Origin of the sequence: Ferrovibrio sp. (assembly GCF_046297895.1) — a bacterium.
Taxonomy (GTDB): domain Bacteria; phylum Pseudomonadota; class Alphaproteobacteria; order Ferrovibrionales; family Ferrovibrionaceae; genus Ferrovibrio.
Genome location: NZ_JBKBHC010000007.1, coordinates 1 through 223211 on the forward strand (window position 1 = coordinate 1; position 223211 = coordinate 223211).

216 protein-coding genes, 3 tRNA genes and 1 pseudogene (1 of these 220 running past the window's edge) are annotated in these 223211 nt (G+C 65.1%); 94 read left to right on the top strand and 126 right to left on the bottom strand.

The features are described from left to right. Both ACK4FK_RS12910 and ACK4FK_RS12915 read left to right on the top strand, forming a co-directional pair. Positions 1-275: methyl-accepting chemotaxis protein (locus ACK4FK_RS12910; RefSeq protein WP_409745373.1), on the top strand; the 275-nt coding region annotated here is incomplete at its 5' end. A 132-nt stretch (positions 276-407) separates the two neighbouring features. After that, positions 408-2855, top strand: a complete 2448-nt coding sequence (locus ACK4FK_RS12915) for a methyl-accepting chemotaxis protein (protein ID WP_409745374.1) — start codon at positions 408-410, stop codon at positions 2853-2855. 6 nt (positions 2856-2861) lie between these two features. On the opposite strand, the gene ACK4FK_RS12920 is transcribed toward ACK4FK_RS12915, so the two are convergent. After that, a complete protein-coding gene (locus ACK4FK_RS12920) occupies positions 2862-3509 on the bottom strand; it encodes an FMN-binding negative transcriptional regulator (protein WP_409745375.1) in 648 nt (215 codons plus the stop codon). A 182-nt stretch (positions 3510-3691) separates the two neighbouring features. Between ACK4FK_RS12920 and ACK4FK_RS12925 the strand changes: the two genes are divergently transcribed. After that, the gene (locus ACK4FK_RS12925; RefSeq protein WP_409745376.1) at positions 3692-6838 is read left to right on the top strand and encodes an EAL domain-containing protein; all 3147 of its coding nucleotides are present in this window, start codon (positions 3692-3694) and stop codon (positions 6836-6838) included. 37 nt (positions 6839-6875) lie between these two features. Here ACK4FK_RS12925 and ACK4FK_RS12930 read toward each other — a convergent pair whose 3' ends face one another. From ACK4FK_RS12930 to ACK4FK_RS12940, 3 genes are all read right to left on the bottom strand, one after another. Further along, on the bottom strand, positions 6876-8099 hold the full coding sequence (locus tag ACK4FK_RS12930) for a methyl-accepting chemotaxis protein (protein ID WP_409745377.1): 1224 nt from the start codon (positions 8097-8099) through the stop codon (positions 6876-6878). 46 nt (positions 8100-8145) lie between these two features. Continuing rightward, a complete protein-coding gene (locus tag ACK4FK_RS12935) occupies positions 8146-8709 on the bottom strand; it encodes a PAS domain-containing protein (protein WP_409745378.1) in 564 nt (187 codons plus the stop codon). A gap of 310 nt (positions 8710-9019) precedes the next feature. Then, positions 9020-9095: transfer RNA gene (locus ACK4FK_RS12940), tRNA-Thr, on the bottom strand. 189 nt (positions 9096-9284) lie between these two features. Between ACK4FK_RS12940 and ACK4FK_RS12945 the strand changes: the two genes are divergently transcribed. Continuing rightward, positions 9285-9917, top strand: coding sequence for a glutathione S-transferase family protein (locus ACK4FK_RS12945; RefSeq protein WP_409745379.1), 633 nt, complete (start codon positions 9285-9287; stop codon positions 9915-9917). Positions 9918-9924: 7 nt separating this feature from the next. Here ACK4FK_RS12945 and ACK4FK_RS12950 read toward each other — a convergent pair whose 3' ends face one another. Genes ACK4FK_RS12950 through hemC form a run of 4 tightly spaced genes read right to left on the bottom strand, consistent with a single transcriptional unit; the run spans position 9925 to position 14010 of the window. Further along, a complete protein-coding gene (locus tag ACK4FK_RS12950; protein ID WP_409745380.1) occupies positions 9925-11259 on the bottom strand; it encodes a heme biosynthesis HemY N-terminal domain-containing protein in 1335 nt (444 codons plus the stop codon). Between the two features lie 2 nt (positions 11260-11261). Further along, on the bottom strand, positions 11262-12335 hold the full coding sequence (locus tag ACK4FK_RS12955) for a COG4223 family protein (protein WP_409745381.1): 1074 nt from the start codon (positions 12333-12335) through the stop codon (positions 11262-11264). Then, complete coding sequence (locus tag ACK4FK_RS12960; RefSeq protein ID WP_409745382.1) at positions 12332-13063, bottom strand: uroporphyrinogen-III synthase; 732 nt, start codon at positions 13061-13063, stop codon at positions 12332-12334. The genes ACK4FK_RS12955 and ACK4FK_RS12960 overlap by 4 nt, the downstream gene beginning before the upstream one ends. A gap of 5 nt (positions 13064-13068) precedes the next feature. Further along, positions 13069-14010 carry a hydroxymethylbilane synthase gene (hemC, locus tag ACK4FK_RS12965; RefSeq protein ID WP_409745383.1) on the bottom strand — a complete coding sequence of 314 codons (942 nt, stop codon included), beginning with the start codon at positions 14008-14010 and terminating at the stop codon, positions 13069-13071. A 90-nt stretch (positions 14011-14100) separates the two neighbouring features. Between hemC and tsaD the strand changes: the two genes are divergently transcribed. The 4 genes from tsaD (at position 14101) to ACK4FK_RS12985 (ending at position 17064) form a co-directional block, all read left to right on the top strand. Further along, positions 14101-15171 carry a tRNA (adenosine(37)-N6)-threonylcarbamoyltransferase complex transferase subunit TsaD gene (tsaD, locus tag ACK4FK_RS12970; protein ID WP_409745384.1) on the top strand — a complete coding sequence of 357 codons (1071 nt, stop codon included), beginning with the start codon at positions 14101-14103 and terminating at the stop codon, positions 15169-15171. 10 nt (positions 15172-15181) lie between these two features. Further along, on the top strand, positions 15182-16168 hold the full coding sequence (locus ACK4FK_RS12975) for an NAD(P)H-dependent glycerol-3-phosphate dehydrogenase (RefSeq protein ID WP_409745385.1): 987 nt from the start codon (positions 15182-15184) through the stop codon (positions 16166-16168). Between the two features lie 2 nt (positions 16169-16170). Beyond that, positions 16171-16584: an EVE domain-containing protein gene (locus ACK4FK_RS12980; RefSeq protein WP_409745386.1), complete on the top strand. Its 414-nt coding sequence runs from the start codon at positions 16171-16173 to the stop codon at positions 16582-16584. 120 nt (positions 16585-16704) lie between these two features. Further along, entirely contained in the window at positions 16705-17064 is a 360-nt protein-coding gene (locus tag ACK4FK_RS12985) for a Rieske (2Fe-2S) protein (protein ID WP_409745387.1), read from the top strand. 236 nt (positions 17065-17300) lie between these two features. Here ACK4FK_RS12985 and hemP read toward each other — a convergent pair whose 3' ends face one another. From hemP to ACK4FK_RS13010, 5 genes are all read right to left on the bottom strand, one after another. Further along, complete coding sequence (gene hemP, locus ACK4FK_RS12990) at positions 17301-17513, bottom strand: hemin uptake protein HemP (protein WP_409745388.1); 213 nt, start codon at positions 17511-17513, stop codon at positions 17301-17303. A 178-nt stretch (positions 17514-17691) separates the two neighbouring features. After that, positions 17692-17922, bottom strand: a complete 231-nt coding sequence (locus tag ACK4FK_RS12995; protein ID WP_409745389.1) for a hypothetical protein — start codon at positions 17920-17922, stop codon at positions 17692-17694. Between the two features lie 131 nt (positions 17923-18053). Further along, entirely contained in the window at positions 18054-18761 is a 708-nt protein-coding gene (locus ACK4FK_RS13000; protein ID WP_409745390.1) for a 2OG-Fe(II) oxygenase, read from the bottom strand. Between the two features lie 54 nt (positions 18762-18815). After that, positions 18816-19208 (bottom strand): nuclear transport factor 2 family protein, encoded by a 393-nt coding sequence (locus tag ACK4FK_RS13005; protein WP_409745391.1) that lies wholly within the window; start codon positions 19206-19208, stop codon positions 18816-18818. A gap of 12 nt (positions 19209-19220) precedes the next feature. After that, complete coding sequence (locus ACK4FK_RS13010; RefSeq protein ID WP_409745392.1) at positions 19221-19967, bottom strand: creatininase family protein; 747 nt, start codon at positions 19965-19967, stop codon at positions 19221-19223. Between the two features lie 413 nt (positions 19968-20380). Between ACK4FK_RS13010 and ACK4FK_RS13015 the strand changes: the two genes are divergently transcribed. Together ACK4FK_RS13015 and ACK4FK_RS13020 are read left to right on the top strand one after the other, a co-directional pair. Beyond that, a complete protein-coding gene (locus ACK4FK_RS13015; RefSeq protein ID WP_409745393.1) occupies positions 20381-20740 on the top strand; it encodes a type II toxin-antitoxin system RelE/ParE family toxin in 360 nt (119 codons plus the stop codon). A gap of 32 nt (positions 20741-20772) precedes the next feature. Continuing rightward, positions 20773-21084 (top strand): helix-turn-helix domain-containing protein, encoded by a 312-nt coding sequence (locus ACK4FK_RS13020; protein WP_409745394.1) that lies wholly within the window; start codon positions 20773-20775, stop codon positions 21082-21084. Positions 21085-21272: 188 nt separating this feature from the next. Here ACK4FK_RS13020 and ACK4FK_RS13025 read toward each other — a convergent pair whose 3' ends face one another. Beyond that, positions 21273-24338 (bottom strand): class I SAM-dependent DNA methyltransferase, encoded by a 3066-nt coding sequence (locus ACK4FK_RS13025; RefSeq protein WP_409745395.1) that lies wholly within the window; start codon positions 24336-24338, stop codon positions 21273-21275. A 106-nt stretch (positions 24339-24444) separates the two neighbouring features. Continuing rightward, complete coding sequence (locus ACK4FK_RS13030) at positions 24445-26559, bottom strand: methyl-accepting chemotaxis protein (RefSeq protein ID WP_409745396.1); 2115 nt, start codon at positions 26557-26559, stop codon at positions 24445-24447. Between the two features lie 649 nt (positions 26560-27208). Between ACK4FK_RS13030 and rpsD the strand changes: the two genes are divergently transcribed. Next, positions 27209-27823 (top strand): 30S ribosomal protein S4, encoded by a 615-nt coding sequence (gene rpsD / locus ACK4FK_RS13035; RefSeq protein ID WP_409745397.1) that lies wholly within the window; start codon positions 27209-27211, stop codon positions 27821-27823. Between the two features lie 95 nt (positions 27824-27918). On the opposite strand, the gene ACK4FK_RS13040 is transcribed toward rpsD, so the two are convergent. Next, entirely contained in the window at positions 27919-28332 is a 414-nt protein-coding gene (locus tag ACK4FK_RS13040) for a winged helix-turn-helix transcriptional regulator (protein ID WP_409745398.1), read from the bottom strand. Between the two features lie 202 nt (positions 28333-28534). On the opposite strand from ACK4FK_RS13040, the gene ACK4FK_RS13045 reads away from it, so the two are divergent. Continuing rightward, positions 28535-29116 carry a flavodoxin family protein gene (locus ACK4FK_RS13045; protein ID WP_409745399.1) on the top strand — a complete coding sequence of 194 codons (582 nt, stop codon included), beginning with the start codon at positions 28535-28537 and terminating at the stop codon, positions 29114-29116. 3 nt (positions 29117-29119) lie between these two features. Here the strand turns inward: ACK4FK_RS13045 and ACK4FK_RS13050 are convergent, their stop codons facing one another. From ACK4FK_RS13050 to purC, 9 genes are all read right to left on the bottom strand, one after another. Beyond that, a complete protein-coding gene (locus ACK4FK_RS13050; protein WP_409745400.1) occupies positions 29120-30010 on the bottom strand; it encodes a carbon-nitrogen hydrolase family protein in 891 nt (296 codons plus the stop codon). After that, positions 30007-30615 (bottom strand): GNAT family N-acetyltransferase, encoded by a 609-nt coding sequence (locus ACK4FK_RS13055; protein WP_409745401.1) that lies wholly within the window; start codon positions 30613-30615, stop codon positions 30007-30009. Before ACK4FK_RS13055 ends, ACK4FK_RS13050 begins: the two co-directional genes overlap by 4 nt. After that, a complete protein-coding gene (locus tag ACK4FK_RS13060) occupies positions 30612-31022 on the bottom strand; it encodes a ketosteroid isomerase-related protein (RefSeq protein ID WP_409745402.1) in 411 nt (136 codons plus the stop codon). Before ACK4FK_RS13060 ends, ACK4FK_RS13055 begins: the two co-directional genes overlap by 4 nt. A 79-nt stretch (positions 31023-31101) precedes the next feature. Beyond that, a complete protein-coding gene (gene grxD / locus ACK4FK_RS13065; RefSeq protein WP_409745403.1) occupies positions 31102-31443 on the bottom strand; it encodes a Grx4 family monothiol glutaredoxin in 342 nt (113 codons plus the stop codon). A 25-nt stretch (positions 31444-31468) separates the two neighbouring features. Then, a complete protein-coding gene (locus ACK4FK_RS13070) occupies positions 31469-31699 on the bottom strand; it encodes a BolA family protein (RefSeq protein ID WP_409745404.1) in 231 nt (76 codons plus the stop codon). 20 nt (positions 31700-31719) lie between these two features. Next, the gene (gene purL / locus ACK4FK_RS13075) at positions 31720-33876 is read right to left on the bottom strand and encodes a phosphoribosylformylglycinamidine synthase subunit PurL (protein WP_409745648.1); all 2157 of its coding nucleotides are present in this window, start codon (positions 33874-33876) and stop codon (positions 31720-31722) included. A gap of 38 nt (positions 33877-33914) precedes the next feature. Then, positions 33915-34610, bottom strand: coding sequence for a phosphoribosylformylglycinamidine synthase subunit PurQ (gene purQ, locus ACK4FK_RS13080; RefSeq protein WP_409745405.1), 696 nt, complete (start codon positions 34608-34610; stop codon positions 33915-33917). Positions 34611-34615: 5 nt separating this feature from the next. Then, positions 34616-34870, bottom strand: a complete 255-nt coding sequence (purS, locus tag ACK4FK_RS13085) for a phosphoribosylformylglycinamidine synthase subunit PurS (protein ID WP_409745406.1) — start codon at positions 34868-34870, stop codon at positions 34616-34618. Between the two features lie 97 nt (positions 34871-34967). Continuing rightward, a complete protein-coding gene (purC, locus tag ACK4FK_RS13090; RefSeq protein ID WP_374301876.1) occupies positions 34968-35732 on the bottom strand; it encodes a phosphoribosylaminoimidazolesuccinocarboxamide synthase in 765 nt (254 codons plus the stop codon). Between the two features lie 232 nt (positions 35733-35964). Here purC and ACK4FK_RS13095 point away from each other — a divergent pair, with 232 nt between their 5' ends. Next, positions 35965-36282, top strand: coding sequence for a DUF1476 domain-containing protein (locus tag ACK4FK_RS13095; RefSeq protein WP_409745407.1), 318 nt, complete (start codon positions 35965-35967; stop codon positions 36280-36282). A gap of 21 nt (positions 36283-36303) precedes the next feature. Here ACK4FK_RS13095 and ACK4FK_RS13100 read toward each other — a convergent pair whose 3' ends face one another. The 10 genes from ACK4FK_RS13100 to ACK4FK_RS13145 all read right to left on the bottom strand — a co-directional run bounded on the left by ACK4FK_RS13100 (position 36304) and on the right by ACK4FK_RS13145 (position 47176). Next, complete coding sequence (locus ACK4FK_RS13100) at positions 36304-37701, bottom strand: multicopper oxidase family protein (protein WP_409745408.1); 1398 nt, start codon at positions 37699-37701, stop codon at positions 36304-36306. Positions 37702-37735: 34 nt separating this feature from the next. Beyond that, a complete protein-coding gene (locus ACK4FK_RS13105) occupies positions 37736-38632 on the bottom strand; it encodes a DMT family transporter (protein ID WP_409745409.1) in 897 nt (298 codons plus the stop codon). Continuing rightward, positions 38629-39588: a GNAT family N-acetyltransferase gene (locus tag ACK4FK_RS13110; protein WP_409745410.1), complete on the bottom strand. Its 960-nt coding sequence runs from the start codon at positions 39586-39588 to the stop codon at positions 38629-38631. Before ACK4FK_RS13110 ends, ACK4FK_RS13105 begins: the two co-directional genes overlap by 4 nt. A gap of 51 nt (positions 39589-39639) precedes the next feature. Then, positions 39640-40485, bottom strand: coding sequence for a serine hydrolase domain-containing protein (locus ACK4FK_RS13115; protein ID WP_409745411.1), 846 nt, complete (start codon positions 40483-40485; stop codon positions 39640-39642). A 31-nt stretch (positions 40486-40516) separates the two neighbouring features. After that, the gene (gene otsA / locus ACK4FK_RS13120; RefSeq protein WP_409745412.1) at positions 40517-41884 is read right to left on the bottom strand and encodes an alpha,alpha-trehalose-phosphate synthase (UDP-forming); all 1368 of its coding nucleotides are present in this window, start codon (positions 41882-41884) and stop codon (positions 40517-40519) included. Further along, on the bottom strand, positions 41869-43695 hold the full coding sequence (locus tag ACK4FK_RS13125) for a glycoside hydrolase family 15 protein (protein ID WP_409745413.1): 1827 nt from the start codon (positions 43693-43695) through the stop codon (positions 41869-41871). Before ACK4FK_RS13125 ends, otsA begins: the two co-directional genes overlap by 16 nt. Beyond that, on the bottom strand, positions 43692-44465 hold the full coding sequence (gene otsB, locus ACK4FK_RS13130; protein ID WP_409745414.1) for a trehalose-phosphatase: 774 nt from the start codon (positions 44463-44465) through the stop codon (positions 43692-43694). The genes ACK4FK_RS13125 and otsB overlap by 4 nt, the downstream gene beginning before the upstream one ends. Positions 44466-44614: 149 nt before the next feature. After that, entirely contained in the window at positions 44615-45463 is an 849-nt protein-coding gene (locus ACK4FK_RS13135) for an alpha/beta fold hydrolase (protein WP_409745415.1), read from the bottom strand. A gap of 11 nt (positions 45464-45474) precedes the next feature. Then, positions 45475-46215, bottom strand: a complete 741-nt coding sequence (locus tag ACK4FK_RS13140) for a methyltransferase family protein (RefSeq protein ID WP_409745416.1) — start codon at positions 46213-46215, stop codon at positions 45475-45477. Positions 46216-46225: 10 nt separating this feature from the next. Then, positions 46226-47176: an alpha/beta fold hydrolase gene (locus ACK4FK_RS13145; RefSeq protein ID WP_409745417.1), complete on the bottom strand. Its 951-nt coding sequence runs from the start codon at positions 47174-47176 to the stop codon at positions 46226-46228. A gap of 159 nt (positions 47177-47335) precedes the next feature. Between ACK4FK_RS13145 and ACK4FK_RS13150 the strand changes: the two genes are divergently transcribed. After that, positions 47336-47839 (top strand): MarR family winged helix-turn-helix transcriptional regulator, encoded by a 504-nt coding sequence (locus ACK4FK_RS13150; protein ID WP_409745418.1) that lies wholly within the window; start codon positions 47336-47338, stop codon positions 47837-47839. 31 nt (positions 47840-47870) lie between these two features. Here the strand turns inward: ACK4FK_RS13150 and ACK4FK_RS13155 are convergent, their stop codons facing one another. Then, positions 47871-49202, bottom strand: a complete 1332-nt coding sequence (locus tag ACK4FK_RS13155) for a tetratricopeptide repeat protein (RefSeq protein ID WP_409745419.1) — start codon at positions 49200-49202, stop codon at positions 47871-47873. Positions 49203-49423: 221 nt separating this feature from the next. Here ACK4FK_RS13155 and ACK4FK_RS13160 point away from each other — a divergent pair, with 221 nt between their 5' ends. The 6 genes from ACK4FK_RS13160 (at position 49424) to ACK4FK_RS13185 (ending at position 56340) form a co-directional block, all read left to right on the top strand. Further along, positions 49424-50107 carry a TetR/AcrR family transcriptional regulator gene (locus ACK4FK_RS13160; protein ID WP_409745420.1) on the top strand — a complete coding sequence of 228 codons (684 nt, stop codon included), beginning with the start codon at positions 49424-49426 and terminating at the stop codon, positions 50105-50107. A gap of 9 nt (positions 50108-50116) precedes the next feature. Beyond that, entirely contained in the window at positions 50117-51823 is a 1707-nt protein-coding gene (locus ACK4FK_RS13165) for an adenylate/guanylate cyclase domain-containing protein (protein ID WP_409745421.1), read from the top strand. Between the two features lie 90 nt (positions 51824-51913). After that, complete coding sequence (locus ACK4FK_RS13170) at positions 51914-52420, top strand: DUF1003 domain-containing protein (protein WP_409745422.1); 507 nt, start codon at positions 51914-51916, stop codon at positions 52418-52420. 4 nt (positions 52421-52424) lie between these two features. After that, entirely contained in the window at positions 52425-53921 is a 1497-nt protein-coding gene (locus ACK4FK_RS13175; RefSeq protein WP_409745423.1) for a thymidine phosphorylase family protein, read from the top strand. Between the two features lie 30 nt (positions 53922-53951). Continuing rightward, positions 53952-55574: an MBL fold metallo-hydrolase gene (locus ACK4FK_RS13180; protein WP_409745424.1), complete on the top strand. Its 1623-nt coding sequence runs from the start codon at positions 53952-53954 to the stop codon at positions 55572-55574. A gap of 43 nt (positions 55575-55617) precedes the next feature. After that, on the top strand, positions 55618-56340 hold the full coding sequence (locus tag ACK4FK_RS13185) for a hypothetical protein (protein ID WP_409745425.1): 723 nt from the start codon (positions 55618-55620) through the stop codon (positions 56338-56340). Here the strand turns inward: ACK4FK_RS13185 and ACK4FK_RS13190 are convergent. The 10 genes from ACK4FK_RS13190 to ACK4FK_RS13235 form a co-directional block, all read right to left on the bottom strand. Then, positions 56334-58970: a cation-translocating P-type ATPase gene (locus tag ACK4FK_RS13190; RefSeq protein ID WP_409745426.1), complete on the bottom strand. Its 2637-nt coding sequence runs from the start codon at positions 58968-58970 to the stop codon at positions 56334-56336. The two genes, ACK4FK_RS13185 and ACK4FK_RS13190, sit on opposite strands and share 7 nt — an antisense overlap. 75 nt (positions 58971-59045) lie before the next feature. Further along, positions 59046-59414: a histidine triad nucleotide-binding protein gene (locus ACK4FK_RS13195; RefSeq protein WP_409745427.1), complete on the bottom strand. Its 369-nt coding sequence runs from the start codon at positions 59412-59414 to the stop codon at positions 59046-59048. A gap of 43 nt (positions 59415-59457) precedes the next feature. Further along, positions 59458-59787 (bottom strand): phosphoribosyl-ATP diphosphatase, encoded by a 330-nt coding sequence (locus tag ACK4FK_RS13200; protein WP_409745428.1) that lies wholly within the window; start codon positions 59785-59787, stop codon positions 59458-59460. A 17-nt stretch (positions 59788-59804) separates the two neighbouring features. Next, positions 59805-60578 carry an imidazole glycerol phosphate synthase subunit HisF gene (hisF, locus tag ACK4FK_RS13205; protein WP_409745429.1) on the bottom strand — a complete coding sequence of 258 codons (774 nt, stop codon included), beginning with the start codon at positions 60576-60578 and terminating at the stop codon, positions 59805-59807. Between the two features lie 88 nt (positions 60579-60666). Next, entirely contained in the window at positions 60667-61908 is a 1242-nt protein-coding gene (locus ACK4FK_RS13210) for a PLP-dependent aminotransferase family protein (RefSeq protein ID WP_409745430.1), read from the bottom strand. 104 nt (positions 61909-62012) lie between these two features. Next, positions 62013-63173 carry an acyl-CoA dehydrogenase family protein gene (locus ACK4FK_RS13215; protein WP_409745431.1) on the bottom strand — a complete coding sequence of 387 codons (1161 nt, stop codon included), beginning with the start codon at positions 63171-63173 and terminating at the stop codon, positions 62013-62015. 55 nt (positions 63174-63228) lie between these two features. Next, positions 63229-63774: an OsmC family protein gene (locus ACK4FK_RS13220; protein ID WP_409745432.1), complete on the bottom strand. Its 546-nt coding sequence runs from the start codon at positions 63772-63774 to the stop codon at positions 63229-63231. A gap of 42 nt (positions 63775-63816) precedes the next feature. Further along, positions 63817-64644, bottom strand: coding sequence for an ABC transporter permease (locus ACK4FK_RS13225; protein ID WP_409745433.1), 828 nt, complete (start codon positions 64642-64644; stop codon positions 63817-63819). Next, positions 64641-65885 (bottom strand): ABC transporter substrate-binding protein, encoded by a 1245-nt coding sequence (locus ACK4FK_RS13230; RefSeq protein ID WP_409745434.1) that lies wholly within the window; start codon positions 65883-65885, stop codon positions 64641-64643. The genes ACK4FK_RS13225 and ACK4FK_RS13230 overlap by 4 nt, the downstream gene beginning before the upstream one ends. After that, a complete protein-coding gene (locus tag ACK4FK_RS13235; RefSeq protein WP_409745435.1) occupies positions 65869-66699 on the bottom strand; it encodes an ABC transporter ATP-binding protein in 831 nt (276 codons plus the stop codon). Before ACK4FK_RS13235 ends, ACK4FK_RS13230 begins: the two co-directional genes overlap by 17 nt. A gap of 328 nt (positions 66700-67027) precedes the next feature. Here ACK4FK_RS13235 and ACK4FK_RS13240 point away from each other — a divergent pair, with 328 nt between their 5' ends. Then, positions 67028-67633 carry a TetR/AcrR family transcriptional regulator gene (locus ACK4FK_RS13240; protein WP_409745436.1) on the top strand — a complete coding sequence of 202 codons (606 nt, stop codon included), beginning with the start codon at positions 67028-67030 and terminating at the stop codon, positions 67631-67633. Here the strand turns inward: ACK4FK_RS13240 and hisA are convergent. From hisA to ACK4FK_RS13275, 7 genes are all read right to left on the bottom strand, one after another. Next, entirely contained in the window at positions 67630-68367 is a 738-nt protein-coding gene (gene hisA, locus ACK4FK_RS13245; RefSeq protein ID WP_409745437.1) for a 1-(5-phosphoribosyl)-5-[(5-phosphoribosylamino)methylideneamino]imidazole-4-carboxamide isomerase, read from the bottom strand. The two genes, ACK4FK_RS13240 and hisA, sit on opposite strands and share 4 nt — an antisense overlap. Then, the gene (locus ACK4FK_RS13250) at positions 68364-68942 is read right to left on the bottom strand and encodes an N-acetyltransferase family protein (RefSeq protein ID WP_409745438.1); all 579 of its coding nucleotides are present in this window, start codon (positions 68940-68942) and stop codon (positions 68364-68366) included. Before ACK4FK_RS13250 ends, hisA begins: the two co-directional genes overlap by 4 nt. Then, the gene (hisH, locus tag ACK4FK_RS13255) at positions 68939-69583 is read right to left on the bottom strand and encodes an imidazole glycerol phosphate synthase subunit HisH (RefSeq protein WP_409745439.1); all 645 of its coding nucleotides are present in this window, start codon (positions 69581-69583) and stop codon (positions 68939-68941) included. Before hisH ends, ACK4FK_RS13250 begins: the two co-directional genes overlap by 4 nt. Next, a complete protein-coding gene (locus ACK4FK_RS13260) occupies positions 69583-70029 on the bottom strand; it encodes a DUF2628 domain-containing protein (protein WP_409745440.1) in 447 nt (148 codons plus the stop codon). The genes hisH and ACK4FK_RS13260 overlap by 1 nt, the downstream gene beginning before the upstream one ends. Before the next feature lie 13 nt (positions 70030-70042). Further along, positions 70043-70636, bottom strand: coding sequence for an imidazoleglycerol-phosphate dehydratase HisB (gene hisB / locus ACK4FK_RS13265; protein ID WP_409745441.1), 594 nt, complete (start codon positions 70634-70636; stop codon positions 70043-70045). A gap of 130 nt (positions 70637-70766) precedes the next feature. After that, the gene (locus ACK4FK_RS13270) at positions 70767-71222 is read right to left on the bottom strand and encodes a hypothetical protein (RefSeq protein ID WP_409745442.1); all 456 of its coding nucleotides are present in this window, start codon (positions 71220-71222) and stop codon (positions 70767-70769) included. Between the two features lie 428 nt (positions 71223-71650). Continuing rightward, entirely contained in the window at positions 71651-74008 is a 2358-nt protein-coding gene (locus ACK4FK_RS13275; RefSeq protein WP_409745443.1) for a methyl-accepting chemotaxis protein, read from the bottom strand. A 541-nt stretch (positions 74009-74549) separates the two neighbouring features. Between ACK4FK_RS13275 and ACK4FK_RS13280 the strand changes: the two genes are divergently transcribed. Together ACK4FK_RS13280 and ACK4FK_RS13285 are read left to right on the top strand one after the other, a co-directional pair. Continuing rightward, positions 74550-75002 carry a helix-turn-helix domain-containing protein gene (locus tag ACK4FK_RS13280; RefSeq protein ID WP_409745444.1) on the top strand — a complete coding sequence of 151 codons (453 nt, stop codon included), beginning with the start codon at positions 74550-74552 and terminating at the stop codon, positions 75000-75002. Positions 75003-75187: 185 nt separating this feature from the next. After that, positions 75188-76003 carry a hypothetical protein gene (locus ACK4FK_RS13285; RefSeq protein WP_409745445.1) on the top strand — a complete coding sequence of 272 codons (816 nt, stop codon included), beginning with the start codon at positions 75188-75190 and terminating at the stop codon, positions 76001-76003. A 9-nt stretch (positions 76004-76012) separates the two neighbouring features. Here ACK4FK_RS13285 and ACK4FK_RS13290 read toward each other — a convergent pair whose 3' ends face one another. Then, entirely contained in the window at positions 76013-76882 is an 870-nt protein-coding gene (locus ACK4FK_RS13290; RefSeq protein ID WP_409745446.1) for a hypothetical protein, read from the bottom strand. A gap of 228 nt (positions 76883-77110) precedes the next feature. Here ACK4FK_RS13290 and hslV point away from each other — a divergent pair, with 228 nt between their 5' ends. Beyond that, positions 77111-77665: an ATP-dependent protease subunit HslV gene (gene hslV, locus ACK4FK_RS13295; RefSeq protein ID WP_409745447.1), complete on the top strand. Its 555-nt coding sequence runs from the start codon at positions 77111-77113 to the stop codon at positions 77663-77665. Beyond that, entirely contained in the window at positions 77662-78978 is a 1317-nt protein-coding gene (gene hslU / locus ACK4FK_RS13300) for an ATP-dependent protease ATPase subunit HslU (RefSeq protein WP_409745448.1), read from the top strand. The genes hslV and hslU overlap by 4 nt, the downstream gene beginning before the upstream one ends. On the opposite strand, the gene ACK4FK_RS13305 is transcribed toward hslU, so the two are convergent. Continuing rightward, complete coding sequence (locus ACK4FK_RS13305) at positions 78975-80057, bottom strand: PepSY-associated TM helix domain-containing protein (RefSeq protein ID WP_409745449.1); 1083 nt, start codon at positions 80055-80057, stop codon at positions 78975-78977. The two genes, hslU and ACK4FK_RS13305, sit on opposite strands and share 4 nt — an antisense overlap. A 47-nt stretch (positions 80058-80104) precedes the next feature. Then, the gene (locus tag ACK4FK_RS13310) at positions 80105-82231 is read right to left on the bottom strand and encodes a TonB-dependent siderophore receptor (protein ID WP_409745450.1); all 2127 of its coding nucleotides are present in this window, start codon (positions 82229-82231) and stop codon (positions 80105-80107) included. A 233-nt stretch (positions 82232-82464) separates the two neighbouring features. Between ACK4FK_RS13310 and ACK4FK_RS13315 the strand changes: the two genes are divergently transcribed. After that, positions 82465-83256 carry an SDR family NAD(P)-dependent oxidoreductase gene (locus ACK4FK_RS13315; protein WP_409745451.1) on the top strand — a complete coding sequence of 264 codons (792 nt, stop codon included), beginning with the start codon at positions 82465-82467 and terminating at the stop codon, positions 83254-83256. Positions 83257-83259: 3 nt separating this feature from the next. Here the strand turns inward: ACK4FK_RS13315 and ACK4FK_RS13320 are convergent, their stop codons facing one another. Further along, positions 83260-83610, bottom strand: coding sequence for a helix-turn-helix domain-containing protein (locus tag ACK4FK_RS13320; RefSeq protein ID WP_409745452.1), 351 nt, complete (start codon positions 83608-83610; stop codon positions 83260-83262). A gap of 82 nt (positions 83611-83692) precedes the next feature. Here ACK4FK_RS13320 and ACK4FK_RS13325 point away from each other — a divergent pair, with 82 nt between their 5' ends. Beyond that, positions 83693-84526: a substrate-binding periplasmic protein gene (locus ACK4FK_RS13325; RefSeq protein ID WP_409745453.1), complete on the top strand. Its 834-nt coding sequence runs from the start codon at positions 83693-83695 to the stop codon at positions 84524-84526. Here the strand turns inward: ACK4FK_RS13325 and ACK4FK_RS13330 are convergent, their stop codons facing one another. After that, complete coding sequence (locus ACK4FK_RS13330) at positions 84527-85615, bottom strand: M14 family metallopeptidase (protein ID WP_409745454.1); 1089 nt, start codon at positions 85613-85615, stop codon at positions 84527-84529. It lies immediately after the preceding gene. A gap of 152 nt (positions 85616-85767) precedes the next feature. On the opposite strand from ACK4FK_RS13330, the gene ACK4FK_RS13335 reads away from it, so the two are divergent. Next, complete coding sequence (locus ACK4FK_RS13335) at positions 85768-86421, top strand: CmcI family methyltransferase (protein WP_409745455.1); 654 nt, start codon at positions 85768-85770, stop codon at positions 86419-86421. 4 nt (positions 86422-86425) lie between these two features. Here the strand turns inward: ACK4FK_RS13335 and ACK4FK_RS13340 are convergent, their stop codons facing one another. From ACK4FK_RS13340 to ACK4FK_RS13375, 8 genes are all read right to left on the bottom strand, one after another. After that, a complete protein-coding gene (locus tag ACK4FK_RS13340) occupies positions 86426-87010 on the bottom strand; it encodes a Smr/MutS family protein (protein ID WP_409745456.1) in 585 nt (194 codons plus the stop codon). Beyond that, positions 86985-87701, bottom strand: coding sequence for a lactate utilization protein C (locus ACK4FK_RS13345; RefSeq protein WP_409745457.1), 717 nt, complete (start codon positions 87699-87701; stop codon positions 86985-86987). The genes ACK4FK_RS13340 and ACK4FK_RS13345 overlap by 26 nt, the downstream gene beginning before the upstream one ends. Next, positions 87698-89134 carry a LutB/LldF family L-lactate oxidation iron-sulfur protein gene (locus ACK4FK_RS13350; RefSeq protein WP_409745650.1) on the bottom strand — a complete coding sequence of 479 codons (1437 nt, stop codon included), beginning with the start codon at positions 89132-89134 and terminating at the stop codon, positions 87698-87700. The genes ACK4FK_RS13345 and ACK4FK_RS13350 overlap by 4 nt, the downstream gene beginning before the upstream one ends. A gap of 16 nt (positions 89135-89150) precedes the next feature. Beyond that, positions 89151-89921: a (Fe-S)-binding protein gene (locus ACK4FK_RS13355; RefSeq protein WP_409745458.1), complete on the bottom strand. Its 771-nt coding sequence runs from the start codon at positions 89919-89921 to the stop codon at positions 89151-89153. Positions 89922-89944: 23 nt separating this feature from the next. Then, complete coding sequence (locus ACK4FK_RS13360) at positions 89945-90652, bottom strand: FadR/GntR family transcriptional regulator (RefSeq protein WP_409745459.1); 708 nt, start codon at positions 90650-90652, stop codon at positions 89945-89947. A 49-nt stretch (positions 90653-90701) separates the two neighbouring features. Then, positions 90702-91988 carry a TRAP transporter large permease gene (locus ACK4FK_RS13365; RefSeq protein WP_409745460.1) on the bottom strand — a complete coding sequence of 429 codons (1287 nt, stop codon included), beginning with the start codon at positions 91986-91988 and terminating at the stop codon, positions 90702-90704. Between the two features lie 21 nt (positions 91989-92009). After that, entirely contained in the window at positions 92010-92459 is a 450-nt protein-coding gene (locus ACK4FK_RS13370; protein WP_409745461.1) for a TRAP transporter small permease, read from the bottom strand. 99 nt (positions 92460-92558) lie between these two features. Next, positions 92559-93557 (bottom strand): C4-dicarboxylate TRAP transporter substrate-binding protein, encoded by a 999-nt coding sequence (locus ACK4FK_RS13375; protein WP_409745462.1) that lies wholly within the window; start codon positions 93555-93557, stop codon positions 92559-92561. A 193-nt stretch (positions 93558-93750) separates the two neighbouring features. Here ACK4FK_RS13375 and ACK4FK_RS13380 point away from each other — a divergent pair, with 193 nt between their 5' ends. Both ACK4FK_RS13380 and ACK4FK_RS13385 read left to right on the top strand, forming a co-directional pair. Then, positions 93751-94431, top strand: coding sequence for a GntR family transcriptional regulator (locus ACK4FK_RS13380; protein ID WP_409745463.1), 681 nt, complete (start codon positions 93751-93753; stop codon positions 94429-94431). Then, positions 94428-95219, top strand: coding sequence for an SDR family NAD(P)-dependent oxidoreductase (locus tag ACK4FK_RS13385; RefSeq protein WP_409745464.1), 792 nt, complete (start codon positions 94428-94430; stop codon positions 95217-95219). The genes ACK4FK_RS13380 and ACK4FK_RS13385 overlap by 4 nt, the downstream gene beginning before the upstream one ends. A gap of 8 nt (positions 95220-95227) precedes the next feature. On the opposite strand, the gene ACK4FK_RS13390 is transcribed toward ACK4FK_RS13385, so the two are convergent. Next, entirely contained in the window at positions 95228-95791 is a 564-nt protein-coding gene (locus tag ACK4FK_RS13390) for an N-acetyltransferase family protein (RefSeq protein WP_409745465.1), read from the bottom strand. A gap of 110 nt (positions 95792-95901) precedes the next feature. Between ACK4FK_RS13390 and ACK4FK_RS13395 the strand changes: the two genes are divergently transcribed. Both ACK4FK_RS13395 and ACK4FK_RS13400 read left to right on the top strand, forming a co-directional pair. Beyond that, positions 95902-96426 carry a PAS domain-containing protein gene (locus ACK4FK_RS13395; protein WP_409745466.1) on the top strand — a complete coding sequence of 175 codons (525 nt, stop codon included), beginning with the start codon at positions 95902-95904 and terminating at the stop codon, positions 96424-96426. 161 nt (positions 96427-96587) lie between these two features. Next, positions 96588-97091 (top strand): PAS domain-containing protein, encoded by a 504-nt coding sequence (locus ACK4FK_RS13400; RefSeq protein ID WP_409745467.1) that lies wholly within the window; start codon positions 96588-96590, stop codon positions 97089-97091. Between the two features lie 46 nt (positions 97092-97137). Here the strand turns inward: ACK4FK_RS13400 and ACK4FK_RS13405 are convergent, their stop codons facing one another. Continuing rightward, on the bottom strand, positions 97138-98343 hold the full coding sequence (locus ACK4FK_RS13405) for a murein transglycosylase A (protein ID WP_409745468.1): 1206 nt from the start codon (positions 98341-98343) through the stop codon (positions 97138-97140). Continuing rightward, a complete protein-coding gene (locus ACK4FK_RS13410) occupies positions 98343-99026 on the bottom strand; it encodes a Tim44/TimA family putative adaptor protein (RefSeq protein ID WP_409745469.1) in 684 nt (227 codons plus the stop codon). Before ACK4FK_RS13410 ends, ACK4FK_RS13405 begins: the two co-directional genes overlap by 1 nt. Before the next feature lie 240 nt (positions 99027-99266). Between ACK4FK_RS13410 and secB the strand changes: the two genes are divergently transcribed. Next, a complete protein-coding gene (secB, locus tag ACK4FK_RS13415; RefSeq protein WP_409745470.1) occupies positions 99267-99746 on the top strand; it encodes a protein-export chaperone SecB in 480 nt (159 codons plus the stop codon). 34 nt (positions 99747-99780) lie between these two features. Further along, complete coding sequence (locus tag ACK4FK_RS13420) at positions 99781-100311, top strand: PAS domain-containing protein (RefSeq protein WP_409745471.1); 531 nt, start codon at positions 99781-99783, stop codon at positions 100309-100311. Positions 100312-100326: 15 nt separating this feature from the next. On the opposite strand, the gene dnaQ is transcribed toward ACK4FK_RS13420, so the two are convergent. Genes dnaQ through ACK4FK_RS13445 form a run of 5 tightly spaced genes read right to left on the bottom strand, consistent with a single transcriptional unit; the run spans position 100327 to position 103979 of the window. After that, positions 100327-101016: a DNA polymerase III subunit epsilon gene (gene dnaQ / locus ACK4FK_RS13425; RefSeq protein ID WP_409745472.1), complete on the bottom strand. Its 690-nt coding sequence runs from the start codon at positions 101014-101016 to the stop codon at positions 100327-100329. After that, the gene (gene coaE, locus ACK4FK_RS13430) at positions 101009-101635 is read right to left on the bottom strand and encodes a dephospho-CoA kinase (RefSeq protein ID WP_409745473.1); all 627 of its coding nucleotides are present in this window, start codon (positions 101633-101635) and stop codon (positions 101009-101011) included. Before coaE ends, dnaQ begins: the two co-directional genes overlap by 8 nt. A gap of 21 nt (positions 101636-101656) precedes the next feature. After that, positions 101657-102511 carry a shikimate dehydrogenase gene (locus ACK4FK_RS13435; RefSeq protein WP_409745474.1) on the bottom strand — a complete coding sequence of 285 codons (855 nt, stop codon included), beginning with the start codon at positions 102509-102511 and terminating at the stop codon, positions 101657-101659. Continuing rightward, the gene (locus tag ACK4FK_RS13440) at positions 102508-103101 is read right to left on the bottom strand and encodes a Maf family protein (protein WP_409745475.1); all 594 of its coding nucleotides are present in this window, start codon (positions 103099-103101) and stop codon (positions 102508-102510) included. The genes ACK4FK_RS13435 and ACK4FK_RS13440 overlap by 4 nt, the downstream gene beginning before the upstream one ends. Beyond that, positions 103098-103979 carry a pyruvate, water dikinase regulatory protein gene (locus tag ACK4FK_RS13445; RefSeq protein WP_409745476.1) on the bottom strand — a complete coding sequence of 294 codons (882 nt, stop codon included), beginning with the start codon at positions 103977-103979 and terminating at the stop codon, positions 103098-103100. Before ACK4FK_RS13445 ends, ACK4FK_RS13440 begins: the two co-directional genes overlap by 4 nt. A gap of 406 nt (positions 103980-104385) precedes the next feature. On the opposite strand from ACK4FK_RS13445, the gene hemE reads away from it, so the two are divergent. After that, positions 104386-105456, top strand: a complete 1071-nt coding sequence (gene hemE / locus ACK4FK_RS13450) for a uroporphyrinogen decarboxylase (protein ID WP_409745477.1) — start codon at positions 104386-104388, stop codon at positions 105454-105456. Positions 105457-105459: 3 nt separating this feature from the next. On the opposite strand, the gene ACK4FK_RS13455 is transcribed toward hemE, so the two are convergent. Beyond that, a complete protein-coding gene (locus tag ACK4FK_RS13455) occupies positions 105460-105963 on the bottom strand; it encodes a hypothetical protein (protein WP_409745478.1) in 504 nt (167 codons plus the stop codon). Positions 105964-106132: 169 nt separating this feature from the next. Here ACK4FK_RS13455 and hemH point away from each other — a divergent pair, with 169 nt between their 5' ends. After that, positions 106133-107176 (top strand): ferrochelatase, encoded by a 1044-nt coding sequence (hemH, locus tag ACK4FK_RS13460; protein WP_409745479.1) that lies wholly within the window; start codon positions 106133-106135, stop codon positions 107174-107176. 5 nt (positions 107177-107181) lie between these two features. On the opposite strand, the gene ACK4FK_RS13465 is transcribed toward hemH, so the two are convergent. Both ACK4FK_RS13465 and ACK4FK_RS13470 read right to left on the bottom strand, forming a co-directional pair. Next, entirely contained in the window at positions 107182-107403 is a 222-nt protein-coding gene (locus tag ACK4FK_RS13465) for a hypothetical protein (protein ID WP_409745480.1), read from the bottom strand. Between the two features lies 1 nt (position 107404). Then, on the bottom strand, positions 107405-107845 hold the full coding sequence (locus tag ACK4FK_RS13470; protein WP_409745481.1) for an acyl-CoA thioesterase: 441 nt from the start codon (positions 107843-107845) through the stop codon (positions 107405-107407). Positions 107846-107979: 134 nt separating this feature from the next. On the opposite strand from ACK4FK_RS13470, the gene ACK4FK_RS13475 reads away from it, so the two are divergent. From ACK4FK_RS13475 to ACK4FK_RS13490, 4 genes are all read left to right on the top strand, one after another. Beyond that, a complete protein-coding gene (locus tag ACK4FK_RS13475) occupies positions 107980-108522 on the top strand; it encodes a MarR family winged helix-turn-helix transcriptional regulator (protein WP_409745482.1) in 543 nt (180 codons plus the stop codon). A gap of 23 nt (positions 108523-108545) precedes the next feature. Beyond that, entirely contained in the window at positions 108546-108971 is a 426-nt protein-coding gene (hemJ, locus tag ACK4FK_RS13480; protein WP_409745483.1) for a protoporphyrinogen oxidase HemJ, read from the top strand. Positions 108972-109241: 270 nt separating this feature from the next. Further along, positions 109242-110453: an efflux RND transporter periplasmic adaptor subunit gene (locus tag ACK4FK_RS13485; RefSeq protein WP_409745484.1), complete on the top strand. Its 1212-nt coding sequence runs from the start codon at positions 109242-109244 to the stop codon at positions 110451-110453. A 31-nt stretch (positions 110454-110484) separates the two neighbouring features. After that, positions 110485-113661 (top strand): efflux RND transporter permease subunit, encoded by a 3177-nt coding sequence (locus tag ACK4FK_RS13490; RefSeq protein ID WP_409745485.1) that lies wholly within the window; start codon positions 110485-110487, stop codon positions 113659-113661. A 72-nt stretch (positions 113662-113733) separates the two neighbouring features. Here the strand turns inward: ACK4FK_RS13490 and ACK4FK_RS13495 are convergent, their stop codons facing one another. Beyond that, positions 113734-114969, bottom strand: a complete 1236-nt coding sequence (locus ACK4FK_RS13495; RefSeq protein WP_409745486.1) for an adenylate/guanylate cyclase domain-containing protein — start codon at positions 114967-114969, stop codon at positions 113734-113736. Between the two features lie 107 nt (positions 114970-115076). Continuing rightward, positions 115077-116105, bottom strand: a complete 1029-nt coding sequence (locus tag ACK4FK_RS13500) for a DUF2332 domain-containing protein (RefSeq protein WP_409745487.1) — start codon at positions 116103-116105, stop codon at positions 115077-115079. Between the two features lie 107 nt (positions 116106-116212). Here ACK4FK_RS13500 and ACK4FK_RS13505 point away from each other — a divergent pair. The 6 genes from ACK4FK_RS13505 to ACK4FK_RS13530 all read left to right on the top strand — a co-directional run bounded on the left by ACK4FK_RS13505 (position 116213) and on the right by ACK4FK_RS13530 (position 122409). Next, positions 116213-116299: transfer RNA gene (locus ACK4FK_RS13505), tRNA-Leu, on the top strand. A gap of 97 nt (positions 116300-116396) precedes the next feature. Then, positions 116397-117038 carry a PadR family transcriptional regulator gene (locus ACK4FK_RS13510; RefSeq protein ID WP_409745488.1) on the top strand — a complete coding sequence of 214 codons (642 nt, stop codon included), beginning with the start codon at positions 116397-116399 and terminating at the stop codon, positions 117036-117038. A gap of 66 nt (positions 117039-117104) precedes the next feature. Further along, complete coding sequence (locus ACK4FK_RS13515; RefSeq protein ID WP_409745489.1) at positions 117105-117410, top strand: DUF3861 domain-containing protein; 306 nt, start codon at positions 117105-117107, stop codon at positions 117408-117410. Positions 117411-117548: 138 nt separating this feature from the next. Further along, complete coding sequence (locus tag ACK4FK_RS13520; protein WP_409745490.1) at positions 117549-118550, top strand: HlyD family secretion protein; 1002 nt, start codon at positions 117549-117551, stop codon at positions 118548-118550. After that, on the top strand, positions 118547-121279 hold the full coding sequence (gene rbbA / locus ACK4FK_RS13525; RefSeq protein WP_409745491.1) for a ribosome-associated ATPase/putative transporter RbbA: 2733 nt from the start codon (positions 118547-118549) through the stop codon (positions 121277-121279). Before ACK4FK_RS13520 ends, rbbA begins: the two co-directional genes overlap by 4 nt. A 2-nt stretch (positions 121280-121281) precedes the next feature. Further along, entirely contained in the window at positions 121282-122409 is a 1128-nt protein-coding gene (locus ACK4FK_RS13530; protein ID WP_409745492.1) for an ABC transporter permease, read from the top strand. 3 nt (positions 122410-122412) lie between these two features. Here the strand turns inward: ACK4FK_RS13530 and egtD are convergent, their stop codons facing one another. After that, a complete protein-coding gene (egtD, locus tag ACK4FK_RS13535; protein WP_409745493.1) occupies positions 122413-123402 on the bottom strand; it encodes an L-histidine N(alpha)-methyltransferase in 990 nt (329 codons plus the stop codon). Next, positions 123399-124733 carry an ergothioneine biosynthesis protein EgtB gene (gene egtB, locus ACK4FK_RS13540; protein ID WP_409745494.1) on the bottom strand — a complete coding sequence of 445 codons (1335 nt, stop codon included), beginning with the start codon at positions 124731-124733 and terminating at the stop codon, positions 123399-123401. The genes egtD and egtB overlap by 4 nt, the downstream gene beginning before the upstream one ends. 245 nt (positions 124734-124978) lie before the next feature. Between egtB and ACK4FK_RS13545 the strand changes: the two genes are divergently transcribed. After that, entirely contained in the window at positions 124979-126172 is a 1194-nt protein-coding gene (locus ACK4FK_RS13545; RefSeq protein WP_409745495.1) for an acyl-CoA dehydrogenase family protein, read from the top strand. 15 nt (positions 126173-126187) lie between these two features. On the opposite strand, the gene ACK4FK_RS13550 is transcribed toward ACK4FK_RS13545, so the two are convergent. Further along, entirely contained in the window at positions 126188-128266 is a 2079-nt protein-coding gene (locus ACK4FK_RS13550; protein WP_409745496.1) for a thioredoxin domain-containing protein, read from the bottom strand. 55 nt (positions 128267-128321) lie between these two features. On the opposite strand from ACK4FK_RS13550, the gene ACK4FK_RS13555 reads away from it, so the two are divergent. The 5 genes from ACK4FK_RS13555 (at position 128322) to ACK4FK_RS13575 (ending at position 131666) form a co-directional block, all read left to right on the top strand. Then, on the top strand, positions 128322-128567 hold the full coding sequence (locus ACK4FK_RS13555) for a DUF6489 family protein (RefSeq protein ID WP_374301718.1): 246 nt from the start codon (positions 128322-128324) through the stop codon (positions 128565-128567). A gap of 5 nt (positions 128568-128572) precedes the next feature. Continuing rightward, positions 128573-128950 carry a (2Fe-2S) ferredoxin domain-containing protein gene (locus ACK4FK_RS13560; protein WP_409745497.1) on the top strand — a complete coding sequence of 126 codons (378 nt, stop codon included), beginning with the start codon at positions 128573-128575 and terminating at the stop codon, positions 128948-128950. Between the two features lie 136 nt (positions 128951-129086). Further along, entirely contained in the window at positions 129087-130430 is a 1344-nt protein-coding gene (gene mnmE / locus ACK4FK_RS13565; RefSeq protein WP_409745498.1) for a tRNA uridine-5-carboxymethylaminomethyl(34) synthesis GTPase MnmE, read from the top strand. A gap of 127 nt (positions 130431-130557) precedes the next feature. Further along, a complete protein-coding gene (locus tag ACK4FK_RS13570; protein WP_409745499.1) occupies positions 130558-131097 on the top strand; it encodes a PAS domain-containing protein in 540 nt (179 codons plus the stop codon). After that, positions 131094-131666: a GNAT family N-acetyltransferase gene (locus ACK4FK_RS13575; RefSeq protein ID WP_409745500.1), complete on the top strand. Its 573-nt coding sequence runs from the start codon at positions 131094-131096 to the stop codon at positions 131664-131666. Before ACK4FK_RS13570 ends, ACK4FK_RS13575 begins: the two co-directional genes overlap by 4 nt. Here the strand turns inward: ACK4FK_RS13575 and ACK4FK_RS13580 are convergent. The 7 genes from ACK4FK_RS13580 to ACK4FK_RS13610 form a co-directional block, all read right to left on the bottom strand. Then, the gene (locus tag ACK4FK_RS13580) at positions 131663-132064 is read right to left on the bottom strand and encodes a hypothetical protein (RefSeq protein WP_409745501.1); all 402 of its coding nucleotides are present in this window, start codon (positions 132062-132064) and stop codon (positions 131663-131665) included. The two genes, ACK4FK_RS13575 and ACK4FK_RS13580, sit on opposite strands and share 4 nt — an antisense overlap. A gap of 120 nt (positions 132065-132184) precedes the next feature. Further along, positions 132185-132700: a PAS domain-containing protein gene (locus ACK4FK_RS13585; RefSeq protein ID WP_409745502.1), complete on the bottom strand. Its 516-nt coding sequence runs from the start codon at positions 132698-132700 to the stop codon at positions 132185-132187. A gap of 110 nt (positions 132701-132810) precedes the next feature. Then, positions 132811-133599 carry an alpha/beta fold hydrolase gene (locus ACK4FK_RS13590; RefSeq protein ID WP_409745503.1) on the bottom strand — a complete coding sequence of 263 codons (789 nt, stop codon included), beginning with the start codon at positions 133597-133599 and terminating at the stop codon, positions 132811-132813. Between the two features lie 16 nt (positions 133600-133615). After that, a complete protein-coding gene (locus ACK4FK_RS13595) occupies positions 133616-134410 on the bottom strand; it encodes an MOSC domain-containing protein (RefSeq protein ID WP_409745504.1) in 795 nt (264 codons plus the stop codon). 76 nt (positions 134411-134486) lie between these two features. Further along, positions 134487-134912, bottom strand: a complete 426-nt coding sequence (locus ACK4FK_RS13600) for a response regulator (RefSeq protein ID WP_409745505.1) — start codon at positions 134910-134912, stop codon at positions 134487-134489. Continuing rightward, on the bottom strand, positions 134909-135292 hold the full coding sequence (locus ACK4FK_RS13605; protein ID WP_409745506.1) for a response regulator: 384 nt from the start codon (positions 135290-135292) through the stop codon (positions 134909-134911). The genes ACK4FK_RS13600 and ACK4FK_RS13605 overlap by 4 nt, the downstream gene beginning before the upstream one ends. Then, positions 135289-137064, bottom strand: a complete 1776-nt coding sequence (locus ACK4FK_RS13610; protein ID WP_409745507.1) for a PAS domain-containing sensor histidine kinase — start codon at positions 137062-137064, stop codon at positions 135289-135291. Before ACK4FK_RS13610 ends, ACK4FK_RS13605 begins: the two co-directional genes overlap by 4 nt. Positions 137065-137389: 325 nt before the next feature. Between ACK4FK_RS13610 and mnmG the strand changes: the two genes are divergently transcribed. The 13 genes from mnmG to ACK4FK_RS13675 all read left to right on the top strand — a co-directional run bounded on the left by mnmG (position 137390) and on the right by ACK4FK_RS13675 (position 150659). Beyond that, entirely contained in the window at positions 137390-139282 is a 1893-nt protein-coding gene (mnmG, locus tag ACK4FK_RS13615; RefSeq protein WP_409745508.1) for a tRNA uridine-5-carboxymethylaminomethyl(34) synthesis enzyme MnmG, read from the top strand. Between the two features lie 88 nt (positions 139283-139370). Then, a complete protein-coding gene (gene rsmG / locus ACK4FK_RS13620) occupies positions 139371-140009 on the top strand; it encodes a 16S rRNA (guanine(527)-N(7))-methyltransferase RsmG (protein WP_409745509.1) in 639 nt (212 codons plus the stop codon). Between the two features lie 44 nt (positions 140010-140053). Beyond that, positions 140054-140836, top strand: a complete 783-nt coding sequence (locus tag ACK4FK_RS13625) for a ParA family protein (RefSeq protein ID WP_409745652.1) — start codon at positions 140054-140056, stop codon at positions 140834-140836. A 112-nt stretch (positions 140837-140948) separates the two neighbouring features. After that, positions 140949-141884, top strand: a complete 936-nt coding sequence (locus ACK4FK_RS13630; RefSeq protein WP_409745510.1) for a ParB/RepB/Spo0J family partition protein — start codon at positions 140949-140951, stop codon at positions 141882-141884. A 72-nt stretch (positions 141885-141956) separates the two neighbouring features. Further along, positions 141957-142595, top strand: a complete 639-nt coding sequence (locus ACK4FK_RS13635; RefSeq protein ID WP_409745511.1) for a DUF4433 domain-containing protein — start codon at positions 141957-141959, stop codon at positions 142593-142595. Between the two features lie 11 nt (positions 142596-142606). Continuing rightward, positions 142607-143656, top strand: a complete 1050-nt coding sequence (locus tag ACK4FK_RS13640) for a macro domain-containing protein (RefSeq protein WP_409745512.1) — start codon at positions 142607-142609, stop codon at positions 143654-143656. Between the two features lie 63 nt (positions 143657-143719). Next, entirely contained in the window at positions 143720-144103 is a 384-nt protein-coding gene (msrB, locus tag ACK4FK_RS13645) for a peptide-methionine (R)-S-oxide reductase MsrB (protein WP_409745513.1), read from the top strand. 81 nt (positions 144104-144184) lie between these two features. Beyond that, positions 144185-145114, top strand: a complete 930-nt coding sequence (locus ACK4FK_RS13650; RefSeq protein ID WP_409745514.1) for a hypothetical protein — start codon at positions 144185-144187, stop codon at positions 145112-145114. Between the two features lie 12 nt (positions 145115-145126). After that, on the top strand, positions 145127-145546 hold the full coding sequence (locus ACK4FK_RS13655) for a hypothetical protein (RefSeq protein WP_409745515.1): 420 nt from the start codon (positions 145127-145129) through the stop codon (positions 145544-145546). A gap of 465 nt (positions 145547-146011) precedes the next feature. Further along, on the top strand, positions 146012-147271 hold the full coding sequence (locus ACK4FK_RS13660) for an ammonium transporter (protein WP_409745654.1): 1260 nt from the start codon (positions 146012-146014) through the stop codon (positions 147269-147271). Between the two features lie 197 nt (positions 147272-147468). Further along, positions 147469-148920 carry a circularly permuted type 2 ATP-grasp protein gene (locus ACK4FK_RS13665; RefSeq protein ID WP_409745516.1) on the top strand — a complete coding sequence of 484 codons (1452 nt, stop codon included), beginning with the start codon at positions 147469-147471 and terminating at the stop codon, positions 148918-148920. A gap of 3 nt (positions 148921-148923) precedes the next feature. Further along, the gene (locus ACK4FK_RS13670) at positions 148924-149880 is read left to right on the top strand and encodes an alpha-E domain-containing protein (protein ID WP_409745517.1); all 957 of its coding nucleotides are present in this window, start codon (positions 148924-148926) and stop codon (positions 149878-149880) included. A gap of 41 nt (positions 149881-149921) precedes the next feature. After that, positions 149922-150659: a peptidase gene (locus ACK4FK_RS13675; RefSeq protein ID WP_409745518.1), complete on the top strand. Its 738-nt coding sequence runs from the start codon at positions 149922-149924 to the stop codon at positions 150657-150659. Between the two features lie 8 nt (positions 150660-150667). On the opposite strand, the gene ACK4FK_RS13680 is transcribed toward ACK4FK_RS13675, so the two are convergent. From ACK4FK_RS13680 to ACK4FK_RS13690, 3 genes are all read right to left on the bottom strand, one after another. After that, the gene (locus tag ACK4FK_RS13680; protein WP_409745519.1) at positions 150668-151276 is read right to left on the bottom strand and encodes a PA14 domain-containing protein; all 609 of its coding nucleotides are present in this window, start codon (positions 151274-151276) and stop codon (positions 150668-150670) included. A 76-nt stretch (positions 151277-151352) separates the two neighbouring features. Next, positions 151353-152183, bottom strand: coding sequence for an exodeoxyribonuclease III (gene xth / locus ACK4FK_RS13685; RefSeq protein WP_409745520.1), 831 nt, complete (start codon positions 152181-152183; stop codon positions 151353-151355). Positions 152184-152229: 46 nt separating this feature from the next. Next, the gene (locus ACK4FK_RS13690) at positions 152230-153477 is read right to left on the bottom strand and encodes a multidrug effflux MFS transporter (RefSeq protein WP_409745521.1); all 1248 of its coding nucleotides are present in this window, start codon (positions 153475-153477) and stop codon (positions 152230-152232) included. A gap of 233 nt (positions 153478-153710) precedes the next feature. Here ACK4FK_RS13690 and ACK4FK_RS13695 point away from each other — a divergent pair, with 233 nt between their 5' ends. Beyond that, a complete protein-coding gene (locus ACK4FK_RS13695; protein ID WP_409745522.1) occupies positions 153711-154211 on the top strand; it encodes a GFA family protein in 501 nt (166 codons plus the stop codon). Positions 154212-154259: 48 nt separating this feature from the next. Here ACK4FK_RS13695 and ACK4FK_RS13700 read toward each other — a convergent pair whose 3' ends face one another. After that, positions 154260-154634 carry a nuclear transport factor 2 family protein gene (locus tag ACK4FK_RS13700; protein WP_409745523.1) on the bottom strand — a complete coding sequence of 125 codons (375 nt, stop codon included), beginning with the start codon at positions 154632-154634 and terminating at the stop codon, positions 154260-154262. A 128-nt stretch (positions 154635-154762) separates the two neighbouring features. On the opposite strand from ACK4FK_RS13700, the gene ACK4FK_RS13705 reads away from it, so the two are divergent. Beyond that, a complete protein-coding gene (locus tag ACK4FK_RS13705) occupies positions 154763-155011 on the top strand; it encodes a hypothetical protein (RefSeq protein ID WP_409745524.1) in 249 nt (82 codons plus the stop codon). Between the two features lie 327 nt (positions 155012-155338). Here the strand turns inward: ACK4FK_RS13705 and ACK4FK_RS13710 are convergent, their stop codons facing one another. From ACK4FK_RS13710 to ACK4FK_RS13730, 5 genes are all read right to left on the bottom strand, one after another. Then, positions 155339-155977, bottom strand: a complete 639-nt coding sequence (locus ACK4FK_RS13710) for a hypothetical protein (protein ID WP_409745525.1) — start codon at positions 155975-155977, stop codon at positions 155339-155341. Positions 155978-155989: 12 nt separating this feature from the next. Continuing rightward, positions 155990-157060: a gentisate 1,2-dioxygenase gene (gene gtdA, locus ACK4FK_RS13715; protein ID WP_409745526.1), complete on the bottom strand. Its 1071-nt coding sequence runs from the start codon at positions 157058-157060 to the stop codon at positions 155990-155992. A gap of 143 nt (positions 157061-157203) precedes the next feature. Next, complete coding sequence (locus tag ACK4FK_RS13720; RefSeq protein ID WP_409745527.1) at positions 157204-159351, bottom strand: methyl-accepting chemotaxis protein; 2148 nt, start codon at positions 159349-159351, stop codon at positions 157204-157206. 365 nt (positions 159352-159716) lie between these two features. Continuing rightward, positions 159717-160445 (bottom strand): response regulator, encoded by a 729-nt coding sequence (locus ACK4FK_RS13725; protein WP_409745528.1) that lies wholly within the window; start codon positions 160443-160445, stop codon positions 159717-159719. A 209-nt stretch (positions 160446-160654) separates the two neighbouring features. Beyond that, a complete protein-coding gene (locus ACK4FK_RS13730; RefSeq protein WP_409745529.1) occupies positions 160655-161236 on the bottom strand; it encodes a PAS domain-containing protein in 582 nt (193 codons plus the stop codon). Between the two features lie 206 nt (positions 161237-161442). Between ACK4FK_RS13730 and ACK4FK_RS13735 the strand changes: the two genes are divergently transcribed. Together ACK4FK_RS13735 and cueR are read left to right on the top strand one after the other, a co-directional pair. Beyond that, entirely contained in the window at positions 161443-163875 is a 2433-nt protein-coding gene (locus ACK4FK_RS13735; RefSeq protein WP_409745530.1) for a heavy metal translocating P-type ATPase, read from the top strand. Positions 163876-163886: 11 nt separating this feature from the next. Next, positions 163887-164300 (top strand): Cu(I)-responsive transcriptional regulator, encoded by a 414-nt coding sequence (gene cueR / locus ACK4FK_RS13740; RefSeq protein ID WP_409745656.1) that lies wholly within the window; start codon positions 163887-163889, stop codon positions 164298-164300. 70 nt (positions 164301-164370) lie between these two features. Here cueR and ACK4FK_RS13745 read toward each other — a convergent pair whose 3' ends face one another. After that, a complete protein-coding gene (locus tag ACK4FK_RS13745) occupies positions 164371-165018 on the bottom strand; it encodes an outer membrane protein (RefSeq protein ID WP_409745531.1) in 648 nt (215 codons plus the stop codon). Continuing rightward, positions 165015-165308: a hypothetical protein gene (locus tag ACK4FK_RS13750; protein ID WP_409745532.1), complete on the bottom strand. Its 294-nt coding sequence runs from the start codon at positions 165306-165308 to the stop codon at positions 165015-165017. Before ACK4FK_RS13750 ends, ACK4FK_RS13745 begins: the two co-directional genes overlap by 4 nt. Between ACK4FK_RS13750 and ACK4FK_RS13755 the strand changes: the two genes are divergently transcribed. After that, complete coding sequence (locus ACK4FK_RS13755; protein WP_409745533.1) at positions 165307-165642, top strand: hypothetical protein; 336 nt, start codon at positions 165307-165309, stop codon at positions 165640-165642. The genes ACK4FK_RS13750 and ACK4FK_RS13755 overlap by 2 nt on opposite strands. Here ACK4FK_RS13755 and ACK4FK_RS13760 read toward each other — a convergent pair. Both ACK4FK_RS13760 and ACK4FK_RS13765 read right to left on the bottom strand, forming a co-directional pair. Then, positions 165632-166702 (bottom strand): hypothetical protein, encoded by a 1071-nt coding sequence (locus tag ACK4FK_RS13760; protein ID WP_409745534.1) that lies wholly within the window; start codon positions 166700-166702, stop codon positions 165632-165634. The two genes, ACK4FK_RS13755 and ACK4FK_RS13760, sit on opposite strands and share 11 nt — an antisense overlap. Positions 166703-166706: 4 nt before the next feature. Further along, positions 166707-167222 carry a TIGR00645 family protein gene (locus ACK4FK_RS13765; protein ID WP_409745658.1) on the bottom strand — a complete coding sequence of 172 codons (516 nt, stop codon included), beginning with the start codon at positions 167220-167222 and terminating at the stop codon, positions 166707-166709. A 199-nt stretch (positions 167223-167421) separates the two neighbouring features. On the opposite strand from ACK4FK_RS13765, the gene ACK4FK_RS13770 reads away from it, so the two are divergent. The 4 genes from ACK4FK_RS13770 (at position 167422) to ACK4FK_RS13785 (ending at position 171364) form a co-directional block, all read left to right on the top strand. Further along, a complete protein-coding gene (locus ACK4FK_RS13770) occupies positions 167422-168684 on the top strand; it encodes a glycoside hydrolase family 2 TIM barrel-domain containing protein (protein WP_409745535.1) in 1263 nt (420 codons plus the stop codon). A 91-nt stretch (positions 168685-168775) separates the two neighbouring features. Continuing rightward, positions 168776-170101, top strand: a complete 1326-nt coding sequence (locus ACK4FK_RS13775) for an MFS transporter (protein ID WP_409745536.1) — start codon at positions 168776-168778, stop codon at positions 170099-170101. 36 nt (positions 170102-170137) lie between these two features. Next, positions 170138-171109 carry a Gfo/Idh/MocA family protein gene (locus ACK4FK_RS13780; protein WP_409745537.1) on the top strand — a complete coding sequence of 324 codons (972 nt, stop codon included), beginning with the start codon at positions 170138-170140 and terminating at the stop codon, positions 171107-171109. Positions 171110-171184: 75 nt separating this feature from the next. Then, entirely contained in the window at positions 171185-171364 is a 180-nt protein-coding gene (locus ACK4FK_RS13785) for a DUF1328 domain-containing protein (RefSeq protein WP_409745538.1), read from the top strand. Positions 171365-171496: 132 nt separating this feature from the next. Here the strand turns inward: ACK4FK_RS13785 and ACK4FK_RS13790 are convergent, their stop codons facing one another. The 3 genes from ACK4FK_RS13790 to ACK4FK_RS13800 are packed head-to-tail and all read right to left on the bottom strand — an operon-like array spanning position 171497 to position 174872. Next, positions 171497-172339: an IclR family transcriptional regulator gene (locus ACK4FK_RS13790; RefSeq protein WP_409745539.1), complete on the bottom strand. Its 843-nt coding sequence runs from the start codon at positions 172337-172339 to the stop codon at positions 171497-171499. A 44-nt stretch (positions 172340-172383) separates the two neighbouring features. Then, a complete protein-coding gene (locus ACK4FK_RS13795) occupies positions 172384-174084 on the bottom strand; it encodes an FAD-dependent oxidoreductase (RefSeq protein ID WP_409745540.1) in 1701 nt (566 codons plus the stop codon). Positions 174085-174098: 14 nt separating this feature from the next. Then, complete coding sequence (locus ACK4FK_RS13800; protein ID WP_409745541.1) at positions 174099-174872, bottom strand: SDR family NAD(P)-dependent oxidoreductase; 774 nt, start codon at positions 174870-174872, stop codon at positions 174099-174101. A gap of 184 nt (positions 174873-175056) precedes the next feature. Between ACK4FK_RS13800 and ACK4FK_RS13805 the strand changes: the two genes are divergently transcribed. From ACK4FK_RS13805 to ACK4FK_RS13820, 4 genes are all read left to right on the top strand, one after another. Continuing rightward, complete coding sequence (locus tag ACK4FK_RS13805; protein WP_409745542.1) at positions 175057-176103, top strand: TRAP transporter substrate-binding protein; 1047 nt, start codon at positions 175057-175059, stop codon at positions 176101-176103. Positions 176104-176184: 81 nt separating this feature from the next. Further along, positions 176185-176760 (top strand): TRAP transporter small permease subunit, encoded by a 576-nt coding sequence (locus ACK4FK_RS13810; RefSeq protein WP_409745543.1) that lies wholly within the window; start codon positions 176185-176187, stop codon positions 176758-176760. Between the two features lie 11 nt (positions 176761-176771). Then, the gene (locus tag ACK4FK_RS13815; protein ID WP_409745544.1) at positions 176772-178121 is read left to right on the top strand and encodes a TRAP transporter large permease subunit; all 1350 of its coding nucleotides are present in this window, start codon (positions 176772-176774) and stop codon (positions 178119-178121) included. 15 nt (positions 178122-178136) lie between these two features. After that, entirely contained in the window at positions 178137-179087 is a 951-nt protein-coding gene (locus tag ACK4FK_RS13820) for an MBL fold metallo-hydrolase (protein ID WP_409745545.1), read from the top strand. Between the two features lies 1 nt (position 179088). Here ACK4FK_RS13820 and ACK4FK_RS13825 read toward each other — a convergent pair whose 3' ends face one another. Both ACK4FK_RS13825 and ACK4FK_RS13830 read right to left on the bottom strand, forming a co-directional pair. Further along, positions 179089-179613: a PIN domain-containing protein gene (locus ACK4FK_RS13825; protein ID WP_409745546.1), complete on the bottom strand. Its 525-nt coding sequence runs from the start codon at positions 179611-179613 to the stop codon at positions 179089-179091. Further along, the gene (locus ACK4FK_RS13830; protein ID WP_409745547.1) at positions 179613-182306 is read right to left on the bottom strand and encodes an Eco57I restriction-modification methylase domain-containing protein; all 2694 of its coding nucleotides are present in this window, start codon (positions 182304-182306) and stop codon (positions 179613-179615) included. The genes ACK4FK_RS13825 and ACK4FK_RS13830 overlap by 1 nt, the downstream gene beginning before the upstream one ends. A 160-nt stretch (positions 182307-182466) precedes the next feature. Between ACK4FK_RS13830 and ACK4FK_RS13835 the strand changes: the two genes are divergently transcribed. Together ACK4FK_RS13835 and ACK4FK_RS13840 are read left to right on the top strand one after the other, a co-directional pair. After that, positions 182467-183474, top strand: coding sequence for an LLM class flavin-dependent oxidoreductase (locus ACK4FK_RS13835; RefSeq protein ID WP_409745548.1), 1008 nt, complete (start codon positions 182467-182469; stop codon positions 183472-183474). Between the two features lie 128 nt (positions 183475-183602). Next, entirely contained in the window at positions 183603-184964 is a 1362-nt protein-coding gene (locus ACK4FK_RS13840) for a phosphatase PAP2 family protein (RefSeq protein WP_409745549.1), read from the top strand. A gap of 73 nt (positions 184965-185037) precedes the next feature. Here the strand turns inward: ACK4FK_RS13840 and ACK4FK_RS13845 are convergent, their stop codons facing one another. Both ACK4FK_RS13845 and ACK4FK_RS13850 read right to left on the bottom strand, forming a co-directional pair. Next, positions 185038-185262 (bottom strand): hypothetical protein, encoded by a 225-nt coding sequence (locus ACK4FK_RS13845; RefSeq protein ID WP_409745550.1) that lies wholly within the window; start codon positions 185260-185262, stop codon positions 185038-185040. Between the two features lie 279 nt (positions 185263-185541). Beyond that, positions 185542-185618 (bottom strand) — tRNA-Arg (locus ACK4FK_RS13850). Between the two features lie 172 nt (positions 185619-185790). Here ACK4FK_RS13850 and ACK4FK_RS13855 point away from each other — a divergent pair. Continuing rightward, positions 185791-186309 (top strand): hypothetical protein, encoded by a 519-nt coding sequence (locus ACK4FK_RS13855; RefSeq protein WP_409745551.1) that lies wholly within the window; start codon positions 185791-185793, stop codon positions 186307-186309. Here ACK4FK_RS13855 and ACK4FK_RS13860 read toward each other — a convergent pair. The 4 genes from ACK4FK_RS13860 to ACK4FK_RS13875 form a co-directional block, all read right to left on the bottom strand. Beyond that, positions 186306-189125 (bottom strand): helicase-related protein, encoded by a 2820-nt coding sequence (locus ACK4FK_RS13860; RefSeq protein ID WP_409745552.1) that lies wholly within the window; start codon positions 189123-189125, stop codon positions 186306-186308. The genes ACK4FK_RS13855 and ACK4FK_RS13860 overlap by 4 nt on opposite strands. Positions 189126-189144: 19 nt before the next feature. Next, positions 189145-189582: a PaaI family thioesterase gene (locus ACK4FK_RS13865; protein WP_409745553.1), complete on the bottom strand. Its 438-nt coding sequence runs from the start codon at positions 189580-189582 to the stop codon at positions 189145-189147. Positions 189583-189681: 99 nt separating this feature from the next. Continuing rightward, positions 189682-190434: a sulfite exporter TauE/SafE family protein gene (locus tag ACK4FK_RS13870; protein ID WP_409745554.1), complete on the bottom strand. Its 753-nt coding sequence runs from the start codon at positions 190432-190434 to the stop codon at positions 189682-189684. Between the two features lie 205 nt (positions 190435-190639). Next, positions 190640-191011, bottom strand: coding sequence for a winged helix-turn-helix domain-containing protein (locus tag ACK4FK_RS13875; RefSeq protein ID WP_409745555.1), 372 nt, complete (start codon positions 191009-191011; stop codon positions 190640-190642). A 373-nt stretch (positions 191012-191384) separates the two neighbouring features. Here ACK4FK_RS13875 and scpA point away from each other — a divergent pair, with 373 nt between their 5' ends. After that, on the top strand, positions 191385-193559 hold the full coding sequence (gene scpA / locus ACK4FK_RS13880; protein WP_409745556.1) for a methylmalonyl-CoA mutase: 2175 nt from the start codon (positions 191385-191387) through the stop codon (positions 193557-193559). Positions 193560-193805: 246 nt separating this feature from the next. Next, entirely contained in the window at positions 193806-194228 is a 423-nt protein-coding gene (rnk, locus tag ACK4FK_RS13885) for a nucleoside diphosphate kinase regulator (protein ID WP_409745557.1), read from the top strand. 34 nt (positions 194229-194262) lie between these two features. On the opposite strand, the gene ACK4FK_RS13890 is transcribed toward rnk, so the two are convergent. Then, positions 194263-196140, bottom strand: a complete 1878-nt coding sequence (locus tag ACK4FK_RS13890) for a methyl-accepting chemotaxis protein (RefSeq protein WP_409745558.1) — start codon at positions 196138-196140, stop codon at positions 194263-194265. 23 nt (positions 196141-196163) lie between these two features. Continuing rightward, a complete protein-coding gene (locus tag ACK4FK_RS13895) occupies positions 196164-196526 on the bottom strand; it encodes a hypothetical protein (RefSeq protein WP_409745559.1) in 363 nt (120 codons plus the stop codon). A 229-nt stretch (positions 196527-196755) separates the two neighbouring features. Here ACK4FK_RS13895 and ACK4FK_RS13900 point away from each other — a divergent pair, with 229 nt between their 5' ends. Together ACK4FK_RS13900 and ACK4FK_RS13905 are read left to right on the top strand one after the other, a co-directional pair. Beyond that, positions 196756-197157, top strand: coding sequence for an MAPEG family protein (locus tag ACK4FK_RS13900; protein WP_409745560.1), 402 nt, complete (start codon positions 196756-196758; stop codon positions 197155-197157). A gap of 46 nt (positions 197158-197203) precedes the next feature. Beyond that, positions 197204-198811, top strand: coding sequence for a GMC family oxidoreductase (locus tag ACK4FK_RS13905; RefSeq protein ID WP_409745561.1), 1608 nt, complete (start codon positions 197204-197206; stop codon positions 198809-198811). A 43-nt stretch (positions 198812-198854) separates the two neighbouring features. Here ACK4FK_RS13905 and ACK4FK_RS13910 read toward each other — a convergent pair whose 3' ends face one another. Next, a complete protein-coding gene (locus ACK4FK_RS13910; RefSeq protein ID WP_409745562.1) occupies positions 198855-199238 on the bottom strand; it encodes a response regulator in 384 nt (127 codons plus the stop codon). Between the two features lie 148 nt (positions 199239-199386). Here ACK4FK_RS13910 and ACK4FK_RS13915 point away from each other — a divergent pair, with 148 nt between their 5' ends. After that, positions 199387-201276 (top strand): PAS domain S-box protein, encoded by a 1890-nt coding sequence (locus ACK4FK_RS13915; protein WP_409745563.1) that lies wholly within the window; start codon positions 199387-199389, stop codon positions 201274-201276. Positions 201277-201287: 11 nt separating this feature from the next. Here ACK4FK_RS13915 and ACK4FK_RS13920 read toward each other — a convergent pair whose 3' ends face one another. Further along, positions 201288-201791 (bottom strand): GAF domain-containing protein, encoded by a 504-nt coding sequence (locus tag ACK4FK_RS13920; protein ID WP_409745564.1) that lies wholly within the window; start codon positions 201789-201791, stop codon positions 201288-201290. A 296-nt stretch (positions 201792-202087) separates the two neighbouring features. On the opposite strand from ACK4FK_RS13920, the gene ACK4FK_RS13925 reads away from it, so the two are divergent. Continuing rightward, entirely contained in the window at positions 202088-203533 is a 1446-nt protein-coding gene (locus ACK4FK_RS13925) for a CHAD domain-containing protein (protein WP_409745565.1), read from the top strand. A 5-nt stretch (positions 203534-203538) separates the two neighbouring features. Here the strand turns inward: ACK4FK_RS13925 and ACK4FK_RS13930 are convergent, their stop codons facing one another. The 7 genes and pseudogenes from ACK4FK_RS13930 to ACK4FK_RS13960 form a co-directional block, all read right to left on the bottom strand. After that, positions 203539-204363, bottom strand: coding sequence for a phosphodiesterase (locus tag ACK4FK_RS13930; protein ID WP_409745566.1), 825 nt, complete (start codon positions 204361-204363; stop codon positions 203539-203541). A gap of 11 nt (positions 204364-204374) precedes the next feature. Continuing rightward, positions 204375-205421, bottom strand: a complete 1047-nt coding sequence (locus tag ACK4FK_RS13935) for an ABC transporter ATP-binding protein (RefSeq protein ID WP_409745567.1) — start codon at positions 205419-205421, stop codon at positions 204375-204377. Beyond that, the gene (locus tag ACK4FK_RS13940) at positions 205418-206224 is read right to left on the bottom strand and encodes an ABC transporter permease (protein ID WP_409745568.1); all 807 of its coding nucleotides are present in this window, start codon (positions 206222-206224) and stop codon (positions 205418-205420) included. The genes ACK4FK_RS13935 and ACK4FK_RS13940 overlap by 4 nt, the downstream gene beginning before the upstream one ends. Before the next feature lie 13 nt (positions 206225-206237). Next, complete coding sequence (locus ACK4FK_RS13945) at positions 206238-207056, bottom strand: ABC transporter permease (protein WP_409745569.1); 819 nt, start codon at positions 207054-207056, stop codon at positions 206238-206240. A gap of 77 nt (positions 207057-207133) precedes the next feature. Beyond that, positions 207134-208144: pseudogene (locus tag ACK4FK_RS13950) on the bottom strand (extracellular solute-binding protein). Between the two features lie 4 nt (positions 208145-208148). Next, a complete protein-coding gene (locus ACK4FK_RS13955; protein WP_409745570.1) occupies positions 208149-208973 on the bottom strand; it encodes a DeoR/GlpR family DNA-binding transcription regulator in 825 nt (274 codons plus the stop codon). Between the two features lie 165 nt (positions 208974-209138). Beyond that, a complete protein-coding gene (locus tag ACK4FK_RS13960; RefSeq protein ID WP_409745571.1) occupies positions 209139-209327 on the bottom strand; it encodes a superinfection immunity protein in 189 nt (62 codons plus the stop codon). A 140-nt stretch (positions 209328-209467) separates the two neighbouring features. On the opposite strand from ACK4FK_RS13960, the gene ACK4FK_RS13965 reads away from it, so the two are divergent. Next, the gene (locus ACK4FK_RS13965) at positions 209468-210433 is read left to right on the top strand and encodes a complex I NDUFA9 subunit family protein (RefSeq protein WP_409745572.1); all 966 of its coding nucleotides are present in this window, start codon (positions 209468-209470) and stop codon (positions 210431-210433) included. Positions 210434-210500: 67 nt separating this feature from the next. On the opposite strand, the gene ACK4FK_RS13970 is transcribed toward ACK4FK_RS13965, so the two are convergent. Next, positions 210501-211991 (bottom strand): NADP-dependent isocitrate dehydrogenase, encoded by a 1491-nt coding sequence (locus ACK4FK_RS13970; protein WP_409745573.1) that lies wholly within the window; start codon positions 211989-211991, stop codon positions 210501-210503. A gap of 130 nt (positions 211992-212121) precedes the next feature. On the opposite strand from ACK4FK_RS13970, the gene ACK4FK_RS13975 reads away from it, so the two are divergent. Further along, positions 212122-212994 (top strand): LysR substrate-binding domain-containing protein, encoded by an 873-nt coding sequence (locus tag ACK4FK_RS13975; RefSeq protein ID WP_409745574.1) that lies wholly within the window; start codon positions 212122-212124, stop codon positions 212992-212994. A 7-nt stretch (positions 212995-213001) separates the two neighbouring features. Here ACK4FK_RS13975 and ACK4FK_RS13980 read toward each other — a convergent pair whose 3' ends face one another. Further along, positions 213002-213895, bottom strand: coding sequence for a LytTR family DNA-binding domain-containing protein (locus ACK4FK_RS13980; RefSeq protein WP_409745575.1), 894 nt, complete (start codon positions 213893-213895; stop codon positions 213002-213004). 108 nt (positions 213896-214003) lie between these two features. Here ACK4FK_RS13980 and ACK4FK_RS13985 point away from each other — a divergent pair, with 108 nt between their 5' ends. From ACK4FK_RS13985 to ACK4FK_RS14005, 5 genes are all read left to right on the top strand, one after another. Then, positions 214004-215212 (top strand): acyltransferase family protein, encoded by a 1209-nt coding sequence (locus ACK4FK_RS13985; protein WP_409745576.1) that lies wholly within the window; start codon positions 214004-214006, stop codon positions 215210-215212. Positions 215213-215477: 265 nt separating this feature from the next. Further along, positions 215478-216923, top strand: a complete 1446-nt coding sequence (locus tag ACK4FK_RS13990) for an NAD(P)-dependent oxidoreductase (protein WP_409745577.1) — start codon at positions 215478-215480, stop codon at positions 216921-216923. A gap of 11 nt (positions 216924-216934) precedes the next feature. Continuing rightward, a complete protein-coding gene (gene gltB / locus ACK4FK_RS13995; RefSeq protein WP_409745578.1) occupies positions 216935-221482 on the top strand; it encodes a glutamate synthase large subunit in 4548 nt (1515 codons plus the stop codon). Positions 221483-221904: 422 nt separating this feature from the next. After that, on the top strand, positions 221905-222207 hold the full coding sequence (locus ACK4FK_RS14000) for a hypothetical protein (protein ID WP_409745579.1): 303 nt from the start codon (positions 221905-221907) through the stop codon (positions 222205-222207). A 138-nt stretch (positions 222208-222345) separates the two neighbouring features. Continuing rightward, a protein-coding gene (locus ACK4FK_RS14005) for an Lpg1974 family pore-forming outer membrane protein (RefSeq protein WP_409745580.1) crosses the window boundary here: on the top strand, positions 222346-223211 show its 5' portion. Its footprint extends 313 nt past the window's final position; only the first 866 of its 1179 coding nucleotides appear in the window; its start codon is at positions 222346-222348; the stop codon falls past the right edge of the window.

Consider the following 223211-nt stretch of genomic DNA (forward strand, 5'->3'; position numbering starts at 1 on the left):
AGGTGAAGACCGGCGCCGATCTGGTCGGCCGCACCGGCCAGTCGCTGACCGATATCGTGACCTCGATCAAGAAGGTGTCGGACATCGTGGCCGAGATCGCCGCCGCCAGCCGCGAGCAGGCCACGGGTCTGGAGCAGATCAACACCGCCGTGGCCGGCATGGACGAGATGACCCAGCGCAACGGCGCGCTGGTCGAGCAGACCTCGGCCTCGGCCCAGGCGCTGGCCGATCAGGGCCGGCAGTTGGCTGAACTGGTCGGCTTCTTCAAGCTCTGAATTGGAACTGCCGTTGCGTAAACGCCCTGACGATCGGCCTTAACCATAAGTTGTGAAAAGCGTTTAAGGGTTGCACCGCGTGCCGCCGGGGCGCAAATTCCATCCACAGAGTCATAGTGGGGGAGCGCAAGAATGCGTCTCGGCATCCGTCAGAAACTTTTCCTCGCCGTCGGCGTGATCGCCGCGATGGCGGTGATCTCCAGCCTGATCTCGTTCGCCTTTTTCGGTCAGGTGCGTGGCGCGCTGAGCGGCGTGACCGAACGCAGCATTCCTGCGGTAAGCGCCGCCCTCACCCTGGCGGCGCAGAGCGCCGATCTGGCCGCCGCCGCCCCGACGCTGGCCTATGCGGCCGGCGAGGGCGAACGCAAGGCGGCCCTGGGCGAGCTGCAGGCCAAGCTGGTGCAGATCGACCGCACCGTGGCCCAGGTGAAGCGCAGCGACGTGCCGGCCGAAATCCGCGAGGAGGTGGAAGGCACCGTGGTGCGCCTGGCCGATGCCATGCAACGCATCGACGAGTCGGTGAAAGAGCGCCTGGCGCTCGCCGCCAAGCGGCAGGACCTGACCAAGACGCTGACCGACAACCATGCCAACTTCCTGTTCCTGTCCCAGCCGGCGGTGGACCAGGCGGTGATGGACATGACGATGGAATTCGAACTGGTGTCGCGGGCTACCGGCCAGGGTGCCTCGGAGATGATCCAGAGCATCCTCGACAAGCAGGTGGCCGGTGCCCGTGCCATTCAGGATCTGGTGGCCAAGGTGAACCTCACCGTCGGCATGCTGGCGGTGGCCGCCCAGGCCGACTCGCCCGAGCAGGTCGAGCTGATCCAGGTCGACAACATCAACACCAAGGCCGAGATGCTGCGCTCGCTCGATACCGTGCAGTCGGTGTTTCCCAACAAGGAAATCGCCGAGGCCGTCGAGGCGATGGCCAAGGTGAGCGAAGGCGACCAGGGCCTGTTCCAGGTGCGCATGCAGGAACTGGCGGCGGCGCGTCAGGCGGTGGCGGCGCTCGGCGAGGCGCGTTCGGCGGCCTCGGCCCTGGCCGACGCGGTGGACCAACTGGTGATGGCGGCGCGCGACGACACCGACACATCGACCCGGGCCTCGATGACCGCCATCAACATCGCGCAGACCAGCATGGCCATCATCGCGGCGATCTGCCTGATTTCCGCCGTGGTGATCGGCTGGCTGTATATCGGTCGCCGCGTGATCGATCCGATCGTGGCCACCACCGGCACCATGGACCGCCTGGCCAAGCGCGACTGGCAGACCGAGGTGAGCGGCCTGGACCGCACCGACGAGATCGGCGACATGGCGCGGGCCGTGCAGGTCTTCAAGGAACAGGGCCAGGAGGCCGACAAGCTGCAGGGCCAGATCGAGGCCGACCGCGAGCGCTTCGAAACCGAACGCAAGGCGCAGGAAGCCCTGCTGAAAAGCGCGGTGGGCGAGATCGTCGGCGCCGCCAATGCCGGCGATCTGGGCCAGCGCATCGACACCACGCGCATCGATGGCGTGATGCGCGAACTGGGCGAGGGCGTCAATCAGTTGCTCGGCACCGTCGATCGGGCGCTGGGCGACCTGGGCGGCATGCTGCACAAGATGGCCGACGGCGACCTGACCCACCGCATCCGCGGCAATTACCAGGGCCTGTTCGCCCGGCTGGCCAGCGACGCCAACCAGGTGAGCGACCGCCTGGCCGCAACCATGAAGCAGCTGGCATCGGCCGCGGCCCAGGTGCGCGACGCCTCGGCGGAGATCTCGACGGGCAGCCAGGACCTGGCGCAGCGCACGGAGAGCCAGGCGGCGGCGCTGGAGCAGACGGCCGCCTCGATGCACGAGGTGACGGCGACGGTGAAGCAGAATGCCGACAATGCCCAGGCGGCGAACCAGCTGGCGGTGGCGGCCCGCGACACGGCGGAGAAGGGCGGTGGCGTGGTGGGCCGGGCGGTCTCGGCGGTGACGCAGATCGAGGAGAGCGCCCGCAAGATCTCCGACATCGTGTCGCTGATCGACGAGATCGCCTTCCAGACCAACCTGCTGGCGCTGAATGCCAGTGTGGAAGCCGCCCGCGCCGGCGAGGCCGGCAAGGGCTTTGCCGTGGTGGCGCAGGAGGTGCGCGCCCTGGCCCAGCGTTCGGCCAACGCGTCGAAGGACATCAAGGCGCTGATCACGGAATCGAATGCCCAGGTGAAGACGGGCGCGGCGCTGGTGAACCAGACCGGCGCGTCGCTGAGCGAGATCGTGACCGCGATCAAGAAGGTGTCGGACATCGTGGCCGAGATCGCGGCGGCCTCGGCGGAGCAGGCGCGCGGGCTGGAGGAAGTAAACGGGGCCGTGGTCAACATGGACGAGATGACCCAGCGCAACGGCGCCCTGGTCGAGCAGACCAATGCCTCGGCGCAGGCCATGGCCAACCAGGCGCGGCAGCTCGCCGAACTGGTTGGACATTTCCGCTTCGAGGGCACGGTGGCGGCAAACGACCGGCTGGCCCAGGCCGAGGTCGACACGCTGGAGGCCGGCGAGGCCGGGAATGGCGAAACCGGCGACGACGGCGATGCTGCGAAGGATGCCGCCGACTAGCCGGGGCTAGTCGCGGGCCCGCCGGGCGGCGGCATCGTCCGCTGCCTGCTGCATGGCATCGGCCAGCGCAAGATTGGCATCGCCGCCCAGGCGGCGCAGATTGGCGATCACGCCGGCCACGTCCGCAGCCGGCCGGTTCTGGCTCAGCTTGAACTTGCCCTCCAGCCGGTCGACCGGGATTTCGATCCCAACAATGCCGCGCAGCATGCTTTCGGCAAAGCTGTCCGGCTCGTCGCTCAGTTTCCAGCCCCCGGGACCTTCGTAAATCGCGGACAGGCGATCGACGATGTCGCGCAGCCGTGCCGGATCGCGGGTCGTGCTGGCCCGGCCATAGGCATGAACGGCCGTGTAGTTCCAGGTCGGCACCGCCGGCTTCTTGGCATACCAGTTCGGCGACACATAGCCATGCACGCCCTGGAAGATGCAGAGCACCTCCTGCCCATCCAGCGCCGCCGCCTGTCCGTTGGCCGCCGCCAGATGGCAGACCAGCCGGCCATGCGGGGCCGGATCGGGCTCGTAGAGGAATGGCACATGGCTGGCGACCATGCCGCCCGGCCCGGCGGGAGGAGAAATAAGCAGACCGAAGGCATTCGCAGCGATCAGCGCCTGCAGGGGCGCCGCGTCACGGACGGCGAAATGGGCGGGGACATACATCGGGCGGACCGGGGGCGGATGGGTTGCGGGCGGGGCGCGATCAAACATCCGTCCGGCCCTGTCAGGCAAGCGGGAAATTGCACCCCGATTGTCACGGTCCGGGCCCCCGAAAGGGACGGTTTTCGACGTATTATCAAATCTATACCTTATTTTTCCGATGGGCCTGGAGTAGCCCATGCTGCATGGCAGGAACCGATCCTTCCGCCCAGCAGGCAAGGCCGTTGCGGCACTATGTCCAGCTCCTGCTCGCCAGCGTGGCCCTGTGCCTGCTGGCGGCACTGGGGCTGCACATCCTCGGCGATTACCGTACCCGGATCGCCGCCGCCCAGGCCGCCGCCGAGATGACGGCCGCCGCCGCCCAGGCCGCCACGATCATCGACAATTCCGAACGCATCCTGAGCAATCTGGTGCGACACCCGGGCATCGCAGCGCTGGACCCGCAGCGCTGCCGCGAGGTGTTCGACGATTCCACCCTGCTGCTGCCGCGCTACACCACCCTGGTGACGGTGAATGCCAATGGCGTGCCGATCTGTTCCGCATCGCCTCTGTCGCGCCAGCAGCCGCAGACGCGTTCATGGCCCTCGTTGCTGGAGCGGTTTGGCCAGGGAAATTTCCAGAGCGGTTTCGCCATCAGCGAGCCGGTGCGCGGCACCATCACCGACCGCATGCTGGTCTCCTTTGCCATGCCGCTGCGCAATGCCGCCGGCCAACTGGACGGCGCGGTGCTGCTGCCGCTCGACCTCGAGACTCTCCCGACCGCCACGGAGAACCGCACCGCCAACAGCGACGTCTATGTGATCAGCCCGCGCGGCAACGTGATCCTGAGCAGCAATCCGGCGGTGCGGATCGGCCGTCCGGCCCCGGACTGGCGCCTGTTCGGGCAAAGCGCGGAGGACCTGGCCGCCGCACCCCTGGTGCATGACGACCGCATGCCAAAAAGCGTGATCGCCGCCGCCCGCGACCTGCCCCGGGCCGGCTGGCGCGTCGTGGCGACCCTGCCCGCCGAGCCGCTGCTGGAGCAGGTCTGGCGGGCGGCAGGCCTGCAGGTCGCCCTCGGACTGGCCGCGATTGCCGCCATGCTGGTCCTCCTGCGCCTGATCGGCCGCCGTGTCACCGAACCGGTCTACGATCTGGCATCGCTGCTGCACCGCGCCGCCCAGGGCGAGCCGGTCGAGGCGCTTCGGCCACGCGGCGCACTGGAGATCCAGACCATCATCCGCGGCGTCAACCGGCTGATCGAGGCGGTGAACAGCCGCGAGCAGGCCCTGCGCCGCAGCGAGGCCCGGCTGAAACACGCCCTGGACGGCGCCGAGGAAGGCGTGTGGGAATACGATATCGCCAGCGACCACATGGAGTTCAGCCCGCTGTTCCTGGCGCGCATGGGCTATCGCAGCAGCGAATTGCCGCCGATGCTGCAGACCGTGTTCAACCTGCTGCATCCGCTGGACGCCAAGCAGGCGATACAGCGGCTGAACGCCTTCCGCAACGGCGAAACCGAGCGACTGAACATCGAGACGCGGCTGCGCACCAAGTCAGGCAGCTATATGTGGGCCCTGGTGCGCGGCAAGATCGTCGCCCATGACGAGAACGGCCGTCCGCTGCGCGCCGTGGGCACGCATTCCGACATCACCCCGCGCAAGGCCATGGAGTTGCAACTGCGCCAGGCCGCCGCCGTGTTCGACAATTCGCCGCAGGCCATCATCGTCTGCGATCGCGACAACAACATATCGGCCGTCAATCCGGCCTTCACCGCGATCACCGGTTACGAGGCCGTCGAGGTGCTGGGCCGCAATCCGGCGCTGCTGTCGTCCGGCCGGCAGGATCGCGATTTCTATGCCGCGATGTGGCAGTCGCTGCGCACGACCGGCCTGTGGCAGGGCGAGGTATGGAACCGGCGCAAGGACGGCAACGTGTATTGCGAGTGGCTGTCGATCACCCGCATCAACGATGCGGCAGGAAACCCGACCAGCTATATCGGCATGTTCGTCGACATCACCAGCCGCAAAGAAGCCGAGGCCAGGGTTCTGTGGCAGGCCAATTACGACATGCTGACAGAATTGCCCAATCGCCGCCTGCTGAACGACCGCCTGAACCAGGCCATCATGCGCGCGATGCGGCATGGCCGGCCCGGTGCCGTGCTGCTGATCGACCTGGATCATTTCAAGGAAATCAACGACTCGCTCGGCCATACGGCAGGCGACGCCCTGCTGGTGGAGACGGCGCGCCGCCTGCAGGCCGCGGTGCGCGAAAGCGACACGGTGGCCCGCCTCGGCGGCGATGAATTCGTGGTGCTGCTGGACGAGATCGGTACGGCGGAAGACGCCCGGCTGGTGGCGGAGAAGATCAACGCGACACTGGCACGCGCCTATCGCATCGAGGGCCACGACTACTTCATCTCGGGCAGCATCGGCATCAGCGTGTTTCCCAATGACGGGCGCGCCGGCGACGACCTGATCAAGCATGCCGATGCCGCGATGTATGCCGCCAAGGATGCCGGCCGCAACGCCTGCCGCTTCTTTACCAGCGACATGCAGGAAACCGTCGACGAGCGACTGACCATCGTCGCCGAACTGCGCAGCGCGCTGCAGAACGACGAGCTGGTGCTGCATTATCAGCCGATCGCCGATCTCAATAGCGGCCGGATCGTCAAGACCGAGGGACTGATCCGCTGGCAGCATCCCCAGCGCGGCCTGCTGGGTCCGGTGCAGTTCATTCCCTTCGCCGAATCCTACGGCCTGATCGGATTGCTGGGCGACCGCGTTCTGGCTGAGGCCGTGCGCCAGCGCCGCGCCTGGCGCGACGCCGGGCTGGATGTGGACGTTGCGATCAATGTCTCGCCCGAGCAGATCAAGGCCGGGGATTTCGAAACCCGGGTGGTGGCGGCGGTGGAAAGCCTGTCCGGCATCGCGCAGCCGCTGACCATCGAGATCACGGGAACCCTGATGATGAGCGGCGACCGCGCCCATCTGGATACGCTCGACCGTCTGGCGCGATCAGGCATCAGGATCGCGCTGGATGATTTCGGCACCGGTTATTCCTCGCTCAGCTATCTGGCCCGCCTGCCGGCGCATCTGGTGAAGATCGACCATGCCTTCGTGTGGGAAATCGGCTCCGAGCGCGGCGAGCGGCTGGTGCGCACCATCATCGACATCGCCCATGACCTGGGGATGAGAGTGGTTGCCGAGGGGATCGAGACCGAGGCGCAGCTCGCTTTCCTGCGCCGTGCCGGCTGCGATTATGGCCAGGGCTATCTGATCGCGCCGCCGATGCCGGCCGAGGCCCTGCCCGCCTTCATGCGCGACTTCAGCCTCAAGGCGCCGGTCGACTGATCATAAAGGCCGCCGCGCGGCAGCCGCGGCGACGGCGTCAGAGCGAGCGGATATAACTCAGGAAACTGCGCACCTGCGCACCGAGCTGGCTGGCCTGGCCGTTCAGGCTGTCGACCGCGCTGCTGACCTGGCCAGCCGCCTCGCCGGCGGTTGCGGCAGCAGAACCGATCTCGTGCACATTCGACGACACGCTTTCGATGCCGGCGGCGGCATCCTGGATGTTGTTGCTGATATTTTCGGTGGCGCCGGCCTGTTCCTGCACCGACTCCGACATCAGGCCGACGCGTTCGTTCAGGGTTTCCGACTGGGCCTTGATCACTTCGATGGCCGAGATGGTCTTGTCGGAGGCATGCTGGATCGCGGCGATCTGGTCGGCGATGCTCTTGGCTGCTTCCGCCGTCTTCTGCGCAAGGTTGCGCACCTCCTGCGCCACCACGGCAAAGCCCTTGCCGGCCTCGCCGGCGCGCGCCGCCTCCACGCTGGCATTCAGCGCCAGCAGGTTGGTCTGGAAGGCGACCGACTTGATGAATTCCACCACCTCGTCGATCTTGCGGTTGGCGCTGGCGAGTTCCTGCACGGCCAGACTGGCCCGCGAAACTTCCTCCTTCACCGCCTCGCTGGCGCCGCGGGAATCGCGGACTTGACGGTCGATCTCGGCGACCGAGGCGCTGAGCTGTTCGGCGGCGGCGGCCACGGCCTGGGCATTATGCGTGGCGTTGCCGGCCGATTGCGACACGGAATCCGCCTTCACATGCACGGCCTGGATTTCGCTGGCCATGGTGGCGGCGTTTTCGTGCAGCGCGCTGGTGGCCCCCTGCACGGCGCCGACAACCGACATCACGTCGCGCTCGAACTGGTCGGCCAGCTTCTGGCGCTCGCTGCGGGCCTGCGCTTCCATCGCGGCGCGCTGTTCGGCCACCTGCTTTTCCAAGGCAGCGGCGGCCTCGGCCTTCCGGCGCATGGAATCGCGGGCATTGTTGATCACCTGGGCACCGCGGCGGAAATCGCCGGGCATGCCACGCAGCAGGAAGGGCCGGTAGAATTTGCCTTCGGCGGCATAGGTGAGCGAAGCGCCGGATTCCCGGATGAAGGCGTCGGTGCGGTCGAGCAGGCGGTTCAGGCTCTGCATCACCGGCGCCAGCTCGCCGTGCGACTGGGTATCGACAACGCGGACCGACAGATCGCCGGCTGCCGCCTTGTCGCAGACCGTCGCCAGTTCGTCGAGCACCTTCTGCCGCCGATCCTTGCCGAATAAAGCCATTATCGCCCTCCGATCCTTTTACGCGCGTTCCAGCCTGCGGCAGTTCTCAGGCCGCCTGTTTCCCGGCGCCGGTATTGCGCTCGGCCTCATCGAGCGAGAACACGAATTCCTCATAGCTCTGGCCGCGTTCGGCCAGGATGCCCTGCAGCAGTTTAACGCTGGCTTCCATGCCCTGTTTGCGGTCTGCATGGCGGCCCTCCTCCTGCAGAAGCTGGGCATACAGCGTTTCGATCTGGCGCAGCGCGGCGGCATCCGGCTTGCGGCGGTTGGAATGATAGCCGTCGATCTGGCCATCCCTGCCATAGCTGGGCGTCACATGGGCGAAGACCCAGTAATAATCGCCGTTCTTGGCCATGTTCTTCACATAGGCGAAGATCTCGCGGCCACTGGATATCGTCTGCCACAGCAGATGAAACACCGCACGCGGCATGTCGGGATGGCGCACGATGGAATGCGGCTGGCCGACCAGCTCATGCTCCTCGTACAGGCCGACGCGGCAGAAGACCTCGTTGGCATACAGGATGCGGCCCCTGGCATCGGTCTTGCTGACGATGATCTCGTCCTCACCAAACGTTCGTTCGGTCTTGGTGGGCTGCGGGCGCTGCATCATTCCCTCCCGGTTTTAACGTCAGGCATGTTTTCTGCGCCGTAGATGCGTGCTGGCTGGAAGATCACAGAAGATGGTCATGCGGTCATCCGCTTGCGGCGTATTTTTTTGATTAGGGGCAAATAAACCGCAGCCTGAGATTGCGCCTCCCCATTGAGGATATATGCAAAAACGCATAGTGCCGCGATCTGTTAGTGAGTCAATACGATTTACGCGCGCAAAATCCCGGCGCCGGGCTGGTGGCCCACCGCGGCCATGCGATGAAACCGGCGAAGGCGGAGGGCTGTGAGAAAAGAAGAGGCTGTGAGAGAAATGGTGCCGGCGGAGGGACTCGAACCCCCGACCTCGACTTTACGAAAGTCTTGCTCTACCAACTGAGCTACGCCGGCTGAGCGGCCGAACGGCCCGGGTTGACCCGGGCCGGCCGCGCGCGGAAAATACGGGCCGCCGACCGGCTTGGCAAGTCGCAAAACCGGCCAAAATAATACCGGCGGTCCAATCAGTTGACGTCGTCGCAGGGGTGACGTCAGCGCATGACGACGCCGACCGGGCAGAAGCGCCAGAGGGGGAATTCGCGCATGGCCGCCATTTACACGCTGTATGGAAGTTTTCTGTCCGCCCCGACCTACAAGGTCGGGCTGATGCTGACCCTGTGCGGCCTGCCCTACGATTACCGCCATGTCGATCTGGCCAAGGGCCAGCACAAGACGCCCGACTTCCTGGCGCTGAACCGTTTCGGCCAGGTGCCCGCCCTGGTGCATAACGGCCTGCGCATGTGCCAGTCCGCCGCCATCCTGGTCTATCTGGCCGAACAGACCGGCAAGTTCGGCGGCGCCACGCCGGAGGAGCACCAGCGCATTCGCGAATGGCTGATGTGGGAGACCGACCGCCTGGAATCGAGCCTGAGCCGCACGCGCTTCTTCGAACGTTTCGCCAAGCCCGATCCCGCCGTGCTGGACTACATGCGCAAATACGCCGACATGGTGCTGGGCCAGCTTAACGCCCTGCTGGAAGGCAAGCGTTTCCTGGTGGGTGAACGGCCGACGATCGCCGATATCGCGGTCTTCGCCGCGGTGGTGCATATGGCCGAGGCCAAGTTCGAGCCGGCCGACTACGCCAACGTGAAATCCTGGTGGGAGCGGCTGGCCGCGCTGCCGGGATTCAAGCTGCCTTACGACCTGCTGCCCAAGGGCGATCAGGACGCGGCTTAAGCCGCCGTCAGGGTTTTTCCAGCATCAGCAGGGGGCGCGGCGCGACAGCCAGCGGCATCGCCTCGCCCAGCCGCGTCGGGTCGAGGCTGTCGAAGCTGCCGCAATCGGGGCAGAGCAGATGCCAGTCGCCATGGCCGCTGCCGCAATGGCCGCACTGCCACAGTTCGCTGCGGATGCTCTCGCGCCAGCGGTCGGCGGCGACGGCATCGCCATCGCCCTCTTCCGCCAGCCGGGCCTGCAGCCGCGCCGCCCAACTGCCTCCCCGGTTGCCAATCTGGTCGAGGGCGGCGCGTGCGGCGGAAAAGTCATGCGCCTGCAGCGCGGCGGCGGCCAGCAGCAGACGGCTTTCCACCTCCGGCCGGCGTTCGGCCACGAAGGCCTCGGCCCGTGCCACCAGATCGGCGGGCAGAACATCCTGCTGCAGGCCGAGCCAGGCATTCGCCAGCGCTTCGGATGGCCGGCGGGCGAAGGCGGCGCGCAGCAGCCGCGCCGCTGCCTCGCGCAGCGCGTGATGCCCGGACTCCTTTTCGGCTGCACGGGCCAGCAGCAAAGGCGGCGCCGGATGTTCGGGCAGCAGCTTCGCTGCCTTCTCGGCGTGCTGGCGCGCCATGCGCAGATCGCCCGCTTGCAGCGCCGCCTGCGCCTCGGCCAGCTCGAGCCGCGCATCGAGCGCGGCGGCGGCCTCGCGGCTGACGGCTTTCCTGCGGCGAGCCTGCTCCAGCCGTCTGCGCGCGCCGGCCCAGTCGCCGGCTTCGACCAGCAGCTGCAATTCGGCTTCGGCGGCAAAGGGCGAGGCCGGCCGCAGCGCGGAGGCGCGGGCGGCAAGCTGCAGTGCGGCGGCGCGGTCACCGCGGCTGCGCGCATCGGCCAGCAGGCCGCGCGTGCCGAGGAAGGCGGTGCCGGGATCCTGGCTGAGCGCCGCGAAGGCGCGCTGCGCCTCGTCCGTTTTGCCGGCGAGCTGCGCCGCATGGGCCGCCAGCAGGCGTGCCAGCGCGGGATCGTCGAGCTGGCCCTGCGCTTTCGCCGCCAGCTTCGCGGCGCGATCCGCCTCGCCGGCGGCCACGGCCACCATGCCGGCGGCGAAATTGGCGTAGCCTCTCGCCTGGCGCTTCAGCCGGCGGCGCTGCGGCAGCGCCGCGGCCCAGGCGAAGATCCATGTCAGGATGAAGGCCGCCGCGACCAGCAGCACGACGCCCAGCGCCAGCAGCGGCGCCGGGGCTTCCACGATGTGATCGAACCACGCGATGCGCACGCGGCCGGGCTGGTCGGCGATCCAGGCGGCCAGCGCTGCCACCGCCATCAGCAGGGCGAGGGCGATTGCCGTCTTCAGCAAGCGCAGCATGGTCAGCGGATCGCCAGATGATTGCGCAAGGCCGCGCCATGGGCATCCAGCGCGGCATCCAGATCGAGCCGCGCCTGTGCCTGCTCGCGCCAGTCCTGCAGGGCCGGGATCAATGCCACGCCGTCCAGGGCCGCCAGGGCCGCCGCCAGGTCGCCGCCGCGCAGGGCGGTTTCGGCGGCATCCAGTCTGCCTTCGGCGGATGCGCTGTCGACGCTGCCGACCCGGCGGATGCTGACCAGGCCTGTGATGCGGTCGACGGCGCGCTGCCACCAGGGTTTGTCGGCGGCATTGACGGCATCGGCGGATGGCGTGGCGCGCTGCTGCTCGGCCAGGGCGGGGAAACGTGCGGCCAGCACGATAGCCGACGGAATGCCGCGCTCAGCAAAGGGCTGCAGGCCGGCGAAGGCGGATTTCAGCGCGCCGCCCTGGGCCTCGGCATAACCGCCCAGCAGCGTGGCCTCGCGCGCGAAGCTGCTGCCGCGCCGCGCCAGTTCGCGCGCTTCCGAAAACGCGATGAGCTGCAGCAAGGGTTCGCGCAGCGCCTGCAGCCGCGCTTCGCTCAACGCCGTGAACCGCGCCTGCAGATCGGCGATCTGGCTTTGCAGCGCGGTGCGCTGCGCCGCATTGGCGTCCTGCGTCTGGCGCAGGCTGGCCACCTGCTGCTCCAGATCGGCCAGCTTCTGCAGCAGGACGGGATCGGTGCCGGTGCCGGCGGCGGGAAGCTGCTGCAGCCGCTCCAGGCTGGCGGTCAGTGCAGCGAGGCGCTTTTCCTGCTCTTCAAGGCGCATCAGCAAAGACGGATCGGCCGCAGGAGTGGCCGCCGGGGCGAGGGCCACCGCCGGGGCAGCCTGCGGCACGGATTGCGGCGTGGCGGTCGATGGCGGCGCGGCGGGTTTGCCGGCGAACACGGCATCCAGCCTGCCGCTGCTCCAGAAATGCCAGCCGACCGCAACCACGATGCTGACGATCACCGCGCCAACCAGCAGGATCGCCGTGCGGCTGCCGCTGCGCTTGCCGCCAAGCGGCTCGACCTCGGCATCGATGATCTTGTCCTGGCTATGCGGCTTGTCGCTCATGATCCATCCGACCGGTTCGTTGTGATTCCATGCAGCAGAGCGAGCATATCACCCTCGCGCGGCATGGCCGCGACACGGATCTCCGCCCAGCCCAGCGGCGCCAGGGCCGTTGCCACATTGGCGCTGAGCGCCAGCGCCGTGCAGGCGGACGCGCCGCGGCCGATCCCGGCCTGCCGGGCCAGCGTAACAAATACCGCCGCCGTGCGGGGAGAGAAAAACAGCGCTGCGCCATAACGCCCGGCGGCAAAATCAGCGGCCACCGCAGCGGGCAGGGCTGCAGCGGGTTCGGCCGCATAGAGCGTGACGCGGCGCACATCGTAGCCATCGGCCTGCAGCATCGCCTGCAGATCGCCCGCCAGCGTGGCGCCAGCCGCATGCAGCATTGCGCCGTCTTGCGGCCGGTGCCGCTGGCGCACCAGCGCCGCGAGTTTTTCCACATCGCCGCCGGCCGCCTCGACCCGGGCGAAACCGGCCTGGCGTGCCGCTGCCGCCGTGGTTTCACCCACGGCATAGACGGCAAGGTCCCGGTGGTTGCAGTTGGCGATGAAGCCCCGCAGGCCGTTGACCGAGGTAAACAGCAGGGCCGTCACGCCGTCGAGCGGCAGGACGGCGTCGTTGCGAATGCGGATGTCCAGCAGCGGCGCGCAATCCGACCCGATGCCGCGCGTCTGCAGCTTCTGTTGCAGGCTTTGCGCCTCGGCGGCCGGCCGCGTGATCAGCGCGCGCATCTCAGCTATTGAAAAAAATCCGGGCCGATGCGGCCTTTCAGTTCACCGCCCGCATCACGACCCATTGCCACGCCGTCTTTTGCCGCGCCGTTGCGTTCGATTTCGATCAGTTCGCTGCCATCGGGGCGCGCGATGGCACCGCGCAGGCGCATCCCAGGATTTTCCCCTGGGCCGTCAAGTTCGGCCAATGCGGCAATCGGCGTGCGGCAGGAACCATCCAGCACGGCGAGCAGCGCGCGCTCGGCCTCGACGCGCAGGCGCGTGGGCTGATCATCGAGCGGCTTTAGAAAATCCAGCACGCGGGTATCGCCGTCGCGGCATTCGATGCCGATGGCGCCCTGCGCCACGGCCGGCAGCATGTCGTCGGTGGAGAGCACCTGCATGCCAGGCGGAGCTAGCTTCAGGCGGTGCAGGCCGGCCAGGGCAAGGAAGGTGGCCGAGACGATGCCCTCTTCCAGCTTGCGCAGGCGGGTCTGCACGTTGCCGCGGAAGGTGACGACCTGCAGGTCGCGTCGGCGCGCCAGCAGGAAGGCTTTGCGCCGCAGCGACGATGTGCCGACGATGGCGCCCTGCGGCAGGGCGTAAAGCGGCGTGGGCCTGAGCGCCAGCAGCACGTCGCGCACGTCCTCGCGCGGCAGATAGGCCGCCATCATCAAGCCGGCCGGCAGCTGGGTCGGCATGTCCTTCATGGAATGCACGGCGAGGTCGATACCGCCATCCAGCAGGGCGTCCTCGATCTCCTTGGTGAACAGGCCCTTGCCGCCGGCCTCGGCCAGCGCCCGGTCCTGGATCTGGTCGCCCGTCGTCTTGATGATGCGGATGGCGATGTCGGCCTCGCGCAGGTCGGGATGCGCGGCCAGCAGGCGGTCGCGGGTCTCGTGTGCCTGGGCCAGCGCCAGAGGCGAGCCGCGCGTGCCAATAGTGAGGACGGGTTTGCCAGGATTCACGTGCCTACCCTGCGCTTGCTGCGGCGGTGTCATAATGCTAGGCCTACTCTATATCTTTTACCGACTGAAACCGACACGGACCCCCGGCGGATGCTTGTTCTGGGCATCGAAACCAGTTGCGACGAAACCGCCTGTGCCGTGGTGCAGGATACGGGCGATCCGGCGCGGCGCATCGTCAGTCATAGCCTGTTCTCGCAACTGAGGGAACATGCGCCCTATGGCGGCGTGGTGCCCGAAATCGCCTCCCGCGCCCATATCGAGCATCTGGATGGCCTGGTGGCCGAGAGCCTGAAGGCGGCCGGCCTGGACCTGGCCGATCTGGACGCCATCGCCGCCACCGCCGGACCTGGCCTGATCGGCGGCGTGATGGTGGGCCTGATGACGGCCAAGACGCTGGCCTGGGCGGCCGGCAAGCCGCTGATCGCCGTGAACCACCTGGAAGGCCACGCGCTGTCGGTGCGCCTGAGCGACGACGTGCCGTTCCCCTATCTGCTGCTGCTGGTTTCGGGCGGGCATTGCCAGTTCCTGATCGTCGAGGGCGTGGGGCAATACCGCCGGCTGGGCACCACCATCGACGATGCGGCCGGCGAGGCCTTCGACAAGACCGCCAAGCTGCTGGGCCTGGGCTATCCCGGCGGGCCGGCCATCGAGCGGCTGGCGCGCCAGGGCGATGCGACGCGTTTCGAGCTGCCCCGACCGTTATGGCGCAAGCCGGGTTGCGATTTCAGTTTCTCCGGTCTGAAGACCGCCGTGCGGCTGGCGCTGGAAAGTTGTGGGTCCGATCCTTCCGAACAGGATAAGGCCGATCTGGCCGCCAGTTTCCAGGCCACGGTGATGGCCGTGATCCTGGACCGCACGCGCCATGCGATCGCGATGTTCGATGAATCTCATGGTGCACGCGGGAAACATTTCGTGGTGGCCGGCGGCGTGGCGGCGAATGCCACGCTGCGCGAGGGCCTGGTGGCGCTGGCCGAGGAACACGGCATGGCTTTCACCGCGCCGCCGCTGAAACTCTGCACCGACAATGGCGCGATGATCGCCTGGGCCGGGCTGGAGCGGTTTCGTCTAGGGATGACCGACACGCTGGAAGCGCCGGCGCGGGCGCGCTGGCCGCTGGATGCGGCGGCGGCGGCAAAACCGTTTGCCGGGGCCAAGGCGTGAGGGGGCGGGCATGAAACGCATCGGCGTCATCGGTGGCGGCGCCTGGGGCACCGCACTCGCCGCGCTTTCGGCCGAGCATGGCGATACGCTGATCTGGGCGCGCAATGCCGAGGTTGTCGATGACATCAACACGCAACATGCCAATACGCTGTATCTGCCCGATGTAAAACTGCCCGCCAGCCTGAAGGCCACCGGCGATCTGGCCATGCTGAGGGATTGCGACGCGCTGGTGCTGGCCGTGCCGGCGCAGACATTGCGCAGTTTCGCGCAGCAGATCTGGAAAACTCTGCCCGGCCATGCGCCGCTGGTGATCGCCGCCAAGGGCGTGGAGATCGGCAGCGGCAAGCTGCCCAGTGAAGTATTGTACGATGTGCTGCCGGCGCGGCCGGTGGCGATCCTGACCGGGCCGACCTTTGCCATGGAAGTCGCGCGTGGCCTGCCGGCGGCGGCGACGCTCGCCTGCCATGATGCTGCCCTGGGCGCGGCCCTGGTGCAGCGCCTGGGCCGGCCGACCTTCCGGCCGTATCTGTCCGATGACGTGACCGGCGCGCAGATCGGCGGCGCGGTCAAGAACGTGCTGGCGATTGCCTGCGGCATCGTGATGGGGCGCAAGCTGGGCGACAATGCGCGCGCCGCGCTGATCACGCGCGGCCTGGCCGAAATGAGCCGGCTGGGTCTGGCACTGGGCGCGAAACGCGAGACGCTGATGGGCCTCTCGGGCCTTGGCGATCTGGTGCTGACCTGCACCGGGCCGCAATCGCGCAACCTGTCGCTCGGCATCGCTTTGGGCGAGGGCAAAAGCCTGACCGAGATCATGGCTGGCCGGCGCACCGTGGCCGAGGGCGTGCATACCGCGCAGGCCATCGACACGCTGGCGCGCGCCCATCACATCGAGATGCCGATCTGCCAGGCGGTGGATGCCGTGCTGCATAAAGGCGCCGGGATCGAGGCCATGCTGACCGCCCTGCTGGCGCGACCGTTTAAAACCGAGGACTGAGCATGAACTACTGGCTGATGAAATCCGAGCCTTCCGCCTGGTCGTGGGAGCAGCAGGTGAAGAAGAAGGTCGAGAGCTGGAATGGCGTGCGCAATTACCAGGCCGCCAACAACATGAAGGCCATGAAACTCGGCGACCGCGCCTTCTTCTACCACTCGGTCGACGAGAAGCAGATCGTCGGCATCGTCGAGGTATGCAAGCTCTATCACCCCGACCCGACCGACGAGACCGGCAAGTTCGGCATGGTGAGCGTGAAGGCGCTGATGCCGATGAAGACGCCCGTCACGCTCGCACAGATCAAGGCGGAACCGAAGCTGAAGGATCTGGCTTTGCTGCGGCAGTCGCGGCTGTCGGTTTCACCGGTGGATGCGGCGAGCTGGAAGCTGATCTGCAAGATGGGCGGCGTGAGTGCGTGATTGTGACGAAACACCGTCATGCCCGGCCTCGTGCCGGGCATCCACGCCCTGCTTCCCAAAAAACTCGTGGATGCTCGGACCAAGTCCGAGCATGACGAATAAGGTTATGGTGCTAGTGCCATGACCACCCGCCCCAACCAGCCATCACCCGGCACGCGGCTGGTCGCGCTGGCCGACATCCCGGAGCCCGGCGCGAAGGGCCTGACCTTCGGCGCGGGCAAGGAACGGTTCGAGTGTTTCGTGCTGCGCTGGCAGGGTGCGGTGCTGGGCTATGTGAATGAATGCCCGCATGCACGCACCTCGCTGGACTGGCGGCCCGATGCCTTTTTCAACCGCGACATGTCGGCCCTGCAATGCGGCACCCATGGCGCGCTGTTCGCGCCGGAAAGCGGCCAGTGTTTCCTCGGCCCCTGCAAGGGCAAAAGCCTGATCCCCTTCGCCGTGCGCCTGGATGATGCGGGCTGGGTGGTCGCTGCCTGAAACGAATGCGGCCGGGATGCCGAGGGAGGCATCACCGGCCGCACGGCAACCGCAGGCAGGGTGGGAGGGAGCTGCAGCAGCCGTTTTGCGTATCTCGTTGTCGGGCCCGTTCAGCCGGCGCGGCTGATCACGCGGATGTCGCGGCAGGCCTGAATCACGCCAAGCAAAGCCTGGCCCAGCAGGTTGATCGGTGCGGCCATGGATGCGGTCTGCGTGGTCATGCCCTCAACGTCCGGTCATTTCGTCAGGATCAGTTTGCCGTTGGCGGTGAGCCGCAGGCGGTAATCGGCGCCGTCATGCTCGATGATGATTTCGCGGGCGGCGCGGAACAGCGTCCGGCTGGACAGCCGCGGCAGACCGCCGTCCAGCGCCAATGCCACAGTCTCCGCCTCGCCCTCCGTCTGGGCCTGCCCGCCAAGGCGGGCCCGATCAAGCTCCGTCATACCCATTCTGTGCCCCGTCACGCGGCCGCACAGGCCTTTGCCCCGCGACCGGCATGTTGGAGTCAGGATAGGGAAGATCACCTGCGAATGCAAGTGATAATGATTATCATTTTATCCGCCGCAAAAAGCCCGCCGGAAATGCCTTTCGCAGGCGGGCTTTCCCGTTGCGGCGAATGATGCGGCGTCAGCCGGCAGCCATCTGGTCCAGGCCGGCGGATACCCGGCGCTGCTGCAACCGGGCCACCAGCCGGCGGACCTCGCCTTCCTGCACGCCGTCGCGGCGCATCAGCATCTGGGTGATCGGATCGGCCAGCATGTCGCTGAGGGCCGGTTCGCGGCCGAACCAGCAGACCTGCTTGCCGGTCTTCGCCGTCGCGCCGGCTGCCGTCATGGTCGTCTCGTGCCTCTCCTGCATCGCCCTCTCCTTCCACTCAAAACCACCTGACTGTTCAGGTATGGCGCTCATCCTAGCGGGGCAAGCATGCAGAGGGTGTGACGACATTGCGGTCTTTTCGTGACGTGAGCGCTGTCACACCTTGCGGCGACTCAGCCGGCATCGTGGAAGATCACACCCAGCGTATGGCGTTCGCCGCGCCGCAAGGTGCTGACGCCATGCCGCAGCGCGACGCGGTAGTCGCCGCGCTGCCCCCGCACCGGGCGCCGGTTCACCGCGAAAATCACCGCCATGCCGCGCTGCAGCGGCACCACCTCGGCACGGCTTTGGGCGCGCGGCTTGTTTTCCACCAGCACGAAGTCGCCGCCCTCGAAATCACTGCGATCACTGAGCAACAGGGTGGCCTGGAGCGGAAACACCATCTCGCCGTAGAGATCCTGGTGCAGACGATTGTAGTCGCCCGGACCGTATTTCAGCAGCAGCGGCGTCGGCCGCGTCTGGCCGGCGGCATGGCAGAGGGCCTTGTAGTCCTCATGCTGCGATGGGAAGCGCATGGGCAGACCCATACGCCGCTGCCAGTCATTGGCCAGCGGCACCAGATTCGGATACAGCCCCTCGCGCAGGGCCTGCACGGATTCGGGCAGCGGATACTGGAAATAGCGGTATTCGCCCTGGCCATAGCCATGGCGCTGCATCACCACGCGACTGCGGAAGCCGTCGGGCCGGTCATACAGCGCGACCAGGTTGCGGCATTGGGATTCGGAGAGCAGCGGCGGCGTGACGGCGAAACCGCGTTCATTGAGGGTGGCATGCAGGGCGGGCCAGTCGAGGGCGGCGATACGGGAGGCTATGTTGGTCATGGCGGCAGTTTAGCGTCGCCACCCTGCCGCCGCTTCCCGTTTATTGCGTTTGCTTCACTGCCTCAGCGCTTCGGCAAAAGCCGCCGTATCGGTATAGACGCGGTACTCGGCGACACGGCCATCATGAAAGCGGAAGGCGTTGGTCATGTTCACTGCGATGTCGCGCCCGGTGGCCTTGGCGCGCCAGCGGCCGCGGCCCAGCACCACCACCCAGTCGTTTTCCGCGATCACCGCCTCCTGCGCCACCTCGACGATCTCCAGCGTCTCGCGTACCTGGGTGAGAAACCGGCGATAGGCATCGAAGCCCTCGTGCACGCCGACCCAGGGCAGCAGGCCGGGCGGGCCGAAATAGCGCACCACCACATCGGGCGCGACGATGCGCGCCAATGCACCGAAATCGCCGTCGCGTAATGCGGCGTAATAGTCGTTCAGCAGGGCCTTGCTCATGACCGGCCTTGCTCAGGCGGCGACGAAGCTGCGGTAGCTGTCGGCCAGCTCCGGCACCACGGCCTGCATGATGGTCTTGCCATGCGCCGCCGTTGCCAGCGCCGGGTTGGAGCCGATGCGGCCATCGGGGAAGCGGCTGCGGTAGTCGGCTGAATCCGTGAAACTGCCCCAGGGCGCCACGCGCGGGCTCATCTCGGCCTGCTTCACGGCCTGCGGATAGGCATGGAAGGTGAGCGAGACCTCCGACGGCGTGGCATGCGCCCCTTCCTCGCCAGGGAAGAGTTCGCCCGAGAGCCGCTTGGCCGAGGGCGCTTCCCACCAGTTCTTGATCGTGCAGCGCAGGCTGGGGCTGTTCTGCCCGGCAGGAGCCATGCTGGCCTCGGCATAGATTTCCGAAAACGCCGCCGTGGCGGTGGCGACATTGCCGCCATGGCCGTTGAGGAAAAAGAAGCGGTCGAAACCATGGCGGCTTAAGCTGACCACCATGTCGCGGATCACCGCGATGAGCGTGGAGGGCCGCAGCGTCATCGAGCCGGGGAAACCCAGATGATGCTGCGCCATGCCGACATTGATGGTGGGGCCGACCAGCGCCTGCGCCGCCTCGCCCACGGCCTTGGCCAGCACCTCGGCGCAGATCGCGTCGGTGCCGACCAGGCCGTTGGGGCCATGCTGCTCGGTGGAGCCGATGGGGATGATGATCCCGGTCGAGCGTTTGAGATAATCCTCGACCTCAGCCCAGGTGCTCAGATGCAGCAGCATGACGACTCCGTCTTCCCATGTTCAAGCCCTTGAATAGAAAGGGCAGAAGGCCGGGCAAGTCCAGCCGCCGGGGCGCGGGGCGTGCAATCGTCGTCATCGGCGCCGTATTGACGTCCAGTTCCGGATTTCCATTTCCGGCCCGTTTCGGTTCGTTGGAGACCATTCCGGTTCGTTCGGGTCCATTCCGGTTCGTTGAGGTTCGTTTCGGTTCGTTGAGGTTCGTTGAGGTTCGTTTGAGTTCGTTGGGGTTCGTTCGCCGACCCATTCCCTGCCCTAACTGCATAAATTCGTATTCAGTCTGCCTGGGTGGAGTCGAGATATACGAACATAGCACGAACATTTGCCTATTCAAGAGCGTACCTTTAACGGTACATTCCGCTTGACGCCTGTACCTTTTATGGTACACTCCGGCCATGGCGAAAAGGCCACAAGCCAAAAGACTGCAGGCCGCCTTTTATCAGACGGATAGCGGGGCAGAGCCTGTTCGGGAGTGGCTGCTGTCTTTGGCGCCGGAGGACCGCCGTATCGTTGGCACGGATATCCGGACCGTGGAACTGGGATGGCCAATTGGCATGCCGGTCTGCCGGCCTTTGGGACAGGGTTTGTATGAGGTGCGCTCGAGCATTTCGGCCGGCAAGGTGGAAGCCAGGGTGTATTTCGCCATCGATGCCGGCGTGATGCTGTTGCTGCACCACCAGCACGGCAAGGCGCGGCAGGCGGATGAAATTGCCGCGGCACGCAAGACCCTTCGCGATTACCGCAAGCGCAAATGAACCGGCGCATATACAGGTTGAGGAACAGAGCAATGGCGAAAAAGACTTCCCCCAAGGTTTCACCCATCGGGCAGAGCTTCGATAACTTCCTGAACGAACAGGGCATCGCCGAGGCCGTGCAGATCGAAGCCCAGATGCGCGTGATGGCCTGGATGATCGAACAGCAGCGCAAAAAGATCGGCCTGACCAAGGCCGCCCTGGCGAAAGAAATGGCCACCAGCCGCAGCCAGCTCGACCGCATCCTGCATCCCGAAACGGCGGCGGTTACCGTGGAAGTGCTGGACCGGGCGGCGCGCGCCGTGGGCCTGCGCCTCAAGATCGACCTGGAGCCGATCGCGGCCTGATCCCACCTTTGTTTTGCAAAGGTGGGACGAGTGTGATGGCCTCTTTTGCCTCGACTGGCCGATCAAACCCGGCTATCGAGTGCCGGCTTTATCTGGCCCGGCCGGGCCGTTTTCCCAGACTGCCTGCTTTGCAGGAGTCAGGCCGGGCGTAGAGGCCGGGATGCCGAAACGGCGGCTCCTGTGGCCTATCAGTCTTCGCTGTCGTCGGCCTCTGCCGCGCTGTCTGCCGCCGCCATGCCGCCGCCCTGCTTGGCGGCGCGTTCGTGATTGAGCGCCAGCAGGCGCGACAGAATCTCGTCGTCGCTCAGATCCGCCGGCCAGCCATAGGCGGCGGCCACGGCCTCGTCCAGCGCTTTGTGCGCCAGGTCGAGCCAGGCCGGTCGCTGGTTATACAGATTGGTGAGCGTGCGTTTTTTCAGCTCGGCCGCTGCCTTGTCGCCGCGCGGCAGCAGGCGATCCGGATAGCCCGGCACCACTTCCGCCTCGCGGCGCACCAGCTCGGGCGGATTGAGCCAGTTTTCCCGCTGCTCATTCAATTTCTTCGCCGCCGCTGCGATGCACTGCGCGCGAGGGTCGGCTGCGTAATCCTTGGCTGGAATATTTGGCGTCAGACCTTCGGGGAACGGGAAGGTGTCGAAGCCTTGTGATGGCGTGTATTGCGGATCATTTCCTATGCCATGCCACCCGCCCAATCGCAGCGACCAAAGTTCATGAGGGCGGCTATGCAGGAAACCAAATATCGTGTCGTCGTCACGGCAGACCGCAACCAGCCTAGAATCTGGAAGTACAGAAGCGTGCATCCAGACAAAAATTCTGTGCTTCGCCACTCGTGGTGTAATGATGTAGCGGGATACACGGCTCAGCGCGGCACGAAATCCTGGAACGGTTTCACCATGCTGCCACCAATAAATACGTCTGCGATCTCGTCGATTCTTGTCGCGTTCAGGCTTCACGGTTCGGCGTATATATTCGAACGGCACTTCGTAACCAGCGGCGTCCATTTCAGGCAAGTCAGCGAAATCCACGATCCAGGTGTCTGATGGCCGCCTGACGATATCCATGCCATTGGCCCATGGCCGCACAACATCGCTGTTCGGCTTGCCATTTGGATTGCCTGATGCTTGCAACCATCGACGCGCCAGTTCGCCGGGTACATCGAAAGGCCCAACTTTCACCGGGCCCTGGAAACACAAGCCCTTGTTTTCGACGAGGCGTGCCGCCTCGGTGATATTCGAACCTCCGGCAGTCAAATCCGAGAAGATTTCCGCAACCTTGCGTCCATCAAGACATGGCTGGACACCGGCTACTGATTCTCTATTCGCATAACATACCAATGATACCCGCACATCAGCGCCATCTTGCTCCCAAGGTTCGTCAGCCCATGCGTCGTAAATAATTTGACTCTCGACAATACGATCCAAAACCTTGCGGTTATTGCTGCTTCGTATCGTGCTAGTAGAAACCAGACCTGCGCGCTGCGTTTCGCCAGACTCGATCATTGCGCGGGCTTTTTCGAACCAATAACAAACTAAATTGGCGTCTCCGGATATGCGGTTCTCGAAAACTGTACGTATCTTCTTCGTATACTCCTCACCCAAGCTGCGGATCATCGCCTTGTCGCCGAGGAAGGGCGGATTGCCGACGATGCATTCCGCCGCCGGCCACTGGCGTTCGCGGCCCTTGTCGTCGATCAGGGCATCCTGGTTGCGGATGCCATCCATGCGGCCGAGGATCGGGCGGCGCGCGATGCCGCCGGCGCCGTTGCGCATGTCCCACTGGATATCGCCGATCCAGATGGTGACGCGCGCCAGTTCGGCCGCATAGGGATTTACCTCGATGCCCAGCACCGTATCGGTGGTGAACACATCCTGGTCGGCGATCAGGTCGAAGGCTTTGGCCTCGTCGCGGATCTTCTTGTCGAAATCCTTCAGGCCCAGCAGCGACACATAAAGGAAATTGCCGCTGCCGCAGGCGGGATCGAGCACGCGCAGGGTTTTGAGCCGCTGGCGGAAATCGAACCACAGCTTGCGTTTGGCCTCGATGGCCTTTTTCTTCGCGGCCTCGGATTTCGCGGCAGATTCTTTTTTGGCTTCAGCCGCGATGGCAGCCTTAACAGTGGCCCATTCGCGTTCCAGCGGCTGCAGCACCACCGGCTCGACGATTTTCCGAATTTTATCGACATCGGTGTAATGCACGCCGACGGCCCGGCCAATCTCGGCAACCGGAACCGGTTTGGCCGCGCCCGTGCCCTTGCCCTTCGCCTTCGGCTTCGCCGCCGGCAGGGGTGCCGCGCCCGGCTTGGCGGCCCTGTCCTTGGCCACCACCACATCGAACAGGCCGGCCATGGCCTCGCGCTTTTCCGGATCGAGGCCTTTCTCGAACAGGGTGCCGAAGATCGCCGGTTCCACGAAGGTCCAGTCGAGCTGGGCGGCATCGCGCAGCTCGCGGATCTGCAGGCTGTTGAGCGGGATCACGCCGTCGTCGTCGAACAGGCCGCCGTTGAACCAGGGAATCCGCGTGGTGCCGAAGCGGCCCTGGTCGTTTTTCATGGCGCGAAACAGATCGCCCAGCAAGGGCACGAAATCATCCTGGCTGTCGACCGCCGCATCCATGATTTCGGCGAAGACATAATCGGGCAGCAGGCCGATGTCTTCGACGAACATGCAGAAGACCAGGCGATTGAGGAAATGCGCCACCGCCTGGGGATCGCGGCCGTCGCGCGCCAGCTTGGCCGCCACGGTGCCGAGCTTGGCGGCGGCGCGCGTGGTGACCAGCTCGCGCGAGGCTTCGGGGCGGAAACTGTCCGGGTCGGTCCAGGCCTTGGCCAACCGTCGCCGCACGCCCGGATCATTCAGGTCGTGGATGTCGAATTCGATCACTTCGGCCGGATAGCCGGTGAACTGGGTGTGGATGCGGATGGTCTTGATATCGGAAACGATCAGCAGCGGCGGATTCTGCAAGCCGTCGGCATATTCCTTCAGCTGCTTGTAGGCGCGGACCAGATTGTTCTGGTCGGTGCTGGGCTTCTTGTATTCCCAGGCAAAACAATCACGCCGCCAGACATCGGCAAAGCCCCGGCGCTCGCCCAGCCGCAGCAGGGATTTCTCGAATACATAATCATCGCCCAGGCCATGGGCGTCGTTCGGCTTGGGCAGACCGAGAAGGTCGCACAGATCGTTGAAATGGCTCTGCGCGCCGGCTTTCTCGGTGCCCCGGAAATCGCCCCATTTGGCCCTGAAATCGTCTGGCGACATCAGCATCTTCCCCCGCAGGGGCAAGATTCGCATTAATCATGGGGGCAACACAACCCATGGCAGCAAACCGGCGCAGCTGATTTTAACGGCCACCGGCCGGAGCCGATCAGAATTCCTTCCAGTCGTCGTCATCCACAACGGCGACCGCCGCAGCCGCGACGGCGGGCGGGCGCCTGAGCACCGGTTTGGCCACCGGCTTCGCCGGAGGTTTCGGCGCCGGCTTCGGCGCGGCTTGGGGGGCCGGCTTAGGCGCGGGCGCGGTTTGCGCCATCTCTGATTTCGGTTCGGCTTTGGCCGCTTGGGGCGGCATGGCGGCTGGCGCGCCATTGCCGATGCGGAAGAAGCCGACCGCCTGGGCCAGCTCGCCGGCCTGGCCATTCAGCGACTGCGCCGCCGCCGTGGTCTGTTCCACCAGGGCGGCGTTGCGCTGGGTCATCTCGTCCATGCCGGCAACAGCCGTGTTGATCTGCTCCAGCCCCGTGGCCTGCTCGCGGCTGGCGGCGGCGATTTCGGCCACGATGTCGGAGACCTTCTTGATCGCGGTGACGATCTCGGTCAGCGACTGGCCGGTGCGGTTCACCAGCGCCGCGCCCGTCTTCACCTGGGCATTGGACTCGGCAATCAGCGCCTTGATGTCCTTCGATGCATTGGCCGAACGCTGCGCCAGGGCGCGCACCTCCTGCGCCACCACCGCAAAGCCCTTGCCGGCCTCGCCGGCGCGGGCCGCCTCGACGGAAGCATTCAGCGCCAGCAGGTTGGTCTGGAAGGCGATCTCGTCGATCAGGCCGACGATATCGGAAATCTTCTGCGCGCTCTGCTCGATCTGCGTCACGGCCTGTACGGCTTCCTGCACCACGCTGCCGCCGCGATCGGCGGTGTCGCGAGCCACTGTCGCGAGCTGGCTGGCGGCCTGGGCGTTGTCGGCATTCTGCTTCACCGTCGCCGTCACCTCGTGCATCGAGGCCGCCGTCTGCTCGATGCTGGCCGCCTGGGATTCCGTGCGGCTGGCCAGATCCTGGCTGCCGGCAGAAATCTCGTCGGAGGCCGTGCGCACCTGGGCGGCCGACTGGGTAAGCCGCGCGACGATATCCGACAGGCGTTCGGCCATGGTGTTGGTGTCGTCCTTCAGCCGGCGGAAGGCGCCGTCGTAATCGCCGGTGATGCGGCGATCCAGCCGGCCATCGGCCATGGCGCCCAGCACCGTGCCGAGTTCGCCGATCATGCCTTCCACGGCGACGGTGAGCCGGTTGATGCCCTGGGCGATGGCCAGATACAGGCCATCCTTGCCGTCTTCCGACAGGCGGCGGGCCACGTCGCCAGCCGCCACCGCGCCGACCAGATCGGCGATCTCGCGCGCGGCCGCCTGTTCCTGCGCCTCGCGCGCCGCGCGGCGCTGCTCGGATTGCTCGCGCTGGCGTTCGATCTCGGTCTCGGCATCGCGGCGGGCCACCATGCCATCCCTGAACACCTGCAGCGCGCGGGCCATCTCGCCCACCTCGTCGCGATGATCCGCGCCGGTCACCTCCACCGCCAGATCGCCATCGGCGAGGCGGCGCATCGTCGCCGTGATGTCCTGCACCGGGCGCACCACGCTGCGGCGGACCATGGCGATGGCCATAACGATCACCAGCAGCAGCACGCCGAGGCCGATGGCCGATATCTCGATCAGCCGCAGGAAGGCGGCATCCTGGGCCTGGTTGCGCTGGGCGAGGTCTTCGCGTTCGGCGTCGCGCATCTCGCTCAAGCTGGCGCGGATCTCGTCCATCTGTCCCTTGCTGAGCGGCGAGCGCAGGGTGCGCAGGGCGGATTCGCGGCGGGTTTCGTCCTTCAGGCGGGTGACCGCCGTTTCGGCGAATTTGAGCTGCCAGTCGAGGATGCGGCTGGTGGCCTGGGCCAGGCGTTCTTCCTGTTCGGTGTCGCCGGCCGTGAGGCTCTTCAATTCTTCCAGCAGCCGCGTGCTGGCCTCGCGGCCGGCCTGCACGGTATCGAGATGGCTTTCATCCCCCGACAGCGCGAAGCCGCGCACGGCGGTTTCCTGGTCCGACATCGCCTGGGCCAGGCCGGCCAGCGCATCGAGCAGGCGGAAGCTTTCCGCCGTCTGCTGCTGGGCGCGTTCCAGAAACCGCACATTCTGGTAGGCCAGACCGGCAACGGCCAGCAGCAGGACGAGAATCAGGCCAAAAGCCGCGGAGATGCGCAGCGAGATGCTGAGGTTGCGCATGGCTTCAGCTCCGCACGCCCATGGACTGAACCAGGGACTGCCCAAGGAACTGCCCGGGGGACTGCCCCGGGGACTGCATCGGGCAAGGTCCCGCCACGCCAATAGTCACGCTATACATGCGTACCACCTGTTTCTGGCTGTTTTTCTGGCTGTATTTCTGATTTTTGTCTTGGGAAATACTTTGCTGGCGTCTTGGTACCGGCCGAACGACGCCGCGCGCTTCCGTCGGCCGAGCGGACGCGATCTGCCTGATTGCTGCGGATTTTTGCCCCAGCTTGTGCCCCCAAGCTGCTCCGTAATCGGAGCGAATGTTCAAGTAGTATCGGTTGCACCCGGCCGGCGCAAGCTGGCTTAGAGGGCCTTTTAATTACACTTTAAGTAGAAATATAGTATTCGCGGGTCGATAAACCCGCCTTCGTAGTAATGGAGCAGAAATCGGCCGGGTGGACAGGCCTTATATCTGTCTGCCGGCGGACGCGCCCGAGGCTGGGCCGTGAATGCAGGCCTGCCAATGCAAGCTTGACGGGGGGCGCTTCATCCCTATGATGCGCGCGCCCTCCCCGGCTCCTCACCGGGGGGATCGGCATTCCTTGCATGAACGGGTCGTCGTGGCTGCCTTCCCCTCATGCGCCGAATTCAGGACTGAAGAATGACCAAGCGTCAGGAATCCAAGTACAAGATTAACCGCCGCCTCGGAGAAAACCTCTGGGGCCGCGCCAAGAGCCCGCTCAACAAGCGCGAATACGGCCCCGGCCAGCATGGCCAGAAGCGCAAGAAGCCGTCGGATTACGGCGTGCAGCTGATGGCCAAGCAGCGCCTGAAGGGCTACTACGGCAACATCACCGAGAAGCAGTTCCGCCGCGCCTATGCGGAAGCGAACCGTCGCCGCGGCGACACCTCGGAGAACCTGATCGGCCTGCTCGAGCGCCGTCTGGATGCCGTGGTCTACCGCATGAAGGTGGTGGCCACCGTGTTCGCCGCCCGCCAGTTCGTCAGCCATGGCCATATCCTGGTCAACGGCAAGCGCGTCACCATCCCGAGCTATCAGGTGAAGGTGGGCGACGTGATCGAGGTGCGCGGCGCCGCGAAGGATTATCCCTTCGTGCTGGAAGCCGTGAAATCGAGCGAGCGCGACGTGCCCGACTACATCGACATGGACCAGGCCAAGCTGAAGGCGACCTTCGCCCGCGTGCCGCTGCTGGCCGACGTGCCCTATCCGGTGAAGATGGAACCGAACCTGGTGGTCGAGTACTACTCGCGCTAATCCGTATATCTTTCCGGCAGTTCATGCCGGACAGGGAAAAGGCCGCCAGCGAAAACTGGCGGCCTTTTTTGTTGCCGGCGAAACCTCTGCGGCAACTATTCCGCCGCCTGGCGCGGCGCGGGCGTAAGCGCCGTGCGGGGTGCATCCTCGTCGCGCCAGCGCAGCGCGATGTCGCGCACCATGTCGAGCATCGGCGACAGTTCCTCGCCGCGCGGCGCCAGCGAATAGGTCACCTGCGGCGGAATGGTGGCGCGATAGTCGCGATGCACCAGCCGCGCCTCCTCCAGCATGCGCAGGCGCTCGGTCAGCACCTTGGCCGAGATGCCGCCGATCTCGCGCTTCAGTTCGCCGAAGCGGCGCGGCCCCTGGCTGCGCAGCACATAGAGGATGTAGGTGGTCCAGGGCCCCATCAGCAGCCGCAGCACCGCATCGACCGGACAGGCGAATTTGTCGTCCCGCTGGCTGGCGGATTTCGACGCGGCGGGTTGGGTCGGGGCTGAATCGGGCATGACAGACATCAGCATAATCCTTGTCGCGGCCGCGCCATGCACCGGAGCGCGTGACGGCGGCTACAGAGTGGTTCGAGAAATGAACTTACTTTTAAGTACCTACTTTACTAAAGAAATCAATAGCTCATATTTTATACTTACCTGAAGTAACCAATTCGCTTCAGGTAATCATTAATTCCTATCCAAATCAGGGACTTACCCAATGACCAAGGTCGCCATTGTCTATCATTCCGGCTACGGCCACACCCAGAAGCAGGCCGAAGCCGTGGCCGAGGGCGCGCGGGCGGTTGCCGGCGCCAGCGTCGCGCTCATCCCGATAGCCGAGGCCGAGGCGCGCCTGGACGAACTGAACGCCGCCGACGCCATCGTGTTCGGTTCGCCCACCTACATGGGCAGCGTGTCGGGCCCGTTCAAAACCTGGATGGACGGCACCTCGAAGGTCTGGGGCAAATGGAACGGCAAGCTGGCCGTCGGCTTCACCAACTCGGCCTCGCAATCGGGCGACAAGCTGAACACGCTGCTGCAGATTTCGGTCTTCGCCGCGCAACACGGCATGCTCTGGGTCAGCCTCGGCCTGATGCCGGGCAACAACAATTCCAAGGGCAGCGTGAACGACCTCAACCGCTTGGGCAGTTTCCTCGGCGCCATGGCGCAGTCGAATGCCGACCAGGGCCCCGAACATGGCCCGATCGCCAGCGACCTGGAAACCGCCAAGCATCTGGGCCGCCGCGTGGCCGAAACGGCGAAGGCCTACAAGCCGGCGCGCGAACTGGTGGACGCGTAAGCGTCAGAGGGTTTCGACCGCCACGGCGAGGGACGGCGACATCTGGCCGTCCCAGTCGCGGCGGGTGAAGACCTGTGCATTCTCGCGCGCGCGGCGCAGCAGGGCAAAATCCAGATCGGCGAAAACCCAGCCGGGGCGATTGAGCTCGCCCTGAATAATCACGCCATCGTCGGGCAGGCCACGATCGGGCGTGGCGAACACGCCGGCCCAGCCGACATTCACGTCCACCGCCGGCGACCATGATGCATCGCCCACGGTGGGCGCGACGGCCACATAGACCTGGTTTTCCAGCGCCCGGGCGCGGGCCCCGACCAGCACGCGGTTGGCGCCCGCCAATGTGTCCGTGCAGCTTGGCGCCAGCAGCAGATCGGCGCCGGCCATCGCCATCGCGTGGGCAATCAGCGGGAACTCGATGTCGTAGCAGATGCTGATGCCGAAACGGATCGTCTCATCGCCGATCTTTGCTTCGAAGATTTTCAGCCCGGCGCCGCCCCGAATGATCCATTCCTCGCGCTCGAAGCGCGTCATCTGGCGTTTATCCTGGAACCCCATCGCACCATGGGGAGAGGACACATAGGCGCGATTGATGAAGCCATCGCCCTGCCTTACCGGCAGGCTGGGTGCAACCACAAACACGCCATATTGCCGTGCCAGCGAGGCATAGGTCTCGACGAAGGCGTCGTGATACTGCTGCAAGGCCGCGATCTGGCCAGCGAGGTCGCGCTGCACGGCTTCAGGCAGCAGGGACGCCAGCTCCATGCCGCCATATTCGGGAAACAGCAGCATCTGCGCGCCGGCATCGGCCGCCTGACGCACCCAGGACGCGGCATTGGCCTGCCAGTCTTCCAGCAAAGCGAATTGCCCGATGGGATACTGCGCGCAAGCCATCCTCATGCGCGCAGGTCCTTCATCCAGTAGACCATCGGCTTCAGTGTCTCGGCCCTGTCGCCGATATCCAGCCAGGAAAAGCTGGCGACGAGGTCGGCACGCCTGGCATAGCCGCGCTTGACCCAGAAGGCATCCAGCGGCACGTAGCCGGCCGGCTTCATCGGATGATCCTCGGGCCGCAACACGCCACAGAAACAGCAAAGCGGATAACCGAAGTCGCGCGACGCCGCCTCGCGCTGCTCGAAGAACGTCACGCCGATGCCATGGCCGCGATACTGCGGCAGCAGCACGGATTCGCCGAAATAGAATATCTGCGCCGTATCCATGCCGGCCCGCACGAAGGGTGCGCGCACGTAATCGACCTCTTCGTCCAGGGCCAGGGCGGTGGAAGCGCCAACAACGACCTCTCCATCCAGCGCCACGACGATGGTGCCGGTGCGGGCATTGGCATAGCGCGCAATGTAGCGCCGCTCGTAATCCAGCGAGCCTTCATACAGATAGGGCCAGGCGCGGAACACCTCGATGCGCAGCCGCGCCAGGTCGTCGAGCCGGGCACGCATCTGCTCGCCCGTGAAGCGGACCACGCGAATGGCGCCGCCGGCGCTGGTCATCCGCCGACCTGCCGGATCCAGTCGTTGAGATTGTAGGTGTTGGAAATGCGCGCCACCTTGCCGTCGCGGATCTCGAAGAAGGCGCCGGCCGGCAGGCTGTAGCGCTGGCCTTCGGCCGGCGGCAGGCCCTCGTCGCTTTCCAGATAGACGCCCAGCACGGTGAACTCGGCGGCCGCACGCGTGCCATCGCCGTTCGTCATGACGAACAGGTCGACGATCTTTTCCTCGTAGCAGCGGTTCATGCGTTCGAGGAAGGCGCGGAAGGCGACCTTGCCCACCTCGCGGCCGCCCTGGTTCACGTCATGCACCACATCGTCGGTGAGCAGGGCGAGGAAACCCTCGACATCCTTGGCATTGAAGGCGTCGTAATAGGACTGGATCAGGGTTTCGGCATCGGTATTGGGCATGGTGGACTCAAAAAAGAAAGGGCGCGGACAGGATAGCTGTCCGCGCCCGCGATTGCCATAGGACGGGCGAGGGAAGCGCTTACGCCTCCTGGTAGGCGATGCCCTTCTGCTTCAGGAAATCCTGCAGCTCGCCGTTCTGGTACATCTCGCGCACGATGTCGCAGCCGCCGACGAATTCGCCCTTCACGTAAAGCTGCGGGAAGGTCGGCCAGTCGGAGAATTCCTTCAGATGCGTGCGGATCGCCGGATCGGCCAGGATATCCACGCCCTTGAATTTGAGGCCGAGCCGCGAGAGCACCTGCACGACGGTGGCCGAGAATCCGCATTGCGGGAAGACCGGCGTGCCCTTCATGAACAGCACGACATCGTTGCCGGCCAGTTCCTCGCGGATGCGTTCGAATGTCTGTTCTTTCTCGCTCATGGCGACTATCCCCTGCAGGTGTCGGTTATGGTGTTTGCGTGGTGAGCGCCAGCGCATGAAGCTGGCCGCCCATGCGACCTTTAAGCGCGGCATAGACCATCTGGTGCTGCTGCACCCGGGTCTTGCCGGCGAAAGCGGCTGAAACCACCGTGGCGGCGTAATGGTCGCCGTCGCCGCGCAGGTCGTCGATGCGGACCTGGGCGTCGGGCAGCGCCTCCTTGATCATCTTCTCGATCTCGCTGGCATCCATCGCCATCGTCAGAATCCCCGGTTTCTTTACAGTTCGCCGGCCATGTAGCGCGGCATCCAGCCCTCATGGGCGGTTTTCAGCGCCTGGACCGATATGGTGCCAAGGCCGGCAAAGGTCAACGCATCCCCGCCGGTCAGGCCCAGCTTGCGCACCGGCACGCCGGCCGCCTCCAGGGCGGCGATCACGGCTTCCGCCTGCGCCGCCGGGCAGGTGACCAGGTAGCGGGCCTGGTCTTCGCCGAAGCCCATCTCGAAGGCATCGCCCTCGGGCAGCGTCACCGCGGCGCCGATGCCAGAGGCCATGGCCATTTCGGCCAGAGCCACGGCCAGGCCGCCATCGGAGCAGTCGTGCACGGCCGAGACCATGCCCTTGGTGATCAGCATGCGCACCGCATCGCCGTTTTTCTTTTCGGCCTGCAGGTCCACCGAAGGCGGCGGACCGGCTTCCTGGCCACAGATATCCCGCAGGTAGACCGACTGACCGAGATGGCCATGGGTTTTGCCGACCAGCAGGATGGCTTCGCCCGGCAGTTTGAAGGCCAGCGTCGCCATTTTCGCCACGTCGTCGAGCACGCCGACGCCACCGATGGCCGGCGTGGGCAGGATGCCCTTGCCGTTGGTTTCGTTGTAGAGCGAGACATTGCCCGAGACGACCGGATAATCCAGTGCCAGGCAGGCCTCGCGGATGCCCTCCACGGCACCGACGAACTGCCCCATGATCTCCGGCCGTTCGGGATTGCCGAAATTCATGTTGTCGGTGATCGCGAGCGGCCGCGCGCCGACGGCGGTGATGTTGCGCCAGGTTTCGGCCACCGCCTGCTTGCCGCCCTCGACCGGATCGGCGAAGCAGTAGCGCGGCGTGCAGTCCACGCTCATCGCCAGCGCCTTCTTCGGATGGTCTTCCACGCGCACCACGGCGGCATCGCCGCCGGGCACCTGCGCCGTGTCGCCGCGCACGAGATAATCGTACTGTTCCCAGATCCAGCGGCGCGAGCACATGTCGGGCATGCCGATCAGTTTGCCCAAAGCTTCCACGAAGGGCAGCGGATGGTTGACGCGGCCGAGCGGCTTCTGCGGCGGCGTCTTCACCCACGGGCGATCATATTCGGGCGAGGCCTGGGCCAGTGGATCGATGGGCAGGTCGCCGACCTGCTCGCCGTTGAAGCGCAGCACCATGCGGCCGGTATCGGTGAGATGGCCGATCACGGCAAAGTCGAGTTCCCACTTGCGGAAGATCGCCTCGGCCTGGGTTTCCGAACCCGGCTTGAGGATGATCAGCATGCGCTCCTGGCTTTCGGAGAGCATGAATTCGAACGGCGTCATGCCGGTTTCGCGCGCCGGCACCTTGTCGAGGTCGATCTCGATGCCCATGCCGCCCTTGGATGCCATCTCAAACGACGATGAGGTGAGACCCGCCGCGCCCATATCCTGGATGGCGACGATGGCGTCGGTCGCCATCAGCTCCAGGCAGGCTTCGATCAGCAGCTTCTCGGTGAAGGGGTCGCCGACCTGCACGGTGGGGCGTTTCTCTTCACTGTCATCGGTGAACTCGGCCGAGGCCATCGAAGCGCCGTGGATGCCGTCGCGCCCGGTCTTGGAGCCGACATAGACGACAGGATTGCCCAGACCGGCGGCGGCCGAATAGAAAATCCGGTCGGTCTTGGCCAGACCGACCGTCATGGCGTTGACCAGGATGTTGCCGTTGTAGCTGGGGTGGAAATTCACCTCGCCGGCCACGGTGGGCACGCCGACGCAGTTGCCATAGCCGCCGATGCCATGCACCACGCCCGACACCAGATGGCGGGTCTTGGCGTGATCCGGCGCACCGAAGCGCAGCGCATTCAGGTTGGCGACGGGCCGCGCGCCCATGGTGAAGACATCGCGCAGGATGCCGCCCACGCCAGTGGCCGCGCCCTGATAGGGTTCGATGAAGGAGGGATGGTTGTGGCTTTCCATCTTGAAGATGGCGGCCAGACCATCGCCGATATCGATCACGCCGGCATTCTCGCCCGGACCCTGGATCACCCAGGGGGCCTTCGTGGGCAGGGTCTTGAGCCATTTCTTTGACGATTTGTAGGAGCAATGCTCCGACCACATCACCGAGAAAATGCCGAGTTCAACCTGGTTGGGCTCGCGGCCCATGATCTCCAGCACGCGGTCGTATTCGTCGCGCGTCAGGCCCATCAGGTCGTTGGGATACTGCACGGCCTTCTTAACGTCACTCACGACAGGCTCTCCGCGATGCTCTCGAACAGGCCGATGCCGTCCAGGCCGCCACACACGGCATCCGTGGCGTCTTCCGGATGCGGCATCATGCCCAGCACGGTCTTCTTGGCGTTGTAAATGCCGGCGATGTTGCCGACCGATCCGTTGAGATTGGTTTCCGGCGACACGGTGCCGAGCGGATCGGCGTAGCGGAAGGCGATCTGGTCGTTGTCTTCCAGCCGCTTCACATCATCAGCGCCGAGCGTGTAGTTGCCATCGTGATGGGCCACCGGCACGCGGATGGTCTGGCCCTTGCGGTATTTCTTTGTGAACTCGCTGGCCGTGGTCTCGACCCGCAGGTTCACGTCCTTGCAGATGAATTTCAGGCTGGCATTGGTCATCAGCGTGCCGGGCAGCAGGCCGGCCTCGCAGGCGATCTGGAAACCGTTGCACACCGCCAGCACGCGCACGCCGGCATCGGCGCGCTTCTTCACCTCGCGCATGATCGGCGAATGCGCCGCCATCGCGCCGCAGCGCAGGTAGTCGCCATAGGAAAACCCGCCGGGCAGCACGATCAGGTCGATGCCCTCGGGCAGAACGCTGTCGCCGTGCCACACGTCAATCGGCGGCTTGCCGCCATTGACCTTGGTCAGCGCCATGCGCATGTCGCGCTCGCGGTTGGAACCGGGGAAGGTGATCAGCGCTGCTTTCATATGCCTCAGCCCACCAGTTCGACCGAGTAATTCTCGATCACCGTGTTGGCCAGCAGCTTCTGCGCCATGTCCCTCACCGCGGCTTCGATCTCGGCCTTCGGTTTGGCGGCCAGCGCGCCGGAAAGCTCCAGCTCGATCAGCTTGCCCTGGCGCACCTCGGCGACATCGGCGAAGCCAAGGCTGTGCAGCGCCTGGCCGATCGCCTTGCCCTGGGGATCGAGCACGCCGTTCTTCAGGCTGACATGGACGCGGGCTTTCATGGAATTCTGTGTCCTTCTCAAAAAACTGCGGCTCAAAAAGCTGCGGCGGCCTTAGCAGGGCCGCCGCGGTATTCTCACGGCGCCTGTATCGCGCCTGTTACTGCATGGTGTCCGGACCCTTGATGTCGCGCGGGCCGCCCTCGGGCAGAATGCCCAGCCGCCGCGCCACTTCCTGATAGGCCTCGGCGACATTGCCGAGATCGCGGCGGAAGCGGTCCTTGTCCATCTTCTCGTTGGTCTTCAGATCCCACAGGCGCGCCGAATCCGGGCTGATCTCGTCGGCCAGGATGATGCGCATTTCGTCGTTCTGCCACCAGCGGCCGAATTCCAGCTTGAAGTCGACCAGACGGATGCCGATGCCGAGGAACAGACCGGAGAGGAAATCGTTGATGCGCAGCGCGAGATGCATGATCTCGTCGATCTCCTGCGGCGTGGCCCAGCCGAAGCAGGTGATGTGTTCTTCCGACACCAGCGGATCGCCCAGCTCGTCGTTCTTGTAATAGAACTCGACGATGGAACGCGGCAGGTTGGTGCCCTCGGCGACGCCGAGCCGCGTCGCCAGAGAACCGGCGGCAACATTGCGCACCACGACTTCGAGCGGGATGATCTCGACTTCCTTGATCAGCTGCTCGCGCATGTTCAGCCGGCGCACGAAATGGGTCGGGATGCCGACCTCGCCCAGCCGCGTCATCAGGTATTCGGAGATGCGGTTGTTGAGCACCCCCTTGCCGGTGATGGTGCCTTTTTTCTTGTTGTTGAACGCGGTCGCGTCGTCCTTGAAATACTGTACCAGAGTGCCCGGCTCCGGCCCTTCGAAGAGAACCTTTGCCTTGCCCTCATAGACCTGTCTGCGGCGCGTCATGGCACACCCGTGATCTGTTGGGGGAAGCGGGGGATTTGCTTGGCCCTTCAATAGCGCAAGGGGGCCGCTGCCGCAATCGGCCGGCGGCAGAATAGCGCTGGAAATTCGGTCCCGCGGCCGAGACGGAAACGCGGTTTTCCGCCGCAAAATGCCGCAGCCTCCGACCCTTGCGGCACGCCCCGCCGCTCTCCTATATAACGGGCACGCCAGACCGCATGACAACGAGGCCCGGATGACCACCTTCGACGACCGCAAGGATGCCTTCGAGAAGAAGCATGCCCATGACGAGGAGCTCGCCTTCAAGGCGACCGCGCGGCGCAACAAGCTGCTGGGCCTGTGGATCGCCGAGCAGATCGGGCTGACCGGCGACAAGGCCGAGGCCTATGCCAAGGAAGTGGTGGCGGCCGATTTCGAGGAAGCCGGCGACGCCGACGTGATCCGCAAGGCGATGGCCGACCTCAAGGCCGGCAAAGTGGAGATTTCCGAACACCGGCTGCAGGCCAAGCTGGCCGAGCTGATGGAAGTCGCCAAGAAGCAGGTCGCGGGTTAAATACCGGTTTTCCGGTAAGAATCAGCCTACTTTCACGGTCGCCATCATCCCGGCGGCCTGATGCTCCAGGATATGGCAGTGGAGCATCCATTCGCCGGGATTGTCGGCCACCAGGGCCAGTGGCGCGGTTTCGCCCGGCTGCAGCAGCACGGTGTCGCGCCATGGCCGGCCCGGCTGGTTCAGCACCCGGAAGACATGGCCGTGCAGATGCACGGGATGCGGCCAGGACGTATCGTTGCTGACATCGAAAATGTAGCTTTTCCCGAGCTTTAGACGAAAAAGCGGATCATGGCCGTGATGGCCTTGGTGATCCGTCATGGCCTGACCGTTGAGGCTCCAGGCCATGCGGTGCTTCTGGAAGGCCTCGCGCATGTCCAGCACCGGCCCGCCATCGACCCGCAGGGCATAGGGCACGCCCATGCCGCCGCCGAGCACCAGGGGCAGGCGTTCGGCCGCGGCCAGATCGGGTTCGGCGACGGGATTGGGCGTCAGCCGGGGGGTGGCGCGGCCGGCGGCGCCTGCCATCGGCGTCTCGCCATAGGCCAGATCGGTCAGCCGATGCTCGCGGCCCTGGAAATCGCGGTCGAGCACGGGATAGCGCCGGCCCGGTTCGCCGGTCAGGTCGAGGATGAGATCGGCGCGCATGCCTGGTCCAAGCGTTATGCGGCCATCGGGCCCGAGCCTTTGCGGCGCATCGAGCGGATGGCCGTCCAGCGCCACCAGCCAGGGGGCGTGATCGGTGAAGCGCAGGTCGAAGATCCGCGCATTGGCGGTGTTGACCAGGCGCAGGCGCAGGCGTTCGCCGGCCGTGACGGCATAGGGCTGGGCCAGGCGGCCATTCATCAGCGCGGTGTTGCCCAGCCGGCCGGCATGGGTGATGTCCATGTAATTGCGGAAATCGCCGGTGATCTGGGCGCTACGGTCCAGCCGCAGATCGCTCAGGACCCAGGCGACGTCGCGGTCGACCGCCGGCGGATCGGGCTCGTCGACGATCAGCAGGCCATACAGGCCGCGGCCGACCTGTTCGGGATTGCCGGCATGGGGGTGATACCAGAATGTTCCCGCATCGGCGCAGACGAAATCATAAAGGAAGCTTTCGCCCGGCTTCACCGGCGGCTGGGTCAGGCCGGGCACGCCATCCATCGCATGCGGCAGGCGGATGCCGTGCCAGTGGATCGTGGTGTCCTGCTGCAGGCCGTTCTGCAGCAGCGCGCGCAACCGTTCGCCCTGCCGCACACGCAGCAGCGGGCCGGGCAGGCTGCCGTTATAGCCCCACAGCCGCGTTTCCGGCTGGCCCGGCACAACGGGCAATGCCACGGGCGCGGCAGTCAGGCTGTAACCCGCCGCCTGTGCGGTGCGTGGCTGAGCGATGCGCGGCAGGGTGATGCAGCCGACCATCGCGGCAGCAGAGGCGGACATGAAAGTGCGGCGCGAGAAACCCATGGCATACAAATTAGCACGCCGCGCGCTCCGGACGATGGGCCAGCCACAATCCGAGCAGCAGAATCGCCAGCCCCGCCAGTAACGGTAGCGTGAGCGGTTCGGCCAGAACCAGCGCGCCGAACAGGCCGGCCGTCACCGGGCTGAGGCCCAGGAAGATCGTCACCCGCGTGGGCGAGGCATGCCGCAGGGCCCAGAGCCAGACGGCATAGAAGATGCCGCTGGAGACGCCGATGAACAGAACGGCGGCCCAGCCCTGCGCGCTGTAGCCGCGCCAGCCGGCGAACAGGCCCTCGGGGATGCTGAGCAGCAGCAGGAAGCCCACGCTGGCCAGCATGGCAAACGCCCCCACGGGCAAGGTGGGATAACGCTGCAGATAGGGCCGGTAGAGCACCGAGCAGACCGCGCCGCAGAGCGCGGCGAGCAACACCGCGGCCTCGCCGAGCAGGCCTGAACCGCGGCCTGGGCCGGGGGCGGGATCGAACAGCGTCTCGCCCAACGCCAGCGCCACGCCCAGTATGGTCAGCAGGACGCCGATGCTCTTGTTCGCGGTCATCCGTTCGCGGCCGAGCAGGGCCGCGACGATCATGGTGAGCAGCGGAAAGCTGGCGAACAGCAGCGCGGCGCGCGCCGCCGGGATCAGCGACAGACCAAAATTGAGCAATGCAATCAGCAATCCGAATTGTATGACGCCAAGGCCTGCGATGGGCAGGATGTCGCGGCGGGCGAACCGCATGGGCTGCCTCTGCCACCACAACACCGGCAGCAGGCAGAGCGCGCCGATCAGATAGCGGAACATCGCCAGCGTGGCGGGGCCACTCTCGGTCACCACGAAGCGCGTCGCCACCATGGCCGCGCCGACCTGGATGCCGACGCTGGCCGCCGCCAGGATGGGCCAGTACGGCTTCACAATGGAAGTTCCCAGGTCTCGCCAACCAGGTCCTTGCCGAAACTGCGATGCGCCTCGCTGGCCACCAGCCTGAATCCGGCCTTTTCATAGATGCCGCGGGCGGCGGTCAGCACGCTGTTGGTCCACAGCGTGATCTTCTTATAACCTGCCTTGCGGGCGAAGCGGATGCATTCCGTCACCAGGGCCTTGCCCACGCCAAGGCCCCGCGCCTTTGGATCGACGATCAGCACGCGCAGCTTGGCCACCGTTTTGCTTTTGCGGATGAGGAAGACGCTGCCGACCCGCTCGCCATCGAGTTCGGCGATCCAGGCGCGTTCGCAGGAGGGATCGAACTTGCGCAGAAATTCCGCGCCGACCTCGGCCGCCAGCGCCTCGAAACTGCCGTCCCAGCCGTATTCCTGGCTGTAGAGTTCGGCATGGCGCTGCACCATCCAGCCTATGTCGCCGGGCCGGTGCGGCCGCAGGATCACGCCAGGCCTGGCGGGCTTTGCCGCGGAGGCACCGCCGAGCAGGGTCTCGATCTCGTCCATCGCGGCGCTCAGCCGCGCGCGTTCGGCAGACGAGAGCCGTGCCAGCAGCGGCTCCAGCACGCGGTTGGAAGCCGCCTCCAGCGGCACCATGGTGCGGCGGCCCTTCGATGTCAGCCGCAACAGGCTCTGCCGTGCGTCTTCCCGCATCGGCTTGCGCGTCACCAGCCCCTGCCTGCCGAAACGGGCCAGCATGCGGCTGAGATAGCCGGCATCGAGACCCAGGTCGCGCACCAGGTCGCTGGCGGTGACGCGGTCGCGATGCGCCAGTTCGTAGAGCACGCGGGTCTCGGCCAGCGAGAAAGGGGCGTAGAGCTTGCCGTCTTCCAGCACGCCGATCTTGTGCGTGTAGAAGCGATTGAATCGCCGCATGCGTTCAATCTGCTGTGTCAGAGCAGGCTGCGGCGTGAGGGTGGATCTGGCGGCCATGGCGTTTCCCCGGCTGTGCGGCGCCAGTCTCGGACGTAATAGTTGACTGAGTCAAGTATATCGGAAGACCGCCGCCTCCAGCGCCGCCATGTCGGCGCCAGGTGAAAACCCGGCCGCCGTGACGCCTTCGGCCGGCCGGTGATAGACGGCGACCACGCTGCCCGGACCGCCGCCGCTATGGCCCTCGACATGCAGGCCGGTGGCGGCCTCGCCGCACATCAGGCCCAGGCCATATCCGGGCGCCAGCCAGGGCCGGTCGGATACCGGACCGCCGAGCCGGTAGGGATGCCGCATCGCCCGCAGCAGGCCGGGCGGCAGGAACCCGCTCGCGAGCAGGCCATGCAGCAGCCGCGCGGCCGCGGCCAGCGGCCCGACCAGCAGCCCGTGATAGACCCAGCCGGGATGATAGCCAGCGACCAGGCCCGGCAGCCCCTTGAGATCTGCCCGCGTCTGCGCCAGATGCACGCCCTCGATGCCCAGTGGCCCGAATACCAGCAGATCCAGCGCCCTGCCCAGCGGTTCGCCGAAGGCATGGGCCACCGTTTGCCCCAGATGCCAGTAGCCGATATTGGAATAGCCCCAGCCCTCGCCCGGGGTGTACCGCAGCCGGCCGGCATCGCAGCGCGCCAGCAGCTCGGCCAGCGGCCAGGGCTCCTCGCCGCGTTCCACGGCCGCATGATACTCGGGCAGGCCGCCGTAATCGGGCAGGCCGGACCTGTGCTGCAGCAGGTGGCGCAGGGTATAGGGCGCGTCGGGCAGACTGTCGTCGAGATGCAGGATGCCGTCGCGCACCAATGCGAGGACCGCCGCCGCCAGAACGGTCTTGGTGAAGCTCCACCACGGCACGACCGGACCGTCTGAAGCCGATGCCGTATTTCCAACCAGGATCATGTTCATCGCGCCAGCATACCCGGCAGGGCGAATGGCGTCAGGCTCTGAGCTGGCTGAGAAAGCTTTCGCGCCAATGCGTGATCGTGTTGGCGCGCAGCACGGCCATCATCTGCTCCCACCGCGAGCGGCGCTCGTCCAGCGGCATGGCGAGCGCGCGGTCGAGCGCCTCGGCCAGCGCCTCGGTATCGTAGGGATTGACGATCAGCGCCCCCTGCATCTCGCGCGCGGCACCGGCAAACCGCGACAGCACCAGCACCCCGGGATCGGCGGGGTCCTGAGAGGCGACATATTCCTTGGCCACCAGGTTCATGCCGTCGCGCAGGGGCGTGACGAAACCGACCCGGGCATGGCGGTAGAAACCCGCCAGCGTTTCGCGCGAGAAGGCCTTGTTGAGATAACGCACCGGCACCCAGTCGAATTCGGCGAACTTGCCGTTGATGCGGCCGGTCAGGGCATCCAGCTCGTTGCGCAGCTTGCGGTACTGCGCCACCTCGCCGCGCGAGATCGGCGCGATCTGCATGAAGGTGACCTTGCCGCGATGCTGCGGCCGCGACCCGAGCAGGTGATGGAACGCCTCGAATCGCTGCGGGATGCCCTTGGAATAATCCAGCCGGTCGACGCCGATCACCAGGTCGCGGCCGACCAGGCTTTCGCTCAGCCGCATGGTTTCCGGACTGCAGGCGCCGATGGTGGCCAGCCGCTCGAAACCGTCGGTATCGATGCCGATGGGAAAGGCGCCGACGCGCAGATCGCGGCCATAGGCGGAAATCCTCCCGCCTGCGGCCACGCTGCCCCGGGCCTCGTGCAGGATGTATTCGGTGAGTGCGCGCACATCGCCGGTGGTCTGGAATCCGATCAGGTCATAGGCGCAGAGGTCGCGCACCAGCCGTTCGTGGCCGGGCAGTGCGGCCAGCACCTCGGGCGCGGGAAAGGGAATGTGCAGGAAAAAGCCGATACGGTTACGCACGCCGCGCCGGCGCAGTTCGGCCGCCAGCGGGATGAAGTGATAATCGTGGATCCAGATCACGTCATCAGGGCCGAGCAGCGGCACCAGAGCATCGGCGAAGCGGGCGTTGACCGCCAGATAGCCGTCCCAGCTTGCACGGTTGAAATTGATCAGGCCGAGCCGGTAATGGCAGAGCGGCCAAAGCGTGGCATTGGCGAATTCGAGATAGAACTGGCGGTGCTCGTCGGGCGTGAGGTCGAGCACGGCGTAATCGACCCGGCCCTGACGAACACGATGCGGGGCTTTCGCCGCCTGTTCGCCCACTTCGCCACTCCAGCCGAACCACAAGCCGCCATGCGCCTGCAGCGCCTCGCGCAGGGCCACGGCCAGGCCGCCGGCCCGGCTCAGGCGTTCGCGCGGCATCGCCACGCGGTTGGAAACCACTACGAGCCGCGCCAAAACGCCTCCTCCCATGTTTTCGACAGCCGCATGGCGCAGACGATCAGCCCCACCATGGAATAGGTCTGCGGGAAATTGCCCCATAATTCGCCGCTGCCCATGTCGATATCTTCGGACAGAAGGCCGAGATGGTTGCGGGCCGAAAGCAGGCTTTCGAATATCTCGCGCGCTTCCTCGCGCCGGCCGACGGCGGCCAGCGCGTCGACATACCAGAAGGTGCAGATCGAGAAGGCATTATGCGGCGTGCCGAAATCGTCCGGCGCCACATAGCGCATCAGGTGGTTGCCGCGGCGCAATTCGCGGCCGATGGCATCCAGCGTGCCGAGAAAGCGCGGATCGTCGGCGGCGACGAAACCGATTTCCTGCAGCAGCAGCAGGGATGCATCCAGGTCGCGGCCGCCGAAGCTTTCGACGAAGCTGTTGCGTTCCGGGTTCCAGGCCTGCTCCAGGATCGCCTTGCGGATGCGCTGGGCATGGTCGGTCCAGTAGCCGGCGCGGGCATCCAGCCCCAGCACGCCGGCGATCCTGGCCAGGCGGCGGCAGGCGGCCCAGCACATCGCCGCCGAATGGGTATGTACGCGGGCGCGGCCGCGGAATTCCCACAGCCCGGCATCGGGTGTGAGCGCCAGCGCCGCAGCCTTCTCGCCCAGCCGCTCGAGTTGCTCGAACAGCGCGACATCGCCGCGGCGCGGCAGGCGGCGGTCGAAAAACATCTGCGCCACGGCCAGAACGATGGAGCCATAGGTATCGTTCTGGCGCTGGGCGAAAGCGGCGTTGCCGACCCGCACCGGCCCCATGCCGCGATAGCCCTGCAGGCTGGCGATGCTGCGTTCCTCCATGCCACCCGATGGGTTGAGCGGATAGACCGGCTGCAGTTCGGCATCGGGATTGATCGCCACCACGGTGGTGATGTAGCGGAGGAAATCCTCCATCGTCTTGGTCGCGCCCAGGCGGTTCAGCGCCTGCACGGTGAAATAGGCATCGCGCAGCCAGCAGAAACGGTAATCCCAGTTGCGCGGCGTGTTGGCCGCCTCGGGGATGGAGGTGGTGAGCGCGGCAAGGATGCCGCCGGTCTCCTCGGCGGCGCAGAGCTTCAGCGTGACGGCGGCGCGGATCACCGCCTCCTGCCATTCGAACGGCACCGACAGATAGCGCACCCATTCGACCCAGTATTCGATGGTGCGTTCCTGGAACTCGCGCGCCATGTGGGTGATCGACGCCGTGAAGCTTTCATCGGCCCCGAAGATCAACGTGACCGGGCCGGTGAGCACGAATTCGCTTTCGGCGTCGATGAAGGCGATCGGGGCATCGGTGGTCAGCCGCAGGGCAGCGCCCGGCGCGGTGAAGCGGATATGGTTGCTGCCAAGCGTACGGCTGGGCCGCGTGGCGCCGTAATCGAATAGCGGGCGCAGGCGGATGCGAATCACCGGCGTGCCGCTCAGCGGCTCGATGCGGCGGATCAGCATGGCTGGCCGGTAGATGCGATCATGCTGCTTGAAGCGCGGGCAGAAGTCGGTGATGCGGATGCTGCCGCCCTGGCCATCGGTGAGGGTGGTGACCAGCACGGCGGTATTGTCGATGTAATGCTGTTCGCTGCCGTGCAGGTCCCGCAATTCGACGGCGAAGACGCCTTCATCGGCAAATTTGGGCTGCAGCAGGCCGCAGAAGACGGGATCGCCATCCAGCCGCGGGGCGCAATGCCACAGGATGCGGCCTGCGCGGTCGACAAGGGCGGCCACGACGCAGTTGCCGATCACGCCGAGATCGAGATTGGCCTGCCCGGGCGTATATCGGGGGGCATGTCCTGTCATGCCGCCCGCTCCGCGAAGGCGGCGAGCCATCGGCGCACGGCGGCAGCATCGGCGAAGCCATGGCGGCCGGGCCAGACCTGCGCCAGCGCCCCGACCGGCAGGGCCAGTCCGCCCATGTCTTCGACCGCGCGGAAACCGTCTTCGTCGGTGCGGTCATCACCGATGAAGACCGGGCGGCGGCCGGCAAAATGCGGTTCACGCATGAACAGCTCCACCGCCGAGCCCTTCGACAGGCCGGCGGCCTTCACCTCCCAGACATGACGGCCGGGCATCAGCATCAGCCCGTCATGGCCCGCCAGCATTCCGGACAGCCGCTGGCCGAGTTCGGCGCCGAGTTCCGGCGCGTTGCGGTAATGCACGGCCAGCGCATGGCTCTTGTGCTCGATCAGGATGCCCGGATGCAGTCCGGCCAGCCGAGCGACCGCGTCCTGCAGGATATCGGGCAGGGGCGGGCCGGCCACCGGATGGATGTCAGCCTGCGGCGCGGGCCGCCATTCGCTGCCATGCTGGCCGGAGGCCGCCAGCCGAAGCGGATCGAATAATGCATCGACGCTGCCCAGCGCGCGGCCAGACACCAGGGCCAGGGCGCCGCTGAGCCGTTCGGCCGCATGCCTGAGATGGTCGCGCAGCGGGGGCGGCACCACGACACGGTCGGGCGCCTCGGCGATATCGAGCAGCGTGCCGTCGATATCGAGAAACAGCGCCCAGTCGGCCTGCGGCAACGGCGGCGCACCCAGCATGCCAGGGCTGGTGAATATGGGTTCGGTCATCAAACGCACGGCCCCCCGGAAACCGGGTGATAGAACAAAGTATTTTCTCGGATTTCCGAGAAGATTTAGGAGCCGAACGTGGGATTGCAACCCCGGTTCCACGTTTTTGGGAACCGGGGCGCGGACATCAGGGGAACATCGGCATGTAATCAGACCGCCAGCGGCTCCGTCATCCCCGCGACCGTGTGCAGGAAATCGATCAGATATGAATTCACCCGCTCTGGCTGCGTGACCGGCGCCATGTGGGCTGCGCCGGACAGATTCATATGACGCGCGGCCGGCAGCAGACGGCGCAGTTCGGCAATCACGCCGCGCGCCGCCAGCGTGGTTTCGCTGCCGCAAAGCAGCAGCACCGGCATGGACAGGGATTTCAGATCGTCAACCGCGGCTTCGCGTGCCTGCAACAGTTCGCGGAATTCGTTTGCCACCGTGCTCATGCAACCCGTGACATAAACCTGCATATGCTCTGGCATCGCCTGCAGGGCACCGGGGCCAACCCAGTAATCGAGGAACGCGATGGCGGCGGCGCGCGCATCGCCGTTTTCCACCAGTTCGATATGACGTTGCGCCACCAATGCGATCTCACGCCACGCATCGCGCTGGCCGCTGTCACGCAGCAGACCGAAAGCCACCGGTTCATACATGGCCAGCGCGGCGATGCGATGCGGCTGGCGGCGTGCCAGTTCCAGCGCCATGGCACCGCCATAGGAATGCCCGACCAGATGCACCGGGCCATCCATGCGCTCGAGCAAAGCCATCAGCAGGGCTATTTCCTCCTCCAGCGTGGGCCTGCCGTGATCGGGCATCGGCGTTTCGCCATGGCCGATCAGATCGGGCGCGACAATATGCCAGCCGCGACCAAGCGCTGCGATCAGCGGTCGCCATTGCCGGTGCGAGGCAGCGCCGGAATGCAGCAGCATCAGGCGGGGCGCAGCGGCTCCATCACAGCCATTGTCGAACCAGGACAAGCGGCCCACGGCCGTTTCCAGCATCGGCATTGCAACAGCTCCTAGATCTTAAGGCCGGGTATCAGCGCCGGAACCCGGCGGCGATAATCGCGATAACGGCCGCCGAAGGTTGCGATCAGATCGCGTTCTTCATAGATGATGCCGACCACGATATAGGCGCTCATGCCAATGGCGAAGAGCAGATGGCCCACCGACATCTGCGGCGTGGCCCAGAAAATCACCAGCCAGCCCGTATAGATCGGATGTCGCATGTAGCGATAAAGCCAGGATGTGCGGAATTCGTCATGCGGCGCCGGCAGACCGCGCCACTGGCGGAAAGGCTGCGACAGGCCGAAGAGTTCGAAATGGTCGATCATGAAGGTGGCGGCGACCAGCAGCAGCCAGCCGAAGCCATAAAGCATCCAGATCAGCATGGCAGCGAAGCTGTCCTGTACCTGCCAGACTACGGTCGGCAGCGGCTGCCAGAACACGATCAGCACCGCCACCATGATTGACGTTGCCACCAGATAGACGGCGCGCTGCAGATACACCGGCACTGCCGCCGACATCCACCGCTTGAAGCCTGGCCGCGCCATCACGCTGTGCTGCAGGCCGAACAATATGATCAGGCCGAGATCGATGGCCCCGGCGAGCCAGGGCAATAACTCGGGCCAGAGTGCGGCGTCGATATGAATGGGCAACCCCAGACCGGCGCTGAGCGGGACGGCGATGAACAGCGCCAGGGCCAGCGCGGCGATACCAAAACCGAGATAGGCAAACAGGGCAAACAACATTCCGCGCATGATCGGACTCCTAGGATGTGGGCAGAGACGCAAGGAAAGCGAGATAGTCGGCAGCGACGGCTTCCGGCATCTCGATCATCGGCAGATGGCCGCAGGGCAGCAGCAGCAGCGAGGCCTGCGCCAGGCGATCGGCAAGCAACGTGGCGCCCGAGACATGCCAGATGCGGTCCTGCTCGCCCCAGACAATGCGGGTCGGTACCGTCATGCCGCTGATGCTGAGCTCCAGCGACGTGGTTTCGCGGGCAAAAGCGTCGAAGACCCTGCGATGGTAATCCGCCTTGCCGAGCGCACGTTCGGCCAAGGCGCGCCTGATCGGCGCGGGAATGGATGGCGGGTGCGCCATCAGCCAGCCCAGGTATGCGGGATAGTCCTTCGTGCTGCGGATGAACAACGGATTGTCGCCGCCCGCCTGCAGATGCCGCAGCAGGTCGCTCGGCATGGCCGACAGGACCCCGCTCGGACCGGGCAGCCACAGGCTGCGCACACGGTCGGGATACGCGGCGGCATAAAGCGCCGCGACGCGTGCGCCCATGGAGTTGCCGCCGAGATGCAGCCTATGCAGCCCGAGCGCGTCGACGATGGCCGCCAGCGCCGCAACCTGTCCCTTTAACCCAATATCATGGACAGGCCAGCGCGGACTGTCGCCGAAGCCTGGCAGATCTATGGCGATCACACGATGATGGGGCGTAAGGAAGCGCGCGGTGCGGTTCCAGTTGTCCTTCTCGCCGCTGCTGCCATGGACCAGCAGGATCGGTGCGGGATCGGTCATCGGTCCGCCATCGAGGTAGGCCACGGCTTGGTCCCGGACGAGAATCGTTTTCGCGGCGAGTCCGGCGCGTTTGCGTTCGACTGCGACGACAAGGTCGCGCAACACCGCCGCCGGCGCCAGGAACCAAGTGGCAGCACCGGCCAACGACAGTGAGATCAGACAACAGAGCAGGATGAACATGATGCGGTGCATGGGGTGGATCGCCTTTGAACGGCGGCAAATATATCAATCTTATTGATAATATCAATACTATTGATATATTGGTCGCCCCGCACCAGCTCAGGCCGCTAGCCCTCTGAAATCATTGGTGTATGCTACGCAGACGCATCCCCCGGTTTCTGGACTCCGCCCATGACGGTCGCCAAAAAATCCTCCACGCCGCGCATCCCGGTCCCGCGCAGGGATATTCTCGATTCGCTGCGCGGATCGGTGGATGAGACCATTTCGCTGTTTTATCTGGGCTACCGCGCCGGCGTGGCCGGACCGGGCCGCGTGCTGGACAAGCTGGGCTTCGGGCGGCCGCACCACCGCATCCTCTATGTGGTGGCACGCCAACCCGGCATTGCCATCGGCAGCCTGATCGAGATGCTGGCCGTATCCCGTCAGGCGCTGCACAGGCCGCTGCGCGACCTGGTCGCACAGGGATATGTCGCGCAGAAAGCGGCGCCGACCAATCGCCGGCTCGCTTTGCTGACGCTGACGCCCAAGGGCGCGGCACTGGAGAGCAAGCTGACAGACCTGCAATACCAGGCCTTTGCCAAGGCCTTTGCCGCGACCGGGCCGGAAGCCGAGCAACACTGGAAAGCCGTGATGCGCGCGCTGGCCGACCAGGTGCGGCCCGCCTTTACGGTATAGGCGGCCTCTGACGGTATTTATGCGGCGGCGGTCACGCCGCTGCCTTGCCGGCAAGGGCCAGCATGCGATAGCGCTGGGCGATCGGGCTGGCCGGTTTCAGGAACAGCCGCTCCGCACTCAGGGCCTGCACGAGGCTAAGATCGCCATCGCGTTTTGCGGCCTCGATCAGGGTGAGATCGAGCAGGTCGCGCTGGGCGTGGCTGCCGCCGAAACGGCTGGCGATATAACGCAACGGCCGCAGACGCTGCACCGTATCGGCATAATGGCCGGCCTGGAAGGACAGCAGCGCCTGCGCCAGCGGCAGGCCCACCTGCGCCGCCATCAGGGCATTGTCGCCGCGCTTGCTCGCGGCGGCGCGACGCAGCGTGGTCATCTGCTGCTCGATCAGGTCGCGGCGGCCGGCGCCGATGAAGCTGATGAGCGCATGCACATCGTTGAAGCTGTAGATGCCGTCCTGCACCAGGCCCGACCAAGCCTCGGCCAGTTCGCTCCAGCGCTTCATGCCGACATCCAGGCCGCGCAGATACAAACGCCACAGCATGGCAGAGGCATCGATCATGTCGAGAACCACGGTGGACTGGCCGCCGCGTATGTGCTGATCGTAGAGCGCCAGCACCTCGTCATGTTCGTCGCGCTCGAGATGGAACAGCGCGAGATGCCACCAGTTATGCACCGCCATCATATTGTCGGGTGCCCAATGCTCCATGCGATCGCGCGCCCAGCGGATGCCGTCTTCCGCGCGGCCCTGCATTTCCATCACATGGGCCACCGCATGATGGGCCCAGGCATCGCGCGGCTCCAGCGCGCAGGCCTGCCGGCCGGCGGCCTCGGCATGCGCATAATCGCCGCTTTCCTCCAGACCGAAGGCCAGCATCCCCTGCACGGCATGCCAGCCCGGCCGCTTTCCGTCCCAGGCCGGCAGCACACGCAGCACGCGGTCGCGCAGGTTGCGCGACAGGCCGCGATAGAAATCGAACAGATGGCCCATCTGCAGGGCCAGCAGGTCGTGCGGATGATCGAGCAGGATGTCGTCGAAGCGCTCGCCGGCATCGTCGAAGCGGCCGTCGGCCAGGGCTTCGGCGGCGGCCACATGCAGCTTCTCGCGCTCGGTGCGGGCATGGCGGCGGGCCAGCGCGATGCTGTCGCGGGCCGGAGCCAGGCCGGCAGCCTCGGTGCCGCTGAGATAGAGGTGGGCGCGCAGGGCATGGGCCATGGCAAAATCGGGCTGGGCGGCGATCACCGTCTCGATCGCCTCGACGGGGTTGCCGCGATAGCAGTTGAACTGGGCCAGCGCCTCTTCGTAGCCCGCCAGGGCTTCGGCCGTGGCCCCGCTGCAGACCTGGCCGTGGGTATCCTTCAACATCGTGTCCGTCTCCGATTGGGTTTAAAACTGACCAGTCGGTATAAATATACCCCTTCGGTTTCGTCAAGAGTATATATGGGCCTCCGATCTGCAACCGGAGAGCGCTATTATTATGTTGATAGAAATGGATTTTTCCGTATTCCACAAGTCTAGCTGGACTTTCATCACCGTCTTGTGAAACCGACCAGACAGTTTATATTGAGTTCTTTAGAGGAGTTCCAATGGCCCGCGACGGTACGGCGACACGCAAGGCGATCATGGATGCCGCCCAGGCGCTGATCCTGGAAACCGGCTTCGCGGCCACCACGGTGGACGCCGTGATTGCGCGCGCCGGGATCACCAAGGGCACCTTCTTCTATCACTTCAAAACCAAGGCCGATCTGGCGCTGGCGCTGGTGCAGCGCGACGCGATGCATGACGCCGCCCTGCTGGAGGCCAACATGGCCCGCGCCGAGGCCTTAAGCCGCGATCCGCTGCAGCAGATCCTGATCTGCATGGGCCTGTACGAGGAAGAACTGGGCAAGCTGACGGCGCCCTATCCCGGCTGCCTGTATGCCTCGTTCATCTATGAGGCGCAGCTTTTCGACGACAATACCCTGCGCGTGACACGCGCGGTGTTCAGCGACTGGACCGCGCGGATCATGGGCAAGCTGGAGGAGGTGATGCGGCTGTATCGCCCGCGCCTGCCGGTGGACCTGAAAACCCTGGCCGAGATGAGTCTGGTGCAGGCCGAGGGCGCCTATATCCTCTCGAAGGTGCAGCACGACCCCAAGGCGGTGGCGGCGCAGTTCCGGCATTACCGGAACTACCTGGAACTGCTGTTCATGCCTGCCGATAGCGCCGCCACCCAGAATAGCGGGAGTGTGAAACCGGCCCTGCTGGACGCCGGAGCGGCGCCCGCCTAGGCTGCCGCCATGGCAGCGCCAGGGCGTTTCGAGGACCTCTACAGCCGCACCAAGCTGGCTTCCGGCCTGGTGCTGTTCACCTTCCTGATCACGCATCTCATCAACCATGCGCTGGGCGTGATATCGCTGGCCGCCATGGAGGCGGGCTCGGCGGTCTTCACCTTCGTCTGGCGCAGCTGGCCCGGCAGCATCCTGCTTTATGGCGCCGTGCTGCTGCATCCGATGCTGGCGCTCTACAACTGGGTGCGACGCGGCCATTACCGCGGCATTCCCTGGCAGGGCTGGACGCAGATTTCGCTCGGCCTGCTTGTGCCGCCCCTGGCCGTCGATCATGTGATCGGCACGCGGGGCCTGAATGCCGCGTTCGACCTGAACGATTCCTACGCCTATGTCCTGCTGGTGCTGTTCGTGCAGGAGCCGCTGATCGGCCTGCGCCAGAACATCCTGATCCTGATCGCCTGGGGCCATGGCTGCATCGGCGTCTATTACTGGCTGCGGCTGAAGCCTGCCTTTGAACGCGCCTGGCCTTTCCTCTATGCCGTCGCGCTGCTGCTGCCGATGCTGGCGATCCTCGGTTTTGTCTCGGGCGGGCGTTCGGTGATGCTGCTGATGCAGCGTCCCGAATGGCTGGATGCCTTTCGCGCCGGCCTGAACTGGCCGGGGCCGGCCGGGCAGGAATTCGGCTTCCGCGCCATCGAGCTTGCCTATGGCGTGATGATCGTGCTGCTCGCGGCGGCCCTGATCGGCCGCCTCCTGTCGACCCTGCTGCGGCGGCGGCGCGGCAGCATCACTATCAGCTACCCCGACGGCCGCCGCTATCGCGGCCAGGCCGGCAGCGTGAGCGTGCTGGAGGCCAGCCGCGCCATCGGCTATGCGCATGCCGCGGTCTGCGGGGGCCAGGGCCGCTGTTCCACCTGTCGCGTGCGGCTGGGCGGCGAAGGCGCCGCCATGCTGCCGGCGCCCGATGCCGCTGAGCGCCGCGTGCTGGAGCGGATCGGCGCACCGCCCGGCGTGCGCCTGGCCTGCCAGATCCGGCCCGAAGCCGATATCGCCGTCACGCCGCTGCTGCCGGCCGGCGTGCCGGCGAAAGTGGTCTATGGCGCCGCGAGCCATGCCCAGGGCGCCGAGCGGCGCATCGCCATCCTGTTCGCCGACCTGCGCGGTTTCACCAAGCTGTCGGAAAGCAAGCTGCCCTACGACGTGGTCTTCGTGCTGAACCAGTATTTCAAGACCATGGGCGAGGCGGTGGAAGGCGCAGGCGGGCGGCTGGACAAATTCATCGGCGACGGCGTGATGGCCCTGTTCGGCATCGAGGAGGGCCCCGAGGAAGGCTGCCGCCGCGCGCTGGATGCGGCGCGACGCATGGCAATGGGCTTAAGCCGGCTCAATGAGGCGCTGAAGATGGATCTCGACCAGATGCTGAAACTGGGCATCGGCATCCATTGCGGCCCGGCCATCGTCGGCGAGATGGGCCATGGCAGCGCCATGCATCTCACCGCCATCGGCGATGCCGTGAATACCGCCAGCCGGCTGGAAAGCGCGACCAAGGATTTCGGCGCCGAGCTGGTGATCTCGGCGGAAGTGGCCGAACGGGCCGGCGCGGAGGGCCTGGGCGGTTTCGACTGGCAACACGAAACCGTCACCCTGCGCGGCAAGTCGGAGCCGCTGGCCGTGCTGGTGGCGCGCAAGCTTGCGGCGCCGCAGCCGGCGGAATGATCGCGGCTTGACCTCCGTCAATCCCGGCGGCTGACCGGATCGCTAGACTGCGGCTAGAATGCCGCATCTTCCGCAGCCTGGAGCAGCGCAATGACGAACTCGCACCGTCTGACTGAACAGGACACCGTTCTGCTGCGCGATCTGCGCCGCAACAGCGCCCACCGGCGCACCGTCCATCATGCGGCAGGGGGCGCCACCATCGGCGCCCGCGTGTCGGACGCGGTGGCGGCCGTGGTCGGCTCCTGGCGCTTCATACTGCTGCAGACCGGCCTGCTGGCCGCATGGCTGGTTGGCAACGCCATCGTCGGCCGCGATGCCTGGGACCCCTATCCCTTCATCCTGCTCAACCTTCTGCTGTCATTCCAGGCGGCCTACACGGCGCCCATCATCATGATGAGCCAGAACCGGCAGGCTGATATCGATCGCCAGCGCGCCGAAAGCGACTACAGCATCAACATCAAGGCCGAACTGGAGATCGAGCTTCTGCACCAGAAGATCGATCTTCTGCGCGAACAGGAAATCCTCGCCCTGACCAAGGCCGTGAATGCCCTGGTTGAGAAGGTCGATGGCCATCAGGGCGAGAACAGGACTGCGTAACGGAATGCTGAAACTCAAACGCGTCGCCATCGATACCCATCGCGAGAGCATCGCCTATCTGAGCCGTGCCTGCACGCTGTACCGGGCCGAGGAATTCCAGGCGCTGGGCCGCATCGAGGTGAAGGCGGGCAGCCTGTGCATTCCGGCCACCCTGAACATCGTGGACGATCCGGGCCTGCTGGCGCCCGGCGAGCTCGGACTTTCCGAGGAGGCCTTCCGCCTGTTCGGCCGGGCCGAGGGCACGGATGTTAGCATCGAGCATCCGCGGCCGGTGGAAAGCCTGGAGGCAGTGCGCGCCAAGATCCAGGGCCGCGTGCTGAGCGAGGCGGAATATCACGCGGTGATCCGCGATGTGGCGGCCCAGCGCTATTCCAAGATGGATATCGCCGCCTTCCTGGTGGGCTGCGCCAGCTTCATGACGCCCGACGAGGTGCTGAGCCTGACGCGCGCCATGGCCAATGTGGGCCACCGCCTGGAATGGGACCACAAGATGGTGGTCGACAAGCATTGCATCGGCGGCATTCCGGGCAACCGCACCTCGATGATCGTGGTGCCCATCGTGATGGCCCATGGCCTGACCATTCCGAAAACCTCGTCGCGCGCCATCACCTCGCCGGCCGGCACCGCCGACACGATGGAGGTGCTGGCCCGCGTCGATATCGGTACCGACGAGATGCGCGCCATCGTCGAGAAGATCGGCGGTTGCCTGGTCTGGGGCGGGCGTGTGAACCTTTCGCCGGCCGACGACGTGCTGATCACCGTGGAGCGCCCGCTGCGCATCGACACGCGCGAGCAGATGGTGGCCTCGATCCTGTCCAAGAAGCTGACCGCCGGCGCGCGCTTCCTGGTGCTCGACATTCCGGTCGGCCCCACGGCGAAGGTGCGCAGCCAGGAGGAGGCCGTGCGGCTGCGCAAGCTGTTCCAGTATGTCGCCGGCGCGCTGGACCTGCCGATCGAGATCGTGATCACCGACGGCCGCGAGCCGATCGGCAACGGCATCGGGCCGATGCTGGAGGCGCGCGACGTGATGGCAGTTCTGCGCAACGACAGGGGCGCGCCACAGGATCTGCGCGAGCGGGCCATCCTGCTGGCCGGTGTGCTGATCGAGGCCGATGCCGGCATCGCCGGCGGCCAGGGCCTGCGCCGCGCCCGCGAATTGCTGGATTCCGGCGCGGCGCTGAAAGCCATGGAGCGCATCATCGAAACCCAGGGCCCGAGCGGCCTGAGCATAACGCCAAGCCCGACCGGCTATGAGGTGCTGGCGCCCAGGGACGGCGTGGTGATCAGCATCGACTGCCTGCGCATCGCGCGCATCGCGCGCATGGCCGGTGCGCCGGCCTTCAAGGGGGCCGGCGTCGACCTGCTGAAGAAAACCGGCGCCACCGTGCGCAGGGGCGAGCCGCTGTATCGCATCCATGCCGCTCTGCCGGCCGATCTGGGCTTCGCCGCCGATCTGGCCGCGCAGGACAGCGGCTTTGTCGTCAACGGCAGACCGGCCTGACCGGGCCCGCGTAACAGAGAGAGTGCCGTCATGTCCGCAATACTGAGTTTTCATGGCGCCGCCGGCGTCGTCACCGGATCCTGCTACCGCCTGCAGGTAGGCAACCGTAGCATCCTGGTCGATTGCGGCATGTTCCAGGGCGACAAGACGCTGAAGGAGTTGAATTACGGCAATTGGCCCTTCGATCCACGCCAGATCGATGCCGTGCTGCTGACCCATGCCCATATCGACCATAGCGGCCTGATCCCGAAACTGGTGAAGGCGGGGTTTGCCGGCCCGATCATGACCACCGAGGGCAGCGCCGACCTGCTGCGCTTCATGCTGCCCGATTCCGGCGGCATCCAGGAAATGGAGGTCGAGCGGCTGAACCGCCGCAACCAGCGGCGCGGCCGCGGCATTGTGCAGCCGATCTATACCGAACAGGATGCCGTCGACAGCCTGAAGCAGATCGCCAAGCGCGATTTCGAGACCTGGTTCGAGGTGATCCCCGGCATCGAGGCCCGACTGTGGAATGCCGGCCACATCCTGGGCGCGGCCTCGGTCGAACTGAAGGTCGCCAGCGGCGAGCGCGAGCCCCTGCGGCTGCTGTTCTCCGGCGATGTCGGGCCTGAGCACAAGGCGCTGCAGCATGCGGCCGAAGGCCCGCGCGACCTGGACGTGGTGGTGATGGAAGCCACCTATGGCGGCCGGCCGCGGCCGAAACTCGATGCCCTGGGCCGCCGCAAGGCGCTGGCGGCGGAGGTGAACGAGGCGCTCGCCCTGGGCGGCAACCTGGTGATACCGGCCTTCGCCGTGGAGCGCACCCAGGAACTGCTGGCCGACCTGACCAAGCTGATGCATGACGGCGATGTGAAGCGCGTGCCGGTTTTTGTCGATTCGCCGCTGGCGCTCAGCATCACCGACGTGTTCGCCAAATACCTGCACCGCGAGAATGGCGTGCATGCGCCGACCGCGCAGCCCTTCGAGGGCGGCAACCTGCGCTTCACCAAAAGCGTGCAGGAAAGCATGCAGATCGAACAGGTGACCGGCGGCGCCATCATCATCGCCGCCAGCGGCATGTGCGAGGCCGGCCGCATCCGCCATCACCTGAAGAACAATCTCTGGCGACCCAATGCCACGGTGCTGCTGATCGGCTATATGGCGCCGGGCACGCTGGGTTATCTGCTGGAGCAGGGCGAGAAGGCGGTGCGCATCCAGGGCGACGAGCTGGAGGTGCGGGCACGCATCCGCAAGCTGGAGATTTATTCCGGCCATGCCGATCATGACGAGCTGCTGGATTGGCTGAAAGACCGTCTGCCGATCCGCCGCGGCCTGATGCTGACCCATGGCGAGCCCGATGCGGTCGGCGCTTTGCGTGCCGCCATCGCGTTGTGGGACAAGAGCGCGCTGCCGCACGGCATCCTGCCGCAGGTTTACGCGCCGCGGCTGGACGAGTTTTATGCCCTGAACCACCCGCATCCCAAGCTGCTGAAGACGCCACAGGTGCAGAAGCGGCTGGATCGTTATGCCGAAGCCGAGGCGCTGTCGGGGCACGACTGGCATAACGACTATGCGCGCCTGATGCTGCAGGTGCAGGCCGAGTTGCGCGGCGCGAAATCGGATGCCGAGCGCCGCCGCCTGCTGAAGAAGATGCAGCGCGTGCTGGGGCGGTGAAGAGCAATGAAAATTTATTTTCTTGATAGCTCTACTACAGAAAATGCGGCCCGATAAAAATATAAAAGTTCTTGTAGATACATCTGTGGTGAGAGATGCAATTACCACAGAGATCAAAAAAGAGTTCCGCGAGATTCAATGGGGACCAACCACTCACAGATATGAAGTAGAGGTTGAGCATCCAAAGGAAGCTTTTTCTGATACCGAGCATTGGCGTATTAATCAGATCTTAGCGTTATCTGAAACAGGCCAGTTGGCCCGCACTGGCCACATAATTGCATTCACTTATTTAGGACTAGATTTTGAATATTGGCTCGGCCGCCCGGGATTAATAAATGGCACAGGTAATTTATTACGAGATGTAGATATGCAAACAGTAGATCCGGCTTTCGATCCTTCCTATTTATTTCCAATTGCCTTTAATCGAGAAAATCTAAAACAGGCAATTCCTAATTTTGTTGATCTCGTAATCCGAACTCCCGATTCTTTTTGGGATGCTCCTGAGATAAAGAATCAACTGGCTGCAGCGCCAGAGATACAACAAAAGAATTTTCAGAATCGATCTCGCCTAATTGAACTCTCGGAAGGATTATCTTTCGAGCAATATAAAGATGCCTTCCATATCTGGACTGCGGAAGTTAATGGACTCGACTACTTTCTGACTAACGACCGGAAAATTATAAATTTCTTCCATCTGACTTCAAAAGCAGAACCAAAAGCCTATCCAATTAGCCCGCATATGTTAATCAACATTATTCATCAATAATTTCTTGGCATTTCCTCTTCCTTCCGCGCCGCCTTGTAGATTTCCATCGCGAGTACCAGCAAAAGCGCCGGCAGGGCAAGCAGGGCGCCATGCAGCAGTGAAACGTCTTCCAGCCGCAGCATCGGCCCGATGCCGGGCAGGGAAGCAGCGGCAAATTGCAGGCCCTGCGCCGCCAGCACGCCGAGGATCAGCAGCCAGTTGCCCGACAGCGGCACGCGGAACAGCGAACGGCGTTCCGAGCGGCAGTTCAGCACATGGGCATTCTCGAACCACACGATCAGCCACAGCGTGAGGCCCTGGGCGGCGGCGAGCGAGAGATGCTGGCCCTGCAGGGCCCAGGCATAGAAGGCGAAGCTGGCCAGGCCGATCACGGCGCCCGACAATGCCACCTGCTCGATCATGCGGCGGTCGAAGATGCGGCTGTGCCTGGGTCGCGGCCGGCGGGTCAGCAGGCCGGGCTCGGGCTTCTCGAAAGCCAGAGCCACATCCTGGATGCCGTTGGTGACGAGATTGAGCCACAGGAGCTGCACAGCCGAGAGCGGCGGCGGCAGGCCGCTGAGGCTGGCCAGCAGCATGAGCAGGATCTCGGCCGCGCCCGTGGAGATGCAGAGCAGGATCACCTTGCGCAGGTTGTCGTAGGCGGCACGGCCTTCCTCGATGCCGGCGACGATGGAGGCGAAATTGTCGTCGACCAGGATCAGGTCGGCCGCCTCGCGCGCCACGTCGGTGCCGCCGCGCCCCATGGCGACGCCGATATCGGCGCTTTTCAGTGCCGGGGCATCGTTGATGCCGTCGCCGGTGACGGCCACTACATGGCCCTGGCGGCGCAGGCTTTCGACGATGGCCAGCTTTTGCAGCGGCTCGGTGCGGGCGAAGACCAGCGCGCGCGCCACGGCCGCATCGAAGGCGGCCTGGTCGGCCGCCAGTTTTTTCAGCTCGCCGCCGGTGATCAGCTGTGCCTCGCCGGCCGCGCCCTCGGCGGCCAGATCGAGTTGGCGCGCGATGGCCAGCGCGGTGAGCGGATGATCGCCGGTGACCATGGCGACGCGGATGCCGGCCGCCTGGGCCGCGCGCACCGATTGACGCGCTTCCGGCCGCAGCGGATCGATCAGACCGGCGAAACCGAGCAGGATGAGGCCGTCCAGCGATTCAGCCTCCGGCTCGGTGACCGGACCGGCGGCCACGGCAATCACACGATAGCCATCGGCCGCCAGGGCCCGCACGGCGCGTTCGGCCGCCTCGCGGCGTTCAGGCTCCCATGCGTCGGCGCCGCACAGGTCGAGCAGGGTTTCCGGCGCGCCTTTCACATAGGCCACCAATGCGTCGCCGTCGGCATGGAAATCGGCGGCAAAGCGCCGCGCCGGTTCGTAGGCGATGCGGCCGCGATGATCCACCGCCTCCATCGCCGCATTGTAGTCGAAGCGGAGCGCCAGCCGCAGGAAGGCAAGATCGACGGCATCGCCGATCTCTTCGCCGGTATGGTCGACCGCGCCGCCATGGGATTCCGAGCATCGCGCCGCCGTCAGCGCCAGGGTGCGCACGCGCATATCCTGGGGCAGGACGCGGCCGTCATTCTCGGCCACATCCGGCAGCCAGACGGTTTCCACCGTGAGGCGGTTGATCGTGAGCGTGCCGGTCTTGTCGGTGGCGATCATGGTGCAGGCGCCCAGGCCCTCCACCGCCGGCAGGTGGCGCACCACGACATTCCGCTGGCTCATGCGGTGCACGCTGATCGAGAGCGCCACGGTCATCGCCACCGGCAGGCCTTCGGGTATGGCCGAGACGGCGAGCGCCACCGCCAGCAGGAAAATCTCGGCCATGCCGGCGCCGCGCAGGATTTCCAGCCCGGCGATCAGCGCGATCAGCACCAGCGCGGCCAGCGCCACCTGCCGGGTGAAGCTCTCCATGCGCCGCACCAGCGGCGGCGCCGCGCCCGCCACCTGCAGGGCCAGCGCGAGGCGGCCGATCTCGCTATGCCGACCGGTGGCGGCCACCAGGGCGCGGGCGCGGCCGCTCTGCACCATCGCACCGGCGAATAGCATGCCGAGGCGGTCGCCCAGCGGCGCGTCGGCCGCACTGACATGCGCAGCATCCTTGGCAACCGCCAGGGATTCGCCGGTCAGCAGGCTTTCGTCGACTTCCAGAGCATCGGCCTCGATCAGGCGAAGATCGGCCGGAATCTTCACGCCGCTTTCCAGCTCGATCACGTCGCCGGGCACCAGCAATTCGGTATCGAGCGAAACCAGCGCACCGTCGCGCCAGACCGGCACATGGCCGCGCACCAGGGATTTCAGCGCCCGCGCCCGCGTCTCGGCGCGCCATTCCTGCCAGAAGCCGATGCCGCCATTGAGCAGAAGCACGATGGCGATGAACCCGGCATCCGCCAGATGCCCGAGCAGCAGGCTGACCCCGGCGGCGACCAGCAGCAGATAGATGAAGGGCGAGCGGAACTGATGCAGGGCCACGCCCAGCATGGTGCGGGCGCGGGCCTCGGGCAGGCGGTTGGGGCCATGCTGGCGAAGCCGGGCAGCGGCGTCTGCGCCGCTCAGACCGCCCGGCGCGCTGCCCAGCCGCGCCAGCGCCGTTTCGACCGGCAGGCTGTGGATCGGCTCATGGGGCGGCGGACTCATGCCGGCATCCTGCCATGGCAGGCGCCGTCTTGCACTTGATGAAGGTCAAAGCCGCACGCCAATGGCGCGTATTGGCTATTCCCCGTCCTTCTTCAGCATGCGGCCCAGCATGCGGCCACCGAAGATATGGACATGCAGGTGTGGCACTTCCTGGTTGGCATTGACGCCGCAATTGCTGAGCAGGCGGTAGCCGCCTTCATCGGCGCCGACCGCACGGGCGGTATCGCCGATGGCCCTGATGTAATCGACCTGTTCCTCGGGCGATGCCTTGGCCGAGAAATCGTCGAAATCGACATAGGCGCCCTTCGGGATCACCAGCACATGGATGGGCGACAGCGGATTGATGTCGTGAAAAGCCAGGCTGTGCTTGCTCTCATGCACCTTCTTGCACGGAATCTCGCCGCGCAGGATTTTCGCAAACACGTTGTTCGGATCGTAGGCCATGGTCTCTTCCGTCCCCTCGAATCTTCAGGTGAGATGGGAATCTTCAGGTGAGCTGGCGCGCCTTCTTTTCCTCGATGCCCGACTGGCCTTCGCGGCGGCGCAGTTCGGCGCGCACATCCTCGATGGTAATGCCGCATTCGGCCCACAGCACCAGCAGGTGGAACACCAGGTCGGCGCTTTCCGAGATCATTTCCTCGCGCGTTTCCGACACCGCGGCGATGGCAAGTTCGACGGCTTCCTCGCCCATCTTCTGGGCGATCTTGGCGCGGCCCTTGGCGAACAGCTTGGCGGTATGCGAAACCGCCGGATCGCCGCCCTTGCGGCTGAGGATCACATCATAGAGACGTTCCAGCGTGTCGCGGTTCTCGCCCATCGCGTCGGTTCCCTTCCCTAGAGCCGTACCGGAATACCGGCAGCAGCCATGCGCTGCTTGGCTTCGGCTATGCTATGGCGGCCGAAATGGAAAATCGAGGCCGCCAGCACGGCCGAGGCATGGCCCTGCACGACGCCATCGACGAAGTGATCCAGGTTGCCCACGCCGCCCGAGGCCACCACCGGGATGCTGACGGCATCGGCCACCGCACGGGTGAGATCGAGGTCGAAGCCTTTTTCGGTGCCGTCGCGATCCATCGAGGTAAGCAGGATTTCGCCGGCGCCATAGGCAGCCATGCGCTTGGCCCATTCGACCGCATCCAGGCCGGTGGCATTGCGGCCGCCATGGGTGAAGACCTCCCATTTGCCCGGACTTCCCGCTGGCGCCACATTGCGCGCGTCGATGGCCACCACCACGCACTGGCTGCCGAATTTCTCGGCCGCCTCGCGCACGAAGTCCGGCCGGTTGACGGCGGCGGTGTTGATCGACGCCTTGTCGGCACCAGCCAGCAGCAGCTTGCGCACGTCTTCCACCACGCGCACACCACCGCCCACGGTGAGCGGCATGAAGCAGCGTTCGGCGGTGCGCGCCACCACGTCATACAGCGTGTCGCGCGCATCCGACGAGGCCGTGATGTCAAGGAAAGTCAGTTCGTCGGCGCCGGCGGCGTCATACACCGCCGCCTGCTCGACCGGATCGCCGGCATCGCGCAGGTTGACGAAATTGACGCCCTTGACGACGCGGCCGTCCTTCACGTCGAGGCAGGGTATGACACGGACTTTCAGGGTCATGATCCAGGATCCAGTTTCCGGCCCCGGTCATAGCGGATCGCTGCCCCCAGCGGAAGCGGTTTTACCGGCAAAACCCGCCTTTTGGAGTTCAGGCCGCGCGGTTGGCGCGCAGCTTGTTCTGCAGCAGGGCCGCCAGCCGCTCGATGCCCTCGCGGATGCGGGCGGGCTCGCCGAGCGAGAAGCTTAAGCGTGCGGTGTTGCGCTTGACGTCGTTGGCATAGAAGGCCGAGCCGGGCACGAAGGCGACCTGGATGTCCTTCACGGCTTCGGCCAGCAATTCGGCGCCGTCGATGCCATCGGGGAATTCCAGCCAGATGAACATGCCGCCATCGGGCCGGGTGAACCGCACCTCCTTGGGCAGGCAGCGTTCCAGCGCCTCGAGCATCACGTCGCGCCGCTCCTTGTAGGCCTTGCGCAGTTTCTCGATCTGGCTGGCATGCGAGGCCTTGGCGATGTCGCAGGCCACCATCTGGTTGATCGTGCTGCAATGCAGGTCGGAGGCCTGCTTGAGCAGCACCAACTTGTTGATCAGCGACGGATCGGCGCAGATCCAGCCGATGCGCAGCGCGGGCGTCAGCACCTTCGACAGGCTGCCGATATAGACCACCAGGCGCTTGCCGTCGGCGTCGGGGCCGGCGAGATATTGCTGTTCCAGCGCGGCGAAGCTGGGGATGCGGGCATTTTCGTAGCGCAGTTCCTCGTAGGGTGAATCCTCCAGGATGGCCACGTTGTAGCGGTGCGCCAGCTTCAGGATCGCCTGGCGGCGGGCCAGAGAGGTGGTGATGCCGGCCGGATTGCAGAAATCGGGCGTGAGGTAGAAGAATTTCGGCTTCTGCCTGAAGGCCGCTTCCAGCTCGTTCAGCAGCACGCCCTCGTCGTCCATCGGCACCGAGATGAATGTCGGCTGATAGGTGCCGAAGACCTGGATGGCGCCGAGATAGCTGGGCGAGGACATCACCACGGCGTCGCCGGGATTGATCAGGGCGCGGCCGAGGAAATCCAGCGCCTGCTGCGCGCCCGAGGTGATCAGCACCTGCTCGATGCCCGCTTCGATGCCATGGCTTTTCAGATAACCCACGATCCAGTTGCGCAGCGGCGGATAACCTTCGCTGATCGAATACTGAAAGGCCTCGCCGGCCATGGTCGGGTTCTGCAGCACGGACTGATAGGCCTTGCCGATGGACTCCAGCGGGAACAGGGCCGGATCCGGGATGCCGCCGGCAAAGGAGATGATTTCCGGCCGGGCGATCAGCTTCAGCAGTTCGCGGATTTCGGAGGCGCGCAGGGTGGCGACGCTCTGGGACAGGCCGGGGAATACGGATTCGGACATGGGGTGGCTCGTGACGGCTCGGGGGTTTCCTCTTGCTGCCGCCACCATAAACGAGCCCGGCACCGGCAGGAAAGCGCCGGCGCCGAAACGTGGGAAATTCGCGTTTATTTCGCGTCCAGATCGGCCAGCATCTTGCGCAGCTGCTTGGTCGCCGGGGTGACAATGGCGACAAAGTAGGACTCCCGCAGGCGCCGCTGGGCGGCGGCGCCGACGATATAGCCCGAGGCACCGGCATGCAGCATGGCGGCCTGGGCAGCTTTCAGCGACCAGTCGCCGGCCGCCAGGCGGGCCTCGATCACCGCCCGCCAGTAGGCCGGATCGGCCTCGAACGGCGTGGCGGCCAGGCCATGCACGGTTTCGCGCATCCCCGCCAGGGCATCCTCGAACATCGCCGGCTGTTCGGGGATGTATTTGTTGATGTGGCCCAGGCCCTTTTCGGTGCCGCGCATGATGTTGACGCAGCCCTGGATCAGGCCGAAGGCCATGCCGGCCTGCAGCAGGATGAAGCCGGCGCGGATGCGCCTGATGAACCCTTCCACCGGCTCGGCCAGCACCATGCTGTCGGGGATGAAGGCCTTGCGGAAATTCACCGCCATGGTGCGGGTGCCTTCCAGCGCCAGGAAATGGGTGGACTGGCGCAGCACGATATCCTCGCGGCTGCAATCCACCACCGCCATCACGCGGTGCTGCGGCGCGTCGGCCAGTTCGAAGACGGCGCCGAACAGATGGTCGTCGCCCAGATTCGATACCCAAGGCAGGCCGCCGGAAACCTCGTAGCCGCCCTTCACGCGGCGGCCCTTCAGCCGCAGCTGTTCGATGCCGAAAAAGCTTTTCATCGGATTCGACAGGCCGGTGCCGCCCAGCCGCGCGCCCTGCGCCACCTCGCCCAGCAGGGCCTCGCGCGGCGCGGCATTCTGGCTCTGCGCCAGATACCAGGCCAGGGCATCCTGGCACCAGATGCAGAACGCCGTGGACAGGCAGTGTTCGCCGGCCAGAGCCATCGCCTCGATGGCCGTGATCAGGTCGGGCTTCGCCCCGACATGAGCTGTGAAGGCGCCGGCCTGGCCGAAGCTGCGCAGAACCGCATCGGGATAGAAGCCTTCATGGTCGATCTTGTGCACCTGCGGCGCCAGGTCGCTGGCGACAATGTCGCGCAAACCGACCAGCAGATCGTCGCGGCCCGCAGGAGATGCGGCCGGGATCATGCCCGCCGCGGTAACGGGCACCGGTTCCGACAGGGTGGCGGAAGCGAGGGCGGCGGACATGGGCATCTCCTTGGGCTGCGACGATCGTCTCTGGAGTCAGCGATGCGGCCGGGCGTCAGCCCAGCACGACATCCACGCCGACCGGCTTCATGAAGGTGTTGGCAACCGGCGACCACTTCTTCACATGCTGGACCAGCTCTTCGAGGTCGGCCTTGGGCGCATCGGCATCCAGATCGACCTTGATGCGCACGGCATCAAAGCCAACCGGCTTGGGCGAAGTGTCGCCGGTGCCCCAGACGGCGGTGATGTTGATGTCGGCTTCCAGTTCCAGCTCAAGCTTGCGGATGGTGATGTTGCGTGCCACCGCATTGGCATGGATGCCAACGGCAATGCACGAGCCCAACGCCGCCAGCGAAGCCTCGGAGGGATTCGGCGCGGTGTCGTCGCCCAGCAGGCCCGGCGGCTCGTCGACGATATAGGGCGGCAGGTTGCGGATGTAGTTGAGATGCCGGAAGCGGCCTTCGGCCACGGTCTTGCACTTCAGCGTCTTGATCGCCTTCGGGTTTTCCTTGCCCTTGGCGATCAGGTCCATCAGGCCGTTCTTGTCGATCGGGGCGAGACAGCCGGTGATGGCGGTAGCGGGTACGGGATTGGCGCTCATTATCAGACTCCTTTCAGGGTTTTTCGTCTTTTTGCGCGGGGTTCATCCTTCCCTGGTCCAGCCGTAGCGCTTGATCAGGGTCAGACAGATCCAGTCGAGCAGGAAGCCGACCGCGCCGATCACCACCACGATGGCGGCAAGGCGGTCGTATTCCAGGGTGTCGCGTGCGTCGTTGATGGCGTAGCCAAGGCCGCTGGTAACGCCGAGATATTCCGCCGGCACCAGCACCACCCAGGCGGTGCCAAGCGCCAGCCGTATGCCGGTGAGCACATCCTGCGCGGCGGCCGGCAGGATGATCTGCAGCAGCATCTGCCACGAGCGCGCACCGAGATTGCGCGCCACCTTGAACCAGGCCGGATCGATCTTGCGGATGCCGTTGGCGGTGGCAAAGGTGATCGGCCAGACGGCGGCGGCGAAGATCAGGAAGACGATGGCGCCCTCCCAGCTTGAGAAGCTCAGCACCGCAATCGGCATCCACGACAGCGGGCTGATCATGCGCAGGAACTGGAACGGCACATGGGTCAGGTTGCGCAGGGCCGCGATACGCCCGATGGCGATGCCCACGGGCACGCCGACGGCAATCGCCCAGGCCATGCCGCCCAGGATGCGCAGCAGGCTGGGCTGCATGGTGGACCACAGGCTGCCGCCAGAGATCAGCTTCCATAAACTCTTGAAGGCCGGGCCGGGCGCGAAGCCGGCGAAATTGGCGGTGGCCGGATTGCCGGCCACGATCCAGCCACCGATCCACCACAGGCCAAGCAGCAGCCCGATGCCGAGCGCTGCATTGCCCAGCGACGAAAGCCGCGACCGCAGGGCCGGCGACAGCCCCGGCCGTTTGCGTACCGCCGGCATGTCGAGCGCCAGGCTCACAGTGCGATGACCTCCTCGCGGGTGAAGGGATCGCTGCCGGTCGGCACGGTCGGATCCTTGCGCCAGTCGGGGAACTTGGCCAACGCCTGACGGATGAAGCGGTCGTCGACCAGATCTTTCGCAACGAAATCAGGGTCGAGGCCGCCGAGGAAGGTGGTGTCGCCCGACACCACGGTCTCGTTCATCGCCTTGACGATCAGTTTCGTGGCCGAGGCATAGGGGAAGCCGTTGAAATCGATGCGGCCATTTTTCCAGTCGGGATGTTTGATCGCCGGCGGCGCCGCATAGGTGCCGGTGTCATAGAGCGTCATGGCGCGTTCGACCACATCCTGCGGCACCGGCAGGTATTCCATGCCGTCGCGCGACAGCAGCTTGGCGACTTCCTTCTTGTTGGCACTGGCATAGACCTGCGCCTTCACCACGGCGTTGATCACCTTCTGCGTCCATTCGGACCGCTCCTTGGTGTCGGCCTCGTGCATGCAGACCACGCAGCAGGGATGGTTCTTCCATATGTCGCCGGTGAAGCGCAGCATCCTGGCGCCGGCACGCAGCTCGCCCAGGGCGTTGAAGGGCTCGGCAACGATGTAGGCGTCGATCTTCTTGGCCGCCAAGGCCGGCGGCATGTCGGGCGGCGCCATGACCTGCAGGTTGCATTCATCGGCCGCCAGAGGCTGACCCTGCTCCCTGATCACGGCCTTCACGCCATTCGCCCGCATGGCCATCTGCAGCACGATATTGTGCATGGAATACCAGTAGGGCACGGCGACCTGCTTGCCGCGCAGATCGGCGAAGCTGTCGATGCCGGCATCCTTGCCGACCACGATGGCCGAGCCGTTGGTATGCGCCCAGGCCATGATCTTGACGGGGAACTTGTTGTTGTAGCGCATCCAGACCGGGATCGGTTTCAGCAAATGCACCAGATTGAATTTCTGCGCGGCGAAACTTTCCACCAGCGACGACCATGAGCGGATCAGCGTCGGCTTCTCGGCGACCAGGCCTTCCTCCTTGAAGAAGCCCATGCCATGGGCCACCAGCAGGGCGGTGGCGTCAGTGATCGGCAGATAGCCGATGCGCACCACATCATCCTTCGGCTGCGCGAATGACAGGCCGGGCTTCAGCGCGCCCATCACGGCCAGGCCGCCGGCCGCCATCAGGTCGAGATAGCCGCGCCGCGTCAGACCGCCTTTCGCAGCACCGGCGCCATGGTCGATCAGGTTGCCGCTGTCACACTGCTCGCACATAGTTCGCCTCGTTTCTGGTCTGGGAAAGGTCGCTGTCGTTCTCGGCGCGCGGCAGGTGCTGCCCGGTGCTGCCCTCAAAGAGTTTCAGCAGCCGGTCGCGCTCGGCCAGCACGGCGGGGTCGCCACGATGGCGGTCCTCCGGCAGGTCGATGCGGGTGACCGCGGCGATGCAGCCCGGATTGGCATTCATCACCAGCGCGCAATCGGCCATCAGCACGGCTTCGTCGATATCGTGCGTCACCAGCACCAGCGTGATCTTGCGCTCGCGGCAGATACGGCGCACGTCGCGCTGCAAAGCTGCGCGCGTGAAGGCATCCAGCGCCGAGAAGGGTTCGTCGAGCAGCAGCACATCGGGCTGCGTGGCCAGCGAGCGGGCCAGCGCCACGCGCTGCTGCTGGCCGCCGGAAAGCTGCAGGGCCGGCGTGTCATAATGCTCGCCGAGCTGCACCAGCGTGAGGAGATCCTGCACGATGGCGCGGCGTTCGGCCGGCCTGACGCCGGCGAATTTCAGGCCCAGCGCCGCATTCTCGCCCACGCTCATCCATGGATAGAGCGAGGGCGACTGGAACATCATGTTCCATTTCGGCGACGGGCCGCGCACGATCTCGCCATCGATCAGCACCTGGCCCTCGGCAGGCTTGAGCAGCCCGGCGATGATATGCAGCAGGGTGGATTTGCCGCAGCCCGAGCGGCCGATCAGCGCCACGGCCTCGCAGGGCTGGATTTCGGCCTCGATGCCGCGCAGGGCCGGCTGGCCGCGGCGATACTGGTGGCCGATGCCCTGCAACCGGATATGCGCGCCGGGTTTATACATGGGGGTGGGGCCCCAGCAGGAATGCCGGCAAACTACGCAGGGTATGGCGCGCGGGGTGGATCATCCGGCTTTGCCCTTTCCGTATCACTCCAACAAGAATGATCGGTCTATCTACAGCAAGCTTGATGCCAAGTCATGTTTTTCAATGACTTAGTAGTTTCCTATATGCTCCAGCAGCCGCGTTTGACCGTAAAGGATGCAGTGCCGGCAGGCAGAGGCCGGAATCTTGGGCAATTCCACAGCTCTTATTGCGACTATCCGCCAAGCGGCACCTGGCTTATACAAAGGCCTAGACAGACCGATCCGTTCAGAGTCTTCTCGGAGCATCATGCCGCTGCAGCCCACCAGCCCCGAAACCGATGGTACTGCCCAGCCGACCGAACGGCTGCTGAGCACCGCCAAGCTGCTGTTCTGCCGCGACGGCATCCATGCCACCGGCATCGACCGCATCATCGCCGAGTCCGGCGTGGCGCGAATGACGCTGTACAACCGCTTCGGCTCGAAGGAAGGCCTGCTCTACGCCGTGCTGGAGCGTGAGGGCGAGGAATGGCGCGACTGGTTCTTCTCGGCCGTGGATGCGGCCGGCCGCACGCCGGCGCAGAAGCTGAAAGCGGTGTTCCCGGTTTTACGCAGCTGGTTCGAGCGCGAGGATTATTTCGGCTGCGCCTTCATCAATGCCGTGGCCGAGCATGACAAGGGCGAGACGCGGCTGCGCGGCCTGACGCTGAAGCATAAAGGCGCGGTGCTGGAGTTTTTCGGCCGCCTGGCGCGCGAGGCGGGCATCAATGCCCCCGATGCGCTGGCGCATCAGATCGGCCTTTTGATGGATGGCGCCATCGTCGCCGCGATGGTGACGCGGCAGCCGGCGATGGCCGATCACGCCGCGGCGGCAGCCGGCGCGATCCTCGACGCGGCCCTGCCGAAAGCGGCCTAGGCGGCTTCCTTCAAGGCGGCGGCCGGATCGATGCGGCCGTCATAGAGCGCACGGCCCAGGATGGCGCCGTCGATGGCCGCCCCTCTGGCGGCTTCCTGCTTGAGCGCGATCACATCCTCGATGCCGGCCAGGCCGCCCGAGGCGATCACCGGGATCGGCACGGCGCGCGCCATCGCCGCGGTGGCCGCGACATTCACGCCTTTCAACAGGCCATCGCGGTCGATATCGGTGTAGACGATGGCCGCCACGCCGGCATCGACGAATTTCTTCGCCAGGTCGATGGCATCCAGATCGCTGGCCTCGGCCCAGCCTTCCACCGCCACGCGGCCCGAACGGGCATCGATGCCGACGACGATCTTGCCCGGCCAGCGCTTTGCGGCGGCCTTCACCAGATCGGGATTGCGCACGGCAATGGTGCCAAGGATCACGCGGGTGATGCCGGCATCGAGCCAGCTTTCGATCGTGGCCTCGTCGCGGATGCCGCCGCCAAGCTGGATCGGCAGGGTCACCGCCTTGCGAATGGCGCGCACGGCGTCGGCATTGGCCGGCTTGCCGGCGAAGGCGCCGTCCAGGTCGACCAGATGCAGATAGCGAAAGCCCGCATCCTGCCATTGCCTTGCCTGCGCCGCCGGATCGCGGTTGAAGACCGTGACGCGGTTCATGTCGCCCTGCTGCAGGCGCACGCATTCGCCGTTCTTCAGATCGATGGCGGGATAAAGATTGAGCGCGGTCATTCGGCAACCAGAGCCTTGGTATAGAAATAGCCATCCACATAGACGCCATCGACGAAGGCATAATGCGCCTTGGTGCCCCAGCGTTTGTAGCCGGCCTGTTCGCAGAGCTGGATCGCTGCCGTCTGGGTGGCGCGGAAATCGAGATCGATCTGACGGAAGCCGGCCTCGCGCGCAGTATCCTCCACCACTTTCACCAGGCCGCGGGCCAAGCCATGGCCACGGGCCCAGGGCGCGATGAAGAAGGTGGTGAGGGTGGCGGAATGCGCCTGCGCCTCGTTGTTGGGCGGCGGGCGCAGCAACTGCGCCGAGCCGACGATCGCACCATCCAGCCGCGCCACGAACAGGTCGCGCTGCGGCATCAGCAGCACACCGCGCCAGTAGCTTTCCAGCACGCGGCGCGGCGGCACCTTCAACCAGCCGAAGCCATTGCCGTCGATGATCGCCTTCTCGGCCGCCTCGCACAATTCGTCGATCTCGTCGTCGCCAAGCGACGCCACCTTCTCGACCACCGCATTGGGTTTGATCTGCTGCAGCTTCACATTCATGGCCTGCTCATCCTCTGGCTTGCCGTTCATGGCCGCCACCGCAGGAAATTCGCCAGCAGGCGCAGGCCGGTGGCCTGGCTCTTCTCGGGATGGAACTGCGTGCCCACCATGTTGGCGCGGCCGATGGCCGCCACCACCGCGCCGCCATAGTCGGCCTCGGCCAGCACCACGGCCGGATCGCTGGGCCGCAAGTGATAGCTGTGCACGAAATAGGCATGATCGCCCGACGCGATGCCGGCCAGCACCGGATGCTGCGGCTGCAGCAGACGCAGCTGGTTCCAGCCCATGTGCGGCACCTTCAGCGCCGGATCGGCTGGCCGCAGCAATTCCACGGCACCGTCGATCCAGCCCAGGCCCTTATGCTCGCCATGCTCGCGGCCGACCGTAGCCATCAACTGCATCCCGACGCAGATGCCCAGGAACGGCTTGCCGCCCTTGATCACCTGCTCGTTCAGCGTCTCGATCATGCCAGGCAGGCTGCTCAGGCCCCGATAGCAATCGGCAAAGGCGCCCACGCCCGGCAGCACGATGGCATCGGCCGCGGCGACCGTTCTTGTGTCGGCGGTAACGGCAAGGTCAAGGGCGATGTTGTTTTCATCGGCGGCACGCTGGATCGCCTTGGCCGCCGACCGCAGGTTGCCCGAGCCGTAATCGATCAGGGACAGCTTCATCACACCAGCCTCGGAAACGCGTCGGTCTGCTGCGGCGGCAGGACCCGCGGTGCGGGGGCGGCGACCGGCTGGGCCGCCATCGCATGGCCGCGGATAAACCGTTCCTCGGCCTCGCGCGCATTATCGGCGCGCAGCACGCCCATGAAGCGCCAGCCGCGACGGGCCAGGGTCCAGCGCCGGTAATCCGCCGCCATGGCGCCGATCAGGAAGCTTGTCCCCAGCGCCAGCACCGTGGCGGCCGGTTCGGCGATATCGCCCAGTTCCAGCGCAACGCCCCAGACCAGGCTGAGTAGCAGATAGCCGGCCAGGCCGAGCCAGAGGCGATGGCGCAGCAGCCAGAGCGGCGGGAACAATGCCGCCCACCAGGAAAAGCTGCTGCCCACGGCCACGACCTGCGGATCGCCGCCGGTCTTGCCGGGGCGCTCATGCAAGGTGAAGAAACGCATGATTGCCCCGCTTTTACAGCGTGCCTTTGGTGGAGGGCACCGCATGCGGACTGCGCGGATCCAGCGTGAAGGCGGCGCGCAGGGCACGGGCGAGGCCCTTGTAGCAGGTCTCGACGATATGGTGGTTGTTCTCGCCGTAGAGATTCTCGACATGCAGCGTGATGCCGGCATTCTGCGCGAAGGCCTGGAACCACTCCTTGAACAGCTCGGTATCCATGTCGCCGAGTTTCGGCCGGGTGAAGTTCACCTTCCAGATCAGGTAGGGCCGGTTCGAGACATCGAGCGCAACGCGCGTCAGCGTCTCGTCCATCGGGATCAGGGCATCGCCGTAACGCTGGATGCCGGCGCGGTCGCCCAGCGCCTTGGCCACGGCCTGGCCGATCACGATGCCGGTATCTTCGGTCAGGTGATGGAAATCGATATGGATGTCGCCCTTGGCCTGCACCTCCAGGTCGATCAGGCTGTGGCGGGAAAGCTGTTCGAGCATATGGTCGAGGAAGCCCACCCCGGTGGCGATCCTGTAGACGCCGGTGCCATCGAGATCGAGCTTGACGGCAATCTCGGTTTCCTTGGTTTTCCGGGCAATGCTGGCCTGACGGGCGGCCATGGGCACTCTCCTTGCACTGATACGGCCTGGACTGGTACGGCCATGCGGCTCCGCAGCCGGAATACGCGGGAGGAACACGCAGACGGGCGCGGTATAGCAGGAACCGGCCGGTCAGGCTAGGCAGCTTGGGTCAGGTCAACGCCACCGTCTCGGGCGGGCGCAGGGGCGGTTCGGGCGCCGCATGGCGGGCCGCCATGTCAGCCAGCGCCAGGCGGTATTGCGACAGCCAAACCCCCAGCGCCGCCACCTCGTAAATCGGATGCCCGCGCAGGCGGCGTTCAATGGCCTCCAGATCCTGCAGCAGGGGCCGCAGGAGTCCCAGCTTGATCACCGGCGACAATTCGCTGAGGCAGCCAGCCGGCAGACCGGCGATCATGCGGTTGAACAGGCGGGTGAGACGCTCGCCGCGGCTTTCCGCCGGCTGGCCCGCAGGTGTGCGGGCGTCTCCGCGCATGACGGCCAGGCATTGCTGCAGATTCTGCAGGGTCACCAGCCATTGACCGGTGCGGCCGGGATTGTCGATCAGATCAAGCGGCATCGGCGTGGCCTGCATCAGGGCCAGAACCCGACGGAGCCGATCAGCCATGGCTTGGGCCTCAGCCGTCATCGCGCCTCTCGCCGGGCTGCTGCGGGGCAGGAGCGGGGCGCGAGGCGGGGCGGATGATCGCGACGGAAAAGTTTCCTTGATTCACCGTATTCATTAACCGTTTGGTTCGGTTGCAGCCTGTTACAGCGCTTGGGGTGGCTACCACTCGATATGCGAGCAAAAAATCCTTTGTTTACAGACCGCCGGACTCGCTTAACGAGTCCAGACTAACGTCATTACTCTTTTTTGGCGAGTGAAAAACCGAAAAAATACCGCTTTTATGATAGGTTTAAGAATGCTCTTGTATTCACCTGAAAGAATTAAACTAGAACTCTAAAGAAATCAATTCTTCCTGCATTTACCATGTCTTAGACGATGGTCGCAGCCCCGCGATCCTTCCTCGCCTCCACGCCATCGGGGAATCACGTTCAGGTGACGCGGAACCTGGCCAGCAGGCCGGCCAGAGCTTCCGCCTGGTTGGCCAGGGTCTGCGCCGAGGCATTGGTCTGCTCGACCAGGGCGCCGTTGCGCTGGGTCATCTCGTCCATGTTGACCACGGCCCCGTTCACTTCCTCCAGCCCGCGCGCCTGCTCCGCCGAGGCCGCCGCGATCTCGGCCACGATGTCCGACACCTTCTTGATCGCGGTCACGATCTCGCTCAGCGACGCGCCGGTCTGGTTCACCAGGGCCGCCCCGGTCTTGACCTGGGCATTCGAGTCCTGGATCAGCGCCTTGATGTCCTTCGACGCGTTGGCCGAGCGCTGCGCCAGGGCGCGCACCTCCTGCGCCACCACCGCAAAGCCCTTGCCCGCCTCGCCGGCGCGGGCCGCCTCCACACTGGCATTCAGCGCCAGCAGGTTGGTCTGGAAGGCGATCTCGTCGATCAGCGACACGATGTCGGAGATCTTGCGGGCGCTCTCCTCGATCTGCGTCACCGCCGAGACCGCCCGGCCCACCACGCCACCGCCCTTCTCCGCCGTGTCGCGGGCCGCCACCGCCAGCTGGTTCGCCGCCTGGGCATTGTCGGCATTCTGCTTCACCGTCGCCGTCACCTCGTGCATCGAGGCGGCCGTCTGCTCCAGCGCCGCCGCCTGGCTCTCCGTGCGCTGCGCCAGGTCCTGGCTGCCCGTCGAGATCTCCGCCGAGGCGTCGCGCACGGCATTGGCATTCTCGGCAATCTGTTTCATCGCGTCGGCAAGAGTGCTGCCCGCCGTGTTGACGTCGCCCTGCAGCTTGGCGAAGACGCCGCGATATTCGCCATCCACGCGCCGCGTCAGATCGCCGGCCGCCAGTCCGGACAGCACGCCGCCGACTGCGCCGATGGCGCCGCCGATGGCATCGAGCAGGCGATTGATGCCGTCGCCCAGACGAGCCGCCACGCCGCTGAGCGGGGCGGTGTCGATGCGCTGTTCCAGATTGCCATTGGCCGCGGCGGCAACGATTTCTCCAACCGCACGATCGAGCAGGGCATCCTGCTCGGTACGGCTGCGTTCCGCCGCCTGGCGTTCGGCTTCGACCGCATCGCGCAGGCGCTGGTTCTCCTCGCCATTCTGCTTGAACACCACAACGGCGGCGGCCATGCGGCCGATCTCGTCGCCGCGGTCCGCTCCCGGCACGCTGACCGCGTAATCGCCTTTTGCCAGAACGGCCATCGCCTCGGTCAATGCCGTCACCGGATTGGCGATGCTGCGGCCGATCAGCCACGCAAACAGCAGACCGATGGCAAAAGCCGCGAGCGAGACGATCAGAACAGTGAGCGAGGTGGCCATGAAAGCCGTGGCAGCGGCCTCACGCTCGGCAATCAGCAGGGCGGACTGGCCGGTCCTGATCTGCTCCAGCCGTTCGGTGATCTGCGCGATATCGGCCTCCATCTCCTGATAGACCAGGCGATTGATGTCGCCGGCCGCAGTGGCGGCATTCAGGATGCCGGCCTCGTATTGCTTGGCAAATTGCTCGGCTTCGGCAGCCAGTTTGAGCTGCTCCTCATTCTCGAGCTGATTCTTAAGATCGGTGATCATGTCGACGAAAACGCCGACCTTGCCGCGCGCCTCGGCCGCCATCGCCATATCGCCCTGGCCGACAAACCGCGTGGCGGCAATGCGTATCTCGGAGAAGGCATCCAGCACCAGGCCGGCCTCGGTGGCGGTGGCCAGCTTGTTCTGGCGGATCGCGGCGCGCACCAGCTGCATCAGGCTTTCGCGTGCGCGCGGACCATAGACTTCAAGCTGGCTGCCGTTGATTTCCTTCAGCATGTTGCGTGCGTCCAGCGCCAGCGAGAGGTTGCCGAACACCTTTTTCAGCAGGGGCTCGATTTCGCCGAACAATGCCTTGCGCTGCGGGTCGCGCGTCGTTTCCAGCATGGCGGCAAGCGTCTCTGTCATCTTCGGTTCCAGCCGGCGCGTGCCCAGCAGGCCGCGCGGATCGTCGCGCTCGATGAACAGCAGCAGATTGCGGCGCAGGTCGATCAGGTCGCGCTCGAATTCCTGCAGGCGCTGATTGTTGCTGGCGACCCGGTCATAAATCGAGAAGGCGTCGCCGCCGCGCTGGATGCCGACGATCGCCGCCGCCGCCACGATGGCCAGCAGCGCCAGTGCGATGGCAAAACCGATGGCGATGCGCAGCCGGATGCCCAGCCGCCCCAGCAGGGCGGCCAGATTTCCCCGGGCTGGATTTACCGGGGTTGGATTTACCGGGGTTGGATTATTTGGGGTCGGGTCCCCGTTCGGCTGATCGTGGTTGACGGGCTCGGCGGGCGTGTTGCCGGAAGCGGCAAATGAAACGGCCATAGGATTCTCCATGGGCGGCCGGCGGCGCCGGCCGGAATTGGGCGATCTGCTGGGGATGGATCAGGGATGGCGGGCGGCAACCGGGATGGCGGCAACCGGGGGGATGATGGCGGCCGGGATGGTGGCTGCGGCAGGGGAGAGAGCATCACGCATGTACAAAAACTCCTGGCACCGTTGCGCCGGCCGGGCAGCCGGGCTTGCGACACTGCGCCTCCAAACGGTGTTTCCTCCTGCCGGCACTACCCTCGCGATACGCCCGGTTGCGGTCAAGAGACCGGCCAGGCGAATGGGTTATCAAAATTTTACACCGGGGATGGCAGTTTCGCCGGACGGCGCGAAGGCGGCCGACGCCATGGTTGTCGCCGGGCTAAGCCATTCTCGCATAAAGCGGATTCCCGGACCGCCAAGATTGTGTAAGTGGCGGAAATATCCCCGATTTTGGAGCAAGCCTAAAGTTGCAACCGGGTAGCAGCGGCGCCCAAGTGGTGGTAAAAACACTACATTAATCGGGTGTACTGACTCACTTTGGATGGAGAAGTCGATGCGTAAACCGAACCCTTACGACGCGCATGTCGGGGCCCGGCTGCGCGCTTGCCGGACCTTGGCGGGTTTCAGCCAGGAGCGGCTCGGCGCCTCGGTGGGATTGAGCTTTCAGCAGATCCAGAAATACGAAAAGGGCCTGAACCGCATCGGCGCCAGCCGCCTGCAGCAGTTCGCCCAGATTCTGAACGTGCCGCCCTCGTATTTCTTCGAGGACATGCCAGGCATCGAGCAACAGCCCACGGCCCGTCCCGAACATGCGGTGGTGTCCGAGATCGAACAGGACAAGAGCCCGGTTTCGCGGCGTCAGGCGCTGGAACTGGTGCGCAACTTCGGCAAGATCACCGACCCGATGGTGCGCGACCGGATTTTCCAGCTGATCAAGGCGGCGGCAGCCTCCTATAGCGGCAAACCCGAGGGCGAAGACGAACAACCGGAGACGGTGCGGTCCTGATCGCCTCGGGTGATCGTTTCAACGCCTCCCATCGCTGACACTTGTATAAGCCGGGCCCGCAAAGGGCCCGGCTTTTTCATCCCTGCATTTCAATACTACCACAACCTGAAACATGCATTCCCCATGCAGGGGTAACCCCAAGTGTGTAGAGTCGCCTCCGTTACCACCCTGCAACGGAGGCATGCATGTCTATCCACTACCCGCGTCTTGGCCAGAAATCCCAGCGGCTTCTCGATCAGATCACTCTCAAGCATGGTCCACGCGAACAGCTTGGCCATTTCTTCCTGGCCGCCGACAAGGCCGCCCGCGATCGCGGCATCACGCTGGAACTCAGCGTCGATTTTGAGCTCCTGCGCGACGTAAACAAAATGAACTTGAAGCACTGGTACGGCCTGCCGCCGACTTTTGACTGCCACTACAGCGGCATCGATGCCAGCAAGGGATTTTGGCTGATTGGGCGCAACAGCGACGGTGAGATCATTAGCACGCAAGCAGCCCACTTGTTTGATCTGACCGAGAGCAATCTGGGCGAAGCCATTGAAAGCCTGAAACTGTTCTATGCAGATCCAGTCCGCATGCGCCACACCGGCGAAAGCTGCACCATCAGTGCGCCGAGCGCGACTCATATCAAAGGCCGCGTCGTCTATTCAGGATGTACCTGGATTCATCCTGATTATCGCCGGCGCCATATGGCTGTGATTCTGCCGCGTATCTCACGGGCATTGGCCTATACAAAATGGGATACGGATTACACTATCAGCTTTGTCAGCACCAAGCTGGTTGAAATGGGCGTTGCTGCTGCGTATGGCTATCAACGTGTTGAGCCAGCCATGGACTGGTATAATTCGCCGGTTGGCCCCCATTATCAGGGCACACTGGTTTGGATGCCTCAGGTTGAGATGCTGGCTGACATGACGCGCTTCGAAGCCCTGCTAGAAGAAGCAGAAGAAAAACAGCAGCGCAAAGCGAATACCACCGAGCAGCGGCAGTTTGCCAACTGAACTATGTAACTAAGCAGAAGGCTTCTCGACGCCCAATGGTATCGAGATGGTCGCATTGACCAGTGAACTGCCTGTAATGAGTCGCCTGCCGTCCGGCGTCCGCCAGCGTAAAATTACACGCTGATAGCGCCGGCGGCGGGGATCATGCCCATCTTGTTCAATAATGGCATCAACATCGTCGAGTACTGGATCGCCCGTCACCAAACAGTTCTTATATGTGGCTTCAATCCAACGCCCATAGGCTTTGTCAGGTTGATCGGTCAGCAGACGACCAATGCAGTTCTGAAAAGAGAAATCATCGTAAACGGTGAAGCCGGCACCACTGGTATTCACATACAGGTTGCCGTCGTTGGCCGGCTCGACATGAACCGTTCTATTAATCAGTCCGGTCTGCTTCAAATAACGCTCTACCGGCGGAGTATATTGGCCATCGACAAACCGCCAGAGCTCAAACAAGCCTGCTAGGTCGCGATGGGTATGGTGCGCCCAGTCGCGTGGCTCATGGGGCTTCCGGATGAACAGATCCCGCATGCGGGGTTCGCGCAGGAAGGCGAGTTCGTCCATGCGCGCCAGCAGGGGCTCGGCATCCACATAGGCTTCCTCGAGCCAGCCGCTGGCAAAATAGACCAGGCCGACCGGCTTGTCCTTCACCGCCTTGCGCAGATAGGGCTTGAGCGAGTCGAGGCAGAAGCGGCTGAGCATGCCGGCGCGAAACTGCAGGAACGTGACGTTCGGCTGCACCAGCAGCCAGACATAGCCGAGGTTACGCGCGGCATAAGACGGCATGTCGAAATCGGGGTCGGGATAACCGAGACGCTCGGCCAGGTTCGCAGACGGCCAGCGCCACCAGTTTCCGTTCGGATCAATGAGATAATTCATGCATTCCCCCCGGCCGCGACCATCAGCCGATGTGGATAAAAGTCTAGGATAGGGCTCGGCGGGAGTCGAGGGGGCGACCTACACCCGTACTCGCCTCCCGACCAAAGCCGCATAGACCGCCGGTTGCAGACCGCCGTCCCGGCAACGCCTGGCGGCGGGCGGCGGCTTGCATGCATGACCCTGCCTCCCTACATGATAGGGCATTCCAATGCCTGAGGTTTTCCCGTCATGAGCAGCGACGACCGCGTGCCAACCTGGCACGGCACCACCATCCTTGCCGTCCGCAAGGGCAGCCAGGTGGTCCTGGCCGGCGACGGCCAGGTCAGCCTGGGCCAGACCGTAATCAAGTCGAATGCCCGCAAGGTGCGCCGCATCGGCGACGGCTCGATCCTGGCCGGTTTTGCCGGCGCCACGGCCGACGCCTTCACCCTGTTCGAACGGCTGGAGGCCAAGCTGGAACGCCATCCCGGCCAGCTCGCCCGCGCCTGCGTCGAACTGGCCAAGGACTGGCGCACCGACCGCTACCTCCGCCGGCTGGAAGCCATGATGGCTGTGGCCGACAAATCGGTGTCGCTGGTACTGACCGGCACGGGCGACGTGCTGGAACCCGAAGACGGCCTGATCGGCATCGGCTCGGGCGGCAATTACGCGCTGGCCGCCGCCCGCGCGCTGATCGACCGGCCCGACATGGACGCCGAGCAGATCGCCAAACGCAGCCTGGAAATCGCCGCCGACATCTGCGTCTACACCAACCGCAACATCATCATCGAAACCCTGTCATGACCTCGTTCTCGCCGCGCGAAATCGTTTCCGAACTCGACCGCTACATCGTCGGCCAGCACGAGGCCAAGAAGGCCGTCGCCGTGGCCCTGCGCAACCGCTGGCGCCGCCAGCAGCTGCCCGATGCCCTGCGCGACGAGGTGCTGCCGAAAAACATTCTGATGATCGGCCCGACCGGCGTGGGCAAGACCGAGATTTCGCGCCGCCTGGCCAAGCTGGCCAATGCGCCCTTCCTGAAGGTGGAAGCCACCAAGTTCACCGAGGTCGGGTATGTCGGCCGCGATGTCGAGCAGATCGTGCGCGACCTGCTGGACAGCGCCGTGACCATGACGCGCGAGCGCAAGCGCAAGGAAGTGGCGGCGCGCGCCGAACTTTCGGCGGAAGAACGCCTGCTGGATGCCCTGGTGGGCGACAAGGCCAGCGTCGAGACGCGGCAGAAATTCCGCAAGATGCTGCGCGAGGGCGAGCTGGACAAGCGCGAGATCGAGATCGAGCTGAAGGATGCCGGCAGCAGCGGCATGCCGATGTTCGAGATTCCCGGCATGCCGGGCGCGCAGATGGGCATGGCCAACCTGCAGGACATGCTGGGCAAGGCCTTCGGCGGGTTGCGCGGCAAGCCGCGCAAGACCAGCGTGGGCGAGGCGATGAAGGCGCTGATCCAAGAGGAAAGCGACAAGCTGCTGGACCAGGACAACCTGGTCAAGGAAGCCATCACGTCGGTGGAGCAGAACGGCATCGTCTTCATCGACGAGATCGACAAGATCTGCGCCCGCAGCGAATACCGCGGCGGCGGCGACGTGTCACGCGAGGGCGTGCAGCGCGACCTGCTGCCGCTGATCGAGGGCACGGTCGTCAACACCAAGCATGGCACGGTGAAGACCGACCATATCCTGTTCATCGCCTCGGGCGCCTTTTCGATCGCCAAGCCGAGCGACCTGCTGCCGGAATTGCAGGGCCGCCTGCCGATCCGCGTGGAGCTGAAGGGCCTGACGCGCGAGGATTTCAAGCGCATCCTGACCGAGCCAGAGGCCAGCCTGCTGAAGCAGTATGTCGCCCTGCTGGGCACCGAGCAGGTGACGCTGCATTTCACCGACGATGCCATCGACGCGCTGGCGCAGATCGCGGCCGAGGTGAACGAGGGCGTGGAAAATATCGGCGCCCGCCGCCTGCACACCATCCTGGAACGCGTGCTGGAAGAGATCAGCTATACGGCGGCCGACCATTCCGGCCAGACCGTCACCATCGATGCGGCCTATGTGAAGGCCCGCATCGGCGACCTGGCGAAAAACGCCGACCTGAGCAAATTTATTCTCTAACCGGCCTTCCGCGCCGCGCGCCGCCGCGCCAGATCACGCTGCTGACGCAAACGGCGCCAATACATCCAGGCGCCGCTGAAGACCAGCGTGGTCAGGCCGCAGCCGAATACGAACCACACCAGCCGCGAGGCCGTGCCGGCGAAATCGCCGAAATGCAGTGGATTGGCGGTTTCGTTCCAGCGATAGAGCAAGGCGCGGTCGGTGATGCGGTCAATCCGCAGGACGCCACCACTGGCGGGATCGAGCCAGACCTTGTTGGCGCGGTCGCGCACCAGCCAGTGGCCGGCCTGACCATCCAGCCGCAGGGCCTCACCAGACCTGCGGGGTGGATAGATCGCCATGACCCGGAAGTCAGGCCAGACAATGCCGGCCTGACGCAGCCCATCATCCAGCGGGACGGCCGGTCCTGACGTGACGGCGCGTACCGGCTCGGGCTCCAGCGGCAGGCCGGCATCCAGCAGGGCACGTTCCGCAAAATACCATGTTGCGGTGAGTCCGATGGCTGCGACGAACCACAGCGACCAGCCGGCGATGAGCCGGTGCAGATCGTTGAACAGGATTGCGCGGCCCTGGCCCAGCCGCAGGCGCAGCATACCCCGCCAGAAGCGCGGCTGCATGATCAGGCCGCTGATCAGCAAAAGCAGAAGCACCAGGCCGAATGGCGTGGCGAGATACACACCGATATTGATGCCGTCGAAATTGGGCAGATAGAACTGGCGGTGGATCTGCCGCAGCGTGGCATGGATGGTGGCGCGGTTGCGCTCGCCGGTCACCACGGCACGATATGGATCGACATAGATCAGCCGCGCCTGGCCCTGCGGGTTCAGAACTCGCACTTCGGCGGCGAACCACGCCCCCTGCGGCGCGCTGAGGCGCTGGATTTTCCAGCCGGGATAGGCGGTGTGGATCGCGGCTGCCATTTCTCCCCAGCTTGCATGCCGCTCGCCGGGCGCGACGCGCAGGGCCGGGTCAGACAGCCAGTCAAGCTCATGGCCGATGCTGGTGAGGGTGCCCGAGAGGCAAAGAAAGCCGAGCACAAGACAGAGATAAAAACCCAGCAGGCTATGCAGCCGGTGCATGGCCTGTGCACCAAACCACCCGCCGCGTCGCGCTGTGGCTTTCGTTCTCAATACCGTGCCGTCAGGCGCGCGAGCACGGTAAGCGGCGCCCCGGCATAGATTTCCGTGCGACTGACCGGCGTCTCGACATAATCGGCGTCGAACAGGTTCTTGGCGGCCAGCGACAGGCGGATGTGGTCGTTCAGATCATAGAAGGCCACGGCATCGACGCGCAGATACCCTTCAACGGAAAAGCTGTTGTCGATATTGCCGGTGCGGGCATCCACTGCGACCAGACCGCCGCCAAAACCAAATCCGCGCCATGGGCCATGCTGAAGCTGATAGGTCGACCACAGGCTGCCGCTCCAGCGTGGCGCGCCGGCCAGGCTATTGCCCTGATAGGTCGTATCCTTGGTGACTTCGGTGTTGAGATGGGCGGCCGAGGCCATCACCTGCCAGCCCGGCTGGATTGTGCCGGTGATATCCCATTCGATGCCGCGCGCGCGCTGCTCGCCGGTGGCGATGGAATAGTCATCATCGGCGGGATCGGTGGTAGCGACATTCTGCCGGGTCAGGTTGAACACCGCGACCGTCGTGGTCAGCCGGTCCGGAACCAGATCGTATTTGACGCCGACTTCATGCTGCTGGCCGGTTTCAGGCGCCAGGGCCTTGCCGGCACTGTCGGTGGCCGTCTGCGGCTTGAAGGACTCGGTATAACTCGCATAAAGCGACAACGGCGGCAGAGGCTGCCACACGATGCCGGCTCGCGGACTGATCGCATCGTCGGATTGCGGCGTTCGGGTATTCGTCGTCGCAGTCCTCTGGGTATTCACCTGGTCGAATGCGTCATAGCGCGCTCCGAATATCAGCTTCACCTGCTCGCCCAGGGCAATCTGGTCCTGCAGATACAGGGCATAGATATCGGCATCATAGGTCTGCACCGTGGTGGCACCGAAGGTGCCGTGTGTCACGCTATAGACCGGATTGTAGATGTTGATGTTATTCAGCGTGGCCGTACGGAAATCGATGTCGCGCGCCGCCTTGCCGTATTCACTGCCCAGCAGCAGGGTGTGCTGCATAGGGCCTGTAGCGAATTTCGCCGTGGCATCAAGCGTGAAATCGGCATATTCCGTATCGTCATTCTGGATGCGGGCCTGACGCAGCAATGCGCCCGTGGTGGCTATATTCGGGCTGTTTCGTGGATCAGCGCTGTAGCGATAGGATTCGCCACGATCAACCCGGGTGACCTGACGGATGGTCAGCCAGTCATTGGCGTCATGTTCAAGCTTATACTGCGCCGCGGCCTTGTTCGATTCAAAAACCGAGAAGGCCTCACCGAGATAACGGCTGTTCGGGATCTTGGCCACCTCGCGACCCACGGCAACCAGGCCACGGTCAAAGGGCTGGGTCTGATCGGTGTAATCGAAGCCCAGCGTCAATCGCGTATGGTCATTCGGCGTCCACAACAGCGTGGGCGCCACATGGCGGCGCTCGGACTCGGTGAAGAAGTCACGGAAACTGTCGCTGTGCTGATAAGCCGCCGCAAAACGGCCAGCCAGTGTTTTGCCGCCGTCCAGCGCGCCTGTCACATCGGCTTCGCCACGGTAGAAGTCGTAGGAACCCGCCTCCAGACTGCCGCCGATTGCGGTGGTTGTCTGCGGCTTCTTGGTGACGATATTGACCAGTCCGCCGGGATCGCCCTGGCCGAACAGCACTGAAGCCGGACCCTTCAGAACTTCGACGCGTTCAACATTGGCAAGATCGAGAAAGGTTTCATTGGTAAAGAGTGGATTGTTGACCACGCCGTCACGGGCATAGGTTTCGCCACGAAAACCGCGAACGGTAAAATTCTCGGCGCGATTGCCGATTGTGCTGCCCGGCTGCACGTTCGGCACATTCATCAATACGTCGGTCAACCGGTTGGCCTGTTGATCCTCGATCACTTGGCGCGGCACCACATTCACGGCCTGCGGCACATCTTTCAGCGGCGTGTCGGTCTTGGTGCCGGTCGCAGAGCGTGTGGCACGATAACCGGCAACGGGGCCATCGGCAGTTTCCTCAACTGTTTGGCCCTCAACCTGGATCGATGGCAATTGTGTCGGTGCGTCGACGGTGGGCGCCGTCTGAGCCGCTGCTGTGACCGGCAGCCAGGCAACAGAAATAACAACAAGCAGTCGGAAAGCGCGGTGCGACATGGCCAGGATGCTCCAGGTTATGGATGCGGGGCCTGGCTGACTGCCGTTATGCGGCATGAACTGGCTAACACCCCCAACTAGCGCTGGGGTAACATCGGCGTCGCCGTGCTGTCAATGCAAACGAGACGCAATAACAAAACTAATATGCTGATTCAATTGCCTTAATTTTAGGCTTGCTGACAAGATTCGCTGCGGCCCAAGCTCTGGCGGCAACCATTCAGGGAGGACGAGGTATGACCGATCTTACCGGCCGCGTGGCGCTGATCACCGGCGCCTCCAGCGGCATCGGCGCCGCCACCGCGCGCCAACTGGCGGCGCGCGGCTGTGGCATTGCCGTCAATTTCTCGAAAAGCCGGGCAGCGGCCGAAGCGGTGGCCGCCGACTGTCGCAAGAGCGGCGTCGATACCCTGCTGGTACAGGGCGATGTCGCCAGCGACACCGATTGCCGTCGCGTCGTGGACGAGGCGGTGAGCCATTTCGGCCACCTGAATTACCTGGTCAACAATGCCGGCACGACCAAATTCGTCGCCCACCGCGATCTGGCCGGGCTGTCGGCGCAGGATTTCCTCGACATCTATGCCGTGAACACCATCGGGCCGTTTCAGATGGTGCGCGCCGCCGAGTCCTATCTGCGGGCCACGAATGGCGCCGTCGTCAATGTCTCCTCCATCGCCGGCGTATACGCCACCGATTCGTCGCTGGCCTATGTGGCATCAAAAGCGGCACTCAACGGCCTGACACTGGGCCTGGCACGCGTGCTGGGGCCGGAAGTGCGCATCAACGCGGTCTGCCCGGGTTTCGTGGAAGGCGAGTGGCTGAAGCAGGGCATGGGCGAGGCCGCCTATGCGGCAGCGCAGGAAAACTGGAAGCGGCATGCGCCGCTGGGCAAAACCAATACGCCGGAAGACATTGCCGCCAGCATCCTGTTCTTCCTGGCCGATGCGCCGAACATAACCGGCGAGACCCTGATCATCGACGGCGGCATGCGCCTGGCACAGCCGCGCATCCAGCCGGTGCGGGGATAGGCCTCAGCCGCGCAGCAGCTTGAGCATCTGTTCCAGTTTCGGCTCGTCCAGCTTGTCGATGCGGCGGCCCAGCTCATTGGCCAGCAATGTCGCGCGCGGACTCAGGCCGGCCGTATCGATGGTGACGCGCGGATGCGACATCTTGGCCAGTTCGGCCAGTTCCTCGGCATCGTCCCAGATGATGTTGAGATAGCCGCAGATGCGTTGCAGCAGCAGCCAGCTCGGCCGGCCCCGATGGCCATGCTCGAGCGCCGAGAGATAGGCTGCCGAAACACCGAGATCCTCCGCCATCTGCTTGAGCGAGATGCCGCGGGCCTGGCGCAGGCTGCGGATACGGGCGCCGAACGGCGTCATTTCGCGCCTTCCTGTATACACGGGCCGTGCAAATTTTCATGGCCACATTGCCGGATCATGGTCCGCATCCTAGTATCCTGGCGTGTTACCGCGCCATATCCTTGGCGGCTTCCTGTTACGGATCGTCCGCCGGACCCTGCTGTTCGCCGCGCTGGTGCTGGCGGCCGGAATCGCCGTGGGCGCCGCCCAGGCCCAGCAGGGCAACAGGCCCCTTGAGATCGGCCTGCGGCCGGTGGCGCCCTATGTGATCCAGAAATCCGACGGCAGCCTGGGCGGCCTGGAATATGAACTTTTCTCGGCCGCCCTGCGGGCGGCGGGGCTGGATTTCCACGCCGAGCTGGTGCCATTCGGCCGGCTGTCGCAGGATTTCCGCCATGGCCTGTTCGATGGGATTGCACCGGCCAACCGGGCCATGGAACTGCCCGGCTGCCTGACCCGCACGCTGCTGGTCTATCGCAACATGGCCTTTGCCCTGGCCAGCCGAAATCTGCCGCTGCAGTCGGCCGCCGACCTCACCGGCTATGACGTGATGGCCTTCCAGAACGCGCATCGCATCCTGGGCGGCGCCATGGCCGACGTGCAGGCCCGCAACCCGCGTTACCGCGAGGTCGCCAACCAGATGCTGCAGGTGCGCGCGCTGTTCAGCGGCCGCACCGATGTTGCGATCATGGACCGTCGCATCTTCCGCAATCTGATGCACAGCCCCGAAAGCGGGGTCGATACCAGCGCCGCGCTGCAGGAGTTTCCGCTTTTTCCGCCCACCGAATACAGCGCCGCCTTCCGCGACGCGGCGCTCTGCGCCCGCTTCGATGCCGGCCTGGAAACGATCCGGCGCAATGGCAGCTACGACCAGATCCTGCGCCGCTGGGACAGCGGGCCGCAGGCGCAGAACGGCGCAACCGGCCGTCCGGGCTGATCAGGCGGCGGCAAGACCCACCAGGGCCTGGTGCTGGATTTCCACGGCGCGCGGATAGCACAGGTTCAGCCAGGCCTCGCTTTCGGGATAGAAGGCAGCCCGGATCTGCGCCTTGATCGCCTGGCCCAGCGGCGAAAAGACATCGCCGCGCAGATGCAGCCAGTTGTCGGCGATGACCGACAGCCGCACCTCTTCCGAACTGAGCGTGCCTACCTCGATGTTGAGCGCCACCGTCGTGGCCTGCGGGCAGAAGCGCACCAGTCCCATGCGCAGGTTGCCCGCGATGATCGGCGAGGCGGATTCGCCCATGGCCGGCGAGGTGACCGCGTCGCCGAACCAGCGCCGCGCCAGGTCGAGCGAAAGCGAGCCGGGCGGATGCCGGCAGATCATTTCGGAATATCCAAACGGGCCGAGGCCGGTATGGAAATCCACCACGCAGATGCGGCGGGCCGTCTGAAGATAGGCGCCGGCAATCGCGCGGATCGTGCGGTGCGACCAGCAGGGCTGGGTGCCGCCATGGAAGATGCCGTCGGGATGACTGTGCTGGCCGCCGACGATGGCGGCCGTGGCCGCCTTCTCTCCGACCCGTCCATAATACGCCGCGATCCTGTGGCGGATATCCTCCGCGGCGGCGGCGCTCCACTGCTCCGGCAGCAGCCAGGGATGCACATCGGCATAGGCGGGATTGGCGGGCGGCGGGGCGGCCTCGAAATCGATGAAATTGCGGTTGATGTCGATATTGTCCTCGTTGACCCGCCGGCCCCAGGAAAAGCCATATGGATTGCTGGCATGGATCAGCAGCACGGCGGTTTCCGCCGGCAGCGCCGCGGCATGGCCATCGTCGAGCCAGCCGACCTGGCAGCCGGAGCCGTAATACCCCTCGATGCCATGGGTGCCCGATACGGTGACCAGCACATTCGCCGCATCCCTTGGCCCGATCCAGGCCAGATCGGTGAACAGGTCTTCGCCGGCGATGCCCTTCAGCGGATGCGGGATGCTTTCGGTCTGCGCGCCGGCCGCCCGCGCGGCAGCCAGGAACTTGGCGCGCGCCGCGGCATAATCGGAAGAGAAATGTTTTTGAACGGTCATGGCTTGATGGCTGCACGAGAGAAGGACTGGGCCGGCATTGTCGCAAGCGGGCGCCGGCGCACAAGGGCCAGACCAATATGTACCAATATTGTCTTAACCTTTGCGCTGGTAGGATTCCGCTTTAAAACCGAGTCCCCTTTCAGGAGATGCCCGTGTCAATCCCGGTCGGCGATGCATATCTGCAGTGGTTCTACAACAACCACATCTGGAAGAACATGCAGTACAAAGGCGTGCGCACGCTCAAGCTGCCCAGCGACATGTGGAACTATCAGGAGATCATCCACGAGCGCCGCATCCGTTTCGTGGTGGAAACCGGCACGCGGCACGGCGGTTCGGCCCTGTTCTTCGCCGACCATGTCGCCCTCTACGACGGCTTCGTGATCACCTGCGACATCCATAACGCCGAGCGTCAGGTCAAGAGCCATCCGCGCATCCATTTCCTGATGGGAAACACGGCATCGCTGAAGACGGTCGAAATGGTTGCCACCCTGCTGCCGGCCGACCGCAAGCCGGGCGAGACATTCTTCATCTTCGATTCCGACCACAGCGCGCAGCATGTGCTGGCAGAGCTGGAAGCCTTCAAGACCATCTTCCTGCCCGGCGACACGGTGATCGTGGAGGATAGCTGCGTGAATGGCCATCCGGTGCGGCCCGAACACGGGCCGGGCCCGATGGAAGCCATCCTGGCCTTCCGGGCGCAATATCCGGATGTGCTGGAACCCGATGGCCAGCGGGAAGAGAAATTCGGCACGACCATGGCGCCGCGAGGCTATTTCCGCGCCAAGGCGGCACCGGCAGCGGGCTGAGGCCTCAGCCTTCTCTCTGCCGCCGCAGCAGCACGTAGAAGGCGCCGCTGCCGCCCATCTCGGGCCGCGCCGGCGTGACGCCCAGCACCTCGTCGCGCCAGGGGCCACGTTTCAGGTAGTCCGGCAGCCAGGCGCGCAGCACGCCCCTGCCTTGATGCAATCCCAGTTCGCCGCCACCGGAAGAGCCCTTGCCGGTGATCACCAGCAGGCAGCGTTTTTGCTGGGCGATGCAATCGCGGATCAGGCGGCTGAGGGCACGCTCGGCATTGGCCAGGGTCAGGCCGTGCAGGTCGATGCGCGCCTCGATGGGCAATTCGCCGCGCTGGAAACGCTGCTTCAGGCGCTTGTCCATCTGCGGTGGCGGTCTGTCGGCATGCCGCCCATGGCTCAGCGGTGCCTTCTGCCGCGCCTCGGCCTTGGCCAGCGCAGCAGAACCCGGCCCTTCGGGGCGGAATACCTTTGGCAGCGGCGCCAGCGGCTCGGGCACCACGTTTTTCTTCAGCGGCCGCGCGGAAGCCGCCACCTGGTGCCAGACCTCGTGGTCCGGCACCAGGGGAGCGGGCTTAACCTTGCTGCGTTTCGGCGCCATCCTCGATGAGTACGATATGCAGGCGGCGCGGTCCATGGGCGCCGAGCACCGGCACACCCTCGATGTCGGCGGTGCGCGACGGCCCGGTGACGAAATTCACCGTGCGCGGCCAGTTCTCCGCCGCAGTTTTATCTCCCGCGCCCAGCTTGTCGCGCAGGCGCTGGAAGGCCTCTTCCATCGTGCCGGTCACCTGGCTGCTTTTCAGCACCACGATGTGATGGTCGGGCACGAAATGCAGGGTGGTCGGTGTGGTGGAGGATGAATGCAGCATCAGCGTGCCGGTTTCGGCGATGGCGGCAAAGGCCGGCGTGACGCTGACCAGATCTTGGCTGCGGCCGCCGCCATACTCCACCTGCAGCATCGGCCGCTGGTCCCAGGGCAGGGTCTGCAGCAGCGGATCGGGCGCGACACGCAGCCGCGAGGGCAGGTTGTGGCGTGCCAGATAGTCGCTGATTTTTTCGGGTGCCTCGGCTGCGGATGCGATGCGGTCGACCGTGACGGTCAGCGCCTCCACCTTGGCCGTGAACAGCGCCACCTGTTCGGCATGAGGTTTCTGCGCCCGCTGCGGCAGCAGGTTGCGGGGATGGCTCTTGATCCGCTCGGCCACGGCATGCGGGCGGGCCGGATCGTCGGCCAGGTCCTTCAGGCCGGCGCGAAGGGTGGCGAAAATGCGCTCGCGGCTGGTGCTCATGGTGCTTTCCGCTTCTTGTACTGGGCCATGAAGGTTTCGCCCGCCTGCGGCGCCGGCAGGTCGCGGCCGTCGGTCCAGCCGGCAGCCAGCGGCAGCGAACTGAACCGGCCCTTGCCCTTGCCGAGCATATGCAGCGCGGCGACGGCGATGCGGGTGCCCAGGTGATAGAGCCAGGGATTCTTCGCAGCAAAAGCCCAGGCCTCGATGCCCCAGCGCTGTAGCGGCGGCGTAATCTGCTTTTCATGCGCCTGCTCGCGCCACCAGCGCATGATGTCGGGCAGCGGAATGCGCATCGGACAGACTTCCTCGCATTTGCCGCAGAAGGTGGAAGCGTTGGGCAGATGCCGCGCCGCTTCCAGGCCGATCATGTGCGGATCCAGCGCAGCGCCGATCGGGCCGGGATAGACCCAGCCATAGGCATGGCCGCCGACCGAGCGATAGACCGGGCAATTGTTCATGCAGGCGCCGCAGCGGATGCAGCGCAGCAGCGGCTGCAACGCGGTGCCCAGCATTTCGCTGCGGCCGTTATCGACCAGCACGACATGGAATTCCTCGGGCCCGTCTACATCCCCGGGCCGCTTCGGGCCGCAGGACAGCGTGGTGTAGCAGCTCATCTCCTGGCCCGTGGCCGAACGCGCCAGCACGCGCAGGATGGTGGAGAGGTCTTCCAGGTTGGGGATCACCTTCTCGATGCTAGAGACCACGATATGCATCTTGGGCAGCGACTGCGTCAGATCGCCGTTGCCTTCGTTGGTGACGATCACGGTGGCGCCGGTTTCGGCGATCAGGAAATTGGCGCCGGTGATGCCCACATCGGCCTGGAAATAGCGGTCGCGCAGAACCACCCGCGCCTCGGTGACCAGCACCTGCGGCTCGGTGGAGCGCGTGCCGGCCTTTCTGCCGTTCAGTTCGTAGTCCGGGTGATGCTCCTCGAACAGTTCGGCGACCTGCTCGCGCGTCTTGTGCAGGGCCGGGCCGATGATGTGGCTGGGCGGTTCATGCGCCAGCTGGATGATGTATTCGCCCAGATCGGTTTCCACCGGCTGGATATCGTGTTCGAGCAGGAAATCGTTCAGGCCGATTTCCTCGCTCACCATCGACTTGCCCTTGGTGACAGTCTTGGCGTTGCGCGACTGGCACAGGCTCAGGATCGTCTCGCGCGCCTCGCGCGGCGTACGGCACCAATGCACCCGGCCGCCGCGCGCCGTCACCTGCTGCTCGAATTTTTCCAGATACAGGTCGATATGCTGCAGGACGTGGTTCTTGATCTTCACGCCTTCGTCGCGCAAAGCCTCGAATTCCGGCAACTCGCGCGCGGTCTCGACGCGGCGGCTGGCCATCGGCCCGCCGATGATGTCCATCGCCTTGCGCAGGTTGGGATCGCGCAGCGCCTTGGATGCATTGGCCTCGAAATCCTGGGCGGTGATAGGCATGGTCATGGCAGCGCCCTCACTTGCTCTCACCAATGGCCGGCGTATCGGTCATGCCGGCCAGAACCTCGGCCACGTGGCGTACCTGCACCCTGCTGCCTTCGCGCTGCAGCTTGCCGGCCATGTTGAGCAGGCAACCCATGTCGCCGGCCAGCAGCAGATCGGCGCCGGTGGCGTTGATGTCGGCGGTCTTGCGGCCGACGATGTCGGTGGAGACCTCGCCGTATTTGACGCAGAAGGTGCCGCCGAAACCGCAGCAGGTTTCCGGCGTCTGCATTTCCACCAGCTCCAGCCCCTGCACGCTCTGCAGCAGTTGCCTTGGCTGCTGCTTCACCCCCAGTTCGCGCAGGCCCGAGCAGGAATCATGGTAGGTGATCTTGGCGTCCAGCTTCGCCGCCACGGCATCCTGTTTCAGCACGTCGACCAGAAAGGACGTGAGTTCGAAGGTTTTCGCCGCCAGCGCCGCGGCGCGGCTTTGCCAGGCTGGCTCGGCGGCGAACAGCGCCGGGTAATGGTCCCTGATCATGCCGCCGCAGGAGCCCGACGGCGCCACCACGTAATCGTAGCCTTCGAAGGCGGCAATCACCTGCCTGGCGATGGCCGCGGTATCCTTGCGGTCGCCCGAGTTATAGGCGGGCTGGCCGCAGCAGACCTGCGCCTCGGGCACCGCGACGGTGCAGCCCGCATCCTCCATCAGCTTGATCGCGGCAAAGCCGACGCTGGGGCGGAACAGATCGACCAGACAGGTGACGAAAAGCGCGACGCGGGGTTTGCTGGCGGCGGCGGACATGAGGCTGGTCTCCAGGGGCATCATCAGGTGAACCGGGGCGGCAGGCCGAGGCGTTTGAGGCCGTTTGCGATATGCCGCAGCACGGCGGCGCGGGCGGCGGCCGGATCGCGAGCGGCGATGGCAGCCACGATGGCATCGTGCTCGGCGTCGATCTCCGACAGGCGGTTTTCGTAGCGCAGGCGACTGAGACGCGCGAGCTGCATCGCCTCGCGGGCATGCCGGCCGACGAAGGCCGCGAACCGGCGCAAAGCCGGATTATGGGCTGCCGCCGCCAGCAGGTCGTGGAAGCGGATATCCTCGTTCAGGCCCAGCCCGCCCTGGTCTATGGCACGCCGCATGGCCATCTGGGCGGCGCGCAGGGCCTGCAGGTCGGCCAGCGTATGACGCTCGGCGGCCAGGGCCGCGCAATCGGCCTCGATCAGGGCGCGCAGTTCCAGCAGATCGGCTTCCGGCTCCTCGGCCAGCTTGAAGCTGTTGCCGCCGGGCGCGGCGGCGACGAAGGCGCCCTTGCCCTGCCGTGTCTCGACATAGCCGTCGGATTTCAGCCGCGCGATCGCCTCGCGGATCACCGCGCGGCTGACGCCATGCTGGTCGGCCATGGCATGTTCGGAAGGCAGGCGGTGGCGCGGCGGCCAGTCACCCGAGAGGATCGGCTGCAGCAGGGCCTCCACCACGGCATCGACGCGTGAGCCGATGGGGCTGGACAGGCGGATTTCGGGCAAGGCTGTCATGGTCACCTGCCTGACAAGTTAGACTGATTGTTTTTCTTTTTCAATATATTTAATAGGCACCGAAGATCAGATTCGGCACGAACAGCACTACGTCGGGCAGGAAGATCAGCAGCAGCGTAACCGCGGTGACGGCAATGAAGAACGGGACCGATTCCCGGGTATAGGCCCCTACCGGGCAGCGCAGGATCGAGCAGACCGCATACATGGCCGAGCCGACCGGCGGGGTGAAGTTGCCGATGGTGGCGGCGATGATGAAGATGAGGCCGAAATGTACCGGGTCGCCATCCAGTTCGCGCACCAGCGGCAGGAAGATCGGCGTCAGCATGATGATCAGTACGGTGCCGTCGACGAAGCAGCCGGCGATCAGGATGAACACCACGATCAGCGCCAGCACGCCGTGCAGGTTGTCGGTGACGCCCAGGATGGCGCTGGAGATCAGTTCCGGCACGCGCTCGAACACGATGCCGTAGCCGAAGATGCCCGACAGCGCGATCAGGAACATCACCGCGCCCACATCGGCGAGACTGCCTTCCAGGGCCTCGCCAATGGCGGCCCTGTGCAGGCGGCGATAGATGACCAGCCCGACGGCCACGGCATAGACCACGGCAAAGGCTCCGATCTCCGATGGCGTGAACACGCCCATGCGCAGGCCCAGCAGCAGGAAGACGGGGAACAGCAGGGCCCAGATGCCGCCGCGCAGGGCTTCGAAGACCTCGCCCGGGCTGGGCGCTTTTTTGCGCTCGGGCAGATAGCCGCGCTTCTTCGCCGTAATGGTGATGGTGATCGCCATTGCCGCCCAGAGCAGGAAAGCCGGCACGAAGCCGGCGGCGAACAGCCGGCCGATGGAGACCTGCCCCACCGTGCCATAGAGGATGAAGCCGATGCCGGGCGGGATGATCGGCGTGAGCAGGGAGCCGAAGGACAGCACGGCGGCGGCATAGCCTTTCGAGAAGCCGCGCTTCATCATCTCGGCACCCAGCATGCGGGTCTGCATGGCGGCATCGGCGATGCACGAGCCCGACACGCCGCCCATCAGCGCCGCCATGGCAATCGAGACCTGGGCCAGGCCGCCCTTCATGCGGCCGGTCAGCACGGCGGCGAGGTTGAGCAGCTGTTCGGTGATGCCCGACTTGTTCATGAAATTGCCGGCCATGATGAACAGCGGCACGGCCAGCAGGGCAAAATTCTGCGTCTGCGTGATGGTGAGCTGGATGGGAATGGTGGGCGGCAGCTCGGGATGCTGCAGGAAGAACAGCACGCCGGATATGCCGATGGCAAACGCCACCGGCATGCCCATGAGCAGGAAGATGAGAAAGGCTACGGCGACGATCAGCATGGCAAAATCCGCGCGAAAGCCTTAGGCCGGGATCTGGTGGCTGGGGCGGTTGCGGCGGAAATCCTCGCGCGCCTTTAACACCGTGGTGATCAGCAGCAGCAGGCCGCCGACCGGCATGCTCATGGTGACCCAGGAATAGCTGATCTCGGGGATGCCCTGGAAAGACCGCGCGCGGCTGATCCAGGACAGCCATGTGCCGGCGACGATCACATAGACCAGGAAGCCGGCGATGATGGCGTAATTGGCATAGGCGCAGAAGCGCCGCGCCGCGGTAGGCAGTTTTTCGACCAGCAGGTCGATCGACATCAGGCTGTTCTTGCGCCAGGCGATATCGGCGCAGAGGAAGCAGGCCCAGGCGAAAAAGCAGGTGGCGGCATCGGTGGTCCAGTTCAGCGGGTGGTGCAGCATGCGCGCCACGCCGCCGGAGAAGATCAGCACAACCATCAGGATCAGGAATGTCGCGGCAAGCACGGCTTCGATTCTGCATACACCGTCGTAAAACCGTTTCATCGCGCCGCCCTTCGCATTGTCATTCCCGGCCCTGATGGGGTGCCGTTCACGCTCTGCTTGTTACTTGCCGATTTCCTTGTGCACGGCATTCTTGGCATCGGTGATCTTGAGCACCTCGTAGGCCTTTTCGCCGGCCTTGCGGAAGGCGGCAAGATCGACGTCCTCGACCACGATCATGCCGCGCTTCTTAAGCTGCTCCTTCACTTCCGCTTCCAGCTTCATGATCTGCTTCGAGGTCGCCTCGCCGGCCGCCTCGCATTCCTCGACCAGGGCGGTCTGGTAGTCCTTCGGCAGGTCGTTGAAGAATTTCGCACTGACGACCTGGAAGTTGATCAGCATGATATGCCGGGTCTCGTTGGCGTATTTCAGCACTTCGTAGAAACGTCCGCCGGGGATGTTGTTGTAGACCAGCTCGACGCCGTCGATCGCCTTCTGCTGCAGGCCCGGATACATGTCGCCGAAGCCCATCGCCACCGGGGCGGCCCCAAGCGCGCGGATCGATTCCTGCCAGATCGGGGCGGGTGGCGTGCGGATGCGCAGGCCGGCCAGGTCTTCGGGCTTGCGCACGGGTTTGTTGGTGAAGAAATGGCGATAGCCCTGTACCCAGTTGAAGCAGGCCACTTTCAGGCCGTGCTTGCTGGCCAGCTCTTCCTCCCACTTGATCACCGTGGGCGCCTTGCGCAGCTTGGCCACGTCTTCCAGCGTCTCGGCGAAATAGGGGCCGTTCATGACGGCGATGCCGGGCACGTAGTTGCCCATGCGCGCCGAATCCGTGTTCTGGCCCACATTGGCGCCCTGGCGGATCTGCTCGATGATGTCCTCTTCCTTGCCGAGCTGCGAGGAATGGAACACCTCCATCTTCAGCCCGCCCTTGGTGCGCTCCTCCACCTTCTTGGCCCAGGTCAGGAAGCCCTCGTGATACGGCTCCTTCGGGCCGAGCACGTGGTTGAACTTCAGGCTGTAGGTCTTGCCCTGCGCCAGCGCCGGCGCGGCGTCCAGCGCGGCCAACAGGCCCAGCGCCGCACAGACCGGGGCCACGCCCTTCATGATGGTTTTCATCGGCCACTCCCTCGGGATCGGGCGCCCGGTGCTGCCGCCACCGGGCAGGCGGGCGCCTGGTTGTCGTTTTCGCGTTTCCTCGTGCCGGCGCTTGTCGCGCGCCTGGCCAACTGGTATATCAGATGCCGAACACCAGACACAAGGCCCTTATTGCCGAGCCCGAGCATCGCCTGCGGCGGGGGGAAAACCGGACATGAAGATCACGCGGCCGAAGTCGCTGAAGGAACTGGTCGTCGAAGAGTTGCGCATGCGCATCATCGACGGGCGGCTGAATCTGGGCGCCGGCCTGTCGGAAAACGCGCTCGCCGCCGAAATGGGAATCTCCAAGACGCCGGTGCGCGAGGCCCTGCTGCAACTGAAGCTGGAAGGCCTGGTGGAGGTGCAGCCGCAACGCGGCACATATGTTTTCCGCCTGGCCAGCGAGCAGGTGGTGATGATCTCCGAGCTGCGCGAGATTCTGGAGGTGGCCGCCGTGGCGGCCGCCATCGCGCGCAATCCGGAAGCGCTGACCGCGCGCATGACCCGCATCTTCGAGGACATGCGCGTTGCCTTCGATGCCAATGACACGGTGGCCTACCGCAACCTGGACGGCGATTACCACCAGGCCATCATCGATCTGTGCGGCAATCCCTATATCCACGATGCCTACAGCCAGATCGGTTTCCGCATCCAGGCCCTGCGCTCGCGGCTGTCGCATGAGGCGCTGCTGAACCGGCTGTCCATCAAGGACCATCGCGAGATGCTGAAGCTGGTGAAGGCGCGCGACGTGCAGGCCCTGCAGGACCTGATGCGCAATCACATCAATCACACCAAGCAGTCCTATCTCGACGTGCTGGAGCACCGGGATTTCATCGCCGAGGAGATCGCATCTTGACCGTTGCCGCCGCCATTGCCGCCCCGCAGCCCATGTCCTTCGACCTGAAGGGCCGTCATGCCGTGGTGATCGGCGGCGGCAGCGGCATCGGCCGCGCGATCGCCGAGGGTCTGGGTATCGCCGGGGCGCGCCTTACCCTGGCCGGCCGCCGGCGCGAGGTGCTGGAAGCCGCAGCGGTGGACTTCGCCAAGCGCGGCATCGCGGCCGGCGTTGATGCCGTGGATGCCAGCGATACCGATCAGCTTTCCGCCTTTGCCGCGCGGGCGGAAAAGGCGGCGCCGGTGGATATCCTGGTCAATGCGCAGGGCGTGATGACATTGAAGGCGGCGGAGGATTTCACGCCCGAGGATTTCGACCGCATCATGACGACGAATGCCAAAAGCGTGTATTTCAGTTGCCTGGCCTTCGGCAGGATCATGTTGGGCCGTGGCCGCGGCAGCATCGTCAATATCGCGTCGCTCGCCTCTTTCCGCGGCTTTCCGCGCAATGCCATCTACTGCATCAGCAAACATGGCGTGGTGGCCCTGACCGAGACGCTGGCGGCGGAATGGGCCGCGCGCGGCGTGCGGGTGAACGCCATCGCGCCGGGCTTTTTCGTCACCGACCTCAATCGCGAGACGCTGGTGGATGAACGCCGCGCCAAGGCAATCGGTCGCACGCCGATGGGCCGCCTGGGCGAAACCTCGGAACTGGCCGGCGCCGCCGTGTTCCTGAGCTCGCCGGCCGCCTCATACGTGACAGGCGCGACCATTCCGGTCGACGGCGGCTTCCTCGCCGCCGGCATGTAACCGAAAACTCAGTCCGGCCGGGTCTGCTGGTTCGGCAGGGTGCTGTCGCCCGGGCCGAGCGCACGCTGCATGAACACGCTGTCGACCCAGCGGCCATGCTTGTAGCCGATGGATGGCAGCGTGCCGACCACGCGGAAGCCCAGCGCAGCATGCAGGCCGATGGAGCCGAGATTCTGCGTGTCGCCGATTACCGCCACCATCTGGCGATAGCCCAGCCCCGTGCAGCGCGCGATCAGATTGGACAGCAGCGCGCGCCCGACGCCACGCCTTGGCGCATCCGGGGCGACATAAATGGAATCCTCCACCGAGAAGCGATAGGCGATGCGCGGCCGGTAGGCGCTGGCATAGGCATAGCCCACCACCCGGCCGTCCAACTCGGCCGCCAGATAGGGAAAGCCCTTGGCCAGGATGTCGCCGCGGCGGCGCGCCATCTCGATGCTGTCGGGCGGCACTTCCTCGAAACTGCCAAAACCGTGCAGGACGTGATGGGCGTAGATCGCGACGATGGCAGGAAGATCACCCTCTTCGGAGGGGCGTATGATCACGGGCGGCGTATTGCTGGTCTGGGTCATGGCATGCTGAGGAATGGGGCTTTTCCGAGACTATGGCATGAGGATGGGGCGCGGCAAAGCGCCGGCAGAATACCCTTGCCGACTGTATCGTATCGCTTCAGATTCCAGTCATGGGGGAACGTCAGCCACCGTCTGAAACCGCCGCCGCCCTGAAATTCCGCGCCACCGGCGCGGCCGGCGACACACAGCCCAGAAGCCCGATCCTGCAGCGGTTGCTGGCCTACTGGCAGTCGAAATGCGGGCCAGACGGGCGGCTGCCCGGGCGCACCGATCTCGACCCGCTGGACCTGCGCACGCTGCTGCCCAACATCTACCTGATCGATGTCCTGCCGGAGGGCGGATTCCGCGTGCGCCTGCTGGGCGAGGCCCATGTTGCGGTTTACGGGCCCGGTCTGGTTGGACGCACCATCGACGATATTTTTCCGCCGCACTCGGCGGCGGAATTCAACCGGCTCTACAGCGCCGTGGTCCGGCGCAGAACCCACGTGATCAACCAGGGTCAGGTCACCTGGTGGCAAAGCCACGAATGGCTGCGTTACGAGGGTCTGCACGCGCCGCTGGCAGCCGATGGTGTCAGGATCGACTGCATTTTTGGTGCCGGGGCATTCGAGAACTTCGGCGACGACCTTCGGTGAGACGCCGTCCCATGATTGGAATCGTTTCAAATCCGATTGGCCTTTTGGCGTAAATTGCGCCTCGTTTCTCCTTTCGGCGCTGTTCCTTCAGACTATGGCAAATGATTACTATGGTGTGTTAGCTGCCGCTGCGCTGAAAGACGGGACAATCGGACACGGATATGATCGAGACGACGCCGGAGCGCCCCAGGATCCAGGAACGGCCGGCGCCCGAGGATCTGCTGCTGCAGGATCTGCTGGCGTATTGGCAATCCAAAATCGGGCCCGACGGGCGACTGCCATCGCGCAGCGACATCGACCCGGCCGAGCGGACGCATCTGCTGCCATATCTTTTCCTCATCGATGTGGAGTCCGGGACAGGCCCGCAGCCCGCCTATCGCGTGCGCCTGCTCGGCACGGCGCAGAGCGTGATCTATAACGGCAGTTTTGCCGGACAAACCATCGATCAGATGATGGGCAGCAAAGCCACGCTGTTCCGCCACGCCTTCGACCAGGTTCGCCTGCGCCGCGGCCCGGTGGGCTATGCCGGCAAGCTGATCTGGTGGTTCGGCAAGGAATGGATCGACTTCGAAAGCATCCAGATGCCGCTGGCGGGCGACGGCGAAAACGTCGACATGATCATCGGCGCCGCAGTGTTCAGCATCATGGGACGGAAATGGGGCTGAACCGACACGCGGCCCTGCCTGCATGGCCGCGCCCTGTATTGCAGCGTCAGCTTTGCGGCGCCGGCTGCGTCATCAATCGCGCCGCCACGGCCTTGGGCAACAGCAGCCATATCTTGCCGGCATGTTTCATGCGGCCGGCAATGTTTTCGGCTTCCGGGCCATGGCCCCAGAAGACGTCGCCGCGCACCGCGCCGCGGATCGCGCCGCCGGTATCCTGCGCCACCATCAGCCGCTGCAGCGGCAGGTCGTCATGGGGCGGGACGGCCGAAGGACGGGTCGCCGCCAGCCAGACCGGCAACCCCATGGCATGCAGACCGCGGTCGACCGCCAGGCTGCGGCCGGGCAGCAGGGCGACACCCTGGGCGCCGGGCGGGCCATCGCTGTCATCCTTCGGCGCGGGCAGTTCGCGGAAAAACACATAGGACGGATTCTGCCGCAGCAGTTCCGGCGCGGCGGAGGGATTGGCGCGCAGCCAGGCCCGGATGCTCTGCATCGAGACTTCCTCGCGGCTGAGCAGGCCGCGCTCGATCATCACCTTGCCGACCGCGACGTAGCCATGGCCATTCTGCGCGGCGAAACCGACGCGCATCTGCTTGCCATCGGGCAGCTGCACGAGCCCCGAGCCCTGTACCTGCAGGAAAAAGGCATCGGCGGCATCGTCGAGCCAGACCAGTTCCAGGTTCCGGCCCGCCAAGGCACCGGACTCGATGGCGCCGCGGTCGTCATAGGGCCGCAGCCGCCCGTCGCGCACCCGGCCTGCGATGCGCTGGCCTTTCAGGCCGTCGCGGAATTCGCCCAGGTCCACCTGCACCAGATCGGCCGGCTGGCGATAAAGCGGCACGGTGTAGGCCCCGCCGCGCTGGCGGCTGCCGCGCACCAGGGGCTCGTAATAGCCGGTGAACAGACCCTCCGCCTTGCCGTCCCCGATCACCGCCACGGGCTGCAATTCGCGCTCGATCAGCCGGCGCAGGCCGGCATCGTCGGCAGGATTCAGGGCAGCGAGGCCCGTGCAGAAATTCCGCCAGTCGTCGCCGCTGCCATAGCGGTCGAACCCGTCCAGACCGGAAGCGCCGCGGGCGACCATGTGGCTGCAGCTTCGGCTCAGCGCCGGAACGGCGTCGGCAAGACGGTCGGCGGCATAGCCGGGCAGATCGGTGAAGGCAGCCGGCCGGAAAGCCAGCGGCGGGGCCGGTGGTGGCTTGGGGGCGCAAGCCGCCAAGGCGGCCAGCAGCACAACGGCCAGGCCGCGCATCAATTCGGCGCAGTGGTGGCGATCAGGGTCCAGTTCGGATCGCGCGAGCGGGTGTCGCGGGCGAAAGTCCAGATATCGGTGACCTGCTCGACACTGTTGGCATGGCCGGCGATGACATGGCCCTGGGCATCCTTGGTGACGCTGATCAGCTCGGATTCGAAGCGGATGGTCACTTCGGCGACGCGGTTGTTCACCTGGGTCTCGACGATCTCGGCGCCGCGCAGGCCGACGAAGGTGGTTTCAACCGTCTCGCCGCGCTGGATACGCTCGTCGATGGCGGCGGCGAAATCGTTGAACACCTCGCGCGACAGCAGCGGGCGCAGGGTGTCCTTGTCGCCGGCGGCAAAGGCCGTGACGATCATTTCGTAGGCGGCCTTGGCGCCGCCCAGGAATTCGGCGGCATCAAAAGAGGGATCGGCCGCGCGGATGCGGGCGACCTTTTCGTCGACCGGCTGTTCCGGCATGTCCCGGCGCGGCAGGCTGACCACGTTGTCGCCGTCGCGGCCGGCCTCGGCTTCAGCGCCGGCCTTGTCGGTTTCGCTCTCGGGTCCGGCGAAAGGCGGGCGCCGGCGCTGTTCATGGCCGGTGCGCTGGCCCAGGACGGCACGCAGACGCAGGGCAATGAAGCCGGCAATGGCGCCAAGCAATAGAATGTCGAGAAACTGGAACCCGCCGTCGCCCATCGCGCTGCCTGTTTACCTTTTTGACGAAGTTTACCCCCGGGGATGCCCGCGGTCCAGCCGAACCGGCCCAACCAGACCGTTCCGGACCATCCGTTTGCGCATCCGCGGCAGAGAGGAAATAGGGATAAATCGGGCTTTTGCAAGCGCTGCTGCGTCATGCCGGCCGGGGCCCGCCTTGTCCCTGCGCGGCAAAGCATGCTAGGGACAGCCGCACCTTACGAGCAGAGAGATCACCCGGCCATGACCGATTACGCCAATCCGCCGTCCGGCTTCAATCCCGATACCGCGCCGCGCTTCGGCCTGAACGCGCAGTACACCAAGGATCTGTCGTTTGAGCATCCGATGGCGCCGCGCACCTTCAGCATGGAAGGCGCGCCGCAGATCTCGGTCAATGTCGGCACCCAGGCGGAGCGGGTCAGCGACAACCTGTTCGAGGTGACGCTGCGCATCCTGTGCGAAGCCAAGCATGGCGAGGAGACCGCCTTCGTGGTCGACCTCTACTATGCCGGCCTGTTCACCCTGGCCAATATCCCGCCCGAGCATGTCGAGCCCCTGCTGCTGGTCGAGGCACCGCGCCTGCTGTTCCCGTTTGCCCGCCGCATCGTTGCCGATGCCACCCGCGACGGCGGCATGCCGCCACTGATGCTCGACCCGATCGACTTCCTGCAGCAGTACCAGCGCAGCAAGCAGCTGGAAGCCGAGCAGCAGGGCACGGCCTGACGCGGGCCGGGACCACAGCGGCGGAGACCGCGGCATGACTGTTCCTCTGGACGATGCCATCGCCGCCTCCGCCCATCCCCGGCTACTGACCACCGATTTCCTGAAGATCTGCACGCCGCGCATCCGGCGCTTCTGGGATTACTGGAACGCCAAGCGCGGCGATCGCGCGATGCCGTCGCGCCGGGACATCGAGCCCACCGAAATCCCCGACCTGCTGCCCTATATCGTGCTGACAGAGGTTCTGCGCGAACCGCCCTTCCTGCGCTATCGCCTGGTCGGCACCAAGCAGGTGGCCATCCGCGGCCACGATCCGACCGGCGAGCCGGTGCGCGGCCATTACATCGGCCATCATCTGGGCGTCGAAGAGGACGAGGTTTTGCTGAACTACCGCATCGTCATCGAGCGGCGAGGCCTGGTCTACGATTACAACCCGACCATGGGTCCGGCGCTGGAAACCGGGTCTTTCGGCATCAAGCCGGTGCGCGAACTGGGCACCCTGCTGCTGCCGCTGTCCAGCGATGGCGAGACGGTCGACATGGTTTTCTGCTGCGCCGACATAACATAGGCGCGGCGGGCAACCTCAATCCGCCTTCAGCCAGAGCGGATCTTTGAGTTTCGCCACGAAGGCGGCATGAGCCGCCAGCTCTTCCTCGGTCGGCGCATGGGGGCGGGGCGGGCGCGCCGGGCCGCGGTTGACCGGCGTGGTCGCCATGGCCTGCCCGCCGACATCGAAACCGGCAAGGCCAAGGCCCTGCTGCCGGCCGCCGATTAATTCAAGATAGACCTCGGCCAGCAATTCGGCGTCGAGCAGCGCGCCATGTTTGGTGCGCGCGGAATTGTCGATGTTGAAGCGCTTGCACAGCGCATCCAGGCTTGCCTGGGCGCCGGGAAACTTGGCGCGCGCGATCTTCACCGTGTCGACAGCGCGTTCCATCGCGATATGGGGAAACCCCTGCAGCCGCGCCAGTTCGGCATTCAGGAAGCCGATATCAAAGGCGGCATTGTGGATCACCAGCGGGTCTTCGCCGATGAAGTCGCAGAATTCGCGCGCGATGGCGCCGAAAAGCGGCTTGTCCTTGAGGAACTCGTCGGAAATGCCATGCACCTTGAAGGCCTCTTCCGGCATGGCGCGCTCGGGATTGATGTAGACGTGGTAATGCCGGCCGGTCGGAACGTGATTGATCAGCTCGATGCAGCCGATTTCCACCACGCGGTCGCCTTCCTGCGGGTTGAAACCCGTGGTTTCGGTATCCAGCACCACTTCACGCATGGGCATTCCCTTCGGCCCGGCCTTCCTCTGTGCGCCGCCGGAGATCGGCCAGAACCTCGGCAACCCGCGCCTCGGTCTCGGCCAGCGAAACCCCGGTGTCGATCACATAATCCGCGCCGGCACGCTTTTGTGCATCCGGCACCTGACGGGCCAGTATGGCGGCGAATTTCTCTTCCGTCATGCCCGGTCGCGCCAGCACGCGGCTTTTCTGCATCTCGGCCGGTGCGCTGACCACGATCACGGCATCAACGCTGTTGCGACCTTTGCCCTCGAACAGCAGCGGAATGTCGAGTACCACGAAGGGCTCGCCGCGTGCCTCCGCTTCCGCCAGGAAGCGCTGGCGCTCGGCGCCAACCAGAGGGTGGACGATGGATTCCAGTCGTTTTATTTCCTCAGGCTTGCCCAGCACCAGCCGCGAAAGGATGTCGCGGTTCACGCTGTCGCCGCTGACGGCGCCGGGAAAGGCGGCGCGCACGGGTTCCACGGCCGCACCGCCCGGGGCATAGAGGGCATGCACGGTGGCGTCGGCATCGAATAGCGGCACGCCGCGCGCCGCAATCATCTTGCCCACGGTGGATTTGCCCATGCCGATGGAGCCGGTGAGCGCGACTTTCAGCATCGGGGCCTCGTCATTGCCGCCTCAATCCGCCAGCACCGCTGCACGCAGCTCCGGCGTCACCGCCGGCGCCACGCCGAACCAGGCCGCAAATCCTGGCCGGCCCTGATGCAGCAGCATGCCCAGACCATCCACCGCCGCATTGCCGCGCGCCTTCGCGCGGGCCAGCAGGTCGGTGACAAGCGGCGAATAGACGATGTCGTTGACCAGGGCGGACGCCGGCAGGTCATCGAGCGCGATCTCCAGCGGCGGCTGGCCGCTCATGCCCAGGCTGGTGGTATTGACCAGCAGGTTGATGCCGGCGACGGCCTCGGCCCGTTCATCCCAGGCCACAGGCCGCACGGCATGGCCGAATTCCACCGCCAGCGCCTCGGCCTTCTCGATGCTGCGATTGGCGATGCGCAGGTCGGAGACGCCGGCATCGAGCAGGGCGACGACAATGGCGCGCGAGGCGCCGCCGGCGCCCAGCACCAGGGCCGGGCCGGCATCGGGCCGCCAGCCGGCCGGTGCGTCGGCCTTGAGACTCTCCAGAAAACCGAAGGCATCGGTGTTGCTGCCATGCAGGCTGCCGTCTGGCTGCACCACCACGGTATTCACTGCGCCGATGCGCCGCGCCACGGCATCGACCGCATCCATCATCGGCAGAACCGCCACCTTGTGCGGAATAGTGACATTGACGCCGCGAAAGCCCGGCTCCTTCGGCAGATCGGCGATGAAGGCGGCCAGATCCTCGGGCGGCACCGGCAGCTTGTCGTAGCGTCCGGCCAAGCCGTATTGCTGCAGCCAGAAGCCGTGCAGCTTGGGCGAGCGCGAATGCGCCACCGGCCAGCCGATCACGCCGGCCCGCGGGATGATCTCGTCATTGCCGGCTAGGGTCATGCCCGCAGTACCCTGTTTTCGCGCAGGATATCCAGCAGCGGGAGCAGCGGCAGCCCGAGGATGGTGAAGAAATCGCCCTGGATGCGGCTGAACAGCTGCACGCCCAGGCCCTCCAGCTGATAGGCCCCCACCGAAGACAGAACGCCATCGCCGGCCTGGGCCAGATAGGCATCGAGGAAATCCTCGCTGAAATTCCGCATGACCATGCGTGCCACATCCACATGCCGCCAGATGATACCGCCGCCGCGTGCCAGCACCACGGCGGAAACCAGCTCATGGGTCCTGCCGCGCAGGGCCAGCAGCTGCTCGCGCGCCGCCGGCAGGCTTTCCGGCTTGTCATACCAGCGTCCGTCGCAGACCAGCATCTGGTCCGCAGCGATGACGAAGTCGCCGTCGGCAGATGGCGACACACGCTGGGCCTTGAGTTCGGCCAGGGCCATGGCGGCATCCGATGGTGCCGCACCCTCGGCGCGCAGGGCCAGCTTGATCTCGCTTTCATCCACGCGCGCGGGCTGGACGGAAAATTCCAGACCGGCAGAGCGCAGCATGGCAGCCCGCGACGGGCTGGCCGAGGCCAGGATCAGGGTCACGCGCGCGGTCCCTTTTGCGGCGACTCTTCCAGATCCAGTGCCTGCTGCTTGCGCTGTTCCTCGCGGCGGGCATGCAGGTTGAGGATCGCTGCGGCGGTTTCCTCGATGGAACGGCGGGTGACGTCGATCATCGGCCAGTTATGCTTGGCGCAGAGCTTGCGCGCAATGTTCAACTCCTCACGCACCCGTTCGTCGTCCACATAGTCCGTTTCGGTCGACTCATTCATCGAGATCAGACGGTTTTTGCGGATGGAAACCAGCCGGTCGGGCGAGGTGGTCAGGCCCACCACCAGGGGGTTGCGGGCATTCTCCAGTTCCGACGGAATGATGAGCCCGGGCACGATCGGCACGTTGGCCGTCTTGTAGCCCCGGTTCGCCAGGTAGATCGAGGTCGGCGTCTTGGAGGTGCGCGACACACCGACCAGCACGATATCCGCCTTTTCGATATCCATCGTGAGCTGGCCGTCGTCATGGGCGATGGTGAAATGCATCGCGTCGATGCGATGGAAATACTCGGCATCCAGTTCATGCTGGCGGCCGGGCAGGTTTTGCGCCTTTTCGCCCAGATACTTGCCGAATGCCAGGATCACCGGGTCGAGCACTGGCACGATGGGCAGCTTGGCCTTGGCGCAGCCTTTCACCAGAATTTCCCGCAACTGCGGATCAACGATGGTAAACAGCACCAGCCCGCCCATGGCGGCGATGGCCTCGACCACGCGTTCCATCTGGAGCGGCTTGCGCACCAGGGCCCAGGTATGGGTTTCCACCTCTTCCTGGGATTTCTGGAATTGCACCAGGGCCGCCTTGGCGACCGATTTCAGGGTTTCGCCGGTGGCATCCGAAACCAGATGAATATGCGGCCGTACGGTTTTCGGCATCGGCTGTGAAACGCCCTTCCGGCTGTGGAAAACGGGGAAATAGCGAATAAGGCCGGCTTTTTCCCCAGCCCGGCCATTTTCATGCCCGCAAGCCGGTTTTCATGCAACACACCTGTCACCTGCGGATCGTTTTTTGTCGTCCTCTGTGGAAAGCGTGGAAAACCAAAAAGACAGGGGTACAAGGAACATCATCCCCGTTATCCCCATAATTCCTGTGGCCGATTCATGGCGGTTATGCGACGAGTCGGCATGCTTTATCCCCGGTGGTCTATCGCGACCCATCCCGGCGCACCGATCTGGACAGAGTCCGGGATGAGGCAGTTGCAAGCAGTTATCCCCGGCTCCCACCGCACAACAAACCACTACATCCCTTTTATTTTTAAATAAAATAGAAGAGGAATAAGGGATGGCCCGTCTCCCCCCCGCTCAGGCTGTTCAGCCAACCAAACCCCTGTTACGCACCCTCGCCGGCTTACCCAGCGAACGGCCGCCCTTGTGGCTCATGCGCCAAGCCGGACGATACCTGCCGGAATACCGTGCCACCCGCTTGCAGGCCGGCAGCTTCCTCGATCTCTGCTATACGCCCGCCTTGGCCGCGGAAGTGACGCTGCAGCCGATCCGCCGGTTCGGTTTCGATGCCGCCATCCTGTTTGCCGACATCCTACTGGTGCCCCAGGCCCTGGGTCAGGGCCTGACCTTCAAGGAAAACGAGGGGCCTGTGCTGGACGCGATCCGCACCGCCGCCGAATTGACCCGGCTCGACCCAAAAGGCATCCACAAACGGCTGGAGCCGGTCTACGAGGCGGTCAGCCGCATCCGGGAGGCACTGCCTGCGGATTGCACCCTGATCGGCTTTGCCGGCGCGCCATGGACGGTGGCGACCTATATGCTGGAGGGGCGTGGATCGAGCGATCATGCCGCCGCCAAGACCTGGGCCTTCGGCAATCCGTTTGGCCTGGATGCGCTGATGACCATTCTGGTCGAAGCCACCGTGGATTATCTCGACCGCCAGATCCAGGCCGGCGCCGAGGTGGTGCAACTGTTCGACACCTGGGCCGGCGTGCTGCCGGAAGCGGAGTTCCGCCGCTATTGCATCGAGCCGGTGCGGCGGATCATCGCCGCGTTGAAGCAGAAGCATCCCACCGTGCCGGTGATCGCCTTTCCGCGCGGCGCCGGTGCGCAGTATGACGGTTATGCGCTGGCCACGGGCGCCGATGCCGTTGGTATGGATTTCACCGTGCCGCTGGGCTGGGCCCGCGATCATCTGTGGAATAAAATGCCGGTGCAGGGCAATCTCGATCCGCGCCTGCTGGTGGTCGGCGGTCAGGCCATGGCGGAAGGCGTGCAGCGCCTGCTGCGCACATTTGCGGGCCGCAACCATATCTTCAATCTGGGCCATGGCATCGTGCCGGAAACGCCGGTGCGCCATGTCGAGGACCTGGTGCGCCTGGTGAAGGGCACCGAAACGGCGGTGTAAAAGCTACATGCGCGCCAGATCCTCGATGGCTGCCACCACCATGCCGGTACCGACGGCAATCATGAGAATATCCGCCGCCACGCGTACATGACGATATCCCGCTGGCGGCGGGCTGAGACGGATCGTCAATTCACGCGGCAGATCGTAGAAGATCACATCACGGGGCAGCGGCCGGCCGAGCGCCCACTTCTTGGCCTGGCCCGGCGGCATGCAGCCGTTGTTCTTCTTCGCCAGACCCGGCGGACAGCGGCCACTGGCAGCCAGACCGCCGAAATATTCATGCACGACCATGCGATCTTGGTCATTGAAAGAAATGTTGATCGATATGCCGCCGTCCTGCGGGCCGCCTTTCTTGTGGCCTTGGTGAGAAGCTGTTCCTCGCTGATGCCCCTTGTTTGGGTGTCCGCCCGGAGGATCGGCAAAGGCGGGCAGGCTTGGGATGACGCCACCCAGGGCGATGGCAACGCCAAGGCCAAGCGCAACAAGACGGGAATGATGGCGGGACATGGATTCCTCCGGTGCAGGGCTGCAATCAGACACCTCAACCGCTTTTCATCCTGAGCCAGATTACGGCGCTTTTATGTCGGAATTTTCCCCGTTCTCTGTTGTTTTTCTCAAGCCCTGCGGCGTTTTTGGCTGTTGTCTCGGCTAGTTTCAGTCTACATCCTCGGTCATCATGCCCCAGAAAACCGCCGTCATTCTGTTCAATCTTGGTGGGCCGGACAGTCAGCAGGCCGTTCAGCCCTTTCTGTTCAACCTGTTCAACGATCCAGCCATCATCCGGCTGCCCAATCCGTTCCGCTGGCTGCTGGCGAAACTGATCTCGTCGCGCCGAGCGCCGAAGGCGGCCGGGATATATGAACGGATGGGGGGGCGCTCGCCGATCCTGCCGCAGACGCAGGCGCAGGCGGCGGCATTGAAAACGGCCCTGGGCAGCGACGACTATGCCGTGTTCATCGCCATGCGTTACTGGCATCCCTTCGCCCGCGAAGCCGCGAAAGCGGCAAAGGACTGGGGCGCCGAGCGTGTGATTCTGCTGCCGCTCTATCCGCAGTTTTCCACCACCACCACGGGATCCTCGCTGAAGGACTGGGATCATGCGGCAAGGCAGGTTGGCCTGGACGTGCCGACGGCGGCCATCGGCTGCTATCCGGAGGAACCGGGCTTCGTCGCCGCGCAAACGCAACTGCTGCAGGACGTGCTGCAGAAAGCCGAGGCGATTGGCAAGCCGCGCATCCTGTTTTCCGCCCATGGCCTGCCCAAGAAGGTGGTGACCGACGGCGATCCCTATCAAATGCAGGTGGAGAGGAGCGTGGCGGCGATCCAGCGCCAGCTCAAGCGTCCCGACCTGGAAATGCAGATCTGCTATCAGAGCCGCGTCGGACCGCTGGAATGGATCGGACCTCCCACCGATGCGGAGATCGAGCGCGCGTCAAAAGACGGCCGCGTGGTGGTGGTGGTGCCGGTGGCGTTCGTGTCGGAGCATTCCGAGACCCTGGTGGAACTCGACATCGAATACGCCGAACTGGCGCAGCATAACGGCGCCGCCGGTTATCTGCGGGTAGGCACCGTGGGCGTGCAACCAGACTTCATCACCGGCTTGGCGCGACTGGTGCGCGGCGCCATGGGACGGCAGGACGTGTTCGACAATGCCCCGCGCTGCGGCAGCGGCGAGCGTCCCTGCGGCAATGCCTGGCGGCGCTGCGTCTGCAAGGGCTGAGTCATTCAGCCGCGCCAGAACGGCTTATCCGCTTCCCGCCGCACATCAACGTCGCTCAGACCCAGATCGCGCCAGGCCAGGCGACCCATGGCGGCAAGCTGACGCCGCTCGCGCGCCCGGCGCCGCCAGCACCGCAGCAGCGCGATCAGGTCATTGAACCAGGCCGCCGATGCAGCGGACCGGGTTTCACGGGAAAGCGGGACGGAGAGCAAATCGCTGCAGGTCATGTCAGGCCTCCACAGGGAGCATGGTTTTTTCGAAATTCCGCATGGCGGCGATGAAGGCCGACGGGACTGGGATCGGCCGGCGGCTGGCCAGCCCAACGGCCACATAGGTTATGCGGCCCAGCACCAGCAGTTCGTTGCCGCGCCAGACCGGGAAGGCATACTGGAAGCTGGTGCGGCCGATATGCGGCACCGCGACACCGATCTCGAGATCGTCGTCCAGCCGGGCCGATCCGCGGAACTCGGCTTCGGCTTTCACGGCCAGGATATCGGCGCCGTCATTGGCCAGGCCCGACCGCAGGCTGTAGCCGATGGCGCGCAGGTATTCGTTGGCGGCGCTGTCGAAAAACACGAAGTAATTCGGATTGAACACGATGTCCTGCGGATCCAGGTCGGCCCAGCGCACCCGGTAGGAATACAGGAAGGGGACGTCTTCACGATGCATGGCGGCGCTCCTTGAAATATGTATGACTCACTCATATATATTACTCATACATATTTTCGTCAACCGGCATTTCTGCGTTGACCGCCGCCGGGCGGCAGCCTTAAATCCGGCCAGGAGATTGCGGGGAGACAGGCATGGCCTTGCGCGAAGACACCACCGTGAACCTGCTGGGCGCCCTCGGTGTTGCCGTGACCGACCGGATCCGCGAGAGCGTCGATGCGGCCGGTGAACATGGCGGGCAGGCCGGCGCGGCGCTGACCACCATCGGTATCCTGCCCGGCCTGTCGATCGGAAAGCTGGCCGAGGTGCTGGGTCTGACGCATCCCGGCACGGTGCGCCTGGTCGAGCGGCTGGTGGCGGACGAGCTGGTGGAAAAGACCCCTTCGGCCGAGGACGGGCGCACCATGGCGCTGAAACTCACGTCGCTGGGCCGACAGCGCCGCCGCGACATCCTGACCCAGCGCCAGCGCCGGCTGCAGGCATTGCTCGAAGGCCTGAGTGCAACCGAACGGAAGCAGTTCGACGGATTGCTGCGCAAGATCCTTGGCCATATGCCGGTGTCGCGGCGCGAGGCCCATGCCGTCTGCCGCTACTGCGATGCCGGTCCATGCTTTCGCAGCGGGTGCCCGGTGGACGAGTCCTGTCCCGAGCCGCAGACGGCCGACTTGCGGGCCTGAGCCGCCGGCGTTAAGCAGGGGTCATGCTCTACGACTGGCTGAAAGCCCTGCATGTCATAGCCATCATCGCCTGGATGGCCGGCATGCTCTATCTGCCGCGGCTCTATGTCTATCACTGCGGGGCGGCGCCCGGTTCGAAGGAATCCGAGACCTTCAAGGTGATGGAGCGTCGCCTGTTGAAAGCCATCATCAATCCGGCCATGGGCGCCGCCTGGATATTCGGCATCGCCATCGCCTGGCTGGGCCATCACTGGGACCAGCCCTGGTTCTGGGCCAAGGTCATGCTGGTGCTCGGGATGCAGGGCGCCCAGGGCGCCTTGACCCGCTGGCAGCGCGATTTCGCCGAGGACCGCAACCGCCACAGCCAGCGCTTTTACCGCGTCATCAACGAGGTGCCGACCCTGCTGATGATCGGCATTGTCATTCTGGTGATCGTCAAACCCTTTTGAAGGCTGGATTTCTCTCAGGACATCGGCTGTTGCAGCGGCGACATGTTCCTGATATGTGCCGTATTTAACAAGCCATTGCGGGCTTCACCGATTACCGGCCAGATAAAGGATGGGTGCAATTTCTCACAGGCACCCGGCTGCGACTGCCGCTAAGGTGCCGCCGCATAAAGTTTTCGTGGCATTGATCACAGACCGGGCCGCAGCTTTAGCTTGTCGACACCATCTGCGCTGTTTACTTCTTCGCGCATGCAAAAAAACCGGGGGTTCCCGATGTCCGTGCGTTCCTTGCGTCTCAGCGGCCTGACTGGCCTGTCGGTCGCCGCTGTCCTCTTTGCTATTGCTGTCGCCCCTGCGGCCATCGCCCAGGGTGGCCCGGGCGGTCCGCCGCCGGTGACGGTGGCCAAGCCGGTGGTCAAGCCCATCGTGGAGATGGATGAATATACCGGCCGCTTCGATGCCATCGGCGCGGTGGAAGTCCGTGCCCGGGTCAGCGGCTATCTGGAGACCGTGCATTTCCAGGACGGTGCCACGGTGAACCAGGGCGACCTCTTGTTCACCATTGACCGCCGCACCTATCAGGCCGCCTTCAACCAGGCGCAGGCCACGCTGAACACGCGCCAGACCGAATTTGACCTGGCCAAGGTGGAATTCGAGCGCTATCAGCGCCTGACCCAGACCGGCGCCGCCGCCGCCGCCACGCTGGACCAGCGCCGCCAGACCTTCCTGGCCGCGCAGGCCAATATCGCCGGTGCGCGCGCCGCCCTGGAAACCGCGCGGCTGAATTTGAGCTTCACCGAGATCCGCGCGCCGATCGCCGGCCGCATCTCGCGCAAGCTGGTCACCGAAGGCAACCTGGTGCGCGAGAACGAGACGCTGCTGACCACCATCGTGCAGCTCGACCCGGTGCATTTCTATTTCGACATCGACGAGCGTTCCTACCTGGCCTATCAGCGCATCGCGCGCCAGAATGGCGGCAACGGGAATGGCAAGGGCCTGCCGGTGGCCGTGCAGCTTTCTGACGAGAAGGTCTTCAGCCACAAGGGCGTGCTCGATTTCACCGACAACCGCCTGGATGCCGCCACCGGCACCATGCGCCTGCGCGCGGTGTTCGAGAACAAGGACCTGTTCCTCACCCCGGGCCTGTTCGGCCGCATTGCCGTGCCGGGCAGCCCGGAATACCAGGGCATCCTGCTGCCTGACGAGGCGATCCTCACCGATCTGGACCGTCGCTATGTCTATGTCGTCGGCGCCGACGGTGCCGTGCAGCAGCGCCCGGTCCGCCTGGGGTCGCGCACCGACAGCTACCGCATCATCCGCGACGGGCTGAAGGGCGACGAGACCGTGGTGATCAACGGCCTGCAGCGCGTGCGCATGGGCGGTGGCCGCGTGACGCCGCAGCCGGTGACCCTGCCGCCGGTCTGGCAGGGTCTGCTGGCGCTGCCGCAGCCGGGCGCCCCCGCACAGCAGGGCGCGCCGAAGTAACCCCGTTCAAGTTTTACGCCGAGAGGCAGCCATGAAGTTCGGACATTTCTTTGTCGACCGGCCGATATTTGCCGCCGTCATATCCATCGTGACGGTGATTATCGGCGCGATCGCCTACACGCAGTTGCCGATCAGCGAATATCCGGAAATCGCCCCGCCGCAGATCAACGTCACGGCCAGCTATCCCGGCGCCGATGCCGAGACGGTGGCGCGCACGGTGGCCACGCCGATCGAGCAGGAAATCAACGGCGTGGAGAACATGCTCTACATGTCGTCGTATTCCACGGCGGCCGGCGTGATGCAGCTTACCGTCACCTTCCGCCCAGGCACCAACCTGGACGACGCCCAGGTGCAGGTGCAGAACCGCGTCACCATCGCCGAACCGCGCCTGCCCGAGGAGGTACGCCGCCTGGGCATCACCACACGCAAGCAGGCCGGCGACTTCCTCATGGTCGTGCACCTGCTGTCGCCCGACAAACGCTACGACGAGCTTTACATCGCCAATTACATGAACCTGCGCATCCGCGAGCAGCTGCTGCGGCTGGACGGCGTGGGCAACGTGACCGTGTTCGGCGGCAGCGAATACGCCATCCGCATCTGGCTCGACCCCAACCGACTGGCCGCCTATGGCCTGTCGGGCGCCGATGTCGTGGCCGCGCTGCAGGCGCAGAACGTGCAGGTATCCGGCGGCGCGCTGGGCCAGCAGCCGGCACCCGACAGCAACCCACTGCAGGTGATGGTGGCGACGCAGGGCCGCTTCGACGACGTGCGGCAGTTCCGCAACGTGATCGTCAAGACCGGCACCGACGGCCGCATCGTGCAGCTTGAAGATGTCGCCCGCGTCGAGATGGGCGGCAAGGACTATACCAGCCGCAGCTATCTGGACGGCCAGACCGCCGTGGCGATGGGCGTGTTCCAGCGCCCGGGCACCAACGCGCTCGCCACCTCGGAAGAGGTGATCGCGAAAATGGAGGAACTGAAGAAGGATTTTCCGCCCGGCCTGGAATACACCATCATCTACAACCCCACCGAGTTCGTCGCCCAGTCGGTGGACGAAGTCTACAAGACGCTGATCGAGGCCATCATCCTGGTCGCGCTGGTGGTGCTGATCTTCCTGCAGAACTGGCGCGCGGCGATCATTCCGATCCTGGCCATCCCGGTCTCGCTGATCGGCACCTTCGCCGTGATGGCGGCCTTCGGCTTCACGCTGAACGTGCTCAGCCTGTTCGGCCTGGTGCTGGCCATCGGCATCGTGGTCGACGACGCCATCGTGGTGGTGGAGAATATCGAGCGCAACATCGCCCTGGGCATGAGCCCGCGCGACGCGGCGCATGAAACCATGGACGAGGTCGGCACGGCTGTGGTGGCCATCGCCGTGGTGCTGTCGGCGGTGTTCATTCCCACCGCCTTCATTCCCGGCATCTCGGGCCAGTTCTACAAGCAGTTCGCCCTGACCATCGCGGCGGCCACCATCATCTCGGCCTTCAACTCGCTGACCCTGTCGCCGGCCCTGGGCGCCATCCTGCTCAGGCGGCACGAGAAGGGCGAACACCATCGCCCGGCCTTTGCGCCGCTGCGCTGGCTGCAGGCTGCCGGAGACAAGTTCAACACCGGCTTCGACCGCATGGGCAACAGCTACAGCCGCTCGGTCGGCGGCATCGTGAAGCGGCGCGTGATGATGCTGGGCATCTATGGCCTGCTGGTCGCGGCCACCGGCTTCATGTTCTACAAGGTGCCGCAGGGCTTCATCCCGCCGCTGGACCGCGGCTATGCCATCGTGGTGATCCAGATGCCCGACGGCGCGTCTTTGAGCCGCACCGACGAGGTGACGCAGAAGGCGACCAAGCTGATCGAAACCACGCCGGGCATTTCCCATATCGTGGCGATCCCCGGTTTCAATGGTGCCACCTTCACCAACTCCAACAGCGCCTCGGTGATGTTCACCACGTTCGAGCCGTTCGAGGAACGTCTGGCCAGGGGCCTGACGTCGGATGCCATCGTCGGCCAGCTGATCGGGCGGTTGCAGGCGGTGGAAGAGGCTTTCGTCATCGCCATCCCGCCGCCGGCGGTGCCCGGCATCGGTTCGGGCGGCGGCTTCAAGATGCAGCTTCAGAACCGCACCGGCGACGACGTGCGGCCGCTGCTGGCCGCAGCCTACCAGATGATGGGGCGCGCCATGCAGACTCCGGGCGTTACCGGCGTGTTCACCACCTTCTCGGCTTCCTCGCCGCAGGTCTTCCTCGAGATCGACCGCGTGAAGGCGCAGATGCTGAACGTACCGCTGGGCAATGTGTTCGAGACGCTGCAGGTCAATCTGGGTTCTGCCTATGTGAACGACTTCAACGCCTTCGGCCGCGTCTTCCAGGTGCGCGCCCAGGCCGATGCCGGCTTCCGCCTGAACAAGGAGGACATCCAGCGTCTGAAAGTGCGCTCGGCCAGCGGCGAGCTGGTTCCCCTGGGCACCCTGGTGGAGCTGCGTGAAACCGCTGGCCCCGACCTGATCCAGCGATACAACATGTATGTGTCGGTGCCGCTGCAGGGCAACACCGCGCCCGGCTTCTCCACCGGCCAGTCGCTCACCGCCATGGAACAACTCGCCGGGCAGGTGCTGCAGCCGGGCCAGGGGTTCGAGTGGACTGAAATCGCCCTGCAGGAACGCATGACCGGAAACACGGCGATTTTCGTCTTCGTGCTGGCCATCGTGTTCGTCTTCCTGGCGCTGGCCGCCCAGTATGAAAGCTGGGTGCTGCCGCTGGCGATCATGCTGATCGTGCCGATGAGCATGCTGTTCGGTCTGCTCGGCGTCTGGATTGCCGGCATCGACAACAACGTGCTGGTGCAGATCGGCTTCGTCGTGCTGATCGGCCTGGCGGCCAAGAACGCGATCCTGATCGTGGAATTCGCCCGCCAGATCGAGCATGAGGGCAAGAGCGCGGTGGAAGCCGTGATCGAGGCCTGCCGCCTGCGCCTGCGCCCGATCCTGATGACGGCCTTCGCCTTCATCCTCGGCGTTCTGCCGCTGGTGGTTTCCACCGGCGCCGGTGCCGAGATGCGGCGTTCGCTGGGTACGGCGGTATTCTCCGGCATGATCGGGGTGACGCTGGTGGGTCTGTTCCTGACGCCGATCTTCTATGTGGTGCTGCGCGCCTTCGTGCGGCGCCGTGCGGCGTCGGCGGAGCCGCCGGCGCAACCGCAGCCCGGCGAATAAGGCCGCAATCACCGACGGCAACGACAGCGGGCCCGGATAATATGCCGGGCCCGTTTTCTTTCGGGCGGCGCCTCAGACCCGCAGCAGGGTTGGATCGAGGGTGAAAAGTTCCTGCGGCGCCTCGACGCCGCGCAGGGCATAGCGGCCGAGCGACACGGCTTCCTCGCGCAGGCCGCCGGCGGCATTGCGGAAGGCGGCCGACAGGATGGCGGGCTGGTCCACCGAACGCGCCATGCCCGAGATGCGCGACAGCTCGTTCACCGCCGGGCCGACCACGGTGAAATCCAGCCGGTCCTCGCCGCCGAAATTGCCGTACAGAACCTCGCCGACATGCAGCGCCACCGACATGTCGGTGACCGGCAGGCCGGCATTGGCGCGGCGGTTGCGCACGGCGCGCAGTTCCTTCGTGCAGCTCTTCAGGGCATTCAGCGCGGCCCGGCAGGCATTCTCAAGATTGCCTTCGCCGGCATTTCCCTCGGCACGGAAGATCGCCAGCACGCCATCGCCCATGAATTTCAGCACCTCGCCGTCATGGGCATGCACGGCGGCCACCGCGGCGCCGGCATAATCGTTGAGCAGCGGCATGATCAGTTCGGGCGAGACGGTGTCGACCAGGCGGGTGAAGCCGCGCAGGTCGCTGAACCACAGCGCTGCCGAGATGCGCTCGGCCTCGCCGCGGCCGATGGTGCCTGACAGCACGCGGCGCGCGGCATTGCGGCCCAGATAGGTCTCGGCCAGCGTATCGGCGATGCGGCGCACGCTGGCCGAACGGATCGCGGCGGCGGCGAACGGGATCAGCGCCTTCAGTGTCTCGATCTGCTTGTCGCTGTAGCCTTCGGCGTGATCGGTGCTCCAGGAGGCATAGATGGAATCGAGCTGGCCGATCACGGCCCGCTCTCCGAAGCGCGTCATGGTGACGAGATAATCGGTAAAGCCCTCGGCCGCCAGGTCGGCGACGATGGGAAAAGGATAGGCACCGTTCATGCCAAGCATGCGCACGCGCAGGTCGGCCGCGCCGCTTTGTTCAAGATGATAGAACGGGCTTTCCTGCCACTTGCGCTCGCCCTCGGCCGAGATCGAGCGACCGAATTCATGCAGCACGGTTTCGGGCTGGTCGCGGTGCCAGGCGAAGATGCGGCCCGCCAGCACGGGATGCAGCGTATCGGCCCCCAGCAGGGCGCGGGTGACCGGTATACCGGCGCGATTCAGGCCGGTGCAGAACTGGTTGAGCATCTCGCCTTCGCTGGCGCCTTCCAGCGAGGCATCGGCGATGCAACGGGCAATCTGGGTGAAGACCTGGGGATCCATGGCCGCAGCATATACCGCCGCAGCGCCAAAAAGGCGACGGGATAAGCGGTTTTTTTGCCCCGGTGTGCCGGTATCTGCCGGGAAACGCAGTATCCGGCGTGACTGGATCAGTCAGGTCTGGGCTGCCACCGTATCCAGCGGCCATGATAATCCGCGACGGCCAGAGGCTGCGGTATCCCACCAGGCCAGAGCGTCAATGTCAGCTCGCCTCCATCCTGCGCCGCGCCGCTTTCAAAACGCAGCCAGGCCAGCGGCGCCTGCGGCGTGGCTGTGTCACCGGCGGCCTGCATCAGGCCGGCGATGCGGCGTTGTTCGGCAGGTTCGATATATTGCCAGACGATGGAATGACAGAGCACAAAGGCCGCGCCCGGCTTGCGCCTTTGCAGCGCCCGCGCCACGAAATCGGCGGCGGCGGCACGGGTCACCCCGATCGCCTCGCGGGCGGCGAAATCCAGCGCGTGCCGCACCCGCTCCAGCCGCTCGGGCTGATCGGCCCAGATGTAGGATAGCAGGCGCTGGCGATCCTCGGGATTGCGGGCATCGATTGGTGCCAGGTCGCAGGCGACGCTATTGCGCACCTCTGGCAGGCTGCCGGGCGGATGCGCTCCGTTCCAGGTGGCGCGCAGGGTGAGTGGGGCCTGCGCTTCGTCGCCCCAGCGCCAGTGGCCGAAATCATAGGCGTAGCGGAACCACGACTGGTTCAGCCCGGCGCTGGCGCCGATTTCGCAGATATCCAGCGGCAGCGGCCCGACCTGTTGCGCGATCTGCAGGAAACCGCCCAGCAGGATGGCAGAGCGCTGCGGATCGTTGGTCTGAGGCGCGCTTTGCAAATAGCGCCGCAGCAATTCCGCATGGCGCAGCAGGGCTGCATCCAGTCGGGCTGCATCGATCTGCCGCGCCGCATAACAGGACGTCAGTTCGGCATCGCCATCCAGCATGGCGCGATGCAGCGCCCCGGCCAGCCGCAGGGCCAGCGCATCGGCGCGCGGATCGCCCCGCCAGTCGCGCAGCGGTACCGCCCAGTCGGCGCCGGCCCCGATGCTGTCCGCGGCCAGATCCAGGAGTGCGGCCGTGAAGGGAGAGCCAAGCGCGCGGCACTGGTCGGCCTGCTGGCGGAAATGGGCGACGACGGTCATGCCGGTATCAGAGCGGGAGCCACAGATTCGGTCCAGCCCGGCATTGTGCCCTGACAATCGGCGGGCAATTGACCATGGTGGCGCGGTGCGCGTAGACAGAACCGCCTGCCCGCTTGGCGGAATTGGTAGACGCACGGGACTTAAAATCCCGAGGCCGCAAGGCCGTGCCGGTTCGAGTCCGGCAGCGGGCACCACGCTTTCAGACAGATTTTTGCCGTCGGCCTTGACATAGCTGTCGCAAACTATATCTTAAGATACATCCAAAGACAGTATCGTATGATTAGAGAAAACATGAATCCTTTTATTTTCAATGTGATGCGGGAAAAAGCCGTGCATCGCTGCATGCGTCGGGGCGGTCGCCATGGCGTTTTCCGCAGCAAGTTCGCCGCCTTTTTCGATGACGAGGGCGGCCTGGGCGGGCATGGCTTTCGCGCCAGCCGCATGGTCAGCGCCGCCGACCTTCAGCTGCTGATCCTGGCTCTGCTCGAGCAGAAGCCGCGCCATGGCTATGAGATCATCAAGGCGCTGGAGGAGCATTCCTCGGGCTTCTACGCGCCCAGCCCCGGCGTGATCTATCCGGCGCTGACCTATCTGGAGGAAATCGGCCATGCCAGCGTGGCGGCCGAGGGCACCAAGAAACTCTACAGCCTAACCGAAGCCGGCGCCGCCTATCTGGCCGACCATCGCGCCCAGGCCGACGCCATGCTGGGCCAGCTCGCCCGCATCGGCGAGAAGGTGGCGCGGGCGAAACAGTTCTTCCGCGGCGGCGAGGATGCCGACGAGGGCGAAGCCGGCGCGTCCGGCAGCATGCGTGCGGCGCGGCGCAATCTGAAACTGGCCTTGCTGGAGAAGCAGGATGCCTCGCCGGAGGAACAGCGCCGCATCATCGACATCCTGGTGCGTGCGGCCAAGGAGATCCGCGGGCAGCAGTGACCGCGGTAGATGATCGGGCAGGCAATCATGTGGGGCAGCGATCTGGCAACCTGGAAAGGCCATAGCATGCGAGGTCATCGGTACCGCGTCACCATCGAGCATCTGGGTGGCCCGCGCGAGCACACGCCGATTCAGCCGCCGCTGTGTTTCGAGGCGGTGAATCACGACGAGATCCTGGGCATCGTTGCGCGCCTGCGATCCAGCGGCGCATACCAGCCTGACGAGGCGGCCTCGCTGGGCATCGGACTGAAACTGTTTTCCGAAGTGATGCTGAAACGCCGCGACGATCCGCTGTTCGCCGCCCTCAGTCCGGCGATCCGCACCTTCATCGGCGGCCTGAAGGAACGTGGCCGCTCCGCACCGGCTGGCTGAATGGCCTGGTGACCGCCGTCACAATCGACGCGGGTTACCGGTTTTCGCTTGATTTACCGCAATGCAGCATCAAGGCTGGCAGCGCAGCCTTGAGCCGCTCCGATCCGGGGCCCGGGGCCTGACGGAGGGGCCGCTGCCATGCGTCGTATCGTGCTGATCCTGCTGCTGGTGGTTCTGGCCGGCGGCGCCGGTGGCTGGTGGTATCTGCAGCAGCGCCGCGCCGCGCTGCCGGCGGGCTTTGCTGCCGGCAATGGCCGCATCGAGGCCAACGAAATCGACATCGCCACCAAATATGCCGCCCGCGTGCTGGAAGTGGGCGTCGAGGAAGGCGATCTGGTGCAGGCCGGCCAGGTGATCGCAAAACTCGACACCCGTGAGCTGGAAGCGCAGCTGCGTTCGGCGGAGGCCCAGATCGCTCAGGCGCAGCAGTCGCGCAACCAGGTGCTGGCCGAGATCAACCAGCGCCAGAGCGAGCTTTTCCTCGCCGACAAGGAACTGCAGCGCGCGCTGGTGCTGTCGGGCAAGAATTTCGTCTCCGAGCAGAAAGTCGACCAGCAGCGCAACATCCGCCGCACGGCGGAAGCCGCTCTGGCGGCGGCGGAAAGCAAACTCGGTGCCGCCGATGCGGCGATCCGCGTGGCGGAGGCCGAGGCCGAACGCATCCGCGACCTGCTGAAGGACGGCGTCCTCACTGCGCCGCGCGCGGGCCGCATCCTGTTTCGCCTGGCCGAGGCCGGCGAGGTGCTGGGCGCCGGCGGCAAGGTCGCCACCCTGCTCGATCTTTCCGATGTCTACATGACCTTCTTCCTGCCATCCGAAGCGGCTGGCCGCGTGGCCATCGGCGCCGAGGCGCGGCTGCTGCTGGATGCCGCCAGCACCCGCGCGGTGCCGGCACGGGTGTCGTTCGTGTCCTCGCGGGCGCAGTTTACGCCCAATCAGGTGGAGACGCGCAGCGAACGAGAGCGCATGATGTTTCGTATCAAGGCGCGCGTGCCGCAGAGCCTGGTGCAGGAATATCTGGAGCAGGTGAAGACCGGCCTGACCGGCATGGCCTATGTGCGGCTGGACGCCAGTGCTGCCTGGCCATCCTGGCTCGACTCTGACCTGACGGCGAAAGTCGCAACCCAAGCGGCGCAATGAATGCCGGCGACCCGCTTGGCGGTCTGAGCATCGCCCATGTCAGCCATCGCTACGGCAAGGCCGTCGCGCTGGAGGATGTAAGCATCGACCTGGCGCCGGGCGCGGCGCTGGCGCTGGTTGGTCCCGATGGCGTGGGCAAATCGACCCTGCTGGCCCTGGCGGCGGGCGCCAAGAAGCTGCAGCAGGGCCGCATCGTGGCGCTCGGCGCCGATTATGCCAGCCGCCGCGCGCGCGAGGCCGTGCAGCCGCGCATCGCCTACATGCCGCAGGGCCTGGGCCGCAATCTCTACGCCAACCTGACGGTGACGGAGAACGTCGCCTTCTTCGCCCGCCTGTTCGGCCATGACCATGCCGAACGCGAACGCCGCATCCCCGTATTGCTTGAGGCCACTGGCTTGGCACCCTTTGCCGACCGGCCGATGCACAAGCTATCGGGCGGCATGAAGCAGAAGCTGGGCCTGTGCTGCGCGCTGGTGCACGATCCCGATCTGCTGATCCTGGACGAGCCCACCACCGGCGTCGATCCGCTGTCGCGCCGGCAGTTCTGGGACCTGATCGAGACCATCCGCCAGAGCCGGCCGCAGCTGGCCCTGCTGGTCGCCACCTCCACCATGGACGAGGCCGAACGTTTCAGCCATGTGATCATGCTGGACCGGGGTCGCATCCTGGCCGCCGGCAGTCCGGCCGAGCTGAAGGCGCAGAGCGGCACGCAGAGCCTAGAGCAGGCCTTCATCGCCTTGCTGCCCAAAGACCGCCGCGGCGGACTAGATGGCGAGCCGGCCCTGCCGCCACCACGTTTCGGCGAGACGGAAGAACCGGTGATCGCGGCCAAGGGCCTGACGCGCCGCTTCGGCGATTTCACCGCCGTGGATCATGTCGATCTGGCGATCCGGCGCGGCGAGATTTTCGGTTTCCTCGGCTCCAATGGCTGCGGCAAGACCACGACGATGAAGATGCTCACCGGCCTGCTGCCGGCCACGGAGGGCGAGGGTTTCCTGTTTGGTCGGCCGGTGTCGGCCGGGGATTTTTCCATCCGCCGCCGCATCGGCTACATGGCACAGAGCTTTTCGCTCTATGGCGAGCTGACGGTGCGGCAGAACCTGATGCTGCACGCGGCGCTTTATGGCCTGGACAATGCGCGCGTGCTGGCGCGCTGCAAGGAAATGGTGCGGCATTTCGATCTGGCCGACCATCTGGATTCCATAGCCGACACCCTGCCGATGGGCGTGCGCCAGCGGCTGTCGCTGGCCGTGGCCATCATTCACGAGCCCGAGATCCTGATCCTGGACGAACCCACCTCGGGCGTCGATCCGGTGGCGCGCGAAAGCTTCTGGCGCGAATTGCAGCGGCTGGCGCGCGAACAGGGCGTCACCATCTTCATCTCCACCCACTACATGATGGAAGCCACGCGCTGCGATCGTGTCGCATTCATGCATGCCGGCCGCGTGATCGCCACCGGCGCGCCGGCGGAACTGCAGCAGGCCCAGAACGCCGCCAGCCTGGAAGAGGCCTTCATCGCCTATATGGAGCTGGGCGGTCGCAGCGTGGAGGAGGCCGCGCCCGCGATCATGGCCGCGGAGACCGAAATGCCGGCCGCGCCGCGCGGATGGTTCTCGGGACGGCGCCTGCGCGCCTATGCCTGGCGCGAAAGCATCGAATTGCTGCGCGATCCGATCCGCCTGGCCTTCGCGCTGTTTGGCACCGTGATCCTGATGCTGGTGTTCGGCTTCGGCATCACCTTCGATGTCGACAACGTCACCTTCTCGGTGCTGGACCATGACCGCACGCCGGAAAGCCGCGCCTATGTGGAGACCTATTCCGGTTCGTCGTATTTCAAACGCGAGGCCGATGCGCCTGACGAGGACGCGCTGGTGCGGCGCCTGCGCGGCAATGCGATCGCGCTGGCCATCGAAATCCCGCCCAATTTCGGTGCCGACCTGCGGCGCGGCCGTGCGCCGGAGGTATCGGTCTGGATCGATGGCGGCATGCCGTTCCGCGCCGAGACCATCGAGGGTTATGTGAATGGCGCCCATGCCAGCTTCCTGGCCGAACTGGCGCGCCAGCAGGGCATCAGCGTGAGCCGGCCGGCCAGCCTGGTGATGCGCTATCGCTACAACCAGGCTTTCCGCAGCATCGACGCCATGGTGCCGGCCCTGTTTGCCATGATGCTGATGCTGATCCCGGCGATCCTTGCCACGCTGGGCGTTGTGTCGGAGCGCGAGCGCGGCTCGATCATCAATCTGTATGTCACGCCGGTGCGCAAGCTGGAATTCCTGCTGGGCAAGCAGGCGCCCTATGTGGCGCTGGCCTATGTGAACGTGCTGGTGCTGACCGGGATGGCGGTGTTCGTGTTCGGGGTACCGCTGAAAGGCAGCCTGCTGGGCCTGCTGCTCGGCGGTTTTTTCTACGTTCTGGCCAGCACCGGCATTGGCATGGTGACTTCGTCCTTCACCCGCAGCCAGGTGGCGGCCCTGTTCGGCACCGCCGTGCTGACCATCATGCCGGCCGTGCATTTCTCCGGCCTGATGCAGCCGGTCTCCACCCTGCAGGGCGGCGCACGGGTGATCGGTTCCAGCTTTCCGGCCACCTATTTCCTGCGCACCAGCGTGGGCGCCTTCACCAAGGGGCTGGGGCTGGTTGACCTGATGCCCTTCATCCTGGCCACCGCCGCCTTCTGGCCCGTCCTGCTGGCGTTGGCCTGGCTGTTCCTGCGCAAGCAGGAGGTCTGAGCATGCTGAGCCTGCGCAACATCTGGCAGCTCTGCCGCAAGGAAATCACCAGCCTGCTGCGCGACCGCGTGCTGTTTGTCTTCATGATCTATGCCTGCACGCTGATGGTCTATGCCCAGGCCACCGGCACGTCGCACGACCTGGTGCGGGCGTCGCTGGGCGTGGTGGACGAGGATCGTTCGGCCCTGTCCCAGCGCATCGTCGACGCTTTCCGGCCACCGCGTTTCCAGGCCCCGGTGATGGTGGCGCCGCAGGAAGTGGATCGCGCCATGGATCACGCGCGCTACACCTTCGTGCTGAACATCCCGCCCGATTTCCAGGCCGATGTGCTGGCCGGTCGCAGCCCGGAGATCCAGCTTCTGATCGACGCCACCGCCGTGATGCAGGCTGGCATCGGTGGCAATTATATCAACTCCATCGTCAGCGACGAGATTGGCCGCTTCCTGCGGCGCGATGCTGCCGCCGCCGGCAATGATGCCGTGGAGCTGAAGCTGCGGGTCGCCTTCAACCAGACGCTGGAATCCACCTGGTTCACCGGCGCCATGGCTCTGCTGCAGGTGCTGAACATGCTGGCCATCCTGCTGACCGGGGCGGCGCTGATGCGCGAGCGCGAACACGGCACGCTGGAGCATCTGCTGGTCATGCCGGTGCGCGCCAGCGAGATCATGCTGGCCAAGATCGTTGCCAATGGCGGCGTGATCATGGCGATGTCGCTGGTGTCGCTGTTCGTGGTGCTGCAGGCCCTGCTGGGCCTGCGGGTGGCCGGATCGGTGCTGCTGTTCTATGCCGGCACGGCGATCTACCTGTTCTTCGCCGCCGCCCTGGGGATTTTCCTCGCCACCCTGGCGCGCACCATGGCGCAGTTCGCCCTGCTGTTCATGCTGGTGCAGATGCCGATGCAGCTTTTATCGGGCGCCTTTACGCCGCTGGAGGCGATGCCCGACTGGCTGCAGATGGCGGTGCAACTGCTGCCGACCAAGCATTACGTGGCGCTGACCCAGGCGATCCTGTCGCGCGGGGCCGGGCTAGATGTGGTGTGGCCGGAATTCCTGGCGATCCTGGCCATGGGCGCGGCCGCCTTTGCCTTCAGCCTGATGCGTTTCCGCGACTTCCTCAGCCAGCAGCAGTAAACGTCAGTCGAGCGCCAGCCAGTGCAGGCTGAACAGGTCATCCGGATCGGTCCACACTGCGGCGGGGCGGAAGCCGGCCTGCTCCGCCAGTCTGTGGAAACCGCCCAGGGTGTATTTGTAGGAATTCTCGGTATGGATGGATTCGCCGGCGGCGAAATCGTAGCGCCGGCCGCCGATGCGCACGCTCTGCGCCGCCAGACTGACCAGGTGCATTTCGATGCGCCGGCGCTGCGGCTGGTAGAAGGCGTAATGGGCAAAGCGTTCGAGCACGAAATCGCCGCCGAGCTCGCGGTTGATGCGCCGAAGCAGGTTGAGGTTGAAGGCGGCCGTCACGCCGGCGGCATCGTTGTAGGCGGCATGCAGCAGCCCGGGCTCTTTCACCAGGTCGACGCCGATCAGCAGGCCGCCGTTGCCCGTGTTGCCTTCGCCCAGCATGCGGGCCGCGCTGCGCAGGAAGCCCAGCGCTTCCTCGGGCGTGAAATTGCCGATTGTCGAGCCGGGAAAAAAGCCGGCCCGGCCGCGCGAACCGGGCAGGCGCGCGGGCAGAACCAGGTCGGGCGCGGTGAAATCGCCAGCCATCACGCGCACCCGCAGGCCGGGATGGTCGCGCATCAGGGCCGCCGCCGCGTCGCTTAAATGCGCACCGGAAATGTCGATGGGCAGGAAGCCGCGCGGCCTGTCCAGCGCATCCAGCAGCAGGCGGATCTTCACCAGCGCGCCTGCGCCGAATTCGACGATCTCGGCCTCGGGCCCGATCAGTCCGGCCATCTCGCGGCCATGGCGGCGCAACAGCCCGATCTCGGTGCGCGTCGGATAGTATTCCGGCAGCATGCAGATCTGCTCGAAGAGTTCCGAGCCGCGCCGGTCGTAGAAGTATTTCGCCGGCAGGCTTTTCCGTGCAGCCGACAGGCCGGCCTGCACATCGGCGGCAAAAGCGCGGAGGGCTGGATCGGGCGGCGCCGGCTCGCGGCGTTGCAGGATGATATGGTTCATAGATCCTCCGCCAGCCGGATGCCGGAAAACTGCCAGCGCGCCGCCGGCGGGAAGAAATTGCGGTAGCTGGGCCGGATATGGCCATGCGGCGTGGCGCAGGAGCCGCCGCGCAGCACGATCTGCCCTACCATGAACTTGCCGTTATATTCGCCGATGGCGCCGGCCGCCGGTTTGAAGCCGGGATAGGGCTCGTAGCCCGAACGTGTCCATTCCCACACCTCGCCGTAACCGCGCAGCTTTGCATCGCCACCATCCAGCAGGGCACGCGGATGGGGATGCTGGCGGTCGAGGAAACCGCCGGTGTGTTCGGCACGGCCCGAAACCGCGGCATGTTCCCATTCGGCCTCGGTCGGCAGGCGCTTGCCGGCCCAGGCGGCGTAGGCGGCGGCCTCGTAGAACGAGACATGGCAGACCGGTTCGGCCGGATCGACGGCGCGCCGGCCGAGCAGGGTGAAGACCTGCCAGCTGTCGCGATGGGGATCGCGCGACCAGTAGAGCGGTGCCTGCCAGCCCTCGCGCTGCGCCATCGCCCAGCCATCGGACAGCCAGAAGTCCGGCCGCTCGTAGCCGCCATCGGCCATGAACTCGAGATACTCGCCGCAGGTGACCGGCCGCGTCGCCAGCCGGAAGGGATGCAGCAGCACGCGATGGCGCGGGCCTTCGTTGTCGAAGGCAAAATCCCCGCTGGTTTGACCGGGGCCGTCATGGCCGATCTCGGCGATGCCGCCTTCGAAATCGAGAAATTCCATCGGCGGCGGATCGTGCCGCGTGAAACCCGGCGGCGGCTGATAGGTCGGCGCGAAGGGATGTCTCGAGAAGGCGTGCTTGATGTCGGTGAGCAGCAGTTCCTGATGCTGTTGCTCATGCGCCAGGCCCAGCGCGATCAGCGGCGCGAGCGTGACCAGCAGGGCATCGTCGGCGCAGTCCAGCAGGTCGGTCATCGCCACATCGACATAATGGCGATATTGCGTGACGGTGGCGGCCGTGGGCCGGCTGATCAGACCGCGTTCGGGGCGGGGGTGGCGCGCGCCGATCGCCTCGTAATAGGAATTGAACAGATAACTGAAATGTTCGTCGAAGGCGCAGTAGCCCGGCTTGTGCGGCTGCAGGATGAAGGTTTCGAAAAACCAGGTGACATGGGCGCGATGCCACTTGGTCGGGCTGGCATCGGGCATCGACTGCAGCTGCTGGTCTTCCGGCGACAGCGGCGCGGCCAGCGCTTCGGTCAGTCCGCGCACGGTGTTATAGGACGCCAGCAGCGCGGCGCGCGCGGATTGGCGCCGCGTGCCGCCGCCGTCGAAGCCGGCCTCGATGGTGAGGGCTGCACTCATCGCTCGTTCTGCTCCCCTGCGGCGCCGCGATAATTCTTGATTCAATACTGAGAATTCAACGACTTGCTGCGGCTATGGTTCCGGCATGGTGAAAAGCATGCCCGATATCAAGAAATGATCCCTCGGCGGTGCGGCCCGCTCTTTTGCTCTTTCGGTCAGATAGCTAGCCTACGCCACAGGGCAAGGCGAAAATGTGACGGAACCGACATTTTCTGTCCGCCCGGCAAAAGAGGTCGGGAGGAACCATGACAAAAATGGCAGCAGCGCTGGTCAGCCGCGCCACCGAACTTGCAGCGTCTTTCCGCCAGCGCAGCGCCGAAATCGAGCAGGCGCGCTATCTGCCCAATGATATCGCTGCTGCCATGGCGCAGGCCGGACTGTATCGCGCGGCGCTGCCGCCCGATTGCGGCGGCGCCGGAGTCGATCCCGCCACCTTGCTTGACCTGATCGAGACGATTGCCGGCGGCGATGCGGCGGCCGGCTGGTGCCTGATGATCGGCGCGACCGCGGCGATTTCCGCCGGGCGCCTGCCGGACAAGGTGGTGCGCGAGATATTCGCCGATCCGCTCACCGTCACCGCAGGCGTGTTTGCGCCGATGGGTCGCGCTCTGCCGGAAGACGGCCATTGGCGCGTGCGCGGCTGCTGGGGCTGGGGCAGCGGCACGCGCAACGCGCACTGGATTTTTGCCGGCTGCCTGCTGATGGATGGTCCACCCGATGCCGAGGGCCGGCCGACGCCGCGCCGCCTGCCCAACGGCCAGCCCGACGTGACCATGATGATCCTGCCGGCGAAGGACGTGATCTTCCACGATACCTGGCAGGCCATGGGCCTGTGCGGCACCGGCAGCGGCGATTTCGAGGTGCGCGATCTGCTGATTCCGCACGATCACGCCGTGTCGCTGTTTTCCAGCCCGGTGCTGCGGCCCGGCGTCTGCTTCGCCTTCCCCGTCTTTGCCCTGCTCGGACTGGGCATCGCCGCGGTGGCCTTAGGGATCGCCGGGGGCGCGCTGCGCGATTTCGCCGCGCTGGCCGGCGCGAAAACGCCGCAGGGTTCCAGCCGCCGCCTGGCCGAACGCGCCACCGTGCAGGCCGAGTTCGCCCAGGCCGAGGCATCCGTGCTGGCGGCGCGCAGTCATCTGCATGCCATGGCGGAGGCGGCGATGGCCGAACTGGGTGAGGCGAAACCCGGCAGCACCGTATCGCTGCAGCGGCGCGTGGCTTTGCGCCAGGCGGCGACGCATGCGGCGCATGCCAGCGCCGATGCCGTGAAGCGGCTTTACATTATGGCCGGCGGCTCGGCCGTGTTCACCGCCTCGCCCCTGCAGCGCGCCTTCCGCGACGTGCATGTGACCACGCAGCACATGATGACCGCTCCGGCCACCTGGGAGGTGATCGGCCGCGCGGGCCTGGGCCTGCCGATGGATGACGCGCAGATCTAGCGGGGCGGCCCGCCCCTAAACCGCCCGGGTCGCCTTCATCGCCACGACGAGTTCGGCCGGCGCGGTGACCGGCAGGCCGCAGGTGGGGCCGAGGCAGACATAGGCGGTGGCGGTACCGTCGATCTGCGCCTTGCCGCAGGCGGGATGGTTTTCCGGGATGGGGGCCAGCGGGTCGATCACCTGCACGATCCGGTTGGGTACCGACACGCCATAGGCCGCATCGATCAGTGCCTCGGTGGCGGCGTCGCCGCGCCGGCCGATGATCGCCACCTGCACCGCATTGGCGAACAGGTCGAAGCCGTTCAGGTAGCTGCCCATCGGAAAGAAATTGCGTGCCGCATCGGCCGAGAAGGCATCCAGCAGGTTCTGCGCCCGCTCGCGCCATTCCACGTTGCCGGTCAGGTACCACAGCCGCGCAAACACGCCGACCAGCAGGCCGTTGCCGGCCGGCGTGGCGTTGTCGGCGGCATGGCGCGTGCGTGCCACCAGGTTTTCCGCTTCGCGCGAGGTCAGGAAATAACCGCCATTCACCGCATCGGCATAGTCGGCCTCCACCGTTTCGGCCCAGGCCTGCGCCTGGCGCAGGTAATCCGGGCTGCCGGTGGCCTCATGCAGCGCCAGGGCGGCGCGCATCATCGCAGCGTAATCGTCGAGCAGGCCGGGGAAGACCAGGATGTCGTTGCGCCAGCTGTGGCCCAGCTTGGCTTCGCCCACGCTCATGGTGTTGACGATGAAGGCATAGGCGCGTTCGGCCGCCTCCAGCCATGCGGGCTGGCGATACTGGCGCGACAGTTCGGCCAGGGCTGCGATCATCAGCCCGTTCCAGTCGGCCAGCACCTTGTCGTCCCAGCCCGGCTTCACGCGTGTGTTCCGCACCGCCAGCAGCCTGGCGCGACAGGCGGCCAGTCTGGCTTCCGTGTCGGCATCCTTCAGGTCGGGTTCGAGCGAGCGGCGCAGGATGGTCTTGTGTTCCCAGTTGCCGGCATCCGTCACGTCATAGGCGGCGCAGAACAGCGCGGCATCCTCGGGGCCGAGAATCTGTTCGATCTCGGCCTTCTGCCAGACATAGAACTTGCCTTCCTCGCCTTCCGAGTCCGCATCTTGTGTTGCGGCGAAGGCTCCATCAGCCGTCACCATCTCGCGCAGCAGCCAGCCCACGGTTTCCATCACGCGGTGGCGCAGGAGCGCGTCACCCGTCTCGGCCTCCACCATCGCCATATGCGAAAGAAGCTGGGCGTTGTCGTAGAGCATCTTCTCGAAATGCGGCGCCAGCCATTCCGCGTCGGTGGAATAGCGCGCGAAGCCGCCGCCCAGATGATCGTAGATGCCGCCCTGGGCCATGCGTGCGATCGTGTTGGTCACGGCCCTGGCGTATTCGGGTTCGCCGGTGCGCAGCCAGGCGCGCCACAGCAGGTCGAACAGGCCCACTTGAGGGAATTTCGGCGCGCCGCCCACGCCGCCATGTTCAGGATCGACATGGGTGAGGATCTGCGCCGCCACCTGGTCGAGTACGTCGTTGTTCAGGTTCAGCCGGTCGCGTGATTGCGGCTTGGCCATGTTGCGCAGGCCACCCACCAGCATCTTCACGTTCTGCGCCACCGATTGCGGCTTGTCGCGCCAGGCCTCGAACACCTTCTGCAGCACCTCGACGAAGCCGGGCCGGCCGTAGCGCGGCTCGGGAGGAAAGTATGTGCCGCCCCAGAAGGGCTCGCCCTTGGGCGTGAGGAACATGGTGAGCGGCCAGCCGCCCTGTTCGCCCAGGATGTGCAGGGCATTCATGTAGAGGGTATCGATATCCGGCCGTTCCTCGCGGTCGACCTTGATGTTGACGTACAGATCGTTCATCACCGCGGCGATCTGCGGGTTCTCGAAACTTTCATGGGCCATCACATGGCACCAGTGGCAGGCGGCATAGCCCACGCTGAGCAGGATGGGCTTGTTCAGCGCCTGGGCGGCGGCCAGCACCTGGGGGCTCCAGACCTGCCAGTGGACCGGATTGTCCTTATGCTGCTGCAGGTATGGCGAAGCGGCCCGGTCCAGGTTGTTGCGGTCCAGATTCGCGGTGTTGGTCCCTGACAAGGGGGCGGCGGCCATGCTAGGTATTTGTCCTGCTTCCCGTTTCGGCGTTTCAGACAAGTATGGTGCGACAATGAAGGTCACTGTCAATGTCGATTGCACTCCGGAAGAGGCCCGGCGTTTCCTGGGCCTGCCCGATGTGCAGCCCCTGCAGGAGGCGGTCATGCGCCAGATGCAGGACCGCATGATGAATTCGCTCAGCGCGATGGACCCCGAGACCCTGCTCAAGACCTGGGCGCCGCTGGGACTGCAGAATCTCGAGCAGATCCAGAAATTCTTTTTCAGCCAGTTCCCTGGCGGCGGTTCGGACAAGAAATAAGCGCCATGACTGTATTGCCCAGCGATCCCAAACCCTTCTACCGGGCGCATATCTTCGTCTGCACCAACGAGCGGCCGGAAAACCATCCGCGCGGCTCCTGCGCGCGCAAGGGTGCCGAGAAGCTGCGCAACTACATGAAAACCCGCGCCAAGGAACTGGGGATGGGCCTGGAAGACGGCGTGCGGGTGAACAATGCCGGCTGCCTGGAGCGCTGCGAGCTGGGGCCGACCATCGTGATCTATCCCGACGGCGTGTGGTATCGCGCCGAGACCTTCGAGGATATCGACGAGATCCTTGAGGTGCATGTCCGCCAGGGCGGCCGGGTGGCGCGGCTGATGCTCAAGCCCGAAGACGGACCGGACCATCGCGCCAAGCTGAAGTAAGGATGGGGATGGCCATCCATCTCTCTATCGTCATGCCCGGGTTTGGCCCGGGCATCCACGAGTGTTTTGCGTGTAAAAGTGAGACGTGGATGCCACGGACGAGCCGTGGCATGACGGCTTTGGGGGAATGAACGTCATGACCCCGCAGACCATCTACGCGCTCTCCACCGCGCCCGGCCGCGCCGGCGTCGCCGTGATCCGCATCAGCGGGCCGCAGGCGGGCGATGCCTTGCTGGCCCTGATTGGCGGCGTGTTGCCGCGACCGCGCAGCGCTTCTCTGCGCCGGCTGCGCGCCGAGGATGGCACGCTGCTGGACGAGGGCATGGTGCTGTGGTTTCCGCGCCCGCACAGCTTCACCGGCGAGGATGTGGTGGAGCTGCAGGTGCATGGCGGCCGCGCCGTGCTGGCGGCGCTGTTCGAGGCGCTGGCCAGGCTGCCCGGCCTGCGCCTGGCCGAACCGGGCGAATTCAGCCGCCGGGCGTTTGAGAACGGCAAGCTAGACCTCACCGAGGCCGAGGGCCTGGGCGACCTGATCAATGCCGAGACTGAAGCGCAACGCAAACAGGCTTTGCGCCAGATGCAGGGTGCGCTGGGCCAGCTTTACGAGGGCTGGCGCAACCAGCTCACGCGGGCGCTGGCGCATCTGGAAGCCGATATCGATTTCCCCGACGAGGACCTGCCCGCCGGCGTGGCGGCGGAAGTGATGCCGCAGATTGCGCGCCTGCGCGAGGAGATTGCCGCCCATCTGGCCGACAACCGGCGCGGCGAGCGGCTGCGCGACGGGTTGATGGTGGCGATCCTGGGTGCGCCGAATGTGGGCAAGTCGTCGCTGCTCAATGCGCTCAGCAATCGTGAGGCGGCGATCGTCTCCGAGATTCCCGGCACCACGCGCGACGTGATCGAGGTGCATCTGGATCTGGGCGGCTATCCCGTGATCCTGGCCGATACGGCCGGCCTGCGCGACAGCGCCGACAGAATCGAAAGCGAAGGCGTGGCGCGCGCGCTGAAACGCGCCGAGGCGGCCGACCTGAAACTTGTGGTGCTGGACGCAACGAAAAAGAGCGTACCGAAGGAAACCCTGGCGCTGATCGACACGGATGCCATCGTGGTGGCTAACAAGACCGACGCCGCCAGCATCCCGGCGGGCTACGAGGTCAACGGCCGACCCGTGCTGGGCGTTTCGGTGCGCAACGGCGCGGGCATGAGCGCGCTGCTCGATGCGCTGGAGAAGGACGTGGTAGCGCGCATCGGCATGACTGGCTCGGCCACGCTGACCCGCGCGCGCCACCGCGAGGCGCTGACCGACTGCGTGGCGGCGCTGGATCGTTTCCTCACCGGCAACGGCCGCAACAACCCGGCACCGGAACTCGCCGCCGAGGATGTGCGGCTGGCGGCCCGCGCGCTGGGCCGCATCACCGGCCGCATCGACGTGGAAGACCTGCTGGACGTGATCTTCCGCGACTTCTGCATCGGCAAGTGAGCGGCCTCGGCCGTTTACCGTGTTCCAAAATTTCGCCTGTTTCCCCGCCATCCCGATAGCCAAGCCGCCGCTCGTGTCGGATAGTTGAAGGGCTTTGGGGGAGCTGTCGGATGGCAGAAGCTGGTCGATGATCATTCCCGCCTATGATGTTCAGGGCAGTTCGTGGGACATGACCACCCTGCCGCCCGGGCCGTTGGCCGAGCTGCATGCCTACTGGCAGGGCAAGCGCGCCGGCCGGCCCTGGCCATCGCGGGCCGATATCGATCCGCTCGATATCCCGCTGCTGCTGAAATACCTGCTGCTGATCGAGGTTGAGCGCCTGCAGCCCATGCGCATCCGCTTCCGCCTGGTCGGCACCAATTTTCGCCAGTTCTTCGGCCGCGACCTGACCGGCCTGACCCGCGACGAAGCCGAGCTGAAGGACGGGCCGGAAGGGGGGCTGGCTGCGATGATGGCGGACTGGCGTGAGGTGCTGCAGCGCGGGGAACCGCGCTGGGCCAGCGTGCAGCAGAAGGTGGGGCGCGACGGCCTGGACTGGGTGCGGTTCACCGGCCTGGCCCTGCCGCTGTCGCGCGAGGACACGCCGCATCCGAACCGGGCGGCCGACATGATCATGCTCTGCACGCTTTATCATCCCGACGAAGCGACATCAGGCGGGGCGGCATGAGCGGCGACCTCTTTCCGCAATTCGCCACCGGCCGGCTGCTGCTGCGCGCCTTCAAGCCGGCCGATGAAGCGGCCTTCGCGGCGTTTGCGGTGCGCGAGGATTTCTGGCGTTTCCTGCCCGGGCCGGCGCTGACGCCTGAACTGGTGGCGCGTTTCGTGGCCGCGCGGGTGCGGGATGCCGCCAATCCATCGGGCCGCGACTGGATCTTCGCCGTGGAGGAACAGGCCTTGAGCCGCGCCATCGGCATGGTGCGCTTAAGCATCGCCTCGCCCGAACACCGCCAGGGCAATATCGGCTTTTCGTTTGACGGCAGCTTGCGCGGACGCGGCTATGCCTCGGAGGCGATGCGCGAAATCCTGCGCTTCGGCTTTGCAGACCTGGAGCTGCACCGGATCACGGCGCTGGCCGATGTGGAGAATGCGCGCAGCCATGCGGTGCTGCAGAAACTCGGCTTCCGGCAGGAAGGCCGGCTGCGGCAGAATTTCAACATGCGCGGCGTATGGCGCGACAGCGACCTGTTCGCCTTGCTGCGCAGCGAATGGTCGGCCCCGGCGACCGGCCAGGCCTAAAGCGAACCCTGCTGCGGCCAGCGCGGCACGGGCAGGCTGCCTTCCCCAGAATTACCGTAAATGGGTCGTCCGGTGCGGGGGTCGATCTTGAGCACCCGGTCGCGGCCGTCGCGGGTGCGGTATTCGATCTCGTAGCGCCCATCCTGCCAGTCGATATCCCGGATGAAAGCCATGTCGGGCCGGCTTTCGATCTGGATGATGATCTGCGACAGCGACAGCGACCCGGCCGGCGGGCCATCCGGTTCGTCGAGATTGGGAGGCTCGGCCAGCTTGGGCGGTTCGGGGGCGGGCGTTTGGGCTGCGGGGGCGAGCGGCGCGGGCGTCTGGGCCTGAACTGGCTGGGCAACGGTGCCGCCACCGAGCGCGCCCAGCAGCAGCAATGCGGCAAGCTGGTTCATGACAGCACCTTGTAGGCAGGATGGATCATGCTGCCATGAGGCAGCCCGAATGTGGCGCCGGATGGGCGCAGCCATGGCCTTTTGTAGGAGTTTGCCCGTCAGCCGCTCGGGCCTGGGGCGTCAGCCCGCCGGCGGCAGGGTGGCGGGAGGTCTGGGCAGTGGGCGGACGAGAGCGAGAATCATATCCACGGTCTGGCCGTCGGCGGCCAGCGGCAGGGCAAGGCGGCCGAACCACAGGAAACCGCGGCCGGCGCCGCCAGAGGGGGCGGCGACATAAATCGGCTTGCGCCCGGCGATCAGGCTGCCCAGCGCGGCATCCAGTTTTTCATACAGACCCGGCTGGTGGGTCAGTTCGTCGTAATAACTGCCGGTGCCGTCGGTGCCGCCGGTCATCGCCTCAAGGTCGCTGCCAAACAGGCGCAGGCGGTAGCGCCGCCTGTCGGCATGCTGCTCGATTTCCAGCAGGGCGATGCCGGTCAGCAGGTCGCGCGGAATCTCCAACGGATCGATATCGCGCCGCGCCGGAAGGCGACCGGGTTTCGTCTTGCTGCGCCAGTAGGCATGCAGCCGGGCGAAGGCGGGGTCGCATTCGGCACCGGCGGGCAGCGCCCAGGGGTCGTCATCGGGGTCGGGCAAGGGAATGCGCCTAGCAGATATGCCTAGCAGATATGATAGTCACAAACTGACAAGACGGCGGGGGTTTGCCAAGGTAAAAACCTGGCGCCGGACGCGGCGCGGCGCAAGCGTCATGCCGCTTCGGCAGAGGCCAGGAAGCGCCGTAAAACCTGCGTGAACTCGGCCGGGCGTTCGTCATGCAGGACATGGCCGGCGCCCTCGAAGATAGCTGTTTGAGTGCGCGGATTGAGCGCTGCCATGCGCCGGATTTCATCCGTGGTGACAAAGCGGCTGGTGGTGCCGTGGATCAGCAGGATGGGGCAGCGGATCGCCGCCCAGTCGTCGCTCCAGTCGCCCACCAGGGCGGCGCGGGCCGGCTCGTGCCAGGCATCGGAAAAGCGGAAGCCCCAGCCATCCTCGTATTCCACCAGGCTGTCGAGGAAATAGCGGTCGAGCCCAAAATCCGAGCCGCGCATGTGGTCCAGCAGGGCATCCAGGCTGTCCCACCGAAGCGGCCAGGATTCGCCCGGTCTGGCTGGCCCGAAGCGGCAGCCGATATCCTCCACGATCAGGCCGCGCACCAGATCGGGCCGGCGGGCGGCGAGCTGATAGGCATTCACGCCGCCGAAGGAATGCCCGGTCAGCATCACGGGCCCGCAGGCCAGATGCTCGATCACGGCTGCAGCATCAGCGATGAAGGCATCGCGGCTGCGGTCGTTGGCATGCTCGCTCCAGCCATGGCCGCGCTGGTCCATGCCGACCACGCGCCAGTCGGGCTTGAGCGCATGGGCGAGCGGGGCGTAATTGCGGGCGCAGCCGGCGCGGCCATGCAAGGCCACCACGGTGCGCGCGGCATCGCCGCCGAAATCGACATACGAGAGCTTCACGCCGTCGCGGTGCAGGAAATGCCGCTGGCCCATGGCTGGATGCGCGGGATCAGTAGATGCGCGCGACGCTGTCGCCCAGGCGGATGGTGCCGCCCTCGATCACGCGGGCATAGACGCCGCACTGGGTATGGCCGTAGTGGCCGCGCAGGCCCGAGAGCAGATCGAGATCGGCCTCGGCCGTATCGGGATTTACATGGGTGGCGGCACAACGGCCGATGATCTCGGCCACTTCCAGGATCGCGCCGCCGATCTGCAGGCGCGCGCCGATCCAGTTCATTTCGGCCCAGGCATCGAAGCCGTCCACCAGCAGATTGCCGCGCAGGCGGCGCCAGTCGAGCGGCGCGGGGATGCCCATCTTCGCGCCGATGTCGCGCAAGCTGGCGGTGTTCTGGATCGAAACATAAGGCTCGGGCACATCGGCGAACCAAGCGCCCGGCGCCTCGGCCACGCGAACGCTGCCGCGCGTCTGCGTCTCGCCCATGGCCTGCAGCACCAGCCGTGCCAGCGCGGCGCGGCCTTCCGCCGTGGTCAGGTCGGCATCATCCAGCCGGCCCTCGGATGTTTCCGGATCGGGATCGGCCACGGTGATCTTCGTGCCCGTGGGATCGAAGGCGCAATGCAGGGCGGCCAGTTTCGGATTGCGCACCCAGGTGAGGAAATGTGCCTTCTTCTGGAAGGCCGGCTTCTGCGGATCGAAGGCCGACGCGCCATGGGCCAGCGCAAAGCGGCGGTCGCCGGCAATCGGCTGGTCGGGCGTCAGCGCCGCCTGTTCCAGGGGCTGCGGGCTCAGGCCCTTCACGGGGAAACGGTGGATGCGGGCGAGGGTGGCGTGCGGCTGGGTCATGGCCAGACCATGCGGAACGGCAAAGCCGCGGTCAATGGCGGAATTGCCACCGTATTGTCCCTCCGTATCGCAGGCTTCAGGCTGCCGGCGGCGGCACCCTGGCGAGTACGGCGGCGGCTTTTTCCTCAAGCTGGTCGCGGCTGACCGGCTTGACCAGGAAGGCACTCACCCCCGCCTGGCGCGCCGCCAGCACGTAATCGCGCTCGCCATGGCCGGTGATCATGATGATCGGCAGATCGGCCCGGGTCGACCAGCCCGGGCTGCCGGCCCGAACTTTCCGCACCAGTTCCAGTCCGGTATTGCCCATCATGTTGTAGTCGGTCAGCAGAAGGTTGAACGGCCGCTCGTTCAGCATCTGCAAGGCGTCCTGCACATTGGTCGCCGTCCATATCTGGCTGAAACCAATGCTTTTCAGCATGCGCTGCAGCAGGGTGAGCATTTCCGTCTGGTCGTCGACCACCAGGATGCGATAGATGGCGTAAGCCGGCTTGACGAGCGTCATGATCGGGCCTCCGGGCCAATCAGGGCCGCGATCTTGGCCAGCAGGCGCTCGAGGTCGATCGGCTTTGTATCGTAATCGGCGCAGCCGACAGCCAGGCAGCGCTCGCGGTCGGTAGCCAGTGCGTGGGCCGTCAGTGCAATCACCGGGATGGCCGCCGTGCGCGGATCGGTTTTCAGGCGGCGGGTGGTTTCCATGCCGTCGATACCATCCCCCAGGCCGACATCCATCAGGATCAGGTCGGGCATTTCACGCGGGGCGACATCGAGCGCCGCCTCGCCATCGACGGCTATGCAGACGGAAAAACCCTGCTTGCGTAGGCGGCGCGACAGCATATCGCGATTCATCTCGTTATCCTCGACCAGCAGCAGTTTCGCAGTCATGTCTCCGCCGAAATCCTGTCCGATGGGGTTTCCAGCCTTGCGGGCATGGTGAATTCGAAGGTCGATCCGGCGCCAATGGTCGAAGTCACGGTTATGTCGCCGCCGAGCAGGCGCGCAATCTTGCGGCTCAGTGCAAGGCCAAGGCCGGTGCCGCCATAACGCCGTGCTGTGCTGGCATCGCCGCGATCATATTCGTTGAACACCGCATCCAGTTTTTCCGGCGTGATGCCGACACCGGTATCGCTGACCTTGATGCTGAGCCAATCCATGCCGTCGCGCTCGAACGAGGCGACGCCGAGGACGACCTTGCCCTGGCTGGTGAACTTTCCGGCATTGCTGAGCAGGTTGATGACGATCTGTCGCACTTTGGTCACGTCGGTCCACAGCGCCTTGACGCGGGCCGTGTTCTCGACCGTGAAGCGGTTGCCGTTCTTGGCCATGAGGTTTCGGATCACGGCGGTGACATCGCCCAGCAGGTCGTCCAGCACGACGCGTTCGGACAGCAGCTCCATCTTGCCGGCTTCGATCTTGGAGAGGTCGAGGATGTCGTTGATCAGGGCCAGGATATGCCGGCCGGACGAGCGGATTTTCTGCAGGTCGGCGACAAAGTCGCTCTTGCCGTCGTCCTCGGCTTCCTCCAGCAGGATTTCGGAATAACCGATGATGGCATTCAGCGGCGTGCGCAGTTCGTGGCTCATATTGGCGAGGAAATCGGTCTTGGCATGGGAGGCGCGCTCGGCCTGCTCCTTGGCCTTGGCCAGCGCCTGCTCGATCCGCTTGCGCTCCTCGATGATAACAAAGGCGTTGACCCAGCATTGCAGGCCCTTGTGCATGATCGGCCGGCCCGAAATCTGCGCCCAGAATTTGCTGCCCTTGATGTCATAGAGCTGGGCCTCGTACTCGTCATATGATTCCATGGCCCTGTGTTTCTTCGTCAGGATGGCGTAATCCTCCGGGTTGACGAAGAAGGGCCGATTGCTGTGCGTTCCGTCGCGCAGGGATTCGGCGGTGGGGATGCCGAACAGTTCATAGGCGCGCTGGCTGGCATAGATCGGCCGGTCGCCATTGATGAGGACCAGCGCGAAGGGGGCAGCCTCGATGATCTGCCGCTGCGCCTCGGCGGCTGCTTGCTGGGCCTCGAGCTGTTCGGCCAGCAGGGCCGAGTAGCTTTCCGAGCGTTCGACATATTCAAGGAAATTACGCCAGCTCAAGCGTTGCACAAAGAGGAAGGCACCGCACATCGTGGCCGAGGCCAGTCCCAGGGCGTAGCTCTCCGTCCGGTCGAACAGGATCACGCTGAGCAGCAGCGCAAACAGGATCTGGCCGGCATAGAGCAGGCAGGCCAGCGGCACATAGGAGATCGAGGCGGCGGCGCCGATCACCAGCACAGACATCATGGCGCCATGCAGAGTCTGTTGGGTGGCATTCATCTGCGGAAACATCAGCAGCGTGGCAATCGCCCAGCACAGGCCGAGCAGGGCGGAATGAATGCTGGCGCTGCGGATGCGGCGCTGGCTGACTGTGGTTGGCGGCGGCGCGCCTTTCAGTCGCCACCAGGCCAGAAACAGCGGCACCAGCAGCAGCCCTTCGGTGGCCAGGGGAAGATAGGCCCAGCTGTCGAGCGCAACGCGCGGCGCGTTGAACGCGACCAGGGCGATGATGGTGAGATTGCCGAAAATCGGAAACGGCATCATCCGCACCAGATGGACGCCCTGATGGACCCGAATCCGGTCGGCGTATTTTTCCAGCGTGGAGTTCCCCAGCTGCGCCATGGCCCTGCCCGTTGCGCAATGCACGTTTCCCGCGCGGTTAAGGGAGGACGATAATTTTTGCGCGAAGCGGGGACAATCTGGGTAATGGCCGTATTTTGTTTCCACCTGCGGTGGGGCTGGAAATTTTGCCTTGATGATTTCGAACAAACAAGGTACATATGGACTATAGCCGGGTGTTTCACGTGAAACAGCCGATTTCCCTCCAGTATCCCCTCTGGGGTGTTTCACGTGAAACACCCCCTTTTTCCCGTGGCCCGATGCTCTCTGGTCCCTTGGCCGCGATTCCTTTTGACGGCCCCGGCCACCTGACCTATACCCCCGCGCCATGAGCGGTTCTTTTGATGTCTCAAGATCATTCGATGTGATCGTGATCGGCGGCGGCCATGCCGGCTGCGAGGCGGCTGCAGCATCTGCGCGGCTCGGCGCGCGCACCCTGCTGCTGACCCACAAGATCGAGACGATCGGCGAGATGTCGTGCAACCCGGCCATCGGCGGCCTGGCCAAGGGCCATCTGGTGCGCGAGATCGATGCGCTGGACGGCGTGATGGGCCGGGTGATCGATGCCGCCGGCATCCAGTTCCGCATGCTCAACAAATCCAAGGGCCCCGCGGTGCGTGGCCCGCGCAGCCAGGCCGACCGCAAGCTGTATCGCCAGGCCATGCAGGCCGTGCTGATGGAGCAGGCCAATCTCACCATTCATGCGGCCTCGGCGGAGGATATCCGCATCGAGCATGGCGAGGTGAAGGGCGTGCTGGCCAGCGACGGCAGCTTCTTCGCCGCGCCCAGGGTGATCCTCACCACCGGCACCTTCCTGCGGGGCCTCATCCATATTGGCGAAGAGAAGATTCCGGCCGGCCGAGTGGGCGAGGCGCCGTCGCTTGGCCTCTCAAAAACCCTTGAAAAATGCGGCTTTTCGCTGGGTCGGTTAAAAACCGGCACGCCGCCGCGGCTGGATGGCAAAAGCATCGACTGGGCGTCTCTGGAGATGCAGGGCGCCGATGATCCGCCGGTGCCGTTCAGCTTCCTGACCGAGCGCATCACCACGCCGCAGATCGAATGCGGCGTCACCTATACCTCGCCCGCAGGCCATGCGCTGATCCGCGACAACCTGCATCGTGCGCCGATGTATTCTGGCCAGATCGAAAGCACCGGCCCGCGCTATTGCCCGTCCATCGAGGACAAGGTGGTACGCTTCGCCGAACGCGAGCGGCACCAGATCTTCCTGGAGCCGGAAGGGCTGGACGACGACACCGTCTATCCCAACGGAATCTCCACCTCGCTGCCGCGCGACGTGCAGACCGGACTGCTGAAGACCATTCCGGGCCTGGAAAACGCCGTCATGCTGCGGCCGGGCTATGCCATCGAGTATGATTTCGTTGATCCACGTGAATTGAAGCCGACTTTGGAGACCAAGCGGCAGCCCGGCCTGTATCTGGCCGGCCAGATCAACGGCACCACCGGCTATGAGGAAGCTGCCGCCCAGGGGCTGATTGCCGGCCTGAATGCCGCGCTTGCGGCCGGAGGAGGGCGGTCCTTTGTTCTGGATCGCGCCGATGCCTATATCGGCGTGCTGATCGACGATCTGGTCAGCCTCGGCACCCGCGAGCCCTACCGCATGTTCACCAGCCGGGCGGAATACCGCCTGAGCCTGCGCGCCGACAATGCCGACCAGCGCCTCACCCCGCTGGGGCTGGCGGTCGGCTGCATTGGTGTTTCCCGTGAAACAGCCTGGAAAACCAAGGAAAAAGCTCTCGCTGAGGCCCGCGCGCTGGTCCGCGCCCTGAAACTCACCCCGCCCGAACTGGTCAGGCGCGGCCTGAACGTGAACCAGGACGGCCAGATCCGCTCGGCCGCCACCCTGCTGGGCTACCCCGACATGACCGTGGCCCGGCTGGCCGAAATCTGGCCCGAACTGCATGGCCTGCGCCCTGACGTGGTCGAGCAGCTGGAGATCGACGGGCGGTATGCCGGCTACATGGAGCGGCAGGAGGCCGATATCCTGGCCTTCCGCAAGGACGAGGGCCTGGTGCTGCCCGAGGGGCTGGATTACGACGCCATCGGCGGCCTCTCCAACGAGGTGCGGACCAAGCTGAAGCAGCACCGGCCGGCCACCCTGGGCCAGGCCGCCCGCATCTCAGGCGTCACCCCGGCAGCGCTTTCGGCCCTGCTGGGCTATGTCAAAAAAGCCCGCCGGCAGGGCATCGAAGCCGCCGAATAGCGGTTTTCCGCCATTTTCATTTTTTCGTCGGCCGGCTTTTCCACGGGAAACACCTGACAATGTCGCCGCCATGCGCCATAACCCGGCCATGACCCCGCAGGAGTTTCAGGCCGCCACCGGCTGCAGCGACCAGGCCCTTGAACGCCTGACCATCTACGCCGCGCTGGTCGCCAAATGGCAGAAGGCCATCAACCTGGTGGCGCCCAACACCCTGCCGCAGCTCTGGGAGCGGCATTTCCTCGATTCCGCCCAGCTTCTGCCCCTGGCGCCCGAAGGCACCAGCCGCTGGCTCGATCTCGGCTCGGGCGGCGGCTTCCCCGGCCTGGTGATCGCCGCTTTAGGCATTGAAACCGTGCATCTGGTGGAAAGCGACCAGCGCAAGGCCACCTTCCTGCGCGAGGCTGCGCGGGCCATGGTCCTGGGCGCCCATGTCACGGTTCACATGAAACGCATCGAGGCGGTGGAACCTGAAGCCCTGCATGCCGCCATGGGCGGCGCGCCGCAGGTGATCTCTGCCCGCGCGCTGGCATCGCTGAAAGAGCTGATCCCGCTGGCCCATCGCCTGGCCGGGCCCGATACGGTTTATCTGTTTCCCAAGGGCCGGCAGGCCGGGGATGAATTGACCGAGGCCCGGCGATATTGGACAATTCAGGCGCTTGACCTGCTGCCGAGCCAGACCGAGGCGCAGGCGCGCATTGTGCGGATGAGGGGGCTCGAAGCCGCGTGACCAGTACAGAACAGGAACATACGGCCGGCAATCCTAACCTGCGCATGGGCCGCGTGCTGGCGGTGGCCAACCAGAAGGGCGGCGTGGGCAAGACCACCACGGCCATCAATCTGGCTACCGCGCTGGCTGCCGTGGGCGAACGCGTGCTGCTGATCGACAGCGATCCGCAGGGCAACGCCTCGACCGGCCTTGGCCTGACGCATGACGAGCGTGAACCCGGCACTTACGAGCTGCTGATGGGCGCGGCCGAGCTGGACGAGGTGATCCGGCCCACCAAGGTGCCCAACCTGATGATCGTGCCGGCCAATGTGGAGCTGGCCGGTGCCGAGCTTGAGATGATGGATCTCGACCGTCGCCAGCATCGCCTGAAGGATGCCATCGAGGGCCGCGTGGGCGGTTTCGACCATGTGCTGATCGACTGCCCGCCATCGCTCACCTTGCTCACCGTGAATGCCATGGTGGCGGCCGATGCCGTGCTGGTGCCGCTGCAATGCGAGTTCTTCGCGCTGGAAGGCCTGGGCCAGTTGCTGCGCACGGTCGAGCGCATCCGCGGCACGCTGAACCCGACGCTGGATGTGCAGGGCGTGGTGCTCACCATGTTCGACAAGCGCAACAACCTGTCCGATCAGGTCGCAGCCGACGTGCGCGGCTTCCTCGGCGACAAGGTCTACGAGACGGTGATTCCACGCAACGTACGCATCTCGGAGGCGCCCAGCCATGGCGTGCCAGCCCTGATCTACGATCACCGCGCGCCGGGCAGCACCGCCTACATGGCGCTGGCCCGCGAGGTGATCAAACGCGAGCAGGCCCTGCGGTCGGCGGCGTAGTTTTTTGTTTTCGTCATGCCGGGCGTTCGACCCGGCATCCCATTATTCAAATGGGATCCCGGTTCGCGCTGCGCTTGGCCGGGATGACCGGTCAGGAAGGTATTGAGTAGAGATGATCGACGATCCGAAACGCCGCGGTCTGGGCCGTGGCCTTGCCGCCCTGATGGGCGAGACGCCGGGCAAGGATGGCGAGGCGGCGGCCGCGCCGCGTGGCCTGCGCGAAATTCCCATCGAGCAGCTCAAGCCCAACCCCTACCAGCCGCGCAAGACCTTTGTGCGCGAGCAGCTCGAAGAGCTGGCCCAGTCGATCAAGGAAAAGGGCGTGCTGCAGCCCCTGCTGGTGCGCAAGTCGGCCACGCCGGGCAATTACGAGATCATCGCCGGCGAACGCCGCTGGCGCGCCGCCCAGATCGCCAAGCTGCATACCCTGCCCGCGGTGGTGAAGGAGATTTCCGACCGCGACGCGCTGGAAATCGGCCTGATCGAGAATTTGCAGCGCGAGGACCTGAACGCGGTCGAAGAGGCCGGCGCTTTCCTCAAGCTCACCGACGAATTCGGCTACTCGGCCGAACAGATCGCCCAGGTGATCGGCAAGAGCCGCAGCCATGTCGCCAATATCATGCGCCTGCTGCAACTGCCCCGGCCGGTGGTACAGATGATCACCGAGGGCAAACTCTCCGCCGGCCAGGCCCGCCCGCTGATCGGGCATCCGCTGGCCGAGCAGCTTGCCCAGCGCATCGTCGAGGGCAGCCTCTCCGTGCGCGAGGTCGAGAAGCTGGTCGCCGTGGGCAAGGCGGTGGCCGCCGGCCCGAGCGGCAAGAAGCCCGGCCGCCCGCCGTCATCCTCGGCGGCGAAGAAGCCGGGCGACGAACCGACCGCGAAAAAGGACGCCGACACGCTGGCGTTTGAGCGCGGCCTGGCCGCCGCGCTGGGGCTGAAGGTGGAAGTGGAAGGCGAACCCGGCAACCCGGAAGCCGGCCGCCTGATCGTCCATTACCGCCGCCTGGAACAGCTCGACGAACTGGCGAAGAAACTCAGCCGGCGGTGATGAAATATCTGATTCACGAGGAATCAGGTGCGTGTTACTTAAGTTAAGTCCGCATCTATATTAGAGCTGATCATGCCGCCCCCGGCTCAGCCAAAGATTTATCATATTGTGCATGTTGATAAGCTCTCTTCGATAATTGGAGAGGGAGCCCTTCTTTGCGACAGCAGTGTGATTAATCGGAAGCTAGGGGGAACTACCATTGGCATGGGCAGTATCAAACAGAGGCGCTTAGGTTTACCTGTCCATTGCCATCCGGGCCTAAACGTTGGGGATTTTGTTCCATTCTACTTTTGTTCTAGATCAATCATGTTGTATGTGATATATAAAGCAAATCACCCCGAATTGGCGTACCAGGGAGGACAGGCGCCAATCATGCATCTGGAAGCAGATCTGGGGACAGTAGTCGACTGGGCAAATAAGCACGGTCGGCGATGGGCCTTCTCGACCATAAACGCAGCCAACGCTGCAGCCGAGTTTAGGAAAAACTTAGGCCAACTCGGTGAAATAAATTGGGATGCGGTGGCAGAGCAAAAATGGACGGCTTGCCGAGACGAGAAGCAAGCTGAGTTTTTGCTGCACGAGAGTTTTCCATGGGAATTAGTCGAGCGTATCGGGGTGTGCTCAAGGCAGACCTATGACCAAGTTCTTGGGGGATTAAACGGAGCAGCACATCGGCCAAAGGTCGAGCTAAAACCTGATTGGTATTATTGAGGGGTGTCAGCATGATCGACTTCAAATCTGGAGACATCATTGCCGAAGATGCCGAGGCGCTGGTCAATACCGTCAACTGTGTCGGGATTATGGGCCGCGGTATAGCGCTTCAATTCAAGAATGCATTCCCCGAGAACTTCGATGCGTACGAGACCGCTTGCGCGCGTGGTGAAGTGCAGCCTGGCAAGATGTTTGTTTTTGAGACGAAGCAACTTACGAATCCTCGGCTCATTATAAACTTCCCGACTAAACGCCATTGGCGAGGCAAAAGCCGGATTGAGGATATAAGGTCTGGGCTAATTGCGTTGGTAGGTGAAATCCACAAACGCAAAATTCGTTCGGTCGCCATCCCTCCTTTAGGGAGCGGGCTCGGGGGGCTGAATTGGAGCGAGGTTAAGCCCCTGATTGTGGAGGCGCTGAAGGATATTGATGGGCTCCGTGTAATTATTTTCGAACCCAACGGCGCACCGAATCCTCGTGATATGACTAAATCTCGAGAAGTACCGGCAATGAAGCCGGGGCGCGCTGCACTGGTTGGGTTAATTCACCAGTATTTGACCGGCTTAATGGACCCGTTTGTGACTTTGTTGGAAATTCACAAATTGATGTATTTTATGCAGGAGGCAGGTGAGCCTCTGAATCTTCAATATCAAAAGGCGGCATATGGCCCCTACGCTGAAAATTTGCGCCACGTACTACGCGCTATTGAGGGACATCTAATCTCTGGCTATGCCGATGGTGGAGACTCGCCGCACAAGCAAATAGAACTTGTTCCTGGTGCTATTCGTGATGCACAAGAATTTCTTGAGGCACATCCAACAACGCAGCAGCGTTTCGAGCGAGTCATTGACTTGGTCGAGGGATTTGAGACGCCGTTGGGGCTGGAACTTCTGTCGACGGTTCACTGGGTAGCAGCCAAATGTGGGGCTAAATCGACCGAAGAGATGGTTGATCAAATCCATAGCTGGGGTGAACGCAAGCGTCAGTTCTCCAATCATCAAATTACTTTGGCGGCACGGGTTTTAGCTGAGAAACATTGGATTCCTCGACCATGCAATTAATCATTGATTCGTTAGTTCATTATTAGACGGCTGTGTCTTTTAGCTATCGCCCAGGAGACCGCCGTGCCCGACAGCAAAGCCACCAAACCCCTCTCCCCCGAAGCCGAGCGCGTGCTGCGCGGCCATGGCACCGAGCGGCCGGGTTCCAGCCCGCTGAATTACGAAAAGCGCGCAGGGAAATATTACTGCGCCGGCTGCGGCACCGAGCTGTTCGGCTCAGGCACCAAATACGAAAGCGGCAGCGGCTGGCCCAGCTTCTGGGCCCCGGCGGTGGCCGAGAATGTCGCCGCCCAGATCGACACCAGCCACGGCATGCGCCGCATCGAGGTGCATTGCGCCAGATGCCAGGGCCATCTCGGCCATGTCTTCGAGGACGGGCCGCAGCCCACCGGCCTGCGCTACTGCATCAACGGCGCGGCGCTGCAGTTCGAGCCGGACGCGAAATAACGACCCCCGGCTGTTGATATGGGGGCGGCCACAACTTTCAGGATTGGCCGGGTCCCGGGGCGGTGCTAGCCTGCCCTCCGCATGCTGCCGATTCGTCCTGCCTGCGGTCTCCTGCTGACCCTGCTGGCTTTGCCGGCCCAGGGTCAGACCATGGGCCAGACCGTCACGCCGCCTGACGACGACCCCATCACCGAGGACGACCGGTTCCGCCTCGCCCAGCCAAGCCAGTCTTTCCTGCATCACTGGCAGGCGACGCTCGGGTATGGCGGTGCCCATGCGCCGCTGAGCAGCGACGCCGGAACGCGGCTGGGCTTTGGCCGCAACCACCAGGTCATGGCCGGGCTGGAAGCCGGTATCGGTGAACGCGGCTTCGGCCGCATCGAAGCCGGCCATGCCTGGCGCGACGGTAAACGCGACTTCGCCAACGAGGTGCTGCATAGCGATGCTGATATCGGCATCCTCGGCATCAGCGGTGGCATGTTCATCACGCCGTTTCTGTCCGCCGGCCTGTCGCTGCAGCATCGCCGCGAGGATGGCCGCGAAATCTTCATCAGCAAAACCGGCCTGGACGACAGCCGCACCGACCGCGAGGGCACCAGCAACCGCGTCGCGCCATTCCTGATGCTGGCCGGGCCCGTCGGCCCTGTCGATCTTGTGCTGCTGCTCGCCTATGCGCGGCTGCGCAGCGAGACCGATTATCGCCGGCCCCAGCTCAACAATGGCGATTTCAGCGATAGCGGCCAGGTGAATTCGCGGCTGGCCGATATTTCCGTCGGCTACTGGATCGGCCCCAGCTTGAAAATCGGCGCCAGCCTCGGCTGGACGGAGGTTCTGTCCCAGCGCACGCAATCCACCGCGCTCGCGCTGGATGACGACTGGGGTACGCTTGGCATCTCCGCCACCTATCGCGCCACGCCGCAACTGGATGTCAGCCTGAGCGCCGACCGCGATATCGAAAACGCCCGCGGCAACGGCCTGCGCTTCGGCGGCGGCCTGACCTGGCGATTCTGAGGAGGCCTGTTCATGCACATCCAGCGCCGCACGCTGTTCCGGATATTCGCCGTCGTACTGATCGTCACCCAGCTTGCCGGCTTCACCTGTTACCACCTCGATGATTCACGGATCGAATACGCGCCGGGTTATGGCTACATCGTCACCGTCGAACGCGACAAAACCGATGGGAGGACAAAAGACTTCTATTTTGTCTTCGACACCCTGGCGCAGGCCGAGCAGTTCATCCGCGAATTTCCCGACCTCAAATACGGCGTGACGCAGAACCGGATTCCCGGCGGCTGGAAGGCGCGCTATCCCGAAAGCAGCGACGAGGGCGAGGAGATCGAGCGGATCAAAAGTCCAAGGCTCCCGGCTCCTGCAGGCGAGAGCATCAACCGGATGATCGACCGGGCAACCCCGCCGCTGCCCACCGGGCCCCAGCCGCAATAGACCCTGTCGGCCGAAACCGGCCGAGCGGGGTCGCTGGCGCTGAATTAAGGGGCAGCGGCAGGGAGCTGCATAAAAAGTCACCACATTAGCAGCGGCAGCCCATTTTTTAGACACAGGGCCAGCAGCCCAACAGGAGAATCCGCCCCCTTCCCCGGCGGAATCGGGCTTTGGGCGGTTTCTGCCGCAGCGCAACAGGCTGGCATGCTTCTTGTAACTCTCCGGTCCGAGGTATGCGCCAAGGGTGGGCCGGCCGGGGTCTCGTTGGGGGGAACCGGAGCGGTTCTGCCGGAAGGCCGGGTTGGTCCGGCGGCCGGTTTGGTGAATTGGCGTGACCTTCACTGACAGGAGGATTTAATCGTCATGCAACTCCCCACCGTCTCGGCGGCCGCTCCCGCGGCCGATCAGCGGCAGCCCGGCTGGCTCAGCTATGTCGGTTTCGGCCTGGTGCTGGCTGCCCTCATTGCCATGTTCCCCTCGCTCGGCTTCGCCGCCGACGAGGCGCCCAAGGTTCTCAATTCCGGCGACACCGCCTGGATGCTCACCGCCACCGCGCTGGTGCTGATGATGACCATCCCCGGCGTCGCCCTCTTCTACGGCGGCATGGTGCGCAAGCAGAACGTGCTAGCCATCATGATGCAGTGCTTTGCCATCACCTGCCTGATGAGCCTGATCTGGATGGTGGTCGGCTACAGCCTCGCCTTCTCGCCGGGCAATGCCTTCATCGGCGGTTTCGGCAACCTGTTCCTCTCCAACCTGGCGGCGGACTCGCTGTCCGGCACGATCCCGGAAACGGTCTTCGTCATGTTCCAGATGACGTTTGCCATCATCACCCCGGCCCTGATCACCGGCGCCTTCGCCGACCGCATGAAGTTCTCGGCCATGCTGTGGTTCATGGGCCTGTGGTCGATCTTCGTCTACGCGCCGATCGCCCACATGGTCTGGGGCGGCGAAGGTGCGCTGATGTTCGACATGGGCGTGCTGGACTTCGCTGGCGGCACCGTGGTGCACATCAATGCCGGCGTCGCCGGTCTGGTGGCCTGCCTCGTGCTCGGCAAGCGCCAGGGCTACGGCAAGGTCAGCCATGCGCCGCATAACCTGACGCTCAGCATCATCGGCGCCGCCCTGCTGTGGGTGGGCTGGTTCGGCTTCAACGCCGGTTCGGCGCTCACCGCCGGCACCGCTGCGGGCATGGCCATGCTGGTCACCCAGATCGCCACGGCCGCCGCTGCGCTCGCCTGGATGTTTGCCGAGTGGCTCGCCCGCGGCAAGCCCAGCGTGCTGGGCATCGTCTCGGGCGCCGTTGCAGGCCTGGTCGCGATCACGCCTGCCGCAGGCACCGTCGCGCCGATGGGTGCTCTGATCATCGGCATCGTCGCCGGCATCGTCTGCTTCGTGGCCTCCACCACGATCAAGAACGCGCTGGGCTACGATGACAGCCTCGATGTCTGGGGCGTGCATGGCGTGGGCGGCATCGTCGGCGCCATCCTCACCGGCGTGTTCGCCACCAAGGCGATCACCGGCGCCGAAGAGGCGGTCGGCCTGATCGACGGCAATGCAGGTCAGGTTCTGACCCAGATCTACGGCGTGGTCATCACCATCGTCTTCACTGCCATCGTGTCGCTGATCATCCTCAAGATCATCGACTGGACGATCGGTCTGCGCGTCGACGAGGCCACCGAGCGCGATGGTCTCGACCTGAACCTGCACGGCGAGACGGTGCAGTAACAGGTACGCGAAGACACCCGGGCCGGCACTCCCACCCGCCGGCCCGGGTTGCTTCCTTCCTTCGCGGTGGGTTGCGGCAGCATGGTTCAGCCGCTTTTCGCCAACGGACCATGCATCCCGCTTTTCTCTCCGCCGGTTTTCCGATTTAATCAGACGGAAGACATCGACTGAAATTCTCGTCGCGGAGATCCAGCGTCATGACCGCTTTCGACGAGATGGATATCGGAGCCGCCGGCAAGCAGCCCGGCGTGCGCGCCCCCTATCAGGATTACAAGCGCTGGCTCGATGCCGCGCCGGCCGACCTGCTCACCCGCCGCCGCCTGGAGGCCGACCTGCTGTTCCGGCGGCTCGGCATCACCTTCGCCGTCTACGGCGAAGGCGGCGATACCGAACGCCTGATTCCTTTCGACATCGTACCGCGCATCATCGCGGCGAAAGAATGGCGCCGGCTGCGCCGCGGCCTGAAGCAGCGGGTGCGCGCGCTGAATGCCTTCCTCGACGACATCTATCACGCCCGCGCGATCCTCAAGGCCGGCACCATCCCGGAAGACCTGATCCTGAAGAACGCAGCCTACGTGGCGCATATGCGCGACGTGGCGATCGCGCGCCAGACCTATACCCATATCGCCGGCATCGACGTGGTGCGCACGGCGGAAGACCAGTTCTATGTGCTGGAGGATAACTGCCGCACGCCATCGGGCGTCTCCTACATGCTGGAGAATCGCGAGGCGATGATGCGCCTCTTCCCCGATCTTTTCGCCGCCGTGCGCGTCGCCCCGGTCGGTCATTATCCCGATGCGCTGCTGCAGACCCTGCGCGACAGCGCGCCGCCGCGCTGCCCTGCCGAGCCCACCGTGGTTCTGCTCACGCCGGGCGTCTACAACTCCGCGTATTTCGAGCATGTCTTCCTGGCCGAGCAGATGGGCATCGAACTGGTCGAGGGCGGCGACCTGACGGTGAAGGACGATGTCGTCTACATGCGCACGGTCGGCGGGCTGAAACGCGTGGATGTGATATACCGCCGGCTGGATGACGATTTCCTCGACCCGAAAGTCTTCCGCAAGGATTCGCTGATCGGCGTGCCCGGCATCTTCCAGGCCTACAAGGCCGGCAATGTCACGCTGTGCAACGCAGTGGGCACCGGGGTGGCAGACGACAAGTCGATCTACCCCTATGTGCCCGACATGATCCGCTTCTATCTGGGCGAGGAGCCTCTGCTGGCCAACGTGCCCACCTATGTGCTGCGCCGGCCCGACGACCTGAAATACACCCTCGACCATCTGCCCGAACTGGTGGTCAAGGAGGTACATGGCTCGGGCGGCTACGGCATGCTGGTCGGACCCAAGGCGAGCAAGGCCGAGATCGAGGCCTTCCGTGCCAAGATCGTGGCCAAGCCGGAAGCCTATATCGCCCAGCCCACGCTGGCCCTCAGCACTTGCCCCACCTTCGTGGAGTCGGGCATCGCGCCGCGCCATGTCGACCTGCGGCCCTTCGTGCTGACCGGCGAGACCATGCGCGTGGTGCCCGGCGGCCTCACCCGCGTGGCCCTGCGCGAGGGCTCGCTGGTGGTGAATTCCAGCCAGGGCGGCGGCACCAAGGATACCTGGGTGCTGGAAGACGCCCCCGATATCGCGGCCGGCGAGGACTGAGCCATGCTGTCGCGCGCCGCCGACAATCTCTACTGGATGACCCGCTATGTCGAACGCGCCGAGGCCATGGCGCGCATCCTCGACGTGGCCCAGCGCATGAGCCTGCAGACCGCCGGCAACAGCCGCCCCGGCGGCCGCAGCGACGAATGGGAGGCCGCCCTCATCATCGCCGGCTGCGACAAGTCGTTCGCCCTGCATGGCGGCACGGCGACGCGCAAGGCGGTGATCGACTTCCTGGCCTTCGCGCCCGACAATCCCTCGTCGATCCATGCCTGCCTCAAGGCGGCGCGCGAGAATGCCCGCGCCATGCGGGCGCAGATCACCACCGAAGCTTGGGAAAGCATCAATGCCGCCTGGCTTGAGATGCAAACCCTGACGCTGAAGAAGGTGGAGGCCGACGGCTTTTCGCCGTTCTTCGACTGGGTGCGCGAACGCAGCCAGCTCTTCCGCGGCGTCGCCGAGGGCACCATGCAGCGCGACGATGCCAACCGCTTCATGCGGCTGGGCACGCTGCTGGAACGCGCCGATTCCACCGCGCGCATACTGGATGTGAAATACCACATCCTGCTGCCATCGCCCGGCGATATCGGCGGTGCGGTGGATTACTATCAGTGGGGTGCGCTGCTGCGCTCGGTCTCGGCCCTGCGCATCTACCGCCAGATCTACCGCGACTCGATCCGGCCCTCGCGGGTGGCCGAGCTGCTGATCCTGCGCGAGGATTTCCCGCGTTCGCTGCATGCCTGCTTCGCCGAGATCGTGACGATCCTGCAGCAGTTGCGGCAGTTCTACCGTCACGACTATCCCTCGGTGCGCCAGGCCGAGGGCATGCTGATGAAGGTACGCTACGGCAATATCGAGGCGATCTTCGATGCCGGCCTGCACGAATACCTGACCGAAACGATCGACAGCAATATCGAGCTGGGCGCCGCCATCGCCCGCGATTTCATGCAGCCGGCATGATATAAGAAGACCGCCAGGGACCGGAAACCGGGAAGCCAGTCATGACTTATTGCGTCGGCCTTCTGCTGAATGACGGCATCGTCATGCTGTCCGACAGCCGCACCAATGCCGGCGTCGATTCCATTTCCACCTTCGGCAAAATGCATGTCTGGGAACAGCCGGGCGAACGCGCGCTGGCGCTGGCCACGGCGGGCAACCTCTCGCTCAGCCAGTCGGTGGTGGCCCTGCTGCGCGAGGGCTTTGCCGGCGAAGATGGCAAGGCCCACGACCTGATGCAGGCCACCAGCATGTTCGAGGCAGCCGGCATCGTCGGCGCCGCGATCCGCGAAGTCGGCCGCCGCGACGGCGAGGGTCTCAAGCAGCAGGGGGTGGAGCCCAATCTCTCCATGCTGCTGGGCGGGCAGATCGCCGGCCGGCCGCACGAGCTCTACATGCTCTACTACGCCGGCAATTTCATCCGCGCCACGGAAGACACGCCGTTCCTGCAGATCGGCGAGATCAAATACGGCAAGCCCATTCTCGATCGCGTGATCCGGCCCGACACGCCGCTGGTGCAGGCGGCGAAATGCGCGCTGGTGTCGATGGATTCCACCCTGCGCTCCAACATCTCGGTTGGCCTGCCGCTCGATCTGGTCATGCTGCCAAAGGGCACGCAGCGCTTCAGCCTGCGCAAGCGCATCACCGAGCAGGACCCCTATTTCTCCAGCATCCGCGGCCTGTGGGGCGAAGGCCTGCGCAAGGTCTTCGCCACCATTCCCGATCCCGACTGGAGTCTGTAGGGCGCGGCCTACCGCGCCGGCAGATGGGCCAGCGCCGCGGCCGGCACCAGCATCAGGCCGCCGGCGCCCGGGGGCTGCCAGTAGAATTTCAGCGCCGCCGTGCCGCGCTTCTGGAAATACTGCACCGTGATGGGATACCAGGCCGGCTCCGAGATCCGCACTTCCGTCACCGGCGACATCTGGCCCGCATGCACCGAGGGATCGTCCACCACGCGGGTGCGGTCGATGGTGATGCGGATGCCGTCATTGGAAAAGGCGGCGAAGCGGTAGATCCCGGCCTCGAGCTGGATCAGCCCGGTCATATGCACGGCGAAGCCTTCGGCGGCCTGCGAATCCCACATCCGCCCCGAGCCGGATTCCACATCGAGCTGCAGGATGGCCGGGCCGCGCCGGCCCTTGGCCAGTTCGGCGGCATTGCGCGGCATGTTGTCGACATGATCCAGCGTGGCGATGAAATACAGCGGCGTCAGGCCGGGGCTGAGCTGCGTGGCGGTGGGCTGCGGGTTCGCCGGCTGCGGCGGGCCGGCCGGTGCGGCCGCCTCCTGCTGTGCCGCGCAGGCGGCCAGGCCGCCCGCCAGCAGCAGGCCGGCCAGCATCCGTCGCATCGATGTCAGCATGATGTGTTCCCCCATAGAGCCGCCTTGGCCCCGCAGCCTAGCAAGCCCCGTGGCGCAGCGACAAGCGGCGGAACGGTCAGGGCGCCAGCGTCACGATGATGGGCGCATGGTCGGAGGCCTTTTCCAGACCGCGCATGGCCTTGATCACCCGGGCGTCCTTCAGGCGCGGCTGCAGCTGCGGGCTGACCCAGACATGGTCCAGCCTGCGGCCCTTGTCGGCCTTCTCCCAGTCCGGCGAGCGATAGCTCCACCAGGAATACAGCTTTTCGCTCGGCGGCACGAAATGGCGCACGGCATCCACCCAGCCGCGCGCCGCCTGCATCTTCAGCAGGCCCTCGGTCTCGACGGGCGTGTGGCTCACCACGTCCAGCAGCTGCTTGTGCGACCACACGTCGGTTTCCAGCGGCGCGATGTTCAGGTCGCCGACCAGGATTTCCTTGCCGCCCTTTTTCTTCAGCGCGGTCGACCATTTGGTCATGCCGTCCAGCACGTCCAGCTTGTGGGCGAACTTGTCGTTCTTCTTCGGGTCGGGGATGTCGCCGCCGGCGGGCACATAATAGTTGTGCAGGATGGTGCCGTCGGCCAGTTCGGCGGCGATATGGCGGCGGTCGTCGCGCCCGGCCAGCTTGAGTTTTTCCTTCAGCGTCACCGGCGCCTTGGCAAAGATCGCCACGCCGTTATAGCCCGGCTGGCCATGGATCAGGCGATGGGCATAGCCGCGCTGCTCGAACAGCTCGTGGGGAAAATCCTCATCCTTCACCTTGGTTTCCTGCAGGCAGAGGATGTCGGGGTCGTGCTGGCGCAGGAAGGCATCCATCAGCGCGAGCCTGGCGCGCACGGAATTGATGTTCCAGGTGGCCAGCGTGATGGGGTGGGACTGGGCTGTCTTTGCGGGTGCTTTTGCCATGCCGCTGTTTTAGCCCAGTCCGCCGTCCTGTTCCAGATGTCCGCCTTCACTCGGCGGGTACGGGCTGCCGCCTGCCGCCACGCAGCGTCAGCAGCGCCACCGCCAGCGTGGCCAGCGCGCAGATCGCGATGCCGCCGGTCATCTTCACGCCGACGCCATTGATGAACGTGCCGCTGACGCCGATCACCACCGCGCCGACCGCAAGCTGCAGGGTCGCCATCAGCGACGAGGCCATGCCGGCCGCCTCGCCGTATGACTCCAGCGCCAGCACGGATGCCGTGGGGAGCAGGAAGCCGAGGCAGCCATAGCCGAGCAGCAGCAGCGCCATGGTCAGGTAGAGGTTGTCCAGCCCGGCCGCGTTCAGCGCGAAAACCAGCACCATCATCGCCGTGAAGCCGAGGATCGAGGGCATCACCAGTGCGCGCAGGCCAAACCGCGCGCCCAGCCGGCCGCAGAACTGCGCGGCGAAGAAGAAGGCGGCGGCGTTCAGGGAAAAGGTGATGCTGAAGCCGATCGGCGACAGGCCATACTGGCCCATCATCACAAAAGGCGCATTGGCCAGGAAGACGAAGAAGGCGCAGATGGCAAAGCTGCTCGCCAGCGTCAGGCCCATGAAGGTCCTGTCGGTGAAGAGCTGCCGGCTGGTGCCGACCATGCCGCGGATGCTGGTCTCGGCGCGCTGTGCCGCCGAGCGCGTCTCCGGCACCAGCAGCAGCCCGAGGATGCTGGCAAACACGGCGATGCCGGCAACGAACCAGAAGACGGTGCGCCAGCCCAGCGCCTCGATGATGACGCTGCCGAACAGCGGCGCCAGCAGCGGCGACACGCTGAACACCAGCATCAGCAGGCCGAGCAGCTTCGCCTCTTCCACGCCGCTATGCAGGTCGCGCACGATGGCGCGCGGGATCACGATACCGGCCGCTCCCCCAAGGCCCTGTAACAAGCGGAAGGCGATCAGCGTTTCGACCGTGTCGGCCATCGCGCAGCCGACGCTGGCGCCAATGAACAGAGCCACGCCGAAATAGAGCGGCAGCCGCCGGCCCAGCAGGTCAGAGATCGGGCCGAAGACGAGCTGGCCGACCGCGAAGGTGATGAAGAACGCGGTCAGGCTCATCAGCACCTTGTCGGGGTCGGCCTGCAGGCTGTCGCCAATGAACGGCAGCGACGGCAGATACATGTCGATGGCAAACGGGCCGATGGCGGTGAGCAGGCCGAGAATCAGGGCATTGCGCAGGAAATGCGTGCCGGCCCGGGAATCGGCCCGAGAATCCATATCGCGGAGTTGAGTGGTCATGGAAATACTGCCTTTGAACTGCAAAAAAGCAAGGACGCGCCCCAAAACTGGGACGTTGATATATGATTTGGGGATGTGGGCGCCGGCCGGCCGGTCTGCAGATGCAGACGGGCGAGCGTTGTATAAAGCGATCTGGCCGCCCTGGCCACCGTAGAATTGTCACGATGCAATCCGCATCGTTTGCTGTTGCAGATCAGCCACATCAGCTCAATCCCAATGAGGGGAGACTGGCCATGCCGATGCATCTTGAAGGATCCTGCCGCTGCGGCGCCGTGGCGTTCAGCCTCGACAGCCACACGCCGGTGCCATACCAGCTTTGCTATTGCACGATCTGCCGGAAGACCGCGGGCGGCGGCGGCTTTGCCATCAATCTCGGCGGCCTTTCCGCCAGCCTGCAGATCGCCAGGGGCAAAAGCAGCATCGGCGTCTATCGCGCCGAAATCTGCGATGACAGCGGCGGGAACTGCGAGACCAGCACCGGGGAGCGCAACTTCTGCAAAAAATGCGCGACGGCGCTCTGGCTGTTTGATCCCACCTGGCCGGACCTGATCCACCCCTTTGCATCCGCCATCGACACCGACCTGCCGAGGCCGAAATCGAAGGTGCATCTGATGCTGCGCTACAAGGCATCCTGGGTGAAGCCGCAGATCGGCAGGGCCGACGAGAGCTACGAGCTATATCCGAAACTCTCGCTGGCCGACTGGCACAGGAAACACAAGATGTGGGTCAGATAGGCACCGTCCTTTGCCGTCAAGCCCGCGAGGGACAACAGCGAGGATGCCCTATGCCTCCGCCTTCATCTGCGCCGGATCGTAGTAGAACCGCTCGCGCCAGATCTTTTCGCCTTTCCAGGTCTGGTGCGCCAGCTCCTCGATGCGGCGTTTGCTGCCATCCTTGAATTCGAAATGGAACACCCAGTGCACCACCACGGTGTCGCCGTCGATCAGCACCGGCCGCAGGCACGCGCTGCTCACGCTTTTCGCCCGCGCCAGCACGGCGCGTTCATGGGCCACCAGCCGGTCGCGGCCCTGGCGCGGCGGCTCGGTCAGGTTTTCCTGCATGCTGGCGTCTTCGGTGTAAAAACGCTCGATCGCCTCGTCATGGCGGTTGCTCTCCACCAGGGCGATGAAATCCTCCACGGTCTGCCGGCTGGGCATGCGATTCCTCCTGTCTGTTGCGCTGCAGTATGCCATGGGCCGGCATACCTGGCGCGGCCTTTCGCCGCAGTGCTTGATTCTCGACAGCGCCGCGTCATCTGGCCTTCCATCAAACGATGCCAGATGCCATGCCCGTCGCGCCACAACATACCCGCACCGACAAGGTGTTCGCCGTCCTGATCACGCTCGCGCTGCTCGGCGCGCTGGCCGGCGCCATCGTCATGGCCGTGCGCTTCTGGACCGGGATGGGCGCCGATTTCGATCCCGCCGCCACCTGGCCGCTGATCTGGGGCGTGGCGCTCAGTCTGGTGCTGGGCGCCATCGTGGTCGGCATTTTCCTCTACGGCCGCCGCCGGGAAATCCGCGGCGAGGATTAGGCCCGCTCTTCCGCTTGAGTTGTCATGCCCGGCCTTGTGCCGGGCATCCACGTGTATGTTGAATACAGCTAAAGACGTGGATGGCCGGAACAAGTCCGGCCATGACGCTAGTTTACGGGTTGCAAACTTGGCACCCCCCAGCATCTGCGTAATTTAGAGATGCCATATAAGAAAAAGCCTCATCGCGAGTCTGGAAGCTGCGCCACTCATCATTTCGGCCCGAATGCGAAGCTTGCGTACCTTCGCCATGATTACAATGGCTGCAATCCGGCACGTGAATCCGCCCGCGCTTGTGAGTCCAGTTTTGATATACCCAATAGGCCATGTTCAGAACAGGTTGAACGTGTTGCCGGTGATGCCGAGCGGCAGGCGGCCGGCCTCGAACAGGCGGAATTTCAGCGCGAAGGGATGATCGGAGTCTCCGTCGGCGGCCAGCACCAGCGCGGCCTGATAGGCCGCCTGCGCCGCGGCGCCCGCCGCCACCTGGATCAGCGCCGGATCGCTCACCCCGTGTTTCGCCGCGCTGGCCGTGGCGCGGTCGAAGGCCTTTTCGCTGGCCCGTGTCGAGACATGCTCCAGCGCCACCGTCAGGTCGTGTTCGGGATTGATCAGCAGGGCTTCGTCCAGCAGGCTCCGGCGCATCTGTTCCTCGGCCTGCCACCAGTCGTCGCCCCAGTCGGGCGCCTGCGCGGCATGGGAAGCCGCCAGCCAGTCTTCCACGCCGGCGATGCCGATGCCGGGAAAGCCGAGCCCGGCGACATAACCCTCGGCATCGGCCAGTTCGCCGCGCGTCAGCGGCCGGCCCACCGCCGAGAACCATGGCAGGCTGCCCACCAGCTTGGCCAGCCGCGCCACGGCGCGCAGGCCGTCCAGATCGTCGCTGCCGCCATCGCCGCCGATCTCGGCATCGTCGTCGATCTCGTCGTCGTCATTGGCGATTTCCACGATCTTGGTGATCTTGGCCATGGGAATCCCTTTTCAGCGGTTGCCGCGGCTTTCGCGCCACAGGCCCAGCGCCTTCTGCACCGGCCGGTCGGAGAAGCTGAACAGCACGGCATCGGCATCCGGCGCGTGGTGGCTGTGCGGCACCCAGCTCGGGATCACGAAGGTGTCGCGTTTGCCCCAGTCGAACCGCTGCTGCGTCTCGCCTTCGCCCACCAGCGTATGGCCCCGGCCTTCCACCACGCTGAACACCGTGGCATCCGAACTGCGGTAGGTGGTGCCGGCAAAGCCCTTTGGCAGAAGCTGCATGAAGGTGCCGATGGTGGGCATGGCGCTCTGGCCGGTAGCCGGGTTGATGTATTGCAGCTTCAGCCCGTGGCAGGGGTCCCATTCATTGGCCCGCCGCATGGTTTCCAGCGCCTCGCGCGTGCGGCTATAGGGATAGTTGAAGACCGGCGAGGTCGGCGTCTTCGCCTCAAAGTCGACGGGCAGCAGGCCCGAGCCGTAGCGCGCCAGCGCATCGCCGGCGGGTCGCGACAGCGGCTGGCTGTCCTCGGGCAGGCGCTCCATGAAGGAACAGTCCAGCGCCTGGATCAGCGGAATGTCCAGGCCGTCCATCCACACCATCGGCTTGTCGCTGTCGTTGCCGTGATCATGCCAGGTCCAGCTCGGCGTGATGACGAAGTCGCCCTCGTGCATGATGGTCTTCTCGCCATCCACCGCCGTATAGGCGCCGTCGCCCTCGACGATGAAGCGCAGGGCCGACTGCGTATGCCGGTGCGCGGGGGCAACCTCGCCGGGCAGAATGAGCTGCAGACCGGCATAGAGCGAGGTGGTGATGCGCGACTGGCCGGGCATGCCGGGATTTTCCAGGATCAGCACGCGGCGCTCGGCTTCCTTCGCCGTGATCAGGCGGCCGGCTTCCATGATGTCGTCGCGGATATCGGCGTAATGCCACAGCGCGGGCTGGCAGGCGCTTTTCGGCTGCGGGATCACCAGGGCATGCAGCACCTCCCACAGCGGCGCCATCTTGCGCGTGCCGATCCGCTCGTAATAGGCACGGCGCTGCTGCATCACGGCCTGATCGATCTGCGGCTGCTGGGTCATGGCGTCATCCTCGTCTCCCGGCTTGCCTGGCGGGATTGCGCCTAGAATATCAGACTACGGACGAAACCCAAGCCGCCATCCGAAGCAGGCCATCCGGCCCGGCGGCGCAGTCCGGACGACGGATCGTCCGGACTGCAAAGCGGTCAGGTGCGGAAAAAGGCCACCATCTCCGCCAGGTCGCGGGCCTGCTTCGACAGGCTCTGGGCTGCCGCCGTGGTTTCCTCCACCAGGGCGCTGTTGCGCTGGGTGATCTCGTCCATCTGGCTGACGGCAACATTCACCTGGTCCAGGCCCGTGGCCTGCTCGCGGCTGGCGGCGGCGATCTCGGCCACGATGTCGCTCACCTTCCTGATTGCGGTCACGATATCGGTCAGCGATGCGCCGGCCTGATTGACCAGGGTTGCGCCGGTTTTCACCTGGGCGTTGCTTTCGCTGATCAGCGCCTTGATGTCCTTCGACGCATTGGCCGAGCGCTGGGCCAGGGCGCGCACCTCCTGCGCCACCACGGCAAACCCCTTGCCCGCCTCGCCGGCCCGCGCCGCTTCCACACTGGCGTTCAAGGCCAGCAGGTTGGTCTGGAACGCGATCTCGTCGATCAGGCCGACGATGTCAGAGATCTTGCGTGCGCTCTCCTCGATCTGCGTCACGGCGGCAACGGCCTCGCCCACCACCCCGCCGCCATGCGTGGCGGTTTCGCGGGCTGCCATGGCAAGCTGGTTGGCCGCCTGGGCGTTGTCGGCGTTCTGCTTCACCGTCGTGGTGATCTCGTGCATCGAGGCGGCCGTTTCCTCGATGCTGGCCGCCTGGCTCTCCGTCCGCTGCGCCAGGTCCTGGCTGCCGGTCGAGATCTCGGCCGAGGCATTGTTGACCGCGCTGGCCGTCTCGCGCAAACGGCCCGCCAGGCCGCGCAGCTTGTCCGACATGCCGTTGATGCCGTTCTTCAGGGCGCCGAACACGCCTTCATATTGACCCTTCACGCTGCGCGTCAGGTCGCCATCCGCCATCGCCACCGCCACGCCGGAAATCTCTCCGGTCATGTCCTGCAATGTCGAGGACAGGTTGTTGAGTTGCCGCGACAGTTCCAGCAGTACGCCATCCTTGCCCTCTTCATGCAGGCGGCGGCTCAGGTCGCCCTGCAGAATCGCGCTGCAGAAGGTGGAAATTTCGGCTGCCACCTCGGCGTCGCGCCGGCGCTGATCCTCCTCGCGGCGGCGCTCGGTTTCGATGCGCTGGCGATCCTCGGCCTCCAGGCGCTGGCGTTCCTCGGCATTGGCGCGGAATACGCCCAGGGCCCGCGCCATGTCGGCGATCTCGTCGCTGCGGCGCAGAACCGGAATCTCCTGCCTGAACTGGCCTTCCGACAGGCGGTTCATGATGCCGATCATGCGCACCAGCGGCCCGGCGATGCCGCGCCCGATCAGGACGGCAAGGGCAAATCCGACCAGGCCGGTCGCCAGCATGATGCCGAACATCCAAACCACCGATTGGTCGCGCGCCGTCTTGGACGCGGCCTTGGATGCCGTCACTTCGGCCTGATTGTATTCGAACAGCCGGTTGAAGACCGGGATCATGGCCTGACCGACATTCTCGACCTGTTTGACCTGCGCATCCACCTGCAGGCGGATATCGGCATAGGCGTTGAAGTCCCGGGCATAGGCTTCCATCAGCGGCAGCAGGTTGCCCAGGCCGTCATCCTTCATGCGGGCCTGCAACGCTTCGGCCTCCTTGTTCAGGGTCTGGCGGTAGCGATCCTCGATGCGAAGCTGAAAATCCTTTTCGCGCCGGCGCAGGGTCAGCAGCGCCGCCTGGTAGGATGCATCGCGGTCCCTGAACTGGGTCTCCACCTCATGCACGGCCTTGCGCAAGGCACCCTGCAGGCCGACGGTTTCATCGAACCCCATGGTGCGGAAGCTTTGCATCAAAGCGGCGAAGCTGCGTTCGTAATCGGCGAATTTCTGGCCGATCTCGCCGCCCATCTGCTTTTCCTCGGCCGTGGTCAGCAAATTGTCCATCGCCGCGATGCGCGCCTTGGCACGCGCCAGGCTTTCGCCGTGGGCTTTCAGACTGTCGTCCGAGGGATCGGAGATGAAGGCCTTCTCCAGAATGCGCATCTGCATGAAGGCGCCGCGTGCATCGGCGACGGCCGACAGCATCGTCGAGGCCTCGGCATCCTGTCGCGCATAACGCTCGGCCACCCTGTTCTGCAGGAACAGGATCACCCCCAGCACGAGGAAGGAGACGGGCAGGATCGCGCCGATGCCCAGGATTTTCATCGATACGGAAATTTTCATGACGCCTGCCCCCGGTTCTTGTTGGCCCGTCCGGCATCCGCCTGTTCCGTTCCCGATTGCCGGGCACTAGTCGGCCCTGAACATTGCGGATGCCGCACAATCCTTGGATGTAGTTGGAATCTTCACAAGACAAATCCTTCGGCATCGCAAAAAAGAAAACGCCCGGTCGGGGGGCGAACCGGGCGTTTTGCGCAAGGATAAATCTGCGCCAGAAAGGCATCGGAAAGGGGGGGTCTCCGATGCCGGCGTCGGCAAGCTGCCGCCGCATGCATTCGATATGGGAGCGCCGGCGCGGCTTGCCAAGTACCCCTGCGATATTCCGGCGGGCACATTTTTGTGAAAGCCGGGCAGCCCCGACGAAATAGTCAGGTTGCGGCGTAATCCGGGTCGATCAGGCGGTAGCCCAGCCGCGGCTCGGTCAGCAGGAAGCGCGGTTCGTCAGGATCCTTCTCGATCTTGCAGCGCACCTTGCGGGCCAGCACGCGCAGGGCCTGGCGCATCTCGGCGGAATCGTTGCCCCACAGCGTGACGGTGAGCTGCTTGGTCGCCACCGGCTGGCCGGTTTTCTGCGCCAGCATTTTCACGAAGCGCGCTTCCATCGGCGACAGACGCACCGGCCGGTCGTCGCGCCGGGTATCGCCGGTCAGCGGGTCGATGCGGAAGGGCCCGATACTGACCGGACCGTTGGCGGCCGTCGCTTCGCCACGCCGGCGCAGGGCCGCCCGCACGCGGGCCAGCAATTCGCCGGCATCGAAGGGCTTGGTGACGTAATCGTCGGCGCCCAGATCGAGGGCGCGGATCTTGGCCTCGACTTCCTCCTGGCCCGACAGCACCACCACCGGCGTGCTGGCGGTCTTGCGGAATTCCTCCAGCACCTCAAAACCGCTGATATCGGGCAGGCCAAGATCGAGCATCAGCAGATCGGCCAGGCCGGCCTTGGCCAGGCCGTCGCGGCCGGTCGGCGCTTCTTCCACCACGTAGGCGGCCGCCTCCAGCGCCACACGCAACGCGGCGCGCACGGGCACCGAGTCCTCAACCAACAAGATGCGCTGCCGTTCAGCCTTATTGTCCGATGCCAGGGTGGCCTCCCGCATGGAACCAGCCGCTGCAACGACTGGCTGTTTTCTACCTGTCAGCTTAGCGGAAAAATTTGGCTTTGCCAGCCATTCGGTTGTTTAGGACCCGGTAGAATGCGGGAATTCGTCAGGATACCGGCGCAATTCCCGGCCGGCCGCACCAGGATATCCTGAAGCCGCCCGAATCCGTGGATCATCTGACGGCAGGAATCACGGAACGCCCTGAATTACTGAACACCCTGCCCGAACATCACCAGATCGGCGCCGACCGGCGGAATGCCGGCACCGATATCGATGAACCGAAGGCCTTCGCCCTCGGCATAGGAACCGGCATTCATCCTGTCGCCGCCCTGCGACGGGATCAGCGGCGTGGCGCAGGCCAGCACCAGCGACGGCTGTTCGCTGTCATCGGCGCAGAGCGGCGCCGAAACCAATTCGATCGGCAGGGTACGCCCGCGGTCGCTGTGCAGCCAGTAATAGATCACCGCCGCGCAGGGCTGCGCGATTTCGGCAAACAGCAGCGCGGCGCGGCGCGCGCGGTTTTCCGGTTCGGTGAGATCGAGGTAGTTGCGGCCGGCCAGGTCGGTGCCCAGCACGTCGGCGACCATGCTGCCGGCGAAGCAGATCGGAATGGTATCGCGCCCCTGGATGTCCAGCAGCAGGCAGAAACCGCGCAGGTCGCCCAGACCATTGGCATCCATGGCACCGCGCCGCGGCAACAGGCGCCCGCCGCGCCAGGAATGCCACTGGGCGAAAAAGCGACGGCTCGGCTCTGTTAGCGGTGTGGGCAGGCTGGCGAGGAAATCCATGGGGGCAGACTATCCAACCTGCTTTGCCTCCTGGCCACCGTTAAGAGGCTGCGGCTGCAAAAAACCGGTTGATAATCTCAATTTATCCCGGTTATCTAGGGTTTTTCGCGCCTTGCTGCTGGTTTCGCAAACCGCCGCTTGACCTTCCCATCATTGGAAGCCTTATCTGTAGGGGCAGCAATCCCCTGCCGAAAGGAATCTTCGCCATGTCTGCTGCTGTCGCCGCCCTCGACCTGCCGGTCGCGGGCATGAGCTGTGCCTCCTGCGCCGGGCGGGTCGAAAAGGCCCTCGCCGCCATTCCCGGCGTGCGCTCGGCCAGCGTCAATCTGGCCAGCGAAACCGCCCATGTGGAATTCGCCTCGCCCGATATTGCCGCCCTCGCGCCGCTGGTCACCGCGGTGGAGAAGGCCGGCTACCAGGTCCCGCAGGATCGCCTGGCGCTGAAGATCGCGGGCATGAGCTGCGCTTCCTGCGTCGGCCGTGTCGAGAAGGCGCTGAACGCGGTGCCCGGCGTGCAGTCGGCCAGCGTCAATCTGGCCAGCGAAACCGCCGAGGTGGTCGTGCCGCGCGGCGCCGTCGACGTGGCCGCGCTGATCGATGCCGTGAAGAAGGCGGGTTACGAGGCGCGCCCTTTTGATGATGCTGCCGCGTCGGATTCCGCGCGCGAGAACGAGGCAGCCTCCCGCGTCGCGCGCGAACGCAACCTGGCCCTGCTGGCCATCCTGCTCACCCTGCCGCTGGCGGGCGGCATGGTGTTCGAGCTGGGTGGCCGGCACGACCTGATGCTGCCGCCGCTGTGGCAGTTCGTGATTGCCACGCCGGTGCAGTTCCTTCTCGGCTGGCGTTTCTACAAGGCCGGCTGGGGCGCGCTGCGGGCGGGCACCGGCAACATGGATCTGCTGGTGGCGCTCGGCACCACCGCCGCCTGGGGCCTCAGCACCTGGCTGTGGTGGCGCGCCGAACCAGGCGATATGCCGCATCTCTATTATGAAGGCGCGGCGGCGATCATCGCCTTCGTGCGGCTGGGCAAGTGGCTGGAGGCCCGCGCCAAGGGCCAGACGGTGGCCGCTCTGCGCGCGCTGATGAAGCTGAAGCCGGCCACGGCGCGGCGGCGGCGGGCCGATGGCGGCGAGGAAGAGGTCGCCACGGTGATGCTGCAGCCCGACGACCGGCTGGTGGTGCGGGCCGGCGAGGCCTTTGCCGCCGACGGCCTGATCGTCGAAGGACGCGGCAGCGTGGATGAATCGATGCTCACCGGCGAAAGCCTGCCGGTGGAAAAGGGCATCGACGATGTCGTGCATGCCGGCACGCTGAACCGCGACGGCCTGATCGTGGCCCGCGTGATGGCGGTCGGCGGCGAAACCGCGCTCGCCCGCATCGTGCGGCTGGTGGAAAGCGCGCAGGCCAGCAAGCCGCCGATCCAGAAGCTGGTCGATCAGATCAGCGCCGTGTTCGTTCCGGTCGTGGTGCTGATCGCCCTGGTCACCTTCGCCTTCACGCTCACCCTGGCGGGCGGCGATATCGAGATGGCGCTGGTGCATGCCATTGCCGTGCTGGTGATCGCCTGCCCCTGTGCGCTGGGCCTCGCCACGCCGGCGGCGCTGATGGTCGGCACCGGCCTGGCCGCGCGGCACGGCATCCTGATCCGCGATGCCGAGGCGCTGGAGGCGGCGCGCAATGTCACGCTGGTGGCCTTCGACAAGACCGGCACGCTCACCGAGGGCAAGCCAGTGGTCACCGAAATCGTCGCAGCACCCGGCAGCGACGAACAGACGCTGCTGATGCAGGCGGCCGCCCTGCAGGCCGGCTCGCAGCATCCGCTGGCCCAGGCCGTGCGGGACAAGGCTGCCGGCTGCCCGCTCGGCGTGATGGATGATTTCCGCGACCGGCCGGGCCGTGGCGTCAGCGGCAGCATCGATGGCACGCCGCTGCTGTTCGGCAATGCCCGGCTGATGCGTGAGGACGGCATCGCCATGTCGGCCCTGCAGGCCGATGCCGACAGGCTGGCCGCGCAGGGGCGCACGGTATCGTGGCTGGCTGATGCACAGCAGAAGCGGGTGTTGGGCCTGGTCGCCTTCGGCGACGAGCCCAGGCCGCAGGCGGCGCTTGCCGTCGCGCGGCTGAAGGCGATGGGCATCCGCACCGTGATGCTGTCGGGCGACAGCCGGGGCGCGGCGGAATCCGTCGCGGCGAGGCTTGGGATCGAACGCGTGGAAGCCGAGATCCTGCCGCAGGACAAGGCCGCGCTGGTCGCGGCCCTGCGCAAGGAGAGCGGCGGTGCCGTCGCCATGGTGGGCGATGGCATCAACGACGCGCCGGCGCTGGGCGCAGCCGATGTGGGCATCGCCATGGGCACCGGCACGGATGTGGCGATGCAGACGGCCGGCATCACGCTGATGCGCGGCGATCCGGCGCTGGTGGCCGACGCCATCGCCCTGGCGCGCGCCACCAACGCCAAGATCAAGCAGAACCTGTTCTGGGCCTTCGCCTATAACGTGATCGGCATTCCGCTGGCCGCTTTCGGCCTGCTCAGCCCGATGCTGGCCGGCGCCGCCATGGCGCTCAGTTCGGTCTCGGTGCTGGGCAATGCCCTGCTGCTCAAGCGCTGGCGGCCAACACGACGGGAGACAGCGGCATGAAAAGTGGGGGCATGAATATCGGCCAGGCCAGCGATGCCTCGGGCGTCAGCGCCAAGATGATCCGCTATTACGAAAGCGTCGGCCTGATGCCGGAGGCCGGGCGCAGCACCAGCGGCTATCGCGTCTACACCGAATCCGACGTGCACATGCTGCGCTTCATCCGGCGCGCGCGCGATCTGGGCTTTGCGCTCGACGACATCCGCATGCTGCTCGGCTTGTGGCGCGACCGCTCGCGGCCCTCGGCGGCGGTGAAGGAAATCGCCACCAAGCATATCGACGATCTGACCGCCAAGATCGCCGAACTGCAGGCGATGAAGCGCACCCTTCAGCATCTGGCCGAGGCCTGCCATGGCGATGCGCGGCCCGATTGCCCGATCCTCGACGATCTCGGCGGGCCCGCGAAAGCCGGCAAGGCCTGCCACTAGGCGCAGCGCGGACGGGCGCAAAAAAAACGGCGGGCATGGCCCGCCGTTTTCCGTTGCATGCCGATCCGGATCAGAACCAGGTGCGCAGACCGATGCGCGCGATATGCATCGTGGTGTCGTCCAGGCCCTGTTCGCCGTCGTTGATCCACTGATAGCGATAGCTCGGCACCAGTTCGAGGCTGCTGGAAAGCTGGTACGACAGGCCGACCTCGCCGAAGGCGGTCAGGTCGGTGCTGCTGCCGTCATTGCCGGCCAGCGTGGTGCCGCCGGCGCCCGCCGTGCTGCGGTCGAAACGCTGATGCACCAGGCCGGCACCGCCGCCCAGATAGGGCGTCAGCGGCGTGCCGGTCGCAAAGTCGTAATAAGCTGCGCCGGTCAGCGAGTACATGTCGGTATCATCGCCCAGGCCGCTGCTGGCGCCGCCGGCACGGAAACGGTCGTATTCGCTGTTGCCATAGCCCAGTTCGGCTTCCAGGCGAAGCTGGTTGGGGAAACGATAGCCGTACTGGCCGAAGATGGCATAGCCGGTATCGCGCTCCACTTCCGAGCCGTTCGGGCCGTCAGTGTCTTCAGGCATCAGCGCACCGAAGCTGAGGCCACCATAGGCGCCGGTGCGCAGGGTGTTGTTCTGGGTCGTGTTGTCCTGCGCGAAAGCCGGGGCGATGGCCGTGGAGGCGAGCAGCGCGGCTGCGAGCGTGGCGGATGCAAGACGGGTCATGCAAAAACTCCTGATACAGGTTGGCGAGGCTGCCGCTCTTGTGTCTGGCGGTCATGGGCAATGATGGATGCCTTGGTGGCGAAATCATGGCATTGCGGCGCCGCGACGCGCCGCCTTGCCGCTCCTGTGCGCACCGTCACATGGAACCGGGGCATTCCTGCGGCGTTGCATCGGGATTTTTCATGCCGCACGGTCTTGCCGCGGCCGCATTGATTGTCTACCTGATGCATGGTTTTCACCGTTTTTTCGCTGCGGCCCGGCTGCAGTCCGTCCCGCCGCAGGTCTGCCATGTCGAGTCATGATCACCACCACAGCGCAAAACCGGCGATCGAACCGGTCGAGCCCGACTGGTCCACGGCGCTGGTGCTGCTCTGCTCGGAATGCGATGGCGGACGCGGTGTCGATCTGGCCGCCGAGCTGAAGGATGCGATGAAGGCGGCCGGCCACAGGAAGGATGTACGGGTGGCGCGCGTGCGCTGTCTTGGCATCTGTCCGAAAAACGGCGTCGCCGTCACCGTCACCGCGCCCGACCGCATCGCGCAGAGCTATGTGGTTACCGGCAAGGACAAGGTCGCCCTGCCGGCCCTGCAGGCGCTGGCGCTGAATAAATCCCTTACCGACTGATCCGGTACAGCCGCAGGCCGTGGGCCTCGATCTCGTCGCGCAGAATCCCGCGTGCAGCGTCCTGCAGCAGCGGCGCGTCGCTGTCCAGATGCGCGGCGCGGCGGAAGCCGCCCTCGAAGTGCACGCGCATGGCACGGCTTTCGCTGCGCAGGTTCACCACGATCAGCAGCCACTCGCCGTCCCACGGTTTCAGCATCGCGCGCAAAACCGGCCGGCCATCCGCCGCTTGCTCGCGCGCGGCGACGCGGTAGGCGGCATCGGCATCGGGCTGCAGCAGGGCGGCGCGCAGGCGATTGATGCGCCGGTTGATCTGGGCCACGGCATCCCACAGGCGTTTCGATGCCGCCACCTCGCTTGCCGTTGCGATGCGCGGCGGCGCGGCGGCGGTGCCATTCATGGTGATGCCGTAATCCAGTCGCGGCGCGGCGCTGATGCCCAGGGCGCCGGCATTGCGCGCGGCGTAATTGTCCTCGCCCTGCCAGATCAGGCCGCTGGCGCCATGCACCAGCGCGGCGAAAGCGAGCGCGCGGGCCTGTGCCGGGTTGATCAGCGGTTCGCTGCCGCGCGCATAAGCCGGCAGCAGGGCCCAGGCCGGCCGGCCGGCATGATCGCGCGCGGTTGCGGCGAAACGGTCCGCCTGCATGGGGTCGCGCGGCATCTCGATCACCACCGCGCGGCTTGAATCGAGCAGGACGGAATCGGTGGTTTCGGCGGCCGGCACAAGAAGCTGCACGCGCGAGCCGGCGGCGGCTGTCGTCAGGGCTGCCAGCGGCTGGCCCGGATCGGCCGACACGGCATTGAAATCGGCGGCGAAGGCGGCCTGGAAGCCGCGGCTGGGCCCGGCGGCGTAATCGGCCAGCGCGCCGCCCAGGGCAAGCGGCAGCACCGAGCGCAGCGGATCGTAGCCTGCCATCGGCGCGCCGGTGCGGTCGGTATGCGGCACGGCGCGCGGATGCGGGCGCTGCACGGCATCCGGCAGGTCGCGAAAGCCGGCATCCGGGTCGCCGGCACAACCGGCCAGAAGCAGCAGCAGCGCGGCGAAAATTCCCGCGCGCGGCATCGGATCAGTCGCCGTCCTTTTTGTGACCGCTGCCGTTTTCGGTCAGCCGGTCCATCAGCGCCAGCAGCACGCCCGAAACCACGAAGGTCATATGGATGCCGACCAGCCAGGCCAGTTCGGCATGGGTCATCTGCTCGATATTCATGAAGGCGCGCAGAAGCTGGATCGCCGAGATGGCGACGATGCTGGCCACCAGCTTCAGCTTCATGCCGGAATAGTCGATCTTGCCCATCCAGCCCGGACGGTCCTTGTGGTCGCCGGTATCGATCTTGGAGACGAAATTCTCGTAGCCCGAAAAGATCACCAGCAGCAGCAGGTTGCCGGCCAGCGACAGGTCGATCAGGGCCAGGATCGAGAGCACCAGCTGACTCTCGGTCATGGTGAACACGATCGGGATGGTGTGGAACAGCTCCTGCATGAACTTCACCAGCAGCAGGATCAGGGCCACCGCCAGGCCGAGATAGAAGGGCGCCATCACCCAGCGGCTGGCGAACAGGGTCTTTTCAAGCAGGCGTTCGATCTGGCGCATGGCGGTTTCCGGCACGGGCAATTCCGGCCGGCACGCTAGCCTAAGCCGCACGCTGCCGCCAGAGCCCCCCGGCCCCGCTTTTCCACACCGGTGCGCTAATCGCAGCATCCCGACGCGATTGCCCATGTCATGGCCAGCGGTTTTCATCGCCGCGGCGTCGTGGCGCTTGCAAGCCCGGCGGGTTGGCGTCATGAGTCTGGCCATGCGCCGCATCCTGTTGTCTGCCTTCGCCGCCTTTTGCCTGCTGGCCCCCCTGCCGGGTCTGGCTGCCACCGTCACCGTGCAGGGCGACAGGATCCTGGTCGATGGCAAGCCCTTCGCCGTGCTGGGCGCGGCCGGCCAGAGCCGCTTCGGCCTGCTGAAACAGCTTGGCGCCACCACCATCCGCACCTATGGCGACGAAACCGGCTTCGTGCTGGACGAGGCGCAGAAGGTCGGCCTGAAGGTCATCGCCGGTTTCTGGCTCGAGCATCCGCGCCGCGGCTTCAACTACCGCGACCTGGCCCAGGTGGGGCCGCAGCTCCAGCGCCTGACCGAGTTCGTCAACCGCCACAAGGCCCATCCCGCCTTGCTGATGTGGGGCATCGGCAATGAGGTGGAGGCCGATCTGGCCGACGACAGCCAGGTCTGGCCTGGCATCGAGGAGGCCGCGCGGCTGGTGCGGCGGCTCGATCCCCATCACCCCACGCTGGCCGTGCTGGCCGAGGCCGGCAACGACAAGGTGGCCAGGCTGATCCGCCACGCACCCAGCATCCAGGTGCTCGGCGTGAACTCCTACGGCGAAGCCTTGCCCTCGCTGCCGGCGCGCGTGCGCGCCCAGGGCTGGAAAGGCCCGCTGATCGTCACCGAGATGGGCCCGATGGGCCAGTGGCAGGCCAAGCGCACGCCATGGAATGCCGCCATCGAACCCAACAGCGACGAAAAGGCCCAGCTTCTGTCGCGCTGGTTCAGCGCGCTGCAGCCCCATGTGCAGGGCGAGATCGTGTTCTACTGGGGCCAGAAGCAGGAAGTGACGCCCACCTGGCACAGCCTGCTGCTGCCCACCGGCGAATATACCCGCACGGCGGAAGCCATGGCGCTGGCCTGGGGCGGCAACACGCCCCAGGGCAACCGTGCGCCGCGCATCTCGCTGTTCCGCTTCGCCGGCAACGGCAATGCCGCCGCTGGCCGCGAATGGAATCGCGGCGAGACCATTCGGGCCGAGATCGCGGTGGAAGATCCCGATGGCGACCAGATCGGCGTGGTGTGGAGCGTGATGGCGGAAAGCACCGACCTGAAAACCGCGGGCGATGCCGAGGCCGTGCCGCCCAGTTTCCCGCAGGCCCTGCGCGATCCGGGGGCGAAGGGCGTGTCCGTGGTCGGCCTGCAGCCGGGCAATTACCGCCTGTTCGCCACCATCCGCGACGGCCGCGGAGCGGCGGCGACAGCAAACCTGCCCTTCCGGGTGAAGTAGGGCGGGTGAAGTAGGGCGGGTGAAGCAGGCCGGGTGAGTCAAGGCGGGTGAAATACAAGGCGCGCCTTTTGCCGTATGGACGGGGCGGCCTATGTATCCGCCTGTGACTGCCGCACCATTGCTTTCCCGCCTCACGCTTGCCGCCTATGCCGCGCCGGCCCTGCCCGGCGCGATGCTGCTGCTGCCGCTGTATGTGCATCTGCCGGTGCTCTATGCCGATGCGCTCGGCCTGGGCCTCACCCTTGTCGGCAGCCTGCTGTTCATCGCCCGGCTGTGGGACATGGTCACCGATCCGCTGATCGGCATATGGTCCGACCGCGTTGACACGCGCTGGGGCCGGCGTAAACCCTGGCTGCTCGCCGGCCTGCCGTTCTGCATGCTCTCCGCCCTCATGCTCTTTCTGCCGCCCGACGGCAGCGGCGCGGCCTGGCTGCTGGGCTGGACCATGGCGCTGTATCTGGGCGCCACCATGATCCAGATTCCCTATCTGGCCTGGGGCGCGGAACTCTCGCCCGACTATCATCAGCGCACGCGCATCGCCGGCTGGCGCGAGGCGGCCGGCGTCATCGGCACCCTGTTTGCCGCCGGTCTGCCGGCCCTGTTCGGCGAGGACAGCCGCGCCGGCGTCGGCGCCATCGGCATCGCGGTCGCCGTATTGCTGCCGCTCGGCGTGCTGCTTGCGCTGCGGGCCGTGCCGGCGGGCCAGGCCGCTGCGCCGCAGCGCGTCAATCTCGCCGGCGTGAAAGCCGTGTGGCGCAACGGGCCGTTCCGCCGGCTGCTGCTGGCCTGGCTGCTCAACGGCATCGCCAACGGCCTGCCGGCCACGCTGGTGCTGCTCTTTGTCGCCCATGTGCTGCAGGCGCCGGCCGATTTCGCCGGGCTGGTGCTGCTGCTCTATTTCGGCGCCGGCATCGCCGCCGTGCCGCTGTGGCTCAGACTGGCGCAGCAGTATGGCAAGCATCGCGTGTGGATCGGGGCGATGCTGTGGAACTGCGCCGTCTTCGTCTGCGTGCCGCTGCTCGGTGCCGGCGACACGGTATTGTTTCTCGCCATCTCGCTGCTCACCGGCCTGTGCCTGGGCGCCGATCTCGCCCTGCCGCCGGCGATGCAGGCCGATGTGGTCGATCTGGATACCGCGCGCACGCGCCGGCAACGGGCCGGACTGTTCTTCGCCATCTGGGGCATGGCCACCAAGCTGGCGCTGGCGGTGGCGGTGGGCATCGCCTTTCCGCTGCTCGATCTGGCCGGCTTTTCACCCGATGGCGGCAATGCCCCATCCGCACTTTTTGCGATGGCCGCGCTCTACGCGCTGGCGCCGGTGGGGTTCAAGCTGGCGGCGATAGGGCTGATGCGGCGCTACCCGATCACGCCGGAACGGCACCGGCGCTTGCAGGCGCGGATCGCGCGGCGCATATAATGCGCCGCCTTTTCCCCGGTTGCGAAAGTCCCTGTCATGTCAGCAGTCCGCCTCGGCTTCATCGGTTACGGCATCATGGGCGAGCGCCTGCTGCGCGCCGCCCTCAACCACGATCCGGCCGTGCTCACTGTCGCCGGCCTGTGGGATCCTTCCGCCGCCGCCATGCAGCGGCTGGCCGGTGACCTGCCGCAGGTTCCGCGTCTTGAATCCGCCGCCGCCGTGATCGCCGCCTGCGACTGTCTCTACATCGCCTCGCCGCCGGCCTCGCATCTGGGCTATGCCCGCGCGGCCTTCGCCCAGGCCAAGGCGGTGTTCTGCGAGAAGCCGCTCGCCGTCGATGTGGCCGATGCCGAGGCTTTCGTGGCCGAAGCGGCAAAGTGGAACGGCCGCGGCGGCATCAATTTCCCCTTCGCTTCCTCCTTCGCCGTCGACCAGTTGCGGCAATGGATGCAGCAAGGCGTCACCGGGCCGGTCGAGCGCATCGAGATCGAGATCGGCTTCGCCGCCTGGCCGCGGCCGTGGCAGGTCGATGCTGCAAGCTGGCTCGATGCGCGGCCCCAGGGCGGCTTCACGCGCGAGGTCGGCTCGCATTTCCTGTTCCTCGCCCGCCGCCTGTTCGGTCCGCTGCGGCTGCACACGCACAGCGTTTCCTATCCCGAGGACGGCAAGTCGGAACGCACCATTGCCGCCACCCTGCATGCCGGCGACCTGCCGGTGACGCTGAAGGGCGGCGTCGGCAGCACGGAAAAGCCCGATCACAATATTTTCGAGATCGTCGGGCCGCAGGGCCGCATCCGCCTGCGCGACTGGTCGATTGCCGAACGGCTGGTCGACGGCGACTGGCGCGAGGCACCCGATGCGCTGCCCAACGAGAAGATGCGGCCGCTGGTGCTCAGGCGCCAGCTCGACAAGGTGGCGGCGCTCACCCATGGCACGCCGCAGGACCTCGCCACGCTGACCGAGGCGGCCGAGGTGCAGCGCGTGGTGGAAACCATCCTCAAAGCCTGAAAACCGGGCCGGAACTTCGGTCGCGCCGCGCCGTTTCATTCGCAGCATCGCGAGAACGGCAAAGGAGCGAATGCCATGTTGTACTGGGCTCTGGTTTTCTTCGTGCTGGCGCTGGTGGCCGGCCTGTTCGGCTTCGGCGGCATTGCGGCTGCCTCGGCCGGCATCGCGCAGATCCTGTTCTTCGTTTTTCTGATCGTCTTCGTCATCAGCGTGGTGGCGCATCTCGTCACCGGCCGCCGGCCGCCGCTGGTCTAGGCATCGCCGGTCTGGGCGCCGGCGATCTGGGCGCAGCCGTCCGGGTTCCGGGCGGGTTGCGCGCCGCGTCTTTTTCTTTGCAGGTCCTTCCCCCCACCTCGGCGGATGCTCCGGCATCCGCCAGTTTTTTTATCAGGCGGTGTAGCCGAGCTGTGCCGACAGCCGCCGCGTGAAGGCCAGCAGCGCCGATGCATGTGGGCCGCTCAAGCCGACATCGATCTTGCGCGTCGGGCCGATCACGGTGATGGCGAGCTGCAGGTGGCCGCTGTGGTTGAAGACCGGCGCGCTCAGCGCGCTGATGCCCGGCACTGGTAGGTCGCTGGTGGCGGCGATGCCGTCGCGCTTCACCTTTTCAACCTCGCGCGCCAGCGCGTCGCCGGCCAGCGCGCCCACATCGCTCCAGCCCTTCTGCGCCGCCTGCAGCTCGGCCTCGATCACCGGCTCGACCAGCTTGGGCGGCAGCCAGGCGGCGAAGATCTTGCCGGTCGCCGTGCCGGTCACGGTGAACATGCCGCCGGGCCGCACGTTGGCGTGAATGTAGTTGGAGGATTCCTGCACCAGCACGATGGTCGGGCCATGGGTGCCCCAGACGGTGATGGCCACCATCAGGTTCAGCCGCTCGGCCAGCTCGGCCACCTGTTCCGCGGCCAACCGATACGGGTCGCTGCCGCGCAGCCGCGCCAGGCCAAGCTGCAGCGCGAAGGGCCCGAGGCGATAGCGGCCCGAGCCGGCCTCCTGCTCCACGAGGTCCAGCTTGCGCAGGCTGGTCATGTAGGCATGGGCCTGGCCGGGCGTGAGTTCGGCCTGGCTCGCCAGGTCGCGCAGCATCATCGGCTGGCCGTGCCGGGCCAGGATGCCGAGCAGCCGGCCGCCGATCTCCACCGACTGCACGCCGCGGCCCTTCAGCGGCGCGGACTCGGGTTCCTCGCCGCCATAGAGCGGAAATGCATTGGCCGGGTCGATCCTGTCCCCCATGCCTATTGCATAGCCGCCGGCGCGTGTCGTGTCACGTGTGCCGCTTAACCGGCCTGGGCGCCGGCCGCATGGCGCGCAGCGATATAGCCAAAGGTCATGGCCGGGCCCAGGGTGATGCCGCCGCCGGGATAATTGCCGCCCATGATGCTGGCCATGTCGTTGCCGGCCGCATACAGCCCGGGCACCGGCTGGCCGTTTTCGCCCAGCACGCGGGCCTGCGCGTCGGTCTTCAGGCCGGCGAAGCTGCCCAGGTCGCCGATCACCACCTGCACGGCATAGAACGGCCCGGTCTGCACCGGCGCGATGCAGGGATTGGGCTTTACGGTCGGATCGCCCAGATAGCGGTTATAGGCGGTGCTGCCCTTGTGGAATTCCGGGTCCTCGCCGCGCATGGCGTGCTTGTTGTATTCCGCCACGGTATGGCCGAAGGCCTGCGCATCGATGCCGCAGGCCTCTGCCAGTTCGGTGAGCGTGCGGCCGCGCTTGAGATAGCCGTTCCTGATCTGGTGCGCGATCGGCACCGGGAAGGGCTTCACATGGCCCAGGCCATAACGGCGCAGCGTGGGATGGTCGCAGACCAGCCAGGCGCAGATCTCGCCGTCCAGTCCCTTGCTGGCCTTCACCAGCGCCTGGCAGAAATCGTGATAGCAGTTGCCCTCGTTCACGAAGCGCCGGCCGGCACGCGTCACGGCGATCACGCCGGGTTTGGCGCGGTCGATGAAATGCGGAAAGGTGCCGAAGCTGCCATCATTCCACGGTACGCGGCTGACCGGCACCCAGGCGGCGGCATTGGGCAGCTCATCGGCAGTATGCGCGCCCAGCGGCCGTGCCAGCTTGATACCGTCGCCGGTATTGCTGCTGGGTGTCGGCGACCAATGCTCCTGCCCGGTCGGCGCATGGGGATAAAGCTGCTTGCGGCGTTCGATATCGTGCGGGAAGCCGCCGGTGGCCAGCACCACGCCCTTGCGCGCATGCACACGCACCGGGCCGTCCTTGGTGCCGATCACCGCGCCGGTCACGGCATGGCCATCGCGCAGCAGGTCCTGCGCCGGCGCCTCCAGCCACAGCGGAATGCCCAGGTCGAAGGCAGATTTCGCCAGCCGGCCGGCCAGCGCGTTGCCGTTGGTCAGCCGCATGGCGCGGCCATGCAGGGCCACGTCGCGCAGGTATTTCACCAGCAGCTTCGCCACATAGGCGGCCGAGACCACGCTGCGCGTGACGTTGAAGAAATGCAGCAGTTCCTTGCCCGATCCGATCATCATCCCGACGAAAGTGATCTCCTTCAGCGGCGGCCGCAGGGTCTTGATCTGCTCGCCCAGTTCGTTGCCGTCGAAGGGCTCGGCGCAGATCGAACGGCCGCCGGCCAGCGCGCCGGGCGCATCGGGGTGGTAATCGGAAAACTGCGGCCCCAGCACGAATTTCACGGCCGTCTTGCTCTCGAAGAAATCGACCATCTGCGGGCCGTTCTCCAGGAAGGCATCGACGCGTTCGGCATCGAAATGATTGCCGGCCTCGTGCTGCAGATAGGTGCGCGCGGCCTCCTTGCTGTCATTGATGCCCTCGCGCGCCGCCAGCGGGTTGGCCGGAATCCACAGCCAGCCGCCCGAGCGCGCCGTGGTGCCGCCGTAGACGGCTTCCTTCTCGACCACCAGCACGTCCAGGCCATGCAGCTTGGCCGTCACCGCCGCAGCCATGCCGCCGGCGCCCGAGCCCACCACCAGCAGGTCGCAATCATGGGTCTTCATCGTCGTCACTCCATTCAAACCGTCAGATAGCCGCCATCCACCGGCAGCATCGCGCCGGTGACGTAACTCGACATCTCGGAGGCCAGGAACAGCACCGGGCCGACCAGCTCCTCGGGCTTGCCGGTGCGGCCCATCGGCGTATGCGCCATGAAGCGTCCGATGGCAGCCGGGTCGTTGCGCGTGGCTTCCGTCATCGGCGTGTCGATCACGCCGGGCGCGATGCCGTTCACGCGGATGCCCTCGGGCGCCAGTTCGGCCGCTAGCGCGCGGGTGAATTGCAGCACGGCGCCCTTGCTGGCGGTGTAGGTGGTGGCGCGCGGTCCGGTGGCGAAGGAGTTGATCGAGCCGAGATTGACGATGCGGCCCTTCGTTTTGCGCAACTGCGGCAGCAGGGCGCGTGTCACGTTCTTCATGCCGGTCACGTTCACCGTCAGGGTTTCCAGCCAGTGGCGGTCGTAATCGGGATCGTCGATGGCCACCCGGCGGATGATGCCGGCATTGTTCACCAGCACCGAGCACGGCCCGCCCAGCGCGTTCTCGGCATTGGCGGCAAAGGCGGCGCAGGCTTTTGCATCGCTCACATCCAGCGCGGCGCCATGGGCCTTCGCGCCGGTCGCGGCGATCTCGGCCGCCACCGCCTGGGCGCCGGCGCCGTTGATGTCGGCCACCGCCACGGCGGCGCCGGCCCGGGCCAGGCCCAGCGCGATGGCGCGGCCATTGCCCTGTGCGGCGCCGGTGACGACCGCAACCTGCCCGCTCAGAATTCCGGCCAGCAGAGGCTTTTCCATCCGTTTTCCTCCCGCAATTCGTGTATTGCGAACTTATTCGTTATTTCATATAGTCGACTCGACGCGAATGCAAGCGATCCGTTCCGAAGGCCCGCTGCGTCGCGATCATTGGAGGAAACGTCCCGTCCGGCACCTGCCAGGACGGGGATTCGGTCGGTTTTGCAAAACCCCGAGGGAGGGATTCATGCGTCAGCACATTCTCAAGGCGGCCACGGTCGCGCTGCTTGGCCTCGGTCTGGCCGCGCCAGCCGCAGCCCAGACCAAGACCTACGATCTGCAAAGCGTGTTCGGCCTGCAGGTGCCCTCGATCGGCCCGAGCCCGGTGAAATGGGCCGAGCGCGTCGCGCTGATGACCAACAACGAGGTCAGGATCAAGGTGCATGGCGCCGGCGAATTCGTGCCGCCGTTCGAGGTCTTCGGCGCGGTCTCCAACGGCTCGATCCCGATGGGCTTCGACTGGGTCGGCTACTGGGCCGGCAAGATCCCGGTCGCCAACCTGGTCGGCTCGATGCCCTTCGGCCCGAACCCCGAACTGTTCCTGGGCTGGATGTTCCAGGGCGGCGGGCTGGAGATCATCCAGAAGGCCTACGATCCGCATAACGTGAAGATCATCCCCTGCCACCTCGTCGTGCCCGAGGCCGGCGGCTGGTTCAACAAGGAAATCAAGACGGTCGCCGACCTCAAGGGCCTCAACATGCGCATCGCCGGCTTAGGGGCCAAGGCGATGGCCAAGCTGGGCGCCAATGTGCAGCTCGTGCCGGCCGGCGAAATCTTCGTCTCGCTGGAACGCGGCCGCATCGAGGCGGCGGAATTCTCCGCGCCGCAGCTCGATCTCGGCCTGGGCCTGCAGAAGATCGCCAAGTACTATTACTTCCCGGGCTGGCACCAGCCGGCCAGCTGGGACACCATCATCGTCAACATGAATGTGTGGAAGTCGCTGCCCGAGAAGCATCAGAAGGCGATGGTCGAGGCCTGCTACGCCAACATCACCTTCAACAGCTATGACCAGATCAACGCCCAGGTCGACGCGATCGAAAAGATCGAGGCGGCCGGCGTGAAGGTGCAGCGTTTCCCCAACGAGGTGCTTGCCGCCCTGCAGAAGGCCTCCATCGAGGTGATGGAGGAAGAGGCACAGAAGGATGCCCTGTTCGCCGAGGCCTACAAGTCGCTGACCGCCTATGTAAAGCGCGTCGGCCGCTGGAACGACCTGCAGGCGATTCCGCGCAACTGAGTGTGATACGGTAAGCAAAAGAGTCCGCGCCGCCGGATGGCCCGTTGCCGCCGGCGGCGCGATCCTTCAGGGGAGGGATCGGTGATCGCACTGCTGAAACAGATCGAGGAAGCCTGCGCCTGGTTCGGCCGGGCGATCGGCTGGGCCACGCCGATCCTGGTGATCAGCGTCTGCCTCAGCGTGCTGATGGCGCAGATGCGATTCAACGTGCTGTTCGACTGGGGCACCGATGTGCCGCTGTTCGGCAGCAGGATCACCATGAACGGTCTCACCGACCTGCAATGGCATCTGTTCGCGGTGATGGTGATGCTGGGCGGCGTCTATGCCCTGCATACCGACAGCCATGTCAGCGTCGATTTCATCGCCAGCAATTTCACCGAACGCACGCGCCGCATCATCGTGATCTTCGGCGACATCGTCTTCCTGCTGCCCTTTGCCGCGATCATGACGTGGTTCGCCTGGAAATTCATGGTCTCGGCCTATACCTCGAATGAAGGCTCGTCCTATGGCGGCCTCAACAACACCTGGATCATCAAGGCGGTGATGCCGCTGGGCTTCGGCCTGCTCGGCCTGCTCGGGCTTACGCGCACCCTGCGCCTGATCATCCAGTTCATCCTCACCCGCGGCGCCGTCGCCGAAAACAAGATCGGGGCATAGGGATCGCCGCCATGGAGTATTTCTGGCCCCTCTTGATGTGCGTCGCGCTGCTGCTGGGCATCTTCACCGGCTATCCGGTGGCGATCGTGCTGGCCGGCATCGGCGTGATCTTCACCTTCGCTGCCGACGTGCCGATCCTGTTCCTGTCCACCGGCGTGTCGCGCACCTTTTCCGGCATCCTGAGCAACTGGCTGCTGATCGCTGTGCCGCTGTTCGTCTTCATGGGCCTGATGCTGGAAAAATCCGGTATCGCCGAACGCCTGCTGCGTTCGCTGGCCAGCCTGCTCGGGCCGCTGCCCGGCGGTTATGCCTTCGCGGTGGCGATCATCGGCATCGTCATGGCGGCCAGCACCGGCATCATCGGCGCCAGCGTCGTGCTGATGGGCGTGCTGGCCCTGCCGGTGATGCTGGAAAGCCGCTACGACCCCAAACTCGCCACCGGCATCATCGCCTCGACCGGCACGCTGGGCATTCTCATTCCGCCCAGCATCATGCTGGTGGTGCTGGGCGACACGATGCGCATCTCGGTCGGCGACCTGTTTGCCGGCGCCATGATCCCCGGCCTGATGCTGGGCGGGCTTTATATCGTCTATCTGGTGTTCCTGGCGATCTTCAAACCTGAAACCATGCCGCCGCTGCCGGCGCGCGACCGCCTGCCTCTGGGCCAGGCCGTCACCCGGCTGGCGCGCGACCTGCTGGCGCCGATGATCCTGATCCTGGTGGTGCTGGGCTCGATCATCGCCGGCATCGCCACACCCACCGAGGCGGCCGCTTTGGGCGCACTGGGCGCCTTCCTGCTGGCCGTGCTGTCGCGCCAGCTCACCTGGAAACAGTTCCTCGCCGTGCTGAACGAAACCACGCGCACCACGGCGATGATCATGTTCGTGATGATCGGCGCCACCATCTTCAGCGTGATCTTCCGCAAGCTGGGCGGCGACACCATGATCGCCGACGCGCTGGGCGTGGACGAGGCCGGCACCAATCCCTACTGGGTCATGTTCGTGATCATGGCCTTCATCTTCGTGCTGGGCATGTTCCTCGACTGGGTCGAGATCACCTTCATCGTCATGCCGATCATCGCGCCGATCATGGCCGGGCTGGATTTCGGCGGGATGGACAAGGACCAGATCCTGCTGTGGTTCGCCATCCTGTTTGCGGTGAACCTGCAGACCTCCTTCCTCACGCCGCCCTTTGGCTACGCGCTGTTCTACATCCGCGGCGTGGCGCCGGCCGAGATCGGTACCAAGATCATCTACCGGGGCATCGTGCCCTTCGTGATCATCCAGTTGATCGCGCTGCTGCTGTGCATCATGTTTCCGCAGCTTGCCCTGTGGCTGCCGGAAACCCTGCTCGGGAAATAACAAGGAGTAATCGCCATGTCGAAAGCTTTCGCCTCCACTGCCGATATGGAAGACAAGAAGGTCTCCTTTACCCAGCTCGGCGAGGGCCTCTATGCCTTCACCGCCGAGGGCGACCCCAATACCGGCGTGATCGTCGGCGACGACGGCGTGATGGTGATCGACACCCAGGCCACACCCAAGATGGCCGGCCAGGTGATCGAACATATCCGCAAGGTGACTGACAAGCCGATCAAGTATGTGCTGCTGTCGCATTACCATGCCGTGCGCGTGCTGGGTGCCTCGGCCTATAATCCGCAGCAGGTTTTCGCCTCCGAGGCGACCCGCAGCCTGATCGTGGAGCGCGGCAAGGAAGACTGGGATTCCGAATACGGCCGCTTCCCGCGCCTGTTCCGCTCGGCCGAAAGCATCCCCGGCCTCACCTGGCCGACCATGACCTTCCCGACCAAATTCACGCTCTACATGGGCAAGCGCCGCGTCGAGATCATGCATCTGGGCCGCGGCCACACGGCGGGCGACACGGTGGCCTGGGTGCCCGATGCCGGCGTGCTGTTCTCGGGCGACCTGGTGGAATATCACTCGGCCTGTTATTGCGGCGACGCCCATTTCAAGGACTGGCCGAAGACGCTCGACAGGATCGCCGAGTTCAGTCCCAAGGCCATCGTGCCCGGTCGCGGCGATGCCCTGCGCAACCCGAAGGAAGTCGGCGACGGTCTGTCGCTCACCCGCGACTTCCTCACCACGTTATATGGCTCGGTGTCGGAATCGGCAGCCAAGGGCCTGCCGCTGAAGGAAGCGTTCGACCGCTGCAACGATGCCATGCGGCCACGCTTCGGCAATTTCGCCATCTTCGAGCATTGCCAGCCCTTCAACGTGGCGCGCGCCTATGACGAGGCGCTGGGCCTGGATCACCCGCGCATCTGGACGGCGGAACGCGACCAGGCGATGTGGGCAAGTTTAAATGGTTAGATTATGCAGTAACTTCAATAAGCTGAAAATCGCGCATGTCATATACGCTAAAGAATAAGTCTCTACGCATGCACTTTATATAGTCGCCTGTGTCAAAGGTAATGATTGGAACGTGGGGTCTAAAATCGCAGGCGGTTGTTAAGCAGTGAGCCACTTCCATCAGATATGCATCAACATAATCTACGTTGGTTTTTTTCATCCACATAGAATGTTGGTGAAGAGTAAGTGTCGTATCTGCCGGAGAGTGGGGATTTGGAAATAACCGGACGTGCCCAGGCGTTAGAAGCCAACTTAAAAGGTATTCAGCTATCGGGCGCTTACCCCGTTTAGACAGCAGCCCACACGTTTCAACAATTACGGGAGGCGTCACAATCAGTTCGTCAAAGTCATGTTCATCAATAAAAAGCGTAGCTTGTTCATGTAGAGCATCTGTTTTGTCGACATAGGCGACAAGCACATTGGTATCTACTAACGCAATATTGCGTCTCAAATCTAAAACAGTATGTGGTATGGAAAATTGAGGCATTATTCATCCAATGAAATGCCACGTTCACTAGCTGAGTTCTTAATAAATAAATTTATCTCCTCCTCGATGTTTCTACCGGAACCGATGTCGTCGCAGGAATACGCATTTATGGCAGAGGCAGCAAGATGTCCTAAGTGAGCCGCAAAATCTGCATCCTCAACAACTCGGTCAAGAATCGGAATTCCCTGAATGTGCTGGGGTTCGAATTTCTGGAAATCACCCCGGAATTGAGGAGTGCTTCTACGGACCAAATGATCGACCACACTACTGTTCAAGTAGGCCAATAGAGGCAAAATTAATTCTTGTTGCTCAGGAACAACAGCTGTTCCGCCAACTAAGAACGTCGAGCCGTTAGCGTCCAAGGCAAAGGCTGTCCCTGGAGCTAAATCGCGGATCATTAGCTTGGGTTTGCGCAGCCAATTTTCGTCACGCGCGCGGATCAACTCATACCATTTTCTGCTACTGTTTTTCAGACTAGATCTGGCGGAGAGAAGCTCTCGATACTGCATTAGATAAGCCCACGTTTTCGGATACGCGGCGCTCAGCTCTGCTTCAGGCAGTACAATATTTTTCCGATAGGGGTAGAGCAGACGCTTAGTTGGATTAACGGCCTGATAGCGCTGCACTTCCGAACCAAATACTACATCCTCTAAAAGATCTCGCTCAATGACCGCGCTATCTCCCAAACCATTAATCACTCTACACAGGCCGCCGCTATCATCGGTATCGACGTTGAAAATAAATATGTCATTGCCGCCTGTTCGAATTCCTTGCGGGATTGCGGCTAAGGTATCAAGCCGAACAGAAATGTCTTCAATTAATACACGAGCTAACTGCTCACTCTCTGACAACAAAGGCCATGGCTCACCAGTTGAAGGGTGACGGGCAAAATAGCTACGCAAAACAGCCGAGTCTTTCCTTTGACCATTGGCATCGGCATCCAAAAGCATCGCAGTTAGAAACTCTGAATCTAGAGATTTAACCTCTAATACTCGAACACGAGCAGGTCTCTCACTATCTGCTTGACGTAATTGTGCCAAAATACACGCTATGTAAGCGCTAGCATCGAAGGGTCTATTGGCCCCGAAGTCAACAAGTGTAAGCAGATTTGTTGCTTCGACCAAAAGGCTTCGAATTGTGGCTCCATTGCGATTTCGATAAATCCGATTGGGTACGACCATGCCCATGTGCCCGCCCGGATTAAGTACATTGAGGGCTTGCTCGACAAATAAATATGAAAAGTCGTACCGTCCTTTCGCTGTTTGAAAGGCGGCTTCGAGTTCTTCTCTATGGACGACTAGGCTGGTTGCTAGGAATGGGGGGTTGCCTAGTACAATATCATACTGCTTATTTAGATCGCCCCACGTTTCCCGCTTTAAGCCATCACCAGTGATCACAACATTGGATAGATTAGGTAAAGGGAGTGCATCGGGCTCTTCCACGAGCCTCTGCCATAAATTCAAGCGCGCAGTTGTGACGGCCCTAGGATCAATATCAATACCAACAATGAAGCCCCCTTCAATTAGTTCGCGCGCCCACTTTCTGTTTGGGTCAATCTTGCGCAAATGCTTTAGGACGTGGTCGACGGCGCCCACTAGGAACGATCCAGATCCGCAAGAAAAATCTATAACCTTCGGCGGGACCGGGTTTGTCGTTTTATTAAAATATTCGTCGACACATCTGCTCGACAAATAGTCACGAATAAATTTGGGAGTGTAGTAGGTTCCTGATGATTTCCGGATGCTTACGCGTTCCACTTCTCTACTGGGAGCTAGGAACATCTCCATTTGTGGTGCAACAGGTGCTGGCTGCAGAACTGTAGCCAAGTATTTTTCATATGCTAGACCCAATACGTCTGCTTCAATCCACGAGAAATCATACCGTATATTCGAACCTGGAAGTTTACGGGGCGTATATAAGTCGCTAATTACGCCCGCTGTGACATGCTCAGGCACATTCCGAACAACATCATCATCAAATAAATCGCTACCGACATGCTTTCTCGCAAGTGAGAGCAGCTTTTCCCAAGCCGCCCAATTCACGTGCTCAGAATCACCGATCACGGATTTCAGCGACGGAACTTTGGGGTTTAACTCCCTGTCTTCAACAGTGCGCAGAACAAAAAACTGCGCATATAGAGTCTGAAGTTGCTCATCAACCTTGTCAGCGCTTTTTGCGTATCTCAGAGCTTGATCGCGCCAACTATCAAGGCGCTCAACCAGCTCGTCATCCACTGGTTTAAGAAAGCCACTGGGAGTTTTTTGACTAGACGCAAATCTTTCCAGATTCCGGTCAAGAAAGCTGGCCGGCTTTAATGCATCTAATATTGCACTCTTGTCAGAAATCTCTTTCCAACCGATTCGCGGAAGTTTGAACCAATCTCCATCTAATAACCAATGTGAGTTGAACACTGTTATACCGGCATCATCCGCTAGGACTCCCCAGTCAACAGTTGAGTGATAAGCATATAAAGCTGCGCTCTCGAGGGGGTCGTATCCATTTCTAGACACGACCTTGGCAAAAAGAGCTGTCGGATGACCGCCTAAAGTGGCGCGAGAAATTTTTAGTTTTGTTTCACCGCGAGAAATTTCTCTCTGTGAGAGACTGTCGTCCTGCCATCCAAGCCGGCGAGCTAAATCGTATCCAGAAGTTACAGATGCCGGTGTAATCGGAAGTTCGATGTTAATGGCCATCTGTAGTTGCCCATATAATCTAGTAAAGATAGTCGGAATAAGCCCCACAACACTACCTATAGTAATAAGGGGTGTTTTCCAAGGCTTTTGATGGCGACTAATCTAAGTCTGAACAATTCAATTGTTAACTGACTTTCCTATCTCCTAGGTATCTTTCAGCATGCCCCAGCCGCAGCTCTCTTTGTCCGTCCTCGACCAGTCGATTGCCGTCTCCGGCAGCAGCGAAGACCAGGCCATCCGCGACACCATCGCGATGGCGCGGCATTGCGAGGCCCTGGGCTATCGCCGCTTCTGGGTCTCCGAACATCACAATCACGAAAGCATCGTCGGCACCGCGCCGGAAATCCTGATCGCGGCGATGGCGGCCGTCACGTCGCATATCCGGCTCGGCTCGGCCGGCGTGATGTTGCCGCATTATTCGGCCCTGCACGTGGCCGAGCAGTTCCGCGTGCTGGACGCCATCGCGCCCGGCCGCATCGATCTGGGCGTGGGCCGCGCGCCGGGGTCGGACGGCCGCACCGCCTATGCGCTCAATCCGCACGGCGACGGCGGCGAAAGCTTCCCGGCGCAGACGCGTGACCTGCTGCACTGGCTGCATGGTCTGCCGCTGCCCGAGGGCCATGCCTTCCGCAGCATCAAAGCGCATCCGCGCGCGGCCAGTGCGCCGGACGTGTGGATGCTGGGCTCGTCGGATTACGGCGCGCAGCTCGCCGCCCATCTCGGTCTGCCCTATGCGTTTGCGCATTTCATCACCGACGGGCGCGGCGCCGAGCAGGCTTTGGCGCTCTATCGCCAGAATTTCCGCCCGTCGCAGTTCTGCCCCGCGCCGAAAGCCACGCTCTGCGTCTGGGCCCTGGCCGCCGATACGGAAGACGAGGCGCGGCATCTCTTCCGCAGCCGGGCGCGCTGGCGGCTCGACCGCAACCGCGGCCTGCTCAGGCAGATCCAGCCGCCCGATGCGGTGCAGATCGACACGCATGAGCAGCCCGATGTGGATGCGCTGTGGCAGCGCAGCTTCGCGGGATCGGCGGCGCAGGTGGCCGAACGCCTGCGCGGCTATGCGCAGGCGATGCAGCTGGATGAGCTGGTGATCCTGACCTGGACGCATGACCAGGCGGCGCGCCGGCGCTCCTACGAACTGCTGGCAAAAGCGTTCTCCCTGTCCTGAACAAGACGGTTCTGCCCGCCGCCAGTGCAACCGGGCATGAGCCTGGTCCCAAAATGGAACTGGATTTGGGGCGCCGCCATCGCGCTATTTCAGCCTTCCGTCTCAAGGAAGGAACCCCGATGATTCGAATGAATGCAGTCGCCACCCTGATCATGGCCGCCACGCTGGCCGCTGTCGCGCTGACGCCGCAGGACGGCATTGCCGGCAGCCAGAATGGCCTGACACCGCGTCAGGAAGGCTGGCTCGTGAAATCCTATCGCGACATTGAGGTGGCCGCCGCGCCCGAAACAATCCAGGGCGAGCTCGCCGAGCTGCGTGCCATCGTGGCCAGGCGCACGCCCGACGACGTGGCGCAGTTCCGCTGGTGGGCGACCGGCGGGCCGGTCTATCGCTGGAGTCAGATCATTGTTGAGGAACTGCAGGACGGATTCGTGACATTGCCGTTGGCAAGCCGGCATCTGGCTCTGTTCCATGCCGCCCTTGATGATGCCCTGGCCGCCAGCCGGCAGCATCGCAAGGCCGGGCAGCGTGAACGCCCGCAATCGGTGGATGCCGCATTCTCCGCCGCAGGCAAAGGCCATCGGGTGGTCCTGACTCCCTCGGAGCATGCCGCTGTCGCTGCCGCTGCGGCCGATGTGCTCGGCTATCTTTTCCCGGCGCGCGCCGCCATCCTGGCCGCCCGCGGGGAAGAGGCTGTGACGGTGCGCCTTGCCGCCGGCGCGGATTTTCCCTACGAGGCCGCCGCCGGCCGCGCCATCGGAAAACAGGTCGCTGCCCTGGCGATTGCGCGCGGCAAGTCGGACGGTGCGGATGCCAAATGGAGCGGCGCGGTGCCGGATGCGGCGGGATTGTGGAAGGGCGTCAATCCCATTGCCCCGGCGGCCGCCGGGTGGCAGCCCTGGCTGCTGGCCCATCCCAGCGAGCTGCGTCCGGCCGCGCCGCCGGCGGTCAATTCCGACCGCTTCAAGACTGACCTCAACGAGGTCAAGTCGTTCCAGCGCAGTCCGAAAAGCAATCATCGCGCCACATACTGGGAAGTCTATGGCGGTGCACGCGCCCATTCTCTGTGGAACGAGATCGCGCGCACCACGTTGATGGAATACGGCGCCTCGCCCGATGTCGCCTCCCGCACGCTGGCGGCCATGAACATCGCCATTGCCGATGCGGGCATCGCCTGCTGGGATGCGAAGTATGTCTACTGGTACCCGCGCCCGGCCCAGGTCGATCCGGACCTGAAGACGGTTTTCCCGGCGCCCAACCATCCATCCTATCCCTCGGCGCATAGCTGCTTCTCGACGGCGGCATCCGCCGTGCTGGCGCGGCTTTTCCCGCAGGATCGCGACCGCCTGCAGGCGATCGGCAAGGAAGCCTCAGAGGCGCGGATCTGGGCTGGCATCCATTACCGCTTCGATCTGGAGGCCGGTCAGCAGATCGGTCGCAAGGTCGCGGAAAAGGCGCTTGCCCGGGCTTTCGCTGTCCACGGCAACTGAGCAGCGGCAATCATGCGATGCGGCCGCCGGCGGATGCCGGGGGCCGCATTTTTTCAGGCTCCGCTGGTGCCGTTCACAATCCTGCGGCCTGCCGCTGGCGCATCGCCAGGGTAAAGGCGACACGGGCCTCGCGGGCAACCGTGTCATTCGCCGCAATCAGGCCGCCCGGCGCGGCATGCTTGGGCCGGATATGCGCCACACCGTAATCGCCATCGGCGCGGTCATAGAGCGACACGACGAAATCCTCGTTCTCCACGATGCGGGCGGCAGGATCGATGGTCCAGTCGTGAATCAGCATGGCGGGCACTCCTTCGGCGTGGGAAGAAGCATCTAGGGCGGCGCCGGCCGCAAGGCTGTGACGGCGGGCATAATCGGGGGCCAAAATTCCGCCGATTGCACGCCGGCGCGGCATCAGCACCGAGCATCAGCACCGGGCATCAACACCGGGCATCAGCACCAGGCATCAACACCGGGCATCAACGCACAAAACGGCGTCAGGTTCCCGTCCGCCCCGATGACGGTTCGGTGAAGGCCGCCGAATGGATATGCCCGATGGATATAATGCGGCGCAGGAAGATGGCGTCCCCGGAGAGATTCGAACTCCCGACCCGCTGCTTAGGACGCAGCCGCTCTATCCAGCTGAGCTACGGGGACGCGGGGCCTTGCGGCTGCCGCAACCTAGCCGCGCTCCGCCGCCGCTTCAACCATTCCGCTCCGGCCGTCGGGTATCCGGAAAATAACCTGCCGTATCCGAATGATAACCCTGCCGGGCGAAGCGCCCGCGGGCAGACTGTCGGTCATCGCACGGGCGAGGCAGGAGGCGGGCATGGCAGCGGCAGACCAGCGGCAGGATGGCGGCAGCGGGTATCGCGCCCTGATCAAGGCCCGTCTGCGCGACGGCGCCAGCTTCCTCGGCGCGGTGGAATATTCCCCCGTGCTGACCGCCCTGCAGGCCGAGCTGCATGGCGAGGCCGAGCGCGAGGCCTGGGGCATCGCCATCGAGAATCTGTATTACGCCCTGCTCTGCCTGATGAGCGCCGAGGCCAGCGCGGCGGCGCGGCAGCCGGTGGCGATGGCCGACATCATGCAGGCGAGCGACCGTCATCATTGCGGTGCGTTGTTCCGTGACCTGCTGGCCGATTTCGCCGTGCAGGCCGATTGCCGCCTCGCGCGGCTCAGCCCGGGCGGCCGCATCACGCTGCTGTCGCTGCTGGTCCAGGCCCTGCGGGTGGCCTATGGCAACCTGCTCGACCTCGATGACGGCCTCGACCCCGACATCATCGCCGAAATGCAGGTGATGCTCGATGGCCTCACCCGCCGCATCGCCCGGCACACCGTCGGCTAGCGCTTCTTCGGCGTTGTCTGCTGCTTCAGCGCCATCAGCGCGGCAAACGGGCTGTCGGCCATCTTGGCCTCGTCCTCGCGGCGCTTTTCCTGCTCGCGCTGGCGCTTGGCCACGATGGCCTTGTGCGAGCGCAGATACAGCGTCACATCCGTCTTCGTTTCCGGATCGCGCGCGGTGATCGGCTTGTAGCCCAAAGCCCAGAGCAGGCGGTGCAATTCATCGGCGCCGCAGCCGGCCAGGTTCATCCAGGCCGTGTCGGGCAGGAAGCTGCCGGGCGGGCCCAGGCGTTTTTTCGACTTCGGTGGTTCGGCGGCAGCCGGTGCAGGCTCTGCCTGACTCTCCGGCCCATGAATCTCTGGTACCGGCAGTTCGGCCGGCGCTTCCACCGGCTGTTCGATCTGTTCGCCCACCGGTTCGACCTGCTGCTGCTCGGGCGGCACGATGTCGGCCTCCGCCACCGGCGGCGCGGCTTCCCCGGGCTTTTTTGACTCCTGTTTCTGCGCGTCCTTCTGTACTGGCTGGCGCGACTCCTGTTCGGCCTTGCGCGCGCCCTCGGCGATGCGCTGCACCACATCCAGGCGGAAGGCATGGCGGCCCGCGCGCAGGAAACCGGCCGCCATCCACCAGGCATCCTCGCGCCATTCCAGGATCGGCAGCGAGGTGAGGCCCGGCGTGGGCGGCGCATCGGGTTCGCGGCCCTGGGCCACCGCCCAGAGCAGCGTCTTGAGCTGCGTCGGCTTGGGCTTGAGCAGCTTGGGCACCAGGATATGCGTCTCGCCGAAGGTCACGCCCATCTTGCGCAGCGGATGCCGCTCGGCCTGGCCCATATGGCGCACCAGGTCGGCCACGTCGTCGCGGCGCAGCGCGCCCAGATTCTCGGCCAGCTGGAAGGCCAGGCCGCGCGCCGCCCCCTTCAGCTCGGCATCGCGCAGGCGATAGAGGTCGCTTAAGTGCTGGCGCAGGTGGCGCTTCAGCCAGCCGGCCAGCTTCTCCTCCACCGCCTTGCGAGGCTCGGCGGGAAGCTGGTCGTCGGCCAGAAGCTGCAGCTTCGGCTCCAGCACCTCCGTGCCCTTGACCAGCACGGCCAGCGGCACGCTTTCCTTTTCTGCCGTGATCAGCAGCAGGCCGCCCTCGGGCGACAGCGCAAAATTCTCGTCCGGCAGGGCCAGCAAGGCCTCGGCATGGGACTGCAGGGCCGGGCCCAGCACGCGCAGGGCGGCGGAGCGCAGGATGCGGCGCTGCTCCACCGTCTCATGGCCCACGGCGCGGAAGCGCAGGCCGCGCACATGGCCGATGATCTCGCCTTCCACGGTGAGCGCGTCGTCCTCGCCAAGCTGCACATTCAGGCTGGCCGGATCTTCCGCCAGGCCGCGGCTCAGCACGCTGGTGCGGCGGTCGACGAAGCGCTCGGTCAGCTTTTCGTGCAGGGCATCGGACAGGCGGTCCTCGATCGCGCGGGTCTTGGCCTGCCAGCCGCTGGTGTCTTCCAGCCAGCCACCACGATGGGCAACAGTGGTCCAGGTGCGGATATGGGCCAGGCGCTGCGACAGCGTGTCGATGTCGCCATCGGTGCGGTCGATGTTGCGCAGCTGCCCGGCCACCCAGTCCTGCGGCAGGCGGCCGTCGCGGTCCACCAGATGCACATAGATCTGGCTCAAGAGCCGCGCATGGCTGTCATGCAGGTCCTTGGCGAAATCGGGAATCGCACAGACCTGCCACAGCAGATCCACGCGGTCGCGGCGCGTGGCGCGCTCGGTCACCGCCGCATCGTTGCGCAGGGCCTGCAGGCTCAGCAGGTCGTCGGCATCGCGGCCGCGGGTCAGGCCCTCGCGCGGCGGCGCCACCTCCAGGCTGGCCACCAGGGCGGCGATGCTGGAGAAATCGAGATCGGGATTGCGCCAGCGCGCAGCAACCACCGGATCGTAGCGGTGGTTCTCGATCCGCTCGATCAGGTCGGGCTCCAGCGGCGGGCAGTCTCCCGTGGTGCCGAAGGTGCCGTTGCGCAGGTGGCGGCCGGCGCGGCCGGCGATCTGGCCGGCTTCGGAAGGATAAAGCGGCCGCATGCCCACGCCGTCGAATTTGGAGAGTGCGGCGAAGGCCATGTGCTCGATGTCGAGATTGAGGCCCATGCCGATGGCGTCGGTGGCCACCATCACGTCCACGTCGCGGTTCTGGAACAGCTCGACCTGGGCGTTGCGCGCCCGCGGGCTGAGCGCGCCCAGCACCACCGCCGCGCCGCCGCGCTGGCGCCGGATGGCTTCGGCGATGGCATAGACGTCGTTGGCCGAAAAGGCGACGACGGCCGACCGCTTGGGCAGGCGCGACAGCTTTTTCGAACCGGCATAACTGAGCTGCGACAGTCGCGGACGGGCGATGAATTCGACATTGGGCACCAGGCGGCGCACCAGCCCGCGCATGGTATCCGAGCCCAGGAACATCGTCTCTTCCGCGCCGCGCGCATGCATCAGGCGGTCGGTGAAGACATGGCCGCGCTCGGCATCGGCGCAGAGCTGGATCTCGTCAACGGCCAGGAAGTCGTATTGCCGGTCCAGCGGCATCGCCTCCACCGTGCAGACGAACCACTGCGCTCCCTTCGGGATGATCTTTTCCTCGCCGGTCACCAGTGCGATGTTGCGTTCGCCCTTGATCTTCACCGCGCGGTCATAGACCTCGCGCGCCAGCAGGCGCAGCGGCAGGCCGATGATGCCGCTGCGATGGCTCAACAGCCGCTCGACGGCCAGATGGGTTTTGCCGGTGTTGGTCGGGCCCAGCACGCAGAGGATGCGGCCCTTCTCGGATGTCCTGATCTCGGTCACGAACGCGTCCTGCCCTGAACTAGCTTTTTGCCTGGATGGTCTTGGTAATGCGCGCCGAGGTGCAGAGCATATCGTCGACGCTGGCCGTCACTTCGCAGAAGGCCGTGCTGCGCCCACGCTTCAGCAGCTTTCCGGCCATGGTCACGCGCTCGCCCGCCTGCACCGAGCGGATATGCTGCACATGGATGTCCACGGTCATGGCATGTTCATCCTCGCGCAGATCGCCCAGCATGGCCAGCAAAGCCGGCGGCTCCAGCAGGCCGTTCAGCACGCCGCCATGCACATACTGGCCGTAGATCAGCATCTCGCCGGCCGCCGTGAAGCCCACTTCCGACCGGCCCGGCGCCACGAGCAGCAATTCCAGCCCCGCCCAGCGGTGGAAGGCGGTCTGGCCGATCAGGTTTTCGGCAAAGGGCCTGACCCAGGCGGCAAGGCCTGGCTCGAAGCGGGCGGGCATGGACGGAGGCTCCGGTTTTGCCGGCCAGTATAAGGCCGGGCATGCTGGCGGCTCAACCCACCGGCATAAGATTGGCTGCCAGCCCCCGTATCGCCGCGGTCAGGTGAGGATCAGTTTGGTCGCCGCGACCAGCAACACGGCGCCCAGCAGGCCCTGCAGCAGCCGCACCGGCAGCCAGCGGATCACCAGCTGCGTGCCGATCAGCGCGCCGACCAGCGCGGCGCCGGCATAGATCGGCAGTTCCTCGGGCAATGCCCGCAGCGACAGGATATTGCCAGCGAGGCCGGAGATGGAATTCACCAGGATGAAGGGCGCCGCCAGTCCCGCCGTCTGCCGCGCCCCGGCCCAGCCCAGCAGCAGCAGCAGAGGCGAGAGGAAAATGCCGCCGCCCGTGCCGGTCAGGCCCGACAGCAGGCCGATGCCGGCGCCGCCGACCAGCGCGGCGGGCAGCGGGATTTTTGCTTCCCCGCTGCCGCCCTGCTGGGTGGCCTTCTCGCGCGGATCGATCAGCAGCCGCAGGCCGGCGGCGGCCAGCACCACGCCCACGGCGATGCGATAGGCCTCCACCGGCAACTGCACTGCGCCGCCGATGAAGGCGCAGGGCACGGAAACGATCACCAGCGGCAGCAAGGCGCGGACGTTGATCAGGCCGGCGCGCCACAGGCGGAAGGTCGCCAGGCTGGCGACCAGGATGTTCAGCGTCAGCGCGGTGGGCTTCATCACCGCTGGCGCCACGCCCACCACCGCCATCGCGGCGATATAACCGGATGCGCCGGCATGGCCCACCGTGCTGTACAGCGCGGCGGCCAGGAAGATCAGCAGCGCCAGCAGCGCGGTATCGTCGAACGGCATCGGAGGGCCAGCAGTGGATTTACGATCGTTATGTCGAAACGACTATAACGATCGTTATGGCCACCCGGCAATAGCGATGTGTTGCGCCAACTATCTCCCAACCCGTCATGCCCGGCCGTGTGCCGGGCATCCACGTCTTTTTTTTAAATAAAACCCGTGGGTGGCCGGGTCAAGCCCGGCCATGACGGAAGTCAATAATGTGAAGTTATCCCTTCCGCTTTTTCCGCAATGCGGCCACGTCCTTGGCGATGGCTTTCTCGGTTGCGGCGGCCATGCGGCGATAGCGCAGCAGCACTTCTTCGCCCAGGGGCGTGAGCTGGGCGCCGCCGCCGGCCTTGCCCCCGGTGGCCGCCTGCACCAGCGGCTTGGCGAAATAGCCGTTCAGCGTTTCCACCAGCATCCAGGCGCGCTTGTAGCTCATGTTCAGCCGCCGGCCGGCCGCCGCGATCGAGCCGGTCTCGGCGATGCCTTCCAGCAGGTCGGCCTTGCCCGGCCCCAGGAACACGCCCTCGTCCAGCACCACGCGCAGGCGGGCGGCGGATTGCACAGGGGCAGGTTTCTTCACGCGCTTGGCCATGGCCGGACTACAGCATGACGGCCGGTGCTTCGGCCAGAGCCGGCCGGCGCTTGCGAGTCCAGCGGACTGTTTCTATATTGTTCTTGTATGGGTTGTTGCACCGACAAATGAGGCCCTGAAAGCCTGCTTCATTATTTTTCAATGGTTTAACACATCAAAACCATCGCAAAACGACGGAAAACGATGGGCAGACGACGTGATGGCGGTGGATTTCGCCTGCATTGGCCCGCCAAACCGTCGGTCGGGCACAATCTGGCGCTGCGAATGGCCGGGACGTCAAATTGACAGGGGTTAAAACCCGGCCATACTGGGTTTTGCACCGCAGCAACGGAGATTTCCGTCCAGCACGCCTGCGGAGAGTGGGATGCGAGACATGACCGAGACGACCGCGCCGAATTTCCCCGAGGCCTGGGCCAAGATGGCCCAGAAGGAACTGGGCGACAAACCGCTCTCCGAGCTGCTGTGGCAGACGCCCGAGGGCATCACGGTCAAGCCGCTCTACACCGCCGCCGATCTCGAAGGCCTGGAGACGATCAATTCCCTGCCGGGCTTCGATCCCTTCACCCGCGGCGTGCGCGGCACCATGTATGCCAACCGGCCCTGGACGATCCGGCAATATGCCGGCTTCTCCACGGCGGAAGAATCCAACGCCTTCTATCGCAAGAATCTCGCCGCCGGCCAGCAGGGCGTGAGTGTGGCCTTCGATCTGGCCACCCATCGCGGCTATGATTCCGATCATCCGCGTGTGGTGGGCGATGTCGGCAAGGCCGGCGTGGCGATCGATTCCATCGAGGATATGAAGATCCTGTTCGACGGCATCCCGCTCGACAAGATGAGCGTGTCGATGACCATGAACGGCGCCGTGCTGCCCGTGCTGGCCTGCTACATCGTGGCGGCGGAAGAGCAGGGCGTGAAGCCCGACCAGCTTTCAGGAACCATCCAGAACGACATCCTGAAAGAATTCATGGTGCGCAACACCTATATCTATCCGCCCGCGCCCAGCATGCGCATCATCGCCGACATCATCGGCTATACCGCGCAGCATATGCCGAAGTTCAACTCCATCTCGATTTCCGGCTATCACATGCAGGAAGCCGGCGCGACGGCGGTGCAGGAGCTGGCCTTCACGCTGGCCGACGGCCTGGAATATGTGCGCACGGCGATCAATTCCGGCCTGGATGTCGATGCCTTCGCCGGGCGTTTGAGCTTCTTCTTCGCCATCGGCATGAATTTCTTCATGGAGATCGCCAAGCTGCGCGCTGCGCGCTTTTTGTGGGCGCGCATCATGAAGCAGTTCAATCCGAAGAAGCCCGCGTCGCTGATGCTGCGCACCCATTGCCAGACCTCGGGCGTCTCGCTCACCGAGCAGGACCCGTATAACAACGTGGTGCGCACCGCGATCGAGGCGATGGCGGCCGTGCTCGGCGGCACGCAGTCGCTGCATACCAACGCGCTGGACGAAGCCATCGCGCTGCCCACCGAATTCTCCGCCCGCATTGCCCGCAACACCCAGCTCATCATCCAGGAAGAAAGCTACGTCACCAAGGTGGTCGATCCGCTCGGCGGCTCGTATTACGTCGAGGCGCTCACCCATGCGCTGGTCACCCATGCCTGGGCGCTGATCCAGGAAGTGGAAGCCATGGGCGGTATGACCAAGGCGGTGGAAAGCGGCATGCCCAAGCTGAAGATCGAGGAAGCCGCCGCCCGCCGCCAGGCCCGGGTGGATCGTGGCGAGGATGTGATCGTCGGCGTCAACAAATACCGCGCCGCCAGCCAGGACGTGCCGGACCTGCTGGAAGTGGACAACACCCGCGTGCGCGAGCAGCAGGTGGCGCGGTTGAAGACTATCCGCAACACCCGCGACAAGGCCAAGGCCGAAGCGGCCATCAAGGCGCTGGAGGAAGGCGCCGCCGGCAAGGCCAACCTGCTCGAGTTGTGTGTGCAGGCGGCGCGCGCCCGCGTCACCGTCGGCGAGATGTCGGATGCCATGGAGCGTGTCTTCACCCGCCACCAGGCCACCATCCGTTCGATCTCCGGCGTCTACGGCGCGGCCTATGCCAATGACGAGGGCTTCATGCAGATCCAGAAGGACATCGAGGCATTCGCGGCGGAAGAAGGCCGCCGCCCGCGCATGCTGGTGGTCAAGCTGGGCCAGGATGGCCATGACCGCGGCGCCAAGGTGATCGCCACGGCTTTTGCCGATCTGGGCTTCGACGTCGATGTGGGCCCGCTGTTCCAGACGCCGGAAGAAGCCGCCAAGGACGCCATCGAGAACGACGTGCATGTGATCGGCGTGTCCAGCCAGGCCGCCGGCCACAAGACGCTGGTGCCGCAGTTGATCAAGGCCCTGCGCGACCAGGGCGCCGGCGATATCCTGGTCATCACCGGCGGCGTGATCCCGCCGCAGGATTACGATTTCCTGCGCCAGGCCGGCGTGGCCGGCATCTACGGCCCGGGCACCAACATCCCGCAGGCCGCAGCCGAGATCGTCAGGCTGATCCGCCAGCAGCGTGCGCCGAATGCCTCCAAGGGGGCCGCCGCCGAATAGCGGCCCGTATCCGGGCCTGGGCGGCGGTTGCATTTGCCGCCCGCCGGCCCCATATCTGACCCCATGATCTTCGCGCGCCGCCATCTTCAGCTTTTCCGCGCCGGTCGCCTGCACGCAGGCGCCTAGGCCTCGTCGCGCGCGCCCTCCGGCCGCATCGCGCGGCGGGGCAGCACCGATCCACCCCTTTCATCTTCTTCCGACCGGGCTGTCGCAGGACGGCGCCGGCCTTACGCCATGGGAGTCATCATGTCATTCATCAATCCGCGCCCCGCCGTCACGCTCACCGAAACCGATGCCGATCGCCTGCTGGCGCTCAGCGAACAGGTCCGGCCGCGCCAGCCCGGTGTCGCCGTGATGCTGCAGCAGGATATCGAGCGCGCCAGCATCGTGGTGCCGCAGCAGGTGCCGCCCGATGTCGTCACCATGCGCAGCCATGTGGTGTTCGGTTATGCGCACAGCCAGCGCAGCCACTGGCTCACGCTGGTCTATCCGGGCGAGGCCGATCTCGATCTGGCCAAGATCGCCGTCACGACGCCGGTGGGCGCCGCCCTGATCGGCCTGCGTGAAGGCGACAGCATCGGCTGGACGCTGGCGAGCGGCGAGCCGCGCCGCATCACGCTGCACAAGGTGGCCTACCAGCCGGAACGGGTCGGCCGCTACGACCTGTAGCGGCCGGCCAACACAAGGCGCCGGCAGCGAGGGATCAGAATTCCTGCCAGTCCTCGTCGGCGGCGGGCGCCTTCGCAGCCGTCGCGCCAGGATTTGCGGCAGGGCTGGCGGCCGGTTTGTAGGCCGGCTTCTGCATTGGCTTCACAAGCGGCTTCTGGCCCGGCTTCAGGGACACAACCTTGGCGCTGCCGGTCGGCCGTGCCGCAGTCGCCGCTGTCGCAGCAGCGTCCGCATCGGTGCGGAAGAAGCCGACCAGATCGGCGAGCTGGCGCGCCTGCCCTTCCAGGGTCTGCGCGGCGGCCGTGGTTTCCTCAACCAGCGCGCCATTGCGCTGGGTGATCTCGTCCATGCCGGCCACGGCGGTGTTGATCTGCTCCAGACCCGTGGCCTGCTCGCGGCTGGCGGCGGCGATTTCGGCCACGATGTCGGAGACCTTCTTGATCGCGGTGACGATCTCGGTCAGCGACTGGCCGGTGCGGTTCACCAGCGCCGCGCCCGTCTTCACCTGGGCATTCGATTCCGTGATCAGCGCCTTGATGTCCTTCGACGCGTTGGCCGAACGCTGGGCCAGGGCGCGCACCTCCTGCGCCACCACGGCAAAGCCCTTGCCGGCCTCGCCGGCGCGGGCCGCCTCGACGGAAGCATTCAGCGCCAGCAGGTTGGTCTGGAAGGCGATCTCGTCGATCAGGCCGACGATGTCGGAGATTTTCTGCGCACTGGTCTCGATCTGCGTCACCGCCGAGACGGCATCGCCAACCACCGATCCGCCCTTTTCCGCCGTGTCGCGCGCTGCCATGGCAAGCTGGTTCGCCGCCTGGGCATTGTCGGCATTCTGCTTCACCGTCGTGGTGATCTCGTGCATCGAGGCGGCCGTTTCCTCGATCGAGGCGGCTTGGCTTTCCGTGCGCTGCGCCAGGTCCTGGCTGCCGGCCGAGATTTCCGACGAGGCGGCCTTCACCGCCTCGGCGCTCTGCGCCAGACGGCTGGCGAAGTCGCGCAGCTTCTCGCCCATCGCGTTGATGTCCGCTGCCAGCGCGCCGAAGCGGCCATGGAAATTGTCCCTGATGCGGCGGCGCAGGTCGCCGGCGGCCATCGCGCCGGTCACGTCCTGAACGGCGCCCAGCACTGCCTCGGTGCGGGCCAGCAGCGTGTTCACCGACTCGCCCACGCGCTGCATCACGCCGCTCAGTTCGCCGGCATTCACGCGTTGCGCCAGATCGCCAGCGGCGGCCGCGGCCACCACTTGGCCGATCGCCTGCTCGAAACGCCGTTCGGCGGCGGCCTGCTCGGCGGCGAAACGCTCGCGCTGGGCGGCGGCATCGGCTTCGAGCTTCTCGCGCTCGGCCATGCTCGCCTGCATCTCGGCCAGGCTGGCCGCGCTGCGGGCAAACAGGTTCTCCAGCACCAGCGCCAGCCAGATCAGCACGGCGCATTCGGCCACCACGATCACGGCATGCACCACCACGCGGCCGAAATCGCTGCCATCGGGGAAGATCGCGTAGGGCAGGATGAAGTTCAGCGACAGGTGATGCAGGGCGGTCAGCGTCGCTGCGGTGAGGATGGCGCGCCAGTCGCAATAGGCCGCCAGCACGGCGAAGATGGCGAAATAATACATGTGCAGGTCGATCTGCCAGGGCCCGGCGGCGGCATAGACCAGCAGCGAGGCCATGCCAACGAAAGCTGCCGCCACCACCTGCCGAGTCGCGGTGCCGGTGGGATCGGTGCGGCAGAACCAGGTGGCGATCAGGGCGATGACGGCCGCCGCGATGCCGCTGACCAGCAGGCTGGTATCGTTCAGCCAGGCCACGGCGGCGATCAGCGGCAGATGCAGCCACAGCCAGACGATGAAGACCGAACTGGCGCGGCGGCGGAGCTCCTCGAGCGAAGCGAGCTGAAGCATGGCGGCGAGCATGGCTTGTCCTTTTTTATAAAATCTCAGCTGCGGATGGCGTTTGCGGAGAAACCGAGGCAGCCGGCCAGCACGCCGTCGCCGGCCAGCACCAGGCGGGCGCCGGCGGCATACAGGCGGGAGACGGCGGCGGGATCGGTGCTGGCAACCAGCCAGAGGTTGGGCCAGGCGCCCTGGCCCAGCGGGCGGGCATCGGCGCCATCGAGAAGGCTTGCGGCCTGCGGCAGCGTGGCGGCGGCCGGCGGCAGCAGGACGACCAGCCTGGCGGCCTGTCCGTCTCCGCCGCCATGCGGCAGCAGCAGGGCCAGGATCGGCAGCATCGCAATGGCCGCGATGGCCAAGGCAGCGGCCAGGCCGTGGCGGGATGTCGGAACTGCATGCTTTGTCATGGTTTCACTGATGACGGTTGGTACGGGCTGGGTAAAGTTGCGATTTGGTAATGTTACGTGCCGGCCCCACCGGCAGATCAGGCTGGCGGAAATTCATGGCGGATGTGGCCGCGATGCCGCAAAAACAGTATGATTCGGCGAAGAATCGCCTTGGGCCACCCGCATAGCGGGATGCCGGAATACTCAAGACGACGCGATACAGCAGACCGTACCGGAGAACAAAACCGTCATGCCGCCCTTTGCCGTCACCCCGCTCTATGCCGCCCTTTGCGCGATCCTGCTGATCGTGCTGTCGCTGCGCGTGGCGCGGCTGCGCAACAAGCTGAAGGTCGCGCTTGGTGATGGCGGCGAGCGCGCGTTGCAAAAGGCGATCCGCGTGCAGGGCAATTTCGTCGAATACGTGCCGCTCGCGCTGCTGCTGCTGTTCCTGCTGGAACTCAGCCGCCAGGCGCCGTTCTGGGTGCTGCATCTGCTGGGCGCCGCCTTGCTGCTGGGCCGCCTGCTGCACGCGATCGGCCTTTCCAGGACGGCCGGCCTGTCGTTTGGCCGCATGGCCGGCACGATCCTGACCTTGGGCATGAGTCTGATCACGGCGATCTGGCTGCTGATTGCGGCGTTCAGCGCCATGTGAGGCGGCGGCAAAGCCCGCGAGGAGTCGGGCGGCAGGGGGGAGCGCGATGGACTACGACTACATCGTGATCGGGGGCGGTTCGGCCGGCTGCGTGCTGGCGCGGCGCCTGAGCGACGACGGTACGACGAAGGTCTGCCTGATCGAGGCCGGCCCGCCCGACGACCATATCCTTTGCCGCGTGCCGCTGGGCGCGGCCGCCTTCATGCCGGTGAAGTGGCGCAACTGGGGCTTTGAAACCGAACCGCAGCCCGGCTTCTCGGGCCGGCGCGGCTATCAGCCGCGCGGGCGCATGCTGGGCGGTTCGTCGGGCATCAACGCGATGATCTATGCCCGCGGCCATGCCTCCGATTACGACGACTGGGCGCAGCTTCACGGCGCGGCGGGCTGGTCCTTTGCCGAGGTACTGCCCTATTTCAGGCGTGCCGAGGCCAATGTGCGGGCCACGGCCGACGATCCGCTGCATGGCAACGACGGCCCGCTGCAGGTCAGCGACCTGGTCTCGCCGCATCCGATCAACGAGACGTTCCTGGCCGCCTGCGACACATTGCAGCTTCCGCGCAACGGCGATTTCAACGGCCCGACCCAGGACGGCGTCGGCTATTTCCAGGTGACGCAGAAGAACGGCGAGCGCTGGTCGGCGGCGCGCGCCTATCTGCCGCCCGAGGTGCGCGCGCGCCATAACCTGCGCATCGAGACCGATACGCGCGTCCTGCGCATCCTGTTCGCCGGCCGCCGCGCTGCCGGCGTCGCCTGCCGGCAAAAGAGCGGCGAGATCGCGCTGCGCGCCCGGGCCGGCGTGGTGCTGGCGGCCGGCGCCTTCCAGTCGCCGCAACTGCTGATGCTGTCCGGCATCGGACCGGGCGAGGAGCTGGCGCGTCATGGCCTGCCGGTGCTGCACGACCTGCCTGGCGTGGGCCAGAACCTGCAGGACCATGTGGATTTCGTGCTGCTCTACAAGACCGACGATCCGACCCTGCCCGGCGTGTCGCTGCGCGGGGCGGTGCATCTGCTGCGGGAGATCGGGCGCTGGCGGCGCGAGCGGCGCGGCATGCTCACCACCAACTTCGCCGAATCCGGCGCCTTCCTGCGCTCCGACCCGTCGCAGCCGCGGCCCGACCTGCAGCTGCATTTCGTCAACGCGCTGGTCGACGATCATGCGCGCAAGACCCATCTGGGCCATGGCTACAGCCTGCATACCTGCGTGCTGCGGCCCAAAAGCCGCGGCAGCGTCGGGCTCAAGGGCGCCGATCCGCTGCTGGCCCCGCGCATCGATCCGCAATTCTTCAGCCATCCCGACGATATCGAGCTGCTGTTGAAAGGCGTGAAGCTGGCCCGCCGCATCATGGAGGCCGCGCCGTTTCAGGGGCTGAATCCGCGCGAGCTCTACACCGCCGGGATCACGGAGGATGCGGCCCTGCAGGAACAGATCCGCCGCCGCGCCGACACAATCTATCACCCGGTCGGCACCTGCCGCATGGGGGCGGCCGACGATGCGATGGCGGTGGTCGATCCGCAGCTTCGCCTGCGCGGCATGGAAGGCCTGTGGGTTGCCGATGCTTCGGTGATGCCCAGCCTGATCGGCGGCAACACCAACGCGCCGACCATCATGATCGCTGAAAAAGCCGCCGACCTCATACGGTTGGCGGTGGCATGATCGCCGAAACCGCCGCCGCCCCGGTCCGGGCCGTCTGAAGGCGTCAGCCGCCGCGCAGCACGTCTTTCAGAAGCGCATCCACGGCGGCCAGCAGGTCGTCGCGCCGTACCGGCTTCTGCAGCACGCGGTCGGCGCCCAGCCGGCCTGCCATGTCCAGCAATTCGCCGGCCTTGATCCAGCCGCCACCGGAAACCGCGATCACCGGCAGGGCCGGCCAGCGCTGCTTGACCTGCCGCAGCACCTCGATGCCGTCGCGCTGGGGCATCAGGATGTCGGTCAGCACGATGTCGAAACTCTGCTGCTCCAGCAGCGCGATGCCCTGATCCCCGTCGCGCGCGGTCGCCACCTCGTAGCCATGGCCGCTCAGGTGAGCCTGCAGGATGCGGCAGAATTCGGCATTGTCGTCGATCACCAGAAGGCGCGGCATTTTGTGAAACCCGATATCGACTCGCTGGTCACGGAAAATTCGGTTGAGTCCCGCCCAAATTTTCTCCATTCTAACCGGGAATACAAAGCGGAAAACATCTATTTCAGATAGAAGTTTTTTGTAATATCAACGATCTACGGCTAATGGGATGCGCGACGATCTTCTCCAAGCCGTCGTGAACACCGCTATCGACGGCCTGATCGTGATCGAGGCCGATGGCCGCATCGCGCTGTTCAATCCGGCCTGCGAAAAGCTGTTCGGCTACGCCGCCGCCGAGGTGCTGGGCCGCAACATTGCGCTGCTGATGCCCGAACCCGACCATTCGGCGCATGACGGCTATATCCGCCGCTACCGCGAGACCGGCGAGAAACGCATCATCGGCATCGGCCGCGAGGTGCTGGGCCGGCGCAAGGATGGCACGGTGTTCCCCTTCGAGTTGGCGGTCGGCGCCTTTGGCGCGCCCGACGCGCCGATGTTCGTGGGCGTGATCCACGACCTGAGCAAATACCGGCGCAGCGAGGAAAGACGGCAGGAAAGCGAGGCGCGCATCCGCCTGCTGGTCGATTCGATCACCGATTACGCGATCTTCATGATGGATGCCGAAGGCAAGGTGCTGACCTGGAATGCCGGCGCGCAGAACCTGACCGGCTTTACGCCCGAGGAAGCCATCGGCCATACCCGCGACCGGTTCTATATCGACAGCGAGTTGAACATCGACTCACCAAGCCAGGCCCTGAGTATTGCTGCCCAGAAGGGGCGCTATGTGAACGAGGAATGGCGGCAGCGCAAGGATGGCAGCCGCTTCTGGGCCAGCGTGGTGATCACCGCGCTGTATGACAGCGCCGGCGATCTGACCGGCTTTGTCAATATCACGCGCGACATGACCGAGCGCCGCCAGGCCGAGGATCTGCGCGACCAGCTGCGCCAGGCGCAGAAGATGGAAGCGCTGGGCCAGCTCACCGGCGGCATCGCGCATGACTTCAACAACCTTCTGGCTGTGATCGTCGGCAATCTGGAATTGCTGGGCGACCGCGTCGACGACGATGAAAGCCGCCGCCTGATCGAGCAGGCCCTGCGCAATGCCAGTCGCGGCGCCGACCTGACGCGGCGCCTGTTGGCTTTCGGCCGCCGGCAGCAGCTCAAGCCATCGCGCATGGATGTCAATGAACAGATCATGGGCATGCTCGACATGCTGCGGCGCACGCTGGGCGGCAGCGTGGCGGTGGAGATGAATCTCTCCCCAGCGCCGCAGATCGTCGAGGCCGATGCCAGCGAGCTTGAGAATGCCATCCTCAACATCGCGCTCAATGCCCGCGACGCCATGCGAGGCAGCGGCCGGCTCACCATCGCCACCTCTGCCGTCTATCTGAAGGAGCCGCGCGTGATGCCGACGCGAACCGCGCCGGCCGGCGATTATGTGGCCATCGCCCTGCGCGATACCGGTATCGGTATGTCGCCTGAGATTCTGGGCCGCGTTTTCGAGCCCTTCTTCACCACCAAGGAGTTCGGCAAGGGCACCGGCCTCGGCCTGTCGATGGTCTATGGCTTCATCGCGCAGTCGGGCGGTTATGTCGAGGTCGACAGCATGCCCGGCCAGGGCACCGAATTCCGGCTGTTCCTGCCGGCGCTGGAGAGCGATGCGGCGCGGCAGGTGCCGCAGGATCATGCTGGCCGGCGGCTGGTGCTGTGCGTGGATGACAATGCCGATGTGCGCGCCACCATGTCGGCCCTGCTCGGCAGCCTGGGCTTCGCCGTGCTGCCGGCCGCCACGGCGGCGGATGCCCTGGCCGAGATGCGGCGCGGCCTGCCGATCGATCTGGTGCTGACCGACATCCACATGCCCGGCGGCATGGACGGCGTTGCGCTGGCCGACCGTATCCTGGCCAAGAAGCCAGACATGCCGATCCTGTTCATGTCGGGTTCATCGGAAGAGGATCGCCTGCGCCACACGCGCTATTTCGGCGCCAGCCAGATTCTCGCCAAGCCGGTGCGCAAAGCCGAACTGGCCGCGGCGATCAAGCTGCTGCTCGGCGGGTAACGACCTGCTGCTCAGGCCGCCACGCGGCCGCGATATTTAAACGTCAGGCTCAGCAGGTTGCCGATCTGGTACATGTACAGCACGTCGGCCTCGCTCCATTCGCGCGTCCGGTCCTGTTCGCCGCAAATGATGGCCACCGGCAGGCCGTTGCGGTCCGGCACCATCACGTCGATCAGTGCGCGGATGCCGATGCCCTGTGCGTAGGACGCCGTGAGGTTGCGGGTGGCCGGATGCTGGGCGAAGTCGGGGATCACCAGCAGGCGATCCTGGCAGATCGTCTCGAAATACAGCGGCGCGCTCGCGGCCGTCAGGACCATGCCGGCGGGGAAATCGGCTTCGCGGCGGTCCAGCAGGAACTGGCAATGGATGGCGTCGCCGGCCTGGTTGAACAGCCACACGCTGGCCCGCGTGCAATCGAGCTGCGCGAGGATGTCGCGGCAGATCGCCTCGTAGACGGGCTCGAGCCCCTGGGCGCCGCCATTGGTGGCGCGGATGGCTGCGTTGGTCAGATCCATTCGCTCTCGCGCGCTGCGTTGCGGTTCCGGGCAAGCCTGCGGCACAAGCGTAACGGGATTATTAATCGGGAGACATTGAAAAGAAGTGGCCGCCCGGTTCAGGCCTGGGGGGATAGGCTGGGGGGAACCGGGCGGCCTGGAGACAGGCCTGCGAAAAGCGCCTGCTGTAATAAAAACATTCAAACCCGGAAAAGGGGCGGAATTAGGGCATGACGGATCGTTTCGCAGAATTGTAACAATCGTAAACGACTGAGTTGTTTGACTTTTTTTTCAGCCCTCCGGTAGAGTCCGCCGCCATGAGCGATCAGCCCGCGTTGCTGCGTCTCGGTCTCGCCGCGGGCAGCCTCGCCCCGGCGCGCCAGGCCACGCTATTGCAGGGCATGGCAACGCGCCGCCGGCAGCTCAGCCTCACCCTCTGCGACACGGACAATCGTCGTTTCGCCGCCGCCGGCTGGCTGTGCCTCGCCGGCCGGCCCGGCCAAAATCCAGAGATTCTGCCCGCCGCCGGCATCGGCCTGGCCGCTGCACCGCCGCTGGCGACCGGCATCGCCCTGGAAGGTCTGGCCGAGCTGCGCCGCAGCGCCCAGGCTGGCCAAGTGCGGCGCGACGGCTACGAAATCGGCATCGAGATCGCAAAGCTGGTTCTGCGTGCCGATGGCCGCCGCGCCGAGGCCGGCGAAATCCTGCTGCAGGGTCCGGCCGGCGCCGGCCCGGTCCTGAACGCGTTGGCCGCCGAGCTTTGCACCGATCTGCCGCTGCGCTGGAGCGGCCCGGCACCGGTGGTGCATCTGGCAGTCGCGCTCGGCCTGATCGAGCCGCAGCCCCAGCGCGCCGGCACGATTCCCTTCGATCTGGGCGACGACAGCGAGGCCGCGTCGGCTTTCGGCGCCATCCTGCGCCACTGCCTGCTGCAGTTCGATGCCAACCTCGTGCCGGCGCTGCGCGACTGCGATACGGAAGGCGTGCATCAGATGCGCGTGGCCTTGCGCCGCCTGCGCTCGGCGCTGGGCCTGTTTGCGCCCATGCTGCGGGAGGACATGCTGGATCCGCTGGTGGAGGAACTGCGCTGGATCAACGGCCCGCTCGGCCGCAAACGCGACCTCGACGTGTTCCTTGCCGAAACGCTGTCGCCGCTGCGCCGCGAGCTGGACGATGTGAAGGCGCTGCAGCATCTGCGCATCATCCTGGAAGACCACCGCGAGGCCGCGCAGGTGGCCCTCGTCTCAGCCCTGCAATCGCCGCGTCTGGCGGCGTTGCGGCTCGGCTTCGCGCGGCTGGCCGATGCGGTGGAGGATGGCAGCGCGCTGGCCGATGCCGCGATGGCGGCCCAGCCGGCGGAACGCTTTGCCGCCGAGGTGCTGCGCAAGCGGCGCCGGAAGGTGAAGGCGCTGGGCATGCAGCATGCTGAGCTGCCGATCGAGAGCCTGCACGAGTTGCGCATCCGCGCCAAGAAGCTGCGCTACGCCGCCGAATTCTTCCGCTCGCTGTTCGGCCGCAAGGATACGCGGCGTTTCATCGCCGCCCTCGGCCGCCTGCAGGATTGCCTGGGCGTGCTCAACGATGCCGATGTGGGCGTGCGACTGGTGCGCGACCTGCTGCCCGATGCCGGCCATGGCACGGCCACGGCGGCGATCACTGCCTGGTTCGCCGGCCGCCAGCAGTTGCAGCTCGCCCAGCTCGGCGATGCCTGGGACGATTTCGCCGCGATCCGTCCGTTCTGGAAGGATGCGCTGAAGGACTGACGGGTTCAGTCGATCAGCTTGCCGTTGGCATCGAAAAACGGATACGGCCCGTCATAGTCGCCGATGAAGGCGGTGTGGCTGATCAGCCCGCCGTCATTCCACCAATGCAGCATGAAGCCCGGCGGCTCCATGCGGAACTGGCTCGGCGCTTCCGGGTCGATGTCCAGCGCCACCTGGTGCGCCGGGCTGGGGCAGGTGAGTGCCGGCCGGCCGCCGATATCGGCGCGGATGGTGCGGTGCAGGTGGCCGCACAGGATCAGCTCCACTTGGCTGTGGCGCGCCATGATGGCGGCGAAATCCCCGCGGCCCTTCAGGCCGATCTTGTCCATATGGCCGATGCCGGTCTCAAACGGCGGGTGATGCATGATCACCAGGGTCGGTGCGTCAGGCTTCTGACCCAGCGTGCGGTCCAGCCAGCCCAGGCGCTCGGCGCATAATTCGCCGCCGCCCTGGCCGGGGATCAGCGTGTCCAGCCCCACGATGCGCAGGGGATACTCATCGTCAATGGCGAATTGCAGGAAGCTGTCGCGCTGGGTTGGCAGATAGCCGCCATGGGCGAAGGCGTCGCGCATGGCGTTGCGTTCGTCGTGATTGCCCGGCACGGCGATGATGCGCTGCTTCAGCGGCGCCAGGATGGATTTCAGGTGGTCGTATTCCTCCGGCCGGCCCAGATCGACCAGATCGCCGGTCAGCAGGATCAGGTCGGGCTGCGGCTTCAGCGCCAGCAGTTCCTGCACGCAGCGTTCCAGCATCGCCGCGGTATCCACCTTCTTGTAGGCCAGCTTGCCGGGCAGCTTGATATGGGTGTCGGTGATCTGTGCAATCAGCATGGCGCTGCCCCCTACAATACCAGCAGGCCGCGCGGGTCGATGGCCAGCCGCACGGTTTCGCCATGGCTGAAATCGCGCCGCGCCGTGCTTTCGATCACCAGCGGCTGCGCCTCGCCCACCTCGACGAACAACCGCGTGCGGTCGCCCAGGAAAAACGCCGCCGCCACGGTGCCCTGCAGGCCGGTCTGCTCATGGCTTTCGGCGATGCGGATGTCTTCCGGACGGAACAGGATCTCGGTGGCATGCTGCGGCGCCTCGGCCCAGGGCAGGTCGCCGGCGCGGCAGGTGAACACGCCGTTGCGCGCAGCCCCGGTCAGGCGGTTCATGGTGCCGATGAATTCGGCGACGAAGCGCGTGCTGGGCCGCTGATAGATCTCGCGCGGCCGACCGATCTGCGCCACGCGGCCATGTTCCATCACCACGATGCGGTCGCCCAGCGCCATCGCCTCGGCCTGGTCATGCGTCACGTAAATCGCCGTGATCTGCAGGCTGCGCAGCAGGGTGTCGATTTCCAGCCGCAGGGTGTCGCGAAGCTTGGCATCCAGCGCGGTGAGCGGCTCGTCCAGCAGCAGGGCGCGCGGTCGCACGGCGATGGCGCGCGCCAGCGCCACGCGCTGGCGCTGGCCGCCGGAAAGCTGGTCGATGCGGCGGTCGGCCAGCTTCTCGATCCGCATCATGCCCAGCATCTCGGCCACGCGGGCCCTGATCTGGGCGCCCGGCGTTTTGCGGATTCTCAGGCCATAGCCGATATTCTCGGCCACCGTCATGTTGGGAAACAGCGCATAGGACTGGAACACCATGCCCACGTTGCGCTGCTCGATCGGCAGGCGCGTCACATCCTCGCCATCGAACAGAACCTTGCCGCCGGCATCGGGTTCTTCCAGTCCCGCGATGATGCGCAAGGTGGTGGTCTTGCCGCAGCCCGAGGGGCCAAGGAACACGACGGTTTCGCCCGCATGGATGGCGAGATCGAGCGGTTCCAGCGCCCGGGTACCGTCGGGAAAGGTTTTTGCGCAGTTCTGCAGCGCGATGGCGAGCGGCTGTGTCGTATCGGTCATTCGGAATCCTCCGCCACGAATTTGCCCACGCGTGGTTTGGCGAAATGCTGCATCGCCAGCAGCAGCGGCATGATCATCAGGAAAAACACCAGGGTATAGGCGCTGCCGATTTCAAGCCGCAGCGACGCATAGGCATCGGCCAGGCCGACGGGCAGCGTCTTGGTCAGCGGCGTGTGCAACAGCCAGGTCATGTTGAATTCGCCCATGGAGAGCGTCACCACCATCAGCGAGCCGGCCAGAATGCCGGCGCGGCAATTGGGCAGCACGATATGGATGAAGCGCTGCCAGAAGCCGGCGCCCAGCGATGCCGCGCCCTCTTCCAGGGTCTTCAGGTCGATGGCCATCAGCACGGCCAGCACGCTGCGCACCATGAAAGGCAGGGTGAACAGCACATGCCCCACCAGGATGAAGGCCCAGGAGGTGCGAAAACCCGACAGCGCGCCATAGGTGACGATCAGCGCCAGCGCGGTGGCCAGGCCCGGCACCGCCACCGGCATCACCAGCAGTTCCTCGATCGCCCGGGTCAGGGCACTCTGCCGCTTGGCCAGCACATAGGCGGTCGGCACGCCCAGGATCAGGGTCACCACCAGGCAGGCCAGCGACAGGCCGATGGAGAGGAAGATGGTGTCGCGATAGCCGTTCCACACCTCGAACACCCAGCGCAGAGTCAGCCCGCTTTCGATGCCGATGAAGTAGTTCACCGTCAGGCCCGCCATGATCGACAGGATCACCGGCACGATCAGGAAGGCACAGACCAGCAAAGTGAAGCCGAGCTGCAGCAGGAACAGGCCGCGATGTTTCATGCCGCGCCCTCCCTCAGCCTGCCGCCGCGACGGTGGAGCCCGCCGCGGTGCGCGCCACGGCCAGCACGATCCAGGTGGCGGCGCCCAGCACGAAGCTGAGCGCGGCGGCCATGGCGATGTTGGCCGAAAGCGTGAACTCGGTATAGATCACCATCGGCAGCACGTTGATCTTGGCCGCCAGGGTGAAGGCAGTGCCGAAGGCGCCGACTGCGGTGGCGAAACAGATCGCGCCGGCCGAGATGAAGGCGGGCTTGAGACCCGGGATGATCACGTCCAGCACCACGCGCCAGGGCGAGGCGCCCAGCGAACGCGCGGCCTCCTCCAGCTTCGGATCGAGTTTTTCTGCCGCGGCCATCACGGTCAGGATGGTGCGCGGGATGGAGAAATAGACATAGCCCATGAACAGGCCGGTCAGCGAATAGGCGAAGACCAGCTTGTCGCCGGTGAGGAATTCGGTGATCTGGCCGATCAGGCCCTGGCGGCCGGCTAGCATGATCACCATGAAGCCGATGACGACGCCGGGGAAGGCCAGCGGAAAGGTCAGCATGGCGACCAGCGCGGCGTTGCCGGGAAATTTGTGGCGCTGCAGGAACACGCCGGAAATGCCGCTGATCACCAGCGTGGCGAAGGTGGTGGCGGTGGCGACGCCCAGCGTAGCGATCAGGCTGTTGAGGTAATTCTTGTCGGTCAGGATCGCGGCATAGGCGGACCAGCCGGTCTTGCCGCTGCCGCCGATGAAAAACAGCCGCGCCATCGGCAGCAGGAAAAACGCGGCGAAGAAGATGCCGGCCGGCAGCAGCAAAAAAATCAGGCGTTGGGTGTCGCGGCGCATCGTGCGGTTGACTCTTCCCTTAACTGAAAAATGGGACCCCGGCTCGCTGTTGCGAGACCCGGGGCCCCATTCATGGCTCAGTTCACTTCGTTCTTGTAGCGCTCGACGATCTTGGCCTGCGCGGCGGCCAGCTTCTTCAGGTCCACCGCCTTCGCGCGGGCGTATTCCGCGTCCGGCAGGAACTTGGCCTTGGCCTCGGCCGACAGCTTGTCGGCGAAGACCGGGCGCAGATAGGCATTGCCCCACATCGCCTGGCTTTCATCCGACAGCACGAAGTCCAGCACCTTCTTGCCGTTCTCCGGGTTCGGGCCCTTGTTCACCAGACCCATCACATACGGGAAGACCAGCGTGCCTTCCTTCGGGATCACGAACTGCACCGGGGCCTTGTCGGTATACTAGCCGCGATAGGCGTTGAAGTCGTAATCGAACAGGATCGGAATCTCGCCCGAGATCACACGAGCATAGGAGGTCTGCTTCGGCACGATCGGCTGGTTCTTGGCCAGATCCTTGAAGTACTTGATCGCCGGATCGAGGTTGTCGTATGTGCCGCCCAGCGCGAGGTTCACCGCCATCACGCCAAGCTGGCCCACGGCCGCCGAGGTGGGATCGAGATAACCGACCAGGCCCTTGTATTCCGGCTTCAAGAGGTCGGCCCAGCTCTGCGGCACCGGCTTGTTGCCCAGCGCGGCCTTGTTGACGAACAGGCCCAGCGTGCCGGAGTGGATGGTGAACCAGTTGCCATCGGCATCCTTCAGGTCGGCCGGGATCTTCTCCCAGTTCTTCGGCTTATACGGCGTCAGCACGCCGGCATCCTTGGCCGGATCGGCGGCGATGCCGCCCAGATAGGTCACGTCGGCCACCGGGTTGGCCTTTTCGGCGATCAGGGCGGCGATGGCCTGGCCGGAATTCTTGTTGTCGGGCGGCACGCTGATGCCGAGGCGGCTCTGGATCGCCTTGAGCTGCGAGCCCCAGTCGGCCCATTCCGGCGGGCAGTTGTAGCAGATCGCCCGTTGCTGGGCGTTGGCATCGGCAATGCCGCCGAGCGCGGCGATGCCTAAGGCGGTAGCGAAAGCGAGACGTTTCAACATGGGGTCAGCCCCTCCTGCCAGTTTGGGTGGTTACGGTGTGGTTTGCTGCTGCGGTGGAAACGGCGTCATCGGACCAGACGACGAGGCGCACGCCGGCATCGCGCAACTGCGCGGCGATGGCGGCCGGCACCGGGCGGTCGGTGAACACCGCGCTCGCCTCGGTGATCCGGCCGCCGCGCATGGTGGCGCCGCGGCCGAATTTGGAATGGTCCAGCACCAGGAAGCGCTGGCGGCAATGGCGCGCCAGTTCGCTGCGCATGGTGATCTCGTCGGCGCTGAAATCCAGCAGCGTGCCGTCGTCAGCCACGCCGCCCACGCCATAGATGCCGATATCGACGGCAAAGCGACTGAAGAAGCCATGCGCCTCGCCGGCCACCACGTCGCGGTCCAGGTTGCGCAGGCGTCCGCCGGCGATGGTGATCTCGCAGGATGGATTGCGGCTGAGCGCCAGCGCGGCATTCAGGTTGTTGGTCATCACGCGCAGGCCGGGATGATCGGTGAGTGCGAGTGCGCATTGCTCGGGCGTGGTGCCGATGCCGAGGAACAGCGAGGCGCCCTCGGCCACCTCGCGCGCCACCAATTGCGCGATGCGGCGCTTGGCCTCGATGTTCAGTACCTGGCGCGCGGGATAGGCCAGGTTCTCGCCCTCGGGCGGCAGTTCGACGCCGCCATGCTTCCGCCGCAGCAGGCCGCGGTCGCACAGCAGGTTCACATCGCGGCGGATGGTCTGGGGGGTGACGCCGAACTGGATCGCCAGGGCGTCGATGGCCTGGAAGCCCTCGCTACGGACAAGCTCCACAATGGCGCGCGCGCGGTCTTCCGCCAGCATCCCGGTCCCCGAAATCGTTTCCTGTCCCAATCGGCGCATCATGTTCAAATGAACATTGAAGGCCGTTCTTTTCGTTGAGATGACTTTCACATGAAAGTTTCATGACGTCAAACGAACAGCATAGAGAAGTATGCTGATCAAAATTATAAATTAAATATCAATAAGTTAGCGGATTTGACGTAGGGCGAGACCCAGGCAGACGGCCCAGCCGATCACAGTCCAGCCCACCGCCAGGTTGGCCAGCAGGATCTTCCGCCGCCAGGGATGGGCCCGCCGCCAGGCCAGCAGGCTGGGCAGGAAATAGACGGCAGCCAGCAGCAGCAGGCCGACAAGGGTGGGGAAACCGGCGCCCATGATGGAGCGGCAGAGTAGCGACCGGCTGTCATCCTGCCTACGGTCCGGGCCGTCCCAAAACCGGGTCAAACCATTGGCGGCAGGACGGATTTGGCTATAGTCCGGGGCACTCGTTTTCGCGTCAGGCAGGGGATCGCGTCATGTCGCTGCGCAACAAGCTCGTCACCGTATTCGGCGGCTCCGGTTTCGTCGGCCGCTATATCGTGCAGAAGCTGGCCCAGCAGGGCGCCCGCGTGCGCGTCGCCATCCGCCGGCCCGACGAGGGCCTGTTCCTCAAGCCCATGGGCGCGGTCGGCCAGATCGACATCGTGCAGGCCAATATCCGCATGCCGATATCGGTGCAGCAGGCCGTCAAGGACGCCGATATCGTGATCAACTGCGTCGGCATCCTCTATCAGAGCGGCGCGCAGAAATTCGCCGCCGTGCAGGCGCGCGGCGCCGAAGTGATCGCGCTGTGCGCCAAGGAAGCCGGCGTGCAGCAGATGCTGCATGTCTCGGCCATCGGCGCCGATCCCGAAAGCAGCTCGGCCTACGCGCGCAGCAAGGCCGAGGGCGAGGCCGGCATCCGCCGCCACATGCCGCAGGCGATCATCCTGCGGCCCAGCATCGTGTTCGGCCCGGAAGACGATTTCTTCAACCGCTTCGCGGCGCTGGCCAGCATCTCGCCGGCCCTGCCGCTGGTCGATGGCGGCCACACGAAGATGCAGCCGGTTCATGTCGGCGACGTGGCCGAGGCCGCGATCCGCGCGCTGCTCGATCCGGCCGCCGCCGGCCAGACCTATGAACTGGGCGGGCCGAAGGTCTACAGCTTCCGCGAATTGCTGGAACTCACGCTGGCCGCGATCCACAAGAAGCGCCTGCTGCTGCCCGTGCCCGGCGCGCTGCTCAAGCCCGCCGCCTTCTTCATGGAACTGCAGCCGCTCTTCGCGCCGCCAATCACGCGCGACCAGATCGAGCTGCTGAAAGCCGACAACGTGGTGGCACCCAATGCCAGGGGCCTGAAGGATCTGGGCATCGACGTGCCGGTGCCGGTGGAAGGCACCATCGAGTCCTATCTCTTCCGCTTCCGCCGCGGCGGCGGCAAGTTCGAGCCGCGCTTCAGCTGATCGCGGCAGCAAAACATGACAGGCCGGGCGCCAGCGCCCGGCCTTTTTTCATGTCCGATGCCTTTGCCTACTGACCCTGGCCGAGCGAGAAGCCCGGCACGCCGTCGAAGGTGTAAAGCTGCTCGGTCTTGATGAAATCAAGCCCCTGCTGTGTCAGCAGACGCAGGATCTCCACCACCATGGCCCTGTTGAACTGCTTGCCCGCGCCGGCCATGAACCGGCAGCGCCAGTGATCGGTGCAGAAGGTTTCCGGTAATCCGTCCGGCCAGACCTTGATGCCGCGGTTGGTGATCATGGTCAGTTCGAACAATCCGTTTTCGGCGGTCTTCAGGGCTGCTGCCAGTTCCGCAACCGGTGTTTCGGCATTGATGAAGATATCGATGCCGACAAGGTCCTTCTTGGCTTTTTTGCGTTTATGGGCCGGCCAGACAATCACCGGCGGCGTATCGGCCGCATAGGAAACCGGCGTCAGGATTTTGGGCGCCTGTCCCAGCCGGGCGATCACCGCCTCTGCGAAAGCGGCAGTGCCGACCTTCTGCACGGAATGACCGGGCCGGAAGATGTCCGCCGTATGGATGCCGGCCTCGATGGTTGCCAGCCATGCGTTATGCACTTTTTCCGCAACCTCGCGCTGGCCGATATGGACCAGCATCATCACGCCGGCCAGCAGAAGGCCGGAGGGATTGGCAATATCCTGCCCGGCGATATCCGGGGCCGAACCATGAATGGCCTCGAACATCGCGCCGTGCTCGCCGATATTGGCCGATGGCGCCAGGCCGACCGATCCGGTGATCTGCGCGGCCACGTCGCTCAGGATGTCGCCATACAGGTTGGGCATCACGATCACATCGAAGACATGCGGCGTGTCGGCCAGCCGCGCCGCACCGATATCGACGATCATGTGGTCGCTGGCGATGTCGGGATACTCGGCGGCGATCTCGTCGAACACCCGATGGAACAGGCCATCGGTCAGCTTCATGATGTTGTCCTTGGTGAAGCACGTCACCTTCCTGCGGCCATGTGCCCGCGCGTAATCGAAGGCATAGCGCACGATCCGCTCGCAGCCCGGCCGCGAGATCAGCTTCAGGCATTGATAAACCTCGTCGGTCTGCCGGTGCTCGATGCCGGCATAGAGGTCTTCCTCGTTCTCGCGCACGATCACCACATCCATCTCCGGGTGGCGCGTGGCGATCGCCGGGGCATGGGCGATGCAGGGCCGCACATTGGCGAGCAGGCCGAGCGCCTTGCGCACCGTCACGTTCAGGCTCTTGTAGCCGCCGCCCTGCGGCGTCGTGACCGGGCCCTTGTAGAAGACGCGGGTGCGCCGCAGGCTGTCCCAGGCGCTGGCAGGGATGCCCGAGGTTTCGCCGGCCAGATACACCGCCTTGCCGATCTCGATCGGCTCCAGCGCGATATTCGCGCCGGCGGCCAGCAGCACCTTCAGGCTGGCCTGCATGATTTCGGGCCCGATCCCGTCGCCGGGGGCGACCGTGACGGGAACCGGAACGGGGCTGGCCTGGGCCAGGATCTGCTTGGGTTTTTGCAACTGGATAGTCATGGCATTGCTCCTGCGCTGGTGCCTGGGGTGTGCCTTGCGGTGACGGAGCGGCAGCCTATCGAAGCGACAATCATTGTTGAAATTGATAGTAAAAAGATTAACTATTGAGAAAATTGATATTAAGGTAGCCATGGCCCTGCCGGCGCACATAGATCCCGAATTGCTGCGCGCCTTCGTCGCCGTCGTCGAATGCGGCGGCTTTTCGCAGGCGGCGGAACGGCTGCTGCGCGGCCAGTCCGCCGTGTCGCTGCAGATCAAGCGGCTGGAGGAACGGCTGGGTGTGCGTCTGCTCGACCGCAATCCGCGCCGGGTGGTGCTGACCAGCGAAGGAGAGCTGATCCTCGATCACGCGCGGCGGATTCTCAGCCTGAACGACGAACTGGTCGCGCGCCTGCGCGAGCCAGAACTCTCCGGCCTGGTGCGGCTCGGCGCGCCGGAGGATTTCGCCACCAGCCATCTGCCCAACGTGCTGGCGCGCTTTTCGCGCAGTCATCCGAGGGTGGCGCTGGAAGTCACCTGCGAACTGACGCTGGAACTGCTCGAGCGCTTTCATGCCGGCGGCCTCGATCTGGCGCTGGTGAAACGCGAGCCGATGGGACATCTCGGCGGCGTGCGGGTGTGGCGCGAACCGCTGGTGTGGGTGGCGGCCAGCCGCGCGGTTGCCGAATCCGCCGATCCCCTGCCGCTCGTGGTCTCGCCGCGGCCCTGCGTCTACCGCAAGCGCGCCACCGACGCCCTCGATTCAGAAGGCCGCGCCTGGCGCATCGCCTATACCTGCGGCTCGCTCACCGGCAATCACGCCGCGGTGCGCGCCGGCCTTGGCCTCACCGTTCTACCCAAGGCCATGGTGCCGACGAACCTGACGGTCCTCAATGACGAAATGATCGGGCTGCCGGTGCTGGCCGACACCGAAATCGCACTGATCGCCGCGCCCCAGCTCTCCGCGCCGGCCGAACGGCTGCGCGATTACATCATCCGCGAGCTGGAGCACGGCACGCAGTAAGAATTGATCATCCGGCCTGCAGCAGCGCATCGCGCCAGCGCCGGCCGCCGGCGATCTGGCGGCCGTCGTCCAGCGTCACGGTGAAATCGCCGCTGTCGTTGCTGGTGATGTCGCGCACGCGGTGGCGGTTGACCAGCCGCGAGCGGTGGATGCGCACGAAGCCCTGATCCGCCAGTTGCTCTTCCAGCGCCGCGAGCGTCTGCCGCTGCAGCCAGCTCCGGCCGGCCAGATGCAGCTCGACATAATTGCCGGCCGCTTCCGCCCACAGGATCTCGGCGGGATCGAGCCACACGCGCCGCGCACCGTCGCGGATTTCCAGCCGGCGCGGCGCGGCAACCCGGGCCGGCGATTCGACAACCGTCGCCGGTTTGCGCAGGGCCGCCGCCAGTAGCCAGGCGCCAATGGCCATCGCGGCATAGGCCAGCGCATCCTTGCGGCCTTCATAGATCAGGCCGGTGGTCAGCGGGTCTTCGCCCAGGTCGTATGAGCCGCCGAGCAGCGGATAGATCGCCAGGCGCAGCAGGGTCATGCCGCCGATGTGAACGATGCCGAAGGCGGCCATGCCGGCGGCATGGCCCAGCAGCACGCGCGGCCAGCCGATGCGGCGCGGGTCCAGCCGCGCCGTCCAGGCGAAGACCACGGGCGTGACGGCAAAGACAATGACGATGCTGGTCAGTTCGTTGACGACGATGTGCCACAACGGCAGCGCCAGGCCGACGCGGCCGGCCTCGATCCAGTAGGACGAACCGACCAGGGCGGCCACGGCGAGCAGGATGCCGGCATAGGCGATCCACATCCAGGCCGGAAACCGGAAAACATGGATTTCCGGCATTGCATCCAGCGCGCCATGCGTCCCGCCGTTCATCCCTGGCGGCCCGCCATTGGTCACCGGCGCGGTCATGGCCGGGCGCCGCTCATGGCAGCCAGCCTTCCATCCGCCCCGGCGCCGTTTGCATCGCCGGTGCCCTGTGACAGACCGGGCGGCGTTTGAATGCTGCTGGAGTTTTTGATGACCATGTCTTCAGGCCGTGAAACCGCATCCCTGCATACGCGCCGCTACGACCTCGACTGGCTGCGCATCGCCGCCTTCGGGCTGCTGATCCTTTATCACATCGGGATGTTTTTCGTCTCGTGGGACTGGCATGTGAAAAGCGCCCATGCCGGCCCAGGAGATCCGCTTGGCCTGCAGCCCCTGATGCTGCTGACCAACCCGTGGCGGCTGGCGCTGCTGTTCCTGATCGCCGGCTGCGCCACGCGCTTCATGGCCGACCGGCTGGATGCGGCGACGATGCTGAAAGGCCGCAGCCAGCGCCTGCTGCTGCCGCTGGTCTTCGGCATGCTGGTGATCGTGCCGCCGCAGACCTATTACGAGATCGTGGAGAAGCTGGGCTTCCGGGATGGCTGGCTTGTCTTCTATGTGAAGTATCTCGCCTTCGACGACGGCTGGCGGCCCGGCGGCAAGCTGTTGGTCGTGCCGACCTGGAATCACCTCTGGTTCGTGGCCTATCTGTGGGCCTACAGCATGATCGTTATCGCGCTGCGGCCCCTGCTGCTATCGGCCGCGGCGCGCCGCATCGCAGGCTGGCTGAGGCCGCATTTGCGCGGCGCCGTGCTGCTGCTGGCGCCGCCGCTGTTCATCGCCGTTATGCGCCTGTGGCTGCGGCCGGTCTTCGGCGAAACCCATGCGTTGGTCGACGACTGGTATCTGCATGCCATCTACCTGCCGCTGTTCCTGTTCGGCTACGCCATCGCGAAGGCTGACTCCGTCTGGGTGGCGATCGAACGTCTGCGCTGGGTGGCACTGGGCCTGGCCGTGGCCTGTTATGGCGGGCTGGTCTGGTTCATGCTGGAAGGCAACCCGGCCCTCGCTCCCTGGCGCAGTGTTGTCTGGGCCTTCGATCTCTGGGCCTGGATTGTCATGCTGCTGGGCTTCGCGCGGCGCCTGCTCAGCTTCGACCACCCCGCCCGGCGCTATCTCACCGAGGCCGTCTTCCCCTTCTATATCCTGCACCAGACCGTGATCGTGGTGGTCGGCCACCATCTGACCGGGCTTGGCCTGCCGGCCTGGGCTGAAGCGGCGATCCTGGTTCCGGCCACCGCTCTGGCCTGCTGGGGCGGCTATGAAGCGATCCGCCGGGTCGGCTGGCTGCGGCCATTCTTTGGGTTGAAATCGGACCAATCTCTAACCATACAAGAAAAATCAATGTCTTATAGGTAATTTAGTATCAATTCGGTCCTATTTATGGTGCCTAAAGACCCTGAGAGCCATTCGCAGGCCTATAAATCTGCAGGTGAATCCATAAAAAGGTCAACAAACGTGACCTATCGTCCATTTTTTGCTTGATCCCTGCGGCCGCAGGCAATAAATGTTGCCCTCCGCCCCAGCGATTGGTTCTTTGCGTCTTCAGTCATCGCGCCTGCCGCCCGGGGTGTCCCTGTTATCTGTGACCCGCCCCCGGGGAGCTTAGAGTCGAGGAAGCGCCATGGCCGAGAAGATGCTGAAATTCGTGCAGACCGCCCAGGCCATGCCGGAAAAACGCATGGCGGCCGACCGCGCCAAGGATTTCGACGAGATCTACCGGGAGTTCGCGGCAGTGAAGGCGGGCGAACAGGCCTCGCGCTGCTCGCAATGCGGCGTGCCGTTCTGTCAGGTGCATTGCCCGCTGCACAACAACATCCCCGACTGGCTGCGCATGACGGCGGAAGGCCGGCTGGAAGAAGCCTATGAGCTGAGCCAGGCCACCAACACCTTCCCCGAGGTCTGCGGCCGCATCTGCCCGCAGGACCGCCTGTGCGAAGGCAACTGCGTGATCGAGCAGTCGGGCCATGGCACCGTCACCATCGGCGCCATCGAAAAATACATCACCGAAACCGCCTGGGCCTCGGGCTGGGTGAAGGCGCCCAAGCCGGTGCATGCTGAACGGCCGCAGAGCATCGGCATCATCGGCGCCGGTCCGGCCGGACTGGCGGCTGCCGACAAGCTGCGCCGGCTGGGGTATGCCGTGCATGTCTATGATCGCTACGACCGCCCCGGCGGCCTGCTGATCTACGGCATCCCGAATTTCAAGCTGGAGAAGGATGTCGTCGAGCGCCGCTCAAAACTGCTGGCCGATGCCGGCGTGCAGTTCCACATGAATTTCGAGGTCGGCCGCGACGCCACGCTGGACGAGCTGCGCAAGAAGCACGATGCCGTGCTGATCGCCACCGGCGTCTACAAGGCGCGCGACATCCAGGCGCCCGGTTCGGGCCTGAGCAACATCGTGCCCGCGATGACCTATCTCACCGCTTCCAACAAGCATGGCCTGGGCGACAAGGTGCCGGACTTCGAAAGCGGCGCGCTGAATGCCGCGGGCAAGAAGGTGGTCGTGATCGGCGGCGGCGATACCGCGATGGACTGCGTGCGCACCGCGATCCGCCAGGGCGCCACCGCCGTGCATTGCCTCTATCGGCGCGACAAGGCCAACATGCCGGGCTCGATGCGCGAGGTGAAGAATGCCGAGGAAGAGGGCGTTGAGTTCGTCTGGCTCAGCCTGCCGAAAAGCTTCCGCGGCGAGGGCAAGGTCACGGCCGTGCATGCCGGCCGCATGAAGCTCGGCCCTGCCGATGCCTCGGGCCGCCAGATGCCGGTGGAGATCGAGGGCGCCGATTTCGACCAGCCCGCCGATCTGGTGATCAAGGCGCTGGGTTTCGATCCGGAAGAACTGCCGCAGCAATTCAAGGCACCGCATCTGGAAATCACCCGCTGGGGCACCGTGAAGATTTCGGCGCGCAGCAAGATGACTTCGATGCCCGGCGTGTTCGCCGCCGGCGACATCGTGCGCGGCGCCAGCCTCGTGGTCTGGGCGATCCGCGACGGCCGCGATGCCGCCGACGCCATCCACCAGTATATCCAGGCCAAGGCGCAGCCCGCTGCGCAGGCCGCTGAGTAAGGAGTCCTGACATGAGCGACATGATGAAGAAGAGCTACGTCGAGCAGTGGCAGGACGAAACCAAGCGGCTGAGCGAGACCGGCATGTACCGGCCGGAGGAGGAGCATGACGCCTGCGGCGTCGGCCTGATCGCCTCCCTGGATGGTGCGCCGCATCGCCGCGTGGTGGCGGCCGGCATCCAGGCGCTGAAGGCGCTGTGGCATCGCGGCGCGGTGGATGCCGACGGCAAGACCGGCGACGGCGCCGGCATCCATGTGCAGATCCCGCAGGATTTCTTCCGCGAACATGTGCGCCGCTCGGGCTTCGAGCCGGGCGAGGGCAAGCTGGGCCTTGGCATGGTATTCCTGCCCAAGACCGACCTGGCCGCGCAGGAGACCTGCCGCACCATCGTCGAGACGGCCATCCTCGACTTTGGCTATGGCATCTACGGCTGGCGCCAGGTGCCGGTGGATGCCACCATCATCGGCGAGAAGGCCAATGCCACGCGGCCCGAGATCGAGCAGGTGCTGATCGAGAACCGCCTGGCCAAGGATGACGGCGCCTTCGAGCGTGACCTGTTCCTGATCCGCCGCCGCATCGAGAAGCAGGTTCTGGCCGCCCATATCAGCGACTTCTACATCTGCTCGCTCTCCTGCCGCAGCGTGATCTACAAGGGCATGTTCCTGGCCGAGCAGATCGACTATTTCTATCCCGACCTGCAGGACGAGCGCTTCGTCAGCACCTTTGCCATCTATCACCAGCGCTATTCCACCAACACCTTCCCGACCTGGAAGCTGGCGCAGCCCTTCCGCATGCTCGCCCATAACGGCGAGATCAACACCCTGCGCGGCAACGTCAACTGGATGAAGAGCCACGAGATCAAGATGACGTCGGACGCCTTCGGCGATCTCTCCGACGACATCAAGCCGATCGTGCAGTCGGGGTCTTCCGACTCCGCCGCGCTGGACAGCGTGTTCGAGGTGCTGGTGCGCGCCGGCCGCGCCGCGCCGATGGTGAAGACCATCCTGATCCCGGAATCGGCCTCCAACAAGCCGCTGATGCCGCAGGCGCATCGCGACCTCTACGCCTATTGCAACTCGATCATGGAACCCTGGGATGGTCCGGCGGCGATCTGCGCCACCGACGGCCGCTGGGCCATCGCGGGCCTCGACCGCAACGGCCTGCGCCCGGTGCGCTACACCATGACCAGCGACAACCTGCTGGTCGTCGGTTCCGAGACCGGCATGGTCGCCGTACCCGAGCACAAGGTGATCCGCAAGGGCCGCGTCGGCCCCGGCGAGATGATTGCGGTGGACCTGAAGAAGGGCCGCCTGTATCTCGACCGCGAGATCAAGGACAAGCTGGCCGCCGAGCACCCCTATGGCGAGTGGGTGAAGAACATCGTCACCCTCGACAAGATCAAGGACGCGCCGGCCGTCGCCAAGTCGTTCAGCAAGGACGAGCTGCGCCGCTTCCAGCTCAATTTCGGCCTGACTCTGGAAGACATGGAGCTGATCCTGCATCCGATGGCCGAGGACGCCAAGGAAGCGGTCGGCTCGATGGGCGACGACACGCCGATCGCAGTGCTGTCGGAACAGTATCGCGGCCTGCACCATTTCTTCCGCCAGCAGTTCAGCCAGGTCACCAATCCGCCCATCGACAGTCTGCGCGAGAAGCGGGTGATGAGCCTGCGCACCCGCATGGGGAATCTGACCAACGTGCTGGACGAGGATGCGAAACAGATCGCCATCCTGCTGCTGGAAAGCCCGGTGCTGTCCAATGCCGATCTGGCCCGCGTGCTGAAGTATGCCGAGAAGACCACGGCAAAAATCGATTGCACATTCCCGGTCGATGGTGGCGAGGGCGCCCTGCGCGACGCGATCAAGCGGGTGCGGGCGGAAGCCGAGAATGCCGTGCGCGGCGGCGCCGCCCATATCGTGCTGACCGACGAGGGCGTGAATGCCCAGCGCGCGGCCATGCCGATGATCCTGGCCACGGGCGCTGTGCACAGCCACCTGGTGCGCCAGGGCCTGCGCACCTTCACCTCGCTCACCGTGCGTTCGGGCGAATGCCTGGATGTGCATTACTTCGCCGTGCTGATCGGCGTGGGCGCCACCACGGTGAACGCCTATCTGGCCGAGGCCTGCCTGGTCGATCGCGTCAATCGCGGCCTGCTCGGCAAGCTGACCGCGGAGGAAGCCATCAGCCGCTTCAAGGAAGCGGTCGATGGCGGCCTGCTCAAGATCATGTCCAAGATGGGCATCTCGGTGATCAGCTCCTATCGCGGCGGCTACAATTTCGAGGCGCTTGGTCTGTCCCGCTCGCTGGTGGCCGACCTGTTCCCCGGCATGCCCTCGCGCATTTCCGGCATCGGGCTGATCGGTATTCAGAAGAAAGTCCTGGCTCTCCACGAACGCGCCTTCCGCTCGGATGTGACGGCCTTGCCCGTCGGCGGCATCTACAAGTACCGCCGCGGCGGCGAGGCCCATGCCTGGGAAGCCAACCTGATCCACATGATGCAGACGGCGGTGGGCACGGAAAACTACGCCCTGTTCAAGAAATACACCGCCGGCCTGCGCGACCTGCCGCCGATCTCGGTGCGCGACCTGCTGGAAATCAAGCCGGCCAGGACCCCGCTGCCCATCGAACAGGTGGAAAGCGTCACCGAGATCCGCAAGCGCTTCATCACGCCGGGCATGTCGCTCGGCGCGCTCGGCCCCGAGGCGCACGAGACGCTGACCATTGCGATGAACCGCATCGGCGCCAAGTCGGATTCCGGCGAAGGCGGCGAGGCACCCGAGAATTTCAAGCCGCGCCCCAATGGCGACAATGCCAATTCGGCGATCAAGCAGGTGGCCTCGGGCCGCTTCGGCGTGACGGCGGAATATCTCAACAACTGCCGCGAACTGGAAATCAAGGTCGCCCAGGGCGCCAAGCCCGGCGAGGGCGGCCAGCTGCCCGGCTTCAAGGTCACCGAACTGATCGCCAAGCGGCGCCATTCCACGCCCGGCGTGATGCTGATCTCGCCGCCGCCGCATCACGACATCTATTCGATCGAGGATCTGGCGCAGCTCATCTACGACCTGAAGCAGATCAACCCCGACGCGCAGGTCTGCGTGAAGCTGGTGTCGGAAGCCGGCATCGGCACGATTGCGGCCGGCGTGGCCAAGGCCAAGGCCGACGTGATCCTGGTCTCGGGCCATGTCGGCGGCACCGGCGCCAGCCCGCAGACGTCGGTGAAATATGCCGGCACGCCGTGGGAAATGGGCCTGTCGGAGGTCAACCAGGTGCTGACGCTGAACAAGCTGCGGCATCGCGTGAAGCTGCGCACCGATGGCGGGCTCAAGTCGGGCCGCGACATCGTCATCGCCGCCATGCTGGGCGCCGAGGAATACGGCATCGGCACGGCGGCGCTAGTGGCGATGGGCTGCATCATGGTGCGCCAGTGCCACTCGAATACCTGCCCGGTCGGCATCTGCACGCAGAACGACGCCCTGCGCAAGAAGTTCACCGGCACGCCGGAGAAGGTGGTCAACCTGTTCAGCTTCATCGCCGAAGAGGTGCGCGAGATTCTCGCATCCCTTGGCGTGAAGTCGCTGAACGAGATCATCGGCCGCACCGATCTGCTCACCCAGGTCAGCCGCGGCGGCGCGCATCTCGACGACCTTGACCTCAACCCGATCCTGGCCCAGGCCGATACGGGCGACCATGCGCGCCACTGCACGCTGGAAGGCCGCAACGAGGTGCCCGACACGCTGGATGCCCAGATGCTGGGCGATGCCGCGCCGGTGTTCAGCCACGGCGAGAAGATGCAGCTCGCCTACAACATCCGCAACACCCACCGCGCCATCGGCACGCGGCTGTCGTCGCATCTGGTACGCAAGTTCGGTATGACGGGCCTGAAGCCCGGCCATATCACCGTGCGGCTCACCGGTTCGGCCGGCCAGTCGCTCGGTGCCTTTGCCGTGCAGGGCCTGAAGCTGGAAGTCTTCGGCGATGCCAACGACTATGTTGGCAAGGGCCTGTCGGGCGGCATGATCGTGGTGCGGCCCTCGCCGTCCTCGCCGCTGGTGGCCAAGACCAACGAGAACACCATCATCGGCAACACGGTGCTCTACGGCGCCACCGGCGGCAAGCTGTTCGCCGCCGGCCAGGCCGGCGAGCGTTTTGCCGTGCGCAACTCGGGCGCCATCGCCGTGATCGAGGGTTGCGGCTCGAATGGCTGCGAATACATGACCGGCGGCCGCGTGGCGATCCTGGGCAGCGTGGGCGACAACTTCGCTGCCGGCATGACCGGCGGCATGGCCTTCGTCTACGATCCCGAGGACATGCTCCCGATCGCGATCAACGACGAAAGCGTGGTCTACCAGCGGCTGGCCTCCAGCTACTGGGAAGGCGTGCTGCGCGGCATGATCGACGAGCATATCCGCGAGAGCCAGTCGGTCTATGCGTCCAATCTCTTCGCCGACTGGGATGCCGTGAAGGCGAAAATCTGGCAGGTCTGCCCCAAAGAGATGGTCGCGCGGCTGGAACATCCGCTGTCGGATGCGCCGGCGGCCGCGGCGGAAAAGCGCGCCTGATGGTTTAGGGCTTCTGGTTCCGGCCTGCCCCAATCGGCCGGGTTCCAGGGAAGCGGAAACGCCGCCGGATGAAAATCCGGCGGCGTTTTTGTTTGCAGTCATAGCTAGAGCCGAAACAGGAATTCGACAATTTCAAGAAACAGCCTGAGCAGAATGAGCAGGAGATAGTATTGCATTTCGAAGTTCCGTTCGTGGCTAGTTGATTCGGACATCACGAACAGACTGAGGCAGGCGTGCAAAGAACGACAACGCAGAGGGGTCGGCCTGCTTGCTATTGAAGCCACGCAGTTATTTGCTGGTTTTTAAGGATTTTGTCATGCCCGGGCTTGGCCCGGGCATCCACGAGTTTTTAGGGATTGCGTGATAGGAAGACGTGGATGGCCGGGCCAAGCCCGGCCATGACGGTTTGTGTGAGGAAGATCATGCAGAGACTACTTCCCGGCTTGGTGCTATTGGGCTGCCTGCTCGCCTCGCCTGCCTTCGCCTTCTGCGTGGTGAACGACACCGATGGCAGCATCGTCGTGCAGGCCGGCGGCCCCCCGATGCCGGTCTATGTGAAGGAAGTGAAATCGGGTCAGCGCGACTGCTACAGCCCGCGCAAAACCGAGGGCATCGTGGTGGAAATCTACGATTCCGCGGCGCGCCGCCTGCGCTGCCGCCAGTCGGTGGCGCCGCAGACGGCCACGATCACCGTGGGCAAGACCTGCAAGGTCAATCCCGGCTGAACCGGATGTCCGGCAGGCGCCGCGGCGAATCGATCCGCAGCAGCGGCCTGATCATCATGAACCCGTTTTAATTTGCAGCATGCGTCGGTACGGGTTAAGTCCGATCCCTGATCTGTCTCGAATCAGGGGGGAATTTCCATGCCGTTCCGTCGCATTGCCGCCATCCTGCTGATCGGTGGCGTTTCGCTGGCCGCGTCTATCCCCGCTATGGTGCCGAAAGCCATGGCGCAAAACGACGCCCGCTATGAACAGCTCATGCGCATGCTGGAAAACCAGCAGCGGCGCATCGAGGATCTGGAGGCCCGGCTGAATGCGCAGCAGGCGGTGCCCGCCGGTGCACGCCAGTTCGCGGCGGCCAGTCCGGCCCCGACGACAGCCATGCCGGGCAGCCTGGCGCAAATGGGACAAGGCATGGCCGGCCATGGCATGGCGGGCATGCCGCCCATGGCCGCCGCGCCGGCAGTCCGGCCGCGGGAAATCTCGCTCAGCCTGCAGCCGCTGCTGCTCAAGCCGATGTCCGACAGCTTCCGGTTCTTAAGCGGCGATGCCAATGCCGATACCCAGACCGCGACGGTGGATCACGGATTCGGCCCCGGTCTGGAAGGCGGCGTTCTGTATGCTCCGGCCGGGCGCCGGTTTGCGGTCGCGCTGACCGGACGTCATCTGTCGACCGACAGCGATGCTTCCACACGCCTGCGCGACACCGCCTTGTTCGATGCCGGCTTCGGCGGCCCTGCCGGTACTGCCGGCGAAACGGTGGTGGCGCGATCGGAGGTCGAGACCCTGCAATTCGATCTCGACCTGCGCAGCCGGCCGCGCGGCGAACGTCCGGCTCTGTTTGCCGGTTTGCGCTATGCCGAGCTCAACCGCGACCTCGACATTCGCAACAATGTCGATGCCGTATCCCTCAACCAGGCGCATTTCCGCGGCGTGGGCCCGCGCGTCGGCGCCGATGGCCGGGTATCGCTTGGTTCGGGTTTCTACATCGATGGCGGGGTGGCCGG

Coding starts and splice junctions, on each gene's coding strand:
- ACK4FK_RS13150 (WP_409745418.1), top strand. CDS start 47,336: ATGACGGTCGCCAAAAAATCCTCCACGCCGCGCATCCCGGTCCCGCGC.
- ACK4FK_RS12930 (WP_409745377.1), bottom strand. CDS start 8,099: ATGGCTTTATTCGGCAAGGATCGGCGGCAGAAGGTGCTCGACGAACTG.
- ACK4FK_RS13605 (WP_409745506.1), bottom strand. CDS start 135,292: ATGACTGCGAAACTGCTGCTGGTCGAGGATAACGAGATGAATCGCGAT.
- ACK4FK_RS13010 (WP_409745392.1), bottom strand. CDS start 19,967: ATGCTGCTGCATCTGAGCACCTGGGCTGAGGTCGAGGATTATCTCAAA.
- mnmG (WP_409745508.1), top strand. CDS start 137,390: ATGAGCGGTTCTTTTGATGTCTCAAGATCATTCGATGTGATCGTGATC.
- ACK4FK_RS13280 (WP_409745444.1), top strand. CDS start 74,550: ATGCGTAAACCGAACCCTTACGACGCGCATGTCGGGGCCCGGCTGCGC.
- ACK4FK_RS13675 (WP_409745518.1), top strand. CDS start 149,922: ATGACTTATTGCGTCGGCCTTCTGCTGAATGACGGCATCGTCATGCTG.
- egtD (WP_409745493.1), bottom strand. CDS start 123,402: ATGAACCATATCATCCTGCAACGCCGCGAGCCGGCGCCGCCCGATCCA.
- hslV (WP_409745447.1), top strand. CDS start 77,111: ATGAGCAGCGACGACCGCGTGCCAACCTGGCACGGCACCACCATCCTT.
- gtdA (WP_409745526.1), bottom strand. CDS start 157,060: ATGACCCAGCAGCCGCAGATCGATCAGGCCGTGATGCAGCAGCGCCGT.
- ACK4FK_RS13575 (WP_409745500.1), top strand. CDS start 131,094: ATGAGCGGCGACCTCTTTCCGCAATTCGCCACCGGCCGGCTGCTGCTG.
- ACK4FK_RS13200 (WP_409745428.1), bottom strand. CDS start 59,787: ATGGGCGAGAACCGCGACACGCTGGAACGTCTCTATGATGTGATCCTC.
- ACK4FK_RS13070 (WP_409745404.1), bottom strand. CDS start 31,699: ATGGCGATGGATGCCAGCGAGATCGAGAAGATGATCAAGGAGGCGCTG.
- ACK4FK_RS13350 (WP_409745650.1), bottom strand. CDS start 89,134: ATGCCTATCACCGCCCAGGATTTCGAGGCCAATGCATCCAAGGCGCTG.
- ACK4FK_RS13875 (WP_409745555.1), bottom strand. CDS start 191,011: ATGGCCAAGCGCGTGAAGAAACCTGCCCCTGTGCAATCCGCCGCCCGC.
- ACK4FK_RS13110 (WP_409745410.1), bottom strand. CDS start 39,588: ATGGCCGCCAGATCCACCCTCACGCCGCAGCCTGCTCTGACACAGCAG.
- ACK4FK_RS13945 (WP_409745569.1), bottom strand. CDS start 207,056: ATGCGCCGCGACACCCAACGCCTGATTTTTTTGCTGCTGCCGGCCGGC.
- rpsD (WP_409745397.1), top strand. CDS start 27,209: ATGACCAAGCGTCAGGAATCCAAGTACAAGATTAACCGCCGCCTCGGA.
- ACK4FK_RS13185 (WP_409745425.1), top strand. CDS start 55,618: ATGCGGCCCGATAAAAATATAAAAGTTCTTGTAGATACATCTGTGGTG.
- ACK4FK_RS13930 (WP_409745566.1), bottom strand. CDS start 204,363: ATGCTGATTGCACAGATCACCGACACCCATATCAAGCTGCCCGGCAAG.
- hisB (WP_409745441.1), bottom strand. CDS start 70,636: ATGGCCGCCCGTCAGGCCAGCATTGCCCGGAAAACCAAGGAAACCGAG.
- ACK4FK_RS13960 (WP_409745571.1), bottom strand. CDS start 209,327: ATGGGCGCCGGTTTCCCCACCCTTGTCGGCCTGCTGCTGCTGGCTGCC.
- ACK4FK_RS13165 (WP_409745421.1), top strand. CDS start 50,117: ATGGCAGCGCCAGGGCGTTTCGAGGACCTCTACAGCCGCACCAAGCTG.
- secB (WP_409745470.1), top strand. CDS start 99,267: ATGACCGATTACGCCAATCCGCCGTCCGGCTTCAATCCCGATACCGCG.
- ACK4FK_RS13725 (WP_409745528.1), bottom strand. CDS start 160,445: ATGCGGGAGGCCACCCTGGCATCGGACAATAAGGCTGAACGGCAGCGC.
- purQ (WP_409745405.1), bottom strand. CDS start 34,610: ATGAAAGCAGCGCTGATCACCTTCCCCGGTTCCAACCGCGAGCGCGAC.
- ACK4FK_RS13785 (WP_409745538.1), top strand. CDS start 171,185: ATGTTGTACTGGGCTCTGGTTTTCTTCGTGCTGGCGCTGGTGGCCGGC.
- ACK4FK_RS13905 (WP_409745561.1), top strand. CDS start 197,204: ATGGACTACGACTACATCGTGATCGGGGGCGGTTCGGCCGGCTGCGTG.
- ACK4FK_RS13045 (WP_409745399.1), top strand. CDS start 28,535: ATGACCAAGGTCGCCATTGTCTATCATTCCGGCTACGGCCACACCCAG.
- ACK4FK_RS13160 (WP_409745420.1), top strand. CDS start 49,424: ATGGCCCGCGACGGTACGGCGACACGCAAGGCGATCATGGATGCCGCC.
- ACK4FK_RS13820 (WP_409745545.1), top strand. CDS start 178,137: ATGTCGAAAGCTTTCGCCTCCACTGCCGATATGGAAGACAAGAAGGTC.
- hemP (WP_409745388.1), bottom strand. CDS start 17,513: ATGGGTATGACGGAGCTTGATCGGGCCCGCCTTGGCGGGCAGGCCCAG.
- ACK4FK_RS13465 (WP_409745480.1), bottom strand. CDS start 107,403: ATGACCTGCAGCGATTTGCTCTCCGTCCCGCTTTCCCGTGAAACCCGG.
- ACK4FK_RS12935 (WP_409745378.1), bottom strand. CDS start 8,709: ATGATGCAGCGCCCGCAGCCCACCAAGACCGAACGAACGTTTGGTGAG.
- ACK4FK_RS13405 (WP_409745468.1), bottom strand. CDS start 98,343: ATGCGCGGCCTGGCCGTTGTGCTGCTGGCCGCCTTGGCGGCTTGCGCC.
- ACK4FK_RS13555 (WP_374301718.1), top strand. CDS start 128,322: ATGAAGGTCACTGTCAATGTCGATTGCACTCCGGAAGAGGCCCGGCGT.
- ACK4FK_RS13545 (WP_409745495.1), top strand. CDS start 124,979: ATGACAAAAATGGCAGCAGCGCTGGTCAGCCGCGCCACCGAACTTGCA.
- ACK4FK_RS13985 (WP_409745576.1), top strand. CDS start 214,004: ATGACCATGTCTTCAGGCCGTGAAACCGCATCCCTGCATACGCGCCGC.
- ACK4FK_RS13955 (WP_409745570.1), bottom strand. CDS start 208,973: ATGCTGGCGGAAGACCGCGCGCGCGCCATTGTGGAGCTTGTCCGTAGC.
- ACK4FK_RS13315 (WP_409745451.1), top strand. CDS start 82,465: ATGACCGATCTTACCGGCCGCGTGGCGCTGATCACCGGCGCCTCCAGC.
- purL (WP_409745648.1), bottom strand. CDS start 33,876: ATGGGCCTGACGCGCGACGAATACGACCGCGTGCTGGAGATCATGGGC.
- ACK4FK_RS13210 (WP_409745430.1), bottom strand. CDS start 61,908: ATGTCCGAATCCGTATTCCCCGGCCTGTCCCAGAGCGTCGCCACCCTG.
- ACK4FK_RS13240 (WP_409745436.1), top strand. CDS start 67,028: ATGCCGCTGCAGCCCACCAGCCCCGAAACCGATGGTACTGCCCAGCCG.
- ACK4FK_RS13145 (WP_409745417.1), bottom strand. CDS start 47,176: ATGCACCGCATCATGTTCATCCTGCTCTGTTGTCTGATCTCACTGTCG.
- ACK4FK_RS13095 (WP_409745407.1), top strand. CDS start 35,965: ATGACCACCTTCGACGACCGCAAGGATGCCTTCGAGAAGAAGCATGCC.
- ACK4FK_RS13190 (WP_409745426.1), bottom strand. CDS start 58,970: ATGAGTCCGCCGCCCCATGAGCCGATCCACAGCCTGCCGGTCGAAACG.
- ACK4FK_RS14000 (WP_409745579.1), top strand. CDS start 221,905: ATGCAGAGACTACTTCCCGGCTTGGTGCTATTGGGCTGCCTGCTCGCC.
- ACK4FK_RS13680 (WP_409745519.1), bottom strand. CDS start 151,276: ATGCTGACATCGATGCGACGGATGCTGGCCGGCCTGCTGCTGGCGGGC.
- ACK4FK_RS13230 (WP_409745434.1), bottom strand. CDS start 65,885: ATGTGCGAGCAGTGTGACAGCGGCAACCTGATCGACCATGGCGCCGGT.
- ACK4FK_RS13395 (WP_409745466.1), top strand. CDS start 95,902: ATGGGGGAACGTCAGCCACCGTCTGAAACCGCCGCCGCCCTGAAATTC.
- ACK4FK_RS13805 (WP_409745542.1), top strand. CDS start 175,057: ATGCGTCAGCACATTCTCAAGGCGGCCACGGTCGCGCTGCTTGGCCTC.
- ACK4FK_RS13750 (WP_409745532.1), bottom strand. CDS start 165,308: ATGGCAGACCTGCGGCGGGACGGACTGCAGCCGGGCCGCAGCGAAAAA.
- dnaQ (WP_409745472.1), bottom strand. CDS start 101,016: ATGCGTGAAGTGGTGCTGGATACCGAAACCACGGGTTTCAACCCGCAG.
- xth (WP_409745520.1), bottom strand. CDS start 152,183: ATGGCAAAAGCACCCGCAAAGACAGCCCAGTCCCACCCCATCACGCTG.
- hisA (WP_409745437.1), bottom strand. CDS start 68,367: ATGACCGCGCTCAATCTTTATCCCGCCATCGATCTGAAGAACGGCGAA.
- ACK4FK_RS13550 (WP_409745496.1), bottom strand. CDS start 128,266: ATGGCCGCCGCCCCCTTGTCAGGGACCAACACCGCGAATCTGGACCGC.
- ACK4FK_RS13925 (WP_409745565.1), top strand. CDS start 202,088: ATGAGCGATCAGCCCGCGTTGCTGCGTCTCGGTCTCGCCGCGGGCAGC.
- ACK4FK_RS13420 (WP_409745471.1), top strand. CDS start 99,781: ATGACTGTTCCTCTGGACGATGCCATCGCCGCCTCCGCCCATCCCCGG.
- hisH (WP_409745439.1), bottom strand. CDS start 69,583: ATGAAGCTGTCCCTGATCGATTACGGCTCGGGCAACCTGCGGTCGGCG.
- ACK4FK_RS13220 (WP_409745432.1), bottom strand. CDS start 63,774: ATGAGCGCCAATCCCGTACCCGCTACCGCCATCACCGGCTGTCTCGCC.
- hslU (WP_409745448.1), top strand. CDS start 77,662: ATGACCTCGTTCTCGCCGCGCGAAATCGTTTCCGAACTCGACCGCTAC.
- ACK4FK_RS13135 (WP_409745415.1), bottom strand. CDS start 45,463: ATGCCGATGCTGGAAACGGCCGTGGGCCGCTTGTCCTGGTTCGACAAT.
- ACK4FK_RS13530 (WP_409745492.1), top strand. CDS start 121,282: ATGCTGAGCCTGCGCAACATCTGGCAGCTCTGCCGCAAGGAAATCACC.
- ACK4FK_RS13040 (WP_409745398.1), bottom strand. CDS start 28,332: ATGCCCGATTCAGCCCCGACCCAACCCGCCGCGTCGAAATCCGCCAGC.
- ACK4FK_RS13435 (WP_409745474.1), bottom strand. CDS start 102,511: ATGACCCTAGCCGGCAATGACGAGATCATCCCGCGGGCCGGCGTGATC.
- ACK4FK_RS13100 (WP_409745408.1), bottom strand. CDS start 37,701: ATGTCCGCCTCTGCTGCCGCGATGGTCGGCTGCATCACCCTGCCGCGC.
- ACK4FK_RS13030 (WP_409745396.1), bottom strand. CDS start 26,559: ATGCGCAACCTCAGCATCTCGCTGCGCATCTCCGCGGCTTTTGGCCTG.
- ACK4FK_RS13330 (WP_409745454.1), bottom strand. CDS start 85,615: ATGACCGTTCAAAAACATTTCTCTTCCGATTATGCCGCGGCGCGCGCC.
- ACK4FK_RS13445 (WP_409745476.1), bottom strand. CDS start 103,979: ATGCCGAAAACCGTACGGCCGCATATTCATCTGGTTTCGGATGCCACC.
- ACK4FK_RS13755 (WP_409745533.1), top strand. CDS start 165,307: ATGTCGAGTCATGATCACCACCACAGCGCAAAACCGGCGATCGAACCG.
- ACK4FK_RS13055 (WP_409745401.1), bottom strand. CDS start 30,615: ATGACCAGCGCCGGCGGCGCCATTCGCGTGGTCCGCTTCACGGGCGAG.
- ACK4FK_RS13830 (WP_409745547.1), bottom strand. CDS start 182,306: ATGGCCATTAACATCGAACTTCCGATTACACCGGCATCTGTAACTTCT.
- ACK4FK_RS13455 (WP_409745478.1), bottom strand. CDS start 105,963: ATGTCCCGCCATCATTCCCGTCTTGTTGCGCTTGGCCTTGGCGTTGCC.
- ACK4FK_RS13500 (WP_409745487.1), bottom strand. CDS start 116,105: ATGACCGTCGTCGCCCATTTCCGCCAGCAGGCCGACCAGTGCCGCGCG.
- otsB (WP_409745414.1), bottom strand. CDS start 44,465: ATGACCGAACCCATATTCACCAGCCCTGGCATGCTGGGTGCGCCGCCG.
- ACK4FK_RS13735 (WP_409745530.1), top strand. CDS start 161,443: ATGTCTGCTGCTGTCGCCGCCCTCGACCTGCCGGTCGCGGGCATGAGC.
- ACK4FK_RS13285 (WP_409745445.1), top strand. CDS start 75,188: ATGTCTATCCACTACCCGCGTCTTGGCCAGAAATCCCAGCGGCTTCTC.
- ACK4FK_RS12975 (WP_409745385.1), top strand. CDS start 15,182: ATGAAACGCATCGGCGTCATCGGTGGCGGCGCCTGGGGCACCGCACTC.
- ACK4FK_RS12995 (WP_409745389.1), bottom strand. CDS start 17,922: ATGCAGGAGAGGCACGAGACGACCATGACGGCAGCCGGCGCGACGGCG.
- ACK4FK_RS13670 (WP_409745517.1), top strand. CDS start 148,924: ATGCTGTCGCGCGCCGCCGACAATCTCTACTGGATGACCCGCTATGTC.
- coaE (WP_409745473.1), bottom strand. CDS start 101,635: ATGCTGAAAGTCGCGCTCACCGGCTCCATCGGCATGGGCAAATCCACC.
- ACK4FK_RS13625 (WP_409745652.1), top strand. CDS start 140,054: ATGGGCCGCGTGCTGGCGGTGGCCAACCAGAAGGGCGGCGTGGGCAAG.
- mnmE (WP_409745498.1), top strand. CDS start 129,087: ATGACCCCGCAGACCATCTACGCGCTCTCCACCGCGCCCGGCCGCGCC.
- ACK4FK_RS13840 (WP_409745549.1), top strand. CDS start 183,603: ATGAATGCAGTCGCCACCCTGATCATGGCCGCCACGCTGGCCGCTGTC.
- ACK4FK_RS13270 (WP_409745442.1), bottom strand. CDS start 71,222: ATGGCTGATCGGCTCCGTCGGGTTCTGGCCCTGATGCAGGCCACGCCG.
- ACK4FK_RS12945 (WP_409745379.1), top strand. CDS start 9,285: ATGGCCGCCATTTACACGCTGTATGGAAGTTTTCTGTCCGCCCCGACC.
- hemH (WP_409745479.1), top strand. CDS start 106,133: ATGCCCCAGAAAACCGCCGTCATTCTGTTCAATCTTGGTGGGCCGGAC.
- hemJ (WP_409745483.1), top strand. CDS start 108,546: ATGCTCTACGACTGGCTGAAAGCCCTGCATGTCATAGCCATCATCGCC.
- ACK4FK_RS13490 (WP_409745485.1), top strand. CDS start 110,485: ATGAAGTTCGGACATTTCTTTGTCGACCGGCCGATATTTGCCGCCGTC.
- ACK4FK_RS13630 (WP_409745510.1), top strand. CDS start 140,949: ATGATCGACGATCCGAAACGCCGCGGTCTGGGCCGTGGCCTTGCCGCC.
- ACK4FK_RS13050 (WP_409745400.1), bottom strand. CDS start 30,010: ATGAGGATGGCTTGCGCGCAGTATCCCATCGGGCAATTCGCTTTGCTG.
- ACK4FK_RS13470 (WP_409745481.1), bottom strand. CDS start 107,845: ATGCATCGTGAAGACGTCCCCTTCCTGTATTCCTACCGGGTGCGCTGG.
- ACK4FK_RS13600 (WP_409745505.1), bottom strand. CDS start 134,912: ATGACGCTCGTCAAGCCGGCTTACGCCATCTATCGCATCCTGGTGGTC.
- ACK4FK_RS13215 (WP_409745431.1), bottom strand. CDS start 63,173: ATGTCCGCCGCCCTCGCTTCCGCCACCCTGTCGGAACCGGTGCCCGTT.
- ACK4FK_RS13260 (WP_409745440.1), bottom strand. CDS start 70,029: ATGCGTTTCTTCACCTTGCATGAGCGCCCCGGCAAGACCGGCGGCGAT.
- ACK4FK_RS13990 (WP_409745577.1), top strand. CDS start 215,478: ATGGCCGAGAAGATGCTGAAATTCGTGCAGACCGCCCAGGCCATGCCG.
- ACK4FK_RS13975 (WP_409745574.1), top strand. CDS start 212,122: ATGGCCCTGCCGGCGCACATAGATCCCGAATTGCTGCGCGCCTTCGTC.
- ACK4FK_RS13695 (WP_409745522.1), top strand. CDS start 153,711: ATGCCGATGCATCTTGAAGGATCCTGCCGCTGCGGCGCCGTGGCGTTC.
- ACK4FK_RS13720 (WP_409745527.1), bottom strand. CDS start 159,351: ATGAAAATTTCCGTATCGATGAAAATCCTGGGCATCGGCGCGATCCTG.
- ACK4FK_RS13870 (WP_409745554.1), bottom strand. CDS start 190,434: ATGCCGTTCGACGATACCGCGCTGCTGGCGCTGCTGATCTTCCTGGCC.
- ACK4FK_RS13275 (WP_409745443.1), bottom strand. CDS start 74,008: ATGGCCGTTTCATTTGCCGCTTCCGGCAACACGCCCGCCGAGCCCGTC.
- ACK4FK_RS13590 (WP_409745503.1), bottom strand. CDS start 133,599: ATGGGCCAGCGGCATTTCCTGCACCGCGACGGCGTGAAGCTCTCGTAT.
- ACK4FK_RS13760 (WP_409745534.1), bottom strand. CDS start 166,702: ATGCCGCGCGCGGGAATTTTCGCCGCGCTGCTGCTGCTTCTGGCCGGT.
- ACK4FK_RS13340 (WP_409745456.1), bottom strand. CDS start 87,010: ATGGCGCCGAAACGCAGCAAGGTTAAGCCCGCTCCCCTGGTGCCGGAC.
- ACK4FK_RS12915 (WP_409745374.1), top strand. CDS start 408: ATGCGTCTCGGCATCCGTCAGAAACTTTTCCTCGCCGTCGGCGTGATC.
- ACK4FK_RS13125 (WP_409745413.1), bottom strand. CDS start 43,695: ATGACAGGACATGCCCCCCGATATACGCCCGGGCAGGCCAATCTCGAT.
- ACK4FK_RS13570 (WP_409745499.1), top strand. CDS start 130,558: ATGATCATTCCCGCCTATGATGTTCAGGGCAGTTCGTGGGACATGACC.
- ACK4FK_RS13235 (WP_409745435.1), bottom strand. CDS start 66,699: ATGTATAAACCCGGCGCGCATATCCGGTTGCAGGGCATCGGCCACCAG.
- ACK4FK_RS13015 (WP_409745393.1), top strand. CDS start 20,381: ATGGCGAAAAGGCCACAAGCCAAAAGACTGCAGGCCGCCTTTTATCAG.
- ACK4FK_RS13510 (WP_409745488.1), top strand. CDS start 116,397: ATGAATCCTTTTATTTTCAATGTGATGCGGGAAAAAGCCGTGCATCGC.
- ACK4FK_RS13845 (WP_409745550.1), bottom strand. CDS start 185,262: ATGCTGATTCACGACTGGACCATCGATCCTGCCGCCCGCATCGTGGAG.
- ACK4FK_RS13640 (WP_409745512.1), top strand. CDS start 142,607: ATGATCGACTTCAAATCTGGAGACATCATTGCCGAAGATGCCGAGGCG.
- ACK4FK_RS13800 (WP_409745541.1), bottom strand. CDS start 174,872: ATGGAAAAGCCTCTGCTGGCCGGAATTCTGAGCGGGCAGGTTGCGGTC.
- ACK4FK_RS13965 (WP_409745572.1), top strand. CDS start 209,468: ATGTCGCTGCGCAACAAGCTCGTCACCGTATTCGGCGGCTCCGGTTTC.
- ACK4FK_RS13920 (WP_409745564.1), bottom strand. CDS start 201,791: ATGGATCTGACCAACGCAGCCATCCGCGCCACCAATGGCGGCGCCCAG.
- ACK4FK_RS12920 (WP_409745375.1), bottom strand. CDS start 3,509: ATGTATGTCCCCGCCCATTTCGCCGTCCGTGACGCGGCGCCCCTGCAG.
- ACK4FK_RS13355 (WP_409745458.1), bottom strand. CDS start 89,921: ATGTCCGCCGCCGCCAGCAAACCCCGCGTCGCGCTTTTCGTCACCTGT.
- ACK4FK_RS13895 (WP_409745559.1), bottom strand. CDS start 196,526: ATGACAAAGCATGCAGTTCCGACATCCCGCCACGGCCTGGCCGCTGCC.
- ACK4FK_RS13825 (WP_409745546.1), bottom strand. CDS start 179,613: ATGCCTCAATTTTCCATACCACATACTGTTTTAGATTTGAGACGCAAT.
- ACK4FK_RS13025 (WP_409745395.1), bottom strand. CDS start 24,338: ATGTCGCCAGACGATTTCAGGGCCAAATGGGGCGATTTCCGGGGCACC.
- ACK4FK_RS13115 (WP_409745411.1), bottom strand. CDS start 40,485: ATGAACATGATCCTGGTTGGAAATACGGCATCGGCTTCAGACGGTCCG.
- ACK4FK_RS13180 (WP_409745424.1), top strand. CDS start 53,952: ATGTCCGCAATACTGAGTTTTCATGGCGCCGCCGGCGTCGTCACCGGA.
- ACK4FK_RS13310 (WP_409745450.1), bottom strand. CDS start 82,231: ATGTCGCACCGCGCTTTCCGACTGCTTGTTGTTATTTCTGTTGCCTGG.
- ACK4FK_RS13770 (WP_409745535.1), top strand. CDS start 167,422: ATGAGTCTGGCCATGCGCCGCATCCTGTTGTCTGCCTTCGCCGCCTTT.
- ACK4FK_RS13515 (WP_409745489.1), top strand. CDS start 117,105: ATGCGAGGTCATCGGTACCGCGTCACCATCGAGCATCTGGGTGGCCCG.
- ACK4FK_RS13000 (WP_409745390.1), bottom strand. CDS start 18,761: ATGACCAACATAGCCTCCCGTATCGCCGCCCTCGACTGGCCCGCCCTG.
- ACK4FK_RS13005 (WP_409745391.1), bottom strand. CDS start 19,208: ATGAGCAAGGCCCTGCTGAACGACTATTACGCCGCATTACGCGACGGC.
- ACK4FK_RS13665 (WP_409745516.1), top strand. CDS start 147,469: ATGACCGCTTTCGACGAGATGGATATCGGAGCCGCCGGCAAGCAGCCC.
- grxD (WP_409745403.1), bottom strand. CDS start 31,443: ATGAGCGAGAAAGAACAGACATTCGAACGCATCCGCGAGGAACTGGCC.
- ACK4FK_RS13655 (WP_409745515.1), top strand. CDS start 145,127: ATGCACATCCAGCGCCGCACGCTGTTCCGGATATTCGCCGTCGTACTG.
- ACK4FK_RS13650 (WP_409745514.1), top strand. CDS start 144,185: ATGCTGCCGATTCGTCCTGCCTGCGGTCTCCTGCTGACCCTGCTGGCT.
- ACK4FK_RS13610 (WP_409745507.1), bottom strand. CDS start 137,064: ATGGCGCAGCTGGGGAACTCCACGCTGGAAAAATACGCCGACCGGATT.
- ACK4FK_RS12980 (WP_409745386.1), top strand. CDS start 16,171: ATGAACTACTGGCTGATGAAATCCGAGCCTTCCGCCTGGTCGTGGGAG.
- ACK4FK_RS13305 (WP_409745449.1), bottom strand. CDS start 80,057: ATGCACCGGCTGCATAGCCTGCTGGGTTTTTATCTCTGTCTTGTGCTC.
- ACK4FK_RS13795 (WP_409745540.1), bottom strand. CDS start 174,084: ATGAAGACCCATGATTGCGACCTGCTGGTGGTGGGCTCGGGCGCCGGC.
- gltB (WP_409745578.1), top strand. CDS start 216,935: ATGAGCGACATGATGAAGAAGAGCTACGTCGAGCAGTGGCAGGACGAA.
- ACK4FK_RS13790 (WP_409745539.1), bottom strand. CDS start 172,339: ATGGGGGACAGGATCGACCCGGCCAATGCATTTCCGCTCTATGGCGGC.
- ACK4FK_RS13915 (WP_409745563.1), top strand. CDS start 199,387: ATGCGCGACGATCTTCTCCAAGCCGTCGTGAACACCGCTATCGACGGC.
- ACK4FK_RS12950 (WP_409745380.1), bottom strand. CDS start 11,259: ATGCTGCGCTTGCTGAAGACGGCAATCGCCCTCGCCCTGCTGATGGCG.
- ACK4FK_RS13580 (WP_409745501.1), bottom strand. CDS start 132,064: ATGAACCAGCTTGCCGCATTGCTGCTGCTGGGCGCGCTCGGTGGCGGC.
- ACK4FK_RS13410 (WP_409745469.1), bottom strand. CDS start 99,026: ATGGGCGACGGCGGGTTCCAGTTTCTCGACATTCTATTGCTTGGCGCC.
- rsmG (WP_409745509.1), top strand. CDS start 139,371: ATGACCCCGCAGGAGTTTCAGGCCGCCACCGGCTGCAGCGACCAGGCC.
- ACK4FK_RS13365 (WP_409745460.1), bottom strand. CDS start 91,988: ATGCTGATCGTCGCCGTAGCCTTTCTCATCTTCCTGCTCATGGGCATG.
- ACK4FK_RS13375 (WP_409745462.1), bottom strand. CDS start 93,557: ATGAAAACCATCATGAAGGGCGTGGCCCCGGTCTGTGCGGCGCTGGGC.
- ACK4FK_RS13935 (WP_409745567.1), bottom strand. CDS start 205,421: ATGACCGATACGACACAGCCGCTCGCCATCGCGCTGCAGAACTGCGCA.
- purC (WP_374301876.1), bottom strand. CDS start 35,732: ATGACGCGCCGCAGACAGGTCTATGAGGGCAAGGCAAAGGTTCTCTTC.
- ACK4FK_RS13475 (WP_409745482.1), top strand. CDS start 107,980: ATGGCCTTGCGCGAAGACACCACCGTGAACCTGCTGGGCGCCCTCGGT.
- ACK4FK_RS13155 (WP_409745419.1), bottom strand. CDS start 49,202: ATGTTGAAGGATACCCACGGCCAGGTCTGCAGCGGGGCCACGGCCGAA.
- ACK4FK_RS13060 (WP_409745402.1), bottom strand. CDS start 31,022: ATGCCCAATACCGATGCCGAAACCCTGATCCAGTCCTATTACGACGCC.
- ACK4FK_RS13520 (WP_409745490.1), top strand. CDS start 117,549: ATGCGTCGTATCGTGCTGATCCTGCTGCTGGTGGTTCTGGCCGGCGGC.
- ACK4FK_RS13020 (WP_409745394.1), top strand. CDS start 20,773: ATGGCGAAAAAGACTTCCCCCAAGGTTTCACCCATCGGGCAGAGCTTC.
- ACK4FK_RS12925 (WP_409745376.1), top strand. CDS start 3,692: ATGGCAGGAACCGATCCTTCCGCCCAGCAGGCAAGGCCGTTGCGGCAC.
- ACK4FK_RS13815 (WP_409745544.1), top strand. CDS start 176,772: ATGGAGTATTTCTGGCCCCTCTTGATGTGCGTCGCGCTGCTGCTGGGC.
- ACK4FK_RS13390 (WP_409745465.1), bottom strand. CDS start 95,791: ATGACCCAGACCAGCAATACGCCGCCCGTGATCATACGCCCCTCCGAA.
- ACK4FK_RS13320 (WP_409745452.1), bottom strand. CDS start 83,610: ATGACGCCGTTCGGCGCCCGTATCCGCAGCCTGCGCCAGGCCCGCGGC.
- ACK4FK_RS13360 (WP_409745459.1), bottom strand. CDS start 90,652: ATGACAGCCTTGCCCGAAATCCGCCTGTCCAGCCCCATCGGCTCACGC.
- ACK4FK_RS13290 (WP_409745446.1), bottom strand. CDS start 76,882: ATGAATTATCTCATTGATCCGAACGGAAACTGGTGGCGCTGGCCGTCT.
- scpA (WP_409745556.1), top strand. CDS start 191,385: ATGACCGAGACGACCGCGCCGAATTTCCCCGAGGCCTGGGCCAAGATG.
- ACK4FK_RS13980 (WP_409745575.1), bottom strand. CDS start 213,895: ATGACCGCGCCGGTGACCAATGGCGGGCCGCCAGGGATGAACGGCGGG.
- ACK4FK_RS13775 (WP_409745536.1), top strand. CDS start 168,776: ATGTATCCGCCTGTGACTGCCGCACCATTGCTTTCCCGCCTCACGCTT.
- ACK4FK_RS13705 (WP_409745524.1), top strand. CDS start 154,763: ATGCCCGTCGCGCCACAACATACCCGCACCGACAAGGTGTTCGCCGTC.
- hemE (WP_409745477.1), top strand. CDS start 104,386: ATGGCCCGTCTCCCCCCCGCTCAGGCTGTTCAGCCAACCAAACCCCTG.
- rnk (WP_409745557.1), top strand. CDS start 193,806: ATGTCATTCATCAATCCGCGCCCCGCCGTCACGCTCACCGAAACCGAT.
- ACK4FK_RS13970 (WP_409745573.1), bottom strand. CDS start 211,991: ATGACTATCCAGTTGCAAAAACCCAAGCAGATCCTGGCCCAGGCCAGC.
- ACK4FK_RS12955 (WP_409745381.1), bottom strand. CDS start 12,335: ATGAGCGACAAGCCGCATAGCCAGGACAAGATCATCGATGCCGAGGTC.
- ACK4FK_RS12985 (WP_409745387.1), top strand. CDS start 16,705: ATGACCACCCGCCCCAACCAGCCATCACCCGGCACGCGGCTGGTCGCG.
- ACK4FK_RS13855 (WP_409745551.1), top strand. CDS start 185,791: ATGGCAGCGGCAGACCAGCGGCAGGATGGCGGCAGCGGGTATCGCGCC.
- ACK4FK_RS13635 (WP_409745511.1), top strand. CDS start 141,957: ATGCCGCCCCCGGCTCAGCCAAAGATTTATCATATTGTGCATGTTGAT.
- ACK4FK_RS13745 (WP_409745531.1), bottom strand. CDS start 165,018: ATGACCCGTCTTGCATCCGCCACGCTCGCAGCCGCGCTGCTCGCCTCC.
- ACK4FK_RS13175 (WP_409745423.1), top strand. CDS start 52,425: ATGCTGAAACTCAAACGCGTCGCCATCGATACCCATCGCGAGAGCATC.
- ACK4FK_RS13345 (WP_409745457.1), bottom strand. CDS start 87,701: ATGAGCACCAGCCGCGAGCGCATTTTCGCCACCCTTCGCGCCGGCCTG.
- ACK4FK_RS13890 (WP_409745558.1), bottom strand. CDS start 196,140: ATGCTCGCCGCCATGCTTCAGCTCGCTTCGCTCGAGGAGCTCCGCCGC.
- ACK4FK_RS13690 (WP_409745521.1), bottom strand. CDS start 153,477: ATGACCACTCAACTCCGCGATATGGATTCTCGGGCCGATTCCCGGGCC.
- purS (WP_409745406.1), bottom strand. CDS start 34,870: ATGAAAGCCCGCGTCCATGTCAGCCTGAAGAACGGCGTGCTCGATCCC.
- ACK4FK_RS13780 (WP_409745537.1), top strand. CDS start 170,138: ATGTCAGCAGTCCGCCTCGGCTTCATCGGTTACGGCATCATGGGCGAG.
- ACK4FK_RS13865 (WP_409745553.1), bottom strand. CDS start 189,582: ATGCCCGCCCGCTTCGAGCCAGGCCTTGCCGCCTGGGTCAGGCCCTTT.
- cueR (WP_409745656.1), top strand. CDS start 163,887: ATGAATATCGGCCAGGCCAGCGATGCCTCGGGCGTCAGCGCCAAGATG.
- ACK4FK_RS13170 (WP_409745422.1), top strand. CDS start 51,914: ATGACGAACTCGCACCGTCTGACTGAACAGGACACCGTTCTGCTGCGC.
- ACK4FK_RS13140 (WP_409745416.1), bottom strand. CDS start 46,215: ATGCGCGGAATGTTGTTTGCCCTGTTTGCCTATCTCGGTTTTGGTATC.
- ACK4FK_RS12960 (WP_409745382.1), bottom strand. CDS start 13,063: ATGCGCGCGCTGATCACGCGGCCGGCCGCCGAGGCGCAAAGCCTGCAA.
- ACK4FK_RS13835 (WP_409745548.1), top strand. CDS start 182,467: ATGCCCCAGCCGCAGCTCTCTTTGTCCGTCCTCGACCAGTCGATTGCC.
- ACK4FK_RS13700 (WP_409745523.1), bottom strand. CDS start 154,634: ATGCCCAGCCGGCAGACCGTGGAGGATTTCATCGCCCTGGTGGAGAGC.
- ACK4FK_RS13730 (WP_409745529.1), bottom strand. CDS start 161,236: ATGGATTTCCTCGCCAGCCTGCCCACACCGCTAACAGAGCCGAGCCGT.
- ACK4FK_RS13560 (WP_409745497.1), top strand. CDS start 128,573: ATGACTGTATTGCCCAGCGATCCCAAACCCTTCTACCGGGCGCATATC.
- ACK4FK_RS13940 (WP_409745568.1), bottom strand. CDS start 206,224: ATGAAACATCGCGGCCTGTTCCTGCTGCAGCTCGGCTTCACTTTGCTG.
- egtB (WP_409745494.1), bottom strand. CDS start 124,733: ATGAGTGCAGCCCTCACCATCGAGGCCGGCTTCGACGGCGGCGGCACG.
- ACK4FK_RS13910 (WP_409745562.1), bottom strand. CDS start 199,238: ATGCCGCGCCTTCTGGTGATCGACGACAATGCCGAATTCTGCCGCATC.
- ACK4FK_RS13900 (WP_409745560.1), top strand. CDS start 196,756: ATGCCGCCCTTTGCCGTCACCCCGCTCTATGCCGCCCTTTGCGCGATC.
- ACK4FK_RS13660 (WP_409745654.1), top strand. CDS start 146,012: ATGTTCCCCTCGCTCGGCTTCGCCGCCGACGAGGCGCCCAAGGTTCTC.
- hisF (WP_409745429.1), bottom strand. CDS start 60,578: ATGACCCTGAAAGTCCGTGTCATACCCTGCCTCGACGTGAAGGACGGC.
- ACK4FK_RS13485 (WP_409745484.1), top strand. CDS start 109,242: ATGTCCGTGCGTTCCTTGCGTCTCAGCGGCCTGACTGGCCTGTCGGTC.
- ACK4FK_RS13400 (WP_409745467.1), top strand. CDS start 96,588: ATGATCGAGACGACGCCGGAGCGCCCCAGGATCCAGGAACGGCCGGCG.
- ACK4FK_RS13250 (WP_409745438.1), bottom strand. CDS start 68,942: ATGAACGGCAAGCCAGAGGATGAGCAGGCCATGAATGTGAAGCTGCAG.
- ACK4FK_RS13380 (WP_409745463.1), top strand. CDS start 93,751: ATGAAGATCACGCGGCCGAAGTCGCTGAAGGAACTGGTCGTCGAAGAG.
- rbbA (WP_409745491.1), top strand. CDS start 118,547: ATGAATGCCGGCGACCCGCTTGGCGGTCTGAGCATCGCCCATGTCAGC.
- ACK4FK_RS13710 (WP_409745525.1), bottom strand. CDS start 155,977: ATGGCCAAGATCACCAAGATCGTGGAAATCGCCAATGACGACGACGAG.
- ACK4FK_RS13595 (WP_409745504.1), bottom strand. CDS start 134,410: ATGACCCAGCCGCACGCCACCCTCGCCCGCATCCACCGTTTCCCCGTG.
- tsaD (WP_409745384.1), top strand. CDS start 14,101: ATGCTTGTTCTGGGCATCGAAACCAGTTGCGACGAAACCGCCTGTGCC.
- ACK4FK_RS13495 (WP_409745486.1), bottom strand. CDS start 114,969: ATGGATCCCCAGGTCTTCACCCAGATTGCCCGTTGCATCGCCGATGCC.
- ACK4FK_RS13195 (WP_409745427.1), bottom strand. CDS start 59,414: ATGGCCTACGATCCGAACAACGTGTTTGCGAAAATCCTGCGCGGCGAG.